Source organism: Streptomyces sp. NPDC018693, assembly GCF_044391385.1.
GTDB lineage: Bacteria > Actinomycetota > Actinomycetes > Streptomycetales > Streptomycetaceae > Streptomyces.
In genome coordinates this window covers 453,128-626,093 of sequence record NZ_JBIRZZ010000003.1, presented here as the reverse complement: position 1 = coordinate 626,093, position 172,966 = coordinate 453,128, and the positions used below count along the sequence as shown (strand labels likewise).

At 70.8% G+C, this 172,966-nt stretch carries 157 protein-coding genes, 4 tRNA genes and 3 pseudogenes (1 of these 164 only partly in view); 47 read left to right on the top strand and 117 right to left on the bottom strand.

What is annotated here, in order from left to right:
• Window positions 1-398: pseudogene (locus tag ACH5AC_RS11235) on the top strand (S1 family peptidase); the annotation flags it as partial.
• An 81-nt stretch (window positions 399-479) separates the two neighbouring features.
• Here ACH5AC_RS11235 and ACH5AC_RS11230 read toward each other — a convergent pair.
• From ACH5AC_RS11230 to ACH5AC_RS11215, 4 genes are all read right to left on the bottom strand, one after another.
• On the bottom strand, window positions 480-890 hold the full coding sequence (locus ACH5AC_RS11230) for a Fur family transcriptional regulator (protein WP_398861449.1): 411 nt from the start codon (window positions 888-890) through the stop codon (window positions 480-482).
• A gap of 71 nt (window positions 891-961) precedes the next feature.
• Window positions 962-1,864: a metal ABC transporter permease gene (locus ACH5AC_RS11225; RefSeq protein WP_398861448.1), complete on the bottom strand. Its 903-nt coding sequence runs from the start codon at window positions 1,862-1,864 to the stop codon at window positions 962-964.
• Window positions 1,864-2,676, bottom strand: a complete 813-nt coding sequence (locus ACH5AC_RS11220; RefSeq protein ID WP_398861644.1) for a metal ABC transporter ATP-binding protein — start codon at window positions 2,674-2,676, stop codon at window positions 1,864-1,866. The genes ACH5AC_RS11225 and ACH5AC_RS11220 overlap by 1 nt, the downstream gene beginning before the upstream one ends.
• 20 nt (window positions 2,677-2,696) lie before the next feature.
• Complete coding sequence (locus ACH5AC_RS11215) at window positions 2,697-3,662, bottom strand: metal ABC transporter substrate-binding protein (protein ID WP_398861447.1); 966 nt, start codon at window positions 3,660-3,662, stop codon at window positions 2,697-2,699.
• A 152-nt stretch (window positions 3,663-3,814) separates the two neighbouring features.
• Between ACH5AC_RS11215 and ACH5AC_RS11210 the strand changes: the two genes are divergently transcribed.
• Window positions 3,815-5,197 carry a glycine--tRNA ligase gene (locus ACH5AC_RS11210; RefSeq protein WP_398861446.1) on the top strand — a complete coding sequence of 461 codons (1,383 nt, stop codon included), beginning with the start codon at window positions 3,815-3,817 and terminating at the stop codon, window positions 5,195-5,197.
• Window positions 5,198-5,294: 97 nt separating this feature from the next.
• On the opposite strand, the gene ACH5AC_RS11205 is transcribed toward ACH5AC_RS11210, so the two are convergent.
• The 4 genes from ACH5AC_RS11205 to ACH5AC_RS11190 all read right to left on the bottom strand — a co-directional run bounded on the left by ACH5AC_RS11205 (window position 5,295) and on the right by ACH5AC_RS11190 (window position 7,875).
• The gene (locus tag ACH5AC_RS11205; protein ID WP_398861445.1) at window positions 5,295-5,693 is read right to left on the bottom strand and encodes a hypothetical protein; all 399 of its coding nucleotides are present in this window, start codon (window positions 5,691-5,693) and stop codon (window positions 5,295-5,297) included.
• Between the two features lie 17 nt (window positions 5,694-5,710).
• Window positions 5,711-6,544: an isoprenyl transferase gene (locus tag ACH5AC_RS11200; protein ID WP_398861444.1), complete on the bottom strand. Its 834-nt coding sequence runs from the start codon at window positions 6,542-6,544 to the stop codon at window positions 5,711-5,713.
• A 32-nt stretch (window positions 6,545-6,576) separates the two neighbouring features.
• Window positions 6,577-7,323 (bottom strand): DNA repair protein RecO, encoded by a 747-nt coding sequence (recO, locus tag ACH5AC_RS11195; RefSeq protein ID WP_398861443.1) that lies wholly within the window; start codon window positions 7,321-7,323, stop codon window positions 6,577-6,579.
• 93 nt (window positions 7,324-7,416) lie between these two features.
• Window positions 7,417-7,875: a protein phosphatase gene (locus ACH5AC_RS11190; RefSeq protein WP_398861442.1), complete on the bottom strand. Its 459-nt coding sequence runs from the start codon at window positions 7,873-7,875 to the stop codon at window positions 7,417-7,419.
• Window positions 7,876-7,988: 113 nt separating this feature from the next.
• Here ACH5AC_RS11190 and ACH5AC_RS11185 point away from each other — a divergent pair, with 113 nt between their 5' ends.
• Genes ACH5AC_RS11185 through ACH5AC_RS11175 form a run of 3 tightly spaced genes read left to right on the top strand, consistent with a single transcriptional unit; the run spans window position 7,989 to window position 10,416 of the window.
• A complete protein-coding gene (locus tag ACH5AC_RS11185) occupies window positions 7,989-8,516 on the top strand; it encodes a SigE family RNA polymerase sigma factor (RefSeq protein ID WP_398861441.1) in 528 nt (175 codons plus the stop codon).
• On the top strand, window positions 8,513-9,481 hold the full coding sequence (locus ACH5AC_RS11180) for a hypothetical protein (protein ID WP_398861440.1): 969 nt from the start codon (window positions 8,513-8,515) through the stop codon (window positions 9,479-9,481). The genes ACH5AC_RS11185 and ACH5AC_RS11180 overlap by 4 nt, the downstream gene beginning before the upstream one ends.
• Before the next feature lie 8 nt (window positions 9,482-9,489).
• Complete coding sequence (locus ACH5AC_RS11175; protein ID WP_398861439.1) at window positions 9,490-10,416, top strand: dihydrodipicolinate synthase family protein; 927 nt, start codon at window positions 9,490-9,492, stop codon at window positions 10,414-10,416.
• Between the two features lie 339 nt (window positions 10,417-10,755).
• Here ACH5AC_RS11175 and ACH5AC_RS11170 read toward each other — a convergent pair whose 3' ends face one another.
• The gene (locus ACH5AC_RS11170) at window positions 10,756-10,959 is read right to left on the bottom strand and encodes a DUF397 domain-containing protein (protein ID WP_398861438.1); all 204 of its coding nucleotides are present in this window, start codon (window positions 10,957-10,959) and stop codon (window positions 10,756-10,758) included.
• Window positions 10,956-11,786, bottom strand: a complete 831-nt coding sequence (locus ACH5AC_RS11165; RefSeq protein WP_398861643.1) for a helix-turn-helix domain-containing protein — start codon at window positions 11,784-11,786, stop codon at window positions 10,956-10,958. Before ACH5AC_RS11165 ends, ACH5AC_RS11170 begins: the two co-directional genes overlap by 4 nt.
• A 113-nt stretch (window positions 11,787-11,899) precedes the next feature.
• Between ACH5AC_RS11165 and ACH5AC_RS11160 the strand changes: the two genes are divergently transcribed.
• Window positions 11,900-12,409, top strand: a complete 510-nt coding sequence (locus tag ACH5AC_RS11160) for an ATP-binding protein (protein WP_398861437.1) — start codon at window positions 11,900-11,902, stop codon at window positions 12,407-12,409.
• On the opposite strand, the gene ACH5AC_RS11155 is transcribed toward ACH5AC_RS11160, so the two are convergent.
• From ACH5AC_RS11155 to leuA, 5 genes are all read right to left on the bottom strand, one after another.
• Window positions 12,324-12,989, bottom strand: a complete 666-nt coding sequence (locus tag ACH5AC_RS11155; RefSeq protein WP_398861436.1) for a response regulator — start codon at window positions 12,987-12,989, stop codon at window positions 12,324-12,326. The genes ACH5AC_RS11160 and ACH5AC_RS11155 overlap by 86 nt on opposite strands.
• Window positions 12,986-14,230, bottom strand: a complete 1,245-nt coding sequence (locus tag ACH5AC_RS11150; protein WP_398861435.1) for a sensor histidine kinase — start codon at window positions 14,228-14,230, stop codon at window positions 12,986-12,988. The genes ACH5AC_RS11155 and ACH5AC_RS11150 overlap by 4 nt, the downstream gene beginning before the upstream one ends.
• A 64-nt stretch (window positions 14,231-14,294) precedes the next feature.
• Window positions 14,295-16,373 carry an MMPL family transporter gene (locus ACH5AC_RS11145; protein WP_398861434.1) on the bottom strand — a complete coding sequence of 693 codons (2,079 nt, stop codon included), beginning with the start codon at window positions 16,371-16,373 and terminating at the stop codon, window positions 14,295-14,297.
• 308 nt (window positions 16,374-16,681) lie between these two features.
• Window positions 16,682-17,377, bottom strand: coding sequence for a TerB family tellurite resistance protein (locus ACH5AC_RS11140; protein WP_398861433.1), 696 nt, complete (start codon window positions 17,375-17,377; stop codon window positions 16,682-16,684).
• A gap of 184 nt (window positions 17,378-17,561) precedes the next feature.
• Window positions 17,562-19,283: a 2-isopropylmalate synthase gene (leuA, locus tag ACH5AC_RS11135; protein WP_398861432.1), complete on the bottom strand. Its 1,722-nt coding sequence runs from the start codon at window positions 19,281-19,283 to the stop codon at window positions 17,562-17,564.
• Window positions 19,284-19,615: 332 nt separating this feature from the next.
• Here leuA and ACH5AC_RS11130 point away from each other — a divergent pair, with 332 nt between their 5' ends.
• The 9 genes from ACH5AC_RS11130 to ACH5AC_RS11090 all read left to right on the top strand — a co-directional run bounded on the left by ACH5AC_RS11130 (window position 19,616) and on the right by ACH5AC_RS11090 (window position 27,789).
• Window positions 19,616-20,686: a M4 family metallopeptidase gene (locus ACH5AC_RS11130; RefSeq protein WP_398861431.1), complete on the top strand. Its 1,071-nt coding sequence runs from the start codon at window positions 19,616-19,618 to the stop codon at window positions 20,684-20,686.
• A gap of 20 nt (window positions 20,687-20,706) precedes the next feature.
• The gene (locus ACH5AC_RS11125; protein WP_398861430.1) at window positions 20,707-20,973 is read left to right on the top strand and encodes a protealysin inhibitor emfourin; all 267 of its coding nucleotides are present in this window, start codon (window positions 20,707-20,709) and stop codon (window positions 20,971-20,973) included.
• An 82-nt stretch (window positions 20,974-21,055) separates the two neighbouring features.
• Window positions 21,056-22,360, top strand: a complete 1,305-nt coding sequence (locus tag ACH5AC_RS11120) for a GH1 family beta-glucosidase (protein WP_398861429.1) — start codon at window positions 21,056-21,058, stop codon at window positions 22,358-22,360.
• Window positions 22,357-23,610, top strand: a complete 1,254-nt coding sequence (locus ACH5AC_RS11115; RefSeq protein WP_398861428.1) for an MFS transporter — start codon at window positions 22,357-22,359, stop codon at window positions 23,608-23,610. Before ACH5AC_RS11120 ends, ACH5AC_RS11115 begins: the two co-directional genes overlap by 4 nt.
• Window positions 23,611-23,664: 54 nt before the next feature.
• Window positions 23,665-23,820 (top strand): hypothetical protein, encoded by a 156-nt coding sequence (locus ACH5AC_RS11110; protein ID WP_398861427.1) that lies wholly within the window; start codon window positions 23,665-23,667, stop codon window positions 23,818-23,820.
• A gap of 377 nt (window positions 23,821-24,197) precedes the next feature.
• Entirely contained in the window at window positions 24,198-24,560 is a 363-nt protein-coding gene (locus ACH5AC_RS11105; protein ID WP_398861426.1) for a cytidine deaminase, read from the top strand.
• Window positions 24,561-24,720: 160 nt separating this feature from the next.
• Window positions 24,721-25,197, top strand: a complete 477-nt coding sequence (locus tag ACH5AC_RS11100) for a hypothetical protein (RefSeq protein WP_398861425.1) — start codon at window positions 24,721-24,723, stop codon at window positions 25,195-25,197.
• Between the two features lie 152 nt (window positions 25,198-25,349).
• Window positions 25,350-26,678 (top strand): beta-xylosidase, encoded by a 1,329-nt coding sequence (locus ACH5AC_RS11095; RefSeq protein ID WP_398861424.1) that lies wholly within the window; start codon window positions 25,350-25,352, stop codon window positions 26,676-26,678.
• 94 nt (window positions 26,679-26,772) lie between these two features.
• Window positions 26,773-27,789, top strand: a complete 1,017-nt coding sequence (locus ACH5AC_RS11090) for a WxL protein peptidoglycan domain-containing protein (protein WP_398861423.1) — start codon at window positions 26,773-26,775, stop codon at window positions 27,787-27,789.
• Here the strand turns inward: ACH5AC_RS11090 and ACH5AC_RS11085 are convergent.
• Window positions 27,683-28,021, bottom strand: coding sequence for a P-II family nitrogen regulator (locus ACH5AC_RS11085; protein WP_398861422.1), 339 nt, complete (start codon window positions 28,019-28,021; stop codon window positions 27,683-27,685). The genes ACH5AC_RS11090 and ACH5AC_RS11085 overlap by 107 nt on opposite strands.
• Window positions 28,018-29,331, bottom strand: a complete 1,314-nt coding sequence (locus tag ACH5AC_RS11080) for an ammonium transporter (RefSeq protein WP_398861642.1) — start codon at window positions 29,329-29,331, stop codon at window positions 28,018-28,020. Before ACH5AC_RS11080 ends, ACH5AC_RS11085 begins: the two co-directional genes overlap by 4 nt.
• A gap of 162 nt (window positions 29,332-29,493) precedes the next feature.
• Between ACH5AC_RS11080 and era the strand changes: the two genes are divergently transcribed.
• The 12 genes from era to ACH5AC_RS11020 all read left to right on the top strand — a co-directional run bounded on the left by era (window position 29,494) and on the right by ACH5AC_RS11020 (window position 39,045).
• Window positions 29,494-30,456 carry a GTPase Era gene (era, locus tag ACH5AC_RS11075; protein ID WP_398861421.1) on the top strand — a complete coding sequence of 321 codons (963 nt, stop codon included), beginning with the start codon at window positions 29,494-29,496 and terminating at the stop codon, window positions 30,454-30,456.
• Window positions 30,457-30,552: 96 nt separating this feature from the next.
• Entirely contained in the window at window positions 30,553-31,215 is a 663-nt protein-coding gene (locus ACH5AC_RS11070) for an HAD-IA family hydrolase (RefSeq protein WP_398861420.1), read from the top strand.
• A 90-nt stretch (window positions 31,216-31,305) separates the two neighbouring features.
• A complete protein-coding gene (locus tag ACH5AC_RS11065; protein ID WP_398861419.1) occupies window positions 31,306-32,508 on the top strand; it encodes a helix-turn-helix domain-containing protein in 1,203 nt (400 codons plus the stop codon).
• A 194-nt stretch (window positions 32,509-32,702) separates the two neighbouring features.
• Window positions 32,703-33,152: a hypothetical protein gene (locus ACH5AC_RS11060; RefSeq protein WP_398861418.1), complete on the top strand. Its 450-nt coding sequence runs from the start codon at window positions 32,703-32,705 to the stop codon at window positions 33,150-33,152.
• Complete coding sequence (locus ACH5AC_RS11055) at window positions 33,149-33,346, top strand: hypothetical protein (RefSeq protein WP_398861417.1); 198 nt, start codon at window positions 33,149-33,151, stop codon at window positions 33,344-33,346. The genes ACH5AC_RS11060 and ACH5AC_RS11055 overlap by 4 nt, the downstream gene beginning before the upstream one ends.
• A gap of 62 nt (window positions 33,347-33,408) precedes the next feature.
• A complete protein-coding gene (locus tag ACH5AC_RS11050) occupies window positions 33,409-34,296 on the top strand; it encodes a glycosyltransferase family 8 protein (RefSeq protein WP_398861416.1) in 888 nt (295 codons plus the stop codon).
• Entirely contained in the window at window positions 34,293-35,174 is an 882-nt protein-coding gene (locus ACH5AC_RS11045) for a phosphotransferase (RefSeq protein ID WP_398861415.1), read from the top strand. Before ACH5AC_RS11050 ends, ACH5AC_RS11045 begins: the two co-directional genes overlap by 4 nt.
• Window positions 35,171-35,902, top strand: coding sequence for a glycosyltransferase (locus ACH5AC_RS11040; RefSeq protein WP_398861414.1), 732 nt, complete (start codon window positions 35,171-35,173; stop codon window positions 35,900-35,902). Before ACH5AC_RS11045 ends, ACH5AC_RS11040 begins: the two co-directional genes overlap by 4 nt.
• 26 nt (window positions 35,903-35,928) lie before the next feature.
• The gene (locus ACH5AC_RS11035) at window positions 35,929-36,816 is read left to right on the top strand and encodes a PIG-L deacetylase family protein (protein ID WP_398861641.1); all 888 of its coding nucleotides are present in this window, start codon (window positions 35,929-35,931) and stop codon (window positions 36,814-36,816) included.
• Window positions 36,810-37,424 (top strand): hypothetical protein, encoded by a 615-nt coding sequence (locus tag ACH5AC_RS11030; RefSeq protein WP_398861413.1) that lies wholly within the window; start codon window positions 36,810-36,812, stop codon window positions 37,422-37,424. Before ACH5AC_RS11035 ends, ACH5AC_RS11030 begins: the two co-directional genes overlap by 7 nt.
• Before the next feature lie 5 nt (window positions 37,425-37,429).
• Window positions 37,430-38,491 (top strand): glycosyltransferase, encoded by a 1,062-nt coding sequence (locus ACH5AC_RS11025; RefSeq protein ID WP_398861412.1) that lies wholly within the window; start codon window positions 37,430-37,432, stop codon window positions 38,489-38,491.
• 44 nt (window positions 38,492-38,535) lie between these two features.
• Window positions 38,536-39,045 carry a hypothetical protein gene (locus ACH5AC_RS11020; protein WP_398861411.1) on the top strand — a complete coding sequence of 170 codons (510 nt, stop codon included), beginning with the start codon at window positions 38,536-38,538 and terminating at the stop codon, window positions 39,043-39,045.
• A 13-nt stretch (window positions 39,046-39,058) separates the two neighbouring features.
• Here the strand turns inward: ACH5AC_RS11020 and ACH5AC_RS11015 are convergent, their stop codons facing one another.
• The 16 genes from ACH5AC_RS11015 to hrcA all read right to left on the bottom strand — a co-directional run bounded on the left by ACH5AC_RS11015 (window position 39,059) and on the right by hrcA (window position 57,056).
• Window positions 39,059-40,120 (bottom strand): phosphotransferase, encoded by a 1,062-nt coding sequence (locus tag ACH5AC_RS11015; protein ID WP_398861410.1) that lies wholly within the window; start codon window positions 40,118-40,120, stop codon window positions 39,059-39,061.
• 105 nt (window positions 40,121-40,225) lie between these two features.
• Window positions 40,226-40,585 (bottom strand): MmcQ/YjbR family DNA-binding protein, encoded by a 360-nt coding sequence (locus ACH5AC_RS11010; protein WP_398861409.1) that lies wholly within the window; start codon window positions 40,583-40,585, stop codon window positions 40,226-40,228.
• Window positions 40,582-41,883 carry a hemolysin family protein gene (locus ACH5AC_RS11005; protein ID WP_398861408.1) on the bottom strand — a complete coding sequence of 434 codons (1,302 nt, stop codon included), beginning with the start codon at window positions 41,881-41,883 and terminating at the stop codon, window positions 40,582-40,584. Before ACH5AC_RS11005 ends, ACH5AC_RS11010 begins: the two co-directional genes overlap by 4 nt.
• Window positions 41,880-42,377, bottom strand: coding sequence for an rRNA maturation RNase YbeY (gene ybeY / locus ACH5AC_RS11000; protein ID WP_398861407.1), 498 nt, complete (start codon window positions 42,375-42,377; stop codon window positions 41,880-41,882). The genes ACH5AC_RS11005 and ybeY overlap by 4 nt, the downstream gene beginning before the upstream one ends.
• Window positions 42,378-42,391: 14 nt before the next feature.
• Window positions 42,392-43,465: a PhoH family protein gene (locus tag ACH5AC_RS10995; protein WP_398861406.1), complete on the bottom strand. Its 1,074-nt coding sequence runs from the start codon at window positions 43,463-43,465 to the stop codon at window positions 42,392-42,394.
• A 135-nt stretch (window positions 43,466-43,600) separates the two neighbouring features.
• The gene (locus ACH5AC_RS10990) at window positions 43,601-44,746 is read right to left on the bottom strand and encodes a carbohydrate kinase family protein (RefSeq protein ID WP_398861405.1); all 1,146 of its coding nucleotides are present in this window, start codon (window positions 44,744-44,746) and stop codon (window positions 43,601-43,603) included.
• A gap of 78 nt (window positions 44,747-44,824) precedes the next feature.
• Window positions 44,825-45,367, bottom strand: coding sequence for an MOSC domain-containing protein (locus tag ACH5AC_RS10985; RefSeq protein WP_398861404.1), 543 nt, complete (start codon window positions 45,365-45,367; stop codon window positions 44,825-44,827).
• Window positions 45,368-45,435: 68 nt separating this feature from the next.
• Complete coding sequence (locus tag ACH5AC_RS10980; RefSeq protein WP_398861403.1) at window positions 45,436-46,728, bottom strand: glucarate dehydratase family protein; 1,293 nt, start codon at window positions 46,726-46,728, stop codon at window positions 45,436-45,438.
• A gap of 405 nt (window positions 46,729-47,133) precedes the next feature.
• On the bottom strand, window positions 47,134-48,123 hold the full coding sequence (locus ACH5AC_RS10975; protein WP_398861402.1) for an adenosine deaminase: 990 nt from the start codon (window positions 48,121-48,123) through the stop codon (window positions 47,134-47,136).
• 20 nt (window positions 48,124-48,143) lie between these two features.
• Window positions 48,144-49,085, bottom strand: a complete 942-nt coding sequence (locus ACH5AC_RS10970) for a ribonuclease Z (RefSeq protein WP_398861401.1) — start codon at window positions 49,083-49,085, stop codon at window positions 48,144-48,146.
• Between the two features lie 5 nt (window positions 49,086-49,090).
• Complete coding sequence (locus tag ACH5AC_RS10965) at window positions 49,091-49,444, bottom strand: histidine triad nucleotide-binding protein (protein ID WP_398861400.1); 354 nt, start codon at window positions 49,442-49,444, stop codon at window positions 49,091-49,093.
• A 220-nt stretch (window positions 49,445-49,664) separates the two neighbouring features.
• Window positions 49,665-52,862, bottom strand: coding sequence for a S41 family peptidase (locus ACH5AC_RS10960; RefSeq protein WP_398861399.1), 3,198 nt, complete (start codon window positions 52,860-52,862; stop codon window positions 49,665-49,667).
• 86 nt (window positions 52,863-52,948) lie between these two features.
• Window positions 52,949-53,698, bottom strand: coding sequence for a 16S rRNA (uracil(1498)-N(3))-methyltransferase (locus ACH5AC_RS10955; RefSeq protein WP_398861398.1), 750 nt, complete (start codon window positions 53,696-53,698; stop codon window positions 52,949-52,951).
• The gene (locus ACH5AC_RS10950) at window positions 53,695-54,780 is read right to left on the bottom strand and encodes a nitronate monooxygenase (protein ID WP_398861397.1); all 1,086 of its coding nucleotides are present in this window, start codon (window positions 54,778-54,780) and stop codon (window positions 53,695-53,697) included. The genes ACH5AC_RS10955 and ACH5AC_RS10950 overlap by 4 nt, the downstream gene beginning before the upstream one ends.
• Before the next feature lie 122 nt (window positions 54,781-54,902).
• Entirely contained in the window at window positions 54,903-56,039 is a 1,137-nt protein-coding gene (dnaJ, locus tag ACH5AC_RS10945) for a molecular chaperone DnaJ (protein WP_398861396.1), read from the bottom strand.
• Window positions 56,040-57,056, bottom strand: a complete 1,017-nt coding sequence (gene hrcA / locus ACH5AC_RS10940; RefSeq protein ID WP_398861395.1) for a heat-inducible transcriptional repressor HrcA — start codon at window positions 57,054-57,056, stop codon at window positions 56,040-56,042. It abuts the gene before it with no gap.
• Between the two features lie 153 nt (window positions 57,057-57,209).
• Here hrcA and ACH5AC_RS10935 point away from each other — a divergent pair, with 153 nt between their 5' ends.
• The gene (locus tag ACH5AC_RS10935; RefSeq protein WP_398861394.1) at window positions 57,210-57,932 is read left to right on the top strand and encodes an MBL fold metallo-hydrolase; all 723 of its coding nucleotides are present in this window, start codon (window positions 57,210-57,212) and stop codon (window positions 57,930-57,932) included.
• Between the two features lie 34 nt (window positions 57,933-57,966).
• Window positions 57,967-58,779 (top strand): DUF3097 domain-containing protein, encoded by an 813-nt coding sequence (locus ACH5AC_RS10930; protein WP_398861393.1) that lies wholly within the window; start codon window positions 57,967-57,969, stop codon window positions 58,777-58,779.
• Here the strand turns inward: ACH5AC_RS10930 and ACH5AC_RS10925 are convergent.
• The 5 genes from ACH5AC_RS10925 to lepA form a co-directional block, all read right to left on the bottom strand.
• On the bottom strand, window positions 58,757-59,335 hold the full coding sequence (locus ACH5AC_RS10925) for a Uma2 family endonuclease (protein WP_398861392.1): 579 nt from the start codon (window positions 59,333-59,335) through the stop codon (window positions 58,757-58,759). The genes ACH5AC_RS10930 and ACH5AC_RS10925 overlap by 23 nt on opposite strands.
• A gap of 99 nt (window positions 59,336-59,434) precedes the next feature.
• Window positions 59,435-60,667 carry a radical SAM family heme chaperone HemW gene (gene hemW / locus ACH5AC_RS10920; RefSeq protein ID WP_398861391.1) on the bottom strand — a complete coding sequence of 411 codons (1,233 nt, stop codon included), beginning with the start codon at window positions 60,665-60,667 and terminating at the stop codon, window positions 59,435-59,437.
• 27 nt (window positions 60,668-60,694) lie between these two features.
• On the bottom strand, window positions 60,695-62,572 hold the full coding sequence (locus ACH5AC_RS10915; RefSeq protein WP_398861390.1) for a SpoIIE family protein phosphatase: 1,878 nt from the start codon (window positions 62,570-62,572) through the stop codon (window positions 60,695-60,697).
• A gap of 213 nt (window positions 62,573-62,785) precedes the next feature.
• Window positions 62,786-64,660 (bottom strand): AMP-dependent synthetase/ligase, encoded by a 1,875-nt coding sequence (locus tag ACH5AC_RS10910; protein ID WP_398861389.1) that lies wholly within the window; start codon window positions 64,658-64,660, stop codon window positions 62,786-62,788.
• 269 nt (window positions 64,661-64,929) lie between these two features.
• Window positions 64,930-66,798, bottom strand: a complete 1,869-nt coding sequence (gene lepA, locus ACH5AC_RS10905; RefSeq protein ID WP_398861388.1) for a translation elongation factor 4 — start codon at window positions 66,796-66,798, stop codon at window positions 64,930-64,932.
• 243 nt (window positions 66,799-67,041) lie between these two features.
• Between lepA and rpsT the strand changes: the two genes are divergently transcribed.
• Window positions 67,042-67,308: a 30S ribosomal protein S20 gene (rpsT, locus tag ACH5AC_RS10900; RefSeq protein WP_367323126.1), complete on the top strand. Its 267-nt coding sequence runs from the start codon at window positions 67,042-67,044 to the stop codon at window positions 67,306-67,308.
• Between the two features lie 202 nt (window positions 67,309-67,510).
• On the opposite strand, the gene ACH5AC_RS10895 is transcribed toward rpsT, so the two are convergent.
• The 10 genes and pseudogenes from ACH5AC_RS10895 to leuS form a co-directional block, all read right to left on the bottom strand.
• Window positions 67,511-67,906: a nuclear transport factor 2 family protein gene (locus ACH5AC_RS10895; RefSeq protein WP_398861387.1), complete on the bottom strand. Its 396-nt coding sequence runs from the start codon at window positions 67,904-67,906 to the stop codon at window positions 67,511-67,513.
• 219 nt (window positions 67,907-68,125) lie between these two features.
• Window positions 68,126-69,112, bottom strand: coding sequence for a DNA polymerase III subunit delta (gene holA / locus ACH5AC_RS10890; protein ID WP_398861386.1), 987 nt, complete (start codon window positions 69,110-69,112; stop codon window positions 68,126-68,128).
• Window positions 69,113-69,281: 169 nt separating this feature from the next.
• Window positions 69,282-69,527, bottom strand: a complete 246-nt coding sequence (locus ACH5AC_RS10885) for a hypothetical protein (RefSeq protein WP_398861385.1) — start codon at window positions 69,525-69,527, stop codon at window positions 69,282-69,284.
• A gap of 38 nt (window positions 69,528-69,565) precedes the next feature.
• A pseudogene (locus tag ACH5AC_RS10880) lies at window positions 69,566-69,655 on the bottom strand (deaminase); the annotation flags it as partial.
• Window positions 69,656-69,660: 5 nt separating this feature from the next.
• Window positions 69,661-70,479: an arylamine N-acetyltransferase gene (locus ACH5AC_RS10875; protein ID WP_398861384.1), complete on the bottom strand. Its 819-nt coding sequence runs from the start codon at window positions 70,477-70,479 to the stop codon at window positions 69,661-69,663.
• Window positions 70,480-70,569: 90 nt separating this feature from the next.
• Window positions 70,570-73,188, bottom strand: coding sequence for a ComEC/Rec2 family competence protein (locus ACH5AC_RS10870; RefSeq protein WP_398861383.1), 2,619 nt, complete (start codon window positions 73,186-73,188; stop codon window positions 70,570-70,572).
• Window positions 73,189-73,382: 194 nt separating this feature from the next.
• Entirely contained in the window at window positions 73,383-74,429 is a 1,047-nt protein-coding gene (locus ACH5AC_RS10865; protein WP_398861382.1) for a helix-hairpin-helix domain-containing protein, read from the bottom strand.
• 142 nt (window positions 74,430-74,571) lie between these two features.
• Window positions 74,572-75,417, bottom strand: coding sequence for a DegV family protein (locus ACH5AC_RS10860; RefSeq protein ID WP_398861381.1), 846 nt, complete (start codon window positions 75,415-75,417; stop codon window positions 74,572-74,574).
• 132 nt (window positions 75,418-75,549) lie between these two features.
• Window positions 75,550-76,284 carry a hypothetical protein gene (locus ACH5AC_RS10855; RefSeq protein ID WP_398861380.1) on the bottom strand — a complete coding sequence of 245 codons (735 nt, stop codon included), beginning with the start codon at window positions 76,282-76,284 and terminating at the stop codon, window positions 75,550-75,552.
• 155 nt (window positions 76,285-76,439) lie between these two features.
• A complete protein-coding gene (gene leuS / locus ACH5AC_RS10850) occupies window positions 76,440-79,310 on the bottom strand; it encodes a leucine--tRNA ligase (protein WP_398861379.1) in 2,871 nt (956 codons plus the stop codon).
• A 570-nt stretch (window positions 79,311-79,880) separates the two neighbouring features.
• On the opposite strand from leuS, the gene ACH5AC_RS10845 reads away from it, so the two are divergent.
• Window positions 79,881-81,104, top strand: coding sequence for a ferric reductase-like transmembrane domain-containing protein (locus ACH5AC_RS10845; RefSeq protein ID WP_398861640.1), 1,224 nt, complete (start codon window positions 79,881-79,883; stop codon window positions 81,102-81,104).
• Window positions 81,101-82,708 carry an NADH-ubiquinone oxidoreductase-F iron-sulfur binding region domain-containing protein gene (locus ACH5AC_RS10840; RefSeq protein WP_398861378.1) on the top strand — a complete coding sequence of 536 codons (1,608 nt, stop codon included), beginning with the start codon at window positions 81,101-81,103 and terminating at the stop codon, window positions 82,706-82,708. Before ACH5AC_RS10845 ends, ACH5AC_RS10840 begins: the two co-directional genes overlap by 4 nt.
• Before the next feature lie 111 nt (window positions 82,709-82,819).
• On the opposite strand, the gene ACH5AC_RS10835 is transcribed toward ACH5AC_RS10840, so the two are convergent.
• The 3 genes from ACH5AC_RS10835 to ACH5AC_RS10825 all read right to left on the bottom strand — a co-directional run bounded on the left by ACH5AC_RS10835 (window position 82,820) and on the right by ACH5AC_RS10825 (window position 84,940).
• Window positions 82,820-82,892 (bottom strand) — tRNA-Ala (locus ACH5AC_RS10835).
• Between the two features lie 104 nt (window positions 82,893-82,996).
• Window positions 82,997-83,230 (bottom strand): hypothetical protein, encoded by a 234-nt coding sequence (locus tag ACH5AC_RS10830; RefSeq protein ID WP_067241185.1) that lies wholly within the window; start codon window positions 83,228-83,230, stop codon window positions 82,997-82,999.
• A 246-nt stretch (window positions 83,231-83,476) separates the two neighbouring features.
• Window positions 83,477-84,940 carry an MFS transporter gene (locus tag ACH5AC_RS10825; protein ID WP_398861377.1) on the bottom strand — a complete coding sequence of 488 codons (1,464 nt, stop codon included), beginning with the start codon at window positions 84,938-84,940 and terminating at the stop codon, window positions 83,477-83,479.
• A gap of 94 nt (window positions 84,941-85,034) precedes the next feature.
• Between ACH5AC_RS10825 and ACH5AC_RS10820 the strand changes: the two genes are divergently transcribed.
• A complete protein-coding gene (locus ACH5AC_RS10820; RefSeq protein WP_398861376.1) occupies window positions 85,035-85,880 on the top strand; it encodes a helix-turn-helix transcriptional regulator in 846 nt (281 codons plus the stop codon).
• 76 nt (window positions 85,881-85,956) lie between these two features.
• On the opposite strand, the gene ACH5AC_RS10815 is transcribed toward ACH5AC_RS10820, so the two are convergent.
• The 7 genes from ACH5AC_RS10815 to ACH5AC_RS10785 all read right to left on the bottom strand — a co-directional run bounded on the left by ACH5AC_RS10815 (window position 85,957) and on the right by ACH5AC_RS10785 (window position 90,301).
• Window positions 85,957-86,029, bottom strand: a tRNA-Ala gene (locus ACH5AC_RS10815).
• Window positions 86,030-86,122: 93 nt separating this feature from the next.
• Window positions 86,123-86,794 carry a histidine phosphatase family protein gene (locus ACH5AC_RS10810; RefSeq protein ID WP_398861375.1) on the bottom strand — a complete coding sequence of 224 codons (672 nt, stop codon included), beginning with the start codon at window positions 86,792-86,794 and terminating at the stop codon, window positions 86,123-86,125.
• Window positions 86,791-87,234, bottom strand: coding sequence for a ribosome silencing factor (gene rsfS, locus ACH5AC_RS10805; RefSeq protein WP_398861374.1), 444 nt, complete (start codon window positions 87,232-87,234; stop codon window positions 86,791-86,793). The genes ACH5AC_RS10810 and rsfS overlap by 4 nt, the downstream gene beginning before the upstream one ends.
• Before the next feature lie 68 nt (window positions 87,235-87,302).
• A complete protein-coding gene (locus ACH5AC_RS10800; protein WP_398861373.1) occupies window positions 87,303-89,123 on the bottom strand; it encodes an LCP family protein in 1,821 nt (606 codons plus the stop codon).
• Window positions 89,124-89,148: 25 nt separating this feature from the next.
• Window positions 89,149-89,775: a nicotinate-nucleotide adenylyltransferase gene (gene nadD, locus ACH5AC_RS10795; RefSeq protein ID WP_398861372.1), complete on the bottom strand. Its 627-nt coding sequence runs from the start codon at window positions 89,773-89,775 to the stop codon at window positions 89,149-89,151.
• Between the two features lie 79 nt (window positions 89,776-89,854).
• Complete coding sequence (locus ACH5AC_RS10790) at window positions 89,855-90,019, bottom strand: hypothetical protein (RefSeq protein ID WP_398861371.1); 165 nt, start codon at window positions 90,017-90,019, stop codon at window positions 89,855-89,857.
• A gap of 120 nt (window positions 90,020-90,139) precedes the next feature.
• Complete coding sequence (locus ACH5AC_RS10785) at window positions 90,140-90,301, bottom strand: hypothetical protein (protein WP_398861370.1); 162 nt, start codon at window positions 90,299-90,301, stop codon at window positions 90,140-90,142.
• 126 nt (window positions 90,302-90,427) lie between these two features.
• On the opposite strand from ACH5AC_RS10785, the gene ACH5AC_RS10780 reads away from it, so the two are divergent.
• Window positions 90,428-91,525, top strand: coding sequence for a M48 family metallopeptidase (locus ACH5AC_RS10780; protein ID WP_398861639.1), 1,098 nt, complete (start codon window positions 90,428-90,430; stop codon window positions 91,523-91,525).
• 130 nt (window positions 91,526-91,655) lie between these two features.
• Here the strand turns inward: ACH5AC_RS10780 and ACH5AC_RS10775 are convergent, their stop codons facing one another.
• From ACH5AC_RS10775 to galE, 7 genes are all read right to left on the bottom strand, one after another.
• Entirely contained in the window at window positions 91,656-92,732 is a 1,077-nt protein-coding gene (locus ACH5AC_RS10775; protein ID WP_398861369.1) for a hypothetical protein, read from the bottom strand.
• 74 nt (window positions 92,733-92,806) lie between these two features.
• Entirely contained in the window at window positions 92,807-93,385 is a 579-nt protein-coding gene (locus ACH5AC_RS10770; RefSeq protein WP_398861368.1) for a hypothetical protein, read from the bottom strand.
• Window positions 93,386-93,497: 112 nt separating this feature from the next.
• Window positions 93,498-94,784 carry a glutamate-5-semialdehyde dehydrogenase gene (locus tag ACH5AC_RS10765; RefSeq protein ID WP_398861367.1) on the bottom strand — a complete coding sequence of 429 codons (1,287 nt, stop codon included), beginning with the start codon at window positions 94,782-94,784 and terminating at the stop codon, window positions 93,498-93,500.
• Between the two features lie 90 nt (window positions 94,785-94,874).
• On the bottom strand, window positions 94,875-95,345 hold the full coding sequence (locus ACH5AC_RS10760; protein ID WP_398861638.1) for a hypothetical protein: 471 nt from the start codon (window positions 95,343-95,345) through the stop codon (window positions 94,875-94,877).
• A 179-nt stretch (window positions 95,346-95,524) separates the two neighbouring features.
• Window positions 95,525-96,631, bottom strand: a complete 1,107-nt coding sequence (proB, locus tag ACH5AC_RS10755; RefSeq protein ID WP_398861637.1) for a glutamate 5-kinase — start codon at window positions 96,629-96,631, stop codon at window positions 95,525-95,527.
• Between the two features lie 520 nt (window positions 96,632-97,151).
• Entirely contained in the window at window positions 97,152-98,402 is a 1,251-nt protein-coding gene (locus ACH5AC_RS10750; protein ID WP_398861366.1) for a hypothetical protein, read from the bottom strand.
• Between the two features lie 626 nt (window positions 98,403-99,028).
• Window positions 99,029-100,000, bottom strand: a complete 972-nt coding sequence (galE, locus tag ACH5AC_RS10745) for a UDP-glucose 4-epimerase GalE (protein WP_398861365.1) — start codon at window positions 99,998-100,000, stop codon at window positions 99,029-99,031.
• 287 nt (window positions 100,001-100,287) lie between these two features.
• On the opposite strand from galE, the gene ACH5AC_RS10740 reads away from it, so the two are divergent.
• The 4 genes and pseudogenes from ACH5AC_RS10740 to ACH5AC_RS10725 all read left to right on the top strand — a co-directional run bounded on the left by ACH5AC_RS10740 (window position 100,288) and on the right by ACH5AC_RS10725 (window position 104,154).
• Window positions 100,288-102,537 (top strand): CDP-glycerol glycerophosphotransferase family protein, encoded by a 2,250-nt coding sequence (locus ACH5AC_RS10740; RefSeq protein ID WP_398861364.1) that lies wholly within the window; start codon window positions 100,288-100,290, stop codon window positions 102,535-102,537.
• Window positions 102,534-103,236: pseudogene (locus ACH5AC_RS10735) on the top strand (glycosyltransferase family 2 protein); the annotation flags it as partial. The gene ACH5AC_RS10740 and the pseudogene ACH5AC_RS10735, both read left to right, overlap by 4 nt.
• A 442-nt stretch (window positions 103,237-103,678) precedes the next feature.
• On the top strand, window positions 103,679-103,828 hold the full coding sequence (locus tag ACH5AC_RS10730; protein WP_398861363.1) for a hypothetical protein: 150 nt from the start codon (window positions 103,679-103,681) through the stop codon (window positions 103,826-103,828).
• Between the two features lie 134 nt (window positions 103,829-103,962).
• Entirely contained in the window at window positions 103,963-104,154 is a 192-nt protein-coding gene (locus tag ACH5AC_RS10725; protein ID WP_398861362.1) for a hypothetical protein, read from the top strand.
• 182 nt (window positions 104,155-104,336) lie between these two features.
• Here the strand turns inward: ACH5AC_RS10725 and obgE are convergent, their stop codons facing one another.
• From obgE to ACH5AC_RS10695, 6 genes are all read right to left on the bottom strand, one after another.
• Entirely contained in the window at window positions 104,337-105,773 is a 1,437-nt protein-coding gene (gene obgE / locus ACH5AC_RS10720) for a GTPase ObgE (RefSeq protein WP_398861361.1), read from the bottom strand.
• Window positions 105,774-105,909: 136 nt separating this feature from the next.
• Entirely contained in the window at window positions 105,910-106,164 is a 255-nt protein-coding gene (rpmA, locus tag ACH5AC_RS10715; protein ID WP_010041940.1) for a 50S ribosomal protein L27, read from the bottom strand.
• A gap of 14 nt (window positions 106,165-106,178) precedes the next feature.
• The gene (rplU, locus tag ACH5AC_RS10710) at window positions 106,179-106,499 is read right to left on the bottom strand and encodes a 50S ribosomal protein L21 (protein ID WP_004931419.1); all 321 of its coding nucleotides are present in this window, start codon (window positions 106,497-106,499) and stop codon (window positions 106,179-106,181) included.
• A gap of 249 nt (window positions 106,500-106,748) precedes the next feature.
• Entirely contained in the window at window positions 106,749-110,849 is a 4,101-nt protein-coding gene (locus ACH5AC_RS10705; protein WP_398861360.1) for a ribonuclease E/G, read from the bottom strand.
• A 278-nt stretch (window positions 110,850-111,127) separates the two neighbouring features.
• Window positions 111,128-111,910: a TIGR03936 family radical SAM-associated protein gene (locus ACH5AC_RS10700; RefSeq protein ID WP_398861359.1), complete on the bottom strand. Its 783-nt coding sequence runs from the start codon at window positions 111,908-111,910 to the stop codon at window positions 111,128-111,130.
• Between the two features lie 48 nt (window positions 111,911-111,958).
• A complete protein-coding gene (locus tag ACH5AC_RS10695; RefSeq protein WP_398861358.1) occupies window positions 111,959-113,167 on the bottom strand; it encodes a hypothetical protein in 1,209 nt (402 codons plus the stop codon).
• An 82-nt stretch (window positions 113,168-113,249) separates the two neighbouring features.
• Here ACH5AC_RS10695 and ACH5AC_RS10690 point away from each other — a divergent pair, with 82 nt between their 5' ends.
• Complete coding sequence (locus ACH5AC_RS10690) at window positions 113,250-113,435, top strand: hypothetical protein (protein WP_398861357.1); 186 nt, start codon at window positions 113,250-113,252, stop codon at window positions 113,433-113,435.
• Between the two features lie 68 nt (window positions 113,436-113,503).
• Here ACH5AC_RS10690 and ACH5AC_RS10685 read toward each other — a convergent pair whose 3' ends face one another.
• The 11 genes from ACH5AC_RS10685 to ACH5AC_RS10635 all read right to left on the bottom strand — a co-directional run bounded on the left by ACH5AC_RS10685 (window position 113,504) and on the right by ACH5AC_RS10635 (window position 129,200).
• On the bottom strand, window positions 113,504-115,453 hold the full coding sequence (locus ACH5AC_RS10685) for a TIGR03960 family B12-binding radical SAM protein (RefSeq protein ID WP_398861356.1): 1,950 nt from the start codon (window positions 115,451-115,453) through the stop codon (window positions 113,504-113,506).
• Window positions 115,454-115,523: 70 nt separating this feature from the next.
• Complete coding sequence (locus ACH5AC_RS10680) at window positions 115,524-117,053, bottom strand: CHAD domain-containing protein (RefSeq protein WP_398861355.1); 1,530 nt, start codon at window positions 117,051-117,053, stop codon at window positions 115,524-115,526.
• 93 nt (window positions 117,054-117,146) lie between these two features.
• Window positions 117,147-118,346, bottom strand: coding sequence for a rod shape-determining protein RodA (gene rodA, locus ACH5AC_RS10675; RefSeq protein WP_398861354.1), 1,200 nt, complete (start codon window positions 118,344-118,346; stop codon window positions 117,147-117,149).
• Entirely contained in the window at window positions 118,343-120,649 is a 2,307-nt protein-coding gene (gene mrdA / locus ACH5AC_RS10670; RefSeq protein WP_398861353.1) for a penicillin-binding protein 2, read from the bottom strand. The genes rodA and mrdA overlap by 4 nt, the downstream gene beginning before the upstream one ends.
• 185 nt (window positions 120,650-120,834) lie before the next feature.
• Window positions 120,835-121,509 carry a rod shape-determining protein MreD gene (gene mreD / locus ACH5AC_RS10665; protein WP_398861352.1) on the bottom strand — a complete coding sequence of 225 codons (675 nt, stop codon included), beginning with the start codon at window positions 121,507-121,509 and terminating at the stop codon, window positions 120,835-120,837.
• A gap of 13 nt (window positions 121,510-121,522) precedes the next feature.
• Complete coding sequence (gene mreC, locus ACH5AC_RS10660; protein ID WP_398861351.1) at window positions 121,523-122,467, bottom strand: rod shape-determining protein MreC; 945 nt, start codon at window positions 122,465-122,467, stop codon at window positions 121,523-121,525.
• 165 nt (window positions 122,468-122,632) lie between these two features.
• Complete coding sequence (locus ACH5AC_RS10655; protein WP_110628156.1) at window positions 122,633-123,652, bottom strand: rod shape-determining protein; 1,020 nt, start codon at window positions 123,650-123,652, stop codon at window positions 122,633-122,635.
• Window positions 123,653-123,989: 337 nt separating this feature from the next.
• A complete protein-coding gene (gene ndk / locus ACH5AC_RS10650) occupies window positions 123,990-124,403 on the bottom strand; it encodes a nucleoside-diphosphate kinase (RefSeq protein ID WP_398861350.1) in 414 nt (137 codons plus the stop codon).
• Between the two features lie 66 nt (window positions 124,404-124,469).
• Entirely contained in the window at window positions 124,470-124,838 is a 369-nt protein-coding gene (locus tag ACH5AC_RS10645) for a DUF4233 domain-containing protein (protein WP_398861349.1), read from the bottom strand.
• 12 nt (window positions 124,839-124,850) lie between these two features.
• Window positions 124,851-126,392, bottom strand: a complete 1,542-nt coding sequence (locus ACH5AC_RS10640) for a bifunctional folylpolyglutamate synthase/dihydrofolate synthase (RefSeq protein ID WP_398861348.1) — start codon at window positions 126,390-126,392, stop codon at window positions 124,851-124,853.
• Between the two features lie 183 nt (window positions 126,393-126,575).
• Window positions 126,576-129,200, bottom strand: a complete 2,625-nt coding sequence (locus ACH5AC_RS10635) for a valine--tRNA ligase (protein WP_398861347.1) — start codon at window positions 129,198-129,200, stop codon at window positions 126,576-126,578.
• 137 nt (window positions 129,201-129,337) lie between these two features.
• Here ACH5AC_RS10635 and ACH5AC_RS10630 point away from each other — a divergent pair, with 137 nt between their 5' ends.
• Complete coding sequence (locus tag ACH5AC_RS10630; RefSeq protein ID WP_398861346.1) at window positions 129,338-130,291, top strand: hypothetical protein; 954 nt, start codon at window positions 129,338-129,340, stop codon at window positions 130,289-130,291.
• A 66-nt stretch (window positions 130,292-130,357) separates the two neighbouring features.
• On the opposite strand, the gene clpX is transcribed toward ACH5AC_RS10630, so the two are convergent.
• The 5 genes from clpX to ACH5AC_RS10605 all read right to left on the bottom strand — a co-directional run bounded on the left by clpX (window position 130,358) and on the right by ACH5AC_RS10605 (window position 135,333).
• Window positions 130,358-131,644 carry an ATP-dependent Clp protease ATP-binding subunit ClpX gene (clpX, locus tag ACH5AC_RS10625; protein WP_398861345.1) on the bottom strand — a complete coding sequence of 429 codons (1,287 nt, stop codon included), beginning with the start codon at window positions 131,642-131,644 and terminating at the stop codon, window positions 130,358-130,360.
• A 182-nt stretch (window positions 131,645-131,826) separates the two neighbouring features.
• Window positions 131,827-132,507, bottom strand: a complete 681-nt coding sequence (locus ACH5AC_RS10620) for an ATP-dependent Clp protease proteolytic subunit (RefSeq protein ID WP_398861344.1) — start codon at window positions 132,505-132,507, stop codon at window positions 131,827-131,829.
• A 106-nt stretch (window positions 132,508-132,613) separates the two neighbouring features.
• Window positions 132,614-133,228: an ATP-dependent Clp protease proteolytic subunit gene (locus ACH5AC_RS10615; protein ID WP_398861636.1), complete on the bottom strand. Its 615-nt coding sequence runs from the start codon at window positions 133,226-133,228 to the stop codon at window positions 132,614-132,616.
• Window positions 133,229-133,526: 298 nt separating this feature from the next.
• Entirely contained in the window at window positions 133,527-134,927 is a 1,401-nt protein-coding gene (tig, locus tag ACH5AC_RS10610; RefSeq protein ID WP_398861343.1) for a trigger factor, read from the bottom strand.
• Window positions 134,928-135,256: 329 nt separating this feature from the next.
• Window positions 135,257-135,333: transfer RNA gene (locus ACH5AC_RS10605), tRNA-Pro, on the bottom strand.
• A gap of 165 nt (window positions 135,334-135,498) precedes the next feature.
• Between ACH5AC_RS10605 and ACH5AC_RS10600 the strand changes: the two genes are divergently transcribed.
• Window positions 135,499-135,569: transfer RNA gene (locus ACH5AC_RS10600), tRNA-Gly, on the top strand.
• 112 nt (window positions 135,570-135,681) lie between these two features.
• Here ACH5AC_RS10600 and ACH5AC_RS10595 read toward each other — a convergent pair.
• Window positions 135,682-135,876 carry a hypothetical protein gene (locus ACH5AC_RS10595; RefSeq protein ID WP_398861342.1) on the bottom strand — a complete coding sequence of 65 codons (195 nt, stop codon included), beginning with the start codon at window positions 135,874-135,876 and terminating at the stop codon, window positions 135,682-135,684.
• Window positions 135,877-136,238: 362 nt separating this feature from the next.
• On the opposite strand from ACH5AC_RS10595, the gene ACH5AC_RS10590 reads away from it, so the two are divergent.
• Window positions 136,239-137,330 carry an acyltransferase family protein gene (locus ACH5AC_RS10590; RefSeq protein ID WP_398861341.1) on the top strand — a complete coding sequence of 364 codons (1,092 nt, stop codon included), beginning with the start codon at window positions 136,239-136,241 and terminating at the stop codon, window positions 137,328-137,330.
• 64 nt (window positions 137,331-137,394) lie between these two features.
• Here the strand turns inward: ACH5AC_RS10590 and ACH5AC_RS10585 are convergent, their stop codons facing one another.
• The 23 genes from ACH5AC_RS10585 to ACH5AC_RS10475 all read right to left on the bottom strand — a co-directional run bounded on the left by ACH5AC_RS10585 (window position 137,395) and on the right by ACH5AC_RS10475 (window position 158,710).
• Window positions 137,395-138,816, bottom strand: coding sequence for a DUF6177 family protein (locus tag ACH5AC_RS10585; protein WP_398861340.1), 1,422 nt, complete (start codon window positions 138,814-138,816; stop codon window positions 137,395-137,397).
• A 4-nt stretch (window positions 138,817-138,820) separates the two neighbouring features.
• On the bottom strand, window positions 138,821-142,795 hold the full coding sequence (gene eccCa, locus ACH5AC_RS10580; RefSeq protein WP_398861339.1) for a type VII secretion protein EccCa: 3,975 nt from the start codon (window positions 142,793-142,795) through the stop codon (window positions 138,821-138,823).
• 48 nt (window positions 142,796-142,843) lie between these two features.
• Window positions 142,844-144,178 (bottom strand): MinD/ParA family protein, encoded by a 1,335-nt coding sequence (locus ACH5AC_RS10575; RefSeq protein ID WP_398861338.1) that lies wholly within the window; start codon window positions 144,176-144,178, stop codon window positions 142,844-142,846.
• Between the two features lie 61 nt (window positions 144,179-144,239).
• Window positions 144,240-145,595, bottom strand: a complete 1,356-nt coding sequence (gene eccD, locus ACH5AC_RS10570; RefSeq protein WP_398861337.1) for a type VII secretion integral membrane protein EccD — start codon at window positions 145,593-145,595, stop codon at window positions 144,240-144,242.
• Window positions 145,596-145,680: 85 nt separating this feature from the next.
• Window positions 145,681-145,995, bottom strand: a complete 315-nt coding sequence (locus ACH5AC_RS10565; RefSeq protein WP_398861336.1) for a hypothetical protein — start codon at window positions 145,993-145,995, stop codon at window positions 145,681-145,683.
• A 54-nt stretch (window positions 145,996-146,049) separates the two neighbouring features.
• Window positions 146,050-146,493: a phosphohydrolase gene (locus ACH5AC_RS10560; RefSeq protein WP_398861335.1), complete on the bottom strand. Its 444-nt coding sequence runs from the start codon at window positions 146,491-146,493 to the stop codon at window positions 146,050-146,052.
• A gap of 147 nt (window positions 146,494-146,640) precedes the next feature.
• The gene (locus tag ACH5AC_RS10555; RefSeq protein WP_398861334.1) at window positions 146,641-147,216 is read right to left on the bottom strand and encodes a DUF6508 domain-containing protein; all 576 of its coding nucleotides are present in this window, start codon (window positions 147,214-147,216) and stop codon (window positions 146,641-146,643) included.
• 145 nt (window positions 147,217-147,361) lie between these two features.
• Window positions 147,362-147,760 (bottom strand): hypothetical protein, encoded by a 399-nt coding sequence (locus ACH5AC_RS10550; protein ID WP_398861333.1) that lies wholly within the window; start codon window positions 147,758-147,760, stop codon window positions 147,362-147,364.
• 72 nt (window positions 147,761-147,832) lie between these two features.
• Complete coding sequence (locus ACH5AC_RS10545) at window positions 147,833-150,313, bottom strand: ADP-ribosyltransferase (RefSeq protein ID WP_398861332.1); 2,481 nt, start codon at window positions 150,311-150,313, stop codon at window positions 147,833-147,835.
• On the bottom strand, window positions 150,310-150,660 hold the full coding sequence (locus ACH5AC_RS10540; protein ID WP_398861331.1) for a DUF6507 family protein: 351 nt from the start codon (window positions 150,658-150,660) through the stop codon (window positions 150,310-150,312). The genes ACH5AC_RS10545 and ACH5AC_RS10540 overlap by 4 nt, the downstream gene beginning before the upstream one ends.
• Window positions 150,661-150,746: 86 nt before the next feature.
• Complete coding sequence (locus ACH5AC_RS10535) at window positions 150,747-151,061, bottom strand: pore-forming ESAT-6 family protein (RefSeq protein ID WP_398861322.1); 315 nt, start codon at window positions 151,059-151,061, stop codon at window positions 150,747-150,749.
• A 60-nt stretch (window positions 151,062-151,121) separates the two neighbouring features.
• Window positions 151,122-151,454 (bottom strand): hypothetical protein, encoded by a 333-nt coding sequence (locus ACH5AC_RS10530; protein WP_398861321.1) that lies wholly within the window; start codon window positions 151,452-151,454, stop codon window positions 151,122-151,124.
• 162 nt (window positions 151,455-151,616) lie between these two features.
• Window positions 151,617-151,904: a toxin-antitoxin system YwqK family antitoxin gene (locus ACH5AC_RS10525; protein WP_398861330.1), complete on the bottom strand. Its 288-nt coding sequence runs from the start codon at window positions 151,902-151,904 to the stop codon at window positions 151,617-151,619.
• Entirely contained in the window at window positions 151,892-152,269 is a 378-nt protein-coding gene (locus ACH5AC_RS10520) for a toxin-antitoxin system YwqK family antitoxin (protein ID WP_398861329.1), read from the bottom strand. Before ACH5AC_RS10520 ends, ACH5AC_RS10525 begins: the two co-directional genes overlap by 13 nt.
• Entirely contained in the window at window positions 152,269-152,649 is a 381-nt protein-coding gene (locus ACH5AC_RS10515) for a toxin-antitoxin system YwqK family antitoxin (RefSeq protein WP_398861328.1), read from the bottom strand. Before ACH5AC_RS10515 ends, ACH5AC_RS10520 begins: the two co-directional genes overlap by 1 nt.
• Window positions 152,649-152,921, bottom strand: coding sequence for a hypothetical protein (locus ACH5AC_RS10510; protein WP_398861327.1), 273 nt, complete (start codon window positions 152,919-152,921; stop codon window positions 152,649-152,651). Before ACH5AC_RS10510 ends, ACH5AC_RS10515 begins: the two co-directional genes overlap by 1 nt.
• Before the next feature lie 5 nt (window positions 152,922-152,926).
• Entirely contained in the window at window positions 152,927-153,577 is a 651-nt protein-coding gene (locus ACH5AC_RS10505) for a hypothetical protein (RefSeq protein ID WP_398861326.1), read from the bottom strand.
• Window positions 153,578-153,628: 51 nt separating this feature from the next.
• Entirely contained in the window at window positions 153,629-153,934 is a 306-nt protein-coding gene (locus ACH5AC_RS10500; RefSeq protein ID WP_398861325.1) for a hypothetical protein, read from the bottom strand.
• A 90-nt stretch (window positions 153,935-154,024) separates the two neighbouring features.
• Window positions 154,025-156,274 carry a hypothetical protein gene (locus ACH5AC_RS10495; protein WP_398861324.1) on the bottom strand — a complete coding sequence of 750 codons (2,250 nt, stop codon included), beginning with the start codon at window positions 156,272-156,274 and terminating at the stop codon, window positions 154,025-154,027.
• A complete protein-coding gene (locus ACH5AC_RS10490; protein WP_398861323.1) occupies window positions 156,271-156,621 on the bottom strand; it encodes a DUF6507 family protein in 351 nt (116 codons plus the stop codon). Before ACH5AC_RS10490 ends, ACH5AC_RS10495 begins: the two co-directional genes overlap by 4 nt.
• Before the next feature lie 92 nt (window positions 156,622-156,713).
• Window positions 156,714-157,028, bottom strand: a complete 315-nt coding sequence (locus tag ACH5AC_RS10485) for a pore-forming ESAT-6 family protein (protein ID WP_398861322.1) — start codon at window positions 157,026-157,028, stop codon at window positions 156,714-156,716.
• A 60-nt stretch (window positions 157,029-157,088) separates the two neighbouring features.
• Window positions 157,089-157,421, bottom strand: coding sequence for a hypothetical protein (locus ACH5AC_RS10480; RefSeq protein WP_398861321.1), 333 nt, complete (start codon window positions 157,419-157,421; stop codon window positions 157,089-157,091).
• 101 nt (window positions 157,422-157,522) lie between these two features.
• On the bottom strand, window positions 157,523-158,710 hold the full coding sequence (locus tag ACH5AC_RS10475; RefSeq protein ID WP_398861320.1) for a PP2C family protein-serine/threonine phosphatase: 1,188 nt from the start codon (window positions 158,708-158,710) through the stop codon (window positions 157,523-157,525).
• Window positions 158,711-158,872: 162 nt separating this feature from the next.
• On the opposite strand from ACH5AC_RS10475, the gene ACH5AC_RS10470 reads away from it, so the two are divergent.
• Window positions 158,873-160,096, top strand: coding sequence for a GNAT family N-acetyltransferase (locus ACH5AC_RS10470; protein ID WP_398861319.1), 1,224 nt, complete (start codon window positions 158,873-158,875; stop codon window positions 160,094-160,096).
• A gap of 24 nt (window positions 160,097-160,120) precedes the next feature.
• On the opposite strand, the gene ACH5AC_RS10465 is transcribed toward ACH5AC_RS10470, so the two are convergent.
• The 3 genes from ACH5AC_RS10465 to ACH5AC_RS10455 form a co-directional block, all read right to left on the bottom strand.
• A complete protein-coding gene (locus ACH5AC_RS10465; protein WP_398861318.1) occupies window positions 160,121-160,927 on the bottom strand; it encodes an Fpg/Nei family DNA glycosylase in 807 nt (268 codons plus the stop codon).
• Between the two features lie 118 nt (window positions 160,928-161,045).
• Entirely contained in the window at window positions 161,046-161,531 is a 486-nt protein-coding gene (locus ACH5AC_RS10460; RefSeq protein ID WP_398861317.1) for a ribose-5-phosphate isomerase, read from the bottom strand.
• A 76-nt stretch (window positions 161,532-161,607) separates the two neighbouring features.
• Window positions 161,608-164,880: a protein kinase gene (locus ACH5AC_RS10455; RefSeq protein WP_398861316.1), complete on the bottom strand. Its 3,273-nt coding sequence runs from the start codon at window positions 164,878-164,880 to the stop codon at window positions 161,608-161,610.
• 172 nt (window positions 164,881-165,052) lie between these two features.
• On the opposite strand from ACH5AC_RS10455, the gene ACH5AC_RS10450 reads away from it, so the two are divergent.
• Complete coding sequence (locus ACH5AC_RS10450) at window positions 165,053-165,763, top strand: hypothetical protein (RefSeq protein ID WP_398861315.1); 711 nt, start codon at window positions 165,053-165,055, stop codon at window positions 165,761-165,763.
• A gap of 122 nt (window positions 165,764-165,885) precedes the next feature.
• On the opposite strand, the gene ACH5AC_RS10445 is transcribed toward ACH5AC_RS10450, so the two are convergent.
• Window positions 165,886-166,470 (bottom strand): biotin transporter BioY, encoded by a 585-nt coding sequence (locus tag ACH5AC_RS10445; protein WP_398861314.1) that lies wholly within the window; start codon window positions 166,468-166,470, stop codon window positions 165,886-165,888.
• 333 nt (window positions 166,471-166,803) lie between these two features.
• On the opposite strand from ACH5AC_RS10445, the gene ACH5AC_RS10440 reads away from it, so the two are divergent.
• A complete protein-coding gene (locus ACH5AC_RS10440) occupies window positions 166,804-168,189 on the top strand; it encodes an amino acid permease (RefSeq protein ID WP_398861313.1) in 1,386 nt (461 codons plus the stop codon).
• A gap of 106 nt (window positions 168,190-168,295) precedes the next feature.
• Window positions 168,296-168,943: a superoxide dismutase gene (locus tag ACH5AC_RS10435; protein ID WP_398861312.1), complete on the top strand. Its 648-nt coding sequence runs from the start codon at window positions 168,296-168,298 to the stop codon at window positions 168,941-168,943.
• Between the two features lie 111 nt (window positions 168,944-169,054).
• On the opposite strand, the gene ACH5AC_RS10430 is transcribed toward ACH5AC_RS10435, so the two are convergent.
• Both ACH5AC_RS10430 and ACH5AC_RS10425 read right to left on the bottom strand, forming a co-directional pair.
• Window positions 169,055-169,564: a hypothetical protein gene (locus ACH5AC_RS10430; RefSeq protein ID WP_398861311.1), complete on the bottom strand. Its 510-nt coding sequence runs from the start codon at window positions 169,562-169,564 to the stop codon at window positions 169,055-169,057.
• A gap of 35 nt (window positions 169,565-169,599) precedes the next feature.
• On the bottom strand, window positions 169,600-170,262 hold the full coding sequence (locus ACH5AC_RS10425; RefSeq protein WP_398861310.1) for a DsbA family protein: 663 nt from the start codon (window positions 170,260-170,262) through the stop codon (window positions 169,600-169,602).
• Window positions 170,263-170,397: 135 nt separating this feature from the next.
• Here ACH5AC_RS10425 and pepN point away from each other — a divergent pair, with 135 nt between their 5' ends.
• Window positions 170,398-172,966 carry the 5' portion of an aminopeptidase N gene (pepN, locus tag ACH5AC_RS10420; protein WP_398861309.1) on the top strand. It continues 23 nt past the right edge of the window, so 2,569 of the gene's 2,592 nt are visible here — the first part of the coding sequence; its start codon is at window positions 170,398-170,400; its stop codon lies off the right edge, out of view.

Here is a 172,966-nt window from a genome sequence, read left to right as displayed (position 1 = left end):
CCACGGCCGGTGACGTCTCCGTCCGCACCAACAAGGGCACCTACTTCGACGGCGGCACCCACTGGAGCGCCGGCTGGACCAACTTCCTCGGACACGAAGGCCAGGGCCGCCTCCACTTCGCCGACATCGGCGGCGACGGCAAGGCCGACCTCATCGTCCACACCACGGCCGGTGACGTCTCCGTCCGCACCAACAAGGGCACCTACTTCGACGGCGGCACCCACTGGAGCGCCGGCTGGACCAACTTCCTCGGACACCCCAAGGGCAGCCTGTACTTCTCTGACACGACCGGTGACGGCAAGGCCGACATGTTCGTGCGCACGACCGACGGAAAGATCGCCGTTCGTAAGAACACCGGTACGTACTTCGAGATCCGCCGCGGGGACGACTGGGTCTGAGCCGCCTACCCGTTGATGGACATACGAGCGGGCCGCTCTCCCTCGGTTTCAGCCGAGGGAGAGCGGCCCGCCTTCGTCAGTTCACTTCGCCGCGCACTCCGCGCACGTGCCGAAGATCTCCACCGTGTGCGCCACGTTGACGTACCCGTGTTCGGCGGCGATGGCCTCCGCCCACTTCTCCACCGCGGGGCCCTCGACCTCCACCGCCTTGCCGCAGGAGCGGCAGACGAGGTGGTGGTGGTGTTCGCCGGTGGAGCAACGGCGGTAGACGGACTCGCCGTCGGAGGTGCGCAGCACATCGACCTCACCGGCGTCGGCGAGGGACTGGAGGGTGCGGTAGACCGTGGTCAGGCCGACCGAGTCACCCTTGTGCTTGAGCATGTCGTGGAGTTCCTGTGCGCTGCGGAACTCGTCGACCTCGTCGAGCGCCGCCGCCACAGCGGCGCGCTGCCGGGTGGCGCGGCCCTTCACGGGCGGTCCAGCGGTCGTCACCGGTTGTCCTCCTTGATGGCTCGCGCGTCTGCGCCTGCCGGGCCATTGTGCCAGCCCCTGCTGTGCGCGGGTCAGACGCCGGCCCCCTCCCCGGCACCCCGAGTGGCCGGAATCGCACATTCCATGGGGTCGTCCACGGTCTGGGCTGCGGCGAGCGCACGGGCGCGGCGCCGCGCCAGCGGGGCGGCCAGCGCGGTCAGCGTGAGGAACGCGCCGATGGTCAGCAGCACGATCGTCGCGCCGGGCGGCACGTCCTGGTAGTACGACGTCACCGTGCCGCCGATGGTCACGCTCACGCCGATCGCGACGGCGATCGCGAAGGTGGCGGCGAAGCTGCGGCTGAGCTGCTGCGCGGCCGCCACGGGGACGACCATCAGGGCGGACACCAGCAGCAGGCCGACCACGCGCATCGCGACCGTGACCGTGACCGCCGCCGTGACCGCCGTCAGCAGGTTCAGCGCGCGCACGGGCAGGCCGGTGACCCTCGCGAACTCCTCGTCCTGGCTGACCGCGAAGAGCTGTCTGCGCAGTCCCAGGGTGACCACGACGACGAACGCGGCCAGCAGGCAGATCGCCGTGACGTCCGACTCGGAGACGGTCGACAGCGACCCGAACAGATACGACGTCAGGTTGGCGTTGGAGCCGTTCGGCGCGAGGTTGATGAACATCACGCCGCCGGCCATGCCGCCGTAGAAGAGCATGGCGAGGGCGATGTCGCCGCGGGTCCTGCCGTACCAGCGGATCAGTTCCATGAGGACCGCGCCGAGGACGGAGACCAGGGTCGCCATCCACACCGGTGACCAGGAGAGCAGGAAGCCGAGGCCGACTCCGGTCATCGCGACATGGCCGATTCCGTCGCCCATCAGGGCCTGGCGGCGCTGGACCAGGTAGATGCCGATGGCGGGTGCGGTGATGCCGACCAGGACGGCGGCGATCAGCGCCCGCTGCATGAAGGCGTAGTCGAGGAATTCCATCAGCTCAGCAGTCCCGTGCGGATCGGTTCGGCGCCCGCCGGTGCGTGCGGGTGGACATGGTCGTGGCCGGGCAGGGCGTGCTGGCCGACTGCCTGTGGGGGCGGGCCGTCGTGGGTCACGCAGCCGTCGCGCAGGACGACCGCCCGGTCGATCAGCGGCTCCAGCGGGCCCAGTTCATGGAGGACGAGCAGCACGGTCGCACCTGTCGCGACCTGTGCGCGCAGGGTCTCGGCCAGCACCTCCTGGCTGGCCAGGTCGACGCCCGCCATCGGCTCGTCCATGATCAGCAGTTCGGGTTCGGCGGCGAGGGCGCGGGCGATGAGCACCCGCTGGTGCTGGCCTCCGGAGAGGGCGCCCACGGAGTCCTTGGCCCGGTCCGCCATGCCGACGAGGTCCAGGGCGCGTCGTACGGCCTCCTGGTCGACCTTGCGGAAGACACCGAAGCGGGTGCGGGAGAGCCGGCCCGAGGAGACGACCTCGGTGACCGTGGCGGGCACTCCGCCGGCCGCGGTGGTGCGCTGCGGGACGTACCCGACGCGCGCCCAGTCACGGAAGCGGCGCCGGTCGGTGCCGAACAGCTCGATCCGCCCGGCGCTGACCGGGACCTGGCCGATGACGCTGCGCACGGCCGTCGACTTGCCGGAGCCGTTGGCCCCGAGCAGCGCGACGACCTCACCGCGGCGCACGGTGAGGTCGATGCCGCGCAGGACGGGGCGCGAGCCCAGTTCGGCGCGGACGCCGCGCAGGGATATGACGGGCTCGGTCGTGTCGGCCTCGGACATCTCGGATATGACGGGGTCCGGCCGGTCCATGCCGCCCTCCATGGGGTTGGTCACTTGGCTCCCAGGGCCGTCTTCAGGGCCGTGAGGTTGGCTTCCATGACCGCGAAGTAGTCGTCGCCCCGGGACTTGTCGGTGATGCCCTCGACCGGGTCGAGGACGTCCGTCTTGAGGTTCGCGTCCTTGGCGAGGGTCTTCGCGGTCTTGTCGGACACCAGTGTCTCGTAGAAGACCGTGGTGACGCCGTCGGCCTTGGCCTCCTCCTGGAGCTCCTTGATCCGGGCGGGGCTGGGCTCGCTCTCCGGGTCGAGGCCGGAGATGGCCTCCTGGGTCAGGCCGTAGCGGGCGGCGAGGTAGCCGAAGGCGGCGTGGTTGGTGAAGAAGACCTTGGTCTCGGTGTTCTTCAGGCCGTCCGCGAACGCGGTGTCGAGGTCGCCGAGCTTCTTCACCAGCGCGTCGGTGTTCTTCTTGTAGTCGGCGGCGTGGTCGGGGTCGGCCTTCTCGAAGGCGGCGCCGACGCCCTTGGCGACCTCGGCGTACTTCACGGGGTCGAGCCAGATGTGGGGGTCGAGGGCGTGCTCCCCTTCCTCGGATGCTTCCTCGGACGCCTCTTCGCCGCCGTGGCCGTGCTCGTCCTCGACCCCGAGGTCCTCGAGGGTGGTGAGCTTCGCCGCATCGATCTTCGTCTTGGTGCCGGACTGCTTCACGGCCTCGTCCACGGCCGGCTGGAGGCCCGCGAGGTACAGCGCCGCGTCGGCCTCCTCCAGCTGGGCCCGCTTCTGTGCGCTGACGTCGAGGTCGTGCGGCTCGGTGCCGGGCTCGGTGAGGCTGGTGACGTTCACATGGTCGCCGCCGATCTGCTCGGCGAGGAAGGCCATCGGGTAGAACGACGCGACGACGTCGAACTTGTCCGTATTGCCTGCGGCGGCGCTGTCGGATGAGCAGGAGGTCAGGGTCGCGGCGCCGAGGACCGTGGCCACCGTCGCCGCCACGGGTATGAGCTGTCGTCGTACGTTCATGACACTCATTTTCAACAAATGTGGAAACCGTTGTCAATAAACGTGATACGGGACACCGATTTGGTTGAGGGGGAGCCCTCGCCGGTACCCTGAAGCATTCGCTGTGAAGCGCATCTCGCTTCGTCGCCCGTCGTCGTAATGAAGAGAGCACCGTGGCCGCCGACAAGATCGACACCATCGTCAGCCTGAGCAAGCGCCGTGGCTTCGTTTTCCCTTGCAGTGAGATCTACGGCGGCCAGCGCGCCGCCTGGGACTACGGTCCGCTGGGTGTCGAGCTCAAGGAGAACATCAAGCGCCAGTGGTGGCGCTACATGGTGACGTCGCGCGAGGACGTGGTCGGTATCGACTCGTCCGTCATCCTGGCCTCCGAGGTCTGGGTCGCCTCCGGCCACGTCGCCACCTTCACGGACCCGCTGACCGAGTGCACCTCCTGCCACAAGAGGTTCCGCGCGGACCACCTGGAAGAGGCGTACGAGGAGAAGAAGGGCCGCGCCCCGGAGAACGGCCTCGCCGACATCAACTGCCCCAACTGCGGCAACAAGGGCCAGTTCACCGAGCCCAAGCAGTTCTCGGGCCTGCTCTCCACCCACCTCGGCCCGACCCAGGACACCGGCTCCATCGCCTACCTGCGTCCCGAGACCGCCCAGGGCATCTTCACCAACTTCGCCCAGGTGCAGACCACTTCGCGCCGCAAGCCGCCGTTCGGCATCGCCCAGATGGGCAAGTCCTTCCGCAACGAGATCACGCCGGGCAACTTCATCTTCCGCACCCGCGAGTTCGAGCAGATGGAGATGGAGTTCTTCGTCAAGCCGGGCGAGGACGAGCAGTGGCACGAGTACTGGATGGAGCAGCGCTGGAACTGGTACACCGGCCTGGGCCTGCGCACTGAGAACATGCGCTGGTACGAGCACCCGAAGGAGAAGCTCTCCCACTACTCCAAGCGCACCGCCGACATCGAGTACCGCTTCCAGTTCGGCGGCAGCGAGTGGGGCGAGCTGGAGGGCGTCGCCAACCGGACCGACTACGACCTCGGCGCGCACTCCAAGGCGTCCGGCCAGGACCTCTCCTACTACGACCAGGAGGCCGGCGAGCGCTGGACTCCGTACGTCATCGAGCCCGCGGCCGGTGTCGGCCGCACCATGCTCGCCTTCCTGCTCGACGCGTACGTCGAGGACGAGGCGCCCAACGCCAAGGGCAAGATGGAGAAGCGCACGGTGCTGCGCCTCGACCACCGCCTCGCGCCGGTGAAGGTCGCCGTGCTGCCGCTCTCGCGGAACCCGGAGCTGTCCCCGAAGGCCAAGGGCCTCGCCCAGGCGCTGCGCCAGCACTGGAACATCGAGTTCGACGACGCGGGTGCCATCGGCCGCCGCTACCGCCGCCAGGACGAGATCGGCACGCCGTACTGCGTGACGGTCGACTTCGACACGCTGGACGACAACGCGGTCACGGTGCGTGAGCGGGACTCGATGAAGCAGGAGCGCGTGTCGCTGGACCAGATCGAGGGCTACCTGGCCTCGCGCCTGATCGGCTGCTAGGGCCCACGCCCCTCCCCGGACCTTCGCCCACCCCCGCCCGACTCGTTCGGGTGAGGGTGGGCGTTGTCGTACCCGTGACGCTGGGCCGAACCACCGTTCAGCCGACTGTCATGTCCCGGTTGTAGCAGGTGTACGAGCCGTCGTCCTCGCGCCCTACCGTGTCGTACGACCAGCAGTGCAGCATCGGCGTGAGGGTCCACATCCGCACGGCGATGAGCGCGCCGAGGATCGCGAGGGCGAACCAGCCGCCCCGGTTCCGCCAGCCGGCGCAGGCCAGCCCCGCGATGCCCACCAGCACCGCGAAGACCAGCAGGTAGACCACGAGCGGCGCCCTGTTCTCGCGCAGCCCGGGGAACGTCTCCATCTCGACGGTGCCGGCGAAGCTGAACAGCGCCATGAACACGGCGAACAGGAGAAACACGACCGCACAGCAGCCGCGGAACACGGGAGACGACGGCAGTGCGCCGACGTCCGCGGGGTCGCGCTGCTCCGTCACTTGCCCAAGTCGCTCGCTCAGGGCTGCTTGCCCTCCATCGCCAGCAGTTCCTCGTTCGGGATGGCGCCGCCGAACCGCCGGTCGCGGGAGGCGAACTCGACGCAGGCCCGCCACAGGTCGCGGCGGTCGAAGTCCGGCCAGAGCACGTCCTGGAAGACCATCTCGGCGTAGGCGCTCTGCCAGAGAAGGTAGTTGGAGGTGCGCTGCTCGCCGCTGGGGCGCAGGAACAGGTCGACGTCCGGCATGTCCGGGTAGTACATGTACTTCTGGAGGGTCTTCTCGGTGACCTTCGCCGGGTCGAGCCGGCCGGCCGCCACGTCCTCCGCGAGCGCCTTCGCCGCGTCGGCGATCTCGGCGCGGCCGCCGTAGTTCATGCAGAAGTAGAGGGTCAGCCGGTCGTTGTCCTTCGTCTGCTCCTGCGCGACCTGCAGCTCCTTGGCGACGGACTTCCACAGCTTGGGCATACGGCCCACCCAGCGCACCCGGATGCCCAGTTCATCGAGCTGGTCGCGGGTCTTGCGGATGAAGTCGCGGTTGAAGTTCATCAGGAAGCGCACCTCGTCGGGCGAGCGCTTCCAGTTCTCGGTGGAGAAGGCGTAGAGGGAGATCGCGCCGACGCCGATCTCGACCGCGCCCTGGAGGACGTCGAGGACACGCTCGGCGCCGACCTTGTGGCCCTCGGTGCGGGGCAGCCCGCGCTCCTTGGCCCAGCGGCCGTTCCCGTCCATGACGATCGCGACATGGTTGGGGACCAGCTCGCCGGGGAGCTTCGGCGCGCGGGCACCGGAGGGGTGCGGCTCCGGCGCCTTGTACTCCCGGCGCTGCCGCCCCAGAAACCCGCGTACGACCATGTCCTTCTCGTCTCCCTCTACTTTTGCGCGTACTACTTTTCCACGTACCGAAGTGACCGCAGCCCGCGCTCCAGATGCCAGTGCAGATAGGCGGAGACCAGTCCGCTCCCCTCCCGCACATACCGCGGCTCGCAGGCGTCCGCGGTCTCCCAGTCTCCCGTAAGCAGCGCCCCCAGGAGGACCAGGGTCTGCGGCGACGGTACGACACTGCCGGGGACCCGGCAGTCGGCGCAGACCGAGCCGCCGGAGGCCACGGAGAAGAACCGGTTGGGTCCGGGCAGGCCGCACTTCGCGCAGTCGTCGAAGCTGGGCGCGTAGCCGTTGACGGCGAGCGACCGCAGCAGGAAGGCGTCGAGCACGAGATGCGGCGCGTGCTCACCGCGGGCGAGGGTGCGCAGGGCACCGACGAGCAGCAGGTACTGCTGTACGGCGGGCTCGCCCTCGTGGTCGGTGAACCGCTCGGCGGTCTCCAGCATGGCCGTGCCGGCGGTGTAGCGGGCGTAGTCCGTGACGATCCCGCCGCCGTACGGGGCGATCGTCTCGCTCTGCGTGCAGAGGGGCAGCCCTCTGCCCACCAGCTCACTCCCCCGCGCGAAGAACTGCACGTCGACGTGCGAGAAGGGCTCCAGCCGCGCCCCGAACTTCGACTTCGTGCGCCGTACGCCCCGGGCCACCGCCCGCACCCGCCCGTGACCCCGGGTGAGCAGCGTGATGATCCGGTCCGCCTCACCCAGCTTCTGGGTGCGCAGCACGATGCCGTCGTCGCGGAACAGACTCATACGGTCCATTCTCGCCTACGCGCGGGGGCTCCCGTACGACACGTACTCGGCTCCTGGCGGTGGTCGGTGAGCGCGAAGGCCACCCACACGCCCTCACGCACCGCGCCCGAACCGCCGGACATACCTCCGCTGCCACGGCGTCTCCACGGCGTGCCGGTCATAGTTCCGCCGTACGAACTCCACGGCCTCCTCCCCCGGCACCCCGTCCAGCACCGCCAGGCACGCCAGCGCCGTCCCCGTACGCCCGCGTCCACCCCCGCAGGCGACCTCCACCCGCTCCCGCTCCTCCCCGGCCCGCCGCCACGCCTCACCCAGCACCGCCCGCGCCTCCTCGCGGTCCGCCGGGAGCCAGAAATCCGGCCAGCGGATCCAGCGGGACTCCCAGGCGACCTCCGGGGGCGGCTTCCCGAGCAGATACACGCCGTACGACGGCTGCGGCGCCGCCGGGTCGAGGGGTCGCCGCAGCCCCCGCCCCCGGACCAGCCGCCCGGAGGGCAGCGCCAGCACTCCGGGCTCCCCCGGACGCCAAGTCGTCGCCACCTCATCAGTCACCGTCCCATTCGACCGACCCGCGACCGCCCCGGCAACCCGTTCGGCCGACTTGGGGCCACCGGGCAACCGAATCCTCCAACCCGGTGGTCTGGAGGGCGAGGAGGGGGTGCTGGATGCACGACGGGCTGGAAGTGCAGTTCCAGGAGTTCGTCAGGGCGCGGTGGACGCGGCTCGTGCGGACCGCGTATCTGCTCACGGGCGACGTCCATGACGCGGAGGACCTGACGCAGACCGCGCTGGCCAAGGCGTACCGCTCATGGCGGCGGGTGGCGCGCACCGACAACCCGGAGGCGTACGTCCGGCGGATGCTGGTCAGCTGCAACAGCGACCGGTTCCGCAAGCGACGCGTCAAGGAGTCGCTGACCGACGCGCCGCCGGAGGTGGCGTGGCGGGACGACGGCCAGCGGCGGGTCGACGAGCGCGGCACGCTGCTCGCCGCGCTGGCCCAACTCCCGCCGAAGCAGCGGGCGGTGGTGGTCCTGCGCTACTGGGAGGACCTCTCCGAGGCGGAGGTGGCCGAGGTGCTCGGCTGCTCCGCGGGCACGGTCAAGAGCCAGGCGTCCAAGGGCCTGGCGAAGTTGCGCGCGTTTCCCGGGCTGGCCCCGGCCGTGAGCGCGTCCGGGCAGGGAGGCGGACGGTGAACGAGGAACCGGTCAAGGCCGAGGAGACCGACGAGCAGGGCCGGTTCGAGGACCGGCTGCGCGATCTGCTCACCGAGGACGCGTACGCGATCCACCCCTCACCGGCGCCGTATCCGGCGATCCGGCGGCGGGGCGCGATCGAACGGCGCCGCCGGCTGGCGGTCGCGGGGGCGGCGCTGGCCACGCTGGCCGTGGTGCCCGTGGGGGCGTACGCGGTGGCCGGGGGGAACGGGGGGAACGGGGGACGGGGCGCTGACACGGCGGCGGCGGCATCGCCGAGGCCGTCGGTCAGCGCCCCGCAGAGCCCGGCCGCGGCGGCGCCGACCACTCCACCCGGCCCCCAACACCCGGCCATGCCAGGCCAGTTGCTGGACGGCATCACCTTCGAGCAGGCGACCGACGGCCTGGAGAAATGCATCGCCTTCGACAAGGACCGCCCGGAGCCGGAGGGCTGGTCACGGCTGGACCTCGGCAAGGCCGCCGACTACCGGATCATCCTCGCCATGCGCGCAACCGGCGACTCCAACACCCCCGGCGACGGCTACTTCGTCGTCGCGGTCCGCGAGCAGCCCCAGCAGATCCGCCTGATCTGCACCATCAAGGACGACGAAGCCGCCGGCCTGAACACCAGTGGGGGCGGCGCCGACGCCGACATGGAACTGCCACCGGTCGTCGCGGACATCAACAGCGGCAAGCTGTACCAGCAGTCCTTCCTCGACCGCGGAAACTGGAAGCTCCCGTTCCGCTGGGGGATCATCGGCACGGTCGAACCGTCCGTGGCCAAGGTGACGGTCTCCTACGGCGACAGCAGCGCCACGGCCGTCCTCGACCACGGCTGGTTCGTGGCCGCGGGCATCCTCAACGAACAAGTAACCCTCGCGCCGCACATCAAGGGCTACGACTCCTCGGGCAAGCTGGTCTACGACTCGGACAAGGACAAGCTGTACGAGAAGACGCTCCCGTAAGGAGTTCCATGCCGCTCCCCGCCCCGCTCACCGGTGTCATCCCGCCCGTCTGCACACCTCTGACACCGGAGGGCGAGGTGGACGTCCCCTCCCTCCTCCGCCTGGTCGACCACCTGGTGTCGGCCGACGTGGACGGTCTCTTCCTCCTCGGTACGACATCGGAGGCGGCGTTCCTGACGGACGCGCAGCGGGCCCTGGTGGTGAGGACGGTCACCGGCCACCTGGCCGGCCAACTCCCCGTCCTCGCCGGGGCGATCGACATGACGACCCCGCGCGTCGAGGCTCACATCGCGTCTGTCACCTCGGCGGGAGCGGACGCGGTCGTAGTCATCTCCCCCTTCTACGCCCGCGTGGGCCCGGCCGAGATCACCACCCATTTCCGCCGGACCGCGGCCACCAGCCCGGTCCCAGTCCTCGCCTACGACCTCCCGTCCGCCATCGGCACCAAACTCCCCACCGAGGTGGTCCTGACCCTGGCGGCGGACGGCACGCTCGCCGGCCTCAAGGACTCCAGCGGCGACCTCGCCACCTTCCGCGACATCATCACCGGCACCCGCACCGTGCCGGGCTTCAGCGTCCTCACCGGCTCCGAACTCCTCGTCGACTCCGCCCTCGCGGCCGGTGCCCACGGCGCGGTCCCCGGCCTCGCCAACGTCGACCCCCACGGCTACGTCCGCCTGCACCGCCTGTGCCGAGCGGGCAAATACGACGAGGCCCGCAGCGAACAGGAACGCCTGTCCGCCCTGTACGACATCGTCCACGCCGGCGCCCCCACCCGCATGGGCCCCACCTCCTCGGCCCTGGGCGCCTTCAAGACGGCCCTGCACCTCCAGGGCATCATCACCTGCCCGGCGACGGCCACACCCCAGGTGCCCCTGTCGGAGGAAGAGGTGGCCCACGTACGGGCCACCCTCACGCGGGCCGGTCTGCTCTAACCTAGGCATCGAGTACGAAGGGTCCGCAGGTGTGAACAAGACGTGGAGCGGCACATGGTCCAGTCGATGAGAGTATCGACGGAGGCATGATGCTCAGTCTGATGTTTGGCTTGGCTCTCGTGGTGTTCGGCGTGTGCCTCCTCTTCAACCTCGGAGGCGTCTCGGACCGGATCTACGACTTCCATGCGTCCTTCATGAACACGGGGCGCGCCACACCCAACACGACCCGGTTGGTCGGAGTGTTCGTAACCTTGGTGGGAATTGGTTGGGTTGGGACAGCTTTCCCGTTGAAGTAGCGACCGCGTGTGCGTCGGCGACCCGCCGAGGACTCCGGCGTCGTCAAAGCTCCGTGGAGCCTATGAACGCCGTCCAGGTGGAGGGCCTCACGGTCAGCGCGGGGCGGTTTGTGTCCTTGGAGTCGCGGATGTGGATGGCGTCGGGGCGGACGGCGACCTCGACGCACTCGCCGCCGTTGCCTGCGCTGCGACTGCTCTTGAACCAGGCCAGACCCGAGGCGTCCGGCGGGGCTGCCTTCGCGCTCATTTCTCCCCCAACAACTTTTCGATCATCGTGAGCGATTCTGCCGGAGTGAGCGCCTGCGCGCGAAGAGTCCCGTACGTGCGTTCAAGCTCCCGCACCTTGTCGCGCTCTGTGTGGACACGGCTGTCGCCTTGTACCTCCGTGTACGCGATCCTGCGCCCATCCTTGACCTCCATCAAGGTGAACGGGCCACCGAGCCCCGCGTGTTCCTCACGGGAGTTCGGCATCACCTGGATCTCTACGTTCCGCTTCTCGCCGATCAGCAGCAGGTGCTCCAACTGGCCTCGCCAGACAGTCTGCCCGCCAAGCGGCCGGAGCAGTACAGTCTCGTCGAACACGAAGCCGAAATGCGGCGCGGGGTGCCGAGCGAAGATCTCCTGACGGGCCAGTCGCGCAGCCACGCCCCGCTCGATGGCCGCCTCATCCAGCAGGGGTCGCCACATGGCGAACACCGCTCGCGCGTATTCCTCCGTCTGCAACAGCCCCGGCACCGCCCACGTCCCGTACACCTGGATCTCAACGGCCTGCGCCTCCAACTTGGCCGCATCCCGAAAGAACGCCGGATACTGGACCCGAGCCACCTCCTCCTTGCTCGCCTTCAGTACCCCCTCCGCGCCCAGCTCGTCGTCCGCCCCGTCGATGAACTTCGGCGGTGGGATGCGCCTGCCCTGCTCGAACGAAGCGATGGTCGAGGCCGAGTAGCCCGTTCTTGATCCGAAGGTCGCCCGGTCCAGGCCGGCCCGCTCCCGGAACAGTTTCAACTGCCGTCCGAAGACGGACAGGATGCCCGTGCCGAATTCATGATCCGGCTCCTGGGCCTCGTCGTTCATCGTGTCGTCCCTCTCCTCCCGTGCCGACAAGCGCAGGTCGGTCACGTACAGCGCATAGCCGTCCTCGCGTCACCGCAGTTCAACGCTACGCACCGTCCCCGACCGTTGACCGCATGAAGTCAGCAACTCCCCCGAACGGGCATATGCCACAACCCCTCGCGGTCGTACGTGAGTTCGCGATGCAGTTCACGTCGACCCCGCGAGGCGCCCGGCTGGCCCGGCGTCTCGTCTCGCACCGGCTGGACGACTGGGGGCACCCCTACGCCGCCCCGGCCAATGAGACCGTCACCCTCATCACGGCCGAGCTCACGGCCAACGCGGTACGCCACGGTCACGTCCCGGGCCGGGACTTCCACCTCCGGCTCACCTGCACCGCGGACGTCCTCCGCGTCGAGGTGAGCGACACCCGTACCGAGAGGCGCCCCGCGCGGTCGGCATCCGGTCGGGGTCTCGTGATCGTCGATGCTCTCGCGGACGACTGGGGCGTGGCCCCGCGCCACCTCGCTCCCGGCAAGACGGTCTGGGCCACGCTGCTGCTCACACCGCCCCCGGTGTCACCAACCCCGACTCGTACGCCACGATCACCAGTTGCGCCCGGTCCCGTGCTCCCAGCTTGCCCATGATGCGGCTGACGTGGGTCTTGGCGGTGAGGGGGCTCAGGCCCAGCACCTCCGCGATCTCGGTGTTGTTCTGACCTCGGGCCACCAGCGTCAGTACCTCGCGCTCTCGGTCGGAGAGGCAGTCCGGGCCGCCGCAGGACACGTCCAGCACCGAAGGGCCGTGCAGGAAGCGGGAGATCAGGCGGGCCGTCGGGCCGGGGGACAACAGGGCGTCCCCGGCGGCGACCGTGCGGATCGCGTCGAGGAGGTCCGCCGGGCGGGTGTCCTTGACCAGGAAGCCGGAGGCGCCGGCGCGCAGGGCCTCGACGATGTTCTCGTCGGTGTCGTACGTGGTCAGGACCAGGACCTTCACACCCGCCAGGTCCTCGTCGGCGGCGATCAGACGGGTCGCCTCGATACCGTCGAGGTCGGGCATGCGGATGTCCATGACGACGAGGTCGGCGCGAGAGGTGCGGGCCTGTTCGACGGCTTCCCGGCCGGTGGCGGCCTGGCCGACGACCTCCATGTCCCGCGCCGACTCGACGAGCATGGCGAAGGCGGCGCGTACGAGGGTCTGGTCGTCGGCGAGCAGCACGCGGATCATCGGATGCGGTCTCCCTCCCGGTCGGCGGTGACGGCGAGCGGGAGCACGGCGCTCACCTCGAAGCCGCCCCCCGTACGCGGGCCGGCGTCGAGTGTGCCACCCACGCTGCGGGCCCGCTCACGCATCCCCACCAGCCCGAATCCGGAGCCACCGGCTCCGGGCGCGGGCCCGACCCCGTCGTCCCGCACCGATATCCGCAGGGCGCCCTGCTCCTCGTACAACTCCACCTGTACGGCGGGTTCGGGGCCCGCGTGCCGTACCGCGTTCGTCAGCGCCTCCTGGACGATCCGGTAGGCGGCGGCGCCGACGGCGGGCGGGGCCTCCCGCGCCCGTATGTCCTGCTGCACGCGGGCCCCGGCCAGGCGTGCCGCCTCCACCAGGTCGGGCACGCCGTCGAGTTCGGGGAGCGGGCCCCGGGTCTCGCCGGTGGCGCCCTGTTCGCGCAGTACCTCCAGCGTCGTACGGAGTTCGCCGCGCGCGGTGCGGCAGGTCTCGGCGATGTCGTCGAGGGACTTGGCGACGGCGGAGCGGTCCAGGCGGTCCGGGTCGGCCGCGAGGACATGGGCGGCGACCGACGTCTGCACGCCGATGAGGGTGATGCTGTGGGCGAGCAGGTCGTGCAGGTCGCGGGCGATGCGCAGGCGTTCCTCGGCGACGCGGCGGCGGGCCTCCTCCTCGCGGGTGCGTTCGGCGCGCTCGGCGCGTTCGACGATGGCGGCGACGTAGGCGCGGTAGTAGCGGACGTCGATGCCGCAGAAGAGGACCGCGACGACCCAGCCGGAGATCCGCAGGATCTCCAGCGTTCCGTCGGGGTTGGTCAGGACGTTGAGGGTCAGTGTCACGCCGAGGACGGCGGCGCCGGTGAGCAGCGTGCGCCGCACCGTGCCGGTCGCCGCGACGGTGTAGAGGACCACCATGGTCGCGGGGATCGGTGCCGCGTGGTTGTTGTCGAGGGCGTGGTACGGGGCGATGCAGGCCAGCACCGCGAGCAGCACCGGCACCGGGCGGCGGCGCCGCCACGCGAGGGGCACATGGGCGGCCAGCAGCAGGGTCCAGCCGAGCGCGTCGGGGCGGGGAGAGTCGTCGCCGAGCAGGGCGAGAGCCGTGGCGAGGACGGCCCAGGCGACGGCCAGCAGCGCGTCGTTGCGCAGGGCGTGCGGGGCGGTGAGGGGGTCGCGGTTGATCGCGGCCATGATCCGCTCACCGGTGTGGGGTCTGCGGGCTTCGGGCACGGTCCTCATCTTCCAGGAGGCGGGCGCCCTTCCGGTCAGGGGAGTTCCCTGTCGGCGAAGGGCGCCCGGTACGTCACACCAGTTCCGGCTGCCGCTCGGGCCGGTCAGGGGCGTCCGGCTCCGGCGTCCTGGACAGCGGACCGGGCCACCACACCTTCCGGCCCAGCGCCACGCTCGCGCTGGTCACCAGGTAGGTACGCACGAGGAACGTGTCGAGGAGCACGCCGACCGCGATCACGAAGCCCAGTTCGACGAGGGACACGAGCCCCATGTTGGTCAGCACGGAGAAGGTCGCGGCGAGGACCAGGCCCGCGGAGGCGATGACTGCGCCGGTGGTGCGCAGCGCGGTCAGCGCGGCCGGCACCGGTTCGGCGCCCTGGAGCGCCTCTTCCCGCATCCGGTGCAGGAGGAAGATGCCGTAGTCGACGCCGAGGGCGACCAGGAAGACGAAGGACAGCAGTCCGAGGCCGGGGTCGGTGCCCTCGAAGCCGAACAGCGGTCCGAAGACCAGCCCGCCGATGCCGAGCGCCGCGCCCCACACCGCGACCACGGCCGCGACGAGGATCAGTGGGGCGACGAGGGAGCGCAGCAGGGCGATGAGGATGAGGAGTACCGAGACCAGCACGATCGGCACGACGACCATCCGGTCGCGGGCGTTGGTCTCCTCCAGGTCGAGCTGCTGGGCGCTGGGCCCGCCGACGAGGGAGCCGTCGAGGCGGTCGCGCAGGGCCTCGATGGTCCGGGTCTCGCCGGCCGTCTGGGCCGGGTCGGAGGGCACGACGGACAGCTCGGTCCAGCCGTCCCCGGTACGGCCCTCGCGGGCACTGTCGACCCCGTCGGTGGCCCGGATCGCGGCGAGCGTGGCGTCGGCGCGGTCGGCCGGGGTCATGACGGTGATGGGCTGGCTGGAGCGTTCCGGGTAGGCGTCGGCCAGGGTCCGCATGGCGGTGACGGACTCGGGCCGGTCGACGAAGGTGTCGGCCTGCTTGAGGGCGCCGGGCAGGTTGAAGGCGCCCAGCGCGAGCGCGCCCAGCAGGACCGCGCCGCCCGCGAGGACGGTCACCGGGCGGCGCCCGGCGGAGCTGCCCATCGCCGCGAACAGCGACCGGCGGGCCTTGGGTGTGCTGCCGTGGGCCGGGATCAGCGGCCAGAACACCCGGCGGCCGAGCAGGACGAGGAGCGCCGGCAGCAGGGTGAGCATGGCGGCCAGGGCGCACAGCACGCCGACCGTGCCGAGCGGGCCCATGCCCCGGTTGGAGTTGAGGTCGGCGGCGAGCAGGCAGAGGAGTCCGGCGGCGACGGTGCCGGAGGAGGCGAGGACGGCGGGGCCGCAGCCGCGCAGGGCGGCCAGCATGGCGTCGTAGGGGCGTTCGTGGCGGCGGAGTTCCTCGCGGTAGCGGGAGACCAGCAGCAGGGCGTAGTCGGTGCCGGCGCCGAAGACCAGGATGGTCATGATGCCGGAGCTCGCGCCGGACACGGCGGTGCCGAAGAGCTGGTTGAGGCCGTAGGCGACGCCCATCGAGAGGTAGTCGGCGATGCCGGCGACGATCAGCGGGACCAGCCACAGCACCGGGCTGCGGTAGATGAGGATCAGCAGGACGGCGACGACGGCGACGGTGGTGTAGAGGAGGGGGCCGCCGAGGGAGTCGTACACCTTGGAGGCGTCGGCGGTGAGCGCGCTCGGTCCGCCGACCTCGACGCTCAGGCCGTCGGTGCCGCGGGCGATGTCCCGGACGTCGTCGACGAAGGCGGTGCGCAGGTCCTCGTCGTCGCCGGGTTCGTTGCTGGTCACCGGGTACATGAGGGTGGTGCCGTCCTGCGAGGGGATGCCCTGCGGCTCGGCGGCCAGCCGGTGCTCCTGCCCGATCCGCGCGACCTGTTCGCCGGCCGTCGCCCGGTCGGCCGCGGTCAGTCCGGCGTCGCGGTGGTAGACCAGCACGATCTCGGTGGTCTCGCCGCCCGGCAGCAGCTCCTGCAACTCGGCGACCTGCGTGGAGTCGGCGTTCGCCGGCAGGTAGTCGGTGACGCGGTCGCGCTGCACGTCGCCGAGTTTCGCCGCGAAGGGCGAGGCGAGCGCGAGCACACCGATCCACAACGCGAGCACCACCCAGGGGATCGCGCGTCGCCTCGTACGTGTGTTTCCGGCCCCCATGAGATACGGGCCTCCCTCCGGCACGGATGTCTGGATTGCGCTCTCCAGACTCCCGGCGCGGAGGGGCGGAATCGTCGGACGCGGGGGCGACTTCGCGGGTACTCCGGAGGGTGGCTGTCCGGGGGGATTACTCCCGGGGGAGTAACGCGGGGGCTACGCCGACGGGCGGGTACGGCGGTCAGCGGGCGGCTGCGGGCGGTCGGTGACTGGTCGCGCAGTTCCCCGCGCCCCTTTGAGTCGGGACGGTCACACGCCTTTCCCGACCCGGCCCCCGGCCCCGGCGCCGGGGAGCCCTCCAGACATGCCCCCTACGACGGTGTCCGGGCCGCCGCCAGCAACCGGGTCACGTCGTCCGCGCGGATGGTCAGCGCCGCGCCCACTGTGCCGAGGACCTCGTGTTCGGCGGGGGTGTACGGGCCGTCCGCGAGGGCGATGCGGGCGCCCTGGAGGAGGATCGACTCGCGGCCGGCGGGGGCGAGGTGCGGGGCGAGCGGGTCGAGGGCCTCGTGGAGCTCTATGGCCAGCCCGGGGCCGCAGGGTTCGCCGTAGGCGCGGCCCGTGTCGGCGGCCAGGGCCTCGACGAGCGTGGCGAGCTGTTCCTCCGTGCAGTCCTGGAACCCGGCGAGGCGCACCGCGGCGGCGGCCGTCTCCAGGGCCGGGCGTGCGCAGCTGCCGCCCGCGGCGAGCACCGCGAGGGCGACGGTGTGCACGGCGTCGCGGAGCATCGCGCCGAAGCGGGTGGTGGTGGGGTGGTCGAGGACGTCGGTACCGAAGTGGCGGCGGCAGGCCGCGCACTCCACGACCGGCCCGGTCTCGCCGCGGGGCAGCACGGGCACGCCGAGCAGGGTGAGGCGGCGGCGGCCGGTGAGCCGCTGGTAGTTGCGGTCGCCTCCGCAGCCGGGGCAGAAGAACTCCCCGTCGCCCACCGGCGTCCACGCGGTGCGGGTGCCCAGGAAGCGCGCACGCCTGGCGGCACGACCGTCTCGTCCCCGTACTGGCAGCACGTCGCACCTCCGTAACCACGCGGCAACATCGCCGCGCTTGCGTGATGTTAGCCACATCTTGGACGCCGAGTCAGCACCCAGGGCGAGACCTGTCCGTGACCTGCACATCCATATGGCCGAGATACGACGGGACCCCGCCCGCCGTATACAGGCGAGCGGGGTCCGAAACCGCCGGCCGGGATGGTCAGCGCGCGGCGCGGTTGACGGCCGAGACGACCGCCTTCAGGGAGGCGCGGGTGGTGTTGGCGTCGATGCCGATGCCCCACAGGACCTTGTCGCCGATGGCGCACTCGATGTAGGAGGCGGCCTGCGCGGAGGCGCCCTCGCTCATGGTGTGCTCCTGGTAGTCCAGCAGGCGTACGTCCATGCCGATGGATTCCAGCGCGTCGAAGAAGGCCGAGATCGGACCGTTGCCGGAACCGGTCAGGACGGTGTCCCGGCCGTCGACGGTGGCCTCGACGGTCAGGGTGTCGACCCCGTCCGTGTCCGTCGTCGACTGGTTGTTCTTGACCTGGATCCGGCCCCACGGGTTGTCCGGGTTCGGCAGGTACTCGTCCTGGAAGACCGCCCAGATCTCCTTCGGCGTGATCTCGCCGCCCTCGGCGTCCGTCTTGGCCTGGATGAGCTTGGAGAACTCGATCTGCATCCGGCGCGGCAGGTCCAGCTTGTGGTCGTTCTTCAGGACGTACGAGATGCCGCCCTTGCCGGACTGCGAGTTGACGCGGATGACGGCCTCGTAGGAGCGGCCGACGTCCTTCGGGTCGATCGGCAGGTAGGGGACCGCCCATTCGATGTCGTCGACGGTGACGCCGCGCGCGGCCGCGTCGGCCTCCATCGCGTCGAAGCCCTTCTTGATGGCGTCCTGGTGGGAGCCGGAGAAGGACGTGTAGACCAGGTCGCCCACGTACGGGTGGCGCGGGTGGACCTCCATCTGGTTGCAGTACTCCCACGTACGACGGATCTCGTCGATGTCGGAGAAGTCGATCTGCGGGTCGACGCCCTGGGAGAACAGGTTCATGCCCAGGGTGACCAGGTCGACGTTGCCGGTGCGCTCGCCCTGCCCGAACAGGCAGCCCTCGACACGGTCGGCGCCGGCCATCAGCGCCAGCTCGGCCGCCGCCACCGCCGTACCGCGGTCGTTGTGCGGGTGGACGGACAGGCACACGTACTCGCGGCGGGAGAGGTTGCGCCCCATCCACTCGAAGCGGTCCGCGTGCGTGGACGGCGTCGAGCGCTCGACCGTCGCCGGCAGGTTGAGGATGATCTCGCGGCCCGGGCCGGGCTGCCAGACGTCCATGACCGCCTCGCAGACCTCCAGCGCGAAGTCCAGCTCGGTGTCGGTGAAGATCTCGGGCGAGTACTGGTACCCGAACTCCGTCTCCGGGCCCAGCAGCTTCTCCGCGTACTCCATCACCAGCCGGGTGCCGTCGACGGCGATCTGCTTGATGTCGTCCTTGGAGCCGCGGAAGACGACCCGGCGGAAGACCGGGGCGGTGGCGTTGTACAGGTGGACGGTGGCCCGCTTGGCGCCCTTCAGGGACTCGACGGTCCGCTCGATCAGGTCCTCGCGGGCCTGGGTCAGTACGGAGATCGTCACGTCGTCCGGGATCGCGCCCTCTTCCTCGATGATGGAGCGCACGAAGTCGAAGTCGGTCTGGCCGGAGGCGGGGAAGCCGACCTCGATCTCCTTGTAGCCCATCTTGACCAGCTGGTCGAACATCCGGCGCTTGCGCTCGGGCGACATCGGGTCGATCAGGGCCTGGTTGCCGTCCCGCAGATCGGTGGAGAGCCAGCGGGGAGCGGCGGTGATCCGCTGCTGCGGCCAGGTGCGGTCGGGGATGTCGACCTGCTCGTACCGGCCGTACTTGTGGATCGGCATGGGGCTGGGCTGCTGGCGGTTCGCCATGGTGCGAAGGCTCCTCAGGGTGTCCGGAAGGACGGCCGACGACGCAACGCCAAGGCTCCGCGGGGAGGGAGTCGGCCTCGACTACAGGCCCTCGCCGCGGCAGCTAAGGAGAAGCAGCCCGAAACGCATGGTGCTCCGCAGCCTAGCGAAGGCGACCGGTGCGCGCGGGCCTGTATCAGTATGCGGGACCGCGCGAACAAAGCGGACAAAAAGTGCGCCATACCACTCGGCATACCACTCGGCGGCCTGCCTGACGGCCGCAAGTCGGCCCATTTCACCAATCATGGTTGCGACTGGTGACAGGAGTATCACTCAGTGCAAGGGTGCCAGGCATGACCACCAACGGGGGCCATGAGCCCGTCTTCTGCACCGTCGTCCCACCCCACGTCCTCGACAGACTCGCCCGCAACGACGACCCCGCCCTCTCCGGACCCGCCCGGCGCACCCTGGCCCGCGACAACGAGCTGCGCGGCAGGCGCCAGGTGACCACCGAGTTCCGGCTCGCGGCGGCCCCGGCGGCGAAGGCACCGTCGGACCAGCCGCTGCGCACCATCTACGACGCGGAGCACCGCACCCGGCTGCCCGGCACCAAGGTGCGCGGCGAGGGCGAGGAGGCCGGCCAGGACGCCACCGTCAACCGCGCCTACGCCGGCCTCGGCGCCACCTTCGACCTCTTCCTCCAGGCGTACGGGCGCCACTCCATCGACGGCGACGGCCTGCCCCTGGACGCCACCGTCCACTACGACCGGGACTACAACAACGCCTTCTGGAACGGCGAGCAGATGGTGTTCGGCGACGGGGACGGCGAGATCTTCCTCGACTTCACCCTGCCCGTCGACGTCATCGGCCACGAACTGGCCCACGGCGTCACCCAGTACACCGCCAACCTCACCTACTACGGCCAGTCGGGCGCCCTGAACGAGTCGATGTCCGATGTCTTCGGCGCCCTCATCAAGCAGTACACGCTCGGCCAGACCGCCACCGAGGCCGACTGGCTGATCGGCGCCGAACTGCTCGCCCCGGGCGTGACCGGCCAGGCCCTGCGCTCCATGAAGGCACCGGGCACCGCGTACGACGACGACGACCTCGGCAAGGACCCGCAGCCGGCGACCATGGACGACTTCGTGCGCACCGGCCGCGACAACGGCGGCGTGCACATCAACTCCGGCATCCCCAACCACGCGTTCTACCTCGCCGCGACCGCACTCGGCGGCCACGCCTGGGAGAAGGCGGGACAGATCTGGTACGACGTCCTGACCGGCGGCGAGCTCGCCGAGCGGGCCCTGTTCACCGACTTCGCCAAGCTGACCGTGCAGGCGGCGCGTGAGCGCTTCGGGGACGGCGGCGACGAGTTCCAGGCCGTGGCGAAGGCGTGGGAGCAGGTCGGGGTGCGGATCCCGTGACTTGGTACTAGACAGGACCCATGCGGATTCAGGTGCGACGCACGGGCGGTTTCGCGGGGATCGAGCGCCATGCGGAGGTGGAGACCTCCGGGCGCCCCGACGCGCAGGAGTGGCACACCCTGGCCGAGCGGGCGGTGGCCGCCGGCCGGGGCACCCCGCCGGTCGGGGTGCCGGACGGCTTCACCTACCAGCTCACGGTGGACGGGAAGACCGTCTATTGCTCGGATCCGCGGCTGACCGACGAGCAGCGGAAGCTGATCACGAGGGTGCTGAAGGAAGGGGCGTAGGTAGGGGGCGCAGGAAGGGGCGTAACTCACGCTTCACGCCAGGGCGTTGACTTCCGTTACCGACGGTACGGATGATCCGCGCATGGCGATGAACCCCCTCCCCCAGTTCCCGGCCGGCTTCCTGTGGGGCGTGTCCACGTCCGCCCACCAGATCGAGGGCGCGGCGGACACCCGCGAACCCTCCGTGTGGGACGCCTTCACGGCCGAGCCGGGACGGGTGAAGGACGGCTCCACGGCGGCCGTGGCCTGCGACCACTACCACCGCTACCGCGAGGACGTGGCCCTGCTGGCCGACCTGGGCGTGGGCGCGTACCGCTTCTCGGTCTCCTGGCCCAGGGTGCGCTCGGAGGGCGGCCTGGACTTCTACGACCGCCTGGTGGACGAGCTGTGCGCGGCGGGCGTACGGCCGGTGCCGACGCTCTTCCACTGGGACCTGCCGGTGTCACTCGACTGGCTGGACCGGGACACGGCGTCCCGCTTCGCCGAGCACGTGTCGGTGGTCGCCGAGCGGCTGGGCGACCGCGTCAACAAGTGGATCACCCTCAACGAGCCCGCCGAGCACACCCTGCTGGGCCACGCCCTCGGCACCCACGCGCCCGGCAGGCAGCTGCTGTTCGACGCGCTGCCGGTCGCCCACCACCAGCTGCTGGCCCACGGTCTCGGCGTCCAGGCCCTGCGCGCGGCCGGCGCCACGGACATCGGCATCGCCAACTCGCACGGGCCGACCTGGCCGGCGTCCGGGGAACAGCCGGACGTCGACGCGGCCGGCTTCTACGACCTGCTGCTGAACCGCCTCTTCTCCGACCCCGTCCTGCTGGGCGAATACCCCGAGGGCATCGGCGAGTTGATGCCGGGAGACGTCTCGGGCGACCTCAAGGTCGTCGCGGAGCCGCTGGACTTCTACGGCATCAACTACTACGCGCCGACCCGCGTGGGCGCCCCCCAGGGCACCGAGATCGACTTCGGCGGGGTGCGGATGCCCGCCGAGCTGCCCTTCTCCGTGCGGGAGATCGAGGGCGTACCGGTGACGGACTTCGGCTGGCCGGTGGTCCCCGAGGGCCTGACGGAACTCCTCACCGGCTTCCGTGACCGCTACGGCGACCGGCTCCCGCCCGTCGTGATCACCGAGAACGGCTGCTCGTACGAGGGCCTCGACGACCAGGACCGGATCGCCTACCTGGACGGCCACATCCGCGCGCTCCACCGCGCCGTCGAGGCGGGCGTGGACGTGCGCGGCTACTTCGTCTGGTCCCTGATGGACAACTTCGAGTGGGCGGAGGGGTACGCCCGCCGCTTCGGGCTGGTCCATGTGGACTTCGGGACGCTGGAGCGGACGCCCAAGGCGTCGTACGGCTGGTACCGGGAGCTGCTGAGAGCCCAGGGATGACCACCCTGGGAACGCCGGACGCGCTGGCGGAACCGGTCGAACGGGTCGGCCGGGGCTGGACCGCGTCGCTCGCCCTCGCCAACGGGGCCATCTGGGTGGGCTGGTTCGGCCCGCTGCAGCTCCTGCTGGCGTCCCAGGCGGAGGACTTCGCCCCCGGCTCCGGCATGTCCAAGGAGACGATGCTCGCCTGGGTCACGGGGATCGGCGCGGTGGTGTCCCTGGCCGCCAACCCGTTCTTCGGCGCCCTGTCGGACCGGACGACCTCCCGCTGGGGCCGCCGTACGCCGTGGATCGTGGCCGGGGCGGCGGGCGGAGCCCTGTCCCTGCTGCTGCTCGCCGGTGCGGGCGGGGTGTGGACCATGACGGCCGGCTGGTGCCTGGTCCAGCTGGCGCTGAACGCGGCCTTCGCGGCGGTGACGGCGGCCGTGCCGGACCGGGTGCCCCGGCTGCAACGGGGCGCCGTGGGCGGCTGGTTGGGCGCGGCCCAGATCCTGGGCGTGGTCGGCGGGACTGGTCTGGCGACGGCGGCGGGCGGCATCCGGGCCGGCTATGCGGCGTGCGCGGTGTTCACGCTGGTGGGTGTCCTGCCGTACGTCCTGCGCCACAGGGACCTGCGCCTGCCGGCGGCCGACCGCCCGCCCTGGTCCTGGCGTACCTTCGCGGCGGGGTTCTGGCTGAGCCCGCGCCGCCATCCCGACCTGGGCTGGGCCTGGCTGACCCGCTTCCTGATCAACCTGAGCAACGCGCTGGTGCTCCTCTACCTCCTCTACTACCTGCGGGACCGCCTGCACTACGACGACCCCGAGGAGGGCGTGCTGATCCTCACGGCGGTGAACGGCCTGACCCTGCTGGCGACGGTCGTGGTCTCCGGTGTCTGGTCGGACCGGGTGGGCCGCCGCAAGCCCTTCGTGGTCTGGTCCGGTCTGCTGATGGCGGCGGCCACGGCTCTGCTGGCCTCCTGGCAGACCTGGCCGGGCGCGCTCGTGGCGGCGGCGCTGCTGGGACTGGGCTTCGGCGTCTTCACCTCCGTGGACTTCGCCCTCATGACCGACGTCCTCCCCAAGGCCCTCGACCGCGGCAAGGACCTGGGCATCATCAACGTGGCCAACGCCCTCCCCCAGGTCACGGCCCCCGCCCTGGCCGCCCCGCTCGTGACCCACCTCGGCGGTTACCGGATGCTGTATCTGGTGGCGGCGGGGATCGGGCTGGCGGGGGCGGTGCTGGTGGGGCGGATCCGGGGGGTGGACTGACGCCCGGGGGGATCGTCGGCGGAGCGCTTCTGCGCGTGCCTCGGGGTGCGGCGCATGGGATCGCTGATCAGCGCTGTGCGCGACGAGGTCGAGGCCGCTCGCTTCCTCGCCGGGACGGGCGACTTCGACCCGGACCGGGCCGACCACGTCGAGGACGTCTCGAGTGCCGTGCTGGGGGGGCGCCGGCGGCGCCTACTTCTTCCGCGGTGAAGGCGGCGAGGAACGCCCGGTCCTGTTCGCGGACTCGGAAGGGCGCGCGGCACTCGTCGTGATCGGCCTGCCCGAGCTCCTGCGGCTGCTGCTGGGCACCCCGTGGTGGCGCGACTGCCGGACGTTCACCGCCGAGGAGAGCCGGTCACTCGCGACCGAGTACCTGGCGGACCTGGCGGACCTGCCGGACCTGCCGGGACTTCGTCCTCGTCGGCGCCCGGGACGGGAACCGTACGAGGCGCTGACCGGGAGTCACGGGGTCCCCCTGGTTCTCTCGGCGGCGGACTCCATGGCGCCGGCTCCCTCCGGGACGGCCGGGTGGATTCCCGCAGCAGGGCGAGCGGGTTCTCGGTCCCTCGGCTACGTATGCTCGGGGCATGACCGACAGCAGCGCGCTTGATCCCGAGGACCGCAAGATCGTCACCCTGGCCCGTTCCGCGCGGGCCCGTAACGGTGTGCCCGAGGGGGCGGCCGTGCGGGACGACACGGGGCGTACGTATGTCGCCGGGTCGGTGGACCTGCCGTCGCTGCGGCTGAGTGCGCTGCGGACGGCTGTGGCGATGGCGGTGGCGTCCGGGGCGAAGTCGCTGGAGGCGGCCGCGGTGGTCGGTGAGGAGGCGGAGGTCGCCGCTGAGGACCGGGCCGCCGTCGCTGATCTGGGCGGGCCGGACACGCCGGTGCTGCTGGCCGGGCCCGACGGCACCGTGAAGCTGACCGTTCCGGCGGGGTCCGCACAGTAGGCCGGAATTCAACCTTGCCGGGTTCAATCATCGGCGTATCAATGGAGCCATTGGTTCCGACGGACCGTCAGATATGGCTCGGGCGGCAGGTGACCGCACCCACCCCTCCCGGGCCGACGGCCGTGGATACGCGCAGGATCCGGGAAGGAGCCGGAAGCCCATGAGAGGCAAGCGAATCACAACAGGTGCGGCCATGGTGGCGGGAGGGCTCGCCGCGGCGGGACTCGCCCTCGCGCCCACCGCTCACGCCGTCACCCCACAGGCGGCGACCATCACCGCGAACTGCGGCATCTTCGGCGGCGGCCAGGCCACCCTCACCGCCACCCAGAACGGCACCGCCGCCACCCTCACCCTCAGCTCCACCGCGATCACCGCACCGATCGCCCTGGGCGCGAACTCGATCTCCTCCACCCTGACCATGGCCAAGGCGGGCGGCGGCAGCGTCGCCTTCACCGGCACCGCCAATCCCGCGATGCCCGTCGGTGCCCCCATCACCGTCGGTCCGCTGAACGGGACCGTGGCCTCCGGCGACAGCCTGGACATGAACGGCGGGTCGCTGAAGATGGTCGTCTGGGGCATCACCGTCACATGCACGGCGACCGGGCCGCAGTCGCCGGGCCCGTTCGTCTTCGACTGATCCCCCGGGCGTCGGTCCGCCTGCTGCCGCAGAAGCTGACACTCCATCAGTTTCCTGCGGCATCTCCATTGACTTCTCACCTCCCCTCCACGTCAATGACCCCCGTCGGCGCAGAAGAGCCGCTGCGCCCGCATCCCTCAGGAGGGGACACCATGGGTTCGACACCCCGAAGATCCCGGAGACGGCGCTGTGCGGCGCTGCTCGGGGCGGCCGCGCTCGCGGTCACCGCGGGCGGTGTGCTGGCGGCCCCGGCCGGCGCCGCCCCCGTGAACGTGGACTTCCCCACGCACTGCATCCCGCCGCCCATCGCGGGCCTCCCGCCGATCGACGGCACCACCACCGCGAGGATCGAGGTGGACAACGCCAGCCCCAAGGTCGGTGACACCGTCGCCGTGACCTACACCGTGGTCACGCCCGCCGCCGGCAACCCCACCGACCTGGCCCTGCCCGCCGACATCATGACCCCGACCGGCAAGGTCACCCTCGGCGGCGCGCAGACCGGCGCCGTCACGGTCGCCGGACCGCAGAAGAACGACCCGGTGCCCGGCCGGGCACCCTTCCCGTCCTTCTCCATGACCGGCACCTTCACCGTCACCGCGCCCGGCGCGATCACCCTCTCGCCCGGCGACTACAACATCCACACCAGCTACCTCCTGGAACTCGACACCCCCTGCACGGTGACCAACCCGCCCGCCCCGGTGTCGGAGACGATCACCGCCGCCGACAACCCGCCCGCCAACACCCGGGCGATCTCGCTGAGTTCGGCCTCCGGCAACCCCGGCGCGAGCGTCGTCGTCACCGGCAGCCACTTCACCCCGGGCGCCTCCGTCACCCTCGCCGGCCGCTCCGGGTCCACCCAGACCGCGGACACCGCGACCGTGACCGCCGACGCCCAGGGCGCCTTCAGCGGCCCGCTCGTCGTCAACGACCTCACCACCACCGGGGTCGTGGCGTACGAGGGCGGCGCATGGAGCTCCGACAAGGGCGCCGGACCCGCCGCGTACGTCGTCATCGACGACACACCCGTACCGGCGAACAGTCAGAAGCTGACGACGACCGTGAAGGCGGGGACGCTGTCCATGTCCCAGGCCGGTGACGCGGTCGCCCTCTCCGCCGTCGACTTCGGCAAGGGCGGCGCCTCCACCGGAGCCCTGCGGACCGTGACCGTGAAGGACTTCCGCGGCGGGCCCGCGGGCTGGTCCCTGACCGGCAAGGTCACCGACTTCACCGGACCCGGCGCCAGCATCGCCGCCGGGAAACTGAGCTGGACCCCCGCGTGCGCCACCAAGCCGGGCAGCCCGAGCACCTGCCAGGCCGGCTCCGCGGGCACCGTGGGCAGCGCGGGAGCGACCCTGGCGTCCGCCCCCGACGCCGCGCTCACCGGCGGTGAGTTCACCGCCGACGCCCAGCTCTCCCTCGACGTACCGGCGTTCACGCCCCCGGGCGGCTACGCCGGCGTCCTGACCCTCACCCTCACCTGACAGACCGTCACCGCAGGCCGGGCGCCCCGCCGTTCACGCAACCCGGGGTCCGCACCCGCCCGACCTGCCCGATGCCGTCCGGGGGTCCGCACCCATGCGCAAGCCGTACGTCCTCCTCCTGAGCCTGCTCCTGCCCGCGCTGTTCCTCACCGCCCCCGCCCACGCCGCCGACAACGGCAGCTGGTCCGTGCACCCCGTCTCCTCGGCCGTCGCCGCGCGGCCGTACTTCCATGTCTCCGCCGACCCCGGCCAGACCATCGAGGACCAGGTCGTCGTCACCAACAAGACCGCCGACCCGCTGACCTTCCGCCTGTACGCCGCCGACGCCTACAACACCCCGCGCGACGGCGGCTTCGCCGTACGCGCCGAGGAGGAGACGATGCGGGGCGTGGGCGCCTGGGCCCGGCCCGCGAAGGAACGGATCACCGTGCCCGGGCACGGCTCCGTCACCGTGCCCTTCACCCTCGAAGTGCCCGAGGACGCCGAGCCCGGCGACCACCCCGGGGCGATCGTCGCCCTCGACGAACGGGTGTCGAAGGGCTCCGGCGGGGTCGCGCTGGGCATCCGGCAGGCCGTCGGCGCCCGCGTGTATCTCCAGGTCAGCGGCCCCGCCCTGCCCGCGCTCAGCATCGAGGACGTACGGATCTCCCACGACCGACCGCTCCTCCCCGGCCTCGGCGACTCCACCGCGACGATCCACTACACCCTGCGCAACACCGGCAACATCACCCTCGACCCCGAGGTGGAGCTGAAGGCACACGGCCTGTTCGGCCGTACGCTCCTCGCCCGCGAGCTGACGAAGATCCCCGCCGAGCTGCTGCCTGGCCAGAAGGTCCGCCTCAGCGAGCCCTGGCGCGACGCACCCAATCTGGACTGGGGCGAGGTGACCCTGACCGCCACCGCGAAGGACACCCGGGAGCAGGCGAGCGCCTCCTTCCTGACCCTGCCGTGGCTGCTGCTGGCGCTCGCCTTCGCCGCCGGGATCGTAGGAGGAGTACTCCTGGTCAGAGCGCGTCGGGGCCGCGCTCACCGGTCCGTACCCGGACGACCGTCTCCACCGGAAGCGCCCACACCTTCCCGTCCCCGATCTTCCCCGTCTGCGCGGCCCTGACGATCGCGTCGATCACCGGATCCGCGTCCGCGTCCTCGACGACGACCTCGATACGGACCTTCGGCACCAGATCCACCTGGTACTCGGCACCCCGGTACACCTCGGTGTGGCCGCGCTGCCGCCCGTACCCGCTGGCCTCGCTCACGGTCAGACCCTGCACACCCAGCTCCTGCAGGGCGGTCTTGACCTCGTCGAGGCGGTACGGCTTGACGATCGCGGTGATGAGCTTCATGCCTGGCTCTTGACCTTCTGGGCGGTGGGGACGACGGAGTGCGCGGTGACCGGGGCTCCATGGCCCAGGACGCCGTGATCGTATGCGGTCTCGGCGTGCACCGTAAGGTCCAGGCCGGTGTGCTCCTGCTCCTCGCTCGCCCGGAAGCCCATCGTCTTGTCGATCAGCTTGCCGAGGCCGTACGTCACGGCGAAGACGTACGCCCCCACGGCGACGACGGCGACCGCCTGCTTGCCGAGCTGGGTGAGTCCGCCGCCGTACAGGAGGCCCTCGACGCCGCCCGTCATGGCCTTCTCGGCGAAGACACCGATGAGCAGGGTGCCGATGACACCGCCGACGAAGTGGACGCCGACGACGTCCAGGGAGTCGTCGTAGTTCAGCTTGAACTTCCAGCTCACGGCGTACGAGCAGACCGCGCCGGCGGCGAGGCCCACGACCAGCGCGCCGAGCAGGGAGACCGAGCCGCAGGACGGGGTGATCGCGACCAGACCGGCGACCGCGCCGGACGCGGCGCCCAGCGTGGTGGGGTGGCCGTCGCGCTTCTGCTCGACGAAGAGCCAGCCCAGCAGGCCGGTGCAGCCGGCGGCGAGCGTGTTGAGGAACGCGGCGGCGGCCAGGCCGTTCGCGCCGAGGGCCGAGCCGGCGTTGAAGCCGAACCAGCCGAACCACAGCAGACCCGCGCCCAGCATGACCATCGGGAGGTTGTGCGGCCGCATCGCGTCCTTCTTGAAGCCGAGCCGCGGGCCCAGCACCAGGGCGAGGGCCAGGCCGGAGGCGCCGGAGGTGATCTCGACGGGGAGACCGCCGGCGAAGTCCAGGGCACCGAGACGGGTCGAGATCCAGCCACCCGGCCCCCAGGTCCAGTGCGCCACCGGAACGTATACGAGCAGCGCCCACAGCGGCACGAAGACCATCCACGCGCTGAACTTCGCCCGGTCGGCTATCGCACCGCTCACCAGCGCGGCCGTGATGATCGCGAAGGTGAGCTGGAACGTCGCGAAGAGCAGGGTGGGGACCGTGCCCTGCACGCTGTCCGGGCCGATACCGGACATCCCCGCGAAGTCCAGGCCGCCGATGAGCCCGGCGCCGACGTCCTCACCGAAGGCGAGCGAGTATCCGCAGGCCAGCCAGACGACCGTGACCAGCGCGATGGACACGAAGCTCATCATCAGCATGTTCAGGACGCTCTTCGTACGGACCATGCCGCCGTAGAAGAGGGCCAGGCCCGGGGTCATCAGCAGCACGAGGGCGGTGGCGGCGAGCGGCCAGGCGGTGTCGCCGGTGTCGACGCTCGCGGCGGCGAGGGTCACGGTCGTCACGGTGATCTCCAACGGTGCGGGGGCTCGTCAGAGCGTCACCGGCGTGCCTTTCCGGTGGCGTACGGGTGTGTTTCCGTGACGTTTCGTTGCCGTCGGGTTTCCGGAAGCTCACCGTGGGCGGCCGGTACGGCGGTGCCTTGGGGATCAGGGAGAATGGGCGCCATGAGCGTTCGCACCGAGACATCCCAGCAGCCGGCCGAGGCCGAGCACCGCGCCGGCTTCGCCTGCTTCGTGGGGCGGCCCAACGCCGGCAAGTCCACCCTCACGAACGCTCTGGTCGGGCAGAAGGTGGCGATCACCTCGAACCGTCCGCAGACCACCCGGCACACGGTACGGGGCATCGTGCACCGGCCCGACGCGCAGCTGATCCTCGTCGACACCCCGGGGCTGCACAAGCCGCGCACGCTGCTCGGGGAGCGGCTCAACGACGTCGTACGCACCACATGGGCCGAGGTCGACGTGATCGGCTTCTGCCTGCCCGCCGACCAGAAGATCGGGCCCGGCGACCGGTACATCGCCAAGGAACTGGCCGGGATCAAGCGCACGCCCAAGGTCGCGATCGTCACCAAGACCGACCTGGTCGACTCCAAGACGCTCGCCGAACAGCTGATCGCGATCGACCAGCTCGGCAAGGAGCTGGGCATCGAGTGGGCGGAGATCGTGCCGGTGTCGGCGGTCGGCGACAAGCAGGTCGGCCTGCTCGCCGACCTGCTGATCCCCCTCCTCCCGGAGGGCCCGGCGCTGTACCCCGAGGGCGACCTGACGGACGAGCCCGAGCAGGTCATGGTCGCGGAACTGATCCGCGAGGCGGCCCTGGAGGGCGTCCGGGACGAGCTTCCCCACTCCATCGCCGTCGTCGTCGAGGAGATGCTGCCCCGCGAGGACCGCCCCGCCGACAAGCCCCTCCTCGACATCCACGCGAACGTCTACATCGAGCGGTCCAGCCAGAAGGGCATCATCATCGGCCCCAAGGGCAAGCGCCTCAAGGAGGTCGGCATCAAGTCCCGCCGCCACATCGAGGCGCTGCTCGGCACTCCCGTCTTCCTGGACCTCCACGTCAAGGTCGCCAAGGACTGGCAACGCGACCCGAAGCAGCTGCGCAAGCTGGGCTTCTGACTTTTCCTTGCCCACCCAGGACGTTCTTCACCATGACGGCTGCGCGCTGCGGGGTAGCGTCCCCGTGAGAACACATCGCGGAAGGGACGTCACCGCATGGCGCAGAGCACTGCCACCGTCGACGGACACGAGCAGCGCGGCCTGATCCTCGACTTCGCCGGGGTGCTCACCGCTGACCCCGTCGCCGTCCACCGTGAGTGGTGCGTGGCGGAGGGGCTGGCTCCGGGTTCGTGGCGAAGCACTCTCAACGATCATCCCGAAGGGCGGCGCCTGTACGCGGCGTTGGAGATCGGAGAGATCGGGCAGGCCGAGTGGAACGTGGGCACAGCGGCCCTGCTGGGAGCGCATGTGGATCCGGTGAACCTGATGGGGCGAGCCTGGGCCGACGTGCCCGCAGCCCGCCGCATGATCGCACTCGCCCGCGCGGCGCGGGCCGCCGGCCACCGGCTCGCCCTGTTGTCCAACAGCTTCGGCCTCGACCCGTTCAACCCGTACGAGCACATCGGCATCTGGGACCTCTTCGACGTCCACGTCGTATCCGAACGGGTCGGGATCGCCAAGCCCGATCCGGCGATCTACCAACTCGCTCTGGAAAACCTCGCGTTGCCCGCCGAGCGGTGCGTCTTTGCGGACGATCACGCGGTCAACCTTCCGCCGGCTTCCGAGCTGGGCATCGCCACCGTGCACGTCACCGACGAAGACGCGGCCGTTGCCGAGCTGGAGACCCTCCTCGGCGTCACAGCGGTGCTCGCCGCATGAGGTCAACCGCCGTCTGATTCAAAGGCTGTCGGCTCCGCCGTTTCTGTCAGTACTGTCCGTGTGGGACCCATCACGCGGAGGTCATGGGGCATGCAGTGGTCGGAGTACACCACTTCTGAGCGCTTGAAGGCGCTGCGCGGCGGCATGACGCAGGAGCAGCTGGCCGAGGCCGCCGGAGTGTCCGTCGGCGTGGTCCGCAAACTGGAACGGGGTGGTACGGCTTCCCTGCCGTCCCTGCTGTCGATCGCCGACTCGCTCGGTACCGACATTGCCGTGCTTCTCGGTCAGCAGGCGCCCCGTCGGTCCATGGACCGTGATGAGCGGGCCGCGCTGCGCATGGTGTCCGCGGCCACCCACGATGCCGCTACCGGCATCCCCGGCGACGTCGAACCGGGCAGTGTCGAGGAGCTTCGCGCGGTCCTGCGCCGTGCGGACGCCGCCTACTGGGAAGGCCGGTACACCGAGCTCGGCACCCTTTTGGGCCAGCTCCTCCCCGAGGCGCGGGCCAGGTTCGATGCCGCCGGGCTCGACGAGCGGGAGGCCGCCGCCGGCATCCTGATGGATACCTTCCAGACAGCCGGCATGGCCGCCAATGTGCTCGGCTCGCGGGACCTGGCGTATGCGGCGCTGACGTACGGGCGCCAGATCGCCGCGCAGAGCGGGGACGATCTCCGGGACGCGCACCTCGCGGCCACCACCGCGTGGGTCAATCTCCGGGACGGGCGCACCAAGCAAGGGTTTCTCCTGGCCACGGCGCAGGCCGATCGGATCGAGCCCAGGATGAGCGAGCACGATCCGGACCGGCTCAGCGTCTACGGGCAACTCGTCACGAACGCCGCCGTGGCCGCCTCCCGGGGTGGAGCGAGTGCCGACAACGCTCGCGAGTATCTCTCCCAGGCGCACGCCGTCGCCGCCCGCATCGGGGACGAGCACGCCCGAGGGTCGCACGCCCAGCCGTACGGACCGATGTACGCCGCCACGCAGGCGATGAGCATCGCTGTGGCCCTCGGCGACACGGCCGGAGCGCTGCGCCTGATGGACACCGTCCGGCTGGACGACACCGTGCCCCTGGCCACCCGCGCCCGCTATGGCCTGGACGTCGCCCTCACCCACGTGGAATGCCGACGGTGGGATGCCGCAGCGGACACACTCCAGGCCGTGTGCGGCATTGCCCCTGGTTGGGTGCGCCACCAGATGCTCCCCGGCGTCATCATCAGCAGACTCGCAGGCGTGTCCGTCAACCGGCTGCGAGGACTGGCGAACTCCGCGGGGGTACCCCTCGGACTACGCTGACGTACGACCCGTAGTGCCACGCCCCGTAGCAGCCGCCTGTGCCCCACCAGCCCGACTGCTACGGAGCGTGGTACACCAGCGGGCGTGCCGGCGCCCGCTGCCATGGGACGTGACACCGGAGCCGCATACGGAGTCTCACCGCTGCGATGGGCCGTGCCTGGGCCCGCTCCCGACTGCCCAGCAGTCTTGTGGGCATGCCGATCAACCCACCTGGAGGCATCGGGCACGTACCCGTTGCCGTCTACTCCTGCGCCACCGACTCCGCGGCCCTCGGTGACAGCGAGGAGCGTGGCCGCCGCTACGCCGACGCCCGGCATTGGCGGGTCGCAGGCGTCTGGTCCGACCCCGACCCGGTGCTGCCGCTCATGGAGCGGCCGGGCTGGCGGGCCGTCACGGCCGCGCTTTCCGCCGGGATGATCCGGGGCGTCGTCGTCAGCGGTCCGGCACATGTCGCCTCCGACGCTGTCCAGTTCGCCGCGCTCGGCGTTCTCCTCCGCGATCGGGGAGGGTTCCTCGCGGACGCGTCGAACGCCACCCCGGCGCGTCGAACGTCCGGCCAGGCCCGCCGACGCCGCGACATCGTGGACGCGGCCTCCGGATGGGGCAGGCAGGCCGGCACTCTCGACGAAGGGACCGCTCCGTGAGCGCTCAGCGGGCGTGGGTGGGCGACCTCGTCCGAGACGGCGGCGGACGGCGTGCGGTTGTCACCGACGTCCGCGCCGACGGCACCGTTTGGGTGCTGCGACCGCCGACCGGCGGCGGATCCCACTGGGAGACCGCCGATCCCGACAGCCTGGACATCCTCGCTCCGTCCGGAACTGCCTGGGACAACTGGTGAGCCCCACGTTCGCCCGCGCCTCCTCCGTCACCAGTGCACAACGTCCGAAAGGCGAAGCCCCCGTGTACGCGTTCGGCCTCTGCATCGACCAGCGCTACCTCGTCCCTGGCCTCGCCACGATCGCCGGCCTGGCCGACAGCCTCACGTCGGCCGCCCGCCGAAACGCGGCCGTACGGGTGCTCACCCTCGATCTCACCCCGGCGCAGGCCCTCCTCCTCTCCGACCTCGCCAAGCGGACCGGCTTCGGCTCCTTCGACATCCGCCGCTGCTCTCCGCTGCGCACGTGCCGCATGGCAGACGCCTCGTACATCACCGTCACCACCTATCTGCGGTTCGAGTTCACGCCGGGCTTCGTCGGCAGGCCATACCTGATCTACCTGGACGCGGACGTTCTCGTGCGCGGAGACATCACCGAGCCGCTCAACTCCCTGGCGCCGGACGAGACCGGTGCCGTCAGGGACGAGTTCAACCCGGCCGTCGGCGAATGCCCGGCTCTGCCGGGAGCCGATGACCGCTGGCCCCACCTGCGAGGCCGCCCCTACTTCAACGCGGGCGTCCTCTGGATCCACATCGACCACATGGCCACCATCCGCCGAGGCGTCAAGTACGCGCTGGTCCACGCCCGCCGCCACATCCTCCACAACGACCAGGACGCCCTGAACCTGTGGCTCCTGCGATCCGGCCAGGTGCGGCCGGTTGCCGCCGGCTTCAACCGATTCGAGACCTCCCGTTTCCTGGAGCGGGGGAACTGGGTGCGCCGGGTCGTCACTCGGCCGCTCGGACCTGACCCGGCTGCGGCTCTCGTGCACTTCGTCGGTCCCGAGAAGCCGTGGCAGGCCGAATGCCCCGCCACCGAGGACGTGATCGAGTACCGGCGGTACCTGTCGCGCACCCTGCGGCACGTCCGCCGCCTGGGCGCCGTCGGCGCGGAACCGGCGGGTGCGTGGTGACCCTGGACGTACCTGCCGCCGTCTCGCGGACCTGCCTCGGCCTGGTCGGCGCTCCGGCCAGGGTCGCACATCGCCTGTCCGCACGGTCGAGGACGGTTGTATACCGGGCTTTCCTGACCGACGGCCGGAGCGTCGTGGTCAAGGTGTACGCGGCCACCGCACGCCGCAACGCGATCACCGAGGCCGCCGCCCTCCGGGCCGTGGCCGCCCACGTCGCCGTACCGGCCGTGCTTGCGTACGGACAGGTCCCCGGGCAGGGGGCGACGGCGCTCGTCACGGCCGACCTCGGCCCGCTCACCCTCGGCAGCGCCGTGCGCTCCGGCCGGGTGAGCGACGAGCAGGCTCTGAGGGATCTGGGCGACCTGCTCGGCCACCTGCATCGGGTGCCTGTCCAGCCGTGGGCCGCGCGCCGGCCGCTCCACGAGCAGGTCACCTCGCTCGGACGACGCTGCCCGCTCAGCACCCTGGAACGCATCGGGCCCGCCCTCGCCACCATCGCCGATGTTCCTGCGGCGGCTTCCGTGTGGTGCCACGGCGACCTGCACGGCGACAACGTCGTGATCGTCGGCTCTGAAGCAGTGAGCCACCTCATCGACTTCACCGACGCCGCAGTCGGCCCCCGCGAATCCGACGTGGCCCAGACCCTGGTCATGACCGGCGCCCTCGCCTCCGCCCGGGCCCGCATGGTCACCCATGCTTACCCCCTCCCCTTGGACCGCAGCCAGTTGGCGGCCTGGGCCGTCTTCCACACGGTGCGCTGCTGGGCGCACTCGGTACCTGGAGACGACCGCAGTCAGTGGGCCGGCCGTCTGGACGAGCTGAGCCGGCGGACCCCCCACCTCTTCCGCGCACCCCGTCCGGAAAGGACATACCGATGAGCACCCCTGCCCTGTCGGTGGTGATCCCGGCCTACAACGAGGCTGCTTACCTGCCCCTCTACCTGCCCTCCGTCCTCGCCTCCCTCATCCGCTGGGAGGAGACCACCGGCCACACCGGCGAGGTGATCGTCGTCGACAACGCCAGCACCGATGCCACCGCCGACATGGCGGCCTCCTTCGGGGTCCGCGTCGTCACCGAGAGCGCCCGCAACATCGGCCGGGTGCGCAACACCGGAGCGAATGCCGCCCGCAGCGGACGTCTCTTCTTCACCGACGCCGACGTGGCACTGCCCCTGGAGGCCGTCACCGCCGCCGCTGTCGCCCTGGACGCCGGGGCCGTCGGCGGCGCCATTCCTCCGCTCTACACGCCCGAACGCCTCGGAGCCCGCATGCTGTGCGCCTACTGGGACCATTACCGCGCCCGGAGCGGCGGAGCCCAGGGTGTGAACCAGTTCTGCACCGCCGACGCCTTCCACCACATCGGCGGTTACCGGGACGACCTGTTCATGAGCGAGGACGTGGAGTTCTTCGCCCGCCTCACCGCCCACGGCCAGGCCACCGGCCGGCCCGTGACGATCCTCGACGAGCTGCGTGTACGCCCGTCGACCCGCCGCTACGACCAGTGGTCGAGCCTCCGGATGCTCTGGTGGCAGAACCCCGTTACCGCCCGCCTGCGCCTCCGGTCACCCCGCATGTGGCGCCACTGGTACGAGACCACCGTGCGCTGACGAAGGAGCCCCCTGTGAAGTCGCCAATGCCCCGGGTCGATCTGCCCGTTCCGGATGGGCACGGCATCTACACCTTCCCCGACGACCTGCACCGCGCCCACCAGCAGTGGAACCGGCAGCTCGCCGACCGCCACCGGTCCCACGACCACCGCGTCCTGGAGGTGACCGCACCCCACACCCGCGTCCCGTACTACATCGAGGCCCGTACCTCCGCCGGTCGACCCGTCCTCGTCATCGAACCCCACCACGACGACTTCGCCCTGTCCGCCTCGGGCACTTTCCTCGCCCACCCCAGACCGCTGACCGTGGTCACTGTCTTCACCCGGTCCCGCAGCGTCCACCCCGCCCTGGAGGCCGCGTACGCCAACATCAGCACCGTGTCCGACCTGCGCGATCGCGAGGGCGCCGCCGCGCTGGCGCCGTTCGCCGCACGACGGATCCTCCTCGGCCACAAGGACGCAGAGCCCCCGTACCGGCCCTACGACCCCGAGCTGCTCGACCAGATCACCGAGGAACTTCGCCAGATCGTCGCCGACCGTCCCACCGCCGAACTCCTTGCGCCGGCCGCAGTCACCCGCCATCCCGACCACCTGCTCGTCCATGAGTTGGCCGTCCGTCTCGGCTGCACCTGGTTCTGGGAGGATCTCGCCTTCTGGGCAACGTACGCCCTCGTCGGCTGCGACCAGCACCTCTTCCGGAAGCGCATGGCGGCGACGATGCGGCCCGAGCTGGTCGATGTCACCAGTGTCGTCCTGGACAAGGTCACCGTCCTGCGGATGCACGGCTCGCAGATGCACCCGGCCCGGAAGATGTACCGGCCGATCCGGCACGCCTTCACAACGGCCTCCGACCTAGTCGACGGGGCCGGCCTCTACGCCGAACGCTTCTACCGGATGGAGGCTCGGGCATGCTGATCATCGCCCTGGAAGGCCCCTCCTACGCCGGAAAGACCACGCTGACACGCCACCTGCGACGCACTGCGCTTGCCGACCGAGCGTTCATCTCGGATTGCTACGTCAAGCACATCGCCCACCGTGTCGACGTCCCTCCGGCCCGGACCGACTCGGCTTCGGCCCAACTCGCCGCCTTCGAGAGGTTCATGGAGATCGAGGCCACCCGGGTGGCCGAGGCCGCCGCGAGCGGCAGGGTGCTCGTCATCCTCGACCGGTCCGTGGACACGCTCCTCGCCCACGCGTACGCCCTGGACGCCCTCTTCGGGTACGGCGTCCACCACCAGCTGCGGGACCGGCTCCAGGCACTTCCGTTCCTGCGCCCCGACCACACCCTTTACCTTGACGTACCGGCCGAAGCTCTCCACCTCCGTCGGAAGACCGCCGGTCACACCGCGGCCGAGTCCGACTACTTCCTCCACGAGCCCGGCTTCCTCCACCATGCCCGCGACTACTTCGTCCACACGCCCCGCCGGCCCGTGACGCGAGAACTCACTGTCCTGGCCGCCGATGCGGGCCCTGACGACGTCGCCCAAGCCGTGGAAGCCCTCGTCACCTACTGGGCGAGGTGACCGCCATGCCCACCGCCCTTTTCGCGTGGCGCCGCACGCCGCCCCCGTTCCTCGTCGGCGGCGCCGAGGTCACCCAACAACTGCTCGCCGAAGAACTCGCCGCCTCGGGCTGGCACGTCACCTACCTCGGCTCGCACGAGGCCCCCTGGAACGGAGCCACCCAGCTCCCGGGGATGCGTGCCCACCTGGTCGCGCATCGCGTCCCGTACGACGAGGAAGGCGGCGCCCTGCGGTACCAGTGGAACGGGGTCGAGTGTGCTGCACTGACACAGAACAGAGTGGAGAACGCGCTCGGGAGCCTGCTGGGGGCTCTCCGCCCCGACATCGTGTTCACCTCGCAGGAAGGCTCGGCGCAAATCGCCGCGCGGGCCCGGGCCAACGCCCTCGTCGCCGGCCTGCTGCACTCCGTCTCCGCCACCGGCCTGGGCGTCCTCGCCGGCCGACCCCACTACGGGCTCGCCGTGTCGGAGTTCGTGCAGGCACGCGCACCCCGCGCCGCCGGAACCCGCCTCGCCGTGATGTACCCGCCGTTCGCGCTGCCCGGGCCAAGCACGGACGTGGCCCGCACCGCGTCCGTACTCATGATCAACCCGATCCCTGCCAAGGGCTCCGAGCTCATGCACCAGCTCATCCGACTCATGCCGGAACAGCACTTCACCCTGGTCGAAGGCTGGTGGGACACCGCCACCGACTTCGCCGCCCACCCGAACGTGACGTACGTGCCCCGGGTGTACGACATGCGGCCCCTGTACCGCAGTCACCGGCTGCTACTGGTCCCATCCACCGTGGAAGACGCCTTCCCGCGCGTGATCATCGAGGCCGCGCTGCACGGCGTCCCGACCATGGGAACCGACCGGGGCGGCATCCCCGAAGCCATCGGCGACGCGGGGATCGTCCTGCCCAGCACAGCCGAGGCCGAGACGTGGGTGCGTACGATCCGTAGTGCCGACCACGAGGCGCTGGGCATGAGAGCACGGCGCCGGGCGGTCCGGTTCACGCGGTCGTGCCTGCACGAGCTCCGGAAGCTGGGGATCCAGGCAGATCACGGCGGGAGGGCGGATTGGTGAAGGGCCGGACGGGCACGACAGCACGAGCATGCCTCGTTTCCCTGTTGAGCGGCGCGATCATGCTGTCCACAGCGGGGTGCTCACCGGAGCCACGACCACTGGCGGCGGTGTACGTGGACCAGCAGGGCACGGCACACGCGCTGCTGAGATCGTGCGATGACGATGGCCGGGTACGTGGTCCCGAGCTGCGCGGCACTGCTGTCCGCGCTACGGACGAGGCCACGTCGGACGAGACGCAGGAGACCGCACCAGAAGCGCACACGGAGGAAGAGCCCTGGATCGGCTGGGACACCCGCGGATTGCACAAGGCTGCGGACTTTCCGCTTTTCGCCCCGCCCTCAGTATGGGCAGCCGAGATCCGGGGACCGCAGACCCTGCGACCCGGCTACTCGTATGAGCTCGCGTTCGGCGACCCCGATGACTCCTATGCCTACAACGGCTCAGTGACGTTTGACGCCCAACAACTTGCGGGGGTACCGGTCGGCGAGGTCCTGACCGGGCAAGGCACGATGACAAGAGAGGCATTCGAAGACCTCGCACGACAGGCTTGCTGATCACTCCGGCTGCTCAGAGCCGCGCTCTCCGGTCGTCCCCGGCGAACGCGCGCTCCACCATGTCGAGCCGCTCCGTCCACCAGTGAAGAAGTGCCTCGTCGGCGATGAACAGGTCGTCGCAGGAGTGGTCGTCCCGGTCGTAGTGGAACTCGAGCTGCCAGAAGTCGGTCATCCGCTTCCACCACAGTCGGCGTGCACCATCGACCAGTGCGGCGGCCTCCAGCGGGATCACCGACCGGTAGCCTGCCACGAACGCAGACACCCGCTCCAGGTCGAACACGCCCTCCACTCCGAACTGGACCTGCGCCGTACGCACGACTTCCTCCGCGTACGGGCGAACGCCCAGCCTGTCCCAGTCCAGCACCGCGGCCAGCTCACCGTCCGCCCAGAGGAGGTTCCGGTACTGAAAGTCGCCGTGTGTCCAGCCGTGCGGGCCCGCGGGGACGTCACCCTCGGGGCGTAGGTGAGCGTGCTTGTCGAAAAGGATCTTGCGCTCTTCGAGGGCAACGCCCGCAGCCACGTCGAAGGTATCGGCCGCCCCCCGGGCCGACACCACTCCGGCAAGCCGATCTGCCTTCTGCACGGCTCGCCCGGGATCCGCCACCTCGGCGATGACCGAGGCCGGCACCGAGGGCAACCCAGCGCCGTCGGCGCCACGGCCGAGCGCCGCATGAAGCCGCGCAAGGTGCGCGCCGAGCTCGGACGTCTGCGGCAGGGGCAGGTCGATTCCACGAATGTGCTCGCCGGCCGACCAAGAGAAGAGGCAATAGCCACTACCGCCGACTTCGGCCACCACATCACCCGAAGCGGTGGACAGCGGAGCACAGGCAGGGACGCCGTGCGAGGCGAGGAAGGGGAGGACACCGAGATTGCGACGCACTTGATCGAGCGGCACGTCCGTGACCCGCTTGAGCGCGAACCTCCCGACCGTGGTGTCCAGCCGCCAGTTCACATTCATCAGGCCGTCGGCGAGATGCTGTCGATCCAGCACCTCGCCGATACCGAACGCCTCGATCAGCTCTTCAAGATCAGATGCGGGGATATACGTCCTGTCCGCCACACTCGCCTCGGTCACCGAAGCGACGATACGGGAGTCGGACACTCAGAAGCACAAGGATCACCCGGTTCCCTATGGGGCCGGTCTCCGCCCGGTGAAGGTCTGCCCGGCCGTGTGGTCGGCTCAGGGGCGGTCCAGCCGCAGCCGCTCCGCGCGCGGCAGGCCCGCGACGACCAGGTCGTACGAGTCCTCGACGAGTTCCCGGATCAGGCGGTCCGGGAGTTCGCCGTCGACGGTGACCGTGTTCCAGTGGCGCTTGTTCATGTGGTAGCCGGGGGTGATCAGCTCCGGGTGCTCGCCGCGCAGCCGGACCGCGTCCTCCGGGTCGCACTTGAGGTTGACCTTCAAGGGCCGCGCGTCCAGCCAGCTCAGGGCGAACATCTTGCCGAGCACCTTGAAGACGGAGACGTCCGGACCGAAGGGGAAGTCCTCCTCGGCCGCGTTGAAGGAGAGACAGAGGGTGCGCAACTGCTGAGGGGTCACTCCGGCTCCTTCTCCTGGGCGGGGACCGGCACCGTCGGCTCCACCAGCACGGTCACGATCTTGTTCCGGCGACCGGCCGCGGCCTCCGCGGTCAGCCGCAGCGCGCGCCCGTCCGGGAGGTCGACGAGGGAGGACGCGCCGGCGATGGGGACACGGCCCAGGGCCTTGGCGAGAAGACCGCCGACCGTCTCCACGTCCTCGTCGTCGTACTCCTCCAGGCCGTACAGCTCGCCCAGGTCCGTGATGTCCAGGCGGGCCGTGACCCGGTAGCGGTCCTCGCCCAGCCCCACCACCGGCGGGAGCTCCCGGTCGTACTCGTCGGTGATCTCACCGACGATCTCCTCCAGGATGTCCTCGATGGTGACGATGCCCGCGGTGCCGCCGTACTCGTCGATCACCACGGCGACGTGGTTGCGCTCCTGCTGCATCTCACGCAGCAGATCGCCCGCGTTCTTCGTGTCGGGCACGAACGCCGCCGGGCGCATCGCCGTCGACACCAGCTCGCTCTCCGCGTCCCGGCTGACATGCGTCTTACGGGCCAGATCCTTCAGATACACGATGCCGACGATGTCGTCCTCGCTCTCCCCGGTCACCGGTATCCGGGAGAAACCGGAACGCAGTGCCAGCGTGAGGGCCTGGCGGATCGTCTTGTAGCGCTCGATGACGACCAGGTCGGTGCGCGGCACCATGACCTCCCGCACGAGGGTGTCGCCCAGCTCGAACACCGAGTGCACCATACGGCGCTCCTCGTCCTCGATCAGCGACTCCTTCTCGGCGAGGTCGACCATCGCCCGCAGCTCCGCCTCGGAGGCGAACGGGCCCCGGCGGAAGCCCTTGCCCGGCGTCAGCGCGTTACCGATGAGGATCAGCAGCGACGGGACGGGGCCCATCACACGGGCCAGCGGCAGCAGGACGTACGCCGCCACCGTGGCCGTGTTCAGGGGATGCTGACGCCCGATCGTGCGCGGCGAGACACCGACGGCCACATACGACACCAGCACCATCACACCGATCGCGGCGAGCAGCGCCTGCCACGTCCCGTCGATCTCCTCCAGGCAGACATACGTGACCAGCGAGGCCGCCGCCATCTCACAGACGACCCGCACCAGCAGCGCCACATTCAGATAACGCGTCGGATCGGCGGCGACCTGAGCGAGCCGGGCACTGCCGCGCCGCCCCGTACGCACGGCCTCCTCGGCACGGAAGCTGGACACACGCGCCAGGCCCGCCTCCGCGCACGCGGCCAGCCACGCGACGACGACCAGGGCGATCGCGCCGAGCACAAGCTGCGGGGTCATGACACAGTCGGCGCCGGGGACGGGCCGGTCAGGCCCTTCTCCGCCCGCCAGCCATCCACGATCGCCGCCTGCAGACCGAACATCTCGGCCTTCTCGTCGGGCTCCTCATGGTCGTACCCCAGCAGGTGCAGCACACCATGGACGGTGAGCAACTGCAGCTCCTCGTCCATGGAGTGCCGCGTCGGCGCCTCCGCGCCCTGCCTGGCGGCCACCTCGGGACACAGCACGATGTCACCGAGGAGGCCCTGCGGCGGCTCGTCGTCGTCCTTCGACGGCGGCCGCAGCTCGTCCATCGGGAACGACATCACATCCGTCGGCCCCGGCAGATCCATCCACTGCATGTGCAACTGCTCCATGGCATCGGCGTCCACGACGATCACCGAGAGCTCGGAAAGCGGGTGGATGCGCATCCGCGCGAGCGCGTAGCGGGCGATGTCGAGGATCGCCTGCTCGTCGACCTCGGTTCCGGACTCGTTGTTGACGTCGATCGACATGGTGCTGCTGGTCTCTACTTCCCCTTGTGCCCGGCCTTGCCCCGGCTCTGCCCCTTGTGCGCGCCGTTCTGGGTGCCGTGCTTGTCGTCGTACTGCTCGTACGCGTCGACGATACGGCCCACCAGCTTGTGCCGGACGACGTCATGCGACGACAGCCGCGAGAAGTGGACGTCCTCCACACCCTCCAGAATCTCCTGCACCTGCCGCAGACCACTCTTGGTCCCACCGGGCAGATCGACCTGCGTCACATCACCCGTGATCACGATCTTCGAGTCGAAGCCGAGGCGGGTGAGGAACATCTTCATCTGCTCGGGGCTGGTGTTCTGCGCCTCGTCGAGGATGATGAAGGCGTCATTGAGGGTGCGTCCCCGCATGTATGCCAGCGGCGCCACCTCGATCGTCCCCGCCGCCATCAGCCGCGGAATCGAGTCCGGGTCGATCATGTCGTGCAGGGCGTCGTACAGCGGTCGCAGGTACGGGTCGATCTTCTCGTAGAGCGTGCCGGGGAGGAAGCCGAGCCGCTCGCCCGCCTCCACCGCAGGGCGGGTGAGGATGATGCGGTTGACCTGCTTGGACTGGAGGGCCTGGACTGCCTTGGCCATGGCCAGGTAGGTCTTGCCGGTGCCGGCGGGGCCGATGCCGAAGACGATGGTGTGCTTGTCGATGGCGTCGACGTAGCGCTTCTGGTTGAGGGTCTTCGGGCGGATGGTGCGGCCGCGTGAGGACAGGATGTTCTGTGTCAGCACCTCGGCCGGGGTCTCCTGGCCGTCGCTCGTCCCTGCCTCGCTCGCCTTCAGCATGGCGATCGAGCGTTCCACTGCGTCCTCCGTCATCGGCTGCCCGGTGCGGAGCACCAGCATCATCTCGTCGAACACGCGCTGGATCAGGGCGACTTCCGCCGGGTCGCCGACCGCGCTGATCTCATTGCCCCGGACATGGATGTCGGCCGCCGGGAATGCCTTCTCGATCACGCGCAGGAGCGAGTCGCCGGATCCCAGCACGGTCACCATGGGGTGCTGGGCGGGAACGGTGATCTGGGCTCGTGCCGGTCCCTGCGCGGGTGTCTGAGCGGTGGGTGTCTGAGTCATAGGCCGGCCCGAAGGGCCTCTACGTCCTCCCGGATGCGTCTCGCCTGCCACGAGGGCGGCCTGGCGATTTCCAGGGTACGTCAGCACACCGACAACGCCGTAGGGCTTTTCCCCACGGTCGGCCGGCCCCGGTTCTCAGGCCGACCTGCGGAATCCGATGGTGGGCACCGCCCGTCGCAGCGGCCAGGGGCGGGCCTCGCGGGCCGGGATCAGGGAGTCCAGGAAGGCGTACCGGTGCAGGGCCTGGGGTTCCTGCCCCTCGACCGACTGGACGGTGCGCCACCAGGCGGCGATCTCCGGCCAGCCGGGGGCGGACAGGGAGCCGCCGAACTCCTGGACCGACAGGGCCGCCGTCAGCCCGGCGAAGGCCAGCCGGTCGGCGAGCGGCCAGCCGGCCAGGGTGCCGGTGACGAAGCCCGCGACGAAGACGTCACCGGCGCCGGTCGGGTCGAGTGCCTCCACGGCGATCGCGGGGACCTCGGCGGTCTCCCCCGTGCGCCGGTCGACCGCGTACGCACCCTCGGCGCCGAGGGTGACGACGGCGAGCGGTACGTGGTCGGTGAGGGCGTGGGCGGCCCGTCGCGGGCAGTCGGTGCGGGTGTAGCGCATGGCCTCCTCGGCGTTCGGCAGGAACGCCTCGCAGTACTTCAGGTCGGGCAGTCCCGCGAGGTCCCAGGCGCCGGTGTCGTCCCAGCCGACGTCCCCGAAGATCCTGGCTCCCTTGGCGACGGCCTGCCCGACCCAGGGTGCGCTGTCGCCGGGTGCGAGGGAGGCGATGGCGGCGCGGGCGCGGGGCGGGCAGTCAGGGGCCGGCTCCTCGGGGGGCGGCTCGTGGCCGTGGGAGACCATCGTGCGCTCGCCCTCGTACGCCATGGAGACGGTCACCGGCGAGTGCCAGCCGGGGACGGTCCGTGACGGGGCGAGGTCGATGCCCTCGCCCTGTTCCAGCGCGTCCCAGCAGTAGTCCCCGTAGTGGTCGTCGCCGAAGGCCGCGGCGAGGGAGGTGCGCAGGCCGAGGCGGGCCAGGGCGGTCGCCATGTTGGCGACCCCGCCGGGGCTGGAGCCCATGCCGCGCGCCCAGGACTCGGTGCCGCGCACGGGGGCCGAGTCGAGTCCGGTGAAGATGATGTCCAGGAAGACCGTGCCGGTGAGGTACACGTCCCAGGGCGGATCATTGGGCCCGCGCACGGTGGCGAGGGGGTCGAGCGGGGCGGGGCCCGAGGGGCCGGCGGGGCCCCGGCGGGGTCGGTTCTCTCCGGTGGACGCGGTGGACGCGGTCACGGCAGTGCTCCCTGAGGTGGTGCTGATCTGGCCAGTGTGCACCAGATCACCCCGCGGCAGGGACCGGTCCCGGAGGATTCAGACGCGCTCCAGCGGCCGGTGCGGCCCGTCCGGGAGCTCCACCTTGATCGAGTCGCCGGGGCGCACCACGCCGCCGGCCGTCACCACGCTCATGATCCCGGCCTTGCGGACGAGGTTCCCGGCGTCGTCGCGGCCGACGACCTGCTTGAGCAGCCCGTCCTGGAAGTCGTCGATCTGGCGGCACGGGTTGCGCAGGCCGGTCACCTCCAGGACCGCGTCGTCGCCGATGCGCAGCACCGTGCCGGTCGGCAGGCCGAGCAGGTCGATGCCGCGCGTGGTGATGTTCTCCCCGAGGTCGCCGGGCGCCACCCGGAATCCGGCCCGGGCGAGTTCGGTGAAGAGTTCCTCGTGGATGAGGTGGACCTGGCGCAGGTTGGGCTGGGTGGGGTCCTGGGCGATGCGGGAGCGGTGTCTGACCGTGACTCCGGCGTGGATGTCTCCCTCGACGCCGAGTCCGGCGAGCAGGGTGACGCTGTCCCGGTTCGGTTTGGTGAACGAGTACGCGCCGTTGCTGCTGACCGCCGTGACTGTTCCGCTCATGCCGGGAGCCCCCTCTTCCGTAGCGATGATCTTGTCAGGAGCCTATCCTCCGGTCCTGTCGGCCGGGCCTACCAGCGCGGCACCGACGGCGTCACCCACTGCGGGTGGGCCACCCGCATCGCCGCCGCGTCGTCCCGGTCGCGGGTCCCGTCGTCGGCGAGCCACCGCCGGTGCAGGGCGTCCAGCCGGTCGCGGTCGAGTTCGACGCCGAGGCCGGGCCGGTCGGAGACGGTCACCCGGCCGCCCTCGAAGGTGAGCCGTTCGGTGAGGACGTCCTCCGACTGCCAGGGGTAGTGGGAGTCGCAGGCGTGGTGGAGGTTCGGCACGGTCGACGCCACCTGGGTCATCGCGGCGAGTGAGATCCCCAGGTGGGTGTTGGAGTGCATCGACACCCCGACCCCGAACGTCCGGCAGATCGCGGCGAGTTGCTGGGTGTTGCGCAGACCGCCCCAGTAGTGGTGGTCGGAGAGCACGACCTGTACGGCCCCGCGCGTGAACGCCTCCGGGATCTCCGCGAACGTCGTCACGCACATGTTGGTGGCGAGCGGCACCTCGGTCCCGGCGGCCACCTCCGCCATGGCCGGCGTGCCGAGCGCGGGGTCCTCCAAGTACTCCAGGACGTCCCCGAGTTCCTTGGCGACCTTGAGCGAGGTCTCCACCGACCAGGCGCCGTTGGGGTCGAGCCGCAGGGGGTGCCCGGGGAACGCCTCGGCCAGTGCCCGTACGGCGGCGATCTCCTCGTCGGGCGGGAACACCCCGCCCTTCAGCTTGAACGAGGTGAAGCCGTACCGCTCCTTGAACTTCCTTGCCTGCGCGACGACTCCGGCGGGATCCAGGGCGGCACCCCAGTCGTCCGTCTCGGCCGCGACGCCCTCGGGATGACCGGCCCACTTGTAGAAGAGGTACGCGCTGTACTCCACGGCGTCGCGCACCTTGCCGCCGAGCAGCGCGTGCACGGGCAGGCCGAGCGCCTTGCCGAGGGCGTCGAGACAGGCGACCTCGAAGGCGGAGACGACGGACAGCCGCAGCTTGTCGGCGGTCTGCACCCCGCGCAGCCCGCCGACATCGACGGCGTCCGTGACCCGCGCCCCGTCGACGGCGACGTCGTCGGCGAGCGAGAAGAGCCTGTTCACGTCCGTGACTTGGCGTCCTGTCAGCTGTTCGGCGAACGGCCGGGCCGGCTCCAGGTACTTCGTGTCCCCGTACGTCTCCCCGATCCCCGTGATCCCGCCGGCGGTCACCACCTCCACGATCAGCCGGGGCGTGTACGGCTGATGCACGCCCTGGGTGTTCAGCAGCGGTGGATCGGCGACCAGGATCGGCGTGAGCCGCACTTCGCTGATGGTCAGGTCACGGGTCACGCGGCTCCATCTCCCTATGTAGACGTCATCCACATACGAGTACGGAGCCTAGACCCACCTCAGGGGCGCGGGGAACTGTGCTGGGCGCGCCGGTACGCACGCGAGGCTGCCAGATGGTGTCGTCGTCGCCGTTTCTGCTGTCGCCGTTGTCCTGCCAGACGTAGGCCCGCGAGGTCGCGGTGTCGAAGGCGATGTCTGCGGCGTTGTCGGCCGGATGGGCAGTTCGGTGCTGGCGGTGACGGGGAACGCGTCGGTGGCGGACCTGGTGTCGACGCGGTGCGCGGTCGACGCGGGCACGGCGGCCGGCCTGGACGGTCCGTTCACTCCCTCACGGCATGAACCGCCGCGTCGTCGACATCCCGGCGGACCGCGTCCACCGGTCCTGACTGATGAGAAGGTGCCTGATCAGAACCTGTAGGCGTCGACCTCGGCGAGATACCGCGCCCGCCGCTCCTCGTCGTCCTCCAGGAAGGAGGCGAGGAAGGAGTTGCGGGCCAGCTCCCGCAGGCGCTCCTCACTCAGGCCCAAGGTCTGTCGTACGGCGTCGAAGGTGTCGCCGACATAGCCGCCGAAGTAGGCGGGGTCGTCGGAGTTGACCGTGCACCGCAGCCCCGCGTCGAGCATCGCGGGCAGCGGGTGCCCGGCGAGGTCGGGCACGGCCCGCAACCGGACGTTGGACAGCGGGCACAGCGTCAGCGGGACGCGCTCGCGCACCAGCCGCGCCACGAGGGCCGGGTCCTCCATGCAGCGCAGCCCGTGGTCGACCCGCTCGACGCCGAGGACGTCCAGGGCCTCGGTGATGTACTCCGGCGGCCCCTCCTCCCCGGCGTGCGCGACGCGCCGCAGCCCCAGCGCGGCGGCGGCCTCGTACACCTCGCGGAACTTCGCCGGCGGATGCCCCACCTCGGCCGAGTCGAGCCCGACACCGGTGATCCGGTCGAGGTACGGCTCGGCGGCCCGCAGCGTGGCGAGCGCCGACTCGGCGGAGTCGTCCCGCAGGAAGCACATGATGAGCCGGGTCGAGACCCCGTGCCGGGCCTCACTGCCGCGCAGCGACCGCCACAGCCCCTCGACGACCGTGCCGATGGCCACACCGCGCTTGGTGTGGGCCTGCGGGTCGAAGAAGATCTCCGCATGCCGCACGCCCTGCGCGGCGGCGCGGGCCAGATAGGCGTCGGCGAGGTCCGCGAAGTCCTGCTCGGTGCGGAGCACCGCCATCAGCTCGTAGTACAGGTCCAGGAAGGACTGCAGATCGTCGAAGGCGTAGGCGCGGCGGAGCTCGTCCGTGTCGGCGTACGGCAGTGTCACCCCGTTGCGCGCGGCCAGCTCGAACGCCAGCTCGGGCTCCAGGGTGCCTTCGACATGGAGGTGCAGTTCAGCTTTGGGGAGGGGCATCAACGCATCGTACGGTGGTTTCACCTGCGCTTCGGGACCGGCACTCGCAGCAGATCGTGCGCCACGGTCAGCTCCCCCTCGAACCCGGCGGCCCGCGCCTGCCGTTCGAACTCTCCCCCACTCTCGGCTTCGCTCGAGCGGGAGGTGCCCCCATGGTCGCCGTAACGCTGGCTGAAGTGGGTGAGGACGAGATGCCGTACGCCGGCGTCGCGGGCCGCGGCGGCGGCCTGACCGGCGGTCAGATGACCGTGCTCGACGGCGAGGTCGACGTCCTCGTCGAGGAAGGTGGACTCGATGACGAGCAGGTCGCAGCCCTCGGCGAGCGCGTGCACCCCGTCGCACAGCCGGGTGTCCATGACGAACCCGAACCGCTGTCCGGGCCGTGTCTCGCTGACCGCCGCCAGGGGGACGCCGTTCAGCGAGCCCTCACGCTGGATACGGCCGACGTCCGGCCCTTTGATGCCGTGCGCGGCGAGCCGCTCCGGCAACATGCGCAGGCCGTCGGCCTCGACCAGGCGATAGCCGTACGACTCCACGGGGTGGGACAGCCGCCGGGCTTCCAGGGTGTACGACGGTGTGGTGGCGATCGGCCCGTCCTGAGCCACCGGCGCCTCGGTGATGCCGACGGTCTCCCGGTAGGCGGTGGCGTACCGCAGCCGGTCGAAGAAGCGCTGGCCGGAGCGCGGGTAGTGGGCGGTGACCGGGTGCGGGACCCGGTCGAGGTTGATCCGCTGGATGACGCCGGCGAGGCCGAGGCTGTGGTCGCCGTGGAAGTGCGTGACGCAGAGCCGGTTCAGGTCGTGGGCGGCCACCCCGGCGCGCACCATCTGGCGCTGGGTGCCGTCGCCGGGGTCGAACAGGATGCCCTCGCCGTCCCACCTCAGCAGATAGCCGTTGTGGTTGCGGTGGCGGGTCGGGACCTGGCTGGCGGTGCCGAGGACGACCAGTTCACGTACGGACACGGCGGTTATCCGGGGGGCCAGTTCAGGCCACGGCCACCGAGGACGTGCGCGTGGGCGTGCCAGACGGTCTGGCCGGCGCCGGTGCCGGTGTTGAAGACGATGCGGTAGCTCTCCAGCTTCTCCTCGTCGGCCACGGCCTGGGTTTCGCGCAGGACATCGGCGGCGAGCTCCGGTGCGGCGGCCGCGAGTGCGGCGGCGTCCCGGTGGTGCGCCTTCGGGATCACCAGCACGTGAGTGGGCGCCTGCGGGTTGATGTCCCGGAAGGCGACGGTCGTCTCGGTCTCCCGCACGATCGTCGCGGGGATGCGCCCCGTGGCAATCTTGCAGAACAGGCAGTCGTCCTGCGGCTCCCCTGCCATACGTGTTCCCTCCGGGTGGTCAAGCGGATAAAGGGCATCGTATCGTCGCCGACTGCGGGTGATCGCGGGTTGCTCGCGCAGTTCCCCGCGCCCCTAGGTACGTCACCCCCAGCTACCTAGCTGCGGGCAGTCGTGCCGCTGGGGCGGCACGGGTGGGCGCAGCGGCACCCCGCCAGCGCGGGCGAGCGACACCCACCCCGAGCCCAGCCCCCGCCGACGGTCACGGCAGAGCGGGCGGTACCTTCGCAGGCCGCTCGTCCAGCGCCGCCAGCGCCAGCCGGATCGCCTCGTCGAGCTGCGCATCCGCCCCCGCCACATAGTCCTGCGGCCGCTGCACCACCTCCACGTCGGGATCCACCCCGTGGTTCTCGACCCCCCACCCGTAACCCTCCAGCCAGATCGGATACTTCGGCTGGGTCACCAGCGTCCCGTCCACCAGCCGGTACCGGCTGTCGATCCCCACCGTCCCGCCCCACGTCCGCGTGCCCACCACCGGCCCGATCCCCAGCGCCTTGATCGCCGCGTTGACGATGTCCCCGTCCGACCCGGAGAACTCGTTGGCGACGGCGACGACAGGCCCCCGAGGCGCATCCTCGGGATAGCTGAACGGCCGCATCCCCCGCGGCACGTCCCACCCGATGATCCGCCGCGCCAGCTTCTCGATGACGAGCTGCGAGGTGTGACCACCCCGGTTCTCCCGCACATCGACGACCAGCCCCTCCCGGGCCACCTCCACCCGCAGGTCCCGATGGATCTGCGCCCACCCGAACGCCTGCATGTCCGGCACGTGCAGATAGCCCAGCCGGCCCCCCGACCGCTCGTGCACATACGCCCGCCGGTCCGCGACCCACGCGTGGTACCGCAGCGCCTCCTCGTCCGCGAGCGGCACCACCACCGCGTGCCGGGGCTCACCCCCGCCGGCCGGGAGCACGGTCAGCTCGACCGCCTTCCCCGCCGTGCCGACGAGCAGCGGTCCGGGCCCGGCCACGGGATCGACCGCCCGCCCCGCCACGGCGACGACGGCGTCGCCCACCCGCACGGCGACCCCGGGCGCGGTGAGCGGCGACCGCGCCTCGGGATCGGACGTCTCCGAGGGCAGGATCCGGTCGATGCGCCAACTGCCGTCCTCGTGACGGGAGATGTCCGCACCGAGCAGCCCCTGCCGCGGCCCGCCCCCGTATCCGCCGTTCGGGATGACGTAGGCGTGCGAGGTGCCCAGCTCCCCGTGCACCTCCCACAGCAGGTCGACCAGGTCGTGATGGGTGGCCACCCGCTCCAGCACCGGCCGGTACCGGTCGAGGACCCCGTCCCAGTCGACACCGCCGAAGTCGGCACGCCAGAAGTTGTCCCGCATGATGCGGCCGTTCTCGTCGAACATCTGCCGCCACTCGGCGGCCGGGTCGAGCGTCTGGCGGATCCGCCCGAGGTCGACGGTGATGTTCGAGTCGCTGTCCTCGTCGCCCGAGGCCCGCCGGTCGCTCGGCACGACCTTCAGCTTGCCGTCGGTCCACAGCAGCAGCCGCTTGCCGTCGCCGCTGACCTCGAAGCCGTCGGCGTCGCCGGCGAGGTGCTCGATGCGCTGCTGGACGAGGTCGTAGCGCTCCAGCTCGGTGTCCGGACCGGGATCGTCGGGTGTCGCCCGGGAGGCACCCAGCACACCGGACACCGGGTGCCGCAGCCACAGCACCCCGTCCTTGGCGGCGCGCAGCCCGGAGTAACGGCCGGCCTCCACCGGGAACGGCACTATCCGCTCCGCGAGGCCCTCCAGGTCGATCCGTGTCGCCGGCGCGCCCTCGCTGTCCGGTGTCTCGTCCTTGTCGGGCGCGTCGAAGGGCCGGCCGTGCCGCTGCGGTCCGAACGGCGACGGCGTGGTCGCGGCCAGCGTGATCAGGTACGGGCGCGCGGCGACGACGAAGGACAGGTCGAAGGCGTGCTGGTCGTACACCGGGTCGAAGGACCGGCTCGACAGGAACGCGAGGTGCTTGCCGTCGAGGGTGAAGGCGGGCGCGTAGTCCCGGAAGCGCAGCGGGGTCGCCTCGGTGACCGACAGGTCGGTGGTGTTGGCGAGCTTGAGCTGGCTGAGCGGGCGCGGCCCGGGGTGCGACCAGGCGAGCCACGCCGAGTCGGGCGAGAAGACCAGGTCGCAGACGTCGCCGTCCTCGCTCCGGTCGACCTCGCGGATCTCGCCGCTCTCCCGCTCCACGATCAGCAGCCGCCCGTCGTGCGCGGCGACGGCGGCCCGGCTGCCGTCGGGCGCCATGGCCAGCTCCAGCACCCGGCCGAGCCGTCCGGCGCCCAGCCGGCGCGGGGTGGCGCCGGGGGCGAGGCCGGTGGCCGGGGCGAACTCCAGGGCGTCCTCGCCCTCCGCGTCCGTCACCCACACCGCCCACTCCTCGCCCTCGGCGCGGAAGGTGCGCGGCAGCCGGGCCCGTACGCCCGGCTCGGCGGAGAGCGCACGGGCCGGGCCCGAGCGGTGGGTGACCCAGTGCACGGCACCGCGCACCTCGACGGCGCTGCCGCGCGCGGTGTGGTCGGGGGCGGCGCCGCCCAGCCATCGCGCGGCGGTCAGCTGCCGGGGACGCCGGTCGACGCGCTGACCGCCGAGCCGGATGTCGAGCCGGCGCGGCTCGGCACCGTCCAGATCGTCGAGGATCCACAGCTCACCGGCGCAGGCGTAGACGACGCGACGGCCGTCACCGGCCGCGTGCCGGGCGTAGAAGCCGTCGAGCGGGGTGTGCCGGCGCAGATCGGAGCCGTCGGCGAGGGAGGAGTACAGCGCGCCGGTGCCCTCGTGGTCGGAGAGGAAGGCGATCCGCTCCCCCACCCACACCGGGCACTCCAGGTTCCCGTCCAGCTCCGCGTGCAGCCGTACGAACTCGTTCTCCCCCTCCAGGTCGATCCACAGCTTCCCCGCCGTACCGCCCCGGTAGCGCTTCCAGTGCGCGGCCTCCCGGCTGACGGCGGACTGGAGCACGGTGTGCGGGCCGTACGCGATGTCGCCGACCGGCCCGTACGGCAGGGTGGTGGCCGGTCCGCCGTCCAGCGGGACCGCGCGGGCCCAACTGCGGCGCAGGGTGGCCTGGTCGTGGGTGCTCAGCGCGACGACCTCGCCGTCGGGGGTCCAGCCGCGTACCCGGGTGTACCAACTCCCCCAGTACGTCAGCCGGGTCGAGGGCCCGCCGTCGACCGGGGCGATGTGCACCTCGGGCCCGCCGTCACGCGTGGACGCCCAGGCGACGGTCGTACCGTCGGGGGAGATGCGGGGGCTGGAGACGGGGACGTTGTCGGCACTGACCCGCCACGCCCGGCCACCGTCGACGGGGGCGAGCCACACGTCGTCCTCGGCCGTGAAGGTCACCAAGTCGCCGTGCGGATGCGGGAATCGAAGATATGCGGCGGTCGTCGAGGACTGTGTCACCCGGTCACCCTATGCACCCGTACCCCCTTCGGACAGGGGTTTCGATCACTTCCCGGGGCCGCTCACCGACTCGCGGAGCGACAGCCTCAGGACCAGCGTCCGCTGCGCCCCAGCAGCAGGGCCGCGGCCGCCGTGCCGGCGGTGGAGGTACGCAGGACACTGGGCCCCAGCCGGTACGGGCGGGCGCCCGCTGCGGCGAATGCCGCCAACTCCTCGGGCGACACGCCTCCTTCGGGTCCGACGACCAGCACGATGTCGCCGTCGGTGGGGAGTTCGGCGGTGGCGAGCGGCTCCTCTCCGCTCTCGTGGAGTACGGCCGCGAAGTCGGCGTCGGCGAGAAGTGCCGCGACCTGCTTGGTGGTCGCCGCGTCCGCGACCTCCGGGAAGCGCACCCGGCGGGACTGCTTGCCCGCCTCACGGGCCGTCGCCCGCCACTTGCCGAGGGCCTTGACCCCCCGGTCGCCCTTCCACTGGGTGATGCAGCGCGACGCCGCCCACGGCACGATCGCGTCGACGCCGACCTCGGTCATCGTCTCCACGGCCAGCTCGCCGCGGTCGCCCTTGGGCAGGGCCTGTACGACGGTGATCCGGGGCCGCGCGACAGGCTCCTCGTGGACGCTGTCGAGCCCGGTGACGACCAGCCGGTCCTTGCCCTCGGCGGCCTTGACGACGCCCTCCGCCCAGCGGCCCCGCCCATCGGTGAGGACGACGTCCTCACCGGGCTTGAGCCGCTTCACGGACACGGCGTGCCGCCCCTCGGGGCCGTCGAGGACGTACTCCCCGCCGGAGAGGTCATGAGGGCCGAGGGACTCGACCACGAAAACAGGTGCCGTCATCGGCCCTCCTCCTGCGACAACTCCTGCGACAACGCTGTCCGGGCCGCGCGCAGTTCGGCCGCGAGCACCTCCACGAGCCGCCCGGCGGGCAGATCGCGGGCCATCCGGTGACCCTGGCCCGCCCACAGTGCCATGCCCTGCGCGTCGCCCGCCTTGGCGGCCGCCTTGCGCAGCGGGGCGGTGAGGTGGTGGACGTCGGGGTAGGCGGCGGGCGCGTACGGGCCGTGCTCGCGCAGGAACCGGTTGACCAGGCCGCGCGCCGGGCGCCCGGAGAAGGCCCGGGTCAGCTCGGTGCGCACGAAGAGGGGGTTGGTCAGCGCCTGCTTGTGCACGGGGTGGGCGCCGGACTCGGGGGTGGCCAGGAACGCGGTGCCCAGCTGGGCCGCGCTCGCACCGGCGGCGAGGACGGCGGCGATCTGGCTGCCGCGCATGATGCCGCCGGCGGCGACGAGGGGGATGCCTACGGTCTCGCGGACCTGGGCGAGCAGGGAGAGCAGCCCGATGCCGGCGCAGTCGTTCTCGGGGTTGTCGCGGTGGGTGCCCTGGTGGCCGCCGGCCTCCCCGCCCTGCACGATCACCGCATCGGCACCGGACCGCTCCACGGCGCGGGCCTCCTCGGCGGTGGTGGCGGTGACCAGGGTGAACGTGCCGGCCCGGTGCAGGGAGTCGATGACGTCCCGGCTCGGCACGCCGAAGTGGAAGGAGACCACCGGTACCGGGTTGTCGAGCAGCACGGCGAGCTTGGCGTCGTAGCCGTCGTCCCGCCCGCTGTCCGGGTCGCCCAGCTCGGTCTCGTACCAGCCGGCCTCACCGGCGAGCTGGTGGGCGTAGACCTCGACGGCACCGGACTCCGCATACTCCGGCTGCGGCATGAAGACGTTGACTCCGAAGGGGCGTCCGGTCAGGCTCCGCAGCTGCTTGATCTCCTGGTACATCCCGTCGGCGGTCTTGTACCCGGCGGCCAGGAATCCGAGCCCGCCCGCCTCACTGACGGCGGCGGCGAGCGGAGGCAGGGAGACACCGCCCGCCATGGGGGCCTGCACGATCGGCAGGGGGAACAGATCGGTCAGTGCGGAGGACATGACCGCATGTTGTCACGTCCCCCGCACGGCACCGAACCCGGGCTTCCATTGGCATAGACCGGTGACACAGCCCGATGGCACGGACCGCCTGGCCCGTGGAACGCGTCCACACCAGCTCCGCGTCAGCGCCCGTTGAACGCGTCCTTCAACCGAGAGAAGAGCCCCTGCTGTCCAGGCTGGAACTGCCCCTGCGGCCGTTCCTCGCCGCGTAGCTTCGCCAGCTCTCGCAGGAGGCGCTCCTGTTCGGGGTCGAGCTTGGTGGGAGTCTGGACCTCGACGTGGACGATGAGGTCGCCGCGTCCGCCGCCCCGCAGATGGGTGACACCGCGGCCGTGCAGCGGGATCGACTGGCCGGACTGGGTGCCGGGCCGGATGTCGACCTCCTCCATGCCGTCCAGGGTCTCCAGCGGCACCTTGGTGCCGAGGGCGGCCGCGGTCATCGGGATGGTCACGGTGCAGTGCAGATCGTCGCCGCGCCGCTGGAAGGTCGGGTGGGGCAGCTCATGGATCTCGACGTACAGGTCACCGGCGGGACCACCACCGGGCCCGACCTCGCCCTCGCCGGCCAACTGGATCCGCGTGCCGTTGTCGACACCCGCCGGGATCTTGACCGTGAGGGTACGACGGGACCGTACGCGCCCGTCACCCGCGCACTCCGGGCACGGCGTCGGGACGACGGTGCCGAAGCCCTGGCACTGCGGGCAGGGCCGCGACGTCATGACCTGTCCCAGGAAGGACCGGGTCACCTGCGACACCTCACCGCGGCCGCGGCACATGTCGCACGTCTGCGCGGACGTCCCCGGCGCCGCGCCCTCACCGCTGCAGGTGGAGCAGACGATCGCCGTGTCGACCTGGATGTCCTTGGTCGTGCCGAAGGCGGCCTCGTCGAGGTCGACCTCCAGCCGGATCATCGCGTCCTGGCCCCGCCGCGTCCGCGACCTCGGCCCCCGCTGGGACGCCGTACCGAAGAACGCGTCCATGATGTCGGAGAAGTTGCCGAAGCCACCGGCGCCGAAGCCGCCCGCGCCACCGCCGCCCGACTGCGAGAGCGGGTCGCCGCCGAGGTCGTAGACCTGCTTCTTCTGCGGGTCCGACAGCACCTCGTAGGCGGCGTTGATCTCCTTGAACCGCTCCTGGGTCTTCGGATCTGGGTTGACGTCCGGGTGCAGCTCGCGTGCGAGCCGCCGGAACGCCTTCTTGATCTCATCCTGCGACGCGTCGCGGCGCACGCCGAGAACGGCGTAGTAGTCCGTGGCCACTTACGACTCCGCCAGGATCTGTCCGACGTACCGTGCCACTGCGCGTACCGCTCCCATCGTTCCCGGGTAGTCCATGCGGGTCGGTCCGACCACGCCGAGCTTGGCGACTGCCTCGCCGCCCGAACCGTAGCCGACCGACACCACCGACGTGGAGTTGAGTCCCTCGTAGGCGTTCTCGTGCCCGATGCGCACGGTCATGCCCGAATCTCCCGCCTCGCCCAGGAGCTTGAGGAGCACGACGTGCTCCTCCAGTGCCTCCAGGACGGGCCGGATGGTGAGGGGAAAGTCATGTCCGAAGCGGGTCAGATTGGCGGTGCCGCCGATCATCAGCCGCTCTTCGTTCTCCTCGACGAGCGTCTCCAGCAGTGTGGAGAGCACCGACGAGACAGTGCCGCGGTCCTCGGCCTCGAAGGCGTCCGGCAGGTCCTCCACGAGACGCGGCACGTCCGTGAAGCGGCGGCCGGCGACCCGGCTGTTCAGCCGCGCCCGCAGATCCGCCAGCGAGGTCTCGCCGAACGGTGCCGGGCAGTCGACCATGCGCTGCTCGACCCGGCCGGTGTCGGTGATGAGGACCAGCATCAGCCGCGCCGGCGCCAGCGACAGCAGTTCCACGTGCCGCACCGTGGAGCGGCTCAGCGACGGGTACTGCACGACGGCGACCTGCCGCGTCAGCTGCGCGAGCAGCCGCACGGTCCGCGCCACCACGTCGTCGAGGTCGACGGCGCCGTCGAGGAAGTTCTGGATCGCCCGCCGCTCCGGTGCCGTCATCGGTTTGACACCGGCCAGCTTGTCGACGAACAGCCGGTAGCCCTTGTCGGTCGGGATCCGCCCGGCGCTGGTGTGCGGTTGGGCGATGTATCCCTCGTCCTCCAGGGCCGCCATGTCGTTGCGGACCGTGGCGGGGGAGACGCCGAGGTTGTGCCGCTCGGTGAGCGCCTTCGAACCCACCGGCTCCTCGGTGCCGACATAGTCCTGGACGATGGCACGCAGCACCTGGAGCCTTCGTTCGCTCAGCATCGCGCGCACACCTCCAGCGGTCGGTCCCTTGACGTTTCGCCTGGCACTCTTCGCGTGCGAGTGCCAGCGTTCCCCGGCCCAGTGTACGGCGGTGGGGTGCGCACTGGGCAAGGTCGGTCCCGCGGTACGGGTTCGTACAGCTAGCGTCCCGGTATGACAGTGACTTGGGAAGAGCTGGGGTGGGAACGTCTCGCGGCCGGGGTGGGCCGGTGCCGGCTGCCGGGCTGGGACTGTACGGCGGGGCTGGTCGTCGGGGTGGGCGCGGCGCTGCTGATCGACCCGGGGTCGAGCCTGGCGGAGGGGGTGCGGCTGCGGTACGAGGCGGAGGAGCTCACCGGTCACCGTGTGACCCATCTCGCCCTCACCCACCCCCACTTCGACCATGTCCTCGGGGCGGCGGCGTTCGCGGGCGCCGAGGTCTTCGGGGCGGTCGGCCTGGACACGCTGCTGGCGCACGGGGCGGAGGAGCTGCGCTCCGACGCCGTACGCCAGGGCCTCGACGCGGCCCTGGCGGAGGAGGCCGCCGACGCCCTGGTCCGACCCCACCATCTGGTCTCCGGCGAGTGGACGCTCGACCTGGGCGGCGACCGCCAGGTCCTGCTGGCGAACGTGGGCCCGGGCCACACGGCTCACGACCTGGCGATCCTCGTGCCCGGCGATCGGGAGGTCGTCTTCTGCGGCGACCTGGTCGAGGAGTCCGGCGAACCGCAGGCGGGCCCCGACGCCATGCCCGCCCAGTGGCCGGCCGCGCTGGACCGGCTCCTGAAGCTCGGCGGCGAGGACGCGCTGTACGTGCCCGGTCACGGAGCGGTGGTCGACGCGGCGTTCGTACGGCGGCAGCGGGACGAGCTGGCGGCGCGTTTCGGCGTGTCGTAGGTCAGGGCCGACGCCTTCTCCTATCGTCATCCGAATGCGCCAGTACTCCCCCGACCTGACCCCGCCCTGGAAGAAGCCCAAGCCGGTCCCCGAGGTCCCGGCGGAGCCCGGCCTGGTGGTGGAGGAGCCCGGCACCGGCTTCTGCGGCGCGGTGATCCGCTGCGAGGCGGGCACGGTGACGCTGGAGGACCGCTTCGGCAAGCACCGGGTGTTCCCGCTGGAGCCGCGGGGGTTCCTGCTGGAGGGCCGCGTGGTCACGCTGGTGAAGCCCGCGAGCGGTCCCGTACGTCCCACCCGCACCGCCTCCGGCTCGGTGGCCGTCCCCGGCGCCCGCGCCCGCGTGGCCCGCGCCGGCCGCATCTACGTCGAGGGCCGGCACGACGCCGAGCTGGTCGAGAAGGTCTGGGGCGACGACCTGCGCATCGAGGGCGTGGTCGTGGAGTACCTGGAGGGCGTGGACGACCTGCCGTCGATCGTGGCCGACTTCGCGCCCGGCCCGGACGCGCGGCTGGGTGTGCTCGTGGACCACCTGGTCCCCGGCACGAAGGAGTGGCGCATCGCCCAGTCGGTGACCAGCGACCACGCCCTGGTGGTCGGCCACCCGTACATCGACATCTGGGAGGCGGTGAAGCCGTCGGCCCTGGGGATCGCCGAATGGCCTCGGGTCCCGCACGGCCAGGACTGGAAGACGGGGGTGTGCCGGGCGCTGGGGTGGCCGTCGGAGAACACGGGCGCGGTGTGGCAGGCGATCCTGAAGCGGGTGGAGTCCTACAGGGACCTGGAGCCGGAGCTGCTGGGGCGGGTGGAGGAGCTGATCGACTTCGTCACGGATAGCGGTGGGGCCTGACGCCGGGAAATGTTCCAAACTCGCTGGTGTCCAGCTCAACGCCCAGCACGTCCAGCGGCAGCGGCTCGCCGAACTTTGCGATGTGCTGCGTCCGGTAGTCGGCGTCCTCGCCCTTCCCCGCTGGCCTCGTCAACAGGACGCACTGCGCCATGATCGGATCGACGATGAGATAGGCAGGCACGTTGCCTGCGGCGTAGATCGAACGCTTGACGCCGTAGTCCCGGTGGACGCTGGTCTTGGAGACGACCTCGACGACCATCGTGATCAGTGAGCACGGCAGCAGACGGCCCGAGGCAGGCAAGACCTCCGGGGCTACCACCACGAGGTCCGGGACGGGCTCGCTGGCCTCGTCGACGACGTCGACGTCCTGGGTCTGGATACGAACCCAGTGCCTGCGCGGAATCTGGTCCTGAACAGCGGCGACGATCAAGTTGTGCACCAGATCAGGGCTCGCCATCATCACGATTTCCCCCCGCAGAAGCTCGGTCTTGAGTCCGTCGGGCGGCTCAAAACCCTCGAAGAACTCTGCGACTCCACGTTCGTCCACAGCGGTCATCTCCGTGGCCTCCACATTCGCCGCGCACTTTTGGCGGCAGCCTACGAACCAGGTTAGGGACCGAACCGGCGTTCCGCACCGATTCACTCGCCCGAGTGATCAGTCCACCAAGTCCCGCACCACTGCGTCCGCCAGCAACCGCCCCCGAAGTGTCAGCACCGCCCGCCCCTCCTCGTACGGCCCGCTCTCCAGCAGCCCTTTCCCCAGCGCCCGCCGTGAAGCCGCGAGCCCCTCCTCCCGCAGCAGGTCCAGCGGTGCCCCCTCGCGGAGCCGCAGCTCCAGCAGGACCCGCTCCACCCGCCGGTCCTCCTCCGACAGCAGCTCACGCCCCGCCCCCGGCGACCGCCCTGCCGCCAGGGCCGCCGCGTACGCCCCGGGGTGCTTCACGTTCCACCACCGCACGCCGCCCACGTGCGAGTGCGCCCCGGGCCCCGCGCCCCACCAGTCGGCGCCGCGCCAGTACAGCTCGTTGTGGAGGCAGCGGGCCGGCTCGGAGGTGGCCCAGTTCGACACCTCGTACCAGTCGTACCCCGCCGCCGACAGCGCCGACTCGGCGATCAGATAGCGGTCGGCGTGGACGTCGTCGTCGGTCATCGGGACCTCGCCCCGGCGGATCCGCCGGGCCAGCTGCGTGCCCTCCTCGACGATCAGCGCGTACGCCGAGATGTGGTCGGGCCCGGCGCCCAGCGCGGCCTCCAGCGACTCACGCCAGTCGTCGTCGGACTCCCCCGGCGTGCCGTAGATCAGGTCGAGGTTGACGTGCTCGAAGCCCACCGCGCGCGCCTCCGCGACGCACGCCTCGGGCCGCCCGGGCGTGTGGGTGCGGTCGAGCACGCGCAGCACATGCCGCTTCGCGCTCTGCATGCCGAAGGAGATCCGGTTGAAGCCGCCCTGGCGGAGCACGGCGAGATACGCCGGGTCGACCGACTCCGGGTTCGCCTCGGTCGTGATCTCCGCGTCCGGCGCCAGCCCGAACTCCTCGCGGATCGCCCCGAGCATCCGTACGAGATCCCCGGCCGCCAGCAGCGTAGGCGTGCCACCCCCGACGAACACCGTACGGACCTGGCGCGGGTCGTCGCCGAGGACCTTGCGGGCGAGGCGGATCTCGTCGATCAGCGTGTCGGCGTAGTTGTCGCGGGACGCCAGGACCCCGCCCGTGCCGCGCAGCTCGGTCGCGGTGTAGGTGTTGAAGTCGCAGTAGCCGCAGCGGGTCGCGCAGTAGGGGACGTGCAGGTAGAAGCCGAGGGGTCGGCCGGCGGCCCCGGCGAGCGCGGAGGCGGGCAGCGCGCCGTCGGCGGGGACGGGCTCACCGTCGGGGAGTGCGGAAGGCATGCGTTCCATTGTCCCGCACGCGAGCGCCTACTCGGCCTGGAGCACCAGCAGCGCCAGATCGTCCTCCGGCGGGCGCCGTCCGAAGGCGTGCACCTGGCTCCGGATCCGCTCCGCTATCCGCTCGGCGTCCAGCCCCACGCAGGCGGCGAGCGCGTGGGCGAGCCCGTCCCCGTCGTCGAACTGGCGGGAGCCCGAGCGCCGCTCGGTGACCCCGTCGGTGACGCACAGCAGGGTGTCCCCGGGCCGCAGCCGCACGGTCTCGCTGGTGTACGTGACGTCCTCGACGACGCCGAGCAGCGTCTGCGGCTGCGCGGCCGTACGGACGTCGCCGTCGGGCCCGAGGATCAGCGGCAGGGGGTGTCCGGCGGAGGCGAGGGTGCAGCGGACGCCGCCGGGGAAGGGGACGAGTTCGCCGTAGAGGACGGAGAGGAAGCGGGTCTGGGGGCCGTCCTCGGGGCCGGCGGGGCCGACGAAGGCCCGGGCCGCCGCGTCCGCCGCCTCGGTCGCGTCGTCCAGGAGGAGCTGGTTGAGGCGGTCGAGGACGTCGGCGACGCCGTAGCCCTCGCGGGCCAGCAGCCGCAGCCAGGGCCGGGCGAGCCCGATGACGACGGCCGCCTCGGGGCCCTTTCCCTGTACGTCCCCGACCGCGAAGCACCAGCGCCCGTCACCGGCCGGGAACAGGTCGTAGAAGTCACCGCTCGGTCCGCCGCGCTCGCACGGCTCGTAGACGAGCGCACTGCGCACCCCGGGGATCTCGGCGACCGCGCCGGGCAGCAGCCCGCGCTGCAGGACGGCGCTGATGGTGGCCTGCCGGGCGTACTGGCGGGCGGCGCCGATCGCGAGCGCCACCCGGCGGCTGAGGTCCTCGACGAGCCCGGTGACCTCGTCGGGGAAGCGCAGCAGCCCGGCCCGCCCGATGACCAGCGTGCCCAGCGGACGGCCGCCCGCGATCAGGCGGTACGACAGTGCCGTGCCCGGCGCGCCCAGCGCCTGGCCGGGCCACGGATAGGTGGCGGGCCCGGAGCGGGGCGGCTCGGTGAGGTGCGGCGGGTCCTTCTCCAGGGCGCGGCGCAGCTCCTCCAGGTGGCCCTCGTCGCCGTGCCAGACGCGGGCCAGCCGCTGCCAGTCGGCGCAGGCCCCGTCGCCCCAGGCGCCGCGCGCGCCGATGTCGTCCTCCAGCCAGACCGCGCACCAGTCGGCGAGGCGCGGCACCAGCAGCTGGCCGGTGAGTGAGGCGACCAGGTCCTCGTCGAGCTGCCCGGCGAGCAGGTCGGACGCCTCGGCGAGGAAGGAGAGCGCACCGCGGTTGAGCCACTCCCGGTCGCGTCCGGGGCGGGGCGGCTCGGGGGCGAGGGCGAGGCCGAAGGGGTCCGGGGAGAGTTCCGGGTCGTCGTCGGGGGGCTCCTCTTCGGCGTGCCCGGCGACCAGCCGCGCCCACACCGTCTTGACGCCCCGGCGGTAGGTCACGCCCCACGACTCGGCGAGCAGCGTTATCAGCCGGAGTCCGCGCCCGTACTCCGGCGCCTCGCGGGGCGGTGCGTCCCACGCGCCCACGGACTCCCCCTCGCAGGGCGTACGCGCCGGATGGTGGTCGGACACCTCCACCACCACGGCGTGCGCCGCCCGCTCCCCCTCCTCCTCACGCTCCTCCAGCCGACAGGCCAGCTCGATGTCCGTCCCGGCGTGCACCACGGCATTGGTGACCAGCTCACTGACGACGAGCACGGCGTCCTCGGCGAGCCGCGCCGGCACCCCGACCCCGAGTCCGGCCCACTCCTCCAGTGCCGCGGCCAGCAGCCCGCGGGCGGCACCGGGAGCGAGAGAGCTGCCCGCCAGCGTCGTACCCACGCCCGGCGTGTCACTGGCACGGGCCTCACTCTCCCGCTGCGCCGGAATGGCCCCCATCGACAGCTCCCTGGAACGGCTGGCACGAACAGCCGCCAGGGTGACAGACAGACCCCGCCCCTATGCGAGGAGTTACCGAAGTGGACCGAACCCGAGCGTTTTGACGCCGGGTTCGGCAGAAAAGGGGCGCGGGGCTCTGCTCGACATGCGGCTCCGCCGCGTGGGCGCGATCAGCCACCGACGACGGAAAGCCGCCGAACAGTCCCCGCCCCGCTACGCCTCGCGCGCCCCCTCGTACATCTCCTCGATCAGATGCTTGTACTCCCGCTCCACGACCGGCCGCTTCAGCTTCAGGCTCGGCGTGATCTCGCCGTGCTCCACATCGAGATCCCGCGGCAGCAACCGGAACTTCTTGATGGTCTGCCACTTCTGCAGTCCGGAGTTGAGCTGGTCCACGTACCCCTGGACCATCGCGACCGTGGCCGGCGCCGAAACGACCTCCGCGTAGGACTTGCCGCCCAGCCCGTTCTCCTCGGCCCACCCCAGGATGGCCACCTCGTCCAGCGCGATGAGCGCCGTGCAGAAGTTCCGGTCGGCCCCGTGCACGAGGATGTTGGAGACGTACGGGCACACCGCCTTGAACTGCCCCTCGACCTCGGCGGGCGCGATGTACTTGCCGCCGGACGTCTTGATGAGGTCCTTCTTGCGGTCGGTGATGCGCAGATAGCCGTCGGGCGACAGCTCGCCGATGTCACCGGTGTGGAACCAGCCGTCGGCCTCCAGCACCTCCGCCGTCTTCTCGGGCAGCTTGTGGTAGCCCTCCATGATCCCGGGGCCGCGCAGCAGGATCTCGCCGTCGTCCGCGATGCGGACCTCCGTGCCGGGCAGCGGCTTGCCGACCGTGCCGGTGCGGTATGCCTCGCCGGGGTTCACGAAGGAGGCCGCGGACGACTCCGTGAGGCCGTAGCCCTCCAGGATGTGGATCCCGGCGCCGGAGAAGAAGTAGCCGATCTCGGGTGCGAGGGCGGCCGAGCCGGAGATGCAGGCGCGCAGCCGCCCGCCGAACGCCTCGCGGATCTTCGCGTACACCAGCGCGTCGGCGACCTTGTGCTTGGCGCCGAGCCCGAAGGGGACGGAGGCGGTGCCGGTGCGCCGGAAGTTGTCCTGAGCTGTCTTCGCGTACTCGCGGGCCACCGCGGCGGCCCACTGGAAGATCTTGTACTTGGCGCCGCCGCCGGCCCGGGCCTTGGCCGCGACGCCGTTGTAGACCTTCTCGAAGATGCGGGGGACGGCGGCCATGTACGTCGGCTGCACGACCGGCAGATTCTCGATGATCTTGTCGACGCGGCCGTCCACGGCGGTGACGTGGCCGGCCTCGATCTGGCCGGAGAGCAGCACCTTGCCGAAGACGTGGGCGAGCGGCAGCCACAGGTACTGCACGTCCTCGGGGCCGACCAGTCCGGTCGCGGAGATGGCCTTGGCCATGTACGACCAGTTGTCGTGCGGGAGGCGCACGCCCTTGGGGCGGCCGGTCGTGCCGGAGGTGTAGATGAGCGTGGCGAGCTGGTCGGAGGTGAGCGCGCCGACGCGCTCCTTGATCAGCTGGGGGTCCTGCTCCAGCCGTGCGGCGCCACGCTTCTCCAGGTCGTCCAGCGTGAGGATCCAGTCGGCGGTCTCGACGCCCTCCGGGTTCACGACCACGACATGCGTGAGGTCGGGCAGCTCGGCGCGCTTCTCGACGGCCTTGGCGAGCTGGGCCGCGTCCTCGGCGATCAGGACCCGGCTCTCGGAGTCGGAGAGGATGTACGCCGATTCCTCGGCGTTGGTCTGCGGGTACACGGTCGTGGTGGCCGCGCCGGCGCACATGATGCCGAGGTCGGCGAGGATCCACTCGATCCGGGTGGAGGAGGCGAGCGCCACGCGCTGCTGGGGCTGGACGCCGAGGTCGACGAGGCCGGCGGCGATGGCGTAGACCCGGGTCGCGGCCTGGGCCCAGGTGAGCGACTTCCACTCGTCCGGCCCTTCGCCGGACGCGGACGGCACGGGGTAGCGGTATGCCTCGGCGTCCGGTGTGGCCGCCACACGCTCCAGGAAGAGGCCCGCGACGGACGGCGGACGGTTCTCGATCAGTGTCTGTGTGTCGCTCACGACATCCTCCGGGGCCCGCGACGGTGCGGCTGGCTCAGGTGCGGTGGGTTCACTCGCGCGCCGTTGTTTAACTCGCGAGTAACTATCGAGCAGGGATCAGAGTAAAGCCCGACCGGCCGGTTCGTAAGAGTCCTCGCCCTGTCACTTCGCAGAGAGAGTGCGTTTCGTTACGTACGAAGGGCTGTGCGAAGGGCCCGCCGTGCTTGCACACGGCGGGCCCTCGATGCCCGTTTCGCCGGGCGGGCGGCTGTAACCCTCGGTTACCGCGGTTACTTCTTGCCCTTGCCCGACGCCGCGCTGTCGTCGCTCGACAGGACGGCGATGAACGCCTCCTGCGGAACCTCCACGGATCCCACCATCTTCATCCGCTTCTTGCCTTCCTTCTGCTTCTCCAGCAGCTTCCGCTTACGGGAGATGTCACCGCCGTAGCACTTGGCGAGGACGTCCTTGCGGATGGCGCGGATGGTCTCGCGGGCGATGACCCGGGAGCCGATGGCGGCCTGGACGGGCACCTCGAACGCCTGCCGCGGGATCAGCTCCTTGAGCTTGGCGACGAGCCGCACGCCGTACGCGTACGCCTGGTCCCGGTGCGTGATGGCGGAGAAGGCGTCGACCTTGTCGCCGTGCAGCAGGATGTCGACCTTGACGAGGCTGGAGGTCTGCTCGCCGGTGGGCTCGTAGTCCAGCGAGGCGTACCCGCGGGTCTTGGACTTCAGCTGGTCGAAGAAGTCGAAGACGATCTCGGCGAGCGGCAGGGTGTAGCGGATCTCGACCCGGTCCTCGGACAGGTAGTCCATGCCGAGCAGGGTTCCGCGCCGGGTCTGGCACAGCTCCATGATCGAGCCGATGAACTCGGTCGGGGCGAGGATCGTGGCGCGTACGACGGGCTCGTACACCTCGTTGATCTTGCCCTCGGGGAACTCGCTCGGGTTGGTGACGGTGTGCTCGCTGCCGTCCTCCATCACGACCCGGTAGACCACGTTCGGCGCGGTCGCGATCAGGTCGAGGCCGAACTCACGCTCCAGCCGCTCCCTGATCACGTCCAGGTGCAGCAGGCCGAGGAAGCCGACGCGGAAGCCGAAGCCGAGGGCGGCGGAGGTCTCCGGCTCGTAGACCAGCGCGGCGTCGTTGAGCTGGAGCTTGTCGAGGGCGTCGCGCAGCTCGGGGTAGTCGGAGCCGTCCAGCGGATACAGGCCGGAGAAGACCATCGGCTTGGGGTCCTTGTACCCGCCGAGCGCCTCCGTGGCCCCCTTCTGCTGGCTGGTGACGGTGTCACCGACCTTGGACTGGCGGACGTCCTTCACACCGGTGATCAGATAGCCCACCTCGCCGACGCCGAGTCCGTCGGCGGGCAGCATCTCGGGCGAGTTCGTCCCGATCTCCAGCAGTTCGTGCGTGGCGCCCGTCGACATCATGCGGATGCGCTCACGCTTGTTGAGCTGGCCGTCGATGACACGGACGTACGTCACGACACCGCGGTAGGAGTCGTAGACGGAGTCGAAGATCATGGCGCGCGCGGGCGCGTCCTTGACGCCGACCGGCGCCGGGATCTCCTGGACGACCTTGTCCAGCAGCGCCTCGACGCCGAGCCCGGTCTTGGCGGACACCTTGAGCACGTCGTCCGGGTCGCAGCCGACCAGGTTGGCGAGTTCCTCGGCGAACTTCTCGGGCTGTGCGGCCGGCAGATCGATCTTGTTGAGTACGGGGATGATCGTGAGGTCGTTCTCCATCGCCAGGTAGAGGTTGGCGAGGGTCTGGGCCTCGATGCCCTGGGCGGCGTCGACGAGGAGGATGGTCCCCTCGCAGGCGGCGAGCGACCGCGAGACCTCGTACGTGAAGTCGACGTGCCCCGGGGTGTCGATCATGTTGAGGATGTGCGTGTTGCCCGGGTCGTGGGTCGGAGCCCAGGGCAGGCGCACGGCCTGGGACTTGATCGTGATGCCGCGCTCGCGCTCGATGTCCATACGGTCGAGGTACTGAGCACGCATCTGCCGCTGCTCGACCACACCGGTCAGCTGGAGCATCCGGTCGGCGAGCGTGGACTTGCCGTGGTCGATGTGCGCGATGATGCAGAAGTTGCGGATCAGAGCCGGGTCGGTACGGCTCGGCTCGGGCACATTGTTAGGGGTCGCGGGCACGCAGGGTCCTGTCTCTTGAGGCGCCTTATGCCTCGGGTCGGATCGATACGTAGCTTCCATGGTCCCACGGGTGGGAAGCGGGAGCCGGTTTGGGCCACTCGAAGGGCCGCTGGTAGTGTGGGGGGCTGTGTCTCATGCCCTCTCAGCGCGAGGCACGACCCCAAGAAATCACCTGGTACGGGACCCGGAAGCTTCATGTCCGGAGTCCTCCTGGCCCGTGCCTGAACCTGAAAAGGCTCATTCGTGGCGAACATCAAGTCCCAGATCAAGCGGATCAAGACCAACGAGAAGGCCCGGCTGCGCAACAAGGCCGTCAAGTCCTCCCTGAAGACCGCGATCCGCAAGGCCCGCGAGGCCGCTGCCGCGGGTGACGTCGAGAAGGCCACCGAGCTGCAGCGCGCCGCGTCGCGTGCGCTCGACAAGGCCGTCTCGAAGGGCGTCATCCACAAGAACCAGGCCGCCAACAAGAAGTCGGCGCTGGCTTCCAAGGTCGCGTCCCTCAAGGGCTGAACCAGTCATCTGGTCTGATCGCCGGTAGGACCCAGGGCGGGCCCTCTCTCATCCGCCCCCGACCGGCACCCGAGTCCGCTCGCGGCCTGCGTTCGCCACGCGGGAGCGGCTCACCAGCCTGAACCGAAGGCCCCGGCACCTCGCCCTTCCCCAGGGCGGGGGCCGGGGCCTTCGGCATGGGCCGGGGCCTTCGGCATGGGCCTCACGCCCAGAACTCGTCGTCCCTGTCGATGTCCAGGGAACACTGGTCGAGATCGCTCGTCTTGTCCCCGACGATCCGGAACACGATCACCTCGTCGCTGTCGAACCGCTTGCCGTTCCGCTCGGCGCTGGTGTGGTGCACGGCGACCGCATGGCCCCGGCCGTCGACGAAGACGTCACGCATCTCGACGCGCATCGTCCCGTTGGTCTCCTGCATGAGCCGGCCGTACATCTCGATGATCGAGTCCTGGCCCTTGTAATCACCCGAGAACATATGGCTGCCGGGCACGTGCTGCGTACAGTCCGCCGTCAGCATCCCGCGCAGGGTGTCCATGTCACCGCGCGCGAAGGCTTCGTATCCCTTGCGGACGAGTTGGGCGTGCGGGTGCTCAGCCATGACGATCGCCACCTTTCGCTGACTGGGCGAGGTGCGGCTGACACGTACGATTCTCCTCGCCGGGCGGCGGGTGGCGACTGGATCATCTGGCTGGTGGGGTTGCGTGGTGAGACGTCCTGCCCGTGGGGCATTCACCCCGGGGTCCCGTGAGGCATCCAGCTCGGGGCCCTACCCACCCCGGTGAGGCATCCACCCCTGCGGATCGTCCGCCCCGGTGGATCATCTCCCCCGGGAACGGGCCGCCCGCGCGATGGCCACCACGGCCTTCTCCAGGGCGTACTCGGGATCGTCCCCGCCGCCCTTGACCCCGGCGTCGGCCTCGGCGATCGCCCGCAGCGCCGTCGCGACCCCGTCCGGCGTCCAGCCGCGCATCTGCTGCCGCACCCGGTCGATCTTCCACGGCGGCATGCCCAGCTCCCGCGCGAGATCGGCGGGCCGCCCACCACGCGCGGAGGACAGCTTGCCGATGGCCCGCACGCCCTGCGCCAGCGCACTGGTGATCAGCACGGGCGCCACCCCGGTGGCGAGGGACCATCTGAGCGCCTCCAACGCCTCCGCGGCCCGCCCCTCCACGGCCCGGTCGGCGACGGTGAAGCTGGACGCCTCGGCCCGCCCGGTGTAGTACCGCCCGACGACGGCCTCGTCGATGGTCCCCTCGACATCGGCGCACAGCTGCGACACGGCAGAGGCCAGCTCCCGCAGATCGCTCCCGATGGCATCGACCAGCACCTGGCATGCCTCAGGTGTGGCGGACCGCCCGACGGCCCGGAACTCCTGCCGCACAAAGGCCAGCCGATCGGCCGGCTTGGTCATCTTCGGACAGGCGACCTCCCGGGCACCCGCCTTCCGCGCGGCGTCCAGCAGTCCCTTGCCCTTCGCCCCACCGGCGTGCAGCAGCACAAGCGTGATCTCCTCGGCGGGCGCCGAGAGATACGCCTTCACATCCTTGACCGTGTCGGCCGACAGATCCTGCGCATTCCGTACGACGACGACCTTGCGCTCCGCGAACAAGGACGGGCTGGTCAACTCGGCAAGCGTGCCGGGCTGCAACTGCTCCGGAGTCAGATCCCGCACATCCGTGTCCGCATCAGCCGCCCGAGCAGCAGCCACCACCTCCTGCACGGCACGGTCCAGCAGCAGTTCCTCCTGCCCCACCCCAAGCGTCACGGAGGCAAGCGGATCATCATGAGCACTCTTCCTGGCCATCCCCCCAAGCATGTCACGCCCTACTGACAGCCCCACCGCCTCAGCTGCCGGCACTCGTGCCGCTGGGGCGGCACGAGTGGGCGCTGGGGTCCCCCCTCTGGGGGAGGCACCCCGCCACGCCGGGCTGCGCACCCACCCCCGCCCAGCCCCAACCAGCGGTCACCACGAACTACGGCTCCTCCCGCCACCCCTCCCACTCACCGGCGAACGCATCCAACTCCCCAGGATCCAACCGCCCCTCCTCATCCCGCAGCACCACCAACCACTGCGCATCCTCCGCGTCGTCCTCCCCCGCCAACGCATCCCTCACCAACCGCGGCTCCTCATCCACCCCGAACCGCTCCCCCAACGCCTCGGCCACCTCCTCCGCCGCGTCCCGATCAGGCAGCACCAGCACATGTCTCACATCACTCACACGCCCATTGTCCAGCCCACGTCACCTGCGCCAGAACAAGTGGTCACAAGGTCCGCGTCAAGAAAGTCCCGGATGGTGGTGGCCCCACCCCCGAGCCGGACATCCTTCCCCCGCGCCGCCTCCCACGCACTCATCACCCACTCACGTGATCCACCTCACACTGATCGTCCTTACGTACCTTCGGCACCCGCTCCAGCACGATCCCGAACCGCTCCCGGTACACCGCCAGCACCTCCTCGTCCTCCCGCAGCTCCCTCCGCTCGACCGTCCCGTCGGCAGCCCTCTCCTTCAGCCGCCGCCCGCTGAGCGTCACCCTCCCCCCGTCCTCCGTGAACCGCGAGCAGACCAGCGACCGCGTGAAGCCCGACTTCGGCGAGGTCCGGTGCCACCAGGCCCCCGTCACGAAGTCCTCAAGCACCCGGGGTCTCAACTCCAGCCGGTACTCCGCCTTGCCGTTGCGCACGATGTCGACCTCACCCTCCCCGCCGCTCTCCACAATCCGGAACACCCCTCCGGCCTCCACCTGTTCGCCCCGCTCCCCGAACACCAGCGGATAGTGGCTGTGATCACCGAACCCCACATCCGCCAGCCACTCGCCACCGTCCTCCGCCACCACCCGCAGCGCGACATGGTCGTACGGAATCCCGAGCTTCCCGTCCTTCCCGCTCACCCGCGCCGCGAGCAACGTGACCTCATAGCCCAGCGCGTCCAGCAACGCCCCGAACGCCCCGTTCACCTCATAGCAAATGCCTCCCCGCCCCCCGCTCACCACCTTCTGCACCAGCCACTTCTCCTCCAGCACCATCTCCTCACCAAGGTGAATCGACAGATTCTCGAACGGCACCCGCTGCTGATGACGCAGATGCAGCTCACGCAGGGCATCGGCAGTGGGCCGCACAGGCCGCTCGACCCCCAGACGGCGAAGATAGGCATCGACCTCTACGGAATCCATGCCCCCAGTGTCCCCACAACTCCCGCCATCACCACCGCGATTACCTCCCACCCCCGGGGGCCCCTCCCCCCTCCCCCCCTCGCCACCACCTCACCGCCCCGAGACCCGCAGTCCCTCCCCCGCGCCACTGACCGCCAGCGCCCCGTCCTCATCCGTACGCAGCACCACCGCGCCCGCCGCCCGCAGCGCCGCGACGGTACTGGGAGCGGGATGGCCATACGGGTTCTCCGCGCCGCAAGAGATCAACGCCAGCCTGGGGGCCACCGCACGCATCAGCTCCGGGGCTTGGTAGGCCGAGCCGTGATGAGCCACTTTCAGGACGTCGACACCGCCGAGCAGCGCGGCCGCCGGCGATCTCAGCAGTGCCTGCTGGGCCGGTGGTTCGAGGTCCCCGAGCAGCAGCAGCCGTAGCCCCGCCGACCGCACCAGCAGCGACACGCTGGCGTCGTTCGGCTCGTCGGGTTCCGGGGCCGGCCGGGGCGGGGGCCACAGCACCTGCCAGTCGAGGGAGCCGAGACGCCGCCGTTCCCCCGCGACCGCCCGCACGACCGGGATGTCCCGGGCCGCCGCCTCCCGCCGTACGAACTCCGCCTGGCCCACGGGCTCCTCCAGGCCGGTCGTCTCGATCGCCCCCACCGACCGCCCGCGCAGCACCCCCGGCAGCCCGGCCACATGGTCGGCGTGGAAGTGGGTCAGCACGACCAGCGGAACCCTGGTGACGCCCAGCGTGCGCAGGCACCGGTCCACCAGCACGGGATCCGGCCCGGCGTCCACCACCACACCGGTGCCCGCACCCGCCGCGAGCACCAGCGCGTCACCCTGCCCCACGTCGCACATCGCCAGCCGCCAGCCCGGCGGCGGCCAGCCCGTGACCACCCGGGTCAACGGTGGCGGCTGCACCACCGCCAGGACGAGCAGCAGTCCGCACGCCCCGCACAGCCACGGGTGCCGCAGCAGCCGCCGCCCGGCTACCACCGCCACCGCCGTGACGAGGGCGAGCAGCAGTGCCCCGGTCCAGCTGCCCGGCCAGTCGATGCCGCTGCCGGGCAGCGCCGCCCCGGTCCGCGCGATCCCCGCGATCCACTCGGCCGGCCAGCTCGCGCACCACGCCAGCGCCTCGGCCACCGGCATCGCCACGGGCGCCGTCGCCAGCGCCGCGAAGCCGAGCACCGTGGCCGGCGCGACCGCGAACTCCACGAGCAGATTGCACGGCACCGCCACCAGACTGACCCGCGCCGACAGCACCGCCACGACCGGTGCGCACAGCGCCTGCGCGGCCCCGGCCGCCGCCACCGCCTCCGCCACCCGGCCCGGCACCCGGCGGGCCCGCAGCGCGGCGCTCCAGCGCGGCGCCAGCGTGAGCAGGGCTCCGGTGGCGAGGACGGAGAGCAGGAAGCCGTAACTCCGGGCGAGCCACGGGTCGTACAGCACCAGCAGCAATACGGCCGTCGCCAGCGCGGGGATCAGGGACCGGCGGCGGCCCGTGGCCAGGGCGAGCAGCACGACGGCCCCGCAGGCCGCCGCCCGCAACACGCTCGGGTCGGGTCTGCACACGATCACGAAGCCGAGGGTGAGCGCGCCGCCGAGCACCGCGGTCGACCGCAGCGGGATGCCGAGGCGGGGTGCCAGCCCGCGCCGCTCGACCTGCTGAGCCAGCCCCGGCGGTCCGATCAGCAGGGCGAGAATGATCGTGAGGTTGCTGCCGGAGACGGCGAGCGTGTGCGCGAGATCCGTCTCCTTGAAGGCCGCGTCCAGTTCCGGTGTGATCCGCGAGGTGTCGCCGACGACCAGCCCCGGCAGCAGCGCCCGTGCGTCGGCGGGCAGTCCGTCGGTGGCTTCCCGCAGCCCCGCCCGCAGGCGTCCCGCCAGCCGCTGCGCCGCCGACGCCTGCTCCACGACCGACGGCACCGTCTGGTCCCGTACCCGCAGCACGGCCGTGATCCGGTCCCCGCCGGTGGTGGCGGGCGCCAGCCGTCCGGTCACCCGCACCCGCGTCGACGGCAACAGCCCTAGCCAGGGTGAACTCTCCGGCCCGCTCTCCGCAGCCGCCGCCCGGGGGTTGGTGGGCCCGGCGCGTCCCTGTTCCACCTCCACCATCAGCAGCACCGGCGCCCGTGTCGCCACCGCCGCACCGCCCGGGTCCTCGACGCGGCGCACCTCGGCCTCGACCAGCACGGACCGGGGCATCACACGGTTGCCGCCGATCCGGGGCCGGGTGAGCCGGGGATCGGAGGTGAGCCGCACCTCGGCGGTGACCGTCGCGTGCTGCCGGGCCAGCCCCGGCACCGGCCCCCGGCGCAGGTCCGCCCCGTGCAGCCCGGCCGATGCGGCGGCCGCCGCCACGCACAGCAGCACAGCGGCCACGGTCGCCCGGGGCCAGGCGGCCCCGTCGGCCGACCATCCCAGCCGGGATCCGACACCTCCGATGCGCCAACGCCCCCTCCGCGATCCGGAGCCCGCGAGGCGCCGCCGCGCCATGAGCAGTCCGCAGGCCACGACCGCGCAGCCGACCGCCACGGCGGTGACCGTTTCCGGTGCCGCGTCCAGAGCCAGCGCCGCCGTCGCCCAGGCCGCAAGCGCGGGCGGCACCAGCCGCAGATCGACCGGGCCCTCCTGCCGGGGCCGGGCGTCGCCCAGCCGCTTGTCCGAGTCCCCGTGCACGATCCGCCGGCCGTCGAAGCCGGGGCCCGTCTCCTCGGCCCCGCGCACGCCACGCCGACCGCCGGAACCAGAGAACGTCCCCTCCTCCCGCTGCACGCCACGCCCACGACCAGAGCCGGAGACCGTCTCCCCCGCCCGCAGCACAACCCGCCCACCACGAGAACCAGAGGCCGTCCCCTCAGTCCGGCGCAGACCCCGCCCACCACCAGATCCAGAGACCATCCCCTCTTCCCCCGCGCCCCTCACGGCCGGACCAGATTCCGCAGGTCGGCGAAGCGGCGCTCGCCGATGCCGTTGACCTGGCGCAGTTCGTCGACCGAGCGGAAACCGCCGTGCTGGGCGCGGTAGTCGAGGATGTGCTGGGCGAGCACGGGGCCGACGCCCGGCAGGGTGTCGAGTTGCTCGGCCGTGGCCGTGTTGAGCGAGAGCGGAGCGGCCGGTCCCGCTGCCGGGGGCGCGGCTCCGGCCGGTGCCCCGGAGGTCCCGGCAGCGGTGGCCGCCGCGGGCAGCGGGATGCCGACGACCACCTGTTCCCCGTCGACCAGGAACCGCGCGCGGTTGAGTCCGTCGGTGTTCGTGCCAGGCCGTACCCCGCCGGCCGCCTGCAGCGCGTCGGCGACCCGTGAGCCGGCGGGCAACCGGTGGATCCCGGGCTCGCGTACCTTGCCGCTGACATCGACGACGATCTCGGCCGCCGCCGCACCGGGACTCGCGGTGACCGCTCCGGCGGCCCCCGCGGCAGACCCGGTGCCCTCGCCCGTCGCCTCGTAGGGCGCCGCCGCGCGCACCACTTCCGGCGCCCGCACGGACTGCGCCCGGCCGCCCCAGAAGTGCTGCACGGCGAAGACGGCGGCGACGAGCAGCACCACCGAGAGCGCCAGCACGCTCCTGCGCTCCAGTCCGCAGCGTGCCTGCACCCACAGCGGAAGCCGCTCCCGCAGAGCCGGACCGACGCGCTCCCGCCAGGTGTCCGCCCGCGGCTCGGGCTCGGCGGACCCGGGTCCGGGCGACGGTGCGGGCGGTTCGGAAGGCGGCAGCCCTCGTGCGGGCGGCTGGTGCGGTGCCGCGTCGTGTCCTGGTGGTCCGGTGCCCGACTCCGCTCGTTGCGCGGCGGGTTCGGTGAACAGTGCCTCGGCGCGGCCTCGGAGTTCCTCCGCCGAGGTGTGGCGGTGCCGGACCGCGCCCCGTACGGGCGGGCGGCTGTGGCGGCGGGCGCGGCTGTCGGAGCCGGGGAGGCGGCCGGGGCCGCTGGTCGCGGTGGTGCTGCGTGTGCGTGATCGAAGTGCCATGCCACGAGCATCGGACACTTCTCACGACCGCGGTGATCTTGCTCAATTTCTGGGGATTACCGCCCAGTTGTGGATAAGCCCACCACCCACGTGAGTGAACATGAAGCCGGAAGGCCCGGCTGACGTGCTGGTTGACGTGCCGTCACCTGGGTGAGACCACGGCGCCCAGCAAACCCGGCCCGGTGTGCGCCCCGATCACCGCGCCGACCTCGCTCACATGCAGGTCGGCGAGTCCGGGCACCCGACCGCGCAGTCGCTCCGCCAGTGCGGCGGCGCGGTCGGCGGCGGCGAGATGATGGACGGCGATGTCGACGGGCGCGCCGCCCGCCCGGTCGGCGACGAGTTCCTCCAGCCGGGCGATCGCCTTCGACGCCGTGCGCACCTTCTCCAGCGGTTCGATACGCCCGCCCGCCAGCTGCAGCAGTGGCTTGACCGCGAGCGCGGAGCCCAGCAGAGCCTGGGCGGTGCCGATGCGGCCGCCGCGCCGCAGGTACTCGAGGGTGTCGACGTAGAAGTAGGCGGAGGTGCCGGCGGCCCGTTTCTCCGCGGCCGTGACCGCCTCGTCGACCGTGCCGCCTGCCTCCGCCGTCTCGGCCGCGGCGAGCGCGCAGAAGCCGAGCGCCATGGCGACCATGCCGGTGTCCACCACCCGCACCGGCACCGGCGCCTCGCGGGCCGCGACGACCGCCGCATCGTAGGTGCCGGACAGTTCGGCGGACAGATGGAGGGAGACGATGCCGGTGGCGCCCGACTCGGCGACCTTGCGGTACGTCTCGGCGAAGTGCTCGGGGCTCGGTCGGGAGGTGGTGACGGGGCGTCGCTTCTGCAGGGCCTGGGCCAGCGAGCGGATGGAGATCTCGGTGCCGTCCTCGAGCGCCTGGTCGCCGAGGACCACCGTCAGGGGCACCGCGGTGATGCCGTGGCGCTCCATCGTCCGCTGCGGCAGGTAGGCCGTTGAATCCGTGACGATCGCGACATGGCGGGACATGAGCTGGAGGTTACCTGCCGTAGCGGGTGGACGGCAGTCCGGCCCCTCGGGGCTGGACGACCCTTGACCGAATCGAGCGCCGAACCGGGCACGGACGCAGGCAACCGATCACGCCCCGGGACCGGGCGCGGATCAGGTGGTGCTCTCGGGACGGGGCTTCTTCTGCCAGGGGTAGGTGGTACGCGGCCCCGGCGGTGTGATGGCCGGCGGCTCCGGGTCCGGTGCCGTCTGGGTGCCCGGCGCCTCCGGCCAGGTCTGGCTGCCGTCCTTCGGGTCGGCGGCGGGTGCCTCGGGCCAGGGCGGGGGCGTCTGGGCGGAGTCCTCGGTGGTCCAGTGTCTGAGGGCGCCCGCCTCGACGTCGATCTGGGCGCTGAGGGTGTCGAGGTCGTCGTCGGCGAAGCGCCGGGCGCGGTCCCGGGCGGCCCAGCGCAGTGAGTCCGCGGAGTCGGTGATGCGCTCGGTGCGCTCGCGCAGCTCGGGCAGGCGTGCGGCCAGGGTGCCCCGGTCGGGTTCGGACTCCAGGCGCTTGAGCTCGGAGTCCAGTTCGTGTCCGTGGGCGCTCAGGCGCCGGAAGAGGGCGAGGGACTCCTTGAGGGACTCGTCCTCGGCGGCGCCCGCGTGCAGCGCGTCCTGGGTGGCGCGCATCGAGGTGCGCAGCTTGAGCCGGAGCTGGGCGATCTCACCGGCCGGCCCGAACTGGGTGAAGGACTTGGCGCGCAGCGTGTGGTCCTCGACCGTGCGGCGGGCCTGGGTGATGGTGCGGTCCACGCCGCGCTTGGCGGCGCCGACCACCTTGACCGTGGCGTACGCGCCCAGCGCCAGGAAGAGCACGAAGAGCAGCACGACCAGGGCGATCACGACTTCCACGGCGCTCCTCCTCCACAACGGCACGGCCCACTGCGCGCCGCTTCTCCCACGGTAAACGCCGCGGGCTGGCCCGGAGTTCCAGAATGACCCCGAGCCGGCCCGCAGAAAACCCGGAGCCTGACCCGGGGACAACCCCGAGATTGGCTCCGGTCGGCTCACGCCGGGACGATGTTGACCAGCTTCGGCGCCCGCACGATCACCTTGCGGATGCCCGCGCCGCCCAGCGCCTTGACGACGCCCTCGTCGGCCAGCGCCACCTTCTCCAGCTCGTCCTCGGAGATGGCCGGGGACACCTCCAGGCGCGCCTTGACCTTGCCCTTGATCTGCACCACACAGGTCACGGACTCGTCCACGACGTAGGCCGGGTCGGCGACCGGGAAGTCCTGGTGGACGACCGAGTCGGTGTGGCCCAGCTTGCGCCACAGTTCCTCGGCGATGTGCGGGGCCAGCGGCGCGACCAGCAGCACCAGCGACTCGGCGACCGGCTTCGGCACCGCCTTGCCGGCCTTGGTCAGGTGGTTGTTCAGCTCGGTGATCTTGGCGATGGCGGTGTTGAAGCGCAGGCCCTCCAGGTCCTGGCGCACCCCGTCGATGGCCTTGTGCAGGGCACGCAGCGTCTCCTCGTCGGGCTCGGCGTCGGAGACGGTGACCTCGCCGGTCGACTCGTCGACGACGTTGCGCCACAGCCGCTGCAGCAGGCGGTACTGGCCGACCACCGCACGCGTGTCCCACGGCCGGGACACGTCCAGCGGGCCCATCGCCATCTCGTACAGGCGCAGCGTGTCGGCGCCGTACTCGGCGCAGATGGCCTCCGGGGTGACGGCGTTCTTCAGGGACTTGCCCATCTTGCCCAGCTCGCGCTTGACCGGCTCGCTCTGGAAGAAGAACTTCCCGTCGCGCTCCTCGATCTCGGCGGCGGGCACGGCGAAGCCACGGCTGTCGCGGTAGACGTACGCCTGGATCATGCCCTGGTTGAACAGCTTGTGGAACGGCTCCGCGGAGGAGACGTGGCCCAGGTCGAACAGGACCTTGGACCAGAAGCGCGCGTACAGCAGGTGCAGCACGGCGTGTTCGGCGCCGCCGACGTACAGGTCGACACCGCCGTGCGGCGTGCCCTCACGCGGGCCCATCCAGTAGCGCTCGATCTCGGGGTCGACCAGCTGCTCGCTGTTGTGCGGGTCCAGGTAGCGCAGCTCGTACCAGCAGGAGCCGGCCCAGTTGGGCATGGTGTTGGTCTCGCGGCGGTACCGCTTCGGGCCGTCGCCCAGGTCCAGGGTGACGTTGACCCAGTCCTCGTTGCGTGACAGGGGCGTCTCGGGCTGGGTGTCGGCGTCGTCCGGGTCGAAGGTGCGCGGGCTGTAGTCCTCGACCTCCGGCAGCTCCAGCGGCAGCATCGACTCGGGCAGCGCGTGTGCGATGCCGTCCTCGTCGTAGACGATCGGGAAGGGCTCGCCCCAGTAGCGCTGGCGGCTGAACAGCCAGTCGCGCAGGCGGAAGTTGACGGTGCCCTCGCCGATGCCCTTGCGCTCCAGCCATGCGGTGATGCGCGCCTTGGCCTCGACGACGCCCAGGCCGTCCAGGGAGACCTCGTCGCTCGTCGAGTTGACGCTCTTCGCGTCGTAGGAGGCGAAGGCGTCGTCCCATGTCGACGGGTCGGCGTCACGGCCGTCGGTCGGTTCGACGACGCAGCGGATCGGCAGTTCGAAGGCGCGCGCGAAGGCGAAGTCGCGGGTGTCGTGCGCCGGGACGGCCATGATGGCGCCGGTGCCGTAGCCCATCAGGACGTAGTCGGCGATGAAGACGGGGATCCGCTCGCCGTTGACCGGGTTGGTGGCGTACGCGCCCGTGAAGACGCCGGTCTTCTCCTTGGCGTCGGCCTGGCGCTCGACGTCGGACTTGGAGGCGGCCTGCGCGCGGTAGGCGGCGACGGCCTCGGCGGGGGTGGCGTGGCCGCCGGTCCACACGTCGTGGGTGCCCTCCGGCCAGGCGGCCGGGATGAACTTGTCGACCAGGGGGTGCTCGGGCGCCAGCACCATGTAGGTGGCGCCGAACAGGGTGTCCTGGCGGGTGGTGAAGACGGTGATGTGCTCGCCGTCGATGGGGAAGTCGACGCGGGCGCCCTCGGAGCGGCCGATCCAGTTGCGCTGCTGCAGCTTGATGGCCTCGGGCCAGTCCAGCTCCTCCAGGTCCTCCAGCAGCCGGTCGGCGTAGGCCGTGATGCGCATGTTCCACTGGCGCAGCTTGGCCTTGAAGACGGGGAAGTTGCCGCGCTCGGAGCGGCCGTCGGCGGTGACCTCCTCGTTGGCCAGGACAGTGCCCAGGCCGGGGCACCAGTTGACGGGCGCGTCGGAGGCGTAGGCCAGGCGGTACTCGCCCAGGACGTCGGCGCGCTCGGCGGCGGTCAGCTCGCTCCACGCGCGCGTGTGCCCCGGTACGGCACGCTCACCGTTCTCGAACTGGGCGACCAGCTCGGTGATCGGGCGGGCCTTGCGGGCCTTGTCGTCGTACCAGGAGTTGAAGATCTGCAGGAAGATCCACTGGGTCCACTTGTAGTAGTCCGGTTCGATCGTGGCGAACGACCGGCGCTTGTCGTGGCCCAGGCCCAGCTGACGCAGCTGGGACTTCATGTTGGCGATGGCGGCCTCGGTGGTGACCCGGGGGTGCTCGCCGGTCTGCACGGCGTGCTGCTCGGCGGGCAGGCCGAAGGCGTCGAAGCCCAGGGTGTGCAGGACGTTGTGGCCGGTCATGCGCTGGAACCGGGCGAAGACGTCGGTGGCGATGTAGCCCAGCGGGTGGCCGACGTGCAGACCCGCACCGGAGGGGTACGGGAACATGTCCATGATGAACTTCTTGGGCCTGGCGACCAGCTCGGGGTCGCCCGCCAGGTCACCCTTGGGGTTGGGTGCGGCGTACGTCCCGTCGACGTCCCAGAAGTCCTGCCAGCGTGCCTCGATGTCGGCCGCCATGGCGGCCGTGTAGCGGTGCGGCGCGGCCACCTCGGCGGCAGCGGGGTTCGTCTCGCTCATGGTCCTCAAAGCTCCATCGATCGTCTCTGCCAGCGGCTTCTCTCAGGAAACGAAAAATCCCCTCGCACAGGAGGGGACGCCGCGCCGATTCCGACCACGATCTCACCGGCGGTCGGGACTGATCAGCGCGGCTCGCTAAGCAGAAGGCGTACGGCACGCATGCGGTCAGGGTACCGCAGGCGTTGAGCAGGCCGCGACGCGCTTCCGTATGTACACCGGACGTACGGAAGCGCACACCGGGGAGAGGCACTGAACAGAGGTCAACGATTACTTCGCGCAACAGCCCATAGAGTGCAAGACCTCCACACACATTGTCACTTGATAACAACGCAATAACTCAAACCTCGTACTCGTCGGTATGGCGCCGCCTAGAGTTCGGCAGCGGGACCGCTTTCCCGAACCGTTCGGAGTTGCCCCCATGAACCCTCGCCCTCACAGCAGCTCACCGCCCCGGCCCGGCCCGCCGCTCCCGGAGGCGGCGACCGCTGCCGCTTCGACGCCCGCACTCGCCCTCCTGTCGACGGGAGGCATGTCGTGACCACGGAGACGTTCGATCCGAACGAGGGCACGATGGATGACGCCTTCCTGGAGTTCCTCAACTTCGGCGCGGGCGTGCTGTCCCTCGTCTGCCTCACCTGCTCGGTGATCTGGGGACTCGTCGCGCAGGACCGGATGATCCTCAGCACCCGCCAGAGGATCACGGGTCAGGCCGTTCACCGGGTGACCGCGGTCGCCTCCATCGCGTTCCTCCTGGTGCACATCGTGACCAAGCTGGCACTGGAACACACCAGCTGGATCGCCGCAGTGATCCCCTTCGGGCTGCTCCTCTCGGATGACGACAAGTTCACGGGCACCGCCTTCCTGGTCGGCCTCGGCACCCTGGCAGGCATGCTCATGATCTTCGTGGGCATCACCGGCGCGCTGCGCAACCGCTTCGCCTCCCCGGCGCCGGTCGCGGCGCGCTGGCGCGCGATGCACATGCTGGCCTACCCGGCCTGGTGCGCGGCACTGATCCACGGGCTGTACGCCGGCCGCCCGGCGAAGACGTTCTTCATGGTGTCGTACGAGCTGTGTGTGGTCGCAGTCGCCGCGGCACTCGCCCTGCGCGGGGCGCCGCGCCCCCTGAAGCGAAAGCTCGCCGTCCGGATCGCCCGAATGATCGGCAACGACGAGCCCGCCGGCCGCGAGGAGCTGGAGACGAGCCGGGCCAGGGCGACGGACCCCGCGGTCTCCGATCTGGAGCGGAAGTGGTCGGCGCGCGGCGACTCGACGGGGCCCCTGCCCCGCGTGACACCCGCCTCCGCGGATCCCCTGTACCAAGCCCCCTCGGCCTCCGCCCAGGAGTCCACGTCCGGTTTCTCGGCCGCCTACCGCGCGGTCTCGGGATCCTCACAGGGCCAGCGCCGTCTCGCCGACCAGACCTCGCGCCTCGACCTCCCCCTGGACACGCAGCCGACCGAGGTGTTTCCGCGGTTCGACGACACCTCCAGCACCTCGGGCAGCTGGCCGATCCCGTCTCCCCCACCGGTCGGGGAGGCACCCCCCTCGGCCTACGACCCGCTCATCGACACCGGGTACAACATCCCCGTCTACGGCAATTCCGGCGATTCTGCCATCTCGGGGTACAGCCCGAGTGATGTGTACGACACCACTGAGACGAACACCGTCCCCGGCACGTACAACCAGAACGACACGTACAACAGCGGTCCCGCCAATGAACCATCCCCCGGTGCGTCCTTCGACACGCCGGGTTCGGGCGAACCTTGGAACACGCCTTCCGGAGGCTATAGGTGAACGAGGCCCTGCCCGACGTCCCAGAAGTCCGCGTGGTCGGCCTTCCGCAACTCACGTCGGGCTTCGACCTTGTGGAGAGACTCGACCTGCCCATGCACCTGAAGGTGCACGGGCCGCTCGAACCGATGGGCGGCGAACAGCTCGCGAAGCTCGCCGAGAACATCAACCTGAAGGGCCGCGGCGGCGCGGGCTTCCCCTTCCACAAGAAGCTGCGCTCGGTCGCCGAAGCCGCGATCAAGCGCGGCGTACGGCCGGTCGTGGTCGTCAACGGCAGTGAGGACGAACCGGCCTGCCGCAAGGACACGGTGATGATCAACCGTGCCCCGCATCTCATCCTGGACGGCGCGCTGCTGTGCGCCGAGGCCCTGGGTGCCCGCACGCTCGTGGTGGGGGTCACCCGCGAATCCACCCAGCGCTCCATGGAAGCGGCGCTCGCCGAACGCGGGCTCAGCAACAGCCGTCGTTCGGCTCTACGCGCGTGGGTGCAGCGCAATCCGGTCCGTATGGTCACCGGCGCGGCCGCCTCCCTGATCCGCTCGATCGACGGCGGCCCGGCGATCCCGCCCGGCCGCAAGATCAGCGCCTCGCAGAGCGGCGTCGGCGGCGCACCGACCCTGCTGTCGAACGCCGAGACGTTCGCCCAGCTGGCGATCGCCGCCCGCATCGGCCCCGAGCGCTACGGCAACACCGGCCTCTACGACGAGCCGGGCACCGTCATGCTCACGGTCTCCGGCGCCGTGGCCCGCCCGATGGTGCTGGAGGTGCCCACGGGCGTCCCGCTGCGCTACGTCCTCCAGTTGGCCGGCGCCCCGCCGGTCCCGCAGGGCGTGCTGACCGGCGGCTACCACGGCAAGTGGATCGACGCGGCAACGGTCAACGAGGCGATCGTCTCGCGCAACTCCCTGGACGCGGTGGGCGGATCGCTGGGCGCCGGCGCGATCCTGCCGATCAGTCAGGAGACCTGCCCGCTGGGCGAGTCGCTGCGCGTGGCGCAGTGGCTGGCGGAGGAGAGCGCGGGCCAGTGCGGCCCCTGCTACCTCGGTCTGCCGGCCGCCGCGCGTGGCATGGAGGACATCCTGGGCGGCGGCGGCCCGGCCGCCCTGGAGGCGCTCAAGCAGGTCGCCAAGAACGTCAAGCGGCGCGGCGCGTGCTCCCACCCGGACGGCTCCGCGATGTTCCTGGAGTCGACGATCAAGGCGTTCACCGACGACCTGGCCGCCCATGTCCTCGGCAACGGCTGCGGACGGCCCGTGGCGGGCGTGCTGCCGCTCTTCGAGGGAGGCAGGGCCCCTACGGGCATCCCGGGCGGCGGCGAGGCCGAGGACGGCCCCAGCCGCCAGAAGATCTTCGTGGACTGGACCCTGTGCCGCGGCCACGGCCTGTGCGCGGACATCCTCCCGGAGGTCTTCCAGCTCGGCGCCGACGGCTTCCCGACGGTCGCGCAGGCGAAGGTGCCGCGCTACGCCGAGGACAAGGCGATGCGCGCGGTGCGGCGCTGCCCGGCACTGGCCCTGCGCATCGAGGAGGACACACGCGCACAGGCACCCTCCCGCAACCTCCCCGTCCTCTCCCAGGGCCGCGGCCGCCGCGCCCTGGGCCGCTGACCCCCACCACCCCCACCGGGCCGCCCCTTTCGGGCGGTCCGGTGCCCGGTCAACACCGCCCACGCACAACGAAAAATCCCGCCGGATCAAAGGATCCGGCGGGATCTGCTGTGGAGCTAAGGAGAATTGAACTCCTGACCTCCTGCATGCCATGCAGGCGCTCTACCAACTGAGCTATAGCCCCTTGCTGTGTCCCCCGGGGTTTCCCCCGGCGGCGACGCCAACATTACACGGTCCAGGGGGTGGAACACCAAATCGGTTTCGCTCCGCCCCCGGCAGCCGACCGTGTCACGCCGTCACGAACGAGTAGAACCGCTTGAGTGTGCAGTGCTCCTCCAGGAGGCGGCCGTAGATCGGCTCACCCTCCAGCTCGCGGTACGTCTCGATGGGGTCGCCTTTTATGATCAGCGCCCGCGCGCATTCCTCGCACCAGTACTGGTAGTCGGGGTTGACCGGCTCCATGTCGCGCACGATCGGGTTGCCGCTGCCGCACCAGTCGCACTTCCGCCTGTGTGCACCCATCGATCAGCTCCAGCTGTGGCCGCAGGACGTGCACACGAAAGAAATGCCGCCGTTGTCCCCGAGGACCTGGGCCACATGCGCCGAACCGCAGGAGGGGCAGCTGAGGCGGGTCACCGTTTCCCGTGTCAACGCCACATCGAAGAGGCCACCGACCTCTTCGATGATGCTCGCAGGCATCGCTACTCCCTCCCGTCGGGCCGCGCCCCCTTCCGGCCGTTTGATTCTGCCACGGCCGGGCCGAGACGGTCAGCGACGCCGTCGTACCAGTCCGGACACGGCACCCACCGCGGCCGTCGCGGCGAGCGCGACCATGCACGCGAGAAGCGCGTCCGCAGAGGTATACGCCCCCGGGGCCCCAAGTGACTCAAGCCGGTTGAAGAAGAGTGTGCCGAAGGCGGCCACGCCGATCAGCTGGCCGAGCTGGGTGACCGTGGCGAGCAGCCCGCTGGCGTCCGCCGCGTCCTCGGGCCGCACCCCGGCCAGCGCCCCGGTGAGCGTCGGGCTGAAGGCGAGCGCGAGCCCCGCGCCCACACCGAGGTACGCGGCGTACACCACGAGTCCGCCGTGGGTGCCGTCCTCCAGCGCCAGCCCCGCGCCCGTCACCGAGAGCACGATCAGCGTGAACCCGGCCGGGACCAGGAGTCGTTGGCCGACCGCGGGCCACCGGCGCCAGGTCAGCCCGACCACTCCGAAGACCGCCGCGGTCGGCGCGAAGGTGAGCCCGGTGCGCAGGGCGCTGTCCCCGAGGCCGCCCTGGAGGTGCAGGGTCAGCACGAACAGGAAGCCGCCGTTGACCGCCATGACCGCCGCGATGCGCAGGACGGCGAGGCCCATGCCGGGGTGGCGCACCACCCGGGGCGCGATCAGCGGGGTGCCGCCACGCCGGGCCAGCCGGGACTCGTAGCCGCAGAACCGGGCGAACACGGCCGCGCCGACGCCCAGCGACAGCCAGGACCACAGCGGCCAGTCCTTCTCCTGCCCGAGCACCAGTGGCACGGTGACCAGGCAGACGGCCGCTCCCAGCAGGACCAGGCCGGGCCCGTCGAGCCCTCGGCGGCGATCCGTCCCGCTCCCCCGCGGCAGGACGCGTCGCCCGACGGCGAGCAGGACGAGACCGACCGGCACGTTCACCAGGAACACCGGCCGCCAGCCGGTGCCCAGCAGGTCGGCACTGACCAGGCCCCCGCCGATCACCTGCCCGGCCGCGGCGCCGACGGCGAGGACTGCCGCGTACGCGCCGAGCGCCCGCACCCGGGCCTCGCCGGTGAAGGTGCGCTGGATCAGGCTGAGCACCTGCGGGATCATCAGCGCCGATCCCGCGCCCTGCGCCAGCCGGAAGGCGATCAGTTCGGTGGCGCCCTGGGCCAGCCCGCAGGCGAGCGAGGCCGCGGTGAACAGCGCGAGCCCGGCGAGATGCACCCGGCCGTGGCCGAACCGGTCGCCGAGGCGGGCGCCGGTGATCAGCAGCACCGCGTACGTGATGGCGTAGCCGGCGACGACGAGTTGCAGGTCGGCGCCCGAGGCGTGCAGGTCGGAGCCGATCGTGGGGGCTGCGACGTTCACGATGAAGACGTCGAGCAGGGCCATGAACTGGGCGGCGAGCAGCACCGCGAGCAGCGCCCGCGGCCGATTGTCAGTGGCGGGGTGTTTACTGTCCGTAGTGATCGAGGCGGGCGCCGACACGGTGCCCGGCCGGGGTGTGGTCGTCATGCCGTAGAGCGTGGGCACGCCTCGGTACGGGCGCCGAGTGCCCGCCGATGCTGGTAGTGACAGCACCTGTCAAGGGATGAGCGGGGGATCGACCATGGGGGACGTGACGATGGGGACGACACAGCGGCGCCGGCCGGAGCTGGCCGCGTTTCTGCGCAGCAGGCGCGCCCGGGTGACACCGGCGGACGTGGGGATGCCGCCGGGGCTCAGGCGCCGGACGCCGGGGCTGCGCCGCGAGGAGGTCGCGCAGCTCTCGGGTGTGGGCGTGACCTGGTACACGTGGCTGGAGCAGGGCCGACCGATCAACGCCTCGGCGCAGGTGCTGAACGCGGTGGCGCGCACCCTGCGACTGGACCCGCCGGAGCGGGAGCACCTGTTCCATCTGGCGGACGTGCCGTACGCGGCGGCACCGGAGCCGCCTGCGCAGTACGTCGGGCCGGAGGTCCAGGGCATCATCGACGCGCTCGCCCCGCGTCCGGCGGTGGTCTACAACTCGCGGTACGACATCCTGGCCGCCAACCCGGTCTACCGGGACCTGTTCTTCCGCTCCACGCAGTCCGGCGGCGCGCCGCCGACCAACGCCCTGTGGGCGCTGTTCACCCTGCCGGAGAGCGACTGCCCGCTGATGTTCCGCGAGACGGAGCTGCCGGTGATGGTGGCGACCCTGCGGTCCGCGTACGGACTGCACGCGGGCGAGCCGGCCTGGGAGGAGTTCATACGCGCGCTGGCGGCCTCCAGTGCGCTGTTCACGCGGCTGTGGGAGTCCGGTGACGTGGCGGAGCCGGGCCGCCGCGTGAAGGTCTTCCGGCATGCGGCGGTGGGTGAGCTGCGGATGACGTCGGTGTCGCTGTCGGTGGACGGGATGCCGGAGTGCCGGATCGTCGTCTACACACCGGACGACGAGGAGACCGCGCGGCGCACGGCCCTGCTGACGCAATAAAAAATCCCGCCCCCTGTGGGACGGGATCCTCATCTTCCGATACCGATCTTTGACAACTCAACAGAGTGTCGATCAGTGGAGCTAAGGAGAATTGAACTCCTGACCTCCTGCATGCCATGCAGGCGCTCTACCAACTGAGCTATAGCCCCTTGTGTTCTTCGTGTTCTTCCCGCTCCGCGGGGCGAACAAGAAGAACTCTAGCCTGCGACCTGCCGGAAAGTGAAATCCGGGTCCGGGCGGCGTCAGTCGTCGTCGCCGAGGACCGGCTCGGGCAGGGTGCCGGCGTTGTGTTCCAGCAGGCGCCAGCCGCGGGCGCCCTCGCCGAGGACGGACCAGCAGCAGTTGGAGAGGCCGCCGAGGCTCTCCCAGTTGTGCGCCTCCAGGCCGAGCAGCCGGCCGATGGTGGTGCGGATCGTGCCGCCATGGCTGACCACCACGAGCGTGCCGTCCTCCGGGAGCTTCTCGGCATGCCGCAGCACGACGGGGGCGGCGCGGTCGGCGACCTCGGTCTCCAGTTCGCCGCCGCCTCGGCGGACCGGCTCACCGCGCTTCCACGCGGCGTACTCGTCGCCGTAGCGGGCGATGATCTCCTCGTGCGTCAGCCCCTGCCAGACACCGGCGTACGTCTCACGCAGGGCCTCGTCCCGGGTCACGTCCAGGCCGGTGAGCGCGGCCAGCTCGGCGGCCGTGCGCGCGGCGCGCGTCAGGTCCGAGGAGACGATCGCGTCGGGGGCGAGGGAGGCGAGCAGCCGGGCGGCGCGGCGGGCCTGGGCCAGGCCGGCCTCGGTCAGCTCGACGTCGGTGGTGCCCTGGAAGCGGCGTTCCACGTTCCAGGAGGTCTGGCCGTGGCGCCAGAGGATGACGCGGCGGCCCCGGCCCGTCCTGCGGTCGGTCACCTCACCTGTGGTGCTCACCACTCGGCTCCCGGCTCGGCAGCGTCCTGGGCGGCCTGCAGCTTGGCGTGCTCCTCGGCCTTGCCCCGGGTCGCCTTGGCGTCCTCGGGCAGCTCCAGCTCGGGGCAGTCCTTCCACAGCCGCTCCAGGGCGTAGAAGACCCGCTCCTCGCTGTGCTGGACGTGGACGACGACGTCGACGTAGTCGAGCAGGACCCAGCGGGCCTCACGGTCGCCCTCGCGGCGCACCGGCTTGGCGCCGCACTCCTTCAGCAGCCGCTCCTCGATCTCGTCGACGATGGACTTGACCTGGCGGTCGTTGGGGGCGGAGGCCAGCAGGAAGGCGTCCGTGATCGACAGGACGTCGCTGACGTCGTAGGCGATGATGTCGTGCGCGAGCTTGTCCGCGGCCGCCTGGGCGGCGGTGTGGATGAGCTCAAGGGAACGGTCGGTGGCGGTCACTACGTGGCTTTCCGTCGGCGGTCAGTTGCCTTCAAGGGTCTCATGGCCGCCGACGGCCACCCATGTGATTACGAGGCCGACGAGGACGACGCCCCCGACAACGGCTCGTAGTCCTTGCCGAGGACCACCGCCACGGCCGCGTTGCCGGGCACGGTGCCCTTGGTCACGGCGCTGGTGGGCAGGCCCAGGGTCTTGGCGACCTCGGTGGCGTTCTCCTTGCCGGCGTCGTCCGCGTAGAGGACCTTCGAGGTGGCCTCGGTGCCGGCCGCGGTGCCGGCCTCCAGGAAGGTGAAGCCGCCGTTGAGGAGGACCACGCGCGCGTCCTCGGTGTTCGCCCTGACGCCGCTGGCGTTCTGGACGGAGACGGTGACGGCGGCGCTCTGGTCGGGGCTCTTCGCGGTGCCGCCGAGGACGTCCTTGACCACGCTGGCGCTGGCCTCGACGCTCAGTGTGCCGTCGGCCTCGACGGGCAGCAGCGCGGTCTTGTGGTCGCCGCCCTTGGCGAGGTCGGCGAGTTCCGCGAGGAAGGCGCCGAGGTCCTTGTCGCTCAGCGACGGGTCGAGGATCTGCGCGAGGGTCTGCACGGTGATCGTCGCGGCCTGCGGGTCGGAGGACATCTTGCGCAGCACGCCCTGCATGACCTGGCCGAACCGCTGCAGCTGGGCGTTCTGGGCCTCCTCCTCGCCACGGTAGGTGGCGTAGGCGACGGCCATCTTGCCGCTGAGGGTCTGGGCCTTGCCCTTGCGGACGAGAGGTGCCTCGCCCTTCTTGGCGTCCGGGCCGGGGACGTCGGTGTCGGTGTCGACCTCGATGTTGCCGACGAGGTCGACGAGGTTCTGCAGGTAGGGGGTGTCGAGCCGCCAGGTGCCCTGGATGCTGGTGCCGAGGACGGTGTCCAGGGCCTCGCGGGTGCCGGAGGAGCCGTCCTCGTCGACGGACTTGGCGAGGGTGGTCGTGGTGCCGTCGTCGGTGGTCACCACGAGGGAGTTGGGCAGCAGGACGGTGGTGCCCTGCTTGGTCGTGGTGTTGTCGACGAGCAGCGCGGTGGCGGTGCCGCCCTTCGCGGTGTCGTGCAGGTGGACGACGATCACGTCGCGTTTCTGGGCTCCGGTGGCCGTGGTGGTGCCGGTCTTGTCGTCGGAGGAGGACAGGCCGGGCAGCTTTCCGGCGAACCAGAGGTAGCCGACGCCGCCGACGGCGACCAGGGCGAGGACCACGACGAGGGCGATGAGCCGGCTGCGGGCGCGGCGCTTGGCCTCCTCGCGGCGCTCGGTGCGGTTCTCGGTGAAGTTCAGCCAGTCGATGACGTCCTCGGAGTCGTCATTGGGCTCCTCGACGAAGGCGAACTGCTCGGTGTGGTACTCGCGGGCGGACCGTGCGGGCTCCTCCTGCCGCTCCCGCGCCGGTTCCGGGGGTCCGGCCTGCTGCGGGATGTAGGCGGTCTGCTCGGCGACGCGCGGCTGCCGACCGCTGGTCGCGGCCTGCCCGTACGGGTCGTAGGGGCCGGGGCCCCCTGGCCCGCCGCCCTGCCCGGGCCGGGCGGCCGCGCCGGTCCCGGTGCCGGTCCCGGTCCCGTAGGTGTCGTAGCCGGCAGGGGCCTGCTGGCCGGTGTCGTACGAGGGGACCGGTGGCTGCCGGCCGGTGTCGTAGGACGACGGGACGGGGGGCTGCTGACCGGTGGCGTACGGGTCGTAGCCATAGCCGTGCTGTCCGTAGCCCTGCTGTCCGTAGCCGTAGCCCTGCTGCTGGGCGTACGGGTCATAGGGCTGCTGCTGCGGAGCCTGAGCCTGCCCAGGTGGGACCTGCCGGTAGACCGGCTGTCCGTACTCGTCGTAGCCGACGAGTTCGTAGGGGGCGTCTCCGTAGCCCGCGTCGTATCGGTCGTTCACCGGTACCCCTCTCGGCCCGCTCGCCTCACTCGCCGCGGTACAACTCGCGCTTGTCGATGTAGCGCACGACTCCGTCCGGCACCAGATACCAGACGGGGTCGCCCTTGGCGACCCTCGCACGGCAGTCCGTGGAGGAGATGGCGAGAGCGGGAACCTCGACGAGCGAGACACCGCCCTCGGGCAGGCCGGGGTCGGTCAGGTGGTGACCCGGCCGGGTGACCCCGATGAAGTGCGCGAGGGAGAACAGTTCCTCGGAGTCCCGCCAGGTGAGGATCTGACCGAGGGCGTCCGCACCGGTGATGAAGAACAGGTCGGTGTCGGGGTTGAGGGCGCGCAGGTCGCGCAGGGTGTCCACGGTGTAGGTGGGACCGCCGCGGTCGATGTCGATGCGGCTCACCGAGAACTGGGGGTTCTCGGCGGTCGCGATGACCGTCATCAGGTAGCGGTCCTCGGCCGGGGAGACATGGCGGTGCGTCTTCTGCCACGGCTGGCCCGTCGGCACGAAGACGACCTCGTCCAGGTGGAACTGCGCGGCGACCTCACTGGCCGCCACGAGGTGCCCGTGGTGGATCGGATCGAACGTCCCGCCCATGACGCCGAGGCGGCGCCTGCCCCGGTTCGACGGGCCGGTAGGCATGTCCTGCTCTCCCATGCGTGCAGACCCTACCGGCCTCGCCTGCGCTGCTCCGGCCGAGGATGCCCCGAGTGCCCCGGTATGGACACGCGGTGCCTCAGCGGTCGCGGTTGAAGAGGGTGGTGATCCACAGCAGCAGCATCAGGACGATGAACGCGCCACCACCGGTGACGTAGGGGTTGAGGCTGTCGTGGTTGCCCCCGTGCTCCTCGCCCTCGGCGGCGATGGTGACCAACTGGGCAGCGGCGCTGTGGAAGCTCATCTTCGGCAGGACCTATCCGGTGTGGGCGGGATAAAGATGTCGGCCCATGGTAAGCGGCGCCCTCGACGGCGATCACCCCGACTCCGCCGTTGGGGCACGCCGGGGAACCTTCGCCGGTCCTCAGTCGTCTTTCCGCTTGTAGCCTCGCAGCAGGAACCACGCGGTCAGCACACAGCCCAGAATCATCACGATCAGCACGACGCGGAGCAGGTTCCCCGCGCCCTGCTGCTCGGCGGCGGTCGCGGACTCGGTGAGCCACGTGGCTGCGGGGTTGTGCTGCATGGCGCGGGACTCCTTCGGTGTGGTGCCCGTCCAACGTAACTCCGCCTAGGCTGGGCCCTGCTTCGGGGGCGCAAAGGGCCGTACAAGGGTCCGTAAAGGGCCACTCTCACGCGCATGGGGGAAGACATGTCCGACGACGGTCACCAGCAGAGCGGGCACGAGAACGTGCCGAGCAGGCAGCGCAGGCGCTTCCCGGGGATCTCCTCGCGTGCGTACGAGCACCCGGCCGACCGGTCGGCACTGGTCGCGCTGCGCAAGCTGAGCGGGTTCGACACGGTGTTCAAGGCGCTCAGCGGGCTACTGCCCGAGCGGAGCCTCAGGCTGCTGTTCCTGTCCGACTCCGTGCGGGTGTCGGACCAGCAGTTCGCCCACCTCAACGACATGCTGCGGGACGCCTGTTACATCCTGGACCTGGAGAAGGTCCCGCCGATGTACGTCACCCAGGATCCGCAGCCCAACGCCATGTGCATCGGCCTGGACGAGCCGATCATCGTGGTCACCACCGGGCTCGTCGAGCTGCTCGACGAGGAGGAGATGCGGGCGGTCGTCGGCCACGAGGTGGGCCACGCCCTGTCCGGGCACTCCGTGTACCGCACGATCCTGCTGTTCCTGACCAACCTCGCGCTCCGGGTCGCCTGGATCCCGCTGGGCAACCTCGCGATCATGGCGATCGTGACGGCGCTGCGGGAGTGGTTCCGCAAGTCGGAGCTGTCGGCCGACCGTGCGGGGCTGCTGGTGGGGCAGGATCTGCAGGCGTCGATGCGCGGTCTGATGAAGATCGCGGGCGGTAACCACCTGCACGAGATGAACGTGGACGCGTTCCTGAAGCAGGCCGAGGAGTACGAGGCGGGCGGCGACCTGCGCGACTCGGTGCTGAAGATCCTGAACGTCCTGCCGCGTTCCCACCCGTTCACCACGATCCGCGCGGCCGAGCTGAAGAAGTGGGCGGAGTCCCGCGACTACCAGCGGATCATGGACGGTCACTACCCGCGGCGCGACGAGGACAAGGACACCTCGGTCACCGACTCCTTCCGTGAGTCGGCCTCGCACTACGCCACTCACGTCAAGACGTCCAAGGACCCGCTGATGAAGCTGGTCAGCGACATCGCGGGCGGCGCGGGCGACCTGGGCGGCCGGGTCCGGCGCGGCTTCTCCGGCTTCTCGGGGTCGGCTCCGCCGAAGGACCAGCCGCCGAGGGACGAGCGGTCCGGCGGGGAGGACTGAGCAGGGAGGTTCGCGGCCGGCGGGGGCTGAGGTGGCCTCGGCACCGCCGGGATGCGCTGTGGCGGCCAACCGCTGTCGCGGCGCAAACAGGGTGTGCCGCTGCACCTGCCGCTACACCCCGGCTCTACCGCTACACCCTCGGCTGCGCGCTGCTCGCCAGGGTTCCGCACAGGGCGGTCGCGCCGCCCGTCGCGTAGGGGTCAGTGCCCGCCGCCGGGCCGCCTGCCTGGGCTTTCTGGCCGGCCAGCAGCGGGCGCAGGTGGTTGGTGACGTCCTCGCCGCAGGAGAGCGGGCCGGCCTGGACGTAGGAGACGACCAGCTGGGCCTGGTGGACGCGCAGGTCGTCACGGTCGAAGCGGAAGTGCAGTTCACGGCGGACGGTGAACAGGGACACGGGCGCGTCGGCGGCGGCGCCGGCCGGGCGCAGGGCGTAGACGAAGGTGTGGTCGGCGGTCACCTCCAGATGGGCCGAGTCGGCCTCGGCGGCCTGCAGAGTGCCCTGGACTCGGATCTCGCGGTCGGCCAGCTCGACCCGCGCGGGGTCGAAGCGGACCAGCCAGCCGGTCGGGGCGTGCCGCCCGTCCGCCGCCGGATGGCTGAAGCTCTGGTCGAACTGGTCCAGCTGGTCGGAGTCCAGCAGCATCCGCACCGGACGCACCTGCTGCCCGGTCAGCACCTCCGGGTACAGGGACGAGCGCACGATGTAGTCCTTCGCGGTGGTCAGCGCGGTGACCACCTGGCTGTCGGAGAAGTGCGCGGTGCGCCGCGAGGGAGGCAGCGGGATGCCCTCGGCACCGATGCGGAACTGGGCGGCGGGACTGCTCGCGTACAGCTGCTCCGGGTCGGCGGCGCCGGGCACCTTGCCCTGCGGGGCCAGCGGGATGACCGTCATGCGCAGCGGCTCGGTGGGCTGCCGGGAGGCCAGGGGCGAGTCGTACGGACTGCGTACGCCCATGTAGATCGCCGTGCCGAAGGCCAGGGCGATCAGCAGGACCAGGATCAGCACCTGCCGGGACAGCCCCCGGCGCAGCGGCGGTCGGCGGCGTACGGCGGGGGCGTGGTCGGCGATCCGCTCCTCGGCGGAGTACTCCTGGAGGCGGGCAGCGCGGACGAACGACTCGTCGAAGACGACGGATCGGTACTCGTCCTCGCCACCTGCGGGAGCGCCCTCAGGTGTCCCCTCCGGTGGCTCTCCAGGCCCGCCCATACTTTCAGAGTAGGTCCGCGGGAACCCGGGTAAACGCGCTGCTACACGACAACTTCTGGCAGTTTCTCACCAGTTCACGGCGTGCGGGGGACCGCCGAGACGGGTGGCTGGGAGTAGTCGGCGGAGGCGGACGGCGTGGCTGCGCCGCCCTGCTCCAGGTTGGTCGTGGTGGGCGACGGTACCTGACCGCGGTCGCCGGAGGAGGCGCCCCGGTAGACCGCGGCGAAGGCCAGCGCGACCATGCCGACGCCCATCACGAGGGCGAGCATCCAGGCGACCGGGCGGTGCCAGCGGACCACCTGTTTGCCGTACGGCCCCGAGCCGTCGTAGCGGCCCTCCAGGAACTCCGGATCGTCCAGGCCGTCGTAGTCCGGATCATGGCCGAAACCGCCCGGGCCGTCGGCGCCGTACCCGTCGTCGTAGCGCTCGCCGCGGGCGCGGGCGCGGCGGGCTTCCGCCTCGGATGCCTCCGCTCTGGACTGCGCGGCGGCCAGGAGGCGCTCGACGGCGGTCGGCTCATGGAAGGTGGCCGCCTCTACGAACGCCTCGTCGAAGACCACGGAGGCGAACTCTTCGTCCGACACCCCGCGGTCGTGGTCGTCGTCGGGCTCCCAGCCGTCCGGGAACGGCGTGCCCCCCACGTCCTCCGGCACGGATCCAGAGTAGACCTGGGGGGTCAATTTGGGCAGACGGTATGGAAATTATCCGCAGGATGAGACCGGCCGATGGAGGCCGCCGGATGAGGCACCCGGCGGGTAGAACCCATCAGCGCCGTACGTGCCCGTCACCCGTGACGATGTACTTGGTGCTGGTCAGCTCCGGCAGGCCCATGGGGCCGCGGGCGTGCAGCTTCTGCGTGGAGATGCCGATCTCCGCGCCGAAGCCGAACTGGCCGCCGTCGGTGAAGCGCGTGGAGGCGTTCACCGCGACCGTGGTGGAGTCGACCAGCTGGGTGAAGCGGCGGGCGGCCTGCTGCGAGGTGGTGACGATGGCCTCGGTGTGGCCAGAGGTCCACAGCCGGATGTGCTCGACGGCCTTGTCCAGGGAGTCCACGACGGCGGCGGCGATGTCGTGGGAGAGGTACTCGGTCTCCCAGTCCTCGGCGGTCGCCTCGACGACGGTCGCCCCGGAGTCCTTCGCGTACGCCAGCACCCGCTCGTCGGCGTGGACGGTGACGCCGGCGTCGGCGAGGGCGTCCAGGGCGCGGGGCAGGAACTCGGGGGCGATGTCCTGGTGGACCAGCAGCGTTTCGGCGGCATTGCACACGCTGACGCGCTGCGCCTTGGAGTTGATCAGGATGTCGATCGCCATGTCGAGGTCGGCCTGGGCGTCGACGTAGACATGGCAGTTGCCGGTGCCGGTCTCGATCACCGGGACGATGGACTCGCTGACGACGGTCTGGATCAGGGAGGCGCCGCCGCGCGGGATCAGCACGTCGACCAGGCCGCGGGCGCGCATCAGCTCGCGCACGCTGTCGCGGCTCTCGCCGGGCACCAGCTGGATGGCGTCGGCGGGCAGCCCGGCGCCGCCGACGGCGTCGCGAATCACCCGGACGAGGGCGGTGTTCGACTCGTAGGCGGAGGCGGAGCCGCGCAGCAGCACGGCGTTGCCGGACTTCAGGCAGAGGGCCGCGGCATCGACGGTGACGTTCGGCCGGGCCTCGTAGATGATGCCGACGACGCCGAGCGGGACGCGGACCTGACGCAGGTCGATGCCGTTGGGCAGGGTGGAGCCGCGCACGACCTCGCCGACAGGGTCGGGCAGCGCGACGACGTCCCGCACGTCGGAGGCGATGGCCCGCACCCGCTCCGGGGTCAGCGTCAGCCGGTCGATGATCGCCTCGCTGGTGCCGGCCTCCCGGGCCTTGGCGATGTCCCTGGCGTTGGCCTCGACGATCTCGCTCGTACGGACCTCCAGCGCGTCCGCGATGGCGAGCAGCGCGTCGTCCTTGGCGGCCCGCGGCAGCGGGGCGAGGTCGGCGGCGGCGGCCTTGGCGCGGTAGGCGGCCTGGGTGACCGGGGACATGGAGTCGTACGGCGAGAGCGTGGTCATGAGGGAAGGGTAGTGCGCCGCGCGGGTCGGTATCACCGCTCATCCCAAACCGCGAGACACCCGGGTAAAACGGGTGCCGGATCAGCCGGGTCAGAACGGGTTCACGCCCACCGGGGTCGCCGGGGGCGGGCCGTAGCCCTCGGCGATGCGCTGGTGGTAGGTCTCGCGGTCGATGACCTCCAGGCCGACGATCTCCCAGGCCGGCAGCCCGGCGCTCTGGCGGTGCTCGCCCCACAGGCGCAGGGCGACGGCGGCCGCGTCGTGCAGGTCGCGGGCCTCCTCCCAGTAGCGGATCTCGGCGTGGTCGACGGCGTAGCGGCTGGTCAGCAGGAAGGGGTGGTCGTGGGCGAGCTGCTCCAGTGCGCGGCGCAGGTCCTTGAGGGGGACCTCCGTGCCGGAGACGCTGAGGGTGACGTGCCACAGGCGAGGCAGGTCCTTGGGCTCCTCGTACCGGTCACCCGCGGTGACGCTGGTCAGGGTGCGCTCCTCGCCGGCCGTGCGGGCGGCTGCCCCGCCGGGGCCGCCCGTGCCGCCACGGGCGGCCGCCACCCCAGGGCGCACTCGTCTCACGACGGCCTCCTTTACGCATGTGCAGCGCTCGTGCGGAATGTGTCTCTGAGACAAAGTTGGCAGGCGCGGGGGATCCTTGGGGCGCTTTCACGGAACGTCCCCCACCGGTACGGATCGTTCGACCCGTCGAAGAACAGTTGTTCGCCAGCGCGCCCCGCGCGGCGCGCGGGCTACGGGTGCAGGATCACCAGGTCGTCGCGGTGGATGATCTCCCGCTCGTACTCCGGCCCGAGCTCGCGGGCCAGCTCCCGGGTCGAGCGGCCGAGGAGCTGGGGGATCTCCTTGGCGTCGAAGTTGACCAGCCCGCGGGCCACCGCGTGCCCCGCGCCGTCGCGCAGCTCGACCGGGTCGCCGGCGTTGAACTCGCCCTCGACGGCCGCGATACCGGCCGGCAGCAGCGACTTGCGCCGTTCGACGACCGCTCGTACCGCCCCGTCGTCGAGGGTCAGCGAGCCCTGCGGGGTCGAGGCGTGCTGCAGCCACAGCAGCCGGTCCGCGGAACGCCTGCCGGTGGGGTGGAAGTAGGTTCCGGTGTCGCCGCCGACCAGGGCGTCGGCCGCGTGGACGGCGCTGGTCAGCACCACCGGTACGCCGGCGGCGGCCGCGATCCGGGCGGCCTCGACCTTGGTGACCATGCCGCCGGTGCCGACGCCGGCCCGGCCGGCGCTGCCGATCTCGACGTCGGCGAGGTCGGCGGGGCCGCGCACCTCGGCGATCCGAGAGGTGCCCGGCCTGCTGGGGTCGCCGTCGTACACGCCGTCCACGTCGGAGAGCAGCACCAGCAGGTCGGCGTGGACGAGGTGGGCGACGAGGGCGGCGAGTCGGTCGTTGTCGCCGAAGCGGATCTCGTCGGTGGCGACGGTGTCGTTCTCGTTGACGATCGGGAAGGCGCCCATCGCCAGCAGCTTGTCCAGCGTGCGGGAGGCGTTGCGGTGGTGGGCGCGGCGGCTCATGTCGTCGCTGGTCAGCAGCACCTGGCCGACGCGGACGCCGTAGCGGGCGAAGGACGCGGTGTAGCGGGCGACGAGCAGGCCCTGGCCGACGCTGGCGGCGGCCTGCTGGCGGGCGAGGTCCTTGGGTCGGCGGCGCAGACCGAGCGGGGCGAGGCCGGCGGCGATGGCGCCGGAGGAGACCAGGACGATCTCCTTCTCGCCGCCGCTGCGGACCTTGGCGAGGACGTCGACGAGCGCGTCGACCCGGTCGGCGTCGAGCCCGCCGGAGGCAGTGGTCAGCGACGAGGAGCCGACCTTGACGACGATCCTGCGGGCGTCCGCCACGCCCTGCCTTGCCCCTGACACGTTGACCCGGGTCCCCTCGCGTAGCTACGGCTGTCCGCCTGGCAATCTACGCGAAGCGTACGGAGCGTGCCCGGGTGGTCCACTGCGCGGACGGTGCCGGAACGCCGACGGCGGCCTGTCCGCGTGGGACAGGCCGCCGACGAGGGCAGGGTCCAGAAGATCGAGGCGATCTTGTCGCCGATTCTCGACGCGACGTTGCCGAGTTCCGACGGAATATCACTCACTCCCGTGATCCCGGTCGTGCCCGATGCGCGGAAAGGCCCCGCCTCGGCGTCGACTCCCGAACCGAGACCACGGGGCTGGTCCAGCGAATCCGCGTTGCTGAACAGGAAACCGCCGCTGCCACCCAGCCCGAAGTCGATCCCCACGGTGCCCTCAGCCGTGCCAGAGACCGCCCACGCGGTCTTGCCCTTGGCCGATGTGGTCCGGATGAGGCATACGGTTCCACTGCCTCCGATGATGAACGAGGCACCGCCGCTCACGCACACACCGGTGGTGTTCAGGTAACTCCGCATGTATTCGATGGTTTGGCCGAGGTCCTCGAAGGCGTCGAGACGGTCGAGCAGCGAGCCATCGCCCTTTCCAGGCGCCAGCAGGGTGGCATTGGAGGTCGAGGAGGTTCGTCGTACGTGTAGCACTCGCTCTGCTTCGTCACGCCGTCCGTGACGCCGGTGAGCCGGCCGCCGAGGTCGCGGGTGAACGTGTCGTCCTGGGCGACCTGGGTGGTGGTGCCCGTGGTCACGGTGGTCCTGATGTTGGCCAGCGCGCCGCTGCCGTTGGTGTCGTTGCACGTGTAGGCGCGGCTCACCGTGGCGTTCGAGCCGCCGCTCGTGCCGTAGGTGCGGGCGTTGAGGCGCCCGATCCGGTCGAAGCCGATGGCGGACTGGTAGGTGGCCAGCGGTGACGACATCTTCGTCGGCAGGCCGCGGGCGTTGTACGTGGTGGTCACCGTCTCGGCGGGCAGGCCGCCGACCGCCGGGTAGCTCACCGACGTCATGTGGTCGGCCAGGTCGTAGCCGTCGTCGGACACGGTGTACTGACGGCCCGTCACCCGGCCGCGCTCGTCGTACCCGGTGATGCTCTGTGTGTACGCCTTGCCGTTCGCGTACGACGTGGACGCCGCCGGACGGCCGATACCGCCGGGCGCGCTGTCGTAGGTCATCCGCTGCAGCGTCGTGGTGCCCTGGCTGATCGTCGTCGGCCGCTGGAGCGCGTCGTACGCATAGGTCAGTGTGGTGCCGGTGCCGTCGGTCGCTGTGGCGATCCGGCCGTTCTGGTCGTAGGTCTTCGAGGACGATCCGGTGTCCGGGTCGGTGGTCGCCGTGCGTTCGCCGAGCCAGTTGTAGGTGTAGCCGGTGGTGTTGCCCTTCGCGTCGGTGATCTTCTTCAGGTCTCCGCTGCGGGTGTACGCGTACGAGGTCGACTGCGGCCCGCCGGGTCCGTGCTCCACGACCCGGGTGACCTGGTCGAAGACGTCGGTGTAGGGGTCCGTGCGCTCCCCGGTCGCCGGGACGGTGGTCGTGTGGTCGCCGAAGTAGTAGGTCCGGGTGTGGTAGTCGGGCTGGGGCGTGCCGTGGACCAGCGTCTGGACCTCGGTCTCCCGGCCCGCCCAGTCGAGGATCGGGTCGTTGTAGGAGGGCAGGTCGGCCACCGTGGGGAGCACCATCCCGGAGCCCGCCGCGCCCGTGTTGTGGAAGGCCGCGGAGGTGCCGGTGACGTTGCCGGAGGTGTCGTAGCGGGTGGAGACCACGGTGCGGCCGGTGCCGTCGGGTGCCGTCGACTGGGTCTCACGGGTGCGGCCGAGGCCGTCGAAGATTCCCGGAAAAGGGCCAGCGTCTACTTCAAGGACGTACTGATCTGACGCGGGGGCGCCGCCCCGGTACGGCGGGGGGCGGCAGGCCGACCACAGGACGTTTTGAACTTTGGACGTCGCCGCCGCCCTCCTCTTCGCCGCCCAGGGCAACGGCCACCGCGGCCCCGCAGCGCGTCAGCACAGAGGGCGCGCCCAGCGGACGCCGACCCCTACAACGGGATCCCCGGCAGCTCGATCCGATCCTAGGAGACCACGGCGGACGGCCGGGGCATCGAGGCATGGCCCGACATCAACCGCGACGGCAGCATCGACCGCATCGCCTCCGCGCGCGGGCACAACGCTCCGTACCGCACGGGCCGGGGGCGAGCGGCGACATCGCCGAGGGCACGCCGGTCGCCATATGGGCGGTCACCGTCAGGGGGGGGACGAGACCAAGCCCCAGAGCGGCTGCTCCGGAGCCCACGCCTGAGCGTGCCACGGGTGACCGGCGGGTTCCCGCCGGAAGCCGCGACGACGGGAGGGGCCGCGGGACGCCTCACGGCCCCTCCCACCCGTCCGCCGGCTCAGGAGTGACGGTGCCGCCACCCCTGCCAAGCCGAGTCGATCATGTCGTCCAGGTCGTGCCGGGCCGACCAGCCCAGCTCCTCCCGGATGCGGCCGGCCGAGGCCACCACCCGCGCCGGATCGCCGGGCCTGCGCGGCACCACCGCCGGAACCACGTCCTCGTAGCCGGTGACCTTCAGGATCCGGTCCACCATCTCCCGCACGGAACTGCCCTCGCCGCGCCCGATGTTGAGCGTCAGAGCCGTCCCCGGCTCCGCGTCCGCCAGGCGCCGTGCCGCCGCGAGGTGGGCGGAGGCGATGTCCTGGACGTGGATGAAGTCGCGCACGCAGGTGCCGTCCGGCGTGGTGTAGTCGTCGCCGAAGATCCGCGGGGCCTCGCCGGCCTCCAGGCGCTCGAACACCATGGGGATGAGGTTGAAGACGCCCGTGTCGGCCAGTTCGGGGCTCGCGGCACCGGCGACGTTGAAGTACCGCAGGGAGGCGGCGCGCAGGCCGTGCGCCGCGGCGGCGGCGTTGATCAGCCACTCGCCGACCAGCTTGGTCTCGCCGTAGGGGCTCATCGGCAGGCAGGGGGTGTCCTCCGTGACGAGGTCCACGTCCGGCATGCCGTAGACGGCGGCGGAGGAGGAGAAGACGAGGCGGTCGACGCCGTTCGCCGTCATGACCTCCAGCAGGGTCTGCAGGCCGGTGACGTTCTCCCGGTAGTAGTGGAGCGGCTGTTCCACCGACTCGCCGACCTGCTTCTTGGCGGCGATGTGGACGACTCCGGTCACCGCGTGGTCACGTACGGCCTGTGTGAGCCGCTCGGCGTCGAGCACGCTGCCGACGACCAGGGGCACACCCTCGGGCACCCGCTCGGCGCTGCCGGTCGACAGGTCGTCGTACACGACGACGCTCTGGTCACCCCCGACCAGGGCGCGCACCACGTGCGCCCCGATGTATCCGGCCCCACCCGTGACCAGCCAGCTCATCCGCAAGCCTCCTCCATCAACGGTCATCGCATGCAGACTCGCCCTTGCGCGCGGGAAAATCGAATCGGGCATAGCGCGTGAAGAGCACCAAAGGAAGCGAAAAGGCGGCCGCGAGAGAGATCTCACCGCAGCGGGGCGCGTCCGCGGGGGCCGCACCGGCTCCACCACCTCGCCCACGGAAACAACACGTGAATCCTTTACCCTGAGGGCTGCGGTACCCCGGGCCGCCGGCGGGCATCCCGGCCCGCCCTCCCCCTCGCGGTCAGCCCTCGGAACAGGTTGTAAGGATGCCCCGACTCTCACTCATCGTCCCTGCGTACAAGGTGCAGGGCTATCTCTCCGAGTGTCTCGACTCCGTCCTCGGCCAGGACTACACGGACTTCGAGGTCATCGCGGTCGACGACTGCTCACCGGACGGATCCGGAGCCATCCTCGACGACTACGCGCGCCGCGACGCCCGCGTTCACGTGATCCATCTCACAGAGAACGTGGGTCTGGGGTACGCCCGCAACGCCGGCCTGGAGAAGGCCCGGGGCGAGTACGTCCTGTTCCTCGACAGTGACGACACCATGACCGAGGGCTCCCTCGCTGCGATCGCCGAGCGCCTCGACGCCACCGGGAACCCCGACATCCTCATCTACGACTACGCCCGCTCCTACTGGGACGGCCGGATCGAGCGCAACTACCGCGCCGACCTGCTCAAGAGCGACGACAGCGACGGAAGCGGCGGCCAGGACGCCTTCCGGCTGGCCGACCGCCCCCAGCTGCTCGATCTGCTGCAGATCGTGTGGAACAAGGCGTACCGCCGCGACTTCGTCGACCGCGTGGGCCTCACCTTCCCCACCGGGTACTACGAGGACGCCCCCTGGACGTACTGCTCCCTGATCAGCGCCGACAGCATCGCCCTCCTCGACCGCGTGGGCGTGCTGTACCGGCAGCGCAGGGAGGGCGGCAACATCCTCAAGACCACCAGCCGCAAGCACTTCGACATCTTCGACCAGTACGGCCGCGTCTTCGACTTCCTCGACGCGCACCCCGAGCTCGACCAGTGGCGCGAGCCGCTGTTCCGCAAGATGATCGGCCACTACCTGACCGTGCTGGAGAAGCCCGGCCGACTGCCCAGCGCCGACCGCGCCGAGTTCTTCCACAAGGCGTCCGCCCACTACCGGGCCCGGGTGCCGCAGGGCTTCACGCGCCCGCCCGCCGGCAAGGGCAAGAAGTTCGCCCTCATCGAGCGGGACGCCTACGCGGCCTGGGCCGGCGCGATGACCGCGGTGAAGTTCCGTCAGCGGGTCAAGAAGAAGGCCGGCGCCGCCGTCACCCTCTCCAAGCGCGGCGCGATGGGCGCCTTCTACCAGTCCCAGCTGCGCCTGCCGCTCGACGACAACCTCGCGGTGTTCTCCGCGTACTGGAACCGCAGCGTCTCCTGCAACCCGGCGGCCATCGACGCCCAACTGGCCCGTCTCGCCCCGCACATCCGCCGCGTGTGGGTGCTCCGGCCGGACGCCGCCGCCAAGGCACCCGCAGGCGTCGACGTCGTACGCGTCGGATCCCGCGAGTACTGGGCGGCCCTCGCCCGCGCCAAGTACCTCGTCAACAACGTGAACTTCGCGGACGTCGTGGTCAAGCGCGAGGGCCAGATCCACGTCCAGACCCACCACGGCACACCGCTGAAGACCATGGGCCTGGACCAGCGCAAGTACCCCGCGTCCACCGACATGAACTTCGACAAGCTCCTGGAGCGCTGCGACCGCTGGGACTTCAGCATCAGCTCCAACCGGTTCTCCACCACCGTCTGGGAGCGCGTCTACCCCTGCTCGTACACCACCCTGGAGACCGGCTACCCGCGCAACGACGTCCTGGTGAACGCCACGGCCGCCGACGTGCGCCGGGCCCGTGCCACGCTCGGCCTCGCCGACGGCACCCGCGCCTTCCTGTACATGCCGACCCACCGCGAGTACCAGCCCGACTTCCGGCCGGGCCTCGACCTCGCCCGGATGGCCGAGGAACTCGGCCCGGACGTCACCCTGCTGGTGCGCGGCCACTACTTCTACGGCGCCGACACCCACCTCGACGACCTGCGCCGCAGCGGCCGGATCATCGACGTGTCGGCCCACCACCCGGTCGAGGAGCTGTACCTCGCCGCCGACGCGCTCATCACGGACTACTCCTCCGCGATGTTCGACTACGCGGTCCTGGACCGGCCGATCATCATCCACGCCCCCGACTGGGACGTGTACTCCGCGGTCCGCGGCACCTACTTCGACCTGCTGCAGGAGTCCCCCGGCGCGGTCTCCACCTCCCAGGCCGAACTGATCCGCCTGCTCGACACCGGTGACTACGACACCGCGGTCACCACGGAGCGCCGCGCCGCCTTCCGCGAGCGTTTCTGCGAATTCGACGACGGACACGCAGCCGAACGGGTCGTCCGACGCGTCTTCCTCGGCGAGGACACCCCGCTGCCCTTCGTCCCGTTCCCCGAGCGCACCCACGCTCCGACACCCGCGCAGGCACTCGCCCTCGCCGAGCGGGCCTGACCAATAGTGTCATCGTCCCGATCTACAACGTGGAGCGGTATCTGCCCGCGTGTCTGGCGTCGCTGGAAGCGCAGACCATGCCCGACCTCGAGGTCATCATGGTCGACGACGGCTCACCGGACGGCTCCGCGGCCATCGCCGAGGAGTTCGCCGCGAAGGACGCGCGGTTCCGGCTGGTGACCCGGGAGAACGGCGGCCTGGGCGCGGCCCGCAACACCGGCCTGGAGAACCTGTCGCCGCAGAGCGAGTTCATCGCCTTCGTCGACAGTGACGACGTCATACCGTCCGATGCCTACCGCCTGATGCTGGCCAGCCTCGACGAGTCCGGCTCCGACTTCGTCACCGGCAATGTGCTGCACGTCAACAGCAGCAGGATCTGGCAGTCGCCGATGCACCGCATCCTCTCGCGCGGCGCCGTCCAGGCCACCCACGTCACCCGCGACCTGCGGCTGCTGACCGACCGCATCGCCTGCAACAAGGTCGCCCGGTGATCGTCCCGGCCCAGTCCCTGGCCAGGTCGGTCCACCACATCAGCGCCCCACGTACTACTGGCGACTGCGCGACGGCGAGGCCGCCCTCTCCATCACCCAGCGCCGCTCCGAGCCCAAGGCGGTCCGCGACCGCACGGCCGCCGTGCAGTCCGTCAGCCGCTTCTTGGCACCTGGGCATCTGCATCGCCTCGGCCGACCTGGTCCGCAGTAAGGCCGTCCACACCAGCGGCGCCGCCGCCCAGAACCACGCCACCTACCAGTGGCTCGACGAGAACCTCCGGCTGCTGCCCACCACCGCCAACGGCTCACTCAAGCTGCGCATCGAGCGGGACCGCGCCCTGATCACCGACCGCGGCCAGGTCGACGACATCCCGGAGCTGGAGGGCGAGATGCGGGTGCCGCTGTCGGCGAACGAGCGGGTCGCGCTGATCGTCACCAACCGCAAGAGTGGCGAACGGCTCGACTTCCCGTAGACCAGGTGCGGGTGGCGACCTGCGCGGGGTCGGCGCCGCCGCTGGCGACATCGGTGCCGGTGGCGTCGATGTGCTCGGGCAGCAGCACGACGTGAACTCGTCGCCACCGACCTGGAGGGCAAGAAGCGCACCTTCGGCACCGTCGTCGCCGACGCGCCGCCGGACCTGCAGATCCGGGTGCCGCTCTCCCTCGGAGAGGACACCGACCGCGTCGAACTCGCGGTGCTGGCCGGCAACATCGGATACCTCAAGTTCACCGGCCGCAGCCTGCGCGCCTGCGTCACCGATGTGCGCTGGGCAGACAGCTTCGACGAGAAGACCGTCTAGCTGACCACGGACGTCGGCGGCCGCTTCGCGGCCACCTTCACGCCGTCCCGGATGGGCGGCGCGGGCAACCTGCCGCTCAAGGCGGGCCGTTGGAACCTCTTCCTGCGCTCCCCGGGCAACGAGCCGGACATGCAGTGCATCCTCGACCGGCACACCTCCGTCAAGCTGCCGGTCGCCGGAGAACACGAGGGCCGCGGCTACGACTTCAAGCCCGCTGGTACCACCAGGCCCGGCTGCGCCGCAAGGTGTACAAGGCGGGCCGCAGCAAGCCGCTGCGCGACGCCATGCACGAGGAGCTGGTGCGCCGCGGCAGCAACCTGAAGTAGCTGCGGCTGGTCCGCGACGGCCAGGTCGTGCCGGACTTCCCGTCCAGCGGTGAGGTACGGCTCCTGACAGAGGCCGACAACAGGAGCCAACAGTCGTCTCAGGGAAGACGAGCGATCGCTCGAAAAAGTTGTAGTCCTCCGGCCCTTTTGACGGCGACTTGGTGAACGCGTGGGAGCACGCGCTAGAACGGTTCGAAGTCGTCGAAGTCCCGCTGTGCCTCGTCCCGTTCGGCCTGCCGGTCCCGGCGCCGCTGGGTCGCGGGTCGCGGCGCGTCGAAGCGGTGGTCCTCGCCACGGCGGCCGAGCATCTCGGCGCCGGCCATGACGGACGGCTCCCAGTCGAACACGACGGCGTTGTCCTCGGGGCCGATGGCGACACCGTCGCCGGAGCGCGCCCCCGCCTTCATCAACTCCTCCTCCACACCGAGGCGGTTGAGGCGGTCCGCGAGATAGCCGACGGCCTCGTCGTTGTTGAAGTCGGTCTGCCGCACCCAGCGTTCGGGCTTCTCGCCGCGCACCCGGAACAGCCCGTCGTCCTCCCGCGTGACGGTGAAGCCGGCGTCGTCGACGGCCTTGGGCCGGATGACGATCCGCGTGGCCTCCTCCTTCGGCCGCGCGGCCCGCGCCCTCGCCACCAGCTCGGCCAGCGCGAACGACAGCTCCTTCAGCCCCATGTGCGCGACCGCGGACACCTCGAACACGCGGTAACCGCGCCCCTCCAGATCCGGCCGCACCATCTCGGCGAGGTCCCGGCCGTCCGGTACGTCGATCTTGTTCAGGACGACGACACGGGGACGGTTGCCGAGTCCGCCGTACTGCTTGAGCTCCTCCTCGATGACATCGAGGTCGGAGACGGGGTCACGGTCGGACTCCAGGGTCGCCGTGTCCAGGACGTGCACCAGGACGCTGCACCGCTCGACGTGCCGCAGGAACTCCAGGCCCAGGCCCTTGCCCTGGCTGGCGCCCGGGATCAGACCGGGGACGTCGGCGATGGTGTAGACGGTCGACCCGGCGGTCACCACACCCAGGTTGGGCACCAGGGTCGTGAACGGATAGTCGGCGATCTTCGGCTTCGCGGCGCTCAGCACGGAGATCAGCGACGACTTGCCGGCGCTCGGGTAGCCGACCAGCGCCACATCGGCGACCGTCTTCAGCTCCAGGACGATGTCCCTCAGGTCACCGGGCTCACCGAGCAGCGCGAAACCGGGCGCCTTGCGGCGGGCGCTCGCCAGCGCCGCGTTGCCGAGGCCGCCCCGGCCGCCCTGGGCGGCGATGAAGGACGTACCGTGCCCGACCAGGTCGGCCAGGACGTTGCCCGCCTTGTCGAGGACGACGGTGCCGTCCGGCACGGGGAGGACCAGGTCCTGCCCGTCCTTGCCGGAGCGGTTGCCGCCCTCCCCCGGCTTGCCGTTGGTGGCCTTGCGGTGCGGGGAGTGGTGGTAGTCGAGCAGCGTGGTGATCGACTGGTCGACGGTGAGGATCACATCGCCGCCACGCCCGCCGTTGCCGCCGTCGGGGCCGCCGAGCGGCTTGAACTTCTCACGGTGGACGGAGGCACAGCCGTGACCTCCGTTACCCGCGGCGATGTGCAGCTCGACGCGGTCCACGAAGGTGGTCATGGTTCAGTGCCTCCAGAAACGTACGGATTTCTTGGAACGTACGGGTATGTCTTCGTAGTAACACGCGAAAGGCGGACCCGCCTTCCCGACCGGGAAGTGAGGTCCGCCTCGCGAAACGTTCGGTCTGTGCCTGAGCTCAGGCGACCGGAACGATGTTCACGACCTTGCGGCCACGGTGGGTGCCGAACTGCACCGAACCGGCCTGCAGCGCGAACAGCGTGTCGTCGCCGCCACGGCCGACACCGGCGCCCGGGTGGAAGTGGGTGCCACGCTGACGAACCAGGATCTCACCCGCGTTGACGACCTGACCGCCGAAGCGCTTCACGCCGAGGCGCTGAGCGTTGGAGTCACGACCGTTACGGGTGGACGATGCGCCCTTCTTGTGTGCCATCTCTCCTCAGTCCCTTACTTCGCAGCCGCGGGGATCTCAGTGACCTTGATCGCCGTGTACTGCTGGCGGTGGCCCTGACGACGGCGGTAGCCGGTCTTGTTCTTGTAGCGCAGAATGTCGATCTTCTGGCCCTTGTGGTGGTCCACGACCTCGGCCTGGACCTTGATGCCGGCCAGCACCCACGGGTCGCTGGTCACAGCGTCGCCGTCGACAACGAGCAGGGTCGAGAGCTCGACCGTGTCGCCAACCTTGGCGGTGGAAATCTTGTCAACCTCAACGATGTCGCCGACAGCAACCTTGTGCTGACGACCACCGCTGCGCACGATGGCGTACACGCGGATCTCTCTTTCGCTCGGAAAACGGCACCCCCGCAGGCCAGCCGCCCACGATGCCGCGGACAGCCTCTCCCGGCCACCGAATGCCCGGGAGGAAGAGGTTTACGGGGATGTGGCGTGCTCAGTCGACACGCCGACGGTCAAGGTTACGGGCCCACCGCCGAAGGGGTCAAACCGGGGCGGGCCCCGCCGGTGTGCGACCGATCACGTCGACCGCACACCGGACAATCGGGCCGCTCAGCCCTGGTCTCAGCCCTCGTCGGCCGAGGCCGACACCGACGGCACGCTCTGCTGCGCCGCCGCGGTCTTCTTCGCCACCGACTTGGCCGCCTTCTTGGCCGTCGTCTTCTTGGCGGCCGTCTTCTTCGCCGCGGTCTTCTTGGCCGTCGTCTTCTTGGTGGCGGCCTTCTTCGCCGTGGCCTTCTTGGCGGCCTTGCGGGCCGTCTTCTTGGCCGCGGGCGCGGCGTCCTCGGCGGACTCGACCGGCTCCTCCTCGGCGGGGGCCTCAGCGACCGCCGGCTCCTCCGTCGCCGCCGGGACGACCACGACGGCCGCCTCCTCGGACGCGGTAGGAGCGGTGGCCTTGCGGACCGCGCGGCGCCGCGGACGGGCCGGAGCCGCGCTCCCGGCGGCGACCGGCTCGGCCTCGGCCTCGGCGGCGACCGGGGCCTCCGCCTGCTCGGCGGGCGCCTGAACGGCCGCGGGCTCGGCGACCGTCACCACGGCCGCCTCCGAGCCCGCCGGGGAACCGGCCGGCGCGGACGCCTTGCGGGTGGCGCGACGGCGCGTACGGCCCTGCGGGGCCTCCTCGACGGCCGGGGCGGCGGCCTCGACGACCGGGTCCTCCACGGCGACCGGCTCGGCGTACGCGACGGCGGCCTCGGCCGGCTGCACCGGACGCGCCACCTCCGCCGCGACGGTGACGTCCTGCGCGGTCGGCACCTGCGCGGCGGGCTCCGCCACGGCTTCCGCCGCCTTCACGGGCTCCGCGGCCTCCGCCGCCTCCGCCGCCTTCTCGGTCTCCACCGCCTTGGGCGCCTGCGCCTTCCGCGACACCTCCGCCTTCTTCGGCGCGCCCGCCGGAGCCGACGCTCGACGGCTCGCCCGGCGGCGGGTACGGCCGCGTGTGGCCGCCGCCTCCGCCTCGGCGACGCTGCTGTACAGCTCCTCGTCCGGCGCGAAGTCAGGCGAGGGCAGCGCGACCGGCACGGCCACCGCGGCCGCCTCGACCTCGCGCTCCGCCTCCTCCTCGGCGGTCACGACGGGCTCGGACACCTCGGCGCCCTCCGGCACCTCGACGACGGCCTCGTGCTCATGCGTGTGCTCCCCGCCCCGGCCGCGCTTCTTGCGCTTGCCGCCGGCCGCCGACGGCTGGTCGAGGTGGACGAGGACACCGCGCCCGTTGCAGTGGACGCAGGTCTCGGAGAACGACTCCAGCAGCCCCTGGCCCACCCGCTTGCGGGTCATCTGCACCAGACCCAGCGAGGTCACCTCGGCGACCTGGTGCTTCGTACGGTCCCGGCCCAGGCACTCCAGCAGGCGCCGCAGCACCAGGTCCCGGTTGGACTCCAGCACCATGTCGATGAAGTCGATCACGATGATGCCGCCGAGGTCGCGCAGCCGCAGCTGGCGCACGATCTCCTCGGCCGCCTCCAGGTTGTTCCTGGTGACCGTCTCCTCCAGGTTGCCGCCCTGGCCGGTGAACTTGCCGGTGTTGACGTCGACGACGACCATCGCCTCGGTCCGGTCGATCACCAGCGAACCGCCGCTGGGCAGCCAGACCTTGCGGTCCAGCGCCTTGGCGAGCTGCTCGTCGATCCGGTACGTGGCGAACGCGTCGACCTCGGACGTCCACTTCGACAGCCGCCCCGCGAGGTCCGGCGCGACATGCGAGACGTACCCGTGGATGGTCTGCCAGGCGTCGTCACCGCTGACGATGACCTTGGAGAAGTCCTCGTTGAAGATGTCGCGCACGACCCGGACCGTCATGTCCGGCTCGCCGTACAGCAGCGTCGGAGCGTTGCCGCTCTTGGCCTTCCTCTGGATCTCCTCCCACTGCGCCTGCAGCCGCTCGACGTCCCGGCGCAGCTCCTCCTCGCTCGCACCCTCGGCCGCGGTGCGCACGATGACGCCCGCGTCCTCGGGGACGATCTTCTTGAGGATCGTCTTCAGCCGCGCCCGCTCGGTGTCGGGCAGCTTGCGGCTGATGCCGGTCATCGACCCTTCGGGGACGTAGACCAGGTAGCGGCCCGGCAGCGAGACCTGGCTGGTCAGCCGCGCGCCCTTGTGCCCGATCGGGTCCTTGGTGACCTGGACGAGCACGGACTGCCCGGACTTCAGCGCGGACTCGATGCGCCGCGGCCCGTTGGCCATGCCCAGCGCCTCGAAGTTCACCTCACCGGCATACAGCACGGCGTTGCGGCCCTTGCCGATGTCGATGAAGGCGGCCTCCATCGACGGCAGCACGTTCTGCACCTTGCCCAGGTACACATTGCCGACGTACGACGTCGACTGCTCCTTGTTGACGTAGTGCTCGACGAGCACGCCGTCCTCCAGGACGCCGATCTGCGTACGGTCGCCGTGCTGGCGGACCACCATCACCCGTTCGACGGCCTCACGGCGGGCCAGGAACTCGGCCTCGGTGATGATCGGAACGCGTCGGCGGCCCTGCTCACGGCCCTCCCGGCGGCGCTGCTTCTTCGCCTCCAGACGGGTCGAGCCCTTGATGGACTGCACCTCGTCGGACGGCTCGGCGGGCTTGCGGGGCTCGCGGACCTTGACGACGGTGCGCTCGGGGTCGTCGGCGGACGGCTCGGTCTCGACGGCCGTGTCACCGGCCCGGCGCCGGCGACGGCGGCGGCGACGGCTGCCGGCGGTGGAGCCGGCGCCCTCGTCGGCCCCGCCCTCCTCGGCGTCCTCTTCCTCCTGCTCGGCCGTGTCCTCGGCGTCCTGCGCGGCCTGCTCGGCGGCGAGCTCCTCGGCGTCCGCGCCCTCGCCCGCCTCGCCCTCGACGGCCTCGCCCCTGCGGCGACGACGGCCGCCCCGGCGGCGACGGCGGCGCGAGCCGGTCTCCTCGGCCTCCTCGGCCTCCTCCCCCTCGACGAGGTCCTCGGCCTCCTCGGCCTCCTCCTCGGCGGCGGGCTCGGCGGCCTGCACGGTCTCGGGCGTCTGGAAGGTGGGAGCCATGAGCTCCTCGCCCCGCTCGGCACCCCGGCGCCGGCGACGGCGTCGCGACGCGGTGGGCTCCTCCGCGAGCTCCTCGGCCTCCACGGGCTCGGCCTCCACGGGCTCGGCCTCCGCCTCGGCGGCAGCGGCCTCGGCGGCGGCCCGCTCGGGCGTCTGGAACTTCGGCTCGGCGAACACGGGCGGCTGGAAGACGGCCACCGCGGGCCGCGCCGGGCGACGCGGCGCCTCGGACTCGGCGCCCTCGGCGACGGTGGCGGGCGCGGCGAACCCGCCGGCGGCCTTGCGGACGACGCGGCGACGTCCGCGCCGCGGCGCCGCCTCCTCGGCGGGCTGCTCCTCGCCGGTGGTGGCCTGCGCGGCGGTCCCGGCGGCGGGCATGGCCACGCCGGTGACCTCGGCGGCCGCCTCCTCGACGGCGGGCTCGGCGGCCTCGGCCTCCACAGCACGGGCCGCACGGGTGTCGGCGACGACCTCGGCCTCGGGGGCCTCGGCCGGCGCGGTCACCTTACGGGTGGCACGACGGCGTGTACGCCCCTTGGGCGCGGCCTCCTCGACAGGGGCCTCCTGAGCCGGGGCGGCCTCAACGACCGCTGCCGCCTCCTCCGGCGCCTCGACCGGCTCAGCGGCGGGCGCGGACGCCCGGCGGGTGGCACGACGGCGCGGACGAGCGGCGGGCGCTTCGGCGGTCTCGGCGGCGGTCTCGGCGACGGTCTCTGCGGACGGCGTCTCGGTCACGGCGGCCTCCTCGGCCTCGCTGGGCGCGGCCGTCGCGGGCACGACGGTCTCGGCGGCCTCCACCGACGCCGGAGCCCCGGCGGGCGCGGACACACGACGCGTGGCACGACGACGCGTACGACCCTTGGCCGCGACCTCCTCGACAGGAGCCTCCTGAGCCGGGACGGGCTCTTCGGACTCGGCAGCCAGGGCCAGGGCCTCTGCGGCCTCGGTCTCCTGGGCCTCGGCCTCGGGCACCTCGGCCTCGGTCTTCTCCACGGCGGCCTCCTCGGCCGGTATGGCCGAAGCGGTGACTTCCGCCGGTGCCTCGGAGGCGGTGGCCGGCGGACCGGCGGGCCGGGAAGCGGCACGGCGCCGACGACGCGGCGGCAGGGTGTCGCTGGGAGTGTTCAGTTCGGAACCCTGAGTGGGTTCGGTCGGTTCGAGCATGCGGGCGGTTCTCCCGTCAGGCTCCCGGGCGCCGCGCCTGGTCCGGCGACGATCATGGGGATCGTCCGCCGTTGACGTCCGCGGCTCGCGCGGTGCGCGGGTGCCGCCGTCCGGGGCGCGGGCGCCGCACGGGAGCTCTCTGTGTCCTGTCTCGCCGGTTCCGTACGCCATGTTGCGTACGGCCTGGCGAAAGTCTTCTGGTCGGTGCGCTGCCCGACCCAGGTGGCTCCCGAGTACGAGGGCGGCGCTACGACGTCCGTCCCTGAGCGGAACCTTCCCTACGCCGGCGCTGTCGCGGCGGCAGCGGAACCGGCCGTGGATAGGGCCGTCGCGGCCTCGCGGTCTGGCGCGAGCGGGTCGGTCACCGCGCCGGTCTCTTCATCGAGCAGCCCCTGCGCCAGCCTGGTCACCGCTGCGGGGACCGGCGGCGCCAGGTCGGCCACGGCGCGGAGACCGGACAGGACGTCGTCGGGTCGTACGGCAGGCGTCACGTGCCGAACAACCAGCCGCAGTATCGCACAGGGCTGGTCGCTGGGCCTATCAGCCTGCGAACTGTGTGTTTCCGTTGTTTCCCGTGTTTCAAGACTGACGACGGCGGCGCGAGTGTCGAAAGTGCGGACGCCGTTCTTGGTGCGGCGCTGCACCTCGACGGCGCCGGCCGCGTCGAACGCGGCCACCGCGCGGTCGGCCTCGGCCGGGTCGACCTCGTCCAGCCGCAGCTCCCACACCGAAGCCGTCAGCCGGTCGGCGAGCCCGGAGGTCCGAGCCTCGACCGCCTCGACGACGTCCAGCCCGGGGGGCAGCGACTCGTCGAGGAGGACGCGCAGCGTCTCCGGATCGCGCGCCTCGGTGAGCGCGATCTCCAGGTACTCCGCCTCACTGCCCGTGCCGGTGGGTGCGGCATTGGCGTACGACACCTTCGGGTGCGGTGTGAACCCCGCCGAGTACGCCATCGGCACCTCGGCACGGCGCAGCGCACGCTCGAAGGCGCGCTGGAAGTCACGGTGGCTGGTGAACCGGAGGCGGCCGCGCTTGGTGTAGCGCAGTCGGATGCGCTGCACCGCGGGTGCGGGCGGCGGGCCTTCGGGCTGTCGCTTGCCCAGTGTCGTTCAGTCCTTCGTGAGAGCGGTCGTACTTCTACCAAGAGTACGTGTCCCGGACGGCTGAGGTTCCCGCCCGCGCACCGCCTCCCTCTCCCGGGGCGTCCCGAACAGGGCCCGGCGTACGTCGGCACGGGCCTGCCGTACGGTCTCGCGGGCGGCGGCGAGGGCCTGGCGGCCGGCCCGGCCCACCCCACGCGCCGCCTCGGCGACGGGCCGCAGGACGGCGTCCCGCAGGACGTGTCCCACGGGGGTGAGCACCGTCCGGTACACCCACCGCACCGGCTCGACGAACATCCACCGCAGGAGCGTCCCCAGGAACCGCCCCACGGCCAGCGAGACATACCCCGCCACCCGCCAGGCGTGCCCGAGCGCCTCCCCCACCTCCCGAGCGAGCACGCCCAGGAACCGCCCGACGGGCACCAGTACCCACCGCCACAGCGCCAGCGCGGGCACCACGAACAGCACCCGCCCCACCCAGTACAGCGCCACCCCGACCCCGGTGACGAGCACCCGCAGCAGCCACGCGCCGCCCCGCCCGACGGGCGTCAGCACGCGCGCGTACAACCAGCGCGCGGGCACGACGACGAGACACCGCACCACCCACACCACGGGCACGACGACCAGATACCGCACCACCCACACCACGGGCACGACGACCAGATACCGCACCACCCACACCACGGGCACGACGACCGCATACCGCAGCAGCCAGGCCACCCCGACGTACGCCCAGACGGCGATGGCCCACAGCCCGGCCCCGATCCCCGCCAGCAGCCACATCAGCCCATGCCCGACCGGCGTCAGCACGCGCGCGTACGCCCACGCCAGCCCGGCCCCGATCCCCCATGCGAGCCACCCGAGACCGTGCCCGACGGGCGTCAGCACATACCGGTACAGCCACACCGCCGGCACCACCACCAGCAGCCGCCCCAGCCACCCGAACCCCCGGCCGACGGGCACCACCACATATCGCCACAGCGCGACGAACGGCCACACCAACAGCGCCTTCGCCAGCCACCCGAGCGCCCGCCCCACCGGCCGGAACACCGTCCGCCCGAGGAACCTCCAGGCGACGACGAGGGCGTCCCACGCCATGCGCACCGGCAGCACCACCACCAGCGCGACGATCCGCACCGGCATCCGGATCGCGACGACGAGACACCCCTCGGGCGGCTCCTGCCGCACCGGCGGCTTGCGCAGATCAACACGGTCCATACCGACGTAGACGCGTCGGCCGCCCGCACGGATGCGAAACCAGCCGCCGCGACACCAGATCGGCGGCCCTGCGCTCTGGGACATGGCCGGAGACGGCGACTACCAAGTGATCGGCGGGAAGGGCGACGTGATCGCCACGGTGGTCTGCGTCCCGCAGCGGGGAAACCTGTGGGTCACGGTGAGCGCGTACTCGAACGATTCCGGGCTTGCCGAACGCACCAGGAACGACATCCGTTCACACATCGTCAGCGCGGTCCGATTCGACTGAGACCGCGTGGGAGACAGCCTGGGCCCTCCCCGGCGTGGTCACACCGGGGAGGGCCCAACCTCCCTGCGTCAGCCGGTCGCAGCCGGCTTCTTGACCGTGAGCGGCAGCAACTTCTTGCCCGTCGGGCCGACCTGGATGTGCGTGTCCATGGCCGGGCAGACACCGCAGTCGAAGCACGGTGTCCAGCGGCAGTCCTCGACCTCGGTCTCGTCGAGGGCGTCCTGCCAGTCCTCCCAGAGCCAGTCCTTGTCGAGGCCGGAGTCCAGGTGGTCCCAGGGCAGGACCTCCTCGTAGGTGCGCTCGCGGGTGGTGTACCAGTCGACGTCCACGCCGAAGTCCGCGAGGGCCTTGTCCGCGCACTCCATCCAGCGGTCGTACGAGAAGTGCTCACGCCAGCCGTCGAAGCGGCCGCCGTCCTCGTACACCGCGCGGATGACCGCGCCGATGCGGCGGTCGCCGCGGGAGAGCAGGCCCTCGACGATGCCGGGCTTGCCGTCGTGGTAGCGGAAGCCGATCGAGCGGCCGTACTTCTTGTCGCCGCGGATCTTGTCGCGCAGCTTCTCCAGGCGCGCGTCGGTCTCCTCGGCGGAGAGCTGCGGCGCCCACTGGAAGGGCGTGTGCGGCTTGGGGACGAAGCCGCCGATCGAGACGGTGCAGCGGATGTCGTTGGACCGCGACACCTCGCGGCCCTTCTGGATGACGCGGGTCGCCATGTCGGCGATCTGCAGGACGTCCTCGTCGGTCTCCGTCGGCAGACCGCACATGAAGTACAGCTTCACCTGCCGCCAGCCGTTGCCGTAGGCGGTGGCGACCGTCCGGATCAGGTCCTCTTCCGAGACCATCTTGTTGATGACCTTGCGCATGCGCTCCGAGCCGCCCTCCGGAGCGAAGGTCAGGCCGGACCTGCGGCCGTTGCGCGTGAGCTCGTTCGCCAGGTCGACGTTGAAGGCGTCCACGCGGGTGGACGGGAGGGAGAGGCCGATCTTGTCTTCCTCGTAGCGGTCGGCGAGGCCCTTGGCGATGTCGCCGATCTCGCTGTGGTCCGCCGAGGAGAGGGACAGCAGGCCGACCTCCTCGAAGCCGGTCGCCTTCAGGCCCTTCTCGACCATCTCGCCGATGCCGGTGATCGAGCGTTCGCGCACCGGGCGGGTGATCATGCCGGCCTGGCAGAAGCGGCAGCCGCGCGTGCAGCCGCGGAAGATCTCCACCGACATGCGCTCGTGGACGGTCTCGGCGAGCGGGACCAGCGGCTGCTTGGGGTACGGCCACTCGTCCAGGTCCATGACGGTGTGCTTCGACACGCGCCAGGGGACACCCGACTTGTTGGGGACCACGCGCGCGATACGGCCGTCGGGGAGGTACTCGACGTCGTAGAAGGCGGGGATGTAGACCGCGCCGGTCTTCGCGAGGCGGAAGAGGACCTCCTCGCGGCCGCCGGGGCGGCCCTCCGCCTTCCACTCACGGATGATCTTCGTCATGTCGAGGACGGCCTGCTCGCCGTCGCCGATCACGGCCGCGTCGATGAAGTCGGCGATCGGCTCGGGGTTGAAGGCCGCGTGGCCGCCGGCCAGCACGATCGGGTCGTCGATCGTGCGGTCCTTGGACTCCAGCGGGATGCCGGCGAGGTCCAGGGCCGTGAGCATGTTGGTGTAGCCCAGCTCGGTGGAGAAGCTGAGGCCGAACACGTCGAACGCCTTGACCGGCCGGTGGCTGTCCACGGTGAACTGCGGGACCCCGTGCTCCCGCATCAGCGCCTCCAGGTCCGGCCACACGCTGTAGGTGCGCTCGGCGAGGACGCCCTCCTGCTCGTTCAGGACCTCGTAGAGGATCATGACGCCCTGGTTGGGCAGTCCTACCTCGTAGGCGTCGGGGTACATGAGCGCCCAGCGGACGTCACAGGCGTCCCACGGCTTGACCGTGGAGTTGAGCTCTCCGCCGACGTACTGGATCGGCTTCTGCACATGGGGAAGCAGAGCTTCGAGCTGCGGGAAGACAGACTCGGCGGCATCGGCAGGCATGTCGCGAACCTTCGTGAGCTGACAGGGGTGACCATCAAGCCTAACCCGGCCGGAGCGCCTTCCCCCACGCTCAGAAAGCCGTCCCCGCCTTCACCGCCTCCCACAGCACGGGCAGCTCCGCCTCGTCCGCCGCCGCGCGCTGCTCCTCCCTGCCGTACAGCACCCCGTACGTGAACGTGCTCTCCCCGGCCGCGTGTGCCTGGGCGGCGATCTCACGCAGCGCCGTGCGGGTCATCACGCTGTCCTGGTGGTCGCCGAGCAGGTTCTGCAGGGCCTTCGCCGCCTTGACCAGGTCGGTGGCCGGTTCACCGAGGACGGGTTCGGCGGCCTCGGCCGCGTACCGGGTGCGCTTGGCCTTCTTGCGGGCCTCGTGCAGTGCGAGGTCCCGGTCGTGGCCGGGGGGCCGGCCGAGGGCCTCCTCGATCAGCCCGGACAGGGTCCCGAAGTCCTTGCCGACCGCTCTGCCGATCACCTTGGCCGGTTCACCGGCGGCGGCCTTCAGCAGCGGCGGGTCGGCGATCAGCGCGTCCAGGGTGCCGAGCAGCGTCAGGTAGCGCTTGCCGTCCAGTACGGCGATCAGGCGCCGGCGTGAGCCGCCGCGGCGGGCGTGGGTCCAGGTGCGCAGCCGGCTGCGGACCGGGCCGTTGACCAGCGGGCGGGGCAGGTCGTCCAGGGCCTGGGTGATGCGCTCGGTGAGCACCTCCTGGTCCCGGTCCACGCCCAGTTCGCCGGCCAGCCACTTCAGCTCCTCGCCGATGGGGTCGGTGACGGTCCGGTCGAGGATCCTGGCGTAGCTGCGGAAGGCGCTGCGCAGCCGGCGGGTGGCGACCCGCATGCGGTGCACGGAGTCGTGGACGTCGCGGCGTACGGCCGGGTCGAGTTCGACGATGGCGTCCCGCTGGGCGCGCAGGTAGGCGAGGAGGTGGTCACCGGCGGTGAGGGGAGCGGCCGCGGCCTCGTTCGGCGCCTTGCCGCGCTTCTTCCCCTTCTTGCCGGTCCGCTTCGGTGCCGTCTCCGCCAGCGCCCTGGCCAGTTTCGAGGCCGATGTCGAGGGCCGTACGCCCGCCTTGCGCAGCCGCTTCTCCACCTTGTCGAGGAAGACCGGGTCGCCGTCGTCGGCCAGCTCGACCTCGATCTCGGTCCACTGCGCCGCGCCTCCCGCGCCGTTCATCCGCTCGGCGTGCACGGCGTCCACGCTGACCTCGGCGAGCAGTCGTCCTTCCGCGTCGACGAGTTCGCGTACATCGCGTGCCGAGCGCAGCCGGACCACCGGCACCAGTTCGGTGTCCCGGACCCGGGAGCGCAGCAGCCCGGCGAGGCCGCGCGGGAGGGTGTCGGAGAGTGGGGCGCGGATCTCGTCGCGCACGCCCGGTGCCACTGGGAACTTCAGGTGCCAGCCCGCGTCGGAGCCTCCGGTGCGGCGGCGCAGGGTGATGGAGGCGGCGGCGAGCCGTTCGTCCGGGGTGTCGTAGTAGGTGGCGTCGAGTTCGGCGACGCCCTTGTCGAGGACGTCCGCGACCCCGGCGACGCCGGTGAGGTCGGGAAGCCCGCTGTCGTCGGATTCGTACTTGCGCTCGATCTCGCGTTTCGTCTCCGCCATGACCCGACTGTAGTTGCGGCCGGGCCATGGCGGCAGGGCCTACCAGGGACGAAGCGTGAGTAAACGTGAAGTGGGCGGAAAGTGACGCATGGTTCAGGCCGACATCGGGCGCTGCACTCTGATCGACTGCAACAGGCCCACCGCCACCCACACGGCGAACATCGACGAACCGCCGTACGACACGAACGGCAGCGGCAGACCGGTGACCGGCATGATGCCGAGGGTCATGCCGATGTTCTCGAAGGACTGGAAGGCGAACCAGGCGACGATCCCGGCGGCGACGATCGTGCCGTACAGCTCGGTTGTCTCCCGGGCGATACGGCAGGCGCGCCACAGGACGACGCCGAGCAGCAGGATGATGAGGCCCGCGCCGAGGAAGCCCAGCTCCTCGCCCGCAACGGTGAAGACGAAGTCGGTCTGCTGCTCCGGCACGAACTGGCCGGTGGTCTGCGAACCGTGGAAGAGCCCGGCGCCGGTCAGCCCGCCCGAACCGATGGCGATCCGGGCCTGGTTGGTGTTGTAGCCGACGCCCGCCGGGTCCAGCTCGGGGTTGGCGAAGGCGGCGAAGCGGGCGATCTGGTAGTCGTCAAGGACGCCCAGCTGCCAGACCGCGAGGGCGCCGATGCCGCCGGCTCCGAGCAGCCCGAACACCCAGCGGTTGGAGGCGCCGGAGGCGAGCAGCACGCCGAGCACGATCATCACCATGACCATGACCGAGCCGAGGTCGGGCATCAGCATGACGATGAGCATGGGGACCGTGGCCAGCCCGAGGGCCTGCAGCACGGTGCGGTGGTCGGGGTACATCTTGTCGCCGGCGTCGACCCGTGCCGCCAGCAGCATCGCCATTCCGAGGATGATCGTGATCTTCACGAACTCGGACGGCTGGAGGGAGAAGCCGCCGCCGAGGACGATCCAGGAGTGGGCGCCGTTGACGGTGGAGCCGAGCGGGGTGAGCACCAGCAGGATGCCGAAGACGGACAGGCCGTAGAGAATCGGCACGGCGTTGCGCAGGGTGCGGTGGCCGAGCCAGATGGTGCCGACCATCAGGGCGAAGCCGATGCCGGTGTTCATCAGGTGCCGGACGAGGAAGTAGTACGGGTCGCCCTGGTTGATCTCGGTACGGTTGCGGGTCGCCGAGAACACCAGCAGGGAGCCGATCAGGGACAGGGCGAGGGCCGACAGCAGTATCGGCCAGTCCAGCCGGCGGGCCAGCGAGTCTCGGGCGAAGATCCGCGTCCAGCCGGCCCGCTCGGGCCCGTACCCGGAGACGGAGAAGCTGTTGGCACCGGTCATGTGAGCGTCCTCCGGCTTCCCCGCGCCCTTGCTCTTGCCCTCGTCCTCGCCGTCGTCCGTGTCCTGCCGCAACCCGTCGCCCGTCGGCGTCGCCGGGTGTCACGGTTGCCGCCGGTGTTCTGTCCCGTCGTGGCGCCCTGCTGCGTACCGTCCGGCTCGGGTTCGCCCTTCTGGTACAGCTCCTGTTCCTTCGCCGGGTCCTTGGAGACCTTGGGCGCGGTGATGGTGCCGTCCGTCTTGATCTTCGGCAGGGTCTTCTGCGGGGTGGGCAGCAGCGCCTTGCTCTTGTCGATCGAGCCGTCGTCGGCGACGCCGTACAGCGCGTCGTATATGTTGCGCACGGCCGGGCCGGAGGCTCCGGAGCCGGTGCCGCCCTGGGAGATCGTCATGACGATGGCGTAGTCGTCGGTGTAGGTGGCGAACCAGGACGTGGTCTGCTTGCCGTAGACCTCCGCGGTGCCGGTCTTGGCGTGCATCGGGATCTTGTCGTGCGGCCAGCCGGCCTGGATGAACCGCCAGGCGGCGGTACCGCGGGTGGCGACGCCCTCCAGCGCGTCGTCCATCTTGGTCAGCGTCTGCTTGCTTATGGGCAGCTTGCCGTGGGACTTGGGCGCGATCTCGGTGACCGTCCTGCCGTCGGGGCTGACGACGGCCTTGCCGACCGTCGGGTCGTACAGCGTGCCGCCGTTGGAGATGGCCGCGTAGATGGTGGCCATCTGGATGGGTGTGACGAGGGTGTCGCCCTGGCCGATGGAGTAGTTGATCTCGTCACCGGCGCGCATCTTGTTGCCTTCCAGGCAGTTCTCGTACGCGATCTGCTCGACGTAGCTGCCGCCCTTCTTGCCCTGCTTGCACCAGGCGGCCTTGTTGGCCTCCCAGTACTTCTGCTTCCACTCGCGGTCGGGGACGCGGCCGGAGACCTCGTTGGGCAGGTCGATGCCGGTGGGGGCGCCGAGGCCGAACTGGTGGGCGGCCTTGTAGAAGTAGTCGTTGGGGTTCTTCTTCGGGTTGATCCCGCCGTCCTTCTGCCACTGGGCGTGCGCCAGCCGGTAGTAGACGGTGTCGCAGGAGACCTCCAGGGCACGGCCGAGGTCGATCGCGCCGTGGTTCTGCTGCTCGAAGTTCTTGAAGACCTGGCCGCCGACCGAGTAGGAGCTGGAGCACTCGTAGCGGCCGTCGAAGTCGTAACCGGCCGCTACGGCGGCGGACGTGGAGACCACCTTGAAGATCGAGCCGGGGGCGGCCTGACCCTGGATGGCCCGGTTCAGCAGCGGGTAGTTGGAATCCTTGCCGGTGAGCTTCCTGTAGTCCTTCGCGGAGATGCCGCCGACCCAGGCGTTCGGGTCGTAGGTCGGGTTGGACGCCATGGCGACGATGCGTCCGGTCTTGGCCTCCATCACGACGACGGCGCCCGAGTCCGCCTTGTAGTTCTCGTTGGTGTTGCGGTCGTGTACCTTGCGGGCCTCCTTCATCGCCTCGTTCAGCTCGTACTCCGCGACGCGCTGCACGCGGGCGTCGATGCTGGTGATGAGGTTGGAGCCGGGCTCGGCGGGGGTGGCCTCGGCCTGGCCGATGACCCGGCCGAGGTTGTCGACCTCGTAGCGGGTGACGCCGGCCTTGCCGCGCAGCTCCTTGTCGTACTGCCGCTCCAGGCCGGAGCGGCCGACCTGGTCGGAGCGGAGGTACGGCGAGTCGGTGTCCTTGGCCTGCTGGATCTCCTCGTCGGTGACCGGCGAGAGGTAGCCGAGGACCTGGGCGGTGTTGGCCTTGCCCGGGGCCGCGTAGCGCCGCACCGCCTGAGGTTCGGCGGTGATGCCGGGGAAGTCCTCGGCGCGCTCGCGGATCTGCAGGGCCTGCTTGGGGGTGGCCTCGTCCGTGATGGGGATCGGCTGGTAAGGCGAGCCGTTCCAGCAGGGCTGGGGGGTCTCGCTGTCGCAGAGGCGGACCTTCTGCATGACCTCGGTGGGTTCCATGCCGAGGACACCGGCGAGCTTCGTCAGGACCGCCTTGCCGTCGTCCTTCTGCTTGAGGAGGTCGGTGCGGGAGGCGGAGACGACGAGCCGTGTCTCGTTGTCCGCGAGGGGCACGCCGCGGGCGTCCAGGATGGAGCCGCGCACGGCGGGCTGGACGACCTGCTGGACGTGGTTGCCGGACGCCTCCTTGGCGTACTCGTCGCCCTCCCGGATCTGGAGGTACCACAGGCGGCCGCCGAGGGTGCCCAGGAGGGAGAGGACGAGGATCTGGATGACGACGAGGCGGATCTGGACGCGTGGGGTCCGGCCGGTCTCGGGAATGTTGGTCACTGCGGTTGCCTCCCCCTCTCAGCGTGTGGACGGCTGCTGCGTGTACGACTGGGTGAACGGATGTGCGACACCAGGCGCCTGCGACGGATGTGCGACACCAGGTGCCTGCGTACGGATGATGAACGAGGGGCAGGCAGGGCCGCGTTCCGCGCCGGTGTCCCCCGTCCGAGTGAACTCGCCCCTGTTCACAGCCGCTTGACCCCCTTGATGCGCCCGGCCCGGGCACCGCGCGCACGGGCGGCCTTCATGCGCAGCCCGCCGCCCCGCTGACCGCCGATCTTCAGCCCGGTGCCCGAGGCGAGCCAGCCGGAGGAGATGTCGGCCGCCTTGGACGCGGAGTTCGCCTCGGCCAGCGGGTCGCTGTCCGCCCGCCGGGCCAGGGCCATCACCCCGGGGACGACGAAGGGCGCCAGCAGCAGGTCGTACAGGGCGGCGCTGAACAGCAGCCCGCCGAGGCCGACATGGCGGGCGGCGGTGTCACCGACGAGGGCGCCGACCCCCGCGTACAGCAGGGTGGAGCCGAGCGCGGCGCCGACGACCACCAGCATCGGCCCCGTCGCGGACTTGAGTTGGCCGTTCTCCGGCTTGATGAGCCCGGCCAGATAACCGATGACGCACAGCACCAGCGCGTAGCGGCCGGCCGCGTGGTCCGCGGGCGGGGCGAGGTCGGCGAGCAGTCCGGCGCCGAAGCCGACGAGGGAGCCGCCGACATGGCCGTAGACCATGGCGAGGCCGAGGACGGTGAGCAGCAGCAGGTCGGGGACCGCACCGGGCAGGTGCAGGCGGGCGAGGACGCTCACCTGGATCACCAGGGCGACGACGACGAGCGCCGTGGAGAGCAGGATCCGGTTGACACGCATGGGAAGTCAGCTCCTACTGCTGCTCTTGCTGCTGGTCGTCGGGCAGCGTGGCGCCCGGGGTGACCGTGACGGTGACCGTCGGAGTCGGGACCGGCTTGGGCTTGGCGGGGAGCACGGTGTCGCGTGGGTCCTTCTGCGGGGCCTGGACGACCACGCCGACGATGTCGAGCTTGGTGAAGCTGACGTACGGGGTGACGTAGAGGGTGCGGGTGAGGCCGCCGCCGGAGGGGTCGACGCGGGAGACGACGCCGACGGGGACACCGGGCACGAAGGGCTTGTCGGACTGGGAACCGAAGGTGACGAGCCGGTCGCCCTTCTTCACCTCGGCCTTGCCGTTGAGGAGTTCGACGCGCAGCGGCCGGTCGCCCTGGCCGGAGGCGAAGCCGAGCTCGTCACTGGCCTCCATCCGGGTGCCGACGGTGAAGTCGGGGTCGCTGGCCAGCAGCACGGTCGAGGTGCGCGGGCCGACGGTGGTGACACGCCCGACGAGACCGTCGCCGTTGAGGACGGTCATGTCCCGCTGGATGCCGTCGTCGGCGCCGACGTCGATGGTGATCGTCCAGGAGAAGCCCTGGGTCGCGCCGATGGCGATGACCTCGGCGCCCTTGATGCCGTACTGCCCCGCGCCGGCGATCTTCAGCATCTTGTCGAGCTGGGCCAGCCGGCTGCGGTTGCGGTCGTCGCTGCCGAGCTTCGCCTTGAGGGCGGCGTTCTCCTTCTCCAGCTCGGCGAGCCGGTCATGGCGCTCGCCGGAGTCACGGACGGCGGAGACGGCATCGCCGACCGGGTCGACCGCGGAGGACACCCCCTCCTCGATGGGGCCGAAGACGGTGGCCGCGGCATGCCGGGCACCGTCGACCGGTGAGTCCTCCCCGCCGCGGATGTCCACCGTGATCAGCGCGAACGCGACGGCGACCAGCAGCACCAACAGCAGCCGGCTCTCTCGTGTGTCCCTCACGTGCGGCGGCCGTGCCCTTCCCTCTAGGAGTCGCTATAGGAGTCGCTCACAGGACTCATAGGAGTCGCTCGCAGGACTCGCTCGGTCTGTCGAGCCTATGCCTCAATATCAACGATCCGCCGCACGAGAGGAGATCGTCTCGTACGGCGGAATCGAAGCGTTACGTCATCTGCGCGGCGCGGCGTCCAGCACCTGCTGGAGCGCCTCGAACTCCTCGACGCACTTGCCGGAGCCGAGCGCCACGCTGTCCAGCGGATCCTCGGCGATGTGGATCGGCATCCCGGTCTCGCGCCGCAGCCGCTCGTCCAGGCCGCGCAGCAGCGCTCCGCCGCCGGTCAGAACGATTCCGCGGTCCATGATGTCGCCGGACAGCTCCGGCGGACACTTGTCGAGGGTGGTCTTCACGGCGTCCACGATGGCGTTGACGGGCTCCTCGATGGCCTTGCGCACCTCCGCGGCGGAGATGACGACCGTCTTGGGCAGCCCGGAGACGAGGTCCCGGCCGCGGATTTCGGTGTGCTCGTCGGTGTCGAGGTCGTACGCCGAGCCGATGGTGATCTTGATCTGTTCGGCCGTCCGCTCACCCAGAAGGAGGGAGTACTCCTTCTTGATGTGCTGGATGATCGCGTTGTCCAGCTCGTCGCCCGCGACGCGGATGGACTGGGCGGTGACGATGCCGCCGAGCGAGATGACCGCGACCTCCGTGGTGCCGCCGCCGATGTCCACCACCATGTTGCCCGTGGCCTCGTGGACCGGCAGGCCGGAGCCGATGGCCGCGGCCATGGGCTCCTCGATGATGTGCACCTGACGGGCACCGGCCTGGGTCGACGCCTCGATGACGGCGCGGCGCTCGACGCCGGTGATACCGGAGGGCACACACACGACGACGCGGGGCCGGGCGAGATACCGCCGCTTGTGGATCTTCAGGATGAAGTAGCGGAGCATCCGCTCGGTGATCTCGAAGTCGGCGATCACGCCGTCCTTCAGCGGCCGCACGGCGACGATGTTGCCGGGGGTGCGCCCGATCATCTTCTTCGCTTCGGCGCCGACCGCGAGGATGCCACCGGTGTTGGTGTTGATCGCTACGACGGACGGCTCGTTGAGTACGATCCCGCGACCCCTGACGTACACCAGCGTGTTGGCGGTCCCGAGGTCGACAGCCATGTCACGGCCGATGAACGACATTGAGTTCCCCATCAGGATTCTTCTGGCCTTCCCACGAGCTTTTGAGGGCTTTTCAGGTAGGCGAGGTGGGTGCTGTGACGTGAAGGCTTCCATCGTAGACGCGCCTTCGCGAACACCGCGTGAGGGTCTTCGCCATTGTCAGCAGATGATGTGTGGCTTCGCTTCCGGAGACGAGCGTTCGGGGGCACGCGTTCCCTCGATCGCCGTCGGTATGTCCGTATCCCCCGCCGTCCGTGTGCAAAAGGCCCGGGCCGACCACTGCCAGGGGTCCGGTCGACCACTGCCAGGGGTCCGGGGGACCGCGCCCCCGGACCGCACCTTCCCGATGGCGCGGGTGCTACGCCCGGCCGGGGAAGAAGATCTTCACCTCGCGCTCGGCGGACTCCTCCGAGTCCGAGGCGTGGATCAGGTTCTCGCGGACGATCACGCCGTAGTCCCCGCGGATGGAGCCCGGCGCGGCGGCGATGGGATCGGTGGGGCCGGCCAGCTGGCGGACACCGTCGATGACCCGCTCACCCTCGACGATCATCGCGACCACCGGGCCGGACGACATGAAGGCCACCAGCGGCTCGTAGAAAGGCTTGCCCTTGTGCTCGCCGTAGTGCTGCTCCAGGGTGTCCTGGTCCAGGCTGCGCAGCTCCAGCGCGGTGATCTGCCAGCCGGCCTTGCGCTCGATACGGCTGATGATCTCGCCGGTCAGGCCGCGACGGACGGCGTCCGGCTTGAGGAGGACGAGGGTGCGCTGGGTCACGGGAGGACTCCTTTTTCCTGCCAGGTGTGCGGTGGGACGAGGTTACAGGGCGTGTCGGGGCGCCTGTTACGCAGCGTCAGGTGCGGAGGCACCGGACTGCGCCTCGGCCTGCGCGGCGAATCTCGCCTTCGCCTCGTCGATCTTCCGGCCGTAGTGCACCGACGCCCACCACAGCGCCCCGAAGACCGCCCCCAGGAAGAACATCATCGGCACGAAGACCCCCGAGGCGACGAGGGCGATCTGCAGGGCCCAGCCCAGGGCCACTCCCCCGGGCCGTGTGACCACCCCGCACAGCACCAGGGACAGGAACATCGCGACCCCGCACACCGTCCACACCGTGCTCATGGACAGGTCGTCGTCCTTCATCGCGACCAGACCGGCGAACCCGATGACGAAGAACTCGCCGATCAGCGTCGAGGAACAGAGCGTACGCATGCTTCTTCGACCTCAGCCCTTCCCCAGCAGCAGCCGGGCCTCGCCCACGGTGATGACGGAACCGGTGACGAGCACGCCACCGCCGGCGAACTCGCCCTCCTCCTCGGCGAGCGTGATCGCCGCCTCCAGCGCGTCCGGCAGCCGCGGCTCCACCTGCACCCGCTCCTCGCCGAACACCTCGACGGCGATCGCGGCCAGCTCGTCGGCGTCCATCGCGCGATGGCTGGAGTTCTGGGTGACCACGACCTCCGCGAAGATCGGCTCGAACGCCTCCAGCAGGCCCCGCACGTTCTTGTCGCCGCTCGCACCGACCACACCGATCAGCCGGCTGAAGTCGAACGCCTCACCGATCGCCTCGGCGGTCACCCGGGCGCCCGCCGGATTGTGGGCGGCGTCCAGCACGACGGTCGGCGACTTCCGTACGACCTCCAGACGGCCCGGCGAGGACACCGACGCGAACGCCCTGCGCACGGTGTCGATGTCCAGCGGCTCGGCGCGCTGCGCGCCCACCCCGAAGAACGCCTCCACGGCGGCGAGCGCCACGGCCGCGTTGTGCGCCTGATGGGCGCCGTGCAGCGGGAGGTACACCTCGGTGTACTCGCCGCCGAGTCCGCGCAGGGTGACCAGCTGGCCGCCGACGGCGACCTGCCGGGCCACGACCCCGAACTCCAGGCCCTCCCGGGCCACCGTGGCGTCCACCTCGACGGCCTTCTTCAGCAGCACCTGCGCGGCGTCGACGGGCTGCTGGGCCAGGATGACCGTCGCGTCCTGCTTGACGATTCCCGCCTTCTCCGCGGCGATCTCGGCGGGCGTCTCGCCGAGCCGGTCGGTGTGGTCGAGGTCGATGGGCGTGACGACGGCGACATCGGCGTCGATGACGTTCGTGGCGTCCCAGGAGCCGCCCATGCCGACCTCGACGACGGCCACGTCGATCGGGGCGTCGGCGAAGGCGGCGTACGCCATGCCGGTGAGGACCTCGAAGAAGGACAGCCGGTAGTCCTGCTGGGCGTCGACCATCTCGATGTACGGCTTGATGTCCTCGTACGTCTCGATGAAGCGCTCGGCGGAGATCGGGGCGCCGTCCAGGCTGATGCGCTCGGTGACGGACTGCACGTGCGGGGAGGTGTACCGGCCGGTGCGCAGCTCGAAGGCGCCGAGGAGGGCCTCGATCATGCGGGCGGTGGACGTCTTGCCGTTGGTGCCCGTGATGTGGATCGACGGGTACGACCGCTGCGGCTCGCCCAGGACGTCCATCAGCGCGGAGATCCTGCTGACCGACGGCTCCAGCTTGGTCTCGCCCCAGCGGGTGGCCAGCTCCGCCTCGACGTCGCGCAGGGCCTTGTCGACCTCGGGGTCCTCCGGGCGGGCGGGGACGTCGGCGGTCGGCGGGCCGCCCTGGGTGCGCAGGGTGCGGCTGCCGGCCTCGATGACGGCGAGGTCGGGGTCGCGGTCGGTCTCGTTCGCGATGATCTCGTCGAAGGAGTCGAGGGGGTCGGGCTGGTCGGCGTGGGTGGGGTCGCTCACGGGGTTCAGTCTACGGAGCGGGTGTGACATCCCGTGCGGCGCCTTGCGGGCGGGGCGGGCAACAAGGGTCTCGCCCCCGCCGCCCCAACGCCGGACGGGCTGAAATACAGCGGACCGGCGTTTCGAGCGCCACTTTTTCCCAAGTGGAAACGGGTGGTGGGTGGGCATGGGCCCGGGGGTCCAGGGGGGCGGGAGCCCCCCTGGGACAGCGGGTCACGCCGGGGGCAGCTTGTCCAGCTGAGCCTGGATGCGGGCGATGTCCTCGTCCGCCTTGGCCAGGCGCGTACGGATCTTGTCGACCACGTGGTCCGGGGCCTTGGCGAGGAACGCCTCGTTGCCGAGCTTGGCCTGGGCCTGCTGACGCTCCTTCTCCGCCGCCGCGAGGTCCTTCGCGAGCCGCTTGCGCTCCGCCGCCACATCGATCGTGCCGGAGAGGTCGAGGGCGACCTGCGCGCCCGCGACGGGCAGGGTGGCCGTGGCCGTGAAGGAGTCGCCCTCCGGCTGGAGGCGGAGCAGCTGGCGGATGGCGGCCTCGTGGGGCGCCAGCGCCGTGCCGTCGAGGGTCAGGCGGGCGGGGACCCGCTGGCCGGGCTGGAGGCCCTGGTCGGCGCGGAAGCGGCGGACCTCGGTGATCACCGACTGGAGGCTCTCGATCTCCCGCTCGGCGTCCGCGTCACGGAACCCGCTGTCTTCCGGCCACTCGGCGATGACGACCGACTCGCCGCCGGTCAGCGTGGTCCACAGCGTCTCCGTGACGAAGGGGACCACCGGGTGCAGCAGCTTGAGGGTGACGTCGAGGACCTCGCCCAGGACGCGCTTGCTGACCTCGGCCGCCTCGCCGCCCGCCTGGAAGACGGTCTTGGACAGCTCGACGTACCAGTCGAAGACCTCGTCCCACGCGAAGTGGAACAGCGTGTCGGAGAGCTTGGCGAACTGGAAGTCGTCGTAGTACGCGTCGACCTCGGCGACGACGGAGTTCAGCCGGGACAGGATCCAGCGGTCCGTCGCCGACATCCGCGAGGCGTCGGGGAGTTCGCCCTCGACGGTCGCGCCGTTCATCAGGGCGAAGCGCGTCGCGTTCCAGATCTTGTTGGCGAAGTTGCGGGAGCCCTGGACCCAGTCCTCGCCGATCGGGACGTCGACACCGGGGTTGGCGCCGCGCGCGAGGGTGAAGCGGAGGGCGTCGGAGCCGTACTTGTCCATCCAGTCCAGCGGGTTGACCGCGTTGCCGAAGGACTTCGACATCTTCTTGCCGAACTGGTCGCGGACCATGCCGTGCAGGGCGATGGTGTGGAACGGCGGGGTGCCGTCCATCGCGTACAGGCCGAACATCATCATCCGGGCGACCCAGAAGAAGAGGATGTCGTAGCCGGTGACCAGGACGGAGTTCGGGTAGAACTTCGCGAGCGACTCGGTCTGCTCGGGCCAGCCGAGGGTGGAGAAGGGCCACAGGCCGGAGGAGAACCAGGTGTCGAGGACGTCGGTGTCCTGGCGCCAGCCCTCACCGCTCGGCGGCTCCTCGTCCGGGCCCACGCAGACGACTTCGCCCTCCGGGCCGTACCAGACCGGGATGCGGTGGCCCCACCACAACTGCCGTGAGATGCACCAGTCGTGGAGGTTGTCGACCCAGTCGAAGTACCGCTTCTCCATCTCCTGTGGATGGATCTTGACGCGGCCGTCCCGGACGGCGTCGCCGGCCGCCTTCGCCAGCGGGCCGACCTTGACCCACCACTGCATGGACAGGCGCGGCTCGATGATGGTCTTGCAGCGCGAGCAGTGGCCGACGGAGTGGACGTAGGGCCGCTTCTCGGCGACGATCCGGCCCTCGGCGCGCAGCGCGGCGACGATCGCCGAGCGGGCCTCCAGCCGGTCCAGGCCCTGGAAGGGGCCGTGGGCGGTGATGACCGCGTGCTCGTCCATGATCGTGAGGGACGGCAGGTTGTGGCGCTGGCCGATCTCGAAGTCGTTCGGGTCGTGGGCCGGGGTGACCTTGACGGCGCCGGTGCCGAACTCGGGGTCGACGTGCTCGTCGGCGACGACCGGGATGGAGCGCTCGGTCAGCGGGAGCCGGATGAGCTTGCCGACCAGGTGCTTGTAGCGCTCGTCGTCGGGGTGGACGGCGACGGCGGTGTCACCGAGCATCGTCTCGGCGCGGGTGGTGGCGACGACGATGGTGTCGTCGCCCTCGCCGTACGTCATGGAGACCAGCTCGCCGTCGACGTCCTGGTACTCGACCTCGATGTCCGAGATCGCCGTCAGACAGCGCGGGCACCAGTTGATGATGCGCTCGGCGCGGTAGATCAGCTCGTCGTCGTAGAGCCGCTTGAAGATGGTCTGGACGGCCTGCGACAGCCCCTCGTCCATGGTGAAGCGCTCACGGGACCAGGCGACGCCGTCGCCGAGGCGGCGCATCTGCCCGCTGATCTGCCCGCCGGACTCGCCCTTCCACTGCCAGACGCGCTCGACGAACGCCTCACGGCCCAGGTCGTGCCGGGACTTGCCTTCCTTGCCCAGCTCACGCTCGACGACGTTCTGCGTGGCGATGCCTGCGTGGTCCATGCCGGGCTGCCACAGCGTCTCGTAGCCCTGCATGCGCTTGCGGCGGGTGAGGGCGTCGATGAGGGTGTGCTCGAAGGCGTGCCCCAGGTGCAGGCTGCCCGTGACGTTCGGTGGCGGGATGACGATGGTGTACGGCGGCTTGTCGCTCTTCTCGTCCGCCTCGAAGTAACCCCGCTCCACCCAGCGCTCGTACAGCGGCCCCTCTACATCGGCCGGCGCGTACTGGGTCGGCAGTTCTGTGGTGGGCGCTGGTGGCTGCTGCTGAGCGTTCTCGGTCACGGGGTCAGTTTAGGGGTGTCACGGCACCGTCCCGAAACGCGTTTGTTCTGTAACGGTGGGGACCCCGCTGCCATGAGCACGCCGTGCCTGGGCCAGGATGTCAGGACCACATAAGGCATCTGGAGGGGAACCCAGTAATGAGTCACAACCAGCCGGGCCCGTACGGCGGGCAGCCCCAGCAGCCCGGGCCGTACGGACAGCCGGGCCCCTACGGCCAGCAGCAGCCGCAGGCCCCCCAGCCCGGCTACGGCTACCCCCAACAGCCGCAGGCCCCGCAGCCGGGCTACGGCTACCCGCAGCAGGGCGCGCCGCAGCAGCCGTACGGCCAGCAGCCGGGCACCCCGCCCATGGGCCAGCCCGCCTACGGCCAGCAGCCGTACCCGGTCGCCCCGCCGCCGGCCTCGGGCGGCGGCAAGAAGAAGGCCGCGATCATCATCAGCGCGGTCGCGGTCGTCGCCGCGATCGCAGTGGGCGCGACCCTGCTGCTCGGCGGCGGCAGCAGCTCGGACATCGCGGACGACGGCCCGCACAAGCTGACGACGCCGGACACGGTCCTCACCGACTACAAGAAGGACGCCGGCGAAAGCGACGGCCCGATGTCGGAGGACGACATCAAGGACGCCGAGAAGTGGGGCGTGAAGAACCCCACCGACGTCAGCGCGGGCTACGTCTCGGGCAACGAGCAGAACCCGCTGGCGCGGAAGATGCTCCAGTTCGGTGGCGTGTACGGCGAGATCGAGGACCCCGAGGCGGTCGTCGACGCCTTCCTGGCCCACATGAAGAAGTCGGCCACCGAGGAGAACTCGGAAGACGACGACATGAAGGTCACCATGGTCGGTGAGCCCAAGTCGTACGACAACGCCGAGGGCGCCGTCCTGAAGTGCCAGGAGGCCAAGATGGAGCCCACCGAGGCTTCCACCGAGGGCCCGCAGTCGATGAGCATCACCTTCTGCGCCTGGGGCGACTACAGCACCCTCGGCCTCGTGATGCCCATGGACCTCGCGGACATCGCCTCGGAGAAGAAGTCCGACCAGGCGGCCGCGGCGGAACTCACCGCCAAGTTCCGCAAGGAAGTCCGCGTCAAGGCGTGACCGACAACGCCAAGGGGCCCCCGCCGAATCGGCCGGGGCCCCTTCGCATGGGCTGCGTCGCGGTGGTTACGCCGTCTTCTGCTCTCCCCCGCCCCGGCCGCGGGCGTCGCGGGGGATCAGGGTCGGGTTGACGTTGGAGAGGACTACGTCGGCGGTGATGACGACGCGGGCGACGTCCTTGCGGGACGGGACCTCGTACATGACCGCCTGGAGGACCTCCTCCATGATGGCGCGCAGGCCGCGGGCGCCGGTCTGGCGGAGGATGGCCTGGTCGGCGATGGCCTCCAGGGCCTCGCGTTCGAAGTCCAGCTCCACGCCGTCGAGTTCGAAGAGGCGCTGGTACTGCTTGACGAGGGCGTTGCGCGGCTCGACCAGGATCTGCAGCAGGGCCTTGCGGTCGAGGTTGTGCACCGAGGTGATCACGGGGAGGCGGCCGATGAACTCGGGGATCATGCCGAACTTGACCAGGTCCTCCGGCATGACCTCCTCGAACTGGTCCTTGGCCTCCAGCTCCCGCTTGGAGCGGATGGTGGCGCCGAAGCCGATGCCCTTGGCGCCGGCCCGGGTCTCGATGATCTTCTCCAGGCCCGCGAAGGCGCCGCCCACGATGAACAGCACGTTCGTCGTGTCGATCTGGATGAACTCCTGGTGCGGGTGCTTGCGGCCGCCCTGGGGCGGGACCGAGGCCGTCGTGCCTTCCAGGATCTTGAGCAGGGCCTGCTGGACGCCCTCGCCGGAGACGTCGCGCGTGATCGACGGGTTTTCGCTCTTCCGGGCGACCTTGTCGATCTCGTCGATGTAGATGATGCCGGTCTCGGCCTTCTTGACGTCGTAGTCCGCGGCCTGGATCAGCTTCAGCAGGATGTTCTCGACGTCCTCGCCGACGTAGCCCGCCTCGGTGAGCGCCGTCGCGTCGGCGATCGCGAAGGGCACATTGAGCATGCGCGCCAGGGTCTGGGCGAGGAGGGTCTTGCCGGAGCCGGTCGGGCCGAGCAGAAGGATGTTGGACTTCGCCAACTCGATCGCGTCGTCACGCCCGTTGGCGCCGCCGTTCTCGCCGGCCTGGACGCGCTTGTAGTGGTTGTACACCGCGACCGACAGGGCCTTCTTGGCGGCCTCCTGGCCGACCACATAGCCCTCGAGGAACTCGTAGATCTCGCGCGGCTTCGGGAGTTCCTCCCAGCGGACCTCGCTGGTCTCCGCGAGCTCTTCCTCGATGATCTCGTTGCAGAGATCGATGCACTCGTCGCAGATGTACACACCGGGCCCTGCGATGAGCTTCTTGACCTGCTTCTGGCTCTTGCCGCAGAACGAGCACTTGAGCAGATCGCCGCCGTCACCGATGCGTGCCACGGTGTGCTTCCCCTTCGCCTGGGAGACGCCTGGACGTCTTTCGAAGTCCAGCGGCTCCTGGTGCTGCCTTATGTCGACGGTACCTTGCCGGGCCCCCCGTTCGGGCCCCCCTTGGCACGGTTCACTTTGACGTGGACCGTGTCAAACCGTGCCAAGGGGCGGCAGACGCTTCGGCCCGCGCGTCAACGGATGGACGCGTTGTTCATCTTCCGGGTGGAGATGATCTGGTCGATCAGCCCGTACGACAGGGCGTCCTCGGCCGTGAGGATTTTGTCGCGCTCGATGTCCTCGCGGATCTTCTCGATCGGCGTGGTGGAGTGCTTGGCCAGCATCTCCTCCAGCTGCGAGCGCATCCGCAGGATCTCGTTGGCGGCGATCTCCAGGTCGGAGACCTGGCCGCGGCCGGTCTCGCTGTAGGGCTGGTGGATCAGCACGCGCGCGTTCGGCAGCGCCATGCGCTTGCCCGGCGTGCCGGCGGCGAGCAGGACGGCGGCGGCGGAGGCCGCCTGGCCCATGCAGACCGTCTGGATGTCGGGCTTCACGAACTGCATCGTGTCGTAGATCGCCGTCAGCGCCGTGAAGGAACCGCCGGGGCTGTTGATGTAGACCGAGATGTCCCGGTCGGGGTCCATCGACTCCAGGCACAGCAGCTGCGCCATGACGTCGTTGGCGGAGGCGTCGTCGATCTGGACGCCGAGGAAGATCACGCGCTCCTCGAAGAGCTTCGCGTACGGGTCGTACTCGCGGATGCCCTGGGAGGTGCGCTCCACGAAGCGCGGGATGACGTAGCGGGACTCGGCCGTCGGGCCGGTGTACTCGGCGCGCGTACGGTCGTAGAGGCCGCTGCCGGGGAAGTCGTTCACGGTGTCTCCTGAGAGGGGCTGGGGCGGTGGCTGGGGGCTGGTGGGGCTTGGACGGCCGGACAGGGCCGGAGGGGCCACAGCGGGCCGTGAGGGGCCGCTACGGGCCTCAGGAGCCCGCCGCCCCGGTGCCGCCGCCGCCCGGCATGCCGACGGCCGTGGGGATGACGTCGTCGATGAGGCCGTACTCCTTGGCCTCGAAGGCGTCGAACCAGCGGTCGCGGTCCGAGTCGCGGGTGATCTGCTCGACCGACTGACCGGTGTGCTGCGAGGTCAGCTCGGCCATGCGCTTCTTGGTGTGCAGCAGCCGCTCGGCGTGGATCTTGATGTCGGAGGCCGAGCCGGCGAGGCCGGCGGAGGGCTGGTGGATCAGGATCTCGGCGTTCGGCAGCGCGAAGCGCTTGCCCGGGGTGCCCGCGCTGAGCAGGAACTGACCCATCGAGGCGGCGAGGCCCATGGCGATGGTCACCACGTCGTTCTTGATGAACTGCATGGTGTCGTAGATCGCCATGCCCGCCGTGATCGAACCGCCGGGGCTGTTGATGTAGAGGTAGATGTCCTTGTCCGGGTCGGCGGCAAGGAGCAGCAGCTGCGCGGTGATCCTGTTGGCGATGTCGTCGTCGACCGGCTGGCCGAGGAAGATGATCCGCTCGTTGAGCAGTCGGCTGTAGACCTGGTCGCCGAGGCCACCACCGATGGAAGGCTCGCCGGCGGCGGAGGGCATCAGATTCGTCACGTATCCACCTGCTCGTCTTACGACGGCGCCGGGCCGTCTCGCATTGTTCTGCCTTTCATGGACCCTAACGCGCGGGTCCCTTCGGGGAGTCCCGGAGAGTTCGGTGTTCGCCGGGGGCGTAGCGCCGTTCGGGGTTCTGTTCACGGGCGGGTGCGGGCAGTCCGTGGCTGGTCGCGCACCGCGGCGGAGCCGCCATGGACACAGCCCCGCGCCCCTCAGGTAAGCAAGCGGGCCCTGGGTCACAAGTACCCAGGGCCCGTCTGCAGACCTATCGCTGCGCTACGACTCAGGCGTCGGCCTGCTTGTCGGCCTCGGCCTCGACCTCGACGCCCTCGGCGGCCTCGACCGTCTCGGTGGCGGCCTCGACCTCTTCCTCGTCGTCCAGGTCGATGATCTCGCCGTTGGTGTCCTTCACCGTGGCGGACTCGACGACCAGGGCCAGGGCCTTGCCGCGGGCGACCTCGCCGACCAGCAGCGGAACCTGGCCGCCCTCGACGACGGCCTGGGCGAACTGGTCGGGCGACATGCCGGAGGAGGCGGCACGGCGCATGAGGTGCTCGGTGAGCTCCTCCTGGTTGACGTTGAGCTTCTCGCGCTTGACGAGCTCGTCCAGGACGAACTGGGTCTTGATGCCCTTGACCGCGGCCTCGCGGGTCTCGGTCTCGAACTCCTCGGCGGTCTTGCCCTGGAGCTCCAGGTACTTGTCGAGGGTCAGGCCCATCTGGCCGAGCTGGTGGTGCTCGAGGTTGTGCTTACGGGTGTTGACCTCGTCCTCGAGCAGCTTCTCGGGGACGGGGACCTCGACCAGCTCGAGCAGCTTCTCCAGGACGCGCTCCTGGGCCTGCGTGGCCTGGTCGAACTGCTTCATGTTCTCCAGGCGCTTGCGGCTGTCGGCCTTGAGCTCGTCCAGGGTGTCGAACTCGGAGGCCAGCTGGGCGAACTCGTCGTCCAGCTCGGGCAGCTCACGCTTGGCGACCTGGCTGACCTTGACGGAGACCTCAGCCTCCTTGCCTGCCGCCGAGCCGCCCTTGAGCTCGGAGGTGAAGGTGGCCTCGCCACCGGCCTCCAGGCCCTTCACGGCGTCGTCGATGCCGTCCAGCAGCTCGCCGGAGCCGATGGTGTAGGAGACGCCCTTGGCGACGCCGTCCTCCAGGACCTCGCCGTCGACCTTGGCCTCCAGGTCCACGGTGACGACGTCGCCGTCCTCGGCGGCGCGCTCGACCGGGGAGGTGGAGGCGAAGCGCTCACGGAGCTGCTCGACCGACTTCTCGATGTCCTCGTCGGTGACCTCGACGGCGTCGACCTCGACCTCGATGGAGGAGAAGTCCTCCGGGAGCTCCAGGGCGGGGCGGACGTCGACCTCGGCGGTGAAGTTCAGCGTCTCGCCGTCCTTCAGCTCGGTGATGTCGACCTCGGGCTGGCCGAGGACGCTCAGCTCGGCCTCGTTGACCGCCTCCGTGTAGAACTTCGGGAGCGCGTCGTTGACGGCCTCCTCCAGCACGGCGCCACGGCCGAACCGCTGGTCGATCACCCGGGCCGGGATCTTGCCCTTGCGGAAGCCCTTCACCGTGACCTGCTGGTTGATCTTCTTGTACGCCGCGTCGAGGCTGTCCTTGAGCTCCTCGAAGGGCACCTCGACAGTGAGCCGAACCCGGGTCGGGTTCAGGGTCTCCACGGCGCTCTTCACGGTTCGGTCTCCTTGTGGCTGACTTCTTGGGTTTCGCCGGAGCCAGACAGGTCCGGCGGATCGTCGCCCGGAGGAGTTCGTAGGCCGAGTAGGCCGGACACACGGGCGCGCAGCTTGCATAGTAACCGCAGGCGCCGAACGGCCCAAAAGACGATCTCCACGGCGATGCGCGCCGGGACCGCGCGGGCGGCCGGGCGGAGATCGGCAGGTGACCGGGCCGATGATCCGACTGATGGCCGAGCGGGAGACCGGCCCGCGTACCCGCGCGGCGCGGCCGGGCGGGTGAACACCGGGGGCCGGGCAAAGGCCCTGGCCGTTGGTCGGGCAGATGGTCGGGGTGGCGGGATTTGAACCCACGGCCTTCCGCTCCCAAAGCGGACGCGCTACCAAGCTGCGCCACACCCCGTCTGGTGCGAGACGTAGGGTACATGGCCGCGGGCGCGTCGACCGCCGCATTTCACGAGCGTGGTGGTGCGGTGCCGGCGGGGCGGGAAACGGGTGTGCGGCGAGGGGCGCCGACCCGCTACGATGCCTGCAGTGCCGCGGTCGGCTGACCTGCGGCGCGTTGTGTGCGGGCGTAGCTCAATGGTAGAGCCCCAGTCTTCCAAACTGGCTACGCGGGTTCGATTCCCGTCGCCCGCTCCGCTCCGAGGCCCCGGCGTTCGGCGCCGGGGCTTCGTCGTGTGCCAAGGCCGTTCCTCGGTAGCGGGCCCTCGGCAGCAGTTCCTCCGACGCGGGACCTCGGGCGCGGATCTCAGAAGCTGATCGAGTTGATCGTTTCCGCGAGCGAGTTCATGAACCGGTTGATGGTCGGCGCCATGCCCGTCGATGCGAGGAAGAAGCCGAAGAGCGCGGCCACGATCGCGGGGCCCGCCTTGATCGAGCCGCCGCGCACCATCACGATCAGGATGATCCCCAGCAGCAGCACGACTGACAGTGAAATGGCCACAACAGATCACACCCTAGGTCGTCCGCTCTCCCGGCCCGGGGACGCGACCCACTCGCACCCCCGCCAGAGACCATCGTGCCACCAACCGGGCCCCGTCATGCGGCCCGTGACGCATCGTCCCTCGCGGCCACGCCCGCACCGCACCCCCGCACAACAATTCGACCGGCGTACTGACACGCCGAATTGAAGAATTTCGTCGCCATATTCACACAATCTGCGTACAGCCAATGCGAATTACCGTCACGAGCCGTCGACAACACCTCCAACTCCCCATCGTTTGTCCCTTTTAGTCGGGATTTAACGCGGATGAATCGTGACATCGAGGACAGCCGTTCCGTTGATCACGGAACGATTAACAGGTAATGACCTGGAGGGTTTTACGTAAACCCGCGGGCGCCGCTAGGGTGCCTCAGATGTTCCAGCGTGACGCGTTCTTCGACAATGCCAAGTACCTGGCGATCGTGCTGGTGGCCGTGGCCCACTCCTGGGAACCGCTGAAGGGCGACAGCCGGACGCTGCAGGCCGCGTACCTGGTCGTGTACGCCTTCCACATGCCGGCGTTCATCGTCGTCTCCGGGTTCTTCTCCCGGAGCTTCGACGGCAGCCCCGGACGGCTGCGGCGGCTCGTCACCGGGGTCGCCGTGCCGTACGTCGTCTTCGAGACCGCCTACACGCTCTTCCGGCGCTCCGTGGCGGGCGAGCACGCGGACGTCACCCTGCTCGACCCCTGGTACCTGACCTGGTTCCTGTGCGCGCTGTTCGTCTGGCGGCTGACCGCACCCCTGTGGAGGCTCGTGCGGTGGCCGCTTCCCGTCGCGCTCGGCATCGCCATGCTGGCCTCCTTCTCCCCCGGCATCGGCGACGACCTCGATCTGCAACGGGTCCTGCAGTTCCTGCCGTTCTTCGTGCTGGGCCTGTGCCTGAAGCCCGAGCACTTCCGGCTCGTGCGGCGGCGTGAGGTGCGGATCGCGGCGGTTCCCGTCTTCGCGGGGGTGCTGGGGTTCGCGTGGTGGGCGGTACCGCGGACGGGCGCGGGATGGCTGTATCACGCGGATTCCGCGCAGGAACTGGACATGGCGTGGTGGGTCGGGCCACTGGTGCAGCTCGCGTTGTTCGGGGCTGCGGTGGTGCTCACCGCGTGCTTCCTCGCCTGGGTGCCGGGACGGCTGATGTGGTTCACGCCGCTGGGCGCCGGGACGATGTACGGCTACCTGCTGCACGGCTTCCTGGTGAAGGGCGCGGATTACCTCCGGTGGTACGACCATGGGGTGCTCCACAGCCCTGCCGGCGCCGTGCTGGTCAGTGTGCTGGTGGGGCTCGCCGTCACGCTGATGTGCACGTCGCCCGTGCGGCGGGTGTTGCGGGGGGTCGTCGAGCCTCGGATGGGGTGGGCGTTCCGGGAGGACGCCGTACAGGTGGCGCGGGCTCGGGAGCGGGAGAAGGTCGCGGTCTGAAGGCGCGGGGACTGGCGGCTTTCGCTTGTCGGTGGTCGCTCGCGCAGGTCCCCGCGCCCCTGGGTCAGTCGCCCTTGAGGTGTCTCATCAGCTGCTCGAAGTCCTTCCAGGCCGACAGGTCGGACGGGTCGCCCGGCAGTGGGTAGTACAGGGACGGGCGGGTCTTCGGGCCCAGCTCCAGCGGCGGCTCGGAGAGGGGTGTGCGCCTCGCCCGGTCGCCGGGCATGGTGCGGACCTCTTCCGCGCCCAGGACGAAGGCGTAGGGCACACCGGGGCCCTCGAAGTGCGGGGGGACGGAGAGGTCGCGGCGGGCCCGGCGGATCTGGACCAGCATGGACTGCAGGTCGTGGCGGGTGGCGAGGGCCTCGGCGGCGCGCCGGACGGCTTCCGTGGGGGGCTCCTCGGCGGGGCCGTAGCCGAAGGAGAGGGTGATGTCCTCCTCGACGCCGGCCTTCGTACGGGTGACGCGGACCGTTGCCAGGCCGGGGCGCTCGGGGGTGCCGACGACCACGAACCAGGTGGGTTCCGGGGCGCGTTCGAAGGCCACGTCGGTGAGCTGGCGCAGCGACCAGGGGAGGTTGGCGGGCTCCTCGGTGCCCCAGCCGGACGGGGGCTCGCCGGTGATCTCACGCCACACCGCCTCCAGGGCGCCGCCGAGGACGAGGCGGTCGTCGGCGGGGTGGACACAGCGGAAGGAGATCGCCAGCTGGCGTTCGCCGGTGTCGGCGGTGTTCTCCCTGAACGTCTCGGCCATGGGTGTGCGCGGGTCCCTGGCCGTCGCCTCCGGGGACCGGACGGTCACGAAGAGGCCGTTGTTCCACTCCAGGACGGCGCCGGACAGGCCGTCGTAGTAGCCGCACCTCTCGTCCTGGACCACCCAGCGGGAGGGCCAGCCGGGCAGGTTGTGGCGTACCGCCGGGGAGAGGCGGGTGCCGGCCGGGGTGACGATCTGCAGGCCCAGTTCGGCGTCGGCGGCGGCGCGGAAGGTGTCCGCGAGCCACGCCGTCATCGCCACCACCGGGCGGTCCTGGATGACCACCGCGACCTTGTCGGTGAGGACGTCCACGGCGGGCTGGGCGGCGGCCGGGACCGGCGCCGCGCTCACCCCGTCGGTCTTGACGACGGCCAGGGAGCGGGCCGCCTCCGGGGGCCAGGCGGTGCCGCCGACGATGGTGGCGATACGGGCAGCGAAGGTACCGGCCAGCGCCTCGGCCTCCTGCACGCCGGTGGTGGCGCGGGCCTCGGTCCACCAGTAGGGGACCTCCGGTTCGTCGGCGCCGAGCAGCCGCTGCGCCTCGCCCCGGACCTGGACCAGTAGGGGTGCCTCGACGGAGACCAGGGGGCGGCCCTGCTCGTCGTGCAGGCGGACCAGCGCGCCGTTGCCCTCGGCGCCGACCAGCTTGTCGGGGCCCCCGGAGAGCAGGCCCGCGAGCACGCTCAGCGGGTCGGGCATCTTCTTCGTGAGGGCGATGACGTCCTTCGTCACGGGTTCACCTCGGCTCCGCGTAGACGGTCTGGATCAGCCGGGTCGGCTCGCCCCTGCGGACCAGCACGCCTCGGCCGGGCGGCTGCTGGGAGGCGTAGACACCGGTGTAGAGCTGGCCCTCGCTGCGGTCGCCGGCCATGACGAGGGCGGTCGCGCCGGATTCGCGCAGGCCCATCATCAGCGGCTCGTACAGGCCCCGGGAGGCGCCCGCGACACGGCGGGTGAGGACGAAGTGCAGGCCGATGTCCTGCGCCGAGGGGATGTACGGCACGAAGGGTGCAAGGGGCTGCTGGCCCGCGGTGGTGAGGACGTCGTAGTCGTCGACGAGGATCACGATGCGCGGGCCCGCGAAGCTGCCCGGCTCCAGGTCGCCGCCCTCGGCGTCGTCGGGGAGCCGCTTCTCCAGCTCGGTGGCGATACCGGCGGCGAGGCCGCCGCACAGCTTGGCGTTGTAGGCGTAGCCGCCCCGGTACTCCTCCGGGATGACGCCGCGCAGGCCACGCCGCGGGTCCATGACGCCGAAGACCAGCTCGTCGTCGCCGTAGCGCTCCATGAGGCCCTGGGCGACCACCTTGAGCAGGTTGGTCTTGCCGCACTCGCTGTCGCCCATGATCAGCAGGTGCTGGTCGTGGTGGAAGAGGTCGAGGAGGACCGGGGCGAGCTTCGTCTGGTCCAGGCCGACGGGGACGCGGCGCGGTTCGGCGGCCGGGGTGGGCAACAGGTGGGGCTCCAGCACGTGCGGGAGGACCCGTACGGGTGCGGCGACCTCGCCGGTCCAGGTGGCGCGGACCTGGCGGGCGGTGCGCTCCAGGACCGCGCCGAGGTCGGCGGTGTCGGGCAGTCCGTCGGTACGGGGCAGGGCGACCTGCGCGAAGAGCTTGCCGTCGGTGAGGACGCGGCCCTTGTCGTCGGCGGAGAGGGTCTGGGCGAGCTTGCGCTCGATGCTGGACTCGCTCGCGTCGTTCAGGCGCAGCTCGACGCGGGTGCCGAACTGCGACTGGGTGGCGATGCGCACGTCGTTCCAGCGGAGCATGCCGGCGACGACGTGGATGCCGTAGCCGCTGCCGCGCTTGAGGATGTCGACGACCGCGTCGTCCAGCTGCTCGAAGTCGTCGCGCAGGGCGCCGAAGCCGTCGATGAGCAGCACGATCTCCGTGGAGGCCAGCTCGGGCAGCCGGCCGGCGGCGCGCAGGGTGCGCAGCTGCTCGATGGAGTCGATGTTGTGGATGCGGAACAGCTCCTCGCGCTGGTCCAGCATGCCGCGCACCGAGTCGATGGTGCGGGCGGCGCGCTCCCGGTCGGCGCGGCCGGCGACGCCGCCGACGTGCGGCAGGCCGGAGAGCGCCTGGAGGCCGCCACCGACCAGGTCGAGGCCGTAGATGCCGACTTCCTGCGGGGTGTGGGTGAGCGACAGGGAGAGGGCGAGGGTGCGCAGCAGGGTGGTCTTGCCGGACTGCGGACCGCCGATGATCGCGGCGTGGCCGCCGGCGACCGTGAGGTCCAGGTACCACTGGCCCTGCCACTGCTTGGTCGGGTCGTCGAGCAGACCCAGTGGGGCCTGGAGGGGGCCGCGGCGCTTGGCGAGCTGCATGCCGCGCGGGCCGACCTCCAGGGGTCCGGCGACCTTGTCGAGGGCGATCGCCTCGGGCAGCGGGGGCAGCCAGATCTGGCGGACCGGGCGGGCGCCGGAGTTCTCGATCTGGTCGACCATGACGCCCATCTCGGTCGGCCCGGTCTCCCGGCGCCGCATCTTGGGCTCTTCCGGAGCGGCGTTCTCGTCCTCGCCGAGGGTGTTGTACGCCTCGTACTCCAGGGCGAGCGGCCCGGTGTCCTCGGTCTCGCGCTGGACGGGGCCGCTGTAGGCGCCGGAGACGTAACTGGCCTTGAAGCGCTCGTAGTGGCTGGTGTCGACCTTGAGGTAGCCGAAGCCGGGCAGCGGCGGCAGGTGGAAGGCGTCGGTGGTGTCGAGGACCGTACGGGACTCGTCGGCGGAGAAGGTGCGCAGGCCGAGCCGGTACGACAGGTAGGTGTCGAGGCCCTTGAGCTTGCCGCCCTCGATGCGCTGCGACGACAGCAGCAGGTGCACGCCGATGGAACGGCCGATGCGGCCGATGGACAGGAACAGGTCGATGAAGTCCGGCTTGGCGGTAAGGAGTTCACCGAACTCGTCGATGACGACGAAGAGGTGCGGCAGCGGGTCGAGGTCGGGGCGCTTCTCGGCGCGCAGGGCGGCGTAGTGGCCGATGTCGGCGACGTTGCCCGCGTTCTTCAGGACCTGCTGGCGGCGCTTGACCTCGCCGGCCAGCGAGGCGTGGACGCGCTCGACGAGACCGGCCTGGTTCTCCAGGTTGGTGATGACGCCGGCGACGTGCGGGAGGTCCGCGAAGGGGGCGAAGGTGGCGCCGCCCTTGTAGTCGACGAGGACCAGGGCGAGGTCCTCCGGCGGGTGGGTGGCGACCAGGGCGAGGACGAGGGTGCGCAGCAGCTCGGACTTGCCGGAGCCGGTGGCGCCGACGCACAGGCCGTGCGGGCCCATGCCCAGCTCGGAGGACTCCTTCAGGTCGAGCAGCACCGGCTCGTGGGAGTCGCTGATGCCGATCGGCACGCGCAGGAAGGCGCGTTCGCCGCGCGGCGCCCACAGCCGGGACAGGTCCAGGTCGGCGACGTCGTCGATGCCGAGGAGTTCGGCGAAGTCGACCGGGCCGCTGAGCGGGGCGTCGGAGGCCATCGAGTCGGCGGACAGCCGCAGCGGGGCGAGCATCCGCGCCAGGCCCTCGGCGAAGGGCACGCCGACCTCGTCGACCGTGCCGTGGGCGCTGATCGGCTCGGCCTCGCGGAGGTCCTCGATGACGACGTTCTCGCCGTCGACGGTGATCCGCACCCCGACATGGCCCGGCTCCTGCACCCGCTCGTCCAGCAGGTGCAGCACGGTCACGCCCATCTCACGCAGGCCGACCGCGTCGTCCGGGCGGGGCAGGTCGAAGGCGTCGTCGCCGTGCGCGTCGGCGACCACCAGCAGCCGCGACGACATCGACAGGGCGTCCCTGCCGGACAGTCCGCGCCGCACCTCGGCGGCGTAGGAGGCGCGGCGGCGCAGCTCGGGCCCGATCTGCCGGGCGAGCTGCGGCACGGACGGCGCGATACGGCGGGCGGCGACCGGCCCGTCGAACTGCTCGGCGTCGAGCAGGTGCGGCAGCCACTTGGCCCACTCCCAGTCGGCGATCCGGTCACCGGCGGCGGCCAGCGCCATCGGCACGTCGTCCGGGGCGTGCATCGCGGCGGCCTGCACGATCAGCGCCCGGGCGACCCGCAGGGTGTCCTCCCGCCGCCCGATGACGGTGATGTTGCCGACGCGGTCGAGCGGGACGGTGAGCGGGAGTTCGGTGCCGGTGCGGAAGCGGGCGGACAGCGCGGACGCCTCGTTCAGCATGAACTGGTCCGGCGGTGTCAGCACGGACGAGCCCTGCTGACCGACCTTCAGATCCCGTACGGGCATCTCGCCGGTGCCGACCCGCACGCGCAGGAAGTCGCCGTCCAGGCGGCGCCGCTCCCACAGCCGCGCCGGGTCACGGACGATGTCGTAGAGCGCGTCCGGCGGCGGGTTGAGCACCTGGGCCCGCTCCCGGCGCTCCTTCTCCTCCTTCGACAACTCCTCGCGCAGGTCCTCCAGATAGGACAGATACGCCTCGCGCTGGGTGCGGCGGGTGCGCTGGGCCTTGCCGCGCTGCGAGAAGACGAGCGTCAGGGAGCCGACGATGGTGACGACGAGGATGATCGCGCCCAGCGCCGCGAACTGGCTGTTGCGCACGACGGTCATCATCACGACGGACGACATCACACCGGCGACGGGCAGCAGCGAGGTCGCGATGGAACCCGCCTTGCCCTCGGGCAGGTTGGGCGGGGCCTCGATGGTGCGCGCCTCGGTCGGGGCGGGCGGCCGGGTGGTCCGTGCCGGGCGATGGATCAGTCGGGTGCTCATCGTCTTTGCCTCTGCGTCCTTGCCTCTGTCGGTCCCTTCAGGGCGGGTTCAGCGGCGCTTCTGGGAGAGTTCGAAGACCTCGGCGGCCAGCAGGGTGGCCGACTGCCGGGTCGCACGGGCGAGCAGGTCGGTGCGGATGGCGCCACCGGCCGCGAGATGCCGGTCGTACGGCAGGACCCGCACGGTCACCCCCGTCGCCTTCAACTGCTCGGTGGCCTTGCCGAGGTCGAGCCCCGGGTGCGGCACCGTCTCGGTGAGGACGACCACGGTCGTGGCGATGATGTCCCGGGGCAGGCCGCGCATCCAGTCCAGCACGGCGTGCGTGCTGGCGACACCCTCCAGCGTGGCCGGCACGGTCAGCACCCGGGCCTGCGCGGCGACCAGCGCGGTACGGGCGACCTCGGCGGGCAGGGTCTCGCAGTCGACGACGGTGACGCCGAAGTAGCGGCGCAGGTTCACCATGACCCGCTCGTAGCCCCTGGTGTCGAGCATCGCGCCGACCTGGCCCTGGCTGCCCGGCAACAGCCAGGCGTTCTCCGGGAGTTGGACCAGGTAGCCGGTGACGTCGAGCAGCGACATCTGCGGTTCGGCGATGGCGGCGAGGTCGCCGGTCGTCCAGCGCAGCTGCTCCGCGCCGAGCCTCAGCGGCAGCGAGCCGAGCGCCGGGTCCGCCTCGATGATCAGCACCGGGTCCTGGCGGTAGTGGGCGTACGTCGTGCCGAGCAGCGCGGCGGTCGTCGTCTTGCCGGAGCCGCCGCGGATGGAGGTCACGGCGATCTGGCGGCCGGTGGTGACCGCGCGCTGGAGGATCTCCGCGGTGGCGGTTGTCTCGGCGACCTCGCGGGCCGCCGAGGACGACACGGTCCGCCGTACGGCGCGCAGGGCACGGGCGGTGAAGGGCTCGCCGTGGCGGGGCTTGAGGCCGGTGGCGGCGAGGCGCTTGTCGAGGACGGGGCGGGTGTCGGGGGTGGAGCGGTTGGCTCGGTGGGGGGTGGGCTGGGGGGCTTGGGGCTGCTGCGGCTGCTGCTGGACCGGCTGCTGGTACTGCTGCTGGGCGGCAGGGTCGGCGTACGCCTGCTGGTACTGCTGCTGGGCCGCCGGGTCGGCGTGCTGCTGCTGCGGGTAGCCGTAGGCCGGTGGTGGGGTGGGCTGCTGCTGTTGCGGATAGCCGTACCCGGGGGCGGGCTGCTGCTGTTGGGGATAGCCGTAGCCGGCGGGCGGCTGCTGCTGAGGTTGCGGCTGGGCCGGCTGCTGAGGCTGCTGTGGCTGGGCCTGCTGCTGTTGCTGCTGGGGCTGTGGGCGGGCAGGCTGCTGGGGTGTGCCGCCGCCGTTTCTCAGGTCGCGCAGTACGTCGTTCTGCCAGTTGTTGTCGCCGCTCGGCATGTCGCCCTTCTCCCTTTGCCTCGTCGTCCCGCCCGCAGCGCCGACGTATCGCCTCAAGACCTCAGAACTTGTCGAGCAGTTGCCCGTAGATGCCGAACACCCCGACGGCCAGCGGGAACAGCCCGATCACGCCGAGGGACTCGACGAGATCGGCCAGCCGCCGCAGCCGGACCCGCACATGCTCGGGCGGCTCGATCGCGAGGACGAGCAGCGGCAGCAGCGCGGCGGCGCCCAGCAGGGCCAGGGCCCCGGCGCCCCCGGCGTGGTCCAGCCACAGCATCGCGAGCCTGACGACGAGCACGCCCGCCGCTCCGAACAGCGCCACGACCTCGGCGACCAGCGGGAAGGCCCGGGCCCGCGACAGCAGCACCACGGCGGTCAGCGAGGCGAGGGTCACCGACCACCAGGTCGGCTTGTCGGCGGTGGTCAGCAGCCAGCCGCCGGCCGCGGCCGACGCGGCGACGACCACGGTGGCCAGGGCCAGCCCGCGGTGGGTGGCGGCCAACGCGTTGGAGACCTGGTGCCGGCTGACGGACACGCCCGTGGACCGCTTGTCGTCGAGGCCGGTGAGCCCGGAGGCCATCAGCGCGAACCGCGGCAGCAGGCCGAGGACGACGATGGAGAACACCGCCATCACGGCGCCGAGCCGGTCCGGCCGGTCCTGTACGGCGGCCACGGCCTCCCAGACGGCGGCGACGGCGACCGCGGCTCCCGCGCCGATGAGCCCGCCGCGTCCGAGGGGCGAGAAGTAGGCGAGCAGCACCAGGGCGAGGACCAGCGCACCGACGACACCGGCGAGGCGGGCCTCGCCCGACCAGTCGTAGGCGTCGGCGGCGGTCCAGGCGGCGAGCAGGCCGAGCCCGCCGGAGGCGAGCAGCAGCGCGGTGGCCAGCCCCAGGTTGCCGTCGCCGATCTTCGCCACGGCCGCGCCGGTGACGAGGAAGAGCACGGTGGCGACGGCGAGCGCGGTGGCGACGGACTCCAGGGCGAACTCCTGCCGGGCCAGCACCGCCGCGGCCACGGCGAAGGCGACGGTGGCGACGCCCGCGCTGACCCGGCGGGCGGCCGGACGCCAGCGCCAGCCGTGCAGATCGAGGTCGTCGGCGACCTGGTCGGTGACGTCGTGCACGACGGGCGCGGGGGGTGCGGCGTGCGCGCGGACGAGCTGGAGGACGGCGCCGTCGGCGACCTCGGCGGAGGACAGCGTGGCGTCGTTCGGCAGGACCGAGCCGTCGGAGGTCACCAACTGCCGTGTGGTGGGCCGGGAGGCGACCCGGTCGTCGAGCAACCGCAGTATGTCGGGCAGCAGTTGACCGATCGGGGTGTCCGACGGCAGCACCAGGTCGGCGCGTCGCCGCTCACCGATCAGGGTGATACGGCTGAGCTGGGTCCGAGACGTCGTTGCAGTGCTCACCACTCACCGGAACCTATCATCGCGTCGTTTCGGCCATCTGCGCGTGCTGAGTTGACCACGTCACCCATCTCCACGCCCTTCATGCCCTTCACTGCTCCTCCCCACCCGTGCTCGGGCTCGTGCTGGGGGAGGGACCGGGGCTCGCGGGGTTGTACAACTGCTCCTGCCGCTGCTGTTGCTTCTCCTTCTCGGCCTTCTGCTTGGCGAGGGTGGCCTGGAGGAAGGACCAGCCGATGCATCCCGCGCACAGCACGGCGGCGATCGCGATCCCCGCGAAGATCTTGCCGAGCCGCTCGTCCATCGTCCGCCGGCCGCGCTGGGCGCCGAAGAGCAGCGCGTCACGCATCCGGCGCCGCCGCACTGCCACCGACTCGAGCAGCTGGCTGTCGTAGTCCCGTGCCATTAAGTCGTCGTCGTCCTGTGCTGGATGCCGTCAGTCGTCAGTTGCTTGGGGTGTTCAGTCGTCGGGACCGAGCCCGAGGTACCGCCGCATCGCCGCGTACTTCTCCGTCAGCCGCCGCGCGGTCGCCTCGTCGAGTACGGCGAGCCGGTCCGGGTCGGCGTTGTGCGCGAGGTCGGCCGCCTTGACCAGCCGGGCGCCCGGCGTGTCCAGGATCCGCCGCGCGTACGCCTCCGGCGGCTCGCCGGGCCGCTTGCTCATGGCCCGTACGACGTCCTTGGTGCGCTGCGTGAGATCGGCCGCGTCGAGCCACTCCTCGCTGAGCGCGTCGTCCTCCAGGGCGTCGTGCAGCCAGGCGGCGGCGACCAGCTCGTCACTCCCGCCCCGCGCTCGCACCCCCTCGGCCACGGCCCGCAGATGCTCGGCGTACGGCCGCCCGGCCTTGTCCGTCTGCCCGGCATGCGCGGCACACGCGACGGCCTCGACCTCAGCGAGACTCATACCCACGGCGCAAACTCCCCCTCACTTTGCCTGTGCAACATAAGGCACGGGGGGGTGGGGAGTACACCCGGGGGGCTGGGGCGCACCGCTCTCACAGTGCTGGTGGCGTGAGAGGCGGGAGAACCTCCACGGAACCTGCACACGTCCTCACCGGCTGCCGTACCAGGCGCGGAGGGATCCGACGGCGGCGTCCAGCAGGCCGTCCCGGGCGGCTTCGCCGATGGTGCCCTCGCTGATCCGCTCGGCGTAGACAACCGCGGTGGCAGCGCGCACGGCGTCGGCGGGGGTGAGCCGACCGTCCGGCGGAACCCGGGGGAACGGCTTCCCACCCCACCGGTACTCCTGCGTGACGGCTCTCACGGCTCGCAACGCGGCCAACGCCCGCTGCAGCGGCTCGCTATAGCGGGGCCCCGGGATGAGGTGCACGCCATCCGGCCGCGTACCGCCTCCCACCCACTCGGTCTTACGGTCCTCGTCGGTGAGGGCGTCGAACGCGTCGGCGAGTTCCCGCCAGGCGGCCTCGTCCTCAACGGCGAGCTGGTCGAGCAGCCGCTGGTCGTCGGCCTCGGTGACGGTGTCGGCGAGTTCCTCCACGACGTCCAGGGACGCCGCACCGACGACCGGTCCGGCGCCGGGGGCGCGAGCGAGTTCGGCGAGCACGACGATCGGGGCGATCCGACGCCGCCTGGCCTCGTAGAGCTGCCCGGACCATGCCTGCGACACCCTCCACGCCTGACTCCCGCCCTCGGCCCGCAACGTCCAGCCGACCTCGCCCTTGGCGTGGTCGCCCCATACGTATCCGACGACCTCGCCGTCGGGGGTGCTGACGGGGAAGTACCAGACGGGGTGGCGGGGGTCGGGCAGCGATTCAGCCTTCAGCAGCCCGTTCCTTCAGCGTGGCGAGGTTCGGGGCCTCGGTGAGGGAACCACGGACGACATGGCTCGTGTCGTTGTCGTTCGAGCCGGCCGCCAGCTCGGCGAGCAGAGCCGTCGGAGCGAGGTCCCGGGCCTTGCCGGCGCGCAGGGCCCGTAGCCACCGTGCACCGGCGTTGACGGCATCGTCGGACAACCCCGGCGGCACAACCCAGCCGGCCGCGCCGTCCTGGTCGTTCGCCCACACGTAGCCGATGACAGCACCGGCACGATCGGCGACGCTCAGGTAGGCGACGGGCCCATCGGTGCGACGGCTGTACGTCGCCGGGCCTGCCACCTGCTTGAACTGGAAGTCGTCCTCGAAGCGCGAGGGTCGTGGTTGTTCACTACTCATGAAGTCCATGTTTCTGTATGCCTGCCTGATCCACGACGAGGGGCCTGTCCCGCGGCCACCGAGCACCGTCTGCTACGGCTTCGGTACGACCTCCCCGTAGACGTGCCACTTGCCGCCTTCCTGGAAGACGCGCGTCACCTTGTACTCCGTACCACGAGCGAGCAGCAGCTCCCGCTCCCCCTTGTTCACGGAGATGTGGTCGATCCAGAGTGCGGGTGTCCCCTGCGGCACCCGTAGGTGCATGATCATCGGCTTGTAGTCGAAAGCGGCGTTCTTGCCGAGCGACGTGGAGGTGAACCCCTCGTCCGTGAAGGTCCTGCCCTCCATGTCGAGCAACGAGTCAATGTCGGGCTCGTCGAGGATGTGGTCGAAGCCGGTGCCCCGGACGACCATGATGTCCTCGGGCACAGGGCGGGCGCCCATGACGCGATCCATGTCGTCGACGAGATCCTGGACCTCAGGCTTCAGCGGCACGTGAGTGTCGCGCAGCTGACCGTTGATGGTCTGGTAGTAGAAGTCGCTGTACTTCTGGAGCGCGCCCTTGGCCTTGGGATCGAGGTTGTCCAGGAAGCCGTTCCAATAGGCGTCGCCATACGCCTTGCCCGCCGCGTCGCTGGTACTGGGGTAGGGATTCGTGCCCCGCTCCAGCTCGGCCCTGGCGACCGCGTGCTTCTGCTCGCCGGACAAGTTGTCGAACTCGTCCGCCGATACGCGCGGCTCGTATGCGAACGGCTCCCCCGAACCGGGGCGCCCAGGCATGTCGTCCGCGTGGCCGCTGACCGGGACGTCGGCGCCGTGGTGGAGACCGACGTCAACGGCCGTGTCTCCGAGGCCGGTGGAGTCGCCCACGTCCGTGTGGTCACCGGCGTGTGCCGCATCGTCGGTGTGGCCGGTGCCGTGTGCCGCGTCGTCCGTGTAATTGGTCGGGACGTCGGGGCCGCCCGTGCCGTGCGGGGTCGTCGTCGGGACGTCGTGGGTGGCGGCGGTTGTCGGGGTGTCGTGGTACCAGGGTGACGGGGCCGTACCGGAGGGGACGGCTGCGCTGCCCGTGGGGTGCGGGGTGCCGCCGTGGACGCCGTCGGGTGCGGTGTGCGTGGCGGTCGGGACGGTGTTGTCGGCCGTGTGGGCGGCGGCGGGGAAGCCGTCGGGGGCCGTGTGCGTGGCGGCGGGGACGCCGTCGGGGGTCGTGTGGGTGCCGGTGGGGATCGTGTTGTCGGCCATGTGGGCGGCACCCGGGAAGGCCGGCGTGTCCGGGGTCTGGATCGTCCAGTGGGACGGGAGGCCGGCAGGGTTCGTCGGGTACGACGCCGGAGCCGTGTTGTGGGGCATCGTCGGCGTGCTGTCGATGGTGGTGCCGTTGGGCGTGAGCAGGTTACCGTTCGGGTCCATCAGGTTGCCGTCGGGCAGCTGGACGGTGCCGTTGGGCAGGGTCGGGATGTCGATGTTGCCGACGCCCTTCAGCGCCGCCGAGATGTCCCCGATCTTCGACAGACCCGCGCCCGCGCCCTTCGCGATGTACGTCATCGGGTCGATGACCTTGCCGGCCGTACCCAGGACACGCGCGACCGCGCCCGCCTTGCCCGCACCGGCCACACCCGCACCCGCACCACCCGTGAAGACGGTGGTCAGGACGTTGAAGGTCACCGCACCGGCAGCCCGGCCGGGGTTCTTGCCCCACTCGTCCCACGCCACCAGCGCCTTGCCGGTCTCCTTCATCGCCGTACGGGAGTCGCGGATCCAGGAGGGGAGCTTGTCGTCGGGGAGCAGCCAGAACGCCGTACCCACACCCGGGATCGCGGTGATCGCCAGACCGGTCGCGAGCTGGGCGAGGCCCTTCCACGCCTGGCCCATCGCCTCCCAGCCACCGAAGCCCACCAGCGTGCCGAGACCCTTGATCGTGCCCCAGATGCCATCCACGATCAGGCCGTCCCACACGAAGGACTTCACCCAGTGGCCGACCTCGTACCAGTGGTGCTTCTCCTCCACCGGGTCACCCCAGGGGAGTTTCGCGTTCTGCATGTCCTCGGCCGAGAACCCGTACTGGTCCGTGCGCTCCGAACCGTCCCCGGCGACCATCTGGGTCCCGCCCCAGATCGCCGTGATCTTGTTGTGGCAGGTCCGCTCCGCCGCCCAGAACGCGGCGACGGTGTTGGTGATGTCGTCGCGGATCTGGTTGTGCTCGTCGACCTTGTCGCCGTCGTACTCCCACTCGTCGTCGTCCTTGACGGAGTCGACGAACGTGTGCGCCTTGGTCTTCAGCTCCTTCAGCTTCGCCACCAGCGGGCGGATCTCGGTGGCGTACGAGGACAGCGCCGACGACACCGTCTCCAGGTCGCCGGCGAAGGCGTCGGCCTTCTCCTGCACCGGCTTGGTGGTGGCGAAGAGCTTCTCCGCCTCCGGTGCCTGGTAGAACGCCGACAGGCCCTGGAACTGGGAATGGACGTCCTTGCCGGTGGTACGGACGTTGCCCGCATCCTTCTTCAACGCCGCGTGGTCCAGCTCCAGTTGGGCCAGGTCACCGGTGAACTGGGGAATCTGGTCTGGCTGAATCACGCCTGGCCCGCTCCCGGCATGTCGAGCTTCGGCGCGGCAAGCGTGTTGCGCTGAGCCAGCGCCGCCATCTCCTCGTCACCCTTCAGATAGGCCGTCGTCGCATCGACGACACCCTGCATCGACTTACCGGCCCGCGCCGCGACGAACTGCAGATCCTTCGCCGCCCGCTCCGCGAACTGCGACAGGGCCAACGCCACCAGGCCGCCGGCCGCCTGCTCACCGTTCGCACCCGTCGTCGCATCGGCGGAGATCGTGCCCGCGCTGGTCGCCGCGGACGTCAGATGGTCCCCGAAGTCCTTCGCATACGTCTCCAGGTTCGACGCCGTCTCCCCCGTCGTCGTCAGCACACCGGAAATGCCCTGCGGTTGCAGATCCCACCCAGGCACGTTTCAACCCCGTTCTCGAACTTGCCTACACGCCAACGAACCGGCCGTCAGCCGATGTTGTCGACCGCGGCCTTCGCCCTCGACAGCGTCGACTGCGCCGTACCGTCGTTCTGCTCCAGCGTCGACTTCAGCAGCGCCACGATGTTCTTCACCTCAGTAGAAGCGCGGTTCCACCGCTGCTCCTTACCGTGGTACTCATCCGCCACACCATCAGCCTGGAAGTCCGCCATCGCAGCCTTCACCTGACTGTCACGCGCCGTGATCACCTGCTCCAGACGCGCCACAACCGCCTGGATGTTGCCCTGCGCATCCGCCGACGCACCCGAGTCATACGACCGACGGTCCGAACCCGCACCCGCCATCACAAACCAACTCCCCGTGAAGAAGAAAGAAGAAGACCGAACGGAACCAGAGACCCGGAACTACCGCGCCCCGAACCGCGCCGCGTCGAAGTTCGCCGCCGCCATCTGCTGACGCGCGTTGTCACCCTGCTCCTGGTCACCCGAGCTGAACGCCGACTCCATACCCGTCTGACCACCCAGGATCGCCGACAGCGACCCGTTGAGGTCCGCCGCGATCTCATCGGCCCGGGCCTTGAACTGGTCGAACATCACGCGGCCCGTGCCGTTGAACTTGCCCTCCAGCGGCGCCGCAGCCTGCACCAACTGCCGGATCAACGACCCCAGATCATCACTCGAACCACGCGAATCACGCATCAGCGTCGACAGCGTCTGCGCACCCATGTCGAACTTCACGGTCGAACCCGCCTTCCCCCGTCAGGGCCTCTCCAAGCGCATCACGCGCACTACACGGTCGACCTCATCCCTATCAACTGGCCGATTCCCTTCGCAATCGAGGGCCCCAGTCATCACAGAGCAACCACAAACCCGTGACCTAACCATGGGGACATACAACCCCTACGAGAACATACGCGACCAGCACCTCACCAGCCGCCCGCTCTCGTCCCACGCCCGGTGCGACACCAACTCCCCGTCGTCGGCGAACTCCTTCTCGGAAGCGAGCGCGCCGCCCGGGTACCACTCCCGACTCGGCCCATGCACCAACCCGTCCTGGTAGCTCTCAAGACTCACAAGCGCACCACCGAGATACTCCACGGCCTCCCCCGTGAACAACTCCCCCTGATACAGCAGCCGCAGCGACCGATCGATGTCGACGCCGGGCCCATCGATGTCTATCCGCCGCATGCGCGCTGCCGCCACGTGCGGATCGGCTGACCACGCTCGTCCCAGGTGCAGTCCTCCAGGAGCGTCATCCCGTTCTCGGCGAACACCTGCCTCGCCGCGAGCACCCCGTTGGCATGCCACTCGTTGAACTCACCGACGGGCAGGCCGTCCCGCAAGGTCCCCTCCGAACGAAGCGTGCCGTCCTTGTACCACTCACGGGAGGGCCCGTTCTTGTAGCCGTCGACATAGGTGTCGAGGCTGACGAGACTCTCACCGAGGTGCTCGGTCACCTCTCCAGTGAACGGTTCACCTCGGTAATACAGCCGCTCCGAGTCGTCCATGTCCACTTCGGGATCGTCGACGTCGATGCGCTCCACTGCTGCCATCAGGGAATACAAGGAAGCTCGGTGTTGCCCCAAGTACGAGTCGGGCGCCCTTCTTCATCCCACTCGTATTCAGCTAGAGGCGTCTTGCCGTCCTCACTGTTGAGCATGCGTCTGGCAAGGCACCCGTTCGAATGCCAACGCTTGAACTCGCCGGAGACAAACCCCATTCGCATAACACCCTCTGCCCGCAGCGTCCCGTTCTCATACCACTCACGGTAAGGGCCGTCCTTGAATCCGTCCGCATAGGTGATCAGACTTACCATGCTCCCCGCCAAGTGTTCCACCACCTCCCCCGTGTAGGGCTCACCGGCATACAGCAGCCGTTGATCGAACGCGACATCCACCTCGTCGTCATCGATGTCAATGCGTCGCCCCTTCATCAGCGCCGCCTTCGCTTGATCGCTTCAACCGGAGCACGTGACCGGACGGCCCTGGACAGGGCGCTGTTCGACCTCTCAGGACTCAAATTTTCCCAAGCCCGGATCGGACGCCCCTCCTCGTCCCACTCATCGTGCGACGCATACGTCACGAGGGACACCCGATGCCCTGCGAGAAACTCCTCGACTTCACCCGTGAAGAGCGCGCCCCGATACAGCAACCGCTGAGCGTAATCGAGGTCCACGTCAGGATCGTCGATGTCGATGCGCCGCATAGGAGTCATCTTTGCCGGGCCTCCATGAGGGCATGTTCCGCCCGCGTGGCCCAGGTCGCGTCGGCAGGGTGCACGACGGCGATGACGAGGGTCAGTTGCAGGCCAAGGTCAAAGGAGGGCCGATTCGTCGCGGGCCATCGCGCGATACCGCGAGCTACGACGGCCTTCAACACAGGCAGGCACTCGATCACCAGGTCACGACACAGCAGGGAACCGATGTGCCGGTCGAACCGAACCCGGTCCGCGATGCCCAACAGAGCGCACGCCGCTTCGACACGCGAAGATGCCGTACCACGCTCGTCGACCATGTCGACGCTGTTCCCCACGGCATCCGCAAGCACCCCGAACGTGTCGTCCTGGCCGTGCAACCTGTCGTACGACGCACCGCGCCACGCGACCGACTCAAGTGCCCCCGCCGCTTCGACGACGGCCGCGTATCCGGCCTCGTCCGCCCAGCGGGTCAGCGCCACACAAGCCAGGAACCTCCCGGCAGGATCCTCGGCCGCGTCCCAGAGCACCTGCGTCAACGGCTCGGAACGGCCACGGTAGCCGCCGTCGAGACCGTCGCTGATGACGTCGTCGGGGATGGCGGGCGATCCGTCGAAGTCAACGAACAGCAGTTCGGCGACTCGGCGGCTGGGCTCCCATGTGCTCACGCGTCCTGACCTCGAATCGCGTGCCCTCGTGCTCACCGCAGAGAGACGCTGTCACAGTCGGCCGCGGATGTTCTTGGCGATCTCCATGAGGCTCGACAGGTCTTCGGGTGGCATTGCATAGCGGAAGCTCCTGATGCGCTCCACGAACTCGTCCGGCAGGGCCACATGGTGGGTCCGCACGTAGAACCACAGGTCTCCTCGCCACACCCACTCCCCGTCCGAGTAGATGGAGTCGCCGCCCATGATGGACTCACCGGAACCCAGAACATCCTCGGAGGAACCCATGACGCTGAAAAGGTCATGCCCGGCCAGTAGATACTGGATGATCTCCTGCTCGTCGACATAGGCGGAATCCATGAGGAAGTCCCGCACGCTTCCCCTCGACGACCCGAAAGAAGCCGGCCATAGCTCGTGGAAGTGATCTGCGATCTTCATGGGAAACCTTGTCTAGAGCACAGGAAGGAACGTTCGCCAGTAACCGTTGTTGAAGATTGTGGGTTCCTGGCCAGGGCCGAGGAAGCGGTCCGTTCCCACCTTATCCGTGGGTGCCCTGACCGGGACACCCAACTCGTTCGCGACAGCCTGAGCTGCCGGAATACCCAGGGGCCGGCCTGCCGCATCCGTAGCGACCGTACCCGAGTGGCAGGAGATGAGACGTACCGGACCGCCGTCGTAACTGGGATTGTTCCTGATGGCTTCCGCGATGTGACTCGGGTGAGTGTTCGGCGCCGGGAAGTCCACTCCGGCCTCATTTCGTCGGCCCGGGACGAAGTAACCCTCTCGGTTTCCGTGGACGACGACATCGTGATATCCGTCCAACGGCTTGACGCGATCGAAGTTCGCGATGGTGTTCCGGTCGTAGCCGATCGCGGTCGAGCCCTCCCTGAAGTACACATGATCACCCGAGTCAAGGATGACGTCGCCCAATTGCTCGGGTGGAACCGCAATCGTGGACTCGGGAGCGACGCGCGCCTCGGCGTCGCGACGGGATCCCATGAGCTGAGCGTCGTCCCCGCCCATGTGAAGAACTTCGTCTCCGGGCCCCGCAACGGGATCGCCGACCCGACCATCCGAGCTGTCAGGCGTGTGGTCTCCGCCTGGTAGACCATCGGCCTCCGACTGGTGGGCTGGTACCTCATCACCTGTGTGTCCGACATGGTCGGGAACAGCTTCGCCGCTCCCGCGCACCATCCCATCACCGCCCTGACCATGCGCCCCGGCCATGGCCGGCTCCCGCAACGGCGAGTCGACATGAGTCATCTCCGGACTTGCGGTCGACGTGGTCGTTCCGTGCCTGTCGACACCGCCGGGAGCCTCGTCCGCGCTGTGCACGACACTGCCCTGCTCGTTGAGGATGTTGCCGTCCGGGTCGTAGTAGCGGGCTGGGGCGCCGTCCTCGGTGGGCAGCTTGACCGTGCCCTCCGGCAGCGCCGGCGTGCTCTCCGGCAGCCTGACATTCCCGTCCGGCAGCCGAGTCGCCCCCTCCGGAATCGCTGCTCCCTCCGGTAGCCGCACCGTGCCGTCCGGGAGCACCGCCGAGCCCTCCGGCAGCCGGACCGCGTTCTCCGGGATCGCCGGGATGTCGATGTTCCCGACGCCCTTCAGCGCCGCCGAGATATCCCCGATCTTCGACAGACCCGCGCCCGCGCCCTTCGCAACGTAGGTCATCGGGTCGATGACCTTGCCGGCCGTACCCAGGACACGCGCGACCGCGCCCGCCTTGCCCGCACCGGCCACACCCGCACCCGCACCACCCGTGAACACGGTGGTCAGGACGTTGAAGGTCACCGCACCCGCAGCCCGGCCGGGGTTCTTGCCCCACTCGTCCCACGCCACCAGCGCCTTGCCGGTCTCCTTCATCGCCGTACGGGAGTCGCGGATCCAGGAGGGGAGCTTGTCGTCGGGGAGCAGCCAGAACGCCGTACCCACACCCGGGATCGCGGTGATCGCCAGACCGGTCGCGAGCTGGGCCAGGCCCTTCCACGCCTGGCCCATCGCCTCCCAGCCACCGAACCCCACCAGCGTGCCCAGGCCCTTGATCGTGCCCCAGATGCCATCCACGATCAGGCCGTCCCACACGAAGGACTTCACCCAGTGGCCGACCTCGTACCAGTGGTGCTTCTCCTCCACCGGGTCACCCCAGGGAAGCTGCGCGTTCTGCATGTCCTCGGCCGAGAACCCGTACTGGTCCGTGCGCTCCGAACCGTCCCCGGCGACCATCTGCGTCCCGCCCCAGATCGCCGTGATCTTGTTGTGGCAGGTCCGCTCCGCCGCCCAGAACGCGGCCACCGTCGCCGTGATCTCGTCACGGATCTGGTTGTGCTCCTCGACCTTGTCCCCGTCGTACTCCCACTCGTCATCGTCCTTCACCGACGTGACGAACGTCTGCGCCTTCGTCTTCAGCTCCGCCAGCTTCGACACCAGCGGACGGATCTCCGTCGCATACGAGGACAGCGCCGACGACACCGTCTCCAGGTCGCCGGCGAAGGCGTCGGCCTTCTCCTGCACCGGCTTCGTCGTCGCGAACAACTGCTCCGCCTCCGGCGCCCGGTAGAACGCCGACAGACCCTGGAACTTGGAATGGACATCACTGCCCGTCGTCCGGATGTTCCCCGCGTCCTTCTTCAACGCGGCATGGTCCAGCTCCAGTTGGGCGAGGTCACCGGTGAACTGAGGGATCTGGTCGGGCTGGATCACGCCTGGCCCACTCCCGGCATGTCGAGCTTCGGCGCGGCAAGCGTGTTGCGCTGAGCCAGCGCCGCCATCTCCTCGTCGCCCTTCAGGTACGCCGTCGTCGCGTCGACGACACCCTGCATCGACTTACCGGCCCGCGCCGCGACGAACTGCAGGTCCTTCGCCGCCCGCTCCGCGAACTGCGACAACGCCAACGCCACCAGGCCGCCGGCCGCCTGCTCACCGTTCGCACCGGTCGTCGTGTCGGCGGAGATCGTGCCCGCGCTGGTCGCCGCGGACGTCAGATGGTCCCCGAAGTCCTTCGCGTACGTCTCCAGGTTCGACGCCGTCTCCCCCGTCGTCGTCAGCACACCGGAAATGCCCTGCGGTTGCAGATCCCACCCAGGCACGATCAACCCCCGTAGATCAGAAAGTCACCTGCGGATACAGCCTCAAAGGACCGTCAGCCGATGTTGTCGACCGCGGCCTTCGCCCTCGACAGCGTCGACTGCGCAGTACCGTCGTTCTGCTCCAGCGTCGACTTCAGCAGCGCCACGATGTTCTTCACCTCAGTAGAAGCGCGGTTCCACCGCTGCTCCTTACCGTGGTACTCATCCGCCACACCATCAGCCTGGAAGTCCGCCATCGCAGCCTTCACCTGACTGTCACGCGCCGTGATCACCTGCTCCAGACGCGCCACAACCGCCTGGATGTTGCCCTGCGCATCCGCCGACGCACCCGAGTCATACGACCGACGGTCCGAACCCGCACCCGCCATCACAAACCAACTCCCCGTGAAGAAGAAAGAAGAAGACCGAACGGAACCAGAGACCCGGACCTACCGCGCCCCGAACCGCGCCGCGTCGAAGTTCGCCGCCGCCATCTGCTGACGCGCGTTGTCACCCTGCTCCTGGTCACCCGAGCTGAACGCCGACTCCATACCCGTCTGACCACCCAGGATCGCCGACAGCGACCCGTTGAGGTCCGCCGCGATCTCATCGGCCCGGGCCTTGAACTGGTCGAACATCACGCGGCCCGTGCCGTTGAACTTGCCCTCCAGCGGCGCCGCAGCCTGCACCAACTGCCGGATCAACGACCCCAGATCATCACTCGAGCCGCGTGAATCGCGCATCAGCGTCGACAGCGTCTGCGCACCCATGTCGAACTTCATGGTCGTACTCGCCTCCCCCGTTGGGACGTGTGTGCCACATCTGTACGCCTCCCATTGGTAGCAACTCAACGCTTGCCTGTGCAATCGGGAGTCGGCCGTAGTTACGTACGTGGGACAGTCGTCGTGGCCGTCGGACCCTCGCGGCAGATCAGCAGAAGGGCCCGGTCGTCGTTGACGTCCCTGGCCACCGCCTCGATGAGGTGCCAGGCGGCGCCCTGGAAGCCGCCGGCGACATAGCGGTCGGCCTCGCCGGTGAGGCGGTCGATGCCCTCGACGATGTCGCGGTCGGAGGTCTCCACGAGGCCGTCGGTGAAGAGCATCAGTACGTCGCCGGGGCGCAGCGAGCCCTTCACGGGGTCGAACTGGGCGCCGTCGTAGACGCCGAGGAGCGGGCCCTCGGCGGCCTTCTCCTCCCAGCGGCCGCTGCCCGCGCTGAGTTGGAGGCCCGGCGGGTGGCCCGCGGAGTACAGCTCGTAGTCGCCGGAGTCCAGGTCGAGGACGAGGTGGATGGAGGTGGCGAAGCCCTCGTCCCAGTCCTGGCGGAGGAGGTAGCCGTTGGCGGCGGGGAGGAAGGCGTGCGGGGGCAGGGAGCCCAGGAGACCGCCGAAGGCGCCGGACAGGAGCAGGGCGCGGGAGCCCGCGTCCATGCCCTTGCCGGAGACGTCGGTGAGGACGACCTCCAGGGTGCGGCCGCCGTTCGTACGGGCCGCGACAACGAAGTCACCGGAGAACGACTGGCCCCCGGCCGGGCGCAGCGCCATCTCCCGGTGCCAGCCCTTCGGCAGCTTGGGCAACTTGCTCTGGACGCGGATGCGTTCGCGCAGGTCGAAGAGCATGGTGCCGCCGCGCCGCCAGGGCACGCCGACCCGGCTGCGGAACTGGGCGATCAGCAGGCCGAAGAAACCGCATGCGGCGACGACGAGGACCACGCCGGGGGTGACCCGGGAGGGGCCCTCGGTGTACGGGCCGAGGCGGACCGACTCGACGATGAGTGCGGTGGCCGCGGCGGCGTACAGGCCGAGCAGGCTCGCCGGGCGCAGCAGCAGACCGCCGGCGACGATGGGCAGGACCAGCGCGGCCGGTGAGATCCACACCTCGTCGGCGAGGGTCGCGACGGTGATGAGCGGGATGGTGAGCATCAGGCCGGCCAGCGCGATCCAGTCGGAGCCGTCGCCGCGGAAGTAGTCGACGGCGCTTCTGCGCACGCCGGTGCGGACCCGGTGCACCAGGTGCTTCAACCGGGCCGTGAACGTCTCGGCTGCCGAGCGCCGCTGTCGTCCTGCTGCCATTAGTTCGGGACCCTATCCATCGAACCCGCTGCTTGGCACGGGAGGTCCCACTTGTCCCCCGTCCGAGGCCCGACTTCGCAGTGAACTTCGCAGAAAGCGCGTGCGCCGGGGGAGGGAGAAATCCGGTCGCTCGTCCCGCATTGCCCTGGTAGGCATGGATGCATGGAACTGCGAGTGCTGCGGCAGGACGAGTGGGAACAGTGGTACGACGGCCTGCTGCGCGCCTTCGGCGGTGTGCCGGAGGCGGCCGAGGAGCGGGAGCTGTGGCGCTCGCTCACCGAGGTGGAGCGTTCCCTGGGCGTGTGGGACGGGGACGCGTGCGTGGGGACGGCGGGGGCGTTCGGCTTCCGGCTGACCGTGCCGGGCGGTGCCGCGGTGCCGGCGGCGGGCGTGACGATGGTGAGTGTGGCGGCGACGCATCGGCGGCGCGGGGTGCTGACGTCGATGATGCGGCGTCAGTTGGACGACGTACGGGCGTGGGGTGAGCCGTTGGCCGTGCTGACCGCCTCCGAGCCCGCCATCTACGGGCGGTTCGGGTACGGCGTGGCGACGCACTGGCTCGGCGCCGAGGTGGACACGAGTCGGGTACGGCTGTCGGTGCCGGCGGGGACGGACGACGTACGGCTGCGGTACGCGCCGCCGGCCGAGGTACTCGACGCGTGCGAGGCGGTGTACGCGCGGCGGGTGCCGGAGCGGGCCGGGATGCTGGCGCGGATGCCCGGGTGGGAGCGGCTGGGGCTGCTCGATCCGGAGAGCGAGCGGGAGGGGGCCTCGCCGTTGCAGTGCGTGGTCGCCGAGCGGGGTGGTGAGGTGGTGGGGTACGCGCGGTTCCGGGTGAGGGCACAGTGGAGTCCGGAGGGGCCGTGCGGGACGGTCCGGGTGCAGGACGCGGAGGCGCTGGATCCGGCGGCGCACGCGGCGGTGTGGCGGTTCCTGTTCGACATCGATCTGACGTCGACGCTGAGTGTGCGGGGGCGGCCGGTGGACGAGGGCTGGCTGGGGATGGTGTCCGACATCCGGCGGTGCCGGGTGCGGGTGCGGGACGGGCTGCATGTGCGGCTGGTGGATGTGCCGGCCGCGTTGGAGGCGCGGGCGTATCTGACGCCGGTGGATGTGGTGGTGGAGGTCGAGGACGCGTTCTGTCCCTGGAACTCGGGGCGGTGGCGGTTGAGCGGGGACGCGAAGGGGGCGAGCTGTGCTCGTACGACCGATGCGGCTGATCTCGCCTTGACCGTACGGGAGTTGGGAGAGGCGTATCTGGGGGGTGTGAGTCTGGCGTCGTTGGCGGGGGCGGGGCGGGTGACGGAGCTGCGGAAGGGGGCGGTGGCGGAGGTTTCGGTGGCGTTCGGGGCGGTGCTGGCGCCCTGGTTGCCGCACGGGTTCTGACCGGCACCGCCGGTGACGGTCGGGTCAGGGTTTCTGGCAGGTGGGGCACCAGAAGAGGTTGCGGGCGGCCAGGTCGGCCGTGCGGATGGTGTCGCCGCAGATGTGGCAGGGCTGGTGGGTGCGGCGGTAGACGTAGACCTCGCCGCCGTGGTCGTCCACGCGGGGTGGGCGGCCCATCGCCTCGGGGGTGTGTTCGGGGCGGACCGTGTCGATGCGGTTGTTGCGGACGCCCTCGCGCATCAGGGCGACCAGGTCCGTCCAGATGGCCCGCCACTGGGGTGGGGTGATGTCCCTGCCCGGGCGGTACGGGTCGATGCGGTGGCGGAAGAGGACCTCCGCGCGGTAGACGTTGCCGACGCCGGCGATGATCTTCTGGTCCATCAGGAGCGCGGCGACGGTGGTGCGGCTGCGGCGGACGCGGGCGTACGCCGTGTCCGGGTCGGCGTCCTCGCGGAGCGGGTCGGGGCCGAGGCGGGCGTGTATGGCGTGCTTCTCGGCGTCGGTGATCAGGGCGCAGGTGGTGGGGCCGCGGAGGTCGACGTACGCGGTGTCGGTGGCGAGGCGGAGGCGGACCGTGTCGGTGGGGGGCGGTGCGGGGGCGTCGCCGAAGGTGACCTTGCCGAAGAGGCCGAGGTGGATGTGGACCCAGGTGTCGGGGAGGAAGCCGAGGAAGAGGTGTTTGCCGTGGGCCTCGGTGGTGCGCAGCGGTGTGCCGGTGAGGAGGGCGGCGGCGTCGGAGAACTTGCCCTGGGGGCTCGTCGCGGTGACCGTGCCGGTGAGCTGGGCGGCGTAGTCCTGGGCCAGCCGGTGAATCGTGTGCCCTTCCGGCACGGTGGGGTCTCCTCTTCCGTTTCCCGCTGTCCGGGTCTGGCGCCGGCCCACCCGGCTCGATCGCTCGATGGCTCGATGGCTCGATCGCTCGATGGGGAGCGGGGTGGGCCGAGGCTCGTTACTGCTGCGGGTGGTGGGCCGGGATCGGGGGCAGGTCGCCCGTCGTCTCGTACGCCGACAGCATGTCGATACGGCGGATGTGGCGCTCGTCGCCGGAGAACGGGGTGTTGAGGAAGGTCTCGACGAACTTCGTCGCCTCGTCCTGCGTGTGCATGCGGGCGCCGACCGCGACCACGTTGGCGTTGTTGTGCTGGCGGCCCAGGGCTGCCGTCTCCTCGCTCCAGGCGAGGGCCGCGCGGACGCCCTTGACCTTGTTCGCGGCGATCTGCTCGCCGTTGCCGGAGCCGCCGATCACGATGCCGAGGGCGTCGGGGTCCGCGGCCGTACGCTCGGCGGCGCGCAGGCAGAAGGGCGGGTAGTCGTCCTGGGCGTCGTAGATGTGGGGGCCGCAGTCGACGGGCTCATGGCCGGCCGCCTTCAGCCATTCGACGAGGTGGTTCTTGAGTTCGAAGCCGGCATGGTCGGAGCCGAGATACACGCGCATGGGATGCAGTGTGACATGCGTGTTGCGGGCGTGCAGGGGCGGGTGTCCGCCGCGAAACACCACGGACACGGGTGGCTCACAGCACGGTGAAGCTGTCCCTCACCTTCTCGTACGTGCTCAGGGCCGCCATCTCGATCTCCGGCTGGTACCAGGTGTTGATCTGGTACGACTTGCCGTTCTGGTTGAAGCCGAGCAGGCGGGCGTGCCAGTGGGTGCCGCGCAGGGTGAAGGTGTACTCCCAGACGACCGCCGGGTTGCCGCGGAACGTCGTCTCCTCCAGGCGGATCTTGCGGTAGTCCTGGCCCTGGTGGGCGTTCTGCTCCGAGGTGCGCCAGGTCTCCATCAGGTCGCCGCGGGCCAGGGAGGACTTCGCGACGAGTTCCTGCTTGCCGTCGGGTGACGTGTAGTGCACTTCAGCGCCCGTCTTGAAATCCCGCCGCCACCCTTCCGGCGGCACCCACGCATACCCACCCGCCTCCTGTTGCGCGCCCGGCGGCAGGGTCCGGGGGCGGGAGGTGCCCTGGACGGTGGGCGAGGGTGAGGGGGAGACCGACGGCGAGGGACCACCGGTGCCGTCGGTGACGGCGGTGGTGTGGCTGCCGTAGGACGGCGGAGCGGGGTAGGCGCCGTCCCGCGTGCCGTCGTCACGGTCTCCGGGGGCCATCGCCAGCACCATCGCCGCCACCATGCCTCCCGCCACCGCGACCCCTGCGGCGGCCAGGAGGGCGGCACGTCGGCGGCTCGTACGACGCCGGGTTCCGGTCAGGACGGGCGGGACCGTGGGAGCGGTTCGGGTGGGGGTGGTGGCAGTGGAGCGGCGTTCGGGGAGCGACGCGGCCGCGACAGTGGGGCCTCCCGAGCGCACCGAGCCTGCGGTCACGGCTGGCACCGCCGGACCCGAGACGGAGAAGGCTTCCGGGTCAGCGGGGGCCACAGGCACAGGGGGCACCGCCGGACCCGACGCAGTGAGAGCTTCCGCGCCAGCAGGGGCCACGGGCACAGACGAGGCCGCATGCCCGGGTGGCCTCGACGTCAGGTTGGCTCCGGACGCGGGCTGCGGGCGGGCGAGGGAGACGCCCCGGCGGTGGGGTGCCTGCGATGCCGGCGAGCCGGAAGGGGCGGTCGAACCAGTCGGGCCCGCCGGGGCGTGTGCCGCCGGGGCGACTGCACCGGTCGGGGCTGCGGGGTCGGCCGGAACCGTCGGCGCGGTCGGCGTCGCCGAGCCGCTCACGGCTATCGGGCCCGCCGGGCCTGTCGGGCTGGTCGGGGCACCTGGGGCCGCCGGGCCCGCCTCGCCCGTCTCGTCCGCCGGGACAGTCGGGATGCTCGGAGTACCCGAACCAAAGAGGGCCGCCGAACCAGTCGAGGCTGCCGGGCCAGCTGGGCCAGAATTCCCGACCGCCGTCCCCGCCGCGCCTGACGGGGCAGTCGGGACTACCGGGGCTGCCGGAGGTGCCGGGGCTGCCGGGACCTCGGAGGGATTCCGGGCCTCCGAACCGGTGGGGGCCGCCGGGGCACCGGGAGCAGTCGAACCATTCGGGGCTGCCGGGCCCACCGAGCCGCTCCGGGCCCCCGGGCCGACCGGGACTGCCGGGCCAGCAGCGCCCGGTGACGGTGATTCCGTGTCGGCCTGCACACGGGTGTCCGAGTCGGCGTCCGGGTGGATCTCAGGCCGGTTCTCCGAGTCGGCGTCCGCGGCGGCTCCCCTGGAGACCGAGGTTCCGGTTCCCCGGGGGGTCGCCGTGTGAGGTCGGCTGTGGGAGCGGGGCTCCGGAGCGCCGTGGGGCGACTCCGTCGAGGGGGGCGTCGCTGATTCAACCGGGGGTCGCGGGAGCGGTGGCGGCGCGGGGATCTCATGCTGCGGCCAGGGGGACAGCGGGTGCGGCTGTCGGGACGGCCGCGCGACCGACTCCGCCACCGACCCCGGCGAGTCCTCCGCCGACCCTGGCAACTCCCCCACCGACCCTGGCAGCTCCCCCACCCGCCCAGCCGACTCCCCCACCGACCCTGGCAACTCCCCCACCCGCCCAGCCGACCCCCCCACCCGGCCGGGCGGCTCCGCCACCGGCACTGGCGGCTCCGGCGTTGGCTCCCGCACCGCGGGCACCGGCCCCGGCGATTCCGTGACCGCCGCTGGCGGTTCCACCGCCGAGCCGGGCTCTTCCGCGACCACGCCCCGCGCCGCGCCTTCGGGCTCCGGCTCAACGTCCGCCTCGGCAGGCACCGCCACTGCCCCCGGCGACACACCCTCCACCGCCGACCCGACCCCCGCCTCGGCTGGCACCGCCCCCGCCCCCGCAGGCAGCCCCACCACCCCTGGCGACACGCCCTCCACCCCCGGAGCTCCCGCTACCGTCGGAGTCCGCTCCGGATGCGCCGCCGCATCCCCCGACGCCCCTCCCGGCTCCGCAGGCACCACCACCGGCCCGCGCGGCGCACCAGGCACCCCCGACTCAGCCCCTTCCCCCGCAGGCACCCCGACCGCCGCTTCCCCCGCACCGACACCCGGCCCGGCCACCGTCGGTGTCCACGTCGGATGTGCCAGCGGCCCCAGGGCCGAGGCCACCTCGGGCAGGGTTGGGCGGGTCTCCGGGGCCTTCTGGAGCAGGGCTGTCAGGAGGTCGTGGAGGGGGGCGGGGGCCGGGGGGAGGGCGGGGGCTTCGTAGAGGACCGCGTGGAGGGTTGCCAGGGTGGTGGCGCGGGAGAAGGGGGAGTGGCCGCCGAGGGCCGCGCACAGGGTGGCGCCGAGGGACCACACGTCGGACGGCGGGCCCTGCGGGCGGCCGGAGACCCGCTCGGGGGCCATGTAGTCGGGCGAGCCGACGAGCATGCCGACCATGGTGAGCGCCGTGGCGTCCTGGATCGCCGCGATGCCGAAGTCGGTGAGGACGATGCGACGGGCGCCCCCGGTCCCACTCCCCGCGCTCTCCACCAGCACATTGCCCGGCTTGATGTCCCGGTGCAGAACGCCCCGCGCATGCACCTGCTGCAGCGCCTCGACCAGTCCGAGCCCGATGCGGGCGGTCTCGCGGGGCCCGAGGGGTCCCTCCTCGGCCAGGATCCGCTCCATGGAGCGGCCGGCGACCAGTTCCATGACGATCCAGAGGCGCTCGCCCTCGTCGACGACGTCGTAGACCCGTACGACGTTGGGATGGTCGATACGGGCGGTGGCGCGGGCCTCGCGCAGGGTGCGTTCGCGGCGGGTGCGAGTGTCCTCGGGGTCGAGGCCGTCGATGCGCATCTCCTTCACCGCGACCTGCCGGTCGAGTATTTCGTCGGCGGCCCGCCACACCCGCCCCATTCCTCCCTGCCCGATGCTTTCGACCAGCCGATAACGGCCCGTCACCAACAGCCCCGGAGCACCATCGGGCCCCGAATTCCCCCTGTTACCCGGCAATTCCGCTGCACCCCCCTGACTGAAACACGATGGTCACACTTCAGGCCGTACCAGCATAGTGCGGAGAAATCTTGTGGTACCTCTTCAAGTACTGCGAATTCAGGCGCAGACAAGGGGGGCGAACATGAGTTCTCATCGTATGTCGCTGGTCATCGCGTCCTTCTCGGCGGTGATGATCTTTTCCGCCACCGCCGCCGCGGACGACCAGGGACCGGGGAGCAGTAAAGGGGGAAAGGCGGTCGACGAGGCTCCCGCGGGCGTGAAACTGACCACGACACTGCCGGAGAAGATCTCGGTCGACAACAGCTCTCAGAAAACGGCGATCACCGCCACGGTGAAGAATGAAGGGAGCAAGGAAAGCGGCAACATCAGGCTATTGGTCGTCGGTTTCGACGGACTGACGGTCAAAAACGTTCAGGGGTGTTCGGCGGTGCCGGCCGGAGACCGCCCCGAGGGTTCCAACAGCGCCTTCTCCTGTCCCATCGACAATCTCGCGGCCGGGGCGTCGAAGTCGTACGCCGTCGACGCCACCTTCGATCTCGGCAGGACCGGGATGATCTGCCTGCCCGTGCAGACCGCCGACGGGAAGAAGACGTACTGGCAGCAGGGACCGGTGCCGTTCGGGACCACGAACCCGTCGCCGAACGCCCCCGCCACCCCGCTGCTGCTCGGCACCGACAACAAGCCGGTGGCCCCGGGCGGTGACGAGCTGCCCAGGACCGGGTTCGAACGGGAGGTGCTGCCGCTGGGCACGGCCGGCGCGGCGCTCCTCGCGGCGGGCGCGGCCGGGATGTGGTGGTCGCAGCGCCGCCGCCCCGGCAGCCAGGACGGCTGACCGCCACACCGGAAACACCGACACCCCCCACGCACGACCAAGAGGCGCGCGTGGACCGGACCGTTCCGTCCGGTCCACGCGAGCCTCCTGTCCAGCACACCGTCAGCCTGTCCAGCACACCGTCAGCGGCGCACGAGCTTCCACGCCGCGGGCAGCAGCCCCATCGCCAGCGCCGCCTTCAGCGCGTCGCCGATCAGGAACGGCGTGAGGCCGAGCTCGATCGCCGTCGAGGCGGACATGTCGGCGGCCAGTGCCAGGTACGGCACGCCGACCGCGTAGATGATCGCGGAGCCCAGCAGCATCACCCCGGCCGTCCGCCAGACCTTGCGGTCGGCCCCGCGCCGCGCCAGCGCGCCCACGACGGTGGCGGCGAGGAGCATGCCGAGGACGTAGCCGAAGGACGGGGCCGCCGCGCCGGAGCCGCCCTCGGCGAACCACGGCACGCCCGCCGTACCGGCGAGGACGTACAGCGCGAGGGAGAGGAAGCCGCGGCCGGCACCGAGGGAGGTGCCGACGAGCAGGGCGGCGAAGGTCTGGCCGGTCACCGGGACCGGAGAGCCGGGGACGGGCACCGCGAGCTGGGCCGCGAGGCCGGTGAGGGCCGCGCCGCCGGCGACCAGGGCGAGGTCACGGACGCGGGAGGCCGGGAGGAGGTCGGCGAGGACCTGCCCGGTGCGGGCGGGTGCGGCAGCGGCGGCGGTGCTCATGGGGACTCCGCAAGTCAGAGGGGCAGAGGGAAGGGACGCGTCGACGCTATCCCAGCAGCTTCCGCCCGCTCACCGTCAGTAGCCGACAAAGGCGGGATCACGGCCTTGGTGTGCTCCACACAAAGAATGAGCCCTACACCGATCCCCACCGGACCCCGGCGTGACACCGGTCACGGGGGCGACGAGGCGGTCATCACACGCGAACCGCTCGCTCACGCAGCGTAGGCATCCCGTCCGGATAGCGGACACTCACGCCCTCTCACCGCCGACCCCGCCGACACTGTGGGCGTTTTGCCCCCCTCACCCCTCTCACGCATTGGACGAGCCGCGCCCATGCCCAGCACGACCAAGGTCGGTCCGCCGCCGCGCCGACAGGACGACGAACGCACCGCCCTCTCCCACAGCCTCAAACAGCGCCACCTGTCGATGATCGCCCTCGGCGGTGTCATCGGCGCGGGCCTCTTCGTCGGATCCGGCGCGGGGATCGCCGCCGCCGGACCCTCGATCGTCCTCGCCTACGCGCTCTCCGGCCTCCTCGTGATGCTGGTGATGCGGATGCTGGGCGAGATGTCGGCGGCCCACCCGTCGTCGGGCTCGTTCTCGGCGCACGCCGAGCGGGCGATCGGGCCCTGGGCGGGCTTCACCGCGGGCTGGTCGTTCTGGGTGCTGCTGTGCACGGCCGTGGGCCTGGAGGGCATCGGCGCCGCGAAGATCGTCACCGGCTGGCTGCCGGGCACGCCCGAGTGGGCGTGGGTGGCGCTGTTCATGGTGGTCTTCTGCGCGACGAACCTGGCCGCCGTGAAGAACTTCGGCGAGTTCGAGTTCTGGTTCGCCGCCCTGAAGGTGGGCGCGATCACCCTCTTCCTCGTCCTGGGCGTGCTGGCCATCGCGGGCGTGCTGCCCGGCACCGAAGCGCCCGGCACGAGCAACCTCACCGAGTTCCTGCCGAACGGCGGCGAGGGCCTGGTCATCGGCCTGCTCGCGTCGGTGTTCGCGTACGGCGGCCTGGAGACGGTCACCATCGCCGCCGCCGAGTCGGAGAACCCCGTCAAGGGCGTGGCGAGCGCCGTCCGTACGGCGATGTGGCGGATCGCGCTGTTCTACATCGGCTCGATGGCGGTCATCGTCACCCTCGTCCCGTGGAACGACCCGGCCGTCGCGACGAAGGGCCCGTACGTCGCCGCCCTGGACCACCTGGGCATCCCGGGCGCCGGGCAGCTGATGAACGTGGTGGTGCTGGTCGCGCTGCTGTCGGCGATGAACGCCAACATCTACGGCTCGTCGCGCATCGCCTACTCGCTGGTCGAGCGGCGCCAGGGCCCGCCGGTGCTGGCCCGGGTGACCGGCGGGGTGCCGCGGATCGCCGTACTGGCGTCGTCCCTGTTCGGCTTCGGGTGTGTGGTGCTCAGCTATGTGCGCCCGGACGACGCCTTCCCCTGGCTGCTGAACATGATCGGCGCGGTGATCCTGATCGTCTGGATCTTCATCGCGGTCTCGCAGCTGCTGCTGCGCCGCCGGCTGGAGCGGGAGACGCCCGGGAAGCTGGTCGTGCGGATGTGGGCGTACCCGTGGCTGACCTGGGTGGCGCTGGCCGGGATGGCGGCGATCTTCGTACTGATGGCACGGGAGCCGGAGACCCGCGTCCAGCTGTACTCGTCGGGCGGCATGACGCTCGCCCTGGCGGCCCTCGGGTACCTGTGGCAGAAGCGCCGCGGCTGACCCCGCAGATCCGCGCACCGAGCCCCCGTGTGATCCACACGGGGGCTTTTTGCTGCTAGCTTGTTGTTGCGACTTATTTGCAATAAGAGTCCGGAGGGGACCCCGCATGCCCGTCTACACGCTGCCTGACCTGCCGTACGACTACTCCGCGCTCGCCCCGGTCATCAGCCCCGAGATCATCGAGCTGCACCACGACAAGCACCACGCGGCCTACGTCAAGGGCGCCAACGACACGCTGGAGCAGCTCTCCGAGGCCCGGGACAAGGAGCAGTGGGGGTCGATCAACGGCCTGGAGAAGAACCTGGCCTTCCACCTCTCCGGGCACATCCTGCACTCGATCTACTGGCGGAACATGAGCGGCCCGAAGGACGGCGGCGGCGAGCCGCTCGCCGCTGACGGCGTGGGTGAGCTGGCGGACGCGATCACCGAGTCCTTCGGCTCGTTCGCCGCCTTCAAGGCGCAGCTGTCGAAGGCGGCGGCCACGACACAGGGTTCCGGCTGGGGCGTCCTCGCGTACGAGCCGCTGAGCGGCCGGCTGATCGTCGAGCAGGTCTACGACCACCAGGGCAACGTCGGCCAGGGCGCCACCCCGATCCTGGTCTTCGACGCCTGGGAGCACGCCTTCTACCTCCAGTACAGGAACCAGAAGGTCGACTTCATCGAGGCCATGTGGCAGGTGGTCAACTGGCAGGACGTCGCCCGTCGCCACGAGGCGGCGAGGTCCCGCGCGGACGTGCTCCTGCTCCAGCCCTGAGAGCGTCCTGCCTCGTGATCGTCTTCTCACCCTTCACGCGGGCAGGTCGGAGAGAAGGGAGGGCCCTCGCGAGGACGTGACGCACGAGGGCCCTCTCTCACACCCTCACCGTCATACGACGGTGAGGTGGTACGTCGTGTCGACGGAGAAGCCGTCCCGGGTGTCGCCCTTGATCTCCAGGACGTACTGCCCCGGCGTGAGCGGGGCGACGGCGCCCCAGATGCCCCAGGCCAGGCGCCGCCGCAGCCCCACGCGGAAGGGGCCGGAGGCGAACTCGCGCAGCGGCAGCGGGGCGCCGTTGAGATGGGCGGTGGCCCGGGTGACGGGCAGCTTCACGGGCTCCTTCGAGAAGCCGAGCGTGTGCTGGATGTTGATGACCGGGAAGAACAGGGGCCGCCCGGCGGGCACTTCACAGCGCCGGACGACCCGCCCGCCGTACGTACCGGCGAGGAACCACAGGTCGGCGGGCTGCTGCCAGGCGGCGTGCTCGCCCGTCGTGTCGGCCACCGGGCTCAGGTCCTCGGGCGCGGACATCTCCCACCGCCACCAGCGGGCGGCCAGTTCGCCGCCCTGCTCGTCGTCGATCGCCCAGGAGCCGTCGCTCACCGCCTGGTCGCTCATGTCCCACCCCTCGTGTCGTACGCGCTGGGCGGACCCTACAGGTTGCTGAAGTCGGGGCCCTTGGTCCGGGTGCGCTTGATCTCGTAGAAGCCCGGCACCGACGCCACCGCGAGCGTGCCGTCCCACAGCCGCGCGGCCTCCTCGCCCTTCGGGGCGGGGGTGACGACCGGGCCGAAGAAGGCGATCTGCTCGCCGTCGGGGCCGGGGACCGCGATGACCGGGGTGCCGACGTCCTGGCCGACCTTCTCGATGCCCTCCTTGTGGGAGGCGCGCAGCTCGGCGTCGTACGCGAAGTTCTCCTGCTCGGCGTAGTCGATGAGGTCGGCGGGCAGTCCGACGTCCGCGAGCGCGCCGGCGACGGCCTCGATCGTCGGGCCCTCGCCGTTGTTGTGGATGCGGGTGCCGAGCGCGGTGTACAGCGGGCCGAGGATGTCGGCGCCGTGCTTCTGCCAGGCGGCGGTCACGACCCGGACCGGCTGCCACGCCTTGGTGGCGAGCAGGTCGCGGTACTCCTCGGGCAGTTCGTCGAGCTTGTCCTCGTTGAGCACGGCGAGGCTCATCACATGCCAGCGGACCTCTATGTCGCGGACCTTCTCCACCTCCAGCACCCAACGGGACGTCATCCAGGCCCAGGGGCAGAGCGGGTCGAACCAGAAGTCGACCGGAGTCTTCGTGGCGTGCGTCGCGCTGTCGGACATGAGTCTCCTCAGAACGGTTGTTTGAACTCTGCAACACCACAGGTCCACGGCCCATTCCCCGCTGTCCGCCGTCAGGCCCGCATGGCAGGATCGGTGCTGTCCGCCTACTGATCACCACCCGAGGGAGTGCCACCCGTGCCCGGTGAGAACCTGTCCCGTGACGAGGCCCGGGAGCGGGCCGCCCTGCTGTCCGTCGACGGGTACGACGTGTCCCTCGACGTGCGCTCCGCCGCCGGCGACGCACCAGCCGCCACGGAGGGCGAGCCGCGCACCTTCCGCTCGGTCACCACGATCCGCTTCCGCTGCAACGAACCGGGCGCGTCGAGCTTCGCCGACCTGATCGCCCCCAGCGTCACCGCCGTCTCCCTCAACGGCAGGGACCTCGACCCGAGCGAGGTCTTCGACGGCTCACGCATCACCCTGGAGGACCTGGCCGCCGACAACGAACTGATCGTCGACGCCCAGTGCGCCTACTCCCGCACCGGCGAGGGCCTGCACCGCTTCGTCGACCCCGAGGACGGCGAGGTCTACCTCTACACCCAGTACGAACCGGCGGACTCCCGCCGCGTCTTCGCCAACTTCGAACAGCCCGACCTCAAGGCCCCGTTCCGCTTCGAGGTGCGCGCACCGGAGGGCTGGACGGTGTGGAGCAACGGCACCGGCCGGCAGTCCGACGGCGTCTGGCGCTTCGCGGAGACCAAGCCGATCTCGACGTACATCACCTGCGTCGTGGCCGGCCCCTACCACTACGTCACGGACTCGTACGAGAGGGTCCTCGGCGACGGTACGACGCTGGAGATCCCCCTCGGCGCCCTGTGCCGCAAGGGCCTGGCGCCGCACTTCGACGCCGAGGACGTCTTCCTGCTCACCAAGCAGGGCCTGGACTTCTTCCACGACCACTTCGACTACCCGTACCCCTTCGGGAAGTACGACCAGGCGTTCGTGCCCGAGTACAACCTGGGCGCGATGGAGAACCCGGGGCTGGTGACGTTCCGCGAGGAGTACATCTTCCGCGGCAAGGTCACGCAGGCGTCGTACGAGGCGCGGGCGAACGTCATCCTGCACGAGATGGCGCACATGTGGTTCGGCGACCTGGTCACCATGGAGTGGTGGGACGACCTGTGGCTGAAGGAGTCCTTCGCGGACTTCATGGGCACCTTCGGCCTCGCCGCGACCCGCTTCCAGGACGGCTGGATCACCTTCGCCAACCGCCGCAAGGCATGGGCGTACCGCGCGGACCAGCTGCCCTCCACGCACCCCGTCACGGCCGACATCCGCGACCTCCAGGACGCCAAGCTCAACTTCGACGGCATCACCTACGCCAAGGGCGCCTCGGTGCTCAAGCAGTTGGTGGCGTACGTGGGCCAGGAGGCGTTCCTGGAGGGCGCCCGCCGCTACTTCAAGCGCCACGCCTACGGCAACACCCGCCTCGGCGACCTCCTCGCGGCCCTGGAGGAGACCAGCGGCCGCGACATGGCCGCGTGGGCCCGCTCCTGGCTCCAGACAGCCGGCGTCAACTCCCTCACCCCCCAGGTCCTGCTGAACACCGAGGGCCGCGTCGACGAGCTGGCGGTGCTCCAGGAGGCCCCCGAGTCCCACCCCGAGCTGCGACCGCACCGGGTGGCGATCGGCCTCTACCGCCGCACCGGGACCGGCGCACTGGAGCGGTACGCCCGCGCGGAGGTGGACGTCGACGGGCCCCGCACCCTGGTCCCCGAACTGGCCGACGCCGACGCCCCGGAACTGGTCCTCGTCAACGACGACGACCTCACCTACTGCAAGACCCGCTTCGACGAGACGTCCCTGGCGACGCTGCGGGACCACCTCGGCTCGGTGACCGACCCGCTCGCCCGCGCCCTGTGCTGGTCGGCCCTGTGGAACATGACTCGGGACGCGCTGCTCCCCGCCCGGGAGTTCATCGACCTGGTGCTGCGCTTCGCGGGCCGCGAGTCCGACATCGGCGTCCTCCAGATGCTCCACGCCTGGGCGGAGGGCGCGGTCGAGCACTACGTCACCCCGGGCGCACGCGAGCAGACCTCCCGACGTCTGGCAGAGGGCGCGGCGGTCCAGCTGTACGCGGCCGAGCCGGGCAGCGAGCAGCAGCTGGCGTGGGCGAGGTTCACCGCGCGGGTGGCCGCCCTGCCCGCCCACTTCGACCTCCTGACCGCTCTCCTGGACGGCACCGTCACCCTGCCGGGCCTTGAGGTCGACCAGGAGCTGCGCTGGGCGTTCCTGGACGCGCTGGCCGCGCACGACGTCGTCGGCGAGAAGGAGCTGGCCGCCGAACTGGCCCGCGACGACACCGCCTCCGGCAAGCGCCACCAGGTCCGCTGTCTGGCCGCCCGCCCCTCCCCGGCGGTCAAGGCGCAGGCATGGGCGCAGGTGGTGGAGTCGGACACGCTCTCCAACGCCCTGGTCACGGCGACGATCGCAGGCTTCGCCCGCCCCTCCCAGCGAGAGCTCACCGCCCCCTACACGGACAAGTACTTCGCGGTCATCGAACGTGTCTGGGCGGAGCGCTCGATCCAGATCGGCATGGACGTCGTGTCGGGCCTGTTCCCGTCGCTCCAGGACTCCCCGGAGACGCTGGCGGCGACCGACGCGTGGCTGGCGGCCCACACGGACGCGGCGCCGGCCCTGCGCCGCCTGGTCCTGGAGGCCCGCGACGACCTGGCCCGCGCCCTGCGAGGACAGGCGTGCGACG

Excerpts from the sequence above, each read along its gene's own strand:
- ACH5AC_RS11225 (WP_398861448.1), bottom strand. The coding sequence starts at position 1,864 with ATGGAATTCCTCGACTACGCCTTCATGCAGCGGGCGCTGATCGCCGCC.
- ACH5AC_RS11220 (WP_398861644.1), bottom strand. The coding sequence starts at position 2,676 with ATGGACCGGCCGGACCCCGTCATATCCGAGATGTCCGAGGCCGACACG.
- ACH5AC_RS11215 (WP_398861447.1), bottom strand. The coding sequence starts at position 3,662 with ATGAACGTACGACGACAGCTCATACCCGTGGCGGCGACGGTGGCCACG.
- ACH5AC_RS11200 (WP_398861444.1), bottom strand. The coding sequence starts at position 6,544 with ATGGTCGTACGCGGGTTTCTGGGGCGGCAGCGCCGGGAGTACAAGGCG.
- recO (WP_398861443.1), bottom strand. The coding sequence starts at position 7,323 with ATGAGTCTGTTCCGCGACGACGGCATCGTGCTGCGCACCCAGAAGCTG.
- ACH5AC_RS11185 (WP_398861441.1), top strand. The coding sequence starts at position 7,989 with ATGCACGACGGGCTGGAAGTGCAGTTCCAGGAGTTCGTCAGGGCGCGG.
- ACH5AC_RS11175 (WP_398861439.1), top strand. The coding sequence starts at position 9,490 with ATGCCGCTCCCCGCCCCGCTCACCGGTGTCATCCCGCCCGTCTGCACA.
- ACH5AC_RS11170 (WP_398861438.1), bottom strand. The coding sequence starts at position 10,959 with ATGAGCGCGAAGGCAGCCCCGCCGGACGCCTCGGGTCTGGCCTGGTTC.
- ACH5AC_RS11165 (WP_398861643.1), bottom strand. The coding sequence starts at position 11,786 with ATGAACGACGAGGCCCAGGAGCCGGATCATGAATTCGGCACGGGCATC.
- ACH5AC_RS11160 (WP_398861437.1), top strand. The coding sequence starts at position 11,900 with ATGAAGTCAGCAACTCCCCCGAACGGGCATATGCCACAACCCCTCGCG.
- ACH5AC_RS11155 (WP_398861436.1), bottom strand. The coding sequence starts at position 12,989 with ATGATCCGCGTGCTGCTCGCCGACGACCAGACCCTCGTACGCGCCGCC.
- ACH5AC_RS11150 (WP_398861435.1), bottom strand. The coding sequence starts at position 14,230 with ATGAGGACCGTGCCCGAAGCCCGCAGACCCCACACCGGTGAGCGGATC.
- ACH5AC_RS11145 (WP_398861434.1), bottom strand. The coding sequence starts at position 16,373 with ATGGGGGCCGGAAACACACGTACGAGGCGACGCGCGATCCCCTGGGTG.
- leuA (WP_398861432.1), bottom strand. The coding sequence starts at position 19,283 with ATGGCGAACCGCCAGCAGCCCAGCCCCATGCCGATCCACAAGTACGGC.
- ACH5AC_RS11130 (WP_398861431.1), top strand. The coding sequence starts at position 19,616 with ATGACCACCAACGGGGGCCATGAGCCCGTCTTCTGCACCGTCGTCCCA.
- ACH5AC_RS11125 (WP_398861430.1), top strand. The coding sequence starts at position 20,707 with ATGCGGATTCAGGTGCGACGCACGGGCGGTTTCGCGGGGATCGAGCGC.
- ACH5AC_RS11120 (WP_398861429.1), top strand. The coding sequence starts at position 21,056 with ATGGCGATGAACCCCCTCCCCCAGTTCCCGGCCGGCTTCCTGTGGGGC.
- ACH5AC_RS11115 (WP_398861428.1), top strand. The coding sequence starts at position 22,357 with ATGACCACCCTGGGAACGCCGGACGCGCTGGCGGAACCGGTCGAACGG.
- ACH5AC_RS11110 (WP_398861427.1), top strand. The coding sequence starts at position 23,665 with ATGGGATCGCTGATCAGCGCTGTGCGCGACGAGGTCGAGGCCGCTCGC.
- ACH5AC_RS11105 (WP_398861426.1), top strand. The coding sequence starts at position 24,198 with ATGACCGACAGCAGCGCGCTTGATCCCGAGGACCGCAAGATCGTCACC.
- ACH5AC_RS11100 (WP_398861425.1), top strand. The coding sequence starts at position 24,721 with ATGAGAGGCAAGCGAATCACAACAGGTGCGGCCATGGTGGCGGGAGGG.
- ACH5AC_RS11095 (WP_398861424.1), top strand. The coding sequence starts at position 25,350 with ATGGGTTCGACACCCCGAAGATCCCGGAGACGGCGCTGTGCGGCGCTG.
- ACH5AC_RS11090 (WP_398861423.1), top strand. The coding sequence starts at position 26,773 with ATGCGCAAGCCGTACGTCCTCCTCCTGAGCCTGCTCCTGCCCGCGCTG.
- ACH5AC_RS11085 (WP_398861422.1), bottom strand. The coding sequence starts at position 28,021 with ATGAAGCTCATCACCGCGATCGTCAAGCCGTACCGCCTCGACGAGGTC.
- era (WP_398861421.1), top strand. The coding sequence starts at position 29,494 with ATGGGCGCCATGAGCGTTCGCACCGAGACATCCCAGCAGCCGGCCGAG.
- ACH5AC_RS11070 (WP_398861420.1), top strand. The coding sequence starts at position 30,553 with ATGGCGCAGAGCACTGCCACCGTCGACGGACACGAGCAGCGCGGCCTG.
- ACH5AC_RS11065 (WP_398861419.1), top strand. The coding sequence starts at position 31,306 with ATGCAGTGGTCGGAGTACACCACTTCTGAGCGCTTGAAGGCGCTGCGC.
- ACH5AC_RS11060 (WP_398861418.1), top strand. The coding sequence starts at position 32,703 with ATGCCGATCAACCCACCTGGAGGCATCGGGCACGTACCCGTTGCCGTC.
- ACH5AC_RS11040 (WP_398861414.1), top strand. The coding sequence starts at position 35,171 with ATGAGCACCCCTGCCCTGTCGGTGGTGATCCCGGCCTACAACGAGGCT.
- ACH5AC_RS11035 (WP_398861641.1), top strand. The coding sequence starts at position 35,929 with ATGCCCCGGGTCGATCTGCCCGTTCCGGATGGGCACGGCATCTACACC.
- ACH5AC_RS11030 (WP_398861413.1), top strand. The coding sequence starts at position 36,810 with ATGCTGATCATCGCCCTGGAAGGCCCCTCCTACGCCGGAAAGACCACG.
- ACH5AC_RS11025 (WP_398861412.1), top strand. The coding sequence starts at position 37,430 with ATGCCCACCGCCCTTTTCGCGTGGCGCCGCACGCCGCCCCCGTTCCTC.
- ACH5AC_RS11005 (WP_398861408.1), bottom strand. The coding sequence starts at position 41,883 with ATGACCCCGCAGCTTGTGCTCGGCGCGATCGCCCTGGTCGTCGTCGCG.
- ybeY (WP_398861407.1), bottom strand. The coding sequence starts at position 42,377 with ATGTCGATCGACGTCAACAACGAGTCCGGAACCGAGGTCGACGAGCAG.
- ACH5AC_RS10995 (WP_398861406.1), bottom strand. The coding sequence starts at position 43,465 with ATGACTCAGACACCCACCGCTCAGACACCCGCGCAGGGACCGGCACGA.
- ACH5AC_RS10985 (WP_398861404.1), bottom strand. The coding sequence starts at position 45,367 with ATGAGCGGAACAGTCACGGCGGTCAGCAGCAACGGCGCGTACTCGTTC.
- ACH5AC_RS10975 (WP_398861402.1), bottom strand. The coding sequence starts at position 48,123 with ATGCCCCTCCCCAAAGCTGAACTGCACCTCCATGTCGAAGGCACCCTG.
- ACH5AC_RS10965 (WP_398861400.1), bottom strand. The coding sequence starts at position 49,444 with ATGGCAGGGGAGCCGCAGGACGACTGCCTGTTCTGCAAGATTGCCACG.
- ACH5AC_RS10955 (WP_398861398.1), bottom strand. The coding sequence starts at position 53,698 with ATGACGGCACCTGTTTTCGTGGTCGAGTCCCTCGGCCCTCATGACCTC.
- ACH5AC_RS10950 (WP_398861397.1), bottom strand. The coding sequence starts at position 54,780 with ATGTCCTCCGCACTGACCGATCTGTTCCCCCTGCCGATCGTGCAGGCC.
- hrcA (WP_398861395.1), bottom strand. The coding sequence starts at position 57,056 with ATGCTGAGCGAACGAAGGCTCCAGGTGCTGCGTGCCATCGTCCAGGAC.
- ACH5AC_RS10935 (WP_398861394.1), top strand. The coding sequence starts at position 57,210 with ATGACAGTGACTTGGGAAGAGCTGGGGTGGGAACGTCTCGCGGCCGGG.
- ACH5AC_RS10930 (WP_398861393.1), top strand. The coding sequence starts at position 57,967 with ATGCGCCAGTACTCCCCCGACCTGACCCCGCCCTGGAAGAAGCCCAAG.
- ACH5AC_RS10925 (WP_398861392.1), bottom strand. The coding sequence starts at position 59,335 with ATGACCGCTGTGGACGAACGTGGAGTCGCAGAGTTCTTCGAGGGTTTT.
- hemW (WP_398861391.1), bottom strand. The coding sequence starts at position 60,667 with ATGCCTTCCGCACTCCCCGACGGTGAGCCCGTCCCCGCCGACGGCGCG.
- ACH5AC_RS10915 (WP_398861390.1), bottom strand. The coding sequence starts at position 62,572 with ATGGGGGCCATTCCGGCGCAGCGGGAGAGTGAGGCCCGTGCCAGTGAC.
- ACH5AC_RS10895 (WP_398861387.1), bottom strand. The coding sequence starts at position 67,906 with ATGGCTGAGCACCCGCACGCCCAACTCGTCCGCAAGGGATACGAAGCC.
- holA (WP_398861386.1), bottom strand. The coding sequence starts at position 69,112 with ATGGCCAGGAAGAGTGCTCATGATGATCCGCTTGCCTCCGTGACGCTT.
- ACH5AC_RS10875 (WP_398861384.1), bottom strand. The coding sequence starts at position 70,479 with ATGGATTCCGTAGAGGTCGATGCCTATCTTCGCCGTCTGGGGGTCGAG.
- ACH5AC_RS10865 (WP_398861382.1), bottom strand. The coding sequence starts at position 74,429 with ATGGCACTTCGATCACGCACACGCAGCACCACCGCGACCAGCGGCCCC.
- ACH5AC_RS10860 (WP_398861381.1), bottom strand. The coding sequence starts at position 75,417 with ATGTCCCGCCATGTCGCGATCGTCACGGATTCAACGGCCTACCTGCCG.
- leuS (WP_398861379.1), bottom strand. The coding sequence starts at position 79,310 with ATGAGCGAGACGAACCCCGCTGCCGCCGAGGTGGCCGCGCCGCACCGC.
- ACH5AC_RS10845 (WP_398861640.1), top strand. The coding sequence starts at position 79,881 with ATGGATGACGCCTTCCTGGAGTTCCTCAACTTCGGCGCGGGCGTGCTG.
- ACH5AC_RS10830 (WP_067241185.1), bottom strand. The coding sequence starts at position 83,230 with ATGGGTGCACACAGGCGGAAGTGCGACTGGTGCGGCAGCGGCAACCCG.
- ACH5AC_RS10825 (WP_398861377.1), bottom strand. The coding sequence starts at position 84,940 with ATGACGACCACACCCCGGCCGGGCACCGTGTCGGCGCCCGCCTCGATC.
- ACH5AC_RS10820 (WP_398861376.1), top strand. The coding sequence starts at position 85,035 with ATGGGGGACGTGACGATGGGGACGACACAGCGGCGCCGGCCGGAGCTG.
- nadD (WP_398861372.1), bottom strand. The coding sequence starts at position 89,775 with ATGGGAGAGCAGGACATGCCTACCGGCCCGTCGAACCGGGGCAGGCGC.
- ACH5AC_RS10790 (WP_398861371.1), bottom strand. The coding sequence starts at position 90,019 with ATGAGCTTCCACAGCGCCGCTGCCCAGTTGGTCACCATCGCCGCCGAG.
- ACH5AC_RS10785 (WP_398861370.1), bottom strand. The coding sequence starts at position 90,301 with ATGCAGCACAACCCCGCAGCCACGTGGCTCACCGAGTCCGCGACCGCC.
- ACH5AC_RS10780 (WP_398861639.1), top strand. The coding sequence starts at position 90,428 with ATGTCCGACGACGGTCACCAGCAGAGCGGGCACGAGAACGTGCCGAGC.
- ACH5AC_RS10775 (WP_398861369.1), bottom strand. The coding sequence starts at position 92,732 with ATGGGCGGGCCTGGAGAGCCACCGGAGGGGACACCTGAGGGCGCTCCC.
- ACH5AC_RS10765 (WP_398861367.1), bottom strand. The coding sequence starts at position 94,784 with ATGACCACGCTCTCGCCGTACGACTCCATGTCCCCGGTCACCCAGGCC.
- galE (WP_398861365.1), bottom strand. The coding sequence starts at position 100,000 with ATGAGCTGGCTGGTCACGGGTGGGGCCGGATACATCGGGGCGCACGTG.
- ACH5AC_RS10740 (WP_398861364.1), top strand. The coding sequence starts at position 100,288 with ATGCCCCGACTCTCACTCATCGTCCCTGCGTACAAGGTGCAGGGCTAT.
- obgE (WP_398861361.1), bottom strand. The coding sequence starts at position 105,773 with ATGACCACCTTCGTGGACCGCGTCGAGCTGCACATCGCCGCGGGTAAC.
- rpmA (WP_010041940.1), bottom strand. The coding sequence starts at position 106,164 with ATGGCACACAAGAAGGGCGCATCGTCCACCCGTAACGGTCGTGACTCC.
- ACH5AC_RS10705 (WP_398861360.1), bottom strand. The coding sequence starts at position 110,849 with ATGCTCGAACCGACCGAACCCACTCAGGGTTCCGAACTGAACACTCCC.
- ACH5AC_RS10695 (WP_398861358.1), bottom strand. The coding sequence starts at position 113,167 with ATGGACCGTGTTGATCTGCGCAAGCCGCCGGTGCGGCAGGAGCCGCCC.
- ACH5AC_RS10690 (WP_398861357.1), top strand. The coding sequence starts at position 113,250 with ATGGCCGGAGACGGCGACTACCAAGTGATCGGCGGGAAGGGCGACGTG.
- ACH5AC_RS10685 (WP_398861356.1), bottom strand. The coding sequence starts at position 115,453 with ATGCCTGCCGATGCCGCCGAGTCTGTCTTCCCGCAGCTCGAAGCTCTG.
- ACH5AC_RS10680 (WP_398861355.1), bottom strand. The coding sequence starts at position 117,053 with ATGGCGGAGACGAAACGCGAGATCGAGCGCAAGTACGAATCCGACGAC.
- rodA (WP_398861354.1), bottom strand. The coding sequence starts at position 118,346 with ATGACCGGTGCCAACAGCTTCTCCGTCTCCGGGTACGGGCCCGAGCGG.
- mreD (WP_398861352.1), bottom strand. The coding sequence starts at position 121,509 with ATGCGTGTCAACCGGATCCTGCTCTCCACGGCGCTCGTCGTCGTCGCC.
- ACH5AC_RS10655 (WP_110628156.1), bottom strand. The coding sequence starts at position 123,652 with ATGTCGTTCATCGGCCGTGACATGGCTGTCGACCTCGGGACCGCCAAC.
- ACH5AC_RS10645 (WP_398861349.1), bottom strand. The coding sequence starts at position 124,838 with ATGCGTACGCTCTGTTCCTCGACGCTGATCGGCGAGTTCTTCGTCATC.
- ACH5AC_RS10640 (WP_398861348.1), bottom strand. The coding sequence starts at position 126,392 with ATGTCACACCCGCTCCGTAGACTGAACCCCGTGAGCGACCCCACCCAC.
- ACH5AC_RS10630 (WP_398861346.1), top strand. The coding sequence starts at position 129,338 with ATGAGTCACAACCAGCCGGGCCCGTACGGCGGGCAGCCCCAGCAGCCC.
- ACH5AC_RS10615 (WP_398861636.1), bottom strand. The coding sequence starts at position 133,228 with ATGCCCTCCGCCGCCGGCGAGCCTTCCATCGGTGGTGGCCTCGGCGAC.
- ACH5AC_RS10590 (WP_398861341.1), top strand. The coding sequence starts at position 136,239 with ATGACCTGGAGGGTTTTACGTAAACCCGCGGGCGCCGCTAGGGTGCCT.
- eccCa (WP_398861339.1), bottom strand. The coding sequence starts at position 142,795 with ATGAGCACCCGACTGATCCATCGCCCGGCACGGACCACCCGGCCGCCC.
- ACH5AC_RS10575 (WP_398861338.1), bottom strand. The coding sequence starts at position 144,178 with ATGCCGAGCGGCGACAACAACTGGCAGAACGACGTACTGCGCGACCTG.
- ACH5AC_RS10565 (WP_398861336.1), bottom strand. The coding sequence starts at position 145,995 with ATGGCACGGGACTACGACAGCCAGCTGCTCGAGTCGGTGGCAGTGCGG.
- ACH5AC_RS10560 (WP_398861335.1), bottom strand. The coding sequence starts at position 146,493 with ATGAGTCTCGCTGAGGTCGAGGCCGTCGCGTGTGCCGCGCATGCCGGG.
- ACH5AC_RS10550 (WP_398861333.1), bottom strand. The coding sequence starts at position 147,760 with ATGAGTAGTGAACAACCACGACCCTCGCGCTTCGAGGACGACTTCCAG.
- ACH5AC_RS10535 (WP_398861322.1), bottom strand. The coding sequence starts at position 151,061 with ATGGCGGGTGCGGGTTCGGACCGTCGGTCGTATGACTCGGGTGCGTCG.
- ACH5AC_RS10525 (WP_398861330.1), bottom strand. The coding sequence starts at position 151,904 with ATGCGGCGGATAGACATCGATGGGCCCGGCGTCGACATCGATCGGTCG.
- ACH5AC_RS10520 (WP_398861329.1), bottom strand. The coding sequence starts at position 152,269 with ATGGCAGCAGTGGAGCGCATCGACGTCGACGATCCCGAAGTGGACATG.
- ACH5AC_RS10515 (WP_398861328.1), bottom strand. The coding sequence starts at position 152,649 with ATGAAGGGGCGACGCATTGACATCGATGACGACGAGGTGGATGTCGCG.
- ACH5AC_RS10510 (WP_398861327.1), bottom strand. The coding sequence starts at position 152,921 with ATGCGGCGCATCGACATCGACGATCCTGACGTGGACCTCGATTACGCT.
- ACH5AC_RS10500 (WP_398861325.1), bottom strand. The coding sequence starts at position 153,934 with ATGGATTCCGCCTATGTCGACGAGCAGGAGATCATCCAGTATCTACTG.
- ACH5AC_RS10485 (WP_398861322.1), bottom strand. The coding sequence starts at position 157,028 with ATGGCGGGTGCGGGTTCGGACCGTCGGTCGTATGACTCGGGTGCGTCG.
- ACH5AC_RS10480 (WP_398861321.1), bottom strand. The coding sequence starts at position 157,421 with ATGAAGTTCGACATGGGTGCGCAGACGCTGTCGACGCTGATGCGCGAT.
- ACH5AC_RS10475 (WP_398861320.1), bottom strand. The coding sequence starts at position 158,710 with ATGGCAGCAGGACGACAGCGGCGCTCGGCAGCCGAGACGTTCACGGCC.
- ACH5AC_RS10470 (WP_398861319.1), top strand. The coding sequence starts at position 158,873 with ATGGAACTGCGAGTGCTGCGGCAGGACGAGTGGGAACAGTGGTACGAC.
- ACH5AC_RS10460 (WP_398861317.1), bottom strand. The coding sequence starts at position 161,531 with ATGCGCGTGTATCTCGGCTCCGACCATGCCGGCTTCGAACTCAAGAAC.
- ACH5AC_RS10450 (WP_398861315.1), top strand. The coding sequence starts at position 165,053 with ATGAGTTCTCATCGTATGTCGCTGGTCATCGCGTCCTTCTCGGCGGTG.
- ACH5AC_RS10445 (WP_398861314.1), bottom strand. The coding sequence starts at position 166,470 with ATGAGCACCGCCGCCGCTGCCGCACCCGCCCGCACCGGGCAGGTCCTC.
- ACH5AC_RS10440 (WP_398861313.1), top strand. The coding sequence starts at position 166,804 with ATGCCCAGCACGACCAAGGTCGGTCCGCCGCCGCGCCGACAGGACGAC.
- ACH5AC_RS10435 (WP_398861312.1), top strand. The coding sequence starts at position 168,296 with ATGCCCGTCTACACGCTGCCTGACCTGCCGTACGACTACTCCGCGCTC.
- ACH5AC_RS10430 (WP_398861311.1), bottom strand. The coding sequence starts at position 169,564 with ATGAGCGACCAGGCGGTGAGCGACGGCTCCTGGGCGATCGACGACGAG.
- ACH5AC_RS10425 (WP_398861310.1), bottom strand. The coding sequence starts at position 170,262 with ATGTCCGACAGCGCGACGCACGCCACGAAGACTCCGGTCGACTTCTGG.